215 protein-coding genes, 2 tRNA genes and 4 pseudogenes (1 of these 221 running past the window's edge) are annotated in these 223,880 nt (G+C 66.4%); 121 read left to right on the forward strand and 100 right to left on the reverse strand.

The window, feature by feature from the left end; all coding sequences use genetic code 11:
* Positions 1-456: 456 nt before the first annotated feature.
* The 4 genes from pssA to EC839_RS11610 form a co-directional block, all read right to left on the reverse strand.
* On the reverse strand, positions 457-1,311 hold the full coding sequence (gene pssA / locus EC839_RS11595; RefSeq protein WP_007159688.1) for a CDP-diacylglycerol--serine O-phosphatidyltransferase: 855 nt from the start codon (positions 1,309-1,311) through the stop codon (positions 457-459).
* A 165-nt stretch (positions 1,312-1,476) separates the two neighbouring features.
* Positions 1,477-2,493 carry a ketol-acid reductoisomerase gene (gene ilvC, locus EC839_RS11600; protein ID WP_007159689.1) on the reverse strand — a complete coding sequence of 339 codons (1,017 nt, stop codon included), beginning with the start codon at positions 2,491-2,493 and terminating at the stop codon, positions 1,477-1,479.
* A 26-nt stretch (positions 2,494-2,519) separates the two neighbouring features.
* Positions 2,520-3,011, reverse strand: a complete 492-nt coding sequence (gene ilvN, locus EC839_RS11605; RefSeq protein ID WP_007159690.1) for an acetolactate synthase small subunit — start codon at positions 3,009-3,011, stop codon at positions 2,520-2,522.
* 2 nt (positions 3,012-3,013) lie between these two features.
* Positions 3,014-4,738 carry an acetolactate synthase 3 large subunit gene (locus tag EC839_RS11610; protein WP_007159691.1) on the reverse strand — a complete coding sequence of 575 codons (1,725 nt, stop codon included), beginning with the start codon at positions 4,736-4,738 and terminating at the stop codon, positions 3,014-3,016.
* Positions 4,739-5,136: 398 nt separating this feature from the next.
* Between EC839_RS11610 and EC839_RS11615 the strand changes: the two genes are divergently transcribed.
* Positions 5,137-5,601: a DUF4124 domain-containing protein gene (locus EC839_RS11615; protein WP_132832557.1), complete on the forward strand. Its 465-nt coding sequence runs from the start codon at positions 5,137-5,139 to the stop codon at positions 5,599-5,601.
* Position 5,602: 1 nt separating this feature from the next.
* On the opposite strand, the gene EC839_RS11620 is transcribed toward EC839_RS11615, so the two are convergent.
* Genes EC839_RS11620 through mrcB form a run of 3 tightly spaced genes read right to left on the reverse strand, consistent with a single transcriptional unit; the run spans position 5,603 to position 9,059 of the window.
* Entirely contained in the window at positions 5,603-5,929 is a 327-nt protein-coding gene (locus EC839_RS11620; protein ID WP_007159693.1) for a YqcC family protein, read from the reverse strand.
* A complete protein-coding gene (locus EC839_RS11625; RefSeq protein WP_007159694.1) occupies positions 5,929-6,681 on the reverse strand; it encodes a M48 family metallopeptidase in 753 nt (250 codons plus the stop codon). Before EC839_RS11625 ends, EC839_RS11620 begins: the two co-directional genes overlap by 1 nt.
* Before the next feature lie 35 nt (positions 6,682-6,716).
* The gene (mrcB, locus tag EC839_RS11630; RefSeq protein WP_007159695.1) at positions 6,717-9,059 is read right to left on the reverse strand and encodes a penicillin-binding protein 1B; all 2,343 of its coding nucleotides are present in this window, start codon (positions 9,057-9,059) and stop codon (positions 6,717-6,719) included.
* A 153-nt stretch (positions 9,060-9,212) separates the two neighbouring features.
* On the opposite strand from mrcB, the gene EC839_RS11635 reads away from it, so the two are divergent.
* Both EC839_RS11635 and EC839_RS11640 read left to right on the forward strand, forming a co-directional pair.
* Positions 9,213-10,760, forward strand: coding sequence for a bifunctional aminoglycoside phosphotransferase/ATP-binding protein (locus EC839_RS11635; protein ID WP_007159696.1), 1,548 nt, complete (start codon positions 9,213-9,215; stop codon positions 10,758-10,760).
* A 130-nt stretch (positions 10,761-10,890) separates the two neighbouring features.
* Positions 10,891-11,703 (forward strand): cyclic nucleotide-binding domain-containing protein, encoded by an 813-nt coding sequence (locus EC839_RS11640; protein WP_007159697.1) that lies wholly within the window; start codon positions 10,891-10,893, stop codon positions 11,701-11,703.
* A gap of 179 nt (positions 11,704-11,882) precedes the next feature.
* Here EC839_RS11640 and deoA read toward each other — a convergent pair whose 3' ends face one another.
* The 6 genes from deoA to EC839_RS11670 all read right to left on the reverse strand — a co-directional run bounded on the left by deoA (position 11,883) and on the right by EC839_RS11670 (position 17,966).
* The gene (gene deoA / locus EC839_RS11645; protein WP_007159698.1) at positions 11,883-13,193 is read right to left on the reverse strand and encodes a thymidine phosphorylase; all 1,311 of its coding nucleotides are present in this window, start codon (positions 13,191-13,193) and stop codon (positions 11,883-11,885) included.
* 11 nt (positions 13,194-13,204) lie between these two features.
* Entirely contained in the window at positions 13,205-13,618 is a 414-nt protein-coding gene (locus EC839_RS11650; RefSeq protein WP_007159699.1) for a cytidine deaminase, read from the reverse strand.
* A 13-nt stretch (positions 13,619-13,631) separates the two neighbouring features.
* On the reverse strand, positions 13,632-14,567 hold the full coding sequence (locus EC839_RS11655; protein ID WP_007159700.1) for a nucleoside-specific channel-forming protein Tsx: 936 nt from the start codon (positions 14,565-14,567) through the stop codon (positions 13,632-13,634).
* 151 nt (positions 14,568-14,718) lie between these two features.
* Positions 14,719-15,981, reverse strand: coding sequence for a NupC/NupG family nucleoside CNT transporter (locus tag EC839_RS11660; RefSeq protein ID WP_007159701.1), 1,263 nt, complete (start codon positions 15,979-15,981; stop codon positions 14,719-14,721).
* A 105-nt stretch (positions 15,982-16,086) separates the two neighbouring features.
* Complete coding sequence (sfsA, locus tag EC839_RS11665) at positions 16,087-16,794, reverse strand: DNA/RNA nuclease SfsA (protein WP_007159702.1); 708 nt, start codon at positions 16,792-16,794, stop codon at positions 16,087-16,089.
* Positions 16,791-17,966 (reverse strand): pyridoxal phosphate-dependent aminotransferase, encoded by a 1,176-nt coding sequence (locus EC839_RS11670; protein WP_007159703.1) that lies wholly within the window; start codon positions 17,964-17,966, stop codon positions 16,791-16,793. The genes sfsA and EC839_RS11670 overlap by 4 nt, the downstream gene beginning before the upstream one ends.
* Before the next feature lie 291 nt (positions 17,967-18,257).
* Here EC839_RS11670 and dksA point away from each other — a divergent pair, with 291 nt between their 5' ends.
* Both dksA and gluQRS read left to right on the forward strand, forming a co-directional pair.
* Positions 18,258-18,701 (forward strand): RNA polymerase-binding protein DksA, encoded by a 444-nt coding sequence (gene dksA, locus EC839_RS11675; RefSeq protein WP_007159704.1) that lies wholly within the window; start codon positions 18,258-18,260, stop codon positions 18,699-18,701.
* An 84-nt stretch (positions 18,702-18,785) separates the two neighbouring features.
* Positions 18,786-19,676, forward strand: a complete 891-nt coding sequence (gene gluQRS, locus EC839_RS11680) for a tRNA glutamyl-Q(34) synthetase GluQRS (protein ID WP_007159705.1) — start codon at positions 18,786-18,788, stop codon at positions 19,674-19,676.
* On the opposite strand, the gene EC839_RS11685 is transcribed toward gluQRS, so the two are convergent.
* Complete coding sequence (locus tag EC839_RS11685) at positions 19,673-20,089, reverse strand: VOC family protein (RefSeq protein ID WP_007159706.1); 417 nt, start codon at positions 20,087-20,089, stop codon at positions 19,673-19,675. The genes gluQRS and EC839_RS11685 overlap by 4 nt on opposite strands.
* A gap of 104 nt (positions 20,090-20,193) precedes the next feature.
* Between EC839_RS11685 and EC839_RS11690 the strand changes: the two genes are divergently transcribed.
* From EC839_RS11690 to acs, 9 genes are all read left to right on the forward strand, one after another.
* The gene (locus EC839_RS11690; RefSeq protein ID WP_007159707.1) at positions 20,194-20,370 is read left to right on the forward strand and encodes a hypothetical protein; all 177 of its coding nucleotides are present in this window, start codon (positions 20,194-20,196) and stop codon (positions 20,368-20,370) included.
* The gene (locus EC839_RS11695; protein WP_132832558.1) at positions 20,354-23,302 is read left to right on the forward strand and encodes a sensor histidine kinase; all 2,949 of its coding nucleotides are present in this window, start codon (positions 20,354-20,356) and stop codon (positions 23,300-23,302) included. Before EC839_RS11690 ends, EC839_RS11695 begins: the two co-directional genes overlap by 17 nt.
* 115 nt (positions 23,303-23,417) lie before the next feature.
* On the forward strand, positions 23,418-24,836 hold the full coding sequence (locus EC839_RS11700; protein WP_007159709.1) for a sigma-54 dependent transcriptional regulator: 1,419 nt from the start codon (positions 23,418-23,420) through the stop codon (positions 24,834-24,836).
* 698 nt (positions 24,837-25,534) lie between these two features.
* The gene (locus tag EC839_RS11705; protein WP_007159710.1) at positions 25,535-26,926 is read left to right on the forward strand and encodes a polynucleotide adenylyltransferase PcnB; all 1,392 of its coding nucleotides are present in this window, start codon (positions 25,535-25,537) and stop codon (positions 26,924-26,926) included.
* The gene (folK, locus tag EC839_RS11710; protein ID WP_165904666.1) at positions 26,923-27,426 is read left to right on the forward strand and encodes a 2-amino-4-hydroxy-6-hydroxymethyldihydropteridine diphosphokinase; all 504 of its coding nucleotides are present in this window, start codon (positions 26,923-26,925) and stop codon (positions 27,424-27,426) included. The genes EC839_RS11705 and folK (EC839_RS11710) overlap by 4 nt, the downstream gene beginning before the upstream one ends.
* A gap of 129 nt (positions 27,427-27,555) precedes the next feature.
* A complete protein-coding gene (gene panB / locus EC839_RS11715) occupies positions 27,556-28,356 on the forward strand; it encodes a 3-methyl-2-oxobutanoate hydroxymethyltransferase (protein WP_007159712.1) in 801 nt (266 codons plus the stop codon).
* Positions 28,353-29,210 carry a pantoate--beta-alanine ligase gene (gene panC / locus EC839_RS11720; RefSeq protein ID WP_007159713.1) on the forward strand — a complete coding sequence of 286 codons (858 nt, stop codon included), beginning with the start codon at positions 28,353-28,355 and terminating at the stop codon, positions 29,208-29,210. Before panB ends, panC begins: the two co-directional genes overlap by 4 nt.
* A gap of 181 nt (positions 29,211-29,391) precedes the next feature.
* Positions 29,392-31,056, forward strand: a complete 1,665-nt coding sequence (gene pgi, locus EC839_RS11725) for a glucose-6-phosphate isomerase (RefSeq protein ID WP_007159714.1) — start codon at positions 29,392-29,394, stop codon at positions 31,054-31,056.
* A gap of 125 nt (positions 31,057-31,181) precedes the next feature.
* Positions 31,182-33,125: an acetate--CoA ligase gene (gene acs, locus EC839_RS11730; RefSeq protein WP_007159715.1), complete on the forward strand. Its 1,944-nt coding sequence runs from the start codon at positions 31,182-31,184 to the stop codon at positions 33,123-33,125.
* A 54-nt stretch (positions 33,126-33,179) separates the two neighbouring features.
* Here the strand turns inward: acs and EC839_RS11735 are convergent, their stop codons facing one another.
* Positions 33,180-33,632, reverse strand: coding sequence for a PA2169 family four-helix-bundle protein (locus EC839_RS11735; RefSeq protein ID WP_007159716.1), 453 nt, complete (start codon positions 33,630-33,632; stop codon positions 33,180-33,182).
* A gap of 78 nt (positions 33,633-33,710) precedes the next feature.
* Entirely contained in the window at positions 33,711-34,070 is a 360-nt protein-coding gene (locus tag EC839_RS11740) for a BON domain-containing protein (protein ID WP_007159717.1), read from the reverse strand.
* A 367-nt stretch (positions 34,071-34,437) separates the two neighbouring features.
* Between EC839_RS11740 and EC839_RS11745 the strand changes: the two genes are divergently transcribed.
* The 3 genes from EC839_RS11745 to EC839_RS11755 all read left to right on the forward strand — a co-directional run bounded on the left by EC839_RS11745 (position 34,438) and on the right by EC839_RS11755 (position 39,686).
* Positions 34,438-37,944: an EAL domain-containing protein gene (locus EC839_RS11745; RefSeq protein ID WP_007159718.1), complete on the forward strand. Its 3,507-nt coding sequence runs from the start codon at positions 34,438-34,440 to the stop codon at positions 37,942-37,944.
* 88 nt (positions 37,945-38,032) lie between these two features.
* Positions 38,033-38,224 carry a hypothetical protein gene (locus tag EC839_RS11750; RefSeq protein WP_007159719.1) on the forward strand — a complete coding sequence of 64 codons (192 nt, stop codon included), beginning with the start codon at positions 38,033-38,035 and terminating at the stop codon, positions 38,222-38,224.
* 202 nt (positions 38,225-38,426) lie between these two features.
* On the forward strand, positions 38,427-39,686 hold the full coding sequence (locus tag EC839_RS11755; RefSeq protein WP_007159720.1) for a sodium:proton antiporter: 1,260 nt from the start codon (positions 38,427-38,429) through the stop codon (positions 39,684-39,686).
* Positions 39,687-39,741: 55 nt separating this feature from the next.
* On the opposite strand, the gene speD is transcribed toward EC839_RS11755, so the two are convergent.
* On the reverse strand, positions 39,742-40,536 hold the full coding sequence (speD, locus tag EC839_RS11760) for an adenosylmethionine decarboxylase (RefSeq protein WP_007159721.1): 795 nt from the start codon (positions 40,534-40,536) through the stop codon (positions 39,742-39,744).
* A gap of 264 nt (positions 40,537-40,800) precedes the next feature.
* Positions 40,801-41,223, reverse strand: coding sequence for an OsmC family protein (locus tag EC839_RS11765; RefSeq protein WP_007159722.1), 423 nt, complete (start codon positions 41,221-41,223; stop codon positions 40,801-40,803).
* Between the two features lie 209 nt (positions 41,224-41,432).
* On the opposite strand from EC839_RS11765, the gene crp reads away from it, so the two are divergent.
* Positions 41,433-42,077 carry a cAMP-activated global transcriptional regulator CRP gene (crp, locus tag EC839_RS11770; protein WP_007159723.1) on the forward strand — a complete coding sequence of 215 codons (645 nt, stop codon included), beginning with the start codon at positions 41,433-41,435 and terminating at the stop codon, positions 42,075-42,077.
* Between the two features lie 57 nt (positions 42,078-42,134).
* Here the strand turns inward: crp and EC839_RS11775 are convergent, their stop codons facing one another.
* From EC839_RS11775 to rpe, 7 genes are all read right to left on the reverse strand, one after another.
* The gene (locus tag EC839_RS11775; protein WP_007159724.1) at positions 42,135-43,916 is read right to left on the reverse strand and encodes a BCCT family transporter; all 1,782 of its coding nucleotides are present in this window, start codon (positions 43,914-43,916) and stop codon (positions 42,135-42,137) included.
* Between the two features lie 270 nt (positions 43,917-44,186).
* Positions 44,187-45,014 carry an indole-3-glycerol phosphate synthase TrpC gene (gene trpC / locus EC839_RS11780; RefSeq protein ID WP_007159725.1) on the reverse strand — a complete coding sequence of 276 codons (828 nt, stop codon included), beginning with the start codon at positions 45,012-45,014 and terminating at the stop codon, positions 44,187-44,189.
* Positions 45,011-46,060, reverse strand: coding sequence for an anthranilate phosphoribosyltransferase (gene trpD / locus EC839_RS11785; protein ID WP_007159726.1), 1,050 nt, complete (start codon positions 46,058-46,060; stop codon positions 45,011-45,013). Before trpD ends, trpC begins: the two co-directional genes overlap by 4 nt.
* Entirely contained in the window at positions 46,061-46,654 is a 594-nt protein-coding gene (locus tag EC839_RS11790; RefSeq protein WP_007159727.1) for an aminodeoxychorismate/anthranilate synthase component II, read from the reverse strand.
* 10 nt (positions 46,655-46,664) lie between these two features.
* Entirely contained in the window at positions 46,665-48,143 is a 1,479-nt protein-coding gene (trpE, locus tag EC839_RS11795) for an anthranilate synthase component I (protein WP_007159728.1), read from the reverse strand.
* Positions 48,144-48,383: 240 nt separating this feature from the next.
* Entirely contained in the window at positions 48,384-49,064 is a 681-nt protein-coding gene (locus EC839_RS11800) for a phosphoglycolate phosphatase (protein WP_007159729.1), read from the reverse strand.
* The gene (rpe, locus tag EC839_RS11805) at positions 49,061-49,738 is read right to left on the reverse strand and encodes a ribulose-phosphate 3-epimerase (RefSeq protein WP_007159730.1); all 678 of its coding nucleotides are present in this window, start codon (positions 49,736-49,738) and stop codon (positions 49,061-49,063) included. Before rpe ends, EC839_RS11800 begins: the two co-directional genes overlap by 4 nt.
* Before the next feature lie 138 nt (positions 49,739-49,876).
* Here rpe and EC839_RS11810 point away from each other — a divergent pair, with 138 nt between their 5' ends.
* Positions 49,877-50,887 carry a DUF3530 family protein gene (locus EC839_RS11810; RefSeq protein ID WP_007159731.1) on the forward strand — a complete coding sequence of 337 codons (1,011 nt, stop codon included), beginning with the start codon at positions 49,877-49,879 and terminating at the stop codon, positions 50,885-50,887.
* Here the strand turns inward: EC839_RS11810 and EC839_RS11815 are convergent.
* The 3 genes from EC839_RS11815 to EC839_RS11825 are packed head-to-tail and all read right to left on the reverse strand — an operon-like array spanning position 50,862 to position 53,307.
* A complete protein-coding gene (locus tag EC839_RS11815) occupies positions 50,862-51,626 on the reverse strand; it encodes a DnaJ domain-containing protein (protein ID WP_007159732.1) in 765 nt (254 codons plus the stop codon). The two genes, EC839_RS11810 and EC839_RS11815, sit on opposite strands and share 26 nt — an antisense overlap.
* Positions 51,623-52,288, reverse strand: a complete 666-nt coding sequence (gene murU, locus EC839_RS11820) for an N-acetylmuramate alpha-1-phosphate uridylyltransferase MurU (protein WP_007159733.1) — start codon at positions 52,286-52,288, stop codon at positions 51,623-51,625. Before murU ends, EC839_RS11815 begins: the two co-directional genes overlap by 4 nt.
* Entirely contained in the window at positions 52,285-53,307 is a 1,023-nt protein-coding gene (locus EC839_RS11825; RefSeq protein ID WP_132832559.1) for an aminoglycoside phosphotransferase family protein, read from the reverse strand. Before EC839_RS11825 ends, murU begins: the two co-directional genes overlap by 4 nt.
* 119 nt (positions 53,308-53,426) lie before the next feature.
* Between EC839_RS11825 and EC839_RS11830 the strand changes: the two genes are divergently transcribed.
* The 11 genes from EC839_RS11830 to EC839_RS11880 all read left to right on the forward strand — a co-directional run bounded on the left by EC839_RS11830 (position 53,427) and on the right by EC839_RS11880 (position 67,537).
* Complete coding sequence (locus EC839_RS11830; RefSeq protein ID WP_039975495.1) at positions 53,427-56,231, forward strand: LPS-assembly protein LptD; 2,805 nt, start codon at positions 53,427-53,429, stop codon at positions 56,229-56,231.
* Positions 56,212-57,507 carry a peptidylprolyl isomerase gene (locus EC839_RS11835; RefSeq protein WP_007159736.1) on the forward strand — a complete coding sequence of 432 codons (1,296 nt, stop codon included), beginning with the start codon at positions 56,212-56,214 and terminating at the stop codon, positions 57,505-57,507. The genes EC839_RS11830 and EC839_RS11835 overlap by 20 nt, the downstream gene beginning before the upstream one ends.
* Positions 57,508-57,558: 51 nt before the next feature.
* Positions 57,559-58,554, forward strand: a complete 996-nt coding sequence (pdxA, locus tag EC839_RS11840) for a 4-hydroxythreonine-4-phosphate dehydrogenase PdxA (RefSeq protein ID WP_007159737.1) — start codon at positions 57,559-57,561, stop codon at positions 58,552-58,554.
* An 88-nt stretch (positions 58,555-58,642) separates the two neighbouring features.
* Positions 58,643-59,434, forward strand: a complete 792-nt coding sequence (gene rsmA / locus EC839_RS11845) for a 16S rRNA (adenine(1518)-N(6)/adenine(1519)-N(6))-dimethyltransferase RsmA (RefSeq protein ID WP_007159738.1) — start codon at positions 58,643-58,645, stop codon at positions 59,432-59,434.
* Positions 59,435-59,468: 34 nt separating this feature from the next.
* Positions 59,469-59,855: a Co2+/Mg2+ efflux protein ApaG gene (gene apaG / locus EC839_RS11850; protein ID WP_007159739.1), complete on the forward strand. Its 387-nt coding sequence runs from the start codon at positions 59,469-59,471 to the stop codon at positions 59,853-59,855.
* A 171-nt stretch (positions 59,856-60,026) separates the two neighbouring features.
* The gene (locus tag EC839_RS11855) at positions 60,027-60,848 is read left to right on the forward strand and encodes a symmetrical bis(5'-nucleosyl)-tetraphosphatase (RefSeq protein ID WP_007159740.1); all 822 of its coding nucleotides are present in this window, start codon (positions 60,027-60,029) and stop codon (positions 60,846-60,848) included.
* Positions 60,845-61,171: a thiosulfate sulfurtransferase GlpE gene (gene glpE, locus EC839_RS11860; RefSeq protein ID WP_007159741.1), complete on the forward strand. Its 327-nt coding sequence runs from the start codon at positions 60,845-60,847 to the stop codon at positions 61,169-61,171. Before EC839_RS11855 ends, glpE begins: the two co-directional genes overlap by 4 nt.
* Positions 61,172-61,548: 377 nt before the next feature.
* Positions 61,549-63,471, forward strand: a complete 1,923-nt coding sequence (locus EC839_RS11865; RefSeq protein WP_007159742.1) for a PrkA family serine protein kinase — start codon at positions 61,549-61,551, stop codon at positions 63,469-63,471.
* Between the two features lie 76 nt (positions 63,472-63,547).
* Positions 63,548-64,819, forward strand: coding sequence for a YeaH/YhbH family protein (locus EC839_RS11870; protein WP_007159743.1), 1,272 nt, complete (start codon positions 63,548-63,550; stop codon positions 64,817-64,819).
* Complete coding sequence (locus EC839_RS11875) at positions 64,816-66,357, forward strand: SpoVR family protein (RefSeq protein WP_007159744.1); 1,542 nt, start codon at positions 64,816-64,818, stop codon at positions 66,355-66,357. The genes EC839_RS11870 and EC839_RS11875 overlap by 4 nt, the downstream gene beginning before the upstream one ends.
* Positions 66,358-66,409: 52 nt before the next feature.
* Positions 66,410-67,537 carry a multifunctional CCA addition/repair protein gene (locus EC839_RS11880; protein WP_007159745.1) on the forward strand — a complete coding sequence of 376 codons (1,128 nt, stop codon included), beginning with the start codon at positions 66,410-66,412 and terminating at the stop codon, positions 67,535-67,537.
* 241 nt (positions 67,538-67,778) lie between these two features.
* Here EC839_RS11880 and folK (EC839_RS11885) read toward each other — a convergent pair whose 3' ends face one another.
* The gene (folK, locus tag EC839_RS11885; protein WP_007159746.1) at positions 67,779-68,312 is read right to left on the reverse strand and encodes a 2-amino-4-hydroxy-6-hydroxymethyldihydropteridine diphosphokinase; all 534 of its coding nucleotides are present in this window, start codon (positions 68,310-68,312) and stop codon (positions 67,779-67,781) included.
* Positions 68,309-68,662 carry a dihydroneopterin aldolase gene (folB, locus tag EC839_RS11890; RefSeq protein WP_007159747.1) on the reverse strand — a complete coding sequence of 118 codons (354 nt, stop codon included), beginning with the start codon at positions 68,660-68,662 and terminating at the stop codon, positions 68,309-68,311. Before folB ends, folK (EC839_RS11885) begins: the two co-directional genes overlap by 4 nt.
* A gap of 110 nt (positions 68,663-68,772) precedes the next feature.
* Here folB and plsY point away from each other — a divergent pair, with 110 nt between their 5' ends.
* Positions 68,773-69,342 carry a glycerol-3-phosphate 1-O-acyltransferase PlsY gene (plsY, locus tag EC839_RS11895; protein WP_007159748.1) on the forward strand — a complete coding sequence of 190 codons (570 nt, stop codon included), beginning with the start codon at positions 68,773-68,775 and terminating at the stop codon, positions 69,340-69,342.
* A gap of 45 nt (positions 69,343-69,387) precedes the next feature.
* Here plsY and tsaD read toward each other — a convergent pair whose 3' ends face one another.
* On the reverse strand, positions 69,388-70,413 hold the full coding sequence (gene tsaD / locus EC839_RS11900; protein ID WP_007159749.1) for a tRNA (adenosine(37)-N6)-threonylcarbamoyltransferase complex transferase subunit TsaD: 1,026 nt from the start codon (positions 70,411-70,413) through the stop codon (positions 69,388-69,390).
* A 205-nt stretch (positions 70,414-70,618) separates the two neighbouring features.
* Between tsaD and rpsU the strand changes: the two genes are divergently transcribed.
* From rpsU to EC839_RS11925, 5 genes are all read left to right on the forward strand, one after another.
* A complete protein-coding gene (rpsU, locus tag EC839_RS11905; protein ID WP_007159750.1) occupies positions 70,619-70,834 on the forward strand; it encodes a 30S ribosomal protein S21 in 216 nt (71 codons plus the stop codon).
* 151 nt (positions 70,835-70,985) lie between these two features.
* Positions 70,986-72,893 (forward strand): DNA primase, encoded by a 1,908-nt coding sequence (gene dnaG, locus EC839_RS11910; RefSeq protein WP_007159751.1) that lies wholly within the window; start codon positions 70,986-70,988, stop codon positions 72,891-72,893.
* A gap of 76 nt (positions 72,894-72,969) precedes the next feature.
* The gene (gene rpoD, locus EC839_RS11915) at positions 72,970-74,823 is read left to right on the forward strand and encodes an RNA polymerase sigma factor RpoD (protein ID WP_007159752.1); all 1,854 of its coding nucleotides are present in this window, start codon (positions 72,970-72,972) and stop codon (positions 74,821-74,823) included.
* A 104-nt stretch (positions 74,824-74,927) separates the two neighbouring features.
* Positions 74,928-75,004: transfer RNA gene (locus tag EC839_RS11920), tRNA-Ile, on the forward strand.
* A gap of 150 nt (positions 75,005-75,154) precedes the next feature.
* The gene (locus EC839_RS11925; protein WP_007159753.1) at positions 75,155-75,922 is read left to right on the forward strand and encodes a nuclease-related domain-containing protein; all 768 of its coding nucleotides are present in this window, start codon (positions 75,155-75,157) and stop codon (positions 75,920-75,922) included.
* A gap of 18 nt (positions 75,923-75,940) precedes the next feature.
* Here EC839_RS11925 and EC839_RS11930 read toward each other — a convergent pair whose 3' ends face one another.
* The 12 genes from EC839_RS11930 to EC839_RS11985 all read right to left on the reverse strand — a co-directional run bounded on the left by EC839_RS11930 (position 75,941) and on the right by EC839_RS11985 (position 90,963).
* Entirely contained in the window at positions 75,941-76,522 is a 582-nt protein-coding gene (locus EC839_RS11930) for a DUF4337 domain-containing protein (protein WP_007159754.1), read from the reverse strand.
* A gap of 58 nt (positions 76,523-76,580) precedes the next feature.
* Positions 76,581-77,840 (reverse strand): acyltransferase, encoded by a 1,260-nt coding sequence (locus tag EC839_RS11935; RefSeq protein WP_039975500.1) that lies wholly within the window; start codon positions 77,838-77,840, stop codon positions 76,581-76,583.
* A gap of 165 nt (positions 77,841-78,005) precedes the next feature.
* On the reverse strand, positions 78,006-78,884 hold the full coding sequence (locus EC839_RS11940; RefSeq protein WP_007159756.1) for an SMP-30/gluconolactonase/LRE family protein: 879 nt from the start codon (positions 78,882-78,884) through the stop codon (positions 78,006-78,008).
* A gap of 11 nt (positions 78,885-78,895) precedes the next feature.
* Positions 78,896-79,714 (reverse strand): NAD(P)-dependent oxidoreductase, encoded by an 819-nt coding sequence (locus EC839_RS11945; protein WP_007159757.1) that lies wholly within the window; start codon positions 79,712-79,714, stop codon positions 78,896-78,898.
* A gap of 96 nt (positions 79,715-79,810) precedes the next feature.
* Positions 79,811-81,007 carry a hybrid sensor histidine kinase/response regulator gene (locus EC839_RS11950; RefSeq protein WP_007159759.1) on the reverse strand — a complete coding sequence of 399 codons (1,197 nt, stop codon included), beginning with the start codon at positions 81,005-81,007 and terminating at the stop codon, positions 79,811-79,813.
* The gene (locus tag EC839_RS11955) at positions 81,000-81,587 is read right to left on the reverse strand and encodes a chemotaxis protein CheB (RefSeq protein WP_007159760.1); all 588 of its coding nucleotides are present in this window, start codon (positions 81,585-81,587) and stop codon (positions 81,000-81,002) included. Before EC839_RS11955 ends, EC839_RS11950 begins: the two co-directional genes overlap by 8 nt.
* 1 nt (position 81,588) lies before the next feature.
* A complete protein-coding gene (locus EC839_RS11960; RefSeq protein ID WP_007159761.1) occupies positions 81,589-82,407 on the reverse strand; it encodes a protein-glutamate O-methyltransferase CheR in 819 nt (272 codons plus the stop codon).
* 3 nt (positions 82,408-82,410) lie between these two features.
* Entirely contained in the window at positions 82,411-85,947 is a 3,537-nt protein-coding gene (locus EC839_RS11965) for a response regulator (protein ID WP_007159762.1), read from the reverse strand.
* Between the two features lie 264 nt (positions 85,948-86,211).
* Positions 86,212-86,370 carry a YqaE/Pmp3 family membrane protein gene (locus EC839_RS11970; RefSeq protein ID WP_007159763.1) on the reverse strand — a complete coding sequence of 53 codons (159 nt, stop codon included), beginning with the start codon at positions 86,368-86,370 and terminating at the stop codon, positions 86,212-86,214.
* A 359-nt stretch (positions 86,371-86,729) separates the two neighbouring features.
* Positions 86,730-88,499 (reverse strand): acyl-CoA dehydrogenase C-terminal domain-containing protein, encoded by a 1,770-nt coding sequence (locus EC839_RS11975; RefSeq protein WP_007159764.1) that lies wholly within the window; start codon positions 88,497-88,499, stop codon positions 86,730-86,732.
* Between the two features lie 188 nt (positions 88,500-88,687).
* Positions 88,688-90,493, reverse strand: a complete 1,806-nt coding sequence (locus EC839_RS11980; RefSeq protein ID WP_007159765.1) for a phenylacyl-CoA dehydrogenase — start codon at positions 90,491-90,493, stop codon at positions 88,688-88,690.
* 146 nt (positions 90,494-90,639) lie between these two features.
* The gene (locus EC839_RS11985) at positions 90,640-90,963 is read right to left on the reverse strand and encodes a thioredoxin family protein (RefSeq protein ID WP_007159766.1); all 324 of its coding nucleotides are present in this window, start codon (positions 90,961-90,963) and stop codon (positions 90,640-90,642) included.
* A 164-nt stretch (positions 90,964-91,127) separates the two neighbouring features.
* Here EC839_RS11985 and EC839_RS11990 point away from each other — a divergent pair, with 164 nt between their 5' ends.
* Both EC839_RS11990 and EC839_RS11995 read left to right on the forward strand, forming a co-directional pair.
* A complete protein-coding gene (locus EC839_RS11990) occupies positions 91,128-92,462 on the forward strand; it encodes an MFS transporter (RefSeq protein ID WP_007159767.1) in 1,335 nt (444 codons plus the stop codon).
* Positions 92,463-92,532: 70 nt separating this feature from the next.
* On the forward strand, positions 92,533-92,955 hold the full coding sequence (locus tag EC839_RS11995) for a DUF1810 domain-containing protein (RefSeq protein ID WP_007159768.1): 423 nt from the start codon (positions 92,533-92,535) through the stop codon (positions 92,953-92,955).
* Here EC839_RS11995 and EC839_RS12000 read toward each other — a convergent pair.
* Both EC839_RS12000 and EC839_RS12005 read right to left on the reverse strand, forming a co-directional pair.
* A complete protein-coding gene (locus tag EC839_RS12000; protein ID WP_007159769.1) occupies positions 92,952-93,539 on the reverse strand; it encodes a cupin domain-containing protein in 588 nt (195 codons plus the stop codon). The genes EC839_RS11995 and EC839_RS12000 overlap by 4 nt on opposite strands.
* A gap of 70 nt (positions 93,540-93,609) precedes the next feature.
* On the reverse strand, positions 93,610-94,311 hold the full coding sequence (locus EC839_RS12005) for an alpha/beta fold hydrolase (RefSeq protein ID WP_132832560.1): 702 nt from the start codon (positions 94,309-94,311) through the stop codon (positions 93,610-93,612).
* Between the two features lie 112 nt (positions 94,312-94,423).
* Here EC839_RS12005 and EC839_RS12010 point away from each other — a divergent pair, with 112 nt between their 5' ends.
* From EC839_RS12010 to rarD, 5 genes and pseudogenes are all read left to right on the forward strand, one after another.
* The gene (locus tag EC839_RS12010; protein ID WP_007159771.1) at positions 94,424-94,720 is read left to right on the forward strand and encodes a hypothetical protein; all 297 of its coding nucleotides are present in this window, start codon (positions 94,424-94,426) and stop codon (positions 94,718-94,720) included.
* Positions 94,721-94,778: 58 nt separating this feature from the next.
* Positions 94,779-95,520, forward strand: a pseudogene (locus tag EC839_RS12015) (ComF family protein).
* A gap of 66 nt (positions 95,521-95,586) precedes the next feature.
* A complete protein-coding gene (locus EC839_RS12020) occupies positions 95,587-97,476 on the forward strand; it encodes a PhoX family phosphatase (RefSeq protein ID WP_007159772.1) in 1,890 nt (629 codons plus the stop codon).
* A 110-nt stretch (positions 97,477-97,586) separates the two neighbouring features.
* Positions 97,587-98,561, forward strand: coding sequence for a serine/threonine protein kinase (locus EC839_RS12025; protein ID WP_007159773.1), 975 nt, complete (start codon positions 97,587-97,589; stop codon positions 98,559-98,561).
* A gap of 398 nt (positions 98,562-98,959) precedes the next feature.
* Complete coding sequence (gene rarD / locus EC839_RS12030; protein WP_007159774.1) at positions 98,960-99,847, forward strand: EamA family transporter RarD; 888 nt, start codon at positions 98,960-98,962, stop codon at positions 99,845-99,847.
* 45 nt (positions 99,848-99,892) lie between these two features.
* Here the strand turns inward: rarD and secB are convergent, their stop codons facing one another.
* The 3 genes from secB to EC839_RS12045 are packed head-to-tail and all read right to left on the reverse strand — an operon-like array spanning position 99,893 to position 101,100.
* The gene (gene secB, locus EC839_RS12035; protein ID WP_007159775.1) at positions 99,893-100,357 is read right to left on the reverse strand and encodes a protein-export chaperone SecB; all 465 of its coding nucleotides are present in this window, start codon (positions 100,355-100,357) and stop codon (positions 99,893-99,895) included.
* 27 nt (positions 100,358-100,384) lie between these two features.
* Complete coding sequence (gene grxC, locus EC839_RS12040; RefSeq protein WP_007159776.1) at positions 100,385-100,639, reverse strand: glutaredoxin 3; 255 nt, start codon at positions 100,637-100,639, stop codon at positions 100,385-100,387.
* 41 nt (positions 100,640-100,680) lie between these two features.
* Positions 100,681-101,100, reverse strand: coding sequence for a rhodanese-like domain-containing protein (locus tag EC839_RS12045; protein WP_007159777.1), 420 nt, complete (start codon positions 101,098-101,100; stop codon positions 100,681-100,683).
* 182 nt (positions 101,101-101,282) lie between these two features.
* Here EC839_RS12045 and EC839_RS12050 point away from each other — a divergent pair, with 182 nt between their 5' ends.
* From EC839_RS12050 to EC839_RS12065, 4 genes are all read left to right on the forward strand, one after another.
* A complete protein-coding gene (locus tag EC839_RS12050; RefSeq protein WP_007159778.1) occupies positions 101,283-101,894 on the forward strand; it encodes an NAD(P)-dependent oxidoreductase in 612 nt (203 codons plus the stop codon).
* A gap of 133 nt (positions 101,895-102,027) precedes the next feature.
* Complete coding sequence (locus tag EC839_RS12055; protein ID WP_007159779.1) at positions 102,028-103,311, forward strand: murein hydrolase activator EnvC; 1,284 nt, start codon at positions 102,028-102,030, stop codon at positions 103,309-103,311.
* A gap of 29 nt (positions 103,312-103,340) precedes the next feature.
* The gene (locus EC839_RS12060; protein WP_007159780.1) at positions 103,341-104,684 is read left to right on the forward strand and encodes a S41 family peptidase; all 1,344 of its coding nucleotides are present in this window, start codon (positions 103,341-103,343) and stop codon (positions 104,682-104,684) included.
* Complete coding sequence (locus EC839_RS12065; protein ID WP_007159781.1) at positions 104,681-105,442, forward strand: divergent polysaccharide deacetylase family protein; 762 nt, start codon at positions 104,681-104,683, stop codon at positions 105,440-105,442. Before EC839_RS12060 ends, EC839_RS12065 begins: the two co-directional genes overlap by 4 nt.
* A gap of 27 nt (positions 105,443-105,469) precedes the next feature.
* Here the strand turns inward: EC839_RS12065 and EC839_RS12070 are convergent, their stop codons facing one another.
* The 10 genes from EC839_RS12070 to EC839_RS12115 form a co-directional block, all read right to left on the reverse strand.
* Positions 105,470-106,231, reverse strand: a complete 762-nt coding sequence (locus EC839_RS12070) for an ABC transporter substrate-binding protein (RefSeq protein WP_039975502.1) — start codon at positions 106,229-106,231, stop codon at positions 105,470-105,472.
* Positions 106,232-106,446: 215 nt separating this feature from the next.
* Complete coding sequence (locus tag EC839_RS12075; protein ID WP_007159783.1) at positions 106,447-107,208, reverse strand: ABC transporter substrate-binding protein; 762 nt, start codon at positions 107,206-107,208, stop codon at positions 106,447-106,449.
* Positions 107,209-107,257: 49 nt separating this feature from the next.
* Positions 107,258-108,019, reverse strand: a complete 762-nt coding sequence (locus EC839_RS12080) for an ABC transporter substrate-binding protein (RefSeq protein WP_007159784.1) — start codon at positions 108,017-108,019, stop codon at positions 107,258-107,260.
* 29 nt (positions 108,020-108,048) lie between these two features.
* Positions 108,049-108,831 (reverse strand): imidazole glycerol phosphate synthase subunit HisF, encoded by a 783-nt coding sequence (gene hisF / locus EC839_RS12085; RefSeq protein ID WP_007159785.1) that lies wholly within the window; start codon positions 108,829-108,831, stop codon positions 108,049-108,051.
* Between the two features lie 21 nt (positions 108,832-108,852).
* The gene (locus EC839_RS12090) at positions 108,853-109,149 is read right to left on the reverse strand and encodes a chorismate mutase (RefSeq protein WP_007159786.1); all 297 of its coding nucleotides are present in this window, start codon (positions 109,147-109,149) and stop codon (positions 108,853-108,855) included.
* Between the two features lie 10 nt (positions 109,150-109,159).
* Positions 109,160-109,897, reverse strand: coding sequence for a 1-(5-phosphoribosyl)-5-[(5-phosphoribosylamino)methylideneamino]imidazole-4-carboxamide isomerase (hisA, locus tag EC839_RS12095; protein WP_007159787.1), 738 nt, complete (start codon positions 109,895-109,897; stop codon positions 109,160-109,162).
* 31 nt (positions 109,898-109,928) lie between these two features.
* A complete protein-coding gene (locus EC839_RS12100; RefSeq protein ID WP_007159788.1) occupies positions 109,929-110,186 on the reverse strand; it encodes a DUF2164 domain-containing protein in 258 nt (85 codons plus the stop codon).
* Positions 110,186-110,824, reverse strand: coding sequence for an imidazole glycerol phosphate synthase subunit HisH (hisH, locus tag EC839_RS12105; protein WP_007159789.1), 639 nt, complete (start codon positions 110,822-110,824; stop codon positions 110,186-110,188). The genes EC839_RS12100 and hisH overlap by 1 nt, the downstream gene beginning before the upstream one ends.
* Positions 110,824-111,417 carry an imidazoleglycerol-phosphate dehydratase HisB gene (gene hisB / locus EC839_RS12110; protein ID WP_007159790.1) on the reverse strand — a complete coding sequence of 198 codons (594 nt, stop codon included), beginning with the start codon at positions 111,415-111,417 and terminating at the stop codon, positions 110,824-110,826. Before hisB ends, hisH begins: the two co-directional genes overlap by 1 nt.
* Before the next feature lie 144 nt (positions 111,418-111,561).
* Positions 111,562-113,226: an OFA family MFS transporter gene (locus tag EC839_RS12115; protein ID WP_132832561.1), complete on the reverse strand. Its 1,665-nt coding sequence runs from the start codon at positions 113,224-113,226 to the stop codon at positions 111,562-111,564.
* Positions 113,227-113,521: 295 nt separating this feature from the next.
* On the opposite strand from EC839_RS12115, the gene EC839_RS12120 reads away from it, so the two are divergent.
* From EC839_RS12120 to EC839_RS12200, 18 genes are all read left to right on the forward strand, one after another.
* A complete protein-coding gene (locus tag EC839_RS12120) occupies positions 113,522-115,747 on the forward strand; it encodes an AsmA family protein (RefSeq protein ID WP_007159791.1) in 2,226 nt (741 codons plus the stop codon).
* The gene (gene mutY, locus EC839_RS12125) at positions 115,744-116,808 is read left to right on the forward strand and encodes an A/G-specific adenine glycosylase (RefSeq protein ID WP_007159792.1); all 1,065 of its coding nucleotides are present in this window, start codon (positions 115,744-115,746) and stop codon (positions 116,806-116,808) included. The genes EC839_RS12120 and mutY overlap by 4 nt, the downstream gene beginning before the upstream one ends.
* The gene (locus tag EC839_RS12130) at positions 116,805-117,077 is read left to right on the forward strand and encodes an oxidative damage protection protein (protein ID WP_007159793.1); all 273 of its coding nucleotides are present in this window, start codon (positions 116,805-116,807) and stop codon (positions 117,075-117,077) included. Before mutY ends, EC839_RS12130 begins: the two co-directional genes overlap by 4 nt.
* Before the next feature lie 88 nt (positions 117,078-117,165).
* Positions 117,166-117,241, forward strand: a tRNA-Phe gene (locus tag EC839_RS12135).
* Positions 117,242-117,450: 209 nt separating this feature from the next.
* Complete coding sequence (locus EC839_RS12140; RefSeq protein ID WP_132832562.1) at positions 117,451-118,662, forward strand: integrase arm-type DNA-binding domain-containing protein; 1,212 nt, start codon at positions 117,451-117,453, stop codon at positions 118,660-118,662.
* Positions 118,659-119,369 (forward strand): hypothetical protein, encoded by a 711-nt coding sequence (locus EC839_RS12145; RefSeq protein WP_132832563.1) that lies wholly within the window; start codon positions 118,659-118,661, stop codon positions 119,367-119,369. The genes EC839_RS12140 and EC839_RS12145 overlap by 4 nt, the downstream gene beginning before the upstream one ends.
* A gap of 126 nt (positions 119,370-119,495) precedes the next feature.
* Positions 119,496-119,705 carry an AlpA family transcriptional regulator gene (locus tag EC839_RS12150; RefSeq protein ID WP_132832564.1) on the forward strand — a complete coding sequence of 70 codons (210 nt, stop codon included), beginning with the start codon at positions 119,496-119,498 and terminating at the stop codon, positions 119,703-119,705.
* Entirely contained in the window at positions 119,706-120,005 is a 300-nt protein-coding gene (locus EC839_RS12155; RefSeq protein ID WP_132832565.1) for a helix-turn-helix domain-containing protein, read from the forward strand.
* Positions 120,006-120,283: 278 nt separating this feature from the next.
* The gene (locus tag EC839_RS24155) at positions 120,284-120,460 is read left to right on the forward strand and encodes a hypothetical protein (protein WP_165904667.1); all 177 of its coding nucleotides are present in this window, start codon (positions 120,284-120,286) and stop codon (positions 120,458-120,460) included.
* Positions 120,447-120,647: a hypothetical protein gene (locus EC839_RS12160; protein WP_132832566.1), complete on the forward strand. Its 201-nt coding sequence runs from the start codon at positions 120,447-120,449 to the stop codon at positions 120,645-120,647. The genes EC839_RS24155 and EC839_RS12160 overlap by 14 nt, the downstream gene beginning before the upstream one ends.
* A 7-nt stretch (positions 120,648-120,654) precedes the next feature.
* Positions 120,655-121,095, forward strand: coding sequence for a hypothetical protein (locus tag EC839_RS12165; RefSeq protein WP_256681064.1), 441 nt, complete (start codon positions 120,655-120,657; stop codon positions 121,093-121,095).
* Between the two features lie 279 nt (positions 121,096-121,374).
* Complete coding sequence (locus EC839_RS12170) at positions 121,375-121,650, forward strand: hypothetical protein (RefSeq protein ID WP_132832567.1); 276 nt, start codon at positions 121,375-121,377, stop codon at positions 121,648-121,650.
* A gap of 592 nt (positions 121,651-122,242) precedes the next feature.
* Positions 122,243-122,473 carry a DNA-binding protein gene (locus EC839_RS12175; RefSeq protein ID WP_132832568.1) on the forward strand — a complete coding sequence of 77 codons (231 nt, stop codon included), beginning with the start codon at positions 122,243-122,245 and terminating at the stop codon, positions 122,471-122,473.
* A gap of 100 nt (positions 122,474-122,573) precedes the next feature.
* Positions 122,574-123,800: a phage major capsid protein gene (locus EC839_RS12180; RefSeq protein ID WP_132832569.1), complete on the forward strand. Its 1,227-nt coding sequence runs from the start codon at positions 122,574-122,576 to the stop codon at positions 123,798-123,800.
* Positions 123,801-123,927: 127 nt separating this feature from the next.
* The gene (locus tag EC839_RS12185; protein WP_132832570.1) at positions 123,928-124,125 is read left to right on the forward strand and encodes a hypothetical protein; all 198 of its coding nucleotides are present in this window, start codon (positions 123,928-123,930) and stop codon (positions 124,123-124,125) included.
* Positions 124,126-124,137: 12 nt separating this feature from the next.
* Positions 124,138-124,326: a hypothetical protein gene (locus tag EC839_RS12190; protein WP_132832571.1), complete on the forward strand. Its 189-nt coding sequence runs from the start codon at positions 124,138-124,140 to the stop codon at positions 124,324-124,326.
* Between the two features lie 143 nt (positions 124,327-124,469).
* Complete coding sequence (locus tag EC839_RS24325) at positions 124,470-125,042, forward strand: hypothetical protein (protein ID WP_177416724.1); 573 nt, start codon at positions 124,470-124,472, stop codon at positions 125,040-125,042.
* Between the two features lie 14 nt (positions 125,043-125,056).
* Positions 125,057-125,350 carry an HNH endonuclease gene (locus tag EC839_RS12200; protein ID WP_256681066.1) on the forward strand — a complete coding sequence of 98 codons (294 nt, stop codon included), beginning with the start codon at positions 125,057-125,059 and terminating at the stop codon, positions 125,348-125,350.
* 643 nt (positions 125,351-125,993) lie between these two features.
* On the opposite strand, the gene EC839_RS12205 is transcribed toward EC839_RS12200, so the two are convergent.
* On the reverse strand, positions 125,994-126,332 hold the full coding sequence (locus tag EC839_RS12205; protein WP_007159800.1) for a cupin domain-containing protein: 339 nt from the start codon (positions 126,330-126,332) through the stop codon (positions 125,994-125,996).
* Positions 126,333-126,637: 305 nt separating this feature from the next.
* Here EC839_RS12205 and EC839_RS12210 point away from each other — a divergent pair, with 305 nt between their 5' ends.
* Positions 126,638-126,850, forward strand: coding sequence for a hypothetical protein (locus tag EC839_RS12210; RefSeq protein WP_007159801.1), 213 nt, complete (start codon positions 126,638-126,640; stop codon positions 126,848-126,850).
* Between the two features lie 210 nt (positions 126,851-127,060).
* Complete coding sequence (locus EC839_RS12215) at positions 127,061-127,396, forward strand: hypothetical protein (RefSeq protein WP_007159803.1); 336 nt, start codon at positions 127,061-127,063, stop codon at positions 127,394-127,396.
* A gap of 263 nt (positions 127,397-127,659) precedes the next feature.
* Here the strand turns inward: EC839_RS12215 and sutA are convergent, their stop codons facing one another.
* From sutA to glnK, 4 genes are all read right to left on the reverse strand, one after another.
* Entirely contained in the window at positions 127,660-127,992 is a 333-nt protein-coding gene (gene sutA / locus EC839_RS12220) for a transcriptional regulator SutA (protein ID WP_007159805.1), read from the reverse strand.
* A 71-nt stretch (positions 127,993-128,063) separates the two neighbouring features.
* A complete protein-coding gene (locus tag EC839_RS12225) occupies positions 128,064-128,483 on the reverse strand; it encodes a secondary thiamine-phosphate synthase enzyme YjbQ (protein WP_007159806.1) in 420 nt (139 codons plus the stop codon).
* Between the two features lie 172 nt (positions 128,484-128,655).
* On the reverse strand, positions 128,656-129,996 hold the full coding sequence (locus EC839_RS12230; RefSeq protein ID WP_039975506.1) for an ammonium transporter: 1,341 nt from the start codon (positions 129,994-129,996) through the stop codon (positions 128,656-128,658).
* A 48-nt stretch (positions 129,997-130,044) separates the two neighbouring features.
* Positions 130,045-130,383: a P-II family nitrogen regulator gene (gene glnK / locus EC839_RS12235; protein ID WP_003096476.1), complete on the reverse strand. Its 339-nt coding sequence runs from the start codon at positions 130,381-130,383 to the stop codon at positions 130,045-130,047.
* 392 nt (positions 130,384-130,775) lie between these two features.
* Between glnK and EC839_RS12240 the strand changes: the two genes are divergently transcribed.
* Both EC839_RS12240 and EC839_RS12245 read left to right on the forward strand, forming a co-directional pair.
* A complete protein-coding gene (locus tag EC839_RS12240; RefSeq protein WP_132832573.1) occupies positions 130,776-131,075 on the forward strand; it encodes an accessory factor UbiK family protein in 300 nt (99 codons plus the stop codon).
* 63 nt (positions 131,076-131,138) lie between these two features.
* Positions 131,139-132,629, forward strand: a complete 1,491-nt coding sequence (locus EC839_RS12245) for a YifB family Mg chelatase-like AAA ATPase (RefSeq protein WP_132832574.1) — start codon at positions 131,139-131,141, stop codon at positions 132,627-132,629.
* Here the strand turns inward: EC839_RS12245 and EC839_RS12250 are convergent.
* The 3 genes from EC839_RS12250 to EC839_RS12260 all read right to left on the reverse strand — a co-directional run bounded on the left by EC839_RS12250 (position 132,626) and on the right by EC839_RS12260 (position 136,007).
* The gene (locus tag EC839_RS12250) at positions 132,626-132,817 is read right to left on the reverse strand and encodes a hypothetical protein (RefSeq protein ID WP_007159810.1); all 192 of its coding nucleotides are present in this window, start codon (positions 132,815-132,817) and stop codon (positions 132,626-132,628) included. The two genes, EC839_RS12245 and EC839_RS12250, sit on opposite strands and share 4 nt — an antisense overlap.
* A gap of 128 nt (positions 132,818-132,945) precedes the next feature.
* Complete coding sequence (locus tag EC839_RS12255; RefSeq protein ID WP_039975508.1) at positions 132,946-134,916, reverse strand: methyl-accepting chemotaxis protein; 1,971 nt, start codon at positions 134,914-134,916, stop codon at positions 132,946-132,948.
* A gap of 161 nt (positions 134,917-135,077) precedes the next feature.
* Positions 135,078-136,007 (reverse strand): LysR substrate-binding domain-containing protein, encoded by a 930-nt coding sequence (locus tag EC839_RS12260; protein ID WP_007159812.1) that lies wholly within the window; start codon positions 136,005-136,007, stop codon positions 135,078-135,080.
* A 105-nt stretch (positions 136,008-136,112) separates the two neighbouring features.
* Here EC839_RS12260 and EC839_RS12265 point away from each other — a divergent pair, with 105 nt between their 5' ends.
* Complete coding sequence (locus tag EC839_RS12265) at positions 136,113-137,516, forward strand: NorM family multidrug efflux MATE transporter (protein WP_007159813.1); 1,404 nt, start codon at positions 136,113-136,115, stop codon at positions 137,514-137,516.
* A gap of 119 nt (positions 137,517-137,635) precedes the next feature.
* Positions 137,636-138,277 (forward strand): response regulator transcription factor, encoded by a 642-nt coding sequence (locus EC839_RS12270; RefSeq protein ID WP_007159814.1) that lies wholly within the window; start codon positions 137,636-137,638, stop codon positions 138,275-138,277.
* Here the strand turns inward: EC839_RS12270 and EC839_RS12275 are convergent.
* Positions 138,270-139,901, reverse strand: a complete 1,632-nt coding sequence (locus EC839_RS12275; RefSeq protein WP_007159815.1) for a hybrid sensor histidine kinase/response regulator — start codon at positions 139,899-139,901, stop codon at positions 138,270-138,272. The two genes, EC839_RS12270 and EC839_RS12275, sit on opposite strands and share 8 nt — an antisense overlap.
* Complete coding sequence (locus EC839_RS12280; protein ID WP_007159816.1) at positions 139,898-140,587, reverse strand: YoaK family protein; 690 nt, start codon at positions 140,585-140,587, stop codon at positions 139,898-139,900. Before EC839_RS12280 ends, EC839_RS12275 begins: the two co-directional genes overlap by 4 nt.
* A gap of 127 nt (positions 140,588-140,714) precedes the next feature.
* Between EC839_RS12280 and EC839_RS12285 the strand changes: the two genes are divergently transcribed.
* The gene (locus EC839_RS12285; RefSeq protein ID WP_007159817.1) at positions 140,715-141,560 is read left to right on the forward strand and encodes an EamA family transporter; all 846 of its coding nucleotides are present in this window, start codon (positions 140,715-140,717) and stop codon (positions 141,558-141,560) included.
* 54 nt (positions 141,561-141,614) lie between these two features.
* On the forward strand, positions 141,615-142,691 hold the full coding sequence (locus tag EC839_RS12290; protein WP_007159818.1) for a zinc ribbon domain-containing protein: 1,077 nt from the start codon (positions 141,615-141,617) through the stop codon (positions 142,689-142,691).
* Here the strand turns inward: EC839_RS12290 and EC839_RS12295 are convergent.
* Both EC839_RS12295 and EC839_RS12300 read right to left on the reverse strand, forming a co-directional pair.
* Entirely contained in the window at positions 142,657-143,202 is a 546-nt protein-coding gene (locus tag EC839_RS12295) for a GNAT family N-acetyltransferase (RefSeq protein WP_007159819.1), read from the reverse strand. The two genes, EC839_RS12290 and EC839_RS12295, sit on opposite strands and share 35 nt — an antisense overlap.
* A 44-nt stretch (positions 143,203-143,246) precedes the next feature.
* A complete protein-coding gene (locus EC839_RS12300; protein WP_007159820.1) occupies positions 143,247-144,041 on the reverse strand; it encodes an OBAP family protein in 795 nt (264 codons plus the stop codon).
* A 231-nt stretch (positions 144,042-144,272) separates the two neighbouring features.
* Here EC839_RS12300 and EC839_RS12305 point away from each other — a divergent pair, with 231 nt between their 5' ends.
* From EC839_RS12305 to EC839_RS12325, 5 genes are all read left to right on the forward strand, one after another.
* Positions 144,273-145,031: a ParA family protein gene (locus tag EC839_RS12305; RefSeq protein WP_027597461.1), complete on the forward strand. Its 759-nt coding sequence runs from the start codon at positions 144,273-144,275 to the stop codon at positions 145,029-145,031.
* Positions 145,032-145,114: 83 nt separating this feature from the next.
* Positions 145,115-145,807: an AzlC family ABC transporter permease gene (locus EC839_RS12310; protein ID WP_007159822.1), complete on the forward strand. Its 693-nt coding sequence runs from the start codon at positions 145,115-145,117 to the stop codon at positions 145,805-145,807.
* A complete protein-coding gene (locus EC839_RS12315; RefSeq protein ID WP_007159823.1) occupies positions 145,804-146,115 on the forward strand; it encodes an AzlD domain-containing protein in 312 nt (103 codons plus the stop codon). The genes EC839_RS12310 and EC839_RS12315 overlap by 4 nt, the downstream gene beginning before the upstream one ends.
* Positions 146,116-146,151: 36 nt before the next feature.
* Positions 146,152-146,979 (forward strand): AraC family transcriptional regulator, encoded by an 828-nt coding sequence (locus tag EC839_RS12320; RefSeq protein WP_007159824.1) that lies wholly within the window; start codon positions 146,152-146,154, stop codon positions 146,977-146,979.
* Between the two features lie 175 nt (positions 146,980-147,154).
* Entirely contained in the window at positions 147,155-147,379 is a 225-nt protein-coding gene (locus EC839_RS12325; RefSeq protein ID WP_007159825.1) for a DUF2934 domain-containing protein, read from the forward strand.
* Between the two features lie 39 nt (positions 147,380-147,418).
* Here EC839_RS12325 and EC839_RS24930 read toward each other — a convergent pair.
* The 5 genes and pseudogenes from EC839_RS24930 to EC839_RS12340 form a co-directional block, all read right to left on the reverse strand.
* A pseudogene (locus EC839_RS24930) lies at positions 147,419-147,685 on the reverse strand (methyl-accepting chemotaxis protein); the annotation flags it as partial.
* A 48-nt stretch (positions 147,686-147,733) separates the two neighbouring features.
* Positions 147,734-148,012 (reverse strand): annotated as a pseudogene (locus tag EC839_RS24935) (PAS domain-containing protein); the annotation flags it as partial.
* Complete coding sequence (locus tag EC839_RS24940) at positions 147,979-148,548, reverse strand: PAS domain-containing protein (protein WP_237709536.1); 570 nt, start codon at positions 148,546-148,548, stop codon at positions 147,979-147,981. The gene EC839_RS24940 and the pseudogene EC839_RS24935, both read right to left, overlap by 34 nt.
* A gap of 271 nt (positions 148,549-148,819) precedes the next feature.
* Positions 148,820-149,761 carry a GNAT family N-acetyltransferase gene (locus tag EC839_RS12335; RefSeq protein WP_007159827.1) on the reverse strand — a complete coding sequence of 314 codons (942 nt, stop codon included), beginning with the start codon at positions 149,759-149,761 and terminating at the stop codon, positions 148,820-148,822.
* Between the two features lie 70 nt (positions 149,762-149,831).
* The gene (locus tag EC839_RS12340; RefSeq protein ID WP_007159828.1) at positions 149,832-151,151 is read right to left on the reverse strand and encodes a Na+/H+ antiporter family protein; all 1,320 of its coding nucleotides are present in this window, start codon (positions 151,149-151,151) and stop codon (positions 149,832-149,834) included.
* A 301-nt stretch (positions 151,152-151,452) separates the two neighbouring features.
* Here EC839_RS12340 and EC839_RS12345 point away from each other — a divergent pair, with 301 nt between their 5' ends.
* Positions 151,453-151,737 carry a DUF3509 domain-containing protein gene (locus EC839_RS12345; protein WP_007159829.1) on the forward strand — a complete coding sequence of 95 codons (285 nt, stop codon included), beginning with the start codon at positions 151,453-151,455 and terminating at the stop codon, positions 151,735-151,737.
* Between the two features lie 157 nt (positions 151,738-151,894).
* Here the strand turns inward: EC839_RS12345 and EC839_RS12350 are convergent, their stop codons facing one another.
* From EC839_RS12350 to xylA, 4 genes are all read right to left on the reverse strand, one after another.
* Positions 151,895-153,031: a sugar ABC transporter permease gene (locus tag EC839_RS12350; protein ID WP_007159830.1), complete on the reverse strand. Its 1,137-nt coding sequence runs from the start codon at positions 153,029-153,031 to the stop codon at positions 151,895-151,897.
* Positions 153,031-154,587, reverse strand: a complete 1,557-nt coding sequence (xylG, locus tag EC839_RS12355; protein ID WP_007159831.1) for a D-xylose ABC transporter ATP-binding protein — start codon at positions 154,585-154,587, stop codon at positions 153,031-153,033. Before xylG ends, EC839_RS12350 begins: the two co-directional genes overlap by 1 nt.
* A 63-nt stretch (positions 154,588-154,650) precedes the next feature.
* Entirely contained in the window at positions 154,651-155,652 is a 1,002-nt protein-coding gene (xylF, locus tag EC839_RS12360) for a D-xylose ABC transporter substrate-binding protein (RefSeq protein WP_007159832.1), read from the reverse strand.
* 115 nt (positions 155,653-155,767) lie between these two features.
* Positions 155,768-157,084 carry a xylose isomerase gene (xylA, locus tag EC839_RS12365; RefSeq protein ID WP_007159833.1) on the reverse strand — a complete coding sequence of 439 codons (1,317 nt, stop codon included), beginning with the start codon at positions 157,082-157,084 and terminating at the stop codon, positions 155,768-155,770.
* A gap of 185 nt (positions 157,085-157,269) precedes the next feature.
* Here xylA and EC839_RS12370 point away from each other — a divergent pair, with 185 nt between their 5' ends.
* Positions 157,270-158,523, forward strand: a complete 1,254-nt coding sequence (locus tag EC839_RS12370; protein ID WP_007159834.1) for a DNA-binding transcriptional regulator — start codon at positions 157,270-157,272, stop codon at positions 158,521-158,523.
* Here EC839_RS12370 and EC839_RS12375 read toward each other — a convergent pair.
* Positions 158,505-159,035, reverse strand: coding sequence for a Dps family protein (locus EC839_RS12375; RefSeq protein ID WP_007159835.1), 531 nt, complete (start codon positions 159,033-159,035; stop codon positions 158,505-158,507). The two genes, EC839_RS12370 and EC839_RS12375, sit on opposite strands and share 19 nt — an antisense overlap.
* A 374-nt stretch (positions 159,036-159,409) precedes the next feature.
* On the opposite strand from EC839_RS12375, the gene EC839_RS12380 reads away from it, so the two are divergent.
* From EC839_RS12380 to EC839_RS12390, 3 genes are read left to right on the forward strand one after another with little or no spacing between them, the layout of a single operon-like run.
* On the forward strand, positions 159,410-160,123 hold the full coding sequence (locus EC839_RS12380) for a hypothetical protein (RefSeq protein ID WP_007159836.1): 714 nt from the start codon (positions 159,410-159,412) through the stop codon (positions 160,121-160,123).
* Entirely contained in the window at positions 160,120-160,533 is a 414-nt protein-coding gene (locus EC839_RS12385; RefSeq protein ID WP_007159837.1) for a phage holin family protein, read from the forward strand. Before EC839_RS12380 ends, EC839_RS12385 begins: the two co-directional genes overlap by 4 nt.
* On the forward strand, positions 160,530-161,510 hold the full coding sequence (locus EC839_RS12390; protein WP_007159838.1) for a DUF3618 domain-containing protein: 981 nt from the start codon (positions 160,530-160,532) through the stop codon (positions 161,508-161,510). Before EC839_RS12385 ends, EC839_RS12390 begins: the two co-directional genes overlap by 4 nt.
* Positions 161,511-161,604: 94 nt before the next feature.
* On the opposite strand, the gene EC839_RS24160 is transcribed toward EC839_RS12390, so the two are convergent.
* Together EC839_RS24160 and EC839_RS12395 are read right to left on the reverse strand one after the other, a co-directional pair.
* Positions 161,605-161,757, reverse strand: a complete 153-nt coding sequence (locus EC839_RS24160; RefSeq protein ID WP_165904668.1) for a hypothetical protein — start codon at positions 161,755-161,757, stop codon at positions 161,605-161,607.
* 68 nt (positions 161,758-161,825) lie between these two features.
* Complete coding sequence (locus EC839_RS12395; RefSeq protein WP_007159840.1) at positions 161,826-162,806, reverse strand: aldo/keto reductase; 981 nt, start codon at positions 162,804-162,806, stop codon at positions 161,826-161,828.
* Positions 162,807-162,916: 110 nt separating this feature from the next.
* On the opposite strand from EC839_RS12395, the gene EC839_RS12400 reads away from it, so the two are divergent.
* The 5 genes from EC839_RS12400 (at position 162,917) to EC839_RS12420 (ending at position 168,913) form a co-directional block, all read left to right on the forward strand.
* A complete protein-coding gene (locus EC839_RS12400; RefSeq protein WP_132832575.1) occupies positions 162,917-163,831 on the forward strand; it encodes a LysR family transcriptional regulator in 915 nt (304 codons plus the stop codon).
* A 70-nt stretch (positions 163,832-163,901) separates the two neighbouring features.
* The gene (locus tag EC839_RS12405; protein ID WP_007159842.1) at positions 163,902-165,635 is read left to right on the forward strand and encodes an OPT family oligopeptide transporter; all 1,734 of its coding nucleotides are present in this window, start codon (positions 163,902-163,904) and stop codon (positions 165,633-165,635) included.
* A gap of 219 nt (positions 165,636-165,854) precedes the next feature.
* The gene (locus tag EC839_RS12410) at positions 165,855-167,135 is read left to right on the forward strand and encodes an MFS transporter (protein ID WP_007159843.1); all 1,281 of its coding nucleotides are present in this window, start codon (positions 165,855-165,857) and stop codon (positions 167,133-167,135) included.
* Positions 167,136-167,271: 136 nt separating this feature from the next.
* A complete protein-coding gene (locus tag EC839_RS12415; protein ID WP_007159844.1) occupies positions 167,272-168,330 on the forward strand; it encodes a phosphorylcholine phosphatase in 1,059 nt (352 codons plus the stop codon).
* Between the two features lie 58 nt (positions 168,331-168,388).
* Entirely contained in the window at positions 168,389-168,913 is a 525-nt protein-coding gene (locus EC839_RS12420) for a glycine cleavage system protein R (protein ID WP_007159845.1), read from the forward strand.
* Positions 168,914-168,916: 3 nt separating this feature from the next.
* On the opposite strand, the gene EC839_RS12425 is transcribed toward EC839_RS12420, so the two are convergent.
* From EC839_RS12425 to EC839_RS12435, 3 genes are all read right to left on the reverse strand, one after another.
* Positions 168,917-169,402, reverse strand: coding sequence for a UPF0158 family protein (locus EC839_RS12425; protein WP_007159846.1), 486 nt, complete (start codon positions 169,400-169,402; stop codon positions 168,917-168,919).
* Positions 169,403-169,478: 76 nt separating this feature from the next.
* Entirely contained in the window at positions 169,479-170,879 is a 1,401-nt protein-coding gene (locus tag EC839_RS12430; RefSeq protein ID WP_007159847.1) for a sugar porter family MFS transporter, read from the reverse strand.
* A 199-nt stretch (positions 170,880-171,078) separates the two neighbouring features.
* Positions 171,079-172,062 (reverse strand): LysR family transcriptional regulator, encoded by a 984-nt coding sequence (locus EC839_RS12435; protein WP_007159848.1) that lies wholly within the window; start codon positions 172,060-172,062, stop codon positions 171,079-171,081.
* Between the two features lie 92 nt (positions 172,063-172,154).
* Between EC839_RS12435 and EC839_RS12440 the strand changes: the two genes are divergently transcribed.
* From EC839_RS12440 to EC839_RS24950, 6 genes and pseudogenes are all read left to right on the forward strand, one after another.
* Complete coding sequence (locus EC839_RS12440; protein WP_007159849.1) at positions 172,155-172,793, forward strand: alanyl-tRNA editing protein; 639 nt, start codon at positions 172,155-172,157, stop codon at positions 172,791-172,793.
* A 35-nt stretch (positions 172,794-172,828) separates the two neighbouring features.
* Positions 172,829-173,599: a 2OG-Fe(II) oxygenase gene (locus EC839_RS12445; protein WP_007159850.1), complete on the forward strand. Its 771-nt coding sequence runs from the start codon at positions 172,829-172,831 to the stop codon at positions 173,597-173,599.
* A 1-nt stretch (position 173,600) separates the two neighbouring features.
* Positions 173,601-174,242, forward strand: coding sequence for a LysE family translocator (locus tag EC839_RS12450; RefSeq protein ID WP_007159851.1), 642 nt, complete (start codon positions 173,601-173,603; stop codon positions 174,240-174,242).
* A 29-nt stretch (positions 174,243-174,271) separates the two neighbouring features.
* A complete protein-coding gene (locus EC839_RS12455; protein WP_132832576.1) occupies positions 174,272-174,601 on the forward strand; it encodes an Arc family DNA-binding protein in 330 nt (109 codons plus the stop codon).
* A gap of 218 nt (positions 174,602-174,819) precedes the next feature.
* A pseudogene (locus EC839_RS24945) lies at positions 174,820-175,965 on the forward strand (methyl-accepting chemotaxis protein); the annotation flags it as partial.
* Positions 175,939-176,664 carry a methyl-accepting chemotaxis protein gene (locus EC839_RS24950; RefSeq protein WP_372237655.1) on the forward strand — a complete coding sequence of 242 codons (726 nt, stop codon included), beginning with the start codon at positions 175,939-175,941 and terminating at the stop codon, positions 176,662-176,664. The pseudogene EC839_RS24945 and the gene EC839_RS24950, both read left to right, overlap by 27 nt.
* Before the next feature lie 38 nt (positions 176,665-176,702).
* Here the strand turns inward: EC839_RS24950 and EC839_RS12465 are convergent, their stop codons facing one another.
* Positions 176,703-177,287: a flavin reductase family protein gene (locus EC839_RS12465; protein ID WP_007159854.1), complete on the reverse strand. Its 585-nt coding sequence runs from the start codon at positions 177,285-177,287 to the stop codon at positions 176,703-176,705.
* Between the two features lie 173 nt (positions 177,288-177,460).
* On the opposite strand from EC839_RS12465, the gene EC839_RS12470 reads away from it, so the two are divergent.
* Positions 177,461-178,153, forward strand: a complete 693-nt coding sequence (locus EC839_RS12470) for a hypothetical protein (RefSeq protein WP_007159855.1) — start codon at positions 177,461-177,463, stop codon at positions 178,151-178,153.
* Between the two features lie 58 nt (positions 178,154-178,211).
* Positions 178,212-180,224, forward strand: coding sequence for a DNA helicase Rep (gene rep, locus EC839_RS12475; protein ID WP_007159856.1), 2,013 nt, complete (start codon positions 178,212-178,214; stop codon positions 180,222-180,224).
* Positions 180,225-180,529: 305 nt separating this feature from the next.
* On the opposite strand, the gene EC839_RS12480 is transcribed toward rep, so the two are convergent.
* Both EC839_RS12480 and EC839_RS12485 read right to left on the reverse strand, forming a co-directional pair.
* Positions 180,530-183,145 carry a cellulase family glycosylhydrolase gene (locus EC839_RS12480; protein ID WP_007159857.1) on the reverse strand — a complete coding sequence of 872 codons (2,616 nt, stop codon included), beginning with the start codon at positions 183,143-183,145 and terminating at the stop codon, positions 180,530-180,532.
* Between the two features lie 284 nt (positions 183,146-183,429).
* Positions 183,430-184,407, reverse strand: a complete 978-nt coding sequence (locus tag EC839_RS12485; RefSeq protein ID WP_237709537.1) for a glycosyl hydrolase 53 family protein — start codon at positions 184,405-184,407, stop codon at positions 183,430-183,432.
* 148 nt (positions 184,408-184,555) lie between these two features.
* Between EC839_RS12485 and EC839_RS12490 the strand changes: the two genes are divergently transcribed.
* Positions 184,556-185,107, forward strand: a complete 552-nt coding sequence (locus EC839_RS12490) for a DinB family protein (RefSeq protein ID WP_007159859.1) — start codon at positions 184,556-184,558, stop codon at positions 185,105-185,107.
* Positions 185,108-185,333: 226 nt separating this feature from the next.
* Here EC839_RS12490 and EC839_RS12495 read toward each other — a convergent pair whose 3' ends face one another.
* The 4 genes from EC839_RS12495 to dadA form a co-directional block, all read right to left on the reverse strand.
* Positions 185,334-185,888: a cupin domain-containing protein gene (locus EC839_RS12495; protein WP_007159860.1), complete on the reverse strand. Its 555-nt coding sequence runs from the start codon at positions 185,886-185,888 to the stop codon at positions 185,334-185,336.
* A gap of 182 nt (positions 185,889-186,070) precedes the next feature.
* Entirely contained in the window at positions 186,071-187,141 is a 1,071-nt protein-coding gene (gene alr, locus EC839_RS12500; protein WP_007159861.1) for an alanine racemase, read from the reverse strand.
* A 93-nt stretch (positions 187,142-187,234) separates the two neighbouring features.
* Positions 187,235-187,591, reverse strand: coding sequence for a RidA family protein (locus EC839_RS12505; protein ID WP_007159862.1), 357 nt, complete (start codon positions 187,589-187,591; stop codon positions 187,235-187,237).
* The gene (gene dadA, locus EC839_RS12510) at positions 187,566-188,864 is read right to left on the reverse strand and encodes a D-amino acid dehydrogenase (protein WP_007159863.1); all 1,299 of its coding nucleotides are present in this window, start codon (positions 188,862-188,864) and stop codon (positions 187,566-187,568) included. The genes EC839_RS12505 and dadA overlap by 26 nt, the downstream gene beginning before the upstream one ends.
* Before the next feature lie 157 nt (positions 188,865-189,021).
* Here dadA and EC839_RS12515 point away from each other — a divergent pair, with 157 nt between their 5' ends.
* The 11 genes from EC839_RS12515 to EC839_RS12565 all read left to right on the forward strand — a co-directional run bounded on the left by EC839_RS12515 (position 189,022) and on the right by EC839_RS12565 (position 199,619).
* The gene (locus EC839_RS12515; protein ID WP_007159864.1) at positions 189,022-189,510 is read left to right on the forward strand and encodes an Lrp/AsnC ligand binding domain-containing protein; all 489 of its coding nucleotides are present in this window, start codon (positions 189,022-189,024) and stop codon (positions 189,508-189,510) included.
* Between the two features lie 396 nt (positions 189,511-189,906).
* A complete protein-coding gene (locus tag EC839_RS24780) occupies positions 189,907-190,386 on the forward strand; it encodes a class I SAM-dependent methyltransferase (protein WP_367401664.1) in 480 nt (159 codons plus the stop codon).
* 36 nt (positions 190,387-190,422) lie between these two features.
* A complete protein-coding gene (locus EC839_RS12525; RefSeq protein WP_132832578.1) occupies positions 190,423-191,703 on the forward strand; it encodes an FAD-binding oxidoreductase in 1,281 nt (426 codons plus the stop codon).
* Positions 191,700-193,250 carry a phospholipase D family protein gene (locus EC839_RS12530; RefSeq protein ID WP_007159867.1) on the forward strand — a complete coding sequence of 517 codons (1,551 nt, stop codon included), beginning with the start codon at positions 191,700-191,702 and terminating at the stop codon, positions 193,248-193,250. Before EC839_RS12525 ends, EC839_RS12530 begins: the two co-directional genes overlap by 4 nt.
* A 278-nt stretch (positions 193,251-193,528) precedes the next feature.
* Positions 193,529-194,578 (forward strand): biotin synthase BioB, encoded by a 1,050-nt coding sequence (gene bioB / locus EC839_RS12535; protein WP_007159868.1) that lies wholly within the window; start codon positions 193,529-193,531, stop codon positions 194,576-194,578.
* A gap of 138 nt (positions 194,579-194,716) precedes the next feature.
* Positions 194,717-195,892 carry an 8-amino-7-oxononanoate synthase gene (bioF, locus tag EC839_RS12540; protein ID WP_007159869.1) on the forward strand — a complete coding sequence of 392 codons (1,176 nt, stop codon included), beginning with the start codon at positions 194,717-194,719 and terminating at the stop codon, positions 195,890-195,892.
* 7 nt (positions 195,893-195,899) lie between these two features.
* Positions 195,900-196,625 (forward strand): alpha/beta fold hydrolase, encoded by a 726-nt coding sequence (locus tag EC839_RS12545; protein WP_007159870.1) that lies wholly within the window; start codon positions 195,900-195,902, stop codon positions 196,623-196,625.
* Positions 196,606-197,403: a malonyl-ACP O-methyltransferase BioC gene (gene bioC / locus EC839_RS12550; RefSeq protein ID WP_007159871.1), complete on the forward strand. Its 798-nt coding sequence runs from the start codon at positions 196,606-196,608 to the stop codon at positions 197,401-197,403. Before EC839_RS12545 ends, bioC begins: the two co-directional genes overlap by 20 nt.
* 5 nt (positions 197,404-197,408) lie before the next feature.
* Positions 197,409-198,080 (forward strand): dethiobiotin synthase, encoded by a 672-nt coding sequence (bioD, locus tag EC839_RS12555; protein ID WP_007159872.1) that lies wholly within the window; start codon positions 197,409-197,411, stop codon positions 198,078-198,080.
* Between the two features lie 76 nt (positions 198,081-198,156).
* Complete coding sequence (locus EC839_RS12560) at positions 198,157-199,263, forward strand: major subunit of curlin, may bind calcium (protein ID WP_007159873.1); 1,107 nt, start codon at positions 198,157-198,159, stop codon at positions 199,261-199,263.
* A gap of 89 nt (positions 199,264-199,352) precedes the next feature.
* The gene (locus EC839_RS12565) at positions 199,353-199,619 is read left to right on the forward strand and encodes a hypothetical protein (protein WP_007159874.1); all 267 of its coding nucleotides are present in this window, start codon (positions 199,353-199,355) and stop codon (positions 199,617-199,619) included.
* 51 nt (positions 199,620-199,670) lie between these two features.
* On the opposite strand, the gene EC839_RS12570 is transcribed toward EC839_RS12565, so the two are convergent.
* Complete coding sequence (locus EC839_RS12570) at positions 199,671-201,728, reverse strand: methyl-accepting chemotaxis protein (RefSeq protein ID WP_039975516.1); 2,058 nt, start codon at positions 201,726-201,728, stop codon at positions 199,671-199,673.
* A gap of 179 nt (positions 201,729-201,907) precedes the next feature.
* Here EC839_RS12570 and EC839_RS12575 point away from each other — a divergent pair, with 179 nt between their 5' ends.
* Positions 201,908-202,480, forward strand: coding sequence for a xanthine phosphoribosyltransferase (locus tag EC839_RS12575; protein WP_007159876.1), 573 nt, complete (start codon positions 201,908-201,910; stop codon positions 202,478-202,480).
* 3 nt (positions 202,481-202,483) lie between these two features.
* The gene (locus EC839_RS12580) at positions 202,484-202,888 is read left to right on the forward strand and encodes a YkgJ family cysteine cluster protein (RefSeq protein ID WP_027600650.1); all 405 of its coding nucleotides are present in this window, start codon (positions 202,484-202,486) and stop codon (positions 202,886-202,888) included.
* A gap of 233 nt (positions 202,889-203,121) precedes the next feature.
* Here the strand turns inward: EC839_RS12580 and EC839_RS12585 are convergent, their stop codons facing one another.
* On the reverse strand, positions 203,122-203,436 hold the full coding sequence (locus EC839_RS12585) for a YkgJ family cysteine cluster protein (RefSeq protein WP_007159878.1): 315 nt from the start codon (positions 203,434-203,436) through the stop codon (positions 203,122-203,124).
* Between the two features lie 129 nt (positions 203,437-203,565).
* Here EC839_RS12585 and EC839_RS12590 point away from each other — a divergent pair, with 129 nt between their 5' ends.
* The gene (locus EC839_RS12590; protein WP_007159879.1) at positions 203,566-205,269 is read left to right on the forward strand and encodes a penicillin-binding protein 2; all 1,704 of its coding nucleotides are present in this window, start codon (positions 203,566-203,568) and stop codon (positions 205,267-205,269) included.
* Positions 205,270-205,331: 62 nt separating this feature from the next.
* Here the strand turns inward: EC839_RS12590 and EC839_RS12595 are convergent, their stop codons facing one another.
* From EC839_RS12595 to znuA, 4 genes are all read right to left on the reverse strand, one after another.
* Complete coding sequence (locus EC839_RS12595) at positions 205,332-205,784, reverse strand: thioesterase domain-containing protein (RefSeq protein ID WP_007159880.1); 453 nt, start codon at positions 205,782-205,784, stop codon at positions 205,332-205,334.
* Positions 205,785-205,845: 61 nt separating this feature from the next.
* Positions 205,846-207,240: an ATP-binding protein gene (locus EC839_RS12600; RefSeq protein WP_007159881.1), complete on the reverse strand. Its 1,395-nt coding sequence runs from the start codon at positions 207,238-207,240 to the stop codon at positions 205,846-205,848.
* Positions 207,237-207,914: a response regulator transcription factor gene (locus EC839_RS12605; RefSeq protein ID WP_007159882.1), complete on the reverse strand. Its 678-nt coding sequence runs from the start codon at positions 207,912-207,914 to the stop codon at positions 207,237-207,239. The genes EC839_RS12600 and EC839_RS12605 overlap by 4 nt, the downstream gene beginning before the upstream one ends.
* Before the next feature lie 517 nt (positions 207,915-208,431).
* Positions 208,432-209,466, reverse strand: coding sequence for a zinc ABC transporter substrate-binding protein ZnuA (gene znuA / locus EC839_RS12610; RefSeq protein WP_132832579.1), 1,035 nt, complete (start codon positions 209,464-209,466; stop codon positions 208,432-208,434).
* A gap of 65 nt (positions 209,467-209,531) precedes the next feature.
* Between znuA and EC839_RS12615 the strand changes: the two genes are divergently transcribed.
* From EC839_RS12615 to znuB, 3 genes are read left to right on the forward strand one after another with little or no spacing between them, the layout of a single operon-like run.
* Positions 209,532-210,017 carry a Fur family transcriptional regulator gene (locus EC839_RS12615; protein ID WP_007159884.1) on the forward strand — a complete coding sequence of 162 codons (486 nt, stop codon included), beginning with the start codon at positions 209,532-209,534 and terminating at the stop codon, positions 210,015-210,017.
* A complete protein-coding gene (gene znuC, locus EC839_RS12620; protein WP_007159885.1) occupies positions 210,014-210,784 on the forward strand; it encodes a zinc ABC transporter ATP-binding protein ZnuC in 771 nt (256 codons plus the stop codon). Before EC839_RS12615 ends, znuC begins: the two co-directional genes overlap by 4 nt.
* The gene (znuB, locus tag EC839_RS12625; protein ID WP_007159886.1) at positions 210,777-211,562 is read left to right on the forward strand and encodes a zinc ABC transporter permease subunit ZnuB; all 786 of its coding nucleotides are present in this window, start codon (positions 210,777-210,779) and stop codon (positions 211,560-211,562) included. Before znuC ends, znuB begins: the two co-directional genes overlap by 8 nt.
* Before the next feature lie 5 nt (positions 211,563-211,567).
* Here znuB and EC839_RS12630 read toward each other — a convergent pair whose 3' ends face one another.
* Positions 211,568-212,524 carry a sulfonate ABC transporter substrate-binding protein gene (locus EC839_RS12630; protein ID WP_007159887.1) on the reverse strand — a complete coding sequence of 319 codons (957 nt, stop codon included), beginning with the start codon at positions 212,522-212,524 and terminating at the stop codon, positions 211,568-211,570.
* Between the two features lie 196 nt (positions 212,525-212,720).
* On the opposite strand from EC839_RS12630, the gene EC839_RS12635 reads away from it, so the two are divergent.
* Both EC839_RS12635 and EC839_RS12640 read left to right on the forward strand, forming a co-directional pair.
* Entirely contained in the window at positions 212,721-213,017 is a 297-nt protein-coding gene (locus tag EC839_RS12635) for a YciI family protein (protein ID WP_007159888.1), read from the forward strand.
* Between the two features lie 303 nt (positions 213,018-213,320).
* Positions 213,321-214,382 (forward strand): acyltransferase family protein, encoded by a 1,062-nt coding sequence (locus EC839_RS12640; protein WP_007159889.1) that lies wholly within the window; start codon positions 213,321-213,323, stop codon positions 214,380-214,382.
* A gap of 56 nt (positions 214,383-214,438) precedes the next feature.
* Here the strand turns inward: EC839_RS12640 and EC839_RS12645 are convergent, their stop codons facing one another.
* A complete protein-coding gene (locus EC839_RS12645; protein ID WP_007159890.1) occupies positions 214,439-215,455 on the reverse strand; it encodes a zinc-dependent alcohol dehydrogenase family protein in 1,017 nt (338 codons plus the stop codon).
* Between the two features lie 149 nt (positions 215,456-215,604).
* Between EC839_RS12645 and EC839_RS12650 the strand changes: the two genes are divergently transcribed.
* From EC839_RS12650 to EC839_RS12670, 5 genes are all read left to right on the forward strand, one after another.
* Positions 215,605-216,525 (forward strand): LysR family transcriptional regulator, encoded by a 921-nt coding sequence (locus EC839_RS12650; RefSeq protein ID WP_007159891.1) that lies wholly within the window; start codon positions 215,605-215,607, stop codon positions 216,523-216,525.
* Positions 216,526-216,732: 207 nt separating this feature from the next.
* Positions 216,733-217,950, forward strand: a complete 1,218-nt coding sequence (locus EC839_RS12655; RefSeq protein WP_132832580.1) for an efflux RND transporter periplasmic adaptor subunit — start codon at positions 216,733-216,735, stop codon at positions 217,948-217,950.
* A gap of 129 nt (positions 217,951-218,079) precedes the next feature.
* Positions 218,080-221,256, forward strand: a complete 3,177-nt coding sequence (locus EC839_RS12660) for an efflux RND transporter permease subunit (RefSeq protein ID WP_132832581.1) — start codon at positions 218,080-218,082, stop codon at positions 221,254-221,256.
* Positions 221,253-222,686: an efflux transporter outer membrane subunit gene (locus EC839_RS12665; protein ID WP_132832582.1), complete on the forward strand. Its 1,434-nt coding sequence runs from the start codon at positions 221,253-221,255 to the stop codon at positions 222,684-222,686. Before EC839_RS12660 ends, EC839_RS12665 begins: the two co-directional genes overlap by 4 nt.
* Before the next feature lie 432 nt (positions 222,687-223,118).
* On the forward strand, positions 223,119-223,880 hold the start of the coding sequence (locus EC839_RS12670; protein WP_132832583.1) for a monovalent cation/H+ antiporter subunit A. It continues 2,046 nt past the right edge of the window; 762 of the gene's 2,808 nt are visible here — the first part of the coding sequence; the start codon lies at positions 223,119-223,121; its stop codon lies off the right edge, out of view.

The raw sequence follows: 223,880 nt of genomic DNA on the forward strand, positions 1-223,880 counted from the left end.
CTCACAAGCACCCACACGAATTGCTTGATTCAACTTGTTAAAGAGCAGTTGGTTGCGACCGTGTCGCTAACCGAGGCGCGCATTCTACGCTGTCCTCACATCCTGTCAAGCGTTGATTTGAAATTTTTCGTTTCAACTCAACCACTTGCGCCTGCCTGACCGGTCTAACCAATCTCGGCAGCGGGAGGCGAATCTTACAGCATCCTCAGACGCTGTCAACCCCCTCCGTTTCATTTCGCTGCCACTCTGAGGTGAGAGCCAAATGGCGAAGAATCCGTGGACCCCTCGCCCGGCTCAGACCTAAGTGCTTGATTTTCAAGCCGCTTCAGCGTCTGCGCCGGAAGTGGGGCGCATTATAGGGGAGTTTCATGACAGGTCAACAGGTTATTTTTAGAAAGGCCAAAATAAGAAAGGGGCTGCTCGCGCAGCCCCTTTCTTATAGCCCCCCGGATGCCGTTAGGCACGGCCGATACGGCGATTGCGCCAGAGAGTGGTGAAGGGTCCGGAAACCGCATAGGCCAGGAAGCCCAGCAGCAGGACGCGCGGCGGATCGGTAAAGACCACGGCGAAGACCAGCACGGCGATCAGGATGACCACGAAGGGGACGCGTCCTTTCAGGCCCAGGGTCTTGAAGCTCCAGTACTTGAAGTTGCTGACCATGAGCATGCCGGCTGCAGCGACCATCAGGGCGACCAGCAGCGACAGCTTGGACCCCTGGATGCCGAAGTCACTGAAGCACCAGACGGTACCGGCCACCAGGGCCGCCGCGGAAGGACTGGCCAGGCCGATGAAGTAGCGCTTGTCCACCGAGCCGATCTGGGTGTTGAAGCGAGCCAGACGCAGGGCGGCGCCGGCTACATAGATGAAGGCGACGGCCCAGCCGACATTACCCAGGCCGCTCAGGGCCCACTGGAAGGCCAGGATCGCCGGTGCGACGCCGAAGGCGACCATGTCGGAGAGCGAGTCGTACTGCTCGCCGAAGGCGCTCTGGGTATTGGTCATGCGGGCTACGCGACCATCCAGGCCATCGAGCACCATGGCGATGAAGATGGCGGCGGCGGCGGCCGAGAAGCCGGCGGAGGCAATGTCGTATTGCCCCTGGATGAAGGCGGTCTGAGCCGCGACACCCTTGATGATCGAATAGAGGCCGGCAAAGAGTGCCGCGGTGGTGAAGAGGTTGGGCAGCAGGTACACGCCACGGCGTCTGATCTTGCGCCCCTGGGCGTCCTGCGTCTCCTCGATGTGTTCATCCACGGGGATGAGGCCGTCGGTGGCTGTGTTGGACGGGGTTTCTTCGGGACGCTCGCTCATGGATTTTCCTTGGGCATTACCTGACGGATTGGACTGACCGCTTGAGGATAGGGTTCAGCCTAACCTCCCATGCTAAGGCATTGCCGGGGTCGTGGGCAGTGCAATAAAAAACGCGGCCGAGGCCGCGTCCTTTACCGCTCGTTACAGGGCTGGCGCCCTGCCCGATCAGTTCTTGGTCTTGTCGACGATCTTGTTCGACGCGATCCAGGGCATCATCGCCCGCAGCTTCTCGCCGACCTGCTCGATCGGGTGAGCCGCGTTGTTGCGACGATAGGCGGTCATGGAAGCATAGTTGGACGCGCCCTCGGCCACGAACATCTTGGCGTATTCGCCGTTCTGGATGCGCTTGAGCGCATTCTTCATGGCCGCGCGCGACTCGGCGTTGATGACCTCGGGGCCGGTCACGTACTCGCCGTACTCGGCGTTGTTGGAGATCGAGTAGTTCATGTTGGCGATGCCGCCTTCGTACATGAGGTCGACGATCAGCTTGAGTTCGTGCAGGCATTCGAAGTAGGCCATTTCCGGCGCGTAGCCGGCTTCGACCAGGGTTTCGAAACCGGCCTTGACCAGCTCGACCGCACCACCGCACAGCACGGCCTGCTCGCCGAACAGGTCGGTTTCGGTCTCGTCCTTGAAGGTGGTTTCGATGATGCCGGTACGGCCGCCGCCGACGCCGCAGGCGTAGGACAGGGCAACGTTCTTGGCATTGCCGGAAGCGTCCTGGTGGACGGCGACCAGATCAGGGATGCCGCCGCCCTTGACGAACTCGGAGCGCACGGTGTGACCCGGGGCCTTGGGGGCGATCATGATGACGTCCAGGTCAGCGCGGGGCACGACCTGGTTGTAGTGGATGGCGAAACCGTGGGCGAAGGCCAGGGTGGCGCCCTGCTTCAGGTTCGGCTCGATCTCGTCCTTGTACAGCTTGGACTGGAATTCGTCGGGGGTCAGGATCATGACCACGTCGGCGGAGGCGACGGCGTCCTTGACCGGCTTGACGGTCAGGCCATGGGCCTCGGCCTTGGCCACGGTGGCCGAGCCACTGCGCAGACCGACGACGACGTCAACGCCGGAGTCCTTCAGGTTGCAGGCGTGGGCGTGGCCCTGGGAGCCGTAGCCGATGATGGCGACCTTCTTGCCCTGGATGATGGAAAGGTCACAGTCTTTGTCGTAGTAAACGCGCATTGCAGGTTCTCCTGGAAAAGGGGGTATCAGATGCTCAGGGCTTTGTCGCCACGGGAAATTCCGGTCACGCCGCTACGCACCACCTCGAGGATGGACGCGGCGCCGATCGCCTGGATGAAGCTGTCGATCTTCTCGCTGGTGCCCGCCAGCTGAATGGTATACACGCTGCTGCCGACATCGACGATCTGGCCGCGAAAGATATCGGTGGTGCGCTTGACCTCGGCGCGCTGGGCGCCGGTGGCCTTGACCTTGATCAGCAGGAGTTCGCGCTCGATGTGGGCGCTCTCGGACAGGTTGACCAGTTTCACCACCTCGATGAGCTTGTTGAGGTTCTTGGTGATCTGCTCGACCGTCTCTTCCTGGCCGATGGTGGTCAGGGTCAGGCGCGACAGGGTCGGGTCTTCGGTCGCAGCGACCGTGAGGCTTTCGATGTTGTAGTTGCGCTGGGAAAACAGGCCGACCACGCGGGACAGGGCGCCGGGCTCGTTTTCCAGCAGCAGGGAGATGATGTGTCTCATGTTCAGGTCCGCTCCGTCTTGCTCAGCCACATGTCGCGCATCGCGCCATCCTTGATCTGCATCGGATAGACGTGTTCGGTGTTGTCCACGGCGATGTCGAGGAAGACCAGGCGATTCTTCATGGCGAAGGCCTCGGCCATCATCGGCTTGAGGTCTTCCAGACGCTCGATGCGCATGCCGACGTGGCCATAGGCCTCGGCCAGCTTGACGAAGTCCGGCAGGGATTCCATGTAGGAGTGGGAGTAGCGGCTGCTGTACTGCATGTCCTGCCACTGGCGGACCATGCCCAGGGCACCGTTGTTGAGGCAGACGATCTTTACCGGCAGGTCGTACTGCATGCAGGTGGAGAGCTCCTGGATGTTCATCTGCACGCTGCCTTCACCGGTGACGCAGGCGACGTCGGCGTCCGGGAAGTTAAGCTTGACGCCCATGGCCGCCGGGAAGCCGAAGCCCATGGTGCCGAGGCCGCCGGAGTTGATCCAGCGATTGGGCTTGTCGTAGCGGTAGTACTGGGCAGCGAACATCTGGTGCTGACCCACGTCGGAGGTGATGTAGGCATCGCCCGCGGTGACGTCGTACAGGGTCTCGATGACGGTCTGCGGCTTGATGATGCTGCCGTCGCCCTTGTCGTAGGGGAACATCTCGCGACCGCCGCGCCATTCCTCGATCTGCTTCCACCAGGCGGCCTGGTTTTCGGCACGGGGCTTCTCGCTCAGCTCGCGGACCACGGCGACCATCTCGGCAAGGACGCTGTCGACCGGACCGACGATGGGCACGTCGGCCTTGATGGTCTTGGAGATCGAAGCCGGATCGATGTCGACGTGAATGATCTTGGCGTTCGGGCAGAAGCGCGTGGCACCGTTGATGACGCGGTCATCGAAGCGCGCACCCACGGCGAGGATGACGTCGCTGTGGTGCATGGCCAGGTTGGCCTGGTAGCTGCCGTGCATGCCGAGCATGCCGAGGAACTGGCGATCGCTGCCTGGGTAGGCGCCCAGACCCATCAGGGTATTGGTGACCGGCAGGTTGAGCAGACGCGCCAGCTCGGTGAGGGTCGCGGAGGCACCACCGAGGATGACGCCGCCACCGGCATAGAGGATGGGACGCTTGGCCGCCACCAACATCTCGACGGCCTTGCGGATCTGCCCGGAATGACCGCGCTGCGCCGGATTGTAGGAGCGCAGCTTGATCTTCTTCGGATAGACGTATTCGTATTTCTTGGTCGGATCGCCCATGTCCTTGGGGATGTCGACCACCACCGGACCGGGACGCCCGGACTCGGCGAGGTAGAAGGCCTTCTTGAGGACTTCGGGGATCTCGGAGGGGTGTTTGATGATGAAGCTGTGCTTCACGATCGGCCGGGAGATGCCGACCATGTCGGTTTCCTGGAAGGCGTCGGTGCCCACCATGTTGCTCGGCACCTGGCCGGACAGGACCACCATGGGGATGGAGTCCATGTAGGCGGTGGCGATGCCGGTGATGGCATTGGTCGCGCCGGGGCCGGAGGTCACCAGGACCACGCCGGCCTTGCCGGTGGCGCGGGCATAGCCGTCGGCCATGTGGGTGGCGGCCTGCTCGTGACGAACCAGGATGTGGTTGAGCGCCGGTTCCTTGAACAGGGCGTCGTAGATGTGCAGCAGGGCACCGCCCGGGTACCCGTAGATGTGTTTCACGCCCTCGTCGCGCAAGAAGCGGACGACCATCTCAGCGCCAGTTAATAGCTCCACGTATCACCTCATTCCACGCATGGCGAGCGCCCATCGGTGGACGCTCAAGGTTCGGTTGACTGCAAGGCAGAGCATGGGCGACGGTGGTCACCGACGATTCAGCTGCCTAGAAAGCCTTGTTGGAAGATTCCGATGAATGCTGGAGCTTCCACCCGACGCGAGGTAACGCGGTGCAGGGTATTTGACTGTGGCGGCGCGGGTAGGCACCTCATGGTCTGCCGAGCAGTCAGCTTTGGGCCGACTCGCTACAGCGAACTTTGGATTGTTCGCATTCGACCCGTGCAAGTCAAGCCGAAAGGTGCAACCGGGCGCAATCGGTCGTCGGCGATCAGTCGTGATGAAAAGGTCGACGTCTCCTCTTATAGTGAAGTCCTGTCCTCTCCCCTTCCAGGATTCCCATGCGCTCGATCTTCTGGCTTTCCGCCCTGGCTTTCGCCTGCAGCCTGTCCGCCCAGGCCGCGCAGGTCTACAAGTGGACCGATGACAAGGGTGTCACCCACTTCAGTGCCCAGCCGCCCGAGGGCCAGAAGGCCAACGAGGTGGACGTGAAGACAGCGCCGCAGATCAATGGCAGTGGCACTGCGCCCACCTACAAGATGCCCAACGGTGCCCAGCAGCCATCGGTGTCCAACGACGCCCAGCAGCAGGAACTGGATCGCCGGGTGAAGGCGCAGGTGCGCGAGGAGCAGAACAAGCTCAAGGAGCAGTGCGATCAGGCGCGCCAGAATCTGGCGCAGCTGCGCAACAATCCGCGCATCCTGGTGCAGTCCGGGCGGGGCGATACGCGGCGACTGAGCGAAGAGGAACGTCAGCAGCGACTGGCCGAGACTCAACTGTCCATCGAGCAGAACTGCGGCAAGTAGCTCAGGCGCTTTCGATGATGCGGTCGAATTCGGCCAGGGACGCGAGCAGCGGCAGGACCGGATCGAGATTGCCCTGGTAGACCATCTCGGCCATCGGCCGGATGCCCGAGCGCGCCGGCAGGACCGCATCGCTCTCGATGATCAGCTTCATCCGCGGCACGAAGATCCACTGCAGCCACTGGGCGAAGCTCAGGGTGTCGACGCAGAAGGGCTCCTGGCTGGCCAGGGCCTCGGCGCTGGGCGCCTGCGCCGACCACCAGCCGAGCAGGCGTAATTCACGCTCGATCTGCAGCAGCTGATCGGCCAGGGCGGGCAGGCGCTCGTCCATCAGGTACCCACCTGCGCCTTCTGCCGGGCCAGGGCGGCGCCGGAGGCATCACCTTGGGCCTCGCGGGCCTGGGCGATCAGTTGCCAGAGACTGGCCTGCAGGGCCGGACGGCCATTGGCGTAGGTCAGGGCGCGCCGGGCCAGTTGCTCGCCCTGGGCCGGATCGTTCTGCGCCAGGCGCACCTGGGCCAGGCGATAGAGCACCTGGGGCTCGCGCGGGGCGATGCGCTGGGCGCGTTCCAGGCTCGAGGAGGCACCGTTGAGATCGCCGCCGCTCTGCTGTTGCTGGGCGGTGGTCAACAGGGCCAGCACCGGACCGTCGAGTTGTTCGTCGGCAGCCAGGCCGCCACCACTGGAATTGCTGGTGGAGGGAATGCCGGTCGGCGCCGTACTGGCGGCCGCGGAGCCGCTCGGGGTGGCGGGCGGATAGACCGGCTGCGAGTAGCTCGGCTGCACCGGCGCCTGGGCGGGCGGCGCGCTGGGACTGGACGAGGTGATCAGCGGCGCCGAGGCCGCCGGTGCGGCATAGGTTTCCAGCGGCGCGGAGCTACCGCCTGGCACCATGACGGTCACCCCGGAATCGGCCGGCGCGCTGGGCGCGGCGGCCACGGGGGCCTGACGTTGCGCCGGCAGGGGCCGGTTGTTGCCCTGGCGATAGAGTTCGCCGTTGGACACCGGACCGCCGGAATCGACCACGGGGATGGCGCCACGCTGCGGCGCGGCGCAACCGGCGAGGAGAACACCGGCGATCATCACCGGCCAGACTGCTTTCGTCACCTTGGGACCTCTCAATTCAACCAACCCTTGACCCAATCCATGACCGGATTGCCGCCGTTGCCGTTGCCGCCGGCGGCGGGTGCGGCCGGCGCACCACAGGAGGCGCCCGGTGGCGGCTCACTGCCGCGAATATAAGGCATCTGCACGGCGTTGGGACACGAGGGATCCGTACCGCGCCCGGTGGTGGCATCGACCCAGGCCTGGGTGATGTTGTCCGGCACCGGCATGTCCAGGGAGACCGGATCGGCGCGACGCATGAAGTTGCTCCAGACCTGCAGGGCGCCGGTGGCACCGGTCAGCGGTGTCTTGCCGTTGTCGTCGCGACCCAGCCAGACCACCGCCAGCAGATCCTGGCTGAAGCCGGAGAACCAGCTGTCGCGGGAATCGTTGGTGGTGCCGGTCTTGCCCGCCAGGTTCACGCTGGTGGGGATCTGGTTGTAGACCGAGCGCCCGGTGCCCTCGCGCATGACGCGCTGCATGGCGTACTGCACCAGGTAGATGGCGCCGGTATCGAAGCGCTGCTCGATCTGGAAAGGATAGCGCTTGAGCGGCTCGCCATTGGCGTCGAGCACGCTGCGGATGCTGCGCAGCGGCGTGTTGAAGCCACCGTTGGCCAGCGTCTGGTACATGGTCGCCACTTCCATGGGCGTCAGGGCGCCGGCGCCGAGCAGGGTCGCCGGATAGGGCGGCAGGGCGCGACTTACACCCAGGCGCGCGACGGTCTTGAGCACCTCGGGGACCCCGAGATCCAGGCCCAGGCGCGCGGTGGACAGGTTGTAGGAATGCGCCAGCCCCTGATAGAGGAAGATGGTGCCGTGCGCCTTGTGCTCGTAGTTCTGCGGCCGCCAGACCTGGCCATCGGCGCCCTTCACCGAGAAGGGCTCGTCCTGGATCAGGGTGGTCAGGGTGTACTTGCTGGGGCGCTCCAGGGCGGTGAGATAGACCGCCGGCTTGATCAGCGAGCCGACCTGGCGCACCGCATCGAGGGCGCGGTTGTAGCCGGCGAAGCGCGGATCGCGGCCGCCCAGCAGCGCCTGGACCTCACCGGTTTCCGGATTGGTCACCACCATGGCCGACTCGACGTTTTCCGCACCCTTGCGGCCGTCGATGCGCTTCATGGTCTCGCCCATTGCGGCTTCGGCCTTGGTCTGCAGGATGGGGTCGAAGCTGGTGAAGATGCGCAGCCCTTCTTCGGTGAGGTCTTCGTCGCGGTAGTCCTGCTTGAGCTGGCGCTTGACCAGGTCGACGAAGGCCGGGAAGGAACTGTTGGTCAGGCTGCCGGCCTTGGTGATGCCCAGCGGCCGAGCCTTGGCCGCTTCGGCCTCGGTGGCGCTGACCACGCCCTGCTCGGCCATGAGGTCGAGCACCAGGTTGCGGCGGGTCATGGCGCGCTCGGGGTAACGGCGCGGGTTGTAGTAGGACGGGCCCTTCACCAGACCGACCAGCAGGGCGACCTGATGCAGTTTCAGCTCGCTGAAGGGCTGGCCGAAGAGGTACTGGGCGGCCAGACCGAAGCCGTGGATGGCGCGCGAGCCGTCCTGACCGAGGAACACCTCGTTGAGGTAGGCCTCGAGGATCTCCTGCTTGCTGTAGTGCAGCTCCAGCAGCAGCGCCATCAGGGCTTCGGTGCCCTTGCGGGTGATGCTGCGCTCGTTGGTGAGGTAGAAGTTCTTGACCAGCTGCTGGGTCAGGGTACTGCCGCCCTGGCGCACCTGGCCGCTGGTGGCGTTGACCCAGACCGCCCGGGCGATGGACTTCGGCGAGACGCCGTGGTGATGCCAGAACTCGCGGTCCTCGACGGCCACCAGGCCATCGACCAGGTGCGGCGGCGCCTGGTCGAGCTTGATGAGGATGCGATCCTCGTTATGTGCCGGATAGATGCCACCGATCATCAGCGGCTCCAGGCGGGCCACGGCGAGATTGCTGCCATCCAGGGCGCTGACGCCGGAGACGGTGCCGCCGGCGAAGCGCACGCGGATCGCCCGGGCCGGCTCGACGCCTTCGTAGAACTGGAAGCCACGGGTGTTCAGCTCGACCGTGGAGGCGCCCACGGAGACGCTGCCGGGGCCGTCCACGGTCTTCTCGCGGCGATAGCCGAGGGCATCGAGTTCGGTGAGGAAGTCGTCACGGCTGAGCTTGACGCCATTGAACAATTCCAGCGGCCGGGCATAGACCTTGGCCGGAATGGTCCAGCGCTTGCCGGAGAATTTTTCCTGGACCACGGCATCCAGATAGATGCATACGCCAGCCAGGGCTACCAGCGCGACCAGACCAAGCTTGACTGCCCAGCCGGACAGACGGCGCCAGTCAAAGGTCTTGCGCTTGCGGGAACGAGAGGATCGGGGTCGCTTCATGGCGGCGCATTATACGCACTTGCCCGGTGGCCGACAGCGGCCTGCCAGCGCTTCGTCAGCTGGGGTTCAAGGACGCCCCTTCCCGGTGTCGCGGCTTGCGTGGACCGCCCTGGCAGCGATAATGCCGCCATCCACTCCCTACAAGGACCGCCCGTGAGCCAGCTCCTGATTTCCGCCCTGCAGAACCCGGCGCTCTATCCCCATCCCACCTCGGCGTTCCGGGTCATCGAAACCCATATTTCCTGGGTCGTGCTGACCGGCGAGGTCGCCTACAAGATCAAGAAGCCGGTGAATTTCGGTTTCCTCGACTTCACCGACCTGGAGGCACGCGGCCACTTCTGCCGCGAGGAGCTGCGCCTCAATCAGCGCCTGACCCGCGATCTCTACCAGGACGTGGTGGCCATCACCGGCAGCGAAAGCGCTCCCGAGCTGGGCGGCAGCGGTCCGGTGATCGAATACGCCCTGCGCATGCGCGAATTCCCCCAGAGCCAGCTGCTCAGCGAGGTGCAGCAGCGCGGCGAGCTGACCGAGGCGCACATCGACGCCCTGGCCGCACAGATCGCGCGCTTCCACCTGGCCGCACCCCAGGTAGGGACCGAGCATCCGCTGTGCACCCCGGACGCCGCCATGGCGCCGGTGCGGCAGAATTTCGAGCAGATCCGCGCCATGCTCGGCGAAGCGGCCGATCTCCAGCAGCTCGACCAGCTGGAAGCCTGGGCCGAGGCCAGCTACGCGCGCCTGCTGCCGCTGTTCGAGGCCCGCTGCCGTGATGGCTTCATCCGCGAATGCCATGGCGACATCCACCTGGCCAACGCCACCCTGCTCGACGGCGAGGTGGTGCTGTTCGACTGCATCGAATTCAACGAGCCCTTCCGCCTGACCGACACCATGGGCGATGCCGGCTTCCTGGCCATGGACCTGGAAGACCGCGGCCTCAAGGCCCTGAGCAACAGATTCGTCAACGCCTACTTCGAGGCCACCGGCGACTACAGCGGCCTCGCCCTGCTCGACTTCTACAAGGCCTATCGCGCCATGGTGCGCGCCAAGATCGCCCTGTTCCGCCTGGGCCAGGCCGAAGAGCCGGCGCTGCGGGCCGAGATCCTTGCCAGTTATCGCAGCTACACGGCCCTGGCCGAGGGCTATACCCAGGTGCCCCAGCCCTTCGCGGCGGTGATGCACGGGGTGTCGGGGATCGGCAAGAGCACCGTGGCCCTGGCCCTGGTCGAGGCGCTGGGCGCCATTCGCCTGAGATCCGATGTCGAGCGCCAGCGCCTCTATGCCGACAGCGACGAGGCCACCCGTTACAGCGCCGCAGCCGGCGAAGCCACCTATGCGCGTCTGCACGAGATCGGCGCCCAGGTGCTGGCGGCCGGTTATCCGCTGGTGCTCGACGCCACCTACCTCAAGCAGGCCCAGCGCGCCGCGGCCCAGGCACTGGCCGAAGCCCAGGCCGCGCCCCTGCTGATCATCGACTGCCAGGCGGACGACGAACTCATCGCCCGCTGGCTGCAGGAGCGCCAGGCCGAGGGGACCGATCCTTCCGAAGCCACCCTCGCAGTGGTAGCCGCACAGCGCCAGGCCCAGGATCCGCTCGAACCCGCCGAGCAGGATCGGGCGCTGGTGGTGGAGCTGGGTCGCGCCGGACAGCTGGAGGCCCTGCCGGCTCGCCTGCTGCGCCGCCTGGGTCGCGCCTCGGCCTGACCACGACCTCCTGGGGGGCAGAACAAGCGTTCCGTCACAGCTCGTGGAGTTGTGGATTTACGGTCGCCGACGAGCGGCTTATCGTGCGACCCACGTCACAACCTCTGCGTAACAAGAAGGAATTGGCACCATGTACCTCATCGGCGATCAGCCTCCCTATGTCGATCAGTTGCGTCAGGCGCTGCAGGCCATTCCGGCGCGACTGGTCAGTGGTGTGGCGCCGAGTCGGCAGCCCCTGCAGCTGAGTCCCGCCGCCCTGCTGCAGGACTGGATGCGCAATGACGAGGTCTATCTGATCCAGCGCGGTCCGTTGCGGGTGGTCCTGGATCAGCGGGCGCTGTTCCAGCTCGGCGAGGGCGACCTGATCGGCCTGGGGCGCACCCTGGATCTGCCGACCCTCAACTACGAGAGCGAGGCCGACGTGCGGGTGCTGCCCTACGACCGCGAGACCTTTCTCGCGGCGGCCACCGCCACCCCGGCCCAGCGCGATGCCCTGCTGAGGTACATGCTGGGCCAGCAATCGCTGCTGGCCCAGGCGCTGATCCGGCTCAAGCCGCCGGTCACCCAGCCGGCCACCGGCTTTCGTCGCTATGCCGCCGGCGAGGTCATCATCCGCCAGGGCGATTCCGCCGAGCATGTCTTCGTCATCACCGAAGGCCATGCCGAGGCTTGGGTGGATGGCTGCAAGGTCGGCGAGGTCTGCCAGGACGAGATCGTCGGCGCCCTGGCGGTGTTCACCCATACGCCGCGTACCGCCAGCGTCATCGCCAAGACCGTCTGCACCGTGCTGGTGATCCCCCAGGATCAGTTCGTCTCCCTGATGGAGACCACCCCGCGCATCGCCCACAGCCTGATCGAGAACATGGCGCGCCATATCGACACCCTGAACAAGGAGGTCACCCGCCTGCGAGGTGCCCCGGAGCGACCTTCCAGCAGTAATTAAGAAATATTCTCGAATACGCTTGACGATGGAATGAGAATTGTTATTATTCAAATCAGCCGGTCGCGAGATCGGTCGATAACTGAAGGTCCAGCAGTTGGTCTTTCGGGTTATCTCCTCATCAGGCTAATCACGGTTTTGGACCCGGCTCTGCCGGGTCTTTTTTTGTCTGGAATCCGGCGCTAGCGCCTATCCAGCACGGCGGGCACGGCATCGGCCGGCCGCTCCTCCCCCAGGCCGTAGGCCAGCTGCAGGTGCTGGGCAGCCCGCGCGGCGCTCTGGGCGTCGCCGGCATGGATCACCCCCAGGGGCCGGTGTTCGTCGACCCACTCGCCGGGCAATGCCAGATCAGCCAAGCCTACGGCGGGATCCACCTCATCCTCCGGACGTTGCCGTCCGCCACCCAGTTCGACCACCAGCAGCCCGAGGGCGCGGGTATCCACCTGCCGCACCCAGCCCGGGCGGGCCGGATGGACGGCGCGCACCACCGGAGCCCGGGGCAGATGCTGCCAGGGCCGCTCGGTCAGGTCGGAGGGGCCGCCCAGGGCCAGGTTCATCGCCGCGAAACGCGCCAGGGCAGCGCCGCTCTGCCAGGCCTCCAGCACCAGACGCTCGGCGGCGGCGGCATCCCTGGCCAGTCCGGCCAGTTGCAGCGTTTCCTCGGCCAGCGCCTGGATCACCTGCCAGAGGCGCTCGCTGCGTACCTCGCCCGCCAGCAGGGCGATGGCCTCCTCCACTTCCAGGGCGTTGCCGGCGCTGCGCGCCAGGGGCTGGCCCATGTCGGTGACCAGGGCGCGGGTCCGGACCCCGGCGGCTTCGGCGACCTCGACGATGCTGTCGGCCAGGTGCAGAGCCGCGTCGCGCTCGGCCATGAAGGCGCCGCCGCCGGTCTTGACGTCCATGACCAGCACGTCCAGGCCGGCGGCCAATTTCTTGGCCAGGATGGAGGCGGTGATCAGGTCCACCGATTCCACCGTGGCGGTGACATCGCGGATGGCATAGAGGCGGCGATCGGCCGGGGCCAGATCGGCGTCCGGACCGACGATGGCGCACCCCACCTCGGCCACCACTTGGCGAAAGCGCGCCAGGCCAGGCCGGATGCGATAGCCGGGGATGCTCTCCAGCTTGTCCAGGGTGCCGCCGGTATGGCCCAGGCCGCGCCCGGAGATCATCGGCACATGGCAGCCACAGGCGGCGAGCAGCGGCGCCAGCACCAGGCTGGTGAGATCTCCCACGCCGCCGGTGGAATGCTTGTCCACCACCGGCCCGGGCAGGTCCCAGCGCAGCACCTGGCCGCTGTCGCGCATGGCCAGGGTCAGGGCGGTACGCTCCGCAGCGGTCATGCCGCGCAGCAGGGTGGCCATGGCGAAGGCGGCGATCTGGCCCTCGCTGAGGCTGTCGTCGACGATGCCGCGGACCAGTCGCTGGAGATCCGCAGCCGTGAGTTCCAGGCCATCGCGCTTCTGGCGGATCACCTCCTGGGCAAGCCACATGGGCGGACTCCTTAGAAGTCGTCGAAGGCGCCAGGCAGCAGCTCGGCCAGGGTCCAGGTGCGGGTACGGCCGGGCTCGCTGCCGCTGCAGACGATGGTCGCGTCGGGCGCCATCAGCTCCAGCAGCACCTGGCGACAGGCGCCGCAGGGACTGATCAGGGGAACGCCCGGCGCATGGATGGCCATGGCGGTGAAGCTGCGCGGCGGCAGGCCCCGGCTGATGGCGGCGAACAGGGCGCTGCGCTCGGCGCAGTTGGTCAGGCCGTAGGAGATGTTTTCCACGTTGCAGCCATGGATGACCTCGCCCTCGGCGGTCAGCAGGGCGGCGCCCACGGGAAATTCCGAATGCGGACAGTAGGCGCGCTCGGCCGCAGCGACCGCTTGCGGAAGCAGTGCGGCCAGGTGCGCAGGCAGGTTGGTGCTCATGACAGTCTCCAGATCAGAATTGATAACCCACCCCCGCATAGTAGCCCCAGCCGTTGGAGCGGCCCTCGAAATCACCCTCGCCGAAGTTCAGCTCGGTGCCGTCGCGCCAGTTGCCGCCGTTGTGGAAATGCCGCGCAGCGAACATGAAGCGCAGGTGGGTGAAGGCATAGAGCAGCACGTTGGTGGACACGGTGGCATTGGCCGTACGACCCGGCTCGTCGCCCAGCTTGGAGCCGAAATCGAAGTTGGTGAAGCCGACATAGGTCAGGGAGGCGCCGTTGTCGAACTTGGCCAGCGGCCAGATGTACTTGAGCTGAGCCCGATAGCCGTCCCAGGAATTCTCGTTGGCGGCGCCGTAGTTTTCCCACTGACGGCGGCCGTACAGGTTGGCGGACAGCAGCACCGGGGTATGGGTCTCGATGTCGGTACCGAAGCCGGCGTAGAGGGTGTTCTGCCGACTGGCCCGGCTGCTGCCATGGTCGTAGATCCAGTCGAAGGCCAGGTACCACTCCTTGAACGGCCCGAAGGCCAGCGAGCGACCACTGAGCTGATCGATGGAAATCCGCGGTTCGTGCTCCATGAACAGGGGCGAGCCGCGGTCCCAGACGCCGGAGTCATGGCTGTTGCCGATGCCCAGCACCCTGGGTACGTCGATGTAGCCATAGAGTTCGAAGGGCCCCTTGCGACCGAAATACTCGTACTCCAGATAGACGTCGTCCACGGGCTGCGGGCCGAAGCTGATGTCCTTGCTGCCGATCAGGGTCAGATCCTGGTTGTACCAGGACGACAGATAGGGCGAGCGATTGTCCGTCTGTTGCGCGGCGGGACTGGCGGTCTCGCCCTGGGCGCTGTCGGTGGCGACGGCGGGAGCGGCCAGCAGCTGGGCGCTGCAGCAGAACAGGAGCGGTAGCGCGCCGAAGCGCACGCGACGGAGGCGGGAAAACGTCATGAGGAGGGTTCCTGAGCGAAAGCCTTGAGAAGCCGCGGACAACCCGTGGCGGCGAAGCAGGCGCACGCCACGGTCATCCGCTGTTACGTTTCGGCGCACCCAGGCCAGCGGTGCACCATAAAGTGGACCGACTGGTCCAATCGGCATCGACCTAGAGGCCGATGAAGAAGCCGGCCAGGGCCGCGCTCATCAGGTTGGCCAGGGTGCCGCCGAGCATGGCGCGCAGGCCCAGCTGAGCCAGTTCGTGACGCCGCTGGGGGGCGATGCCGCCCAGGCCGCCGAGCTGGATGGCGATGGAAGAGAGATTGGCGAAGCCGCAGAGGGCGAAGGTGACGATGACCTGGGTGTGCGCCGAGAGCGGCTGGACGCCCGCCGCCGCCGACTTGACCGGATCCAGGTAGGTCGAGAGGTCGGCATAGGCGACGAATTCGTTGAGCACCAGCTTCTGGCCGATGAAGCCACCGGCTTGCACCGCCTCGTTCCAGGGCACGCCGATGAGAAAGGCCACCGGCGCCAGCAGATAGCCCAGCACCAGCTGCATGCTCAGTTGCGGCACGCCGAACCAGGCGCCGCACCAGCCGAGGATGCCGTTGAGCAGGGCGATCAGGGCGATGAAGGCCAGCAGCATGGCACCGACCGCCAGGGCGATGCGCAGGCCGACCTGGGCGCCTTCGGCAGCTGCGTCTATGACGTTGGCCGGGCGCTCCTCCCCTTCGCCCAGGGTCTTCATGGCCTGGTCGCGCGGCTGTTCGGTCTCCGGCTCCATCAGCTTGGCCATCAGCAGTCCGCCCGGGGCGGCCATGAAGCTGGCGGCGATCAGATACTTGAGTTCCACACCCATGCCGGCGTAGCCCAGCAGCACCGAACCGGCCACCGCGGCGAAACCGCCAACCATGATGGCGAACAGCTCCGAGCGGGTGAGATCGGCGATGAAGGGCCGCACCACCAGCGGCATTTCCGACTGGCCGAGAAACAGGGTCGCGGTGACCGTGGTGGATTCCACCCGACTGGTGCCGAGCAGGGCGTGCAGCGCTCCGCCCACCAGGCGGATGATCCAGCCCATGATGCCCAGGTAGTAGAGCACCGCGATCAGGCTGCCGAAGAAGACGATCAGGGGCAGCACCCGCACGGCGAAGACGAAGCCACCGTTACCGAAGTACTCGAACATCTTGGGTCCGGCGAGACCGCCAAAGAGGAACTCGATGCCCTTGTCGGCATAGAGCTGCAGCGAAGAGACGGCGCCGGAGACGCTGCCGAGCACCTGCTGGCCCCAGGGAATGTAGAGGACGAACAGGCCGAGCCCCGCCTGCAACAGAAAGGCCGCGAGCACGGTACGCACGCGAATGGCGCGCCGCTGGCGGGAAAAGAGGATGGCGATGGCCACCAGCAACAGCATGCCCAACACAGAGATCATCAAGGGACTCCTGACAGGATCGCCCGATAGCGGCGATCGATGGGCGATATCCGTAAGCAAGGCGCCTGCCAGATCCTGTCTGGGCGATCAGCTTTTTGTGACTGCCTAGTCAGCGAGGCGCAGCGGTCGGTCCAGTTGCAGACCCACGGGCGAGAGCCGTGCCCCATAAGCCAGCACCTGCACGCCATGACGCCGGGCTTCGCCCAGGGCCAGGGCATAGGCGGCATCGATTTCCGCGGCCGGACGCACTGCCTCGATGCCGTGGAGCAATACGCAATAGAGCAGCACGGCCCGCTCGCCAGCCGCGGCCAGGGCCGCCAGCTCGCGCAGATGGCGGGCCCCACGGGTGGTCACGGCGTCGGGAAAGGCCGCGATCGCGGTGTCGGCAAAGCCCAGGGTGACGCTCTTGACCTCCAGGTACAGCGGCCCCGCGGGATACTCCAGGCGGAAATCGGCGCGACTGTTCTCCAGCCCGTAGGCCACCTCCCGGCGCAGGGCAGTGAAGCCGGCCAGCTCGGGAATGGCACCGGCCAGCAAGGCCTCCTCCACCAGGCGATTGGCACGGGCGGTATTGATGCAGGCCAGGCGCCCGTGATCCGTCTCGACCAGCTCCCAGGTGCCGGGCAGCTTGCGCTTGGGACCACTGGCGCGGCTGAACCAGACGCGGGCGCCCGCCGGCTGGCAGTGGAGCATGGAGCCGGTATTGGGGCAGTGCAGGGTCAGCACCTCGCCGCTGGCGGTCTCGATGTCGGCGAGAAATCGCTTGTAGCGGCGCAGCAGGCGACCCTCTTCCAGGGGCGGCTCGAATCTCACCGGGCGCTCCAGCGCTGCAGGCCCTGGGCGATGCGGGCGACGGCTTCTTCCAGGCGCGGCAGCGACTGGGTGTAGGCGAAGCGCACATGGGTGTCGGCGCGGTGGCGACCAAAGTCCAGGCCGGGGGTGATGGCGACGTGCTCGGTCTCCAGCAGGAACTGGCAGAAGGCATAGGCGTCGCCGCCAAAGGCGGTGATGTCGGCATAGAGATAGAAGGCGCCCTGGGGCTCGACGGCGATCTCAAAGCCCAGGTTGCGCAACGCCGGCAGCAGGTAGTCGCGGCGGCGGGCGAATTCGGCGCGACGCTCCTCGAAGATGGCCATGGCCTCCGGGGTGAAACAGGCCAGGGCGGCCTGCTGGGCCACGGTGGAGGCGCTGATGTAGAGATTCTGCGCCAGCTTTTCCAGCTCCGGCACCGCGGCGCGCGGCGCCACCAGCCAGCCGAGGCGCCAGCCGGTCATGCCGAAATACTTGGAGAAGCTGTTGAGCACGAAGGCCGAGTCGTCCACCTCCAGCACGCTGGGGGCGTCCAGGCCGTAGGTCAGGCCGTGGTAGATCTCGTCCACCACCAGGTGACCACCACGGGCCTTGAGGGCGGCCGACAGCCCGGCGAGTTCGTCGCGATCCAGCAGGGTGCCGGTCGGATTGGCCGGCGAGGCCACCAGGGCGCCGACGCTGTCCGCTTGCCAGTGCCGCTCGACCAATTCGGGGGTGAGCTGGTAGCGGGTCTCGGCGCCGACCGGAATCAGCTGGGCCGCGCCTTCCACCAGGCGCAGGAAGTGTCTATTGCAGGGATAGCCGGGATCGGCCAGCAGCCAGTGACGCCCGGGATCCACCAGCAGGGCGCTGGCCAGCAGCAGGGCACCCGAGCCGCCGGGGGTGATCAGCACCCGCTCCGGATCCAGGTCGACGCCGTAGCGCTCGCCATAGAAGGCGGCGATGGCGCGGCGCAATTCCGGCAGGCCGCGGGCCGCGGTGTAGCGGGTCTGACCGGCCGCCAGCGCGGCCTGGCCAGCGGCGACCACCGGGGCGGCGGTGGTGAAATCGGGCTCGCCGATCTCCAGGTGGATGACGTCGTGCCCGGCGGCCTGGAGCTGGTTGGCGCGCTCCAGCAGGGCCATCACATGGAAGGGCTCGATGGCCTGGCTGCGCGCGCTGTAGGAATTGGACATGGAGGGGGTCCGAACTTGTGGCGAAGGCGGGATTCTAACCAAGGCTTCGCAGACCGGCATCCGCCGCGTCGGCAAGGAGCGGGAGGCCAGTAGTAGCGCCCCCTGGAAGCTTCTGGTAAGTTCGCCGGCTTGCATCCGCAGGGCGACTGGCCAGTCGAGAACATATTCAGCCTGGCGTCGGCATTGCGCGGGACGCCATCGGCAGCCACAGACCCCGGGCGTTCCAACATGGAGAGGCCTGGAAACGCATCCAGCCTGTGGACAGGATCAGCGAAAGTGAGAGGGTCAATCATGCCCAGCGAAGCAAATCAGCAGAACAATCATCTGGCCCGTGGCTACGAACCCTACCAGCCTGCCAAGGGCGAGGAATACATGAGTGAGCGCATGCGCGCCCACTTCACCGGCATTCTGAACAAGTGGAAGCAGGAACTGCGCGAAGAAGTCGATCGCACCGTGCACCACATGAAGGAAGAAGCGGCCAACTTCGCCGACCCGGCCGACCGCGCGACCCAGGAAGAGGAATTCAGCCTGGAACTGCGTGCCCGCGACCGCGAGCGCAAGCTGATCAAGAAGATCGACGAGACGCTGCAGCTGATCGAAGACAACGAATACGGCTGGTGCGACTCCTGCGGTGTGGAAATCGGTATCCGTCGCCTGGAAGCCCGTCCGACCGCCAGCCTGTGCATCGACTGCAAGACCCTGGCCGAGATCCGCGAGAAGCAGACCGGGACCTGAGTCCTGCTGCCTCACCGACGAGGGCGCTACGGCGCCCTTTGTTCTTTCCAGACTTCGGTTTTTCCGGCATTCACAGGATGAGCTATGTCCAGGCGCCCCTATGTCGGCCGTTTCGCCCCCACGCCCAGCGGCTATCTGCACTTCGGCTCGCTGGTCGCCGCCCTCGCCTCCTACCTGGATGCCCGCGCCGCGGGCGGGCGGTGGCTGGTGCGCATGGAAGACCTGGACCCCCCGCGCGAGGTCCCCGGCGCCCAGGCGGCCATCCTCACCACTCTGGAGGCCTACGGCTTCGAATGGGACGGCCCGGTGCTGCGCCAGAGCGAGCGCCTGGACGCCTATCGCGCGGTCATCGCGCAGTGGCTGGCCAGCGGCCTAGCCTATGCCTGCGACTGCTCGCGCAAGCAGCTCGAAGGCAGTGGCGGGCTCTACCCCGGATACTGCCGCAATCGCGGCCTGCCGGCGACGGACGCCGCCATCCGCATCCGCGTCCCTGAACTGGACTACCGCTTCGTCGACCGGGTGCAAGGCGAATTCCGCCAGCACCTGGGGCGCGAGGTGGGCGACTTCGTCATCCAGCGCCGCGACGGCCTGATCGCCTACCAGTTGGCGGTGGTGATGGACGACGCCCTGCAGGGCATGACCGACGTGGTGCGGGGCGCCGACCTGCTGGACTCGACGCCGCGCCAGCTCTATCTGCAGGAATTGCTCGGCCATCCGGCGCCGCGCTATCTGCACGTGCCGCTGCTGATCCAGCCCGATGGCCACAAGCTGGGCAAGAGCTACCGCTCGCCGCCGCTACCGCCCGAGCAGGCCGGCGCCCTGCTGGTGCGCGCCCTGCGCACCCTGGGCCAGCCGACGCAGGCGGAACTGGCCCGGGAAACCCCGGCCAGGGTGCTGGCCTGGGGCGTCGCCCACTGGGATGCCGCGCTGATCCCGCGGGTGCCGCACCTGGCCGAAGCCCGGTTGCCGGACTAGTAGTTGGGCCAGAGGCCGGGCGTGACCAGCTCCAGCAGATGTCCGTCCGGATCGCGGAAATACAGGCTGATCGCGCCACGCGGCCAGCGGGTGCGTTCTTCGATGGCGACCCCGGCAGCCACCAGGTGTGCGGCCCAGGCTTCCAGTTCATCCGCCGCGACGGCCAGGGCCAGGTGCTGACAGCCCTGGGCGCCATGGGGCGGAATGCAGCCGCCCGGCAGCCTGACGGGTCGTTCGGTAGTGCCCCGCTGGAACAGCAACAGGACGCTGGCCCCCACCGCATAGGCGGCCAGACGCTCGTCGGCGAACATCGGCGTGAGCCCCAGCAGCTCTTCATAGAAGCGCCGGGCCCGGGGCAGATCGGCGACATAGAGCGCGGTTTCCAGCACGGCGGCGAGACGGGGCCTGGTCATCGGCGAACTCCGGCGGGGAAAGAAGCCTTCACGGTAGAAGCGTCCCTCTCCGGGGTACAGCGCTTTTGCATTACCATGGCGCCATCGCCGCTCGGGAACCGCGCATGTACATCTACCGGCTGGTCCTGCTCCTCGTGGTAGGCATCTATCTGTTCTCCCCCGCCATCATGGATTGGTGGATCGCTCCCAGCGGCGCCTGGTATCGCCCCTACCTGCTGTGGCTCATCCTCATCGTGGTGACCTTTATCCTGCAGAGCCAGCGCGATGCCGACGAGCTTTAGTCTGTCCCAACTGGTGCTGATCAGCGCCGGTTATCTGCTGATCTTCTTTGGCGTCGCCTGGATGACCGAGAAGGGCTGGGTGCCGCGCCGGCTGGTGCGCCATCCGCTGATCTACACCCTGTCGCTGGGCGTCTACGCCAGCGCCTGGGCCTTCTACGGCACAGTGGGCCTGGCCTATGACTACGGCTACGGCTTTCTCGCCTACTACCTGGGCCTGTGCGGCGCCTTTCTGCTGGCGCCGGTACTGCTCTATCCCATCCTGCGCCTAACCCGCGCCTACCAGCTGGCGTCCCTGGCCGATCTCTTCGCCTTCCGCTTCCGCAGCACCTGGGCCGGCGCCCTCACCAGCCTGGGCATGCTGATCGCCGTGCTGCCGCTGCTGGCGCTGCAGATCCAGGCGGTGGCCACCAGCACCGGCATCCTGGTGCAGGCCCGCGCCCAGGACGCCCCGGCGCTGGGCTTCTGCCTGCTGATCACCCTGTTCGCCATGCTCTTCGGCGCGCGCCAGATCAATTCCAAGGAACGCCACGAGGGCCTGGTGGTGGCCATCGCCTTCGAATCCCTGGTCAAGCTGCTGGCCCTGGGCATCGTCGGTGGCGTCACCCTCTATACCGTGTTCGGCGGCCCCAACGGCCTGGAGACCTGGCTGCAGCAAAACCAGAGCGCCCTCTCCACCCTGCACACCCCGCTGCAGGAAGGTCCCTGGCGGATCCTGCTGCTGGTGTTCTTTGCCGCGGCCATCGTCACCCCACACATGTACCACATGGCCTTTACCGAGAATCTCAGCCCCCAGGCATTGGTCAGCGCCAGCTGGGGCCTGCCGCTGTTCCTGCTGCTGATCAGCCTGGCGGTGCCGCCGATTCTCTGGGGTGGCCTGGCGCTGGGTTCGCCGACGCCGCCGGAGTACTTCACCCTGGGCGTGGGCCTGGCGCTGGACAACCCGCTGCTGGCGCTGGTGGCCTTCGTCGGCGGGCTGTCGGCGGCCAGCGGCCTGATCATCGTGGTGACCATGGCGCTGTCGGGCATGCTGCTCAACCACATCGTGCTGCCGCTCTACCAGCCGCCCACCGACGGCAACATCTATCGCTGGCTGCGCATGACCCGGCGCATGCTGATCGCCGCCATCATCCTGGGCAGCTATGGCTTCTATCGCCTGCTGCAGGGCCATGGCGATCTCTCCAGCCTGGGCATCGTCTCCTTTGTCGCCACCGTGCAATTCCTGCCCGGCGCGCTGTCGGTACTCTACTGGCAGACGGCCAATCGCAAGGGCTTCATCGCCGGCCTGCTGTGCGGCCTGGGCCTGTGGTTCCTGAGCATGCTCATGCCGCTGGTGGCCGACATCAATCCGCTGCACATCGGCGTCTTCAGCTATCGCATCAGCGCCAGCAACTGGCACCTCGCCGCCGTGGCCTCGCTGACCGTCAACGTGCTGGTATTCGCCCTGGTCTCGCTGTTCACCGAGGCCAGCGAAGAAGAGAAGAGCGCCGCCGAGGCCTGCGCGGTGGACAACGTCCGCCGTCCGCAACGCCGCGAACTGGCGGCCAGCTCGCCCCAGGACTTCGCCGCCCAGCTGGCCAAGCCGCTGGGCGCCAAGACCGCGCAGAAGGAAGTCGAGCGCGCCCTGGCCGATCTGCTGCTGCCCTATGACGAACGGCGCCCCTATGCCCTGCGCCGGTTGCGCGATCGCATCGAGGCCAACCTCTCGGGCCTGATGGGCCCGCGGGTCGCCCAGGACATCGTCGAGACCTTTTTGCCGTTCAAGGCGGAAAGCGAGGCCTATGCCACCGAAGACATCCACTTCATCGAGAATCGCCTGGAAGACTACCAGTCGCGCCTGACGGGCCTGGCCGCCGAGCTGGACGCCCTGCGCCGCTATCACCGCCAGACCCTGCAGGAGTTGCCCATGGGCGTCTGCTCCCTGGCCCGTGACCGCGAGATCCTCATGTGGAACCGCGCCATGGAAGAACTCACCGGCATCGACGGCGCCCGGGTGGTGGGTTCGCGCCTGAGCGCCCTGCCCAATCCCTGGCAGGACCTGTTCGAGCGCTTTCTCGCCGAACCGGCGCAGCAGCACCTCTACAAGCAGCGGCTGCCCCAGGAACACGAGCAGCGCTGGCTCAACCTGCACAAGGCGACCATCGACGAACCCCTGGCGGTGGGCAGCAACGGTACGGTGCTGGTGGTGGAAGACATCAGCGAGACCCAGCTGCTGGAAGACCGCCTGATCCACTCCGAGCGCCTGGCCTCCATCGGCCGGCTGGCCGCGGGCGTCGCCCACGAGATCGGCAACCCAGTTACCGGCATCGCCTGCCTGGCGCAGAATCTGCGCGAGGAGCGCGAGGCGGACGAAGAGATCGACGAGATCAGCAGCCAGATCATCGAGCAGACCCGGCGCATCACCCGCATCGTCCAGTCGCTGATGAGCTTTGCCCATGCCGGCGGTCGCCAGCAGGCCCACGAGCCGGTGTGCGTGGCCGAGGCAGCCCAGGAGGCCATCGCCCTGCTCTCGCTCAACCGCCAGAGCGTGGACGTCGACTTCTTCAATCTCTGCGATCCCGAGCACTTCGTGCAAGGCGACCCCCAGCGCCTGGTCCAAGTAATGATCAACCTGCTGTCCAACGCCCGGGACGCCTCGCCGGCCGGCGCGCCGATCCGGGTGCGCAGCGAGGCCCAGGGCCAGACCGTGACCTTGAGCGTCGAGGACGAGGGCAGCGGCATTCCCAAGGCCATCGTCAGTCGGCTGTTCGAACCGTTCTTTACCACCAAGGATCCGGGCAAGGGGACGGGGCTTGGCTTGGCGCTGGTCTATTCCATCGTAGAAGAGCATTATGGTCAGATAATGATCGATAGTCCTACCGACCCCGTGACCGGCCAGGGCACCCGCATCCGGGTACTGCTGCCGCGCTATCTCGGGTTGCCGGAGGCGCCGTGACGGACCCATCCGCCTGCTGGATGGATCTGCTAAAGCATTCGGAAGTCCAGACGACCGCGACAAGACACGCTGCCTGGCGTGGGTCGTCTTGCCTTCCCGTAAGAGAGCGCACTTGATGGCCCATATCCTGATTGTCGAAGACGAGAAGATCATCCGTTCGGCGCTGCGCCGCCTGCTGGAGCGCAACCAGTTCCGCGTCAGCGAAGCCGGCTCCGTGCAGGAAGCCCAGGATCTCTACGATGTCTCGAGCTTCGATCTCGTCATCAGCGATCTGCGTCTGCCCGGCGCGCCCGGTACCGAGATGATCGATCTCGCCAAGGGCAAGCCGGTGCTGATCATGACCAGCTACGCCAGCCTGAGATCGGCGGTCGACTCCATGAAGCAGGGCGCGGTGGACTACATCGCCAAGCCCTTCGATCACGACGAGATGCTGCAGGCCGTGGCGCGCATCCTGGTGGAGCGCGAGCAGCGCCAGCCGGCTGCCGCCGTCGAGGAAAGCGTCGCGCCGCCGCCGGCCACCGGCGAGATCGGCATCATCGGCAACTGCGCGCCGATGCAGGACCTCTTCGGCAAGATCCGCAAGGTCGCCCCCACCGATTCCACCGTGCTCATCCAGGGCGAGTCGGGCACCGGCAAGGAACTGGTGGCGCGCGCGCTGCACAACCTGTCGCGCCGGGCCAAGGCGCCGCTGATCTCGGTCAACTGCGCGGCCATTCCCGAAACCCTGATCGAATCCGAACTCTTCGGCCACGAGAAGGGCGCCTTCACCGGCGCCAGCGCCAGCCGTACCGGCCTGGTGGAAGCGGCCGACGGCGGCACCCTGTTTCTCGACGAGATCGGCGAATTGCCGCTGGAAGCCCAGGCGCGCCTCTTGCGCGTGCTGCAGGAAGGCGAGATCCGCCGGGTCGGCTCGGTGCAATCGCAAAAGGTCGATGTGCGCCTGATCGCCGCGACCCACCGGGATCTCAAGGGCCTGGCCAAGATCGGCCAGTTCCGCGAAGACCTCTTCTATCGCCTCAACGTCATCTCCCTGCGCCTGCCGGCCCTGCGCGAGCGCGGTGGCGACGTCATGGAAATCGCCCGGGTGTTCCTCGCCCGTCAGTCCGCGCGCATGAGTCGCCCGGGGCTCAAGTTCGGCGCCGAAGCCGAGGCCGCCATCCGTCACTACAGCTGGCCGGGTAACGTGCGCGAGCTGGAGAACGCCATCGAGCGCTCGGTGATCCTCAGCGAAGGCCAGGAGATCAATGCTGACCAGCTGGGCATCGACGTCGAGCTCGGCGAGCTGGAGCTGGCCGACAGCTACCTGGATCCGCTGCCCAGCGCGGGCCTGGGGAACGGCAATGGCGCCCACGAGCCCACCGAGGACCTCTCGCTGGAGGACTACTTCCAGCACTTCGTGCTCGAGCACCAGGATCACATGACCGAGACCGAACTGGCCCGCAAGCTCGGCGTCAGCCGCAAGTGCCTGTGGGAACGTCGCCAGCGCCTGGGCATTCCGCGGCGCAAGGCCAGCGCCAGCAGCGACGCCAGCTGATCCACGCCGGGACGTGACAGCCCTGCACGTCTCGCGGTAACACCCTCCCGCCTCGCCTCCCCATCCTTTGCAATGTGTTACCGCCGTAACAGGAGGCGGGTTCAGCGGTAACGAAAATCTCCCTGTAGCCACCAGGCAAAAAGGCTACATTTTTCGTAAACCACTGAAATTAAAGGATTTTTCAAAACTGGCACGGCATCTGCTTTATGTTCTGGCACAAGAACAATAAAAACGTACCCCCTCCATAACAAAAACAAGACGTAGCGACTCCAGCACAATAAGAACAAGCAGGCGGAGGCGTAGCTAACTGATCATTTTGGAGAAGAGTCGTCTTGCGGGATGGTCCCGCGATGTCAGGCCAGAGAACAACAAAACTGCCCCGAGGCAGCACCCGTACCAGGCAGAGCAGGAATGATCCTGACGGCATCAGCTTCCAAAGTAATCCGTTTGCTCTTGGCTCTAGACTTCAGAGCCCTTCCGGCGGCCGGTAACCGCACGGGACAGACCACACAAGAAAAACAAGAGGTCTGGATAGACAATAAAAACAAAGCACGTACCACTTTGGGGGGGAGCTTCGGCTCCCCCAGTGCCTTTGACAGCCTCCCCTCCCTCGTTCAAGATCCCCTCCTTATCTATTGCGCAACGGCTCCCGCTGTGGTCCAGATTGCGTATAGCCGTCTCTCCGAACAGAAACTCGCATGCTGAAGAAGCTGATCCAGACTCTGCGCTCGCCCCTGCGGCGTACTCCGCCCGCGCCTGCCTTGCCCATCGAACTGCCCCGCAGTCAGCATGCTCTGGAACGAGAGCGCATCAGTCGCTACGCCCTGAGCGTCGTCGACCGGCTGGAAAAGGCGGGTTATCAGGCCTACCTGGTGGGCGGTTGCGTCCGGGACCTGCTGCTGGGCTTCGAGCCCAAGGACTTCGACGTCGCCACCAGCGCCACGCCCGAACAAGTGCGGGCCGAATTCCGCAATGCGCGAGTCATCGGACGGCGCTTCAAGCTGGTCCACGTGCATTTCGGCCGCGAGATCATCGAGGTCGCGACCTTTCGCGCCAATCACCCCACCGGGGATGCCGAGGACGAGACCCAGGGCTCGCGCCATGAAAGCGGCCGGATCCTGCGCGACAACATCTATGGCAACCAGGAACAGGATGCCCAGCGGCGCGACTTCACCATCAACGCGCTCTACTACGACGCCAGTGGCGAACGCATCCTCGACTACGCCAACGGCACCCAGGACATTCGCCTGCGGCAGATCCGGCTGATTGGCGATCCGGAGCAGCGCTACCTGGAAGACCCGGTGCGGATGCTGCGCGCCGTGCGCTTCGCCGCCAAGCTGGATTTCGAGATCGAGGCCGCCACCGCCGAACCCATCAGCCGCCTGGCGCCGCTGCTGCGGGACATCCCGGCACCGCGGCTGTTCGACGAGGTCATCAAGCTGCTGCTGGGTGGCAAGGCCGAGCGCACCTTCGAGCTGCTCTGCCAGTACGGCCTGTTCGCCCCGCTGTTTCCGGCCAGTGGCGAAGCCCTGGAGCGCGATCCCGAGTACGCCGGCAGCCTGATCCGCCAGGCCCTGGCCAATACCGATGCCCGCATCCGCGAAGGCAAGCCGGTCACCCCGGCCTTCCTGTTCGCCGCCCTGCTCTGGCCGGCCTTGCCCGAGCGCGTCCGTCATCATCAGGACCTCGGCCTGCCGCCGATTCCGGCCATGCAGGAAGCCGCCCACGACCTTACCCAGCAGCAGTGCCAGCGCACCGCCGTCCCCAAGCGTTTCACCATGCCCATGCGCGAGATCTGGGACATGCAGGAACGCCTGCCGCGCCGGCAGGGCAAGCGCGCCGATCAGTTGCTGGAGAATCCGCGCTTCCGCGCCGGCTACGACTTCCTGCTGCTGCGCGAGAGCGCCGGCGAGGAAACCGGTGGCCTGGGCGACTGGTGGACTCGCTACCAGGAGGTCGGCGACAGCCAGCGGCGCGAGATGATCAAGAACCTCAGCCGCGACGAAGGCGCACCGGCCAAGCGGCGCCGCCGCGGCGGCAGCAATCGCAAGCGGCGCACCTCGGATGCGCCCACCGCCGGCGACGAATGATGGAAAGGGTCTATCTCGGTCTGGGCAGCAACCTGGCCGAGCCGCGGCGCCAGCTGGACGCGGCCCTCGAGGCCCTGGCCCGATTGCCTCACAGTGAGCTAGTGGCGGTCTCCGCCTTCTATGCCAGCGATCCCCTGGGACCGCCCGATCAGCCGCGCTACGTCAACGCCGTCGCCGCGCTGGACACCGGGCTCGAGCCCCTGGCGCTGCTCGACGCCACCCAGGCCATCGAGCAGCAGCAGGGCCGCGTGCGCAAGGACGAACGCTGGGGTCCGCGCACCCTGGACATCGACATCCTGCTGTTTGGCGAGCGACTGATCGACGAGCCGCGCCTGCAGGTGCCGCACTATCACCTCCAGGCCCGTGCCTTCGTCCTCTATCCGCTGGCCGATCTCGCCCCCGCGCTGCACCTGCCCGATGGCCGCCGCTTGCCGGACCTGCTGTCCGCCTGCCCTTTCGAAGGCCTGGAGCGGCTGCTACCGTCGTCATCCACGCGGTAACACAGCCGTAACACCGAGCATTGACTTGTGCCGGATGCGCCGGGACTATAGCAGCCGTTTGCGCGCGGCCACCCCGCGCCCGCGGCGCCCAGACAACAACCATAGCGCCGTCCCACGAGGACCTCTTGCATGCCTGATATCAGCCTCACGACCCTTCAGGGGCTCAAGCAGCGCGGCGAAAAGATCGCCATGCTGACCGCCTACGATGCCACCTTCGCCCAGGCCGCCAGTCAGGCCGGCGTCGAGATGCTGCTCATCGGCGATTCCCTCGGCATGGTGCTGCAGGGTCATGACAGCACCCTGCCGGTAACCCTCGACGATATGGTCTACCACACCGCCTGCGTCAAGCGCGGCCATGCGGGTGCCTTCATCGTCGCCGACCTGTCGTTCATGACCTATGCCACCCTGGAGCAGACCCTGACCAGCGCCGGTCGCCTGATGCAGGCGGGCGCGCAGATGGTCAAGCTCGAGGGCGATGCCTGGCTGGCCGAACCCATTCGCCGCCTGGCCGCCAATGGCGTGCCGGTCTGCGCCCACCTGGGCCTGACGCCCCAGTCGGTCAACGTCTTCGGCGGCTTCAAGGTACAGGGCCGCGATCCGGCCCGGGCGCAGCAGTTGCGCGAGGCGGCGCGCGAGCTAGAGGAAGCCGGCGCGGCCATGCTGCTGCTGGAATGCGTGCCTTCGGCGCTGGCCGAGGAAATCACCCGGGCCGCCCGGGTGCCGGTGATCGGCATCGGCGCCGGGGCTGCCACCGATGGCCAGGTGCTGGTGCTGCACGACATGCTCGGCCTGGCCCTGCGCGGGCGCACGCCGAAATTCGTGCGCAACTTCATGGCCGGTCAGGACAGCATCCAGGCTGCCCTGGCGGCCTATGTCGCTGCCGTCAAGGACGGCAGCTTTCCCGCTCCCGAACACGGATTCTCCGCATGAAAACGGTCCATAGCGTCCGCGAACTGCGCGCCGCCGTCGCCGCCGCGCGCCGCCAGGGCCTGCGCATCGGCCTGGTGCCCACCATGGGCAATCTGCACGCCGGCCATATCGCCCTGGTCGACACCGCGCGGCGTCACGCCGACTTCGTGGTGGCGAGCATCTTCGTCAATCCGCTGCAATTCGGCCCCAGCGAGGATCTCGACACCTATCCGCGCACCCTGGCGGAAGACAGCCGCCAGCTGAACGAGGCCCATTGCGACCTGCTGTTCGCGCCGGCGGTGGCCGAGATGTATCCCAATGGCATGGACGGCCTGACCCGGGTAAATGTCCCCGTGGTGTCCGAAGGCCTCTGCGGTGCGCGCCGGCCCGGGCATTTCGAAGGCGTGGCCACGGTGGTCACCAAGCTGTTCCAGATGGCGCAACCGGACGTGGCGGTATTTGGCGAAAAGGACTATCAGCAGCTGGCGGTGATCCGCAAGCTGGTCCAGGACCTGGACATGCCCATCGAGATCGTCGCCCAGCCCACGGTACGGGCCACCGACGGCCTGGCGCTGTCGTCGCGCAATGGCTATCTCGATGACCACCAGCGGGCCAGTGCACCCTGCCTGTACAGCCTGCTCAGGCGCCTCGCCGATCAGCTCGCCGCCGGCGCCGCGGTCGAGCCGACCCTCGCCGCCGGTGTCGCCGAATTGCAAGCTCAGGGGCTTAAGGTCGACTATCTGGAATTGCGCGAGCAGCTGAGTCTGCAACCGGCCGGCCCGGACACCGCCGCCCTGGTTCTGCTGGTGGCGGCCTACCTCGGCCAGACCCGCCTGATCGACAATCTGAGCTTTCGCCGCAGGGCCCGAGTGTGACGCAACCGAAGGTTAGCTCACCCGACCCCGCCTGAACCCTGGAAGCCCGGAACATACCGGGCTTTTTCATGCTCGAAGCGCGGCGCCACGACCGGCGTCTCGCGGTCACCGACTTTCTCTTGCAAGCCAGCGGCTTGTGGGGCACAACAGCAAACAAGAGCCACCAAGGAAAAGCCTAGCCATGGAGTACTATCAACACCCCCTCGACGTGACCCAGCTCGCCTCCTGGAAAGCCCTGCAGGAACACCGCAAGGCCATGCAGAACTTCCGCATGCGCGATGCCTTCGCCGCCGATCCGCAGCGCTTCTCGCAGTTCTCCCTGAGCAGCAGTGGTCTGTTCCTCGACTACTCCAAGAACCTCATCACCGAGCAGACCCGTGACCTGCTGGTGAATCTGGCCCGGGAAGCGGGCCTGGAAGGGGCCATCCATACCCTGTTCGACGGCGCCTACGTCAACTCCTCCGAACACCGCCCCGCCCTGCACACCGCCCTGCGCCGCCCGGTCGGCGACAGTGTCCGGATCGACGGCCAGGACATCATGCCCGAGGTGCATCGGGTCCTGAACCAGATGACCCAGCTGGTCACCCGCATCCACAACGGCCTCTGGCGCGGCTACACCGAGAAGCCGATCACCGACGTGGTCAACATCGGCATCGGCGGCTCCTTCCTGGGTCCGCAGCTGGTCTCCGAGGCGCTGGTGCCCTTCACCCAGCGCGGCGTGCGCTGCCACTACCTGGCCAACATCGACGGCAGCGAATTCCGCGAGGTGACCTCCAAGCTCGCTGCCGACACCACCCTGTTCATCGTCTCCTCCAAGTCCTTCGGCACCCTGGAGACCCTGAAGAACGCCCAGGCCGCCCGCGCCTGGTGCCTGGCCCAGGGCTGCCCGGAGCCGGAGCTGCACAAGCACTTCATCGCCGTCTCCAGCAACGTCAAGGTGGCGGTGGAATTCGGCATCGCCGAAGAAAACATCTTCCCGATGTGGGACTGGGTCGGCGGCCGCTATTCGCTGTGGTCGGCCATCGGCCTGCCCATCGCCCTGGCCATCGGCATGTCCAACTTCAAGGACCTGCTGGCCGGCGCCTACGCCATGGACCAGCACTTCACCAGCGCCCCCTTCGAAGAGAACATGCCGGTGCTGCTGGGCCTGCTCGGGGTCTGGTACGGCAACTTCTGGGGCGCGACCAGTCACGCCATCCTGCCCTACGACCACCACCTGCGTAACTTCGTGAAGCACCTGCAGCAGCTGGACATGGAGTCCAACGGCAAGAGCGTGCGTCAGGATGGCTCGCCAGTGAGCGTCGAGACCGGCCCGGTAATCTGGGGCGGCGTCGGCTGCAACGGTCAGCACGCCTACCACCAGCTGCTGCACCAGGGCACCCAGCTGATCCCCGGCGACTTCATCGTGCCGGTGGTGAGCCACAACCCGGTGGCCGATCACCAGCAGTGGCTGTATGCCAACTGCCTGTCGCAGAGCCAGGCACTGATGCTGGGCAAGACCCGCGAAGAAGCCGAGGCCGAGCTGCGCGAGAAGGGCCTGGGCGAAGCCGAGATCGCCAAGCTGGCGCCGCACAAGGTGATCCCGGGCAACCGCCCGAGCAACACCCTGGTGCTGGAGCGCATCTCGCCGCGGCGCCTGGGTGCGCTGGTGGCCCTGTACGAGCACAAGGTGTTCGTGCAGAGCGTCATCTGGGGCATCAACTGCTTCGACCAGTGGGGCGTCGAGCTGGGCAAGGAGCTGGGCAAGGACGTCTACCAGCACATCATCGGCCGCAGCGAAGGCAAGGCCGACGACGGTTCCACCCAGGGCCTGATCGACTACTTCCGCGGTCGTCATCGCGGCTGATCGTCTCCGGTCCGTTCCGAAAGGCGCCGCTCTGCGGCGCTTTTTCGTTTTGTCGCCTCGCTGAACCCCGGCAGGGCATCCGCGGCCTAAACTAGGAGCACAACAACACCAAGAAGGAGCCGGCCATGAGCCAACGCTACCCCGTGCCCGAGAGCCTGAGTGCCCGTACCCACCTCGACGAAGCCCGCTATCGCGAGCTCTACCAGCGCTCGGTGGAGCAGCCGGAACGCTTCTGGAGCGAACAGGCCAGCGCCCTGCTCGACTGGTCGCGTACCTGGGACGAAGTCCATAGCGGCGACCTGCGCCAGGGCCAGACCCGCTGGTTCAGCGGTGGCCAGCTCAACGTCACCTACAACTGCATCGATCGCCATCTGGGTGCCCGAGCCGAGCAGACCGCCATCCTCTGGGAGGGCGACGATCCCGCCGACAGCCAGGCCATCAGTTATCGCCAGTTGCACGAGCACGTCAGTCGCCTGGCCAACGTGCTCAAGGAGCGTGGGGTCAAGAAGGGCGACCGCGTCTGCCTCTATATGCCGATGATCCCCGAGGCGGCCTACGCCATGCTCGCCTGCGCTCGCATCGGCGCGGTGCATTCGGTGGTGTTCGGCGGCTTCTCGCCCGAGGCGCTGCGCGACCGCATCCTCGATTCCGACTGCCGGGTGGTGATCACCGCCGATGAAGGCGTGCGCGGTGGCAAGCGCGTCCCGCTCAAGGCCAATGTCGACAAGGCCCTGGCCAAGTGCCCGGAGGTCCATACCGTGGTCATGGTCGAGCGCACCGGCGCCGCCGTGGCCCGCCAGGAGGGGCGCGACCTGCCCTATGCCCAGGCGGTGGCCGCGGCTTCGCCCGACTGCCCACCAGAGCCCATGGATGCCGAGGATCCGCTGTTCATCCTCTACACCTCCGGCTCCACTGGCAAACCCAAGGGCGTGCTGCACACCACCGGCGGCTACCTGCTGGGCGCCACCCTGAGCTTCAAGTACCTGTTCGACTATCACGAAGGTCAGGTCTTCTGGTGCACCGCCGATGTCGGCTGGGTCACCGGCCACAGCTATATCGTCTACGGCCCCCTGGCCAATGGCGCCACCACCCTGATGTTCGAAGGGGTACCGAGCTATCCCGATGCCAGTCGCTTCTGGCAGGTGGTGGACAAGCACCAGGTCAACATCTTCTACACCGCCCCCACCGCCCTGCGCGCCCTGATGCGCGAAGGCGACGGCCCGGTACAGCGCACCTCGCGCAAGAGTCTGCAACTGCTGGGCAGCGTCGGCGAGCCGATCAATCCCGAGGCCTGGGAGTGGTATCACCGGGTGGTGGGCGAAGGGCGCTGCCCCATCGTCGACACCTGGTGGCAGACCGAGACCGGCAGCATCCTCATCGCCCCGCCACCCGGCGCCCTGGCGCTGAAGCCGGGTTCGGCCACCCTGCCCTTCTTTGGCGTCCAGCCGGTGCTGCTGGACGAGCAGGGCCAGGAAATCGACGGGCCCGGCAGTGGCGTGCTGGCGATCAAATCCAGCTGGCCCAGCCAGATCCGCACCGTCTATGGCGACCACCAGCGCCTGATCGACACCTATTTCAGCGCCTACCCGGGTTACTACTTCACCGGTGACGGGGCGCGCCGGGACGAAGACGGCTACTACTGGATCACCGGGCGGGTCGACGACGTGCTCAACGTCTCCGGCCACCGCATCGGTACCGCCGAGGTGGAAAGCGTGCTCACCGAGCATGCGGACGTGGCCGAGGCGGCGGTGGTGGGCTGCCCCCACGAGGTCAAGGGCCAGGCGGTCTATGCCTTCGTCACCACCAAGGGCGGGGTAACGCCGAGCGACGAACTGAAAGCGCGGCTGCGTCAGCAGGTGGCCGACGAGATCGGCAGCTTCGCCAAGCCGGAATTCCTGCAATGGGCGCCAGCGCTGCCCAAGACCCGCTCCGGCAAGATCATGAGACGCATCCTGCGCAAGATCGCCTGCGACGAGCTGGACAGCCTGGGAGATACCTCGACCCTGGCCGATCCGTCGGTGGTCGACAGCCTGATCGACGCCCGCCTCAATCGCGCCTCGCAAGGCTAGCCGGGGACCCAAAGAAAAGCCCCGCCTAGGCGGGGCTTTTTGCTGCTACCGGCCTTAGTGGGCGGCCTGCATGCGGTGCTTGAGGTCGCGCATGCGATCGTGGGTCGCACGGGCCTTTTCCAGCTGGCTGCGCAGGTTGGCCTGGGCATCCGGGGTGGCGTGTTCGTTGACGGCACGCTCCAGCGCGTGCAGCAGGCGGTCTTCCTGCTCTTCCAGTTCGCTGACGTAGGTGACCTCTTCCTTTTCCTTGCTGGCAAAGGAGGTTTTGACGTCGGTGTAGTACTTGCGGAAGCTGCCGGCAAAGGTGCCTTGCTCGGCGGGCTTTTCACCGGCGGCCGATACCTGGCTGCTCAGAGCGCTGATGATCTCGGCCTTGCTCTGGGCGATCTCGGTGAACAGGGCCTTCAATTCGGGGTTCTTCACTTCGGTGAGGGCGTGCTCGTAGAAATTCTTGCCGTCACGGGCGATCTCGATCAGATCGTTGAGGGTTTCGGTCGTGCTGGTCATGGCAGTTCTCCGGGGCGAAGGGCAAGGGGTGATGACGGCGCCAGGCGCCGCCATTGTGCCGGGTATTGGCAGGCGTCGTTACTGAGCCGCTTTCAGAGCGTCAGCCGATACGGCCTTCACGCCCTTGATGGCCTTGGCTTCTTTGATCGCCAGGTCGCGCTGGGCTTCGGTCGCCACGGTGCCGGACAGGGACACGACACCCTTGTTGGTCTCGACCTTGATGGCGGTGCCCTTGATGTGTTCGTCGGCCAGGAACGATGCCTTCACCTTGCTGGTGATCCAGGTGTCGGACGCGGCTTCTTCGGTCTTGTCCACGGTGTTGTTGGCGGCCAGGGTCATGTTCTGGCTGGTGGCAGCAAAGGCACCGCCGGCCAGCGGCAGGCTCAGTACGGAAGCGGTGACGGCAGCGAGGGCAAAGGTACCGAAAGTCTTTTTCATGAGATGACTCCTGTTTTCCTTGGTTGTACTGCGCCCAGGTCCTGGCAGCAGCGACCTAGATGTAGAGCGCAACGGCTGCGCCGAATTCCGAGACCTGTTAAAGACGTTGTAAATCAATGAGTTATATAAATTCGACAGGGATAACAGGCGGGCAAAATGCAATTACCAGGCGAATAGGCCTGGTAATTTGCACGAGGTCAGACGACTCTTGAGCACGAGGCTAGACGAGCTGTCCTCCAAGGCGCCAAAGCCGATAGAGCCGGAAAGAGAAGAAGGTTTCCAGGTGACCCGACCAGAACTGCCGTACCTTTATCCGGTCAATGCTGAATTGAACCCGACACCTACGATCGGGCCTTGAGGATCCGGGATGCGGCCTCTCTCCCCTGCGCGCATTGCCCTGATTTATCTGTTGCTGAGCGCCCTCTGGGTGATCGGCACTGATGGGCTGTTGTATCTGCTGCTCAGCGATCAGGACAGTGTCCATCTGTGGCACACCCTGAAGGGCCTGGCCTTCATGAGCCTGCTGTCGCTGGTGCTCTATGGCCTGCTGCGGCGCGAAGCCAGCTATCGCGAAGGCTTCATCGAAGAGCTGCAGAGCCAGCGCGCCACCCAGGATTTCGTCCAGCGGCTGACCAATACCGGTGACTGGCAGCTGCTCGACGATGGCCGCCTGCTCTGTTCCGAACGCACCCTGGTGATGCTGCACCAGCCCAAGGGCAGCGATCCGCTGGATTTCGCCACCATCGCCGCCTGCGCCCGCGCTGATGACCGCGACCATGTGCACAGCATGCTCGAACGTCTGCTGCACATGCAGGGCCCGCTGAATTTCTCCGCGCACTTCGACGACGGCCAGGGCAGCTGGCGCTGGCTCAACTGGCAGAGCGACTTCGACGAAGCCGGCATCACCCGCGGCGCCCTGGTGGACATCACCAGCCACAAGCTGGCCGAACAGGCGCTGCAGGACAGCCAGCGACGCTATCGCGAGCTGGTCCAGCACCTGCCACTGGTGGTGTTCGCCAGCGATCGACGCGGCCGCTGGCAATTTCTCAATCCGGCCTGGGAAGCCCTGACCGGCCAACCCGCCACCCAACCCCTCAACCATCCCCTGGATCAGGCCTTCCATCCCCAGGACGGCGCCCGACTGCGCCAACTGGTGGCGGAGTTCGCCGCGGGTCAGCGCCTGCACTGGAACGGCGTGGTGCGGTTGCGGCTGTCGGTGGAGAGTCATCGCTGGATGCAGATGGAGCTGCGCGCCGGCCTCGATGGCGAGATCCAGGGCACCCTGACCGACATCCACCACGACTACCAAGCGCAGCAACTGCAGCAGGCCCGCAGCGACGTCCTCGACGACCTGCTCACCGGCCTGCCGCTGGCGGAAATCCAGCACGGCATCGCCTTGCGGCTGGAGCGCATCTACCCGGAGATGCGCGTCGCCCTGTTGCTGGACGACCAGGGCGAGCATCTGCGGGTCGCGGCGGCGCCCAGTCTGCCACCCGCCTTTCAGGCAGCGCTGGTGGGCGTACCGCGCAGTCGCCATGACCAGGGCTGCTGCAGCGCCGTCGCGACCAATGCCCCGGTGTTCACCGTCGATGTCGAGCTGGATCCGGCCTGGCAGCCGCTGCTGCCGGCCGCCCAGGCAGCCGGCATTCGCGGGGCCTGGGCCCTGCCCCTGCAGGACGAGCAGCAGCGCGCCGTGGGGGCCCTGGGCATCTACTACGGAGAGGCGCGACTGCCGGAAGCGGAAACCCAGGCGCTGATCACCGAATTCACCCGCCTGGCGGTGCTGGCCATCCGGCAGCAGCGCGTGGTCCAGGCGCAACGTGCCAGCGAGGCGCGCTACCGGGGCATCTTCGAGCAGGCCTATACCGGCATCATGCTCAGCGATCTGGAGGGCCGCTGGCTGAGCGTCAACCACCACTTCTGCCAGATGCTCGGCTACTCGCAACCGGAGTTGCTGCAGAAGGACACCGCCTCGGTGACCCATCCGGAAGAGCGGGCCCTGGGCGCGGCCCTGCGCAAGCAACTGGTCGACACCGGCCAGGACCGCTACACCCTGGAAAAACGCTATCTGCACCGCAACGGCACGCCGGTGTGGACCAACGTCACCACCCGCCTGATCCGCGACGACCAGGGCGTGCCCCAGTACTTCATCAGTACCGCCCAGGACATCACCCTGCGCAAGCAGCAGGAGGAAAGCCTGCGCCAGGCCGCGGCCATGTTCCAGAACAGTCGCGACGGCCTGCTGCTGCTCGACGAGCGCCGCTGGATCCTGGCGGTGAACCCGGCCTTCGCCCGACTGCTGGGGACCCAGGAAGGCACCCTGCTCGGCCAGCGCCTGGGACTGCCCGGTGGCGGCCGCCAGGACCAGCGCTTCTATCGCGACCTCTGGCGCACCGTGCGCCGCGAGGGCCGCTGGGAAGGCGAACTGCTCTGGCCACGCCTCGACGGCAGCACCTTTCCGGCCTGGACCACCATCGACACCCTCTACCCCCGGGAAACCCGGCAATATACGGTCACCGTCAGCGATACCACCCGCCTGCGTGAGAGCGAGGCGCGCCTGAGTCATCTGGCCCATCATGATCCGCTGACCGACCTGCCCAATCGGCTGCTGGCGCGCACCCATCTGGAACACGCCCTGGCCCTGGCCGAGCCCCAGGAATACCTGGTCGCCGTGCTGATCCTCGATTTCGACCACTTCCGCACGGTCAACGAAAGCCATGGCCATGCTCTGGGCGATGAACTGCTGGTGGAATTCGCCGCCCGGCTGCGCGCCCTACTCAGCGAGGACATCACCCTGGCGCGCATCGGTGGCGACGAGTACCTGGTCATCATCGAGCGGCTGGACCGGCCCGAATTCGCCGCCCAGATCGCCCAGGCCATGCTCGGCAAGCTGGAGCAGCCCTTCCACCTCGGCGAACACGACATCTATCTCAACGCCAGTATCGGCATCAGTCTCTTTCCCGACGATGGCGCCACCGCCGATGACCTCATCCGCAATGCCGACACGGCCATGCACCAGGCCAAGGACCAGGGTCGCGACACCTTCCGCTTCTATACCCAGGCCCTCACCGAGCAGTCGCGCCGGCGGCTGAATCTGGAATCACGGCTGCGCACGGCGCTCAAGCGCGGTGACTTCGTTCTCTACTACCAGCCGCTGATGAGCGTCAGCACCGCCCAGACCATTGGCGTGGAAGCCCTGGTGCGCTGGCGGGATCCGGAGCTGGGCCTCATCCCGCCCACCGAATTCATTCCGCTGGCCGAGGAAACCGGGCTCATCGTGCCCCTGGGCGACTGGATCATCGAGAGCGCCTGCCAGCAGATGCATAGCTGGCTCGCCCAGGGACTGGAACTGGAGACCCTGGCGATCAATATTTCGCCCCGGCAATTCGCCAAGCGCGACCTGGCCAGCACCATCTCCCGCGCCCTGGCGCGCAGTCGCCTGCCGGCCGAGCACCTGGAACTGGAGATCACCGAAGGCACCCTGATGGGCAATGTCGAGGAGGCCCTGCTGTCCCTGGCGACCCTCAAGACGCTGGGGGTACGCATCGCCGTGGACGACTTCGGCACCGGCTATTCCTCGCTGGCCTATCTGCGCCGCTTTCCGCTGGACAAGCTCAAGATCGACCAGAGCTTCATGCACGAATTGCGCAGTGACAGCGGTACCCACAGCAGCCAGGCCATCGCCGCGGCCATTGTCGCCCTGGGCCAGGGTCTGGACCTGGACGTCCTGGCCGAAGGGGTGGAGACCACCGAACAGTGGGACATCCTGCGCAAGCTGGGCTGTCAGCAATGCCAGGGCTTCCTGTTCAGCCCACCGCTGCCGCCGGAGGAGTTCGAGGTCTGGTACGCTGAACGGCAGAGGGCGCGCGCCTAGCTGTCTGACCGACAAATGTCACTGTATTGTAATCAAAACCGCTCTAGACTCGGGCTTCCACTTTTCGTCTGTCCCCGAGGGTATCAGTATGAAGATCGTGGTTCGTCCCCTGCGCAAGTCCACCACCAGTGCCTGGCAGGTCTGCATCGACAAGCAGGCCATCACCTTTCTCAGCGAAGCCGATGCCCGCAGCTATGTCGCGACGCTGGAGGCACGCATCGCCGCGCCCCATCCGCTGCCCCTGCGCGAAGCGACGACAGGCCTGGCCGCGCCGCTCTAGGCTTCACGCCGCCCTGACCGTTGGTCTTGCGGATCACCCTGGCGCCGCTCGCTCAGCGGCGGGCCAGGGCGATTCATGGCTGTGCCGGCGCGAACGATTGGCTAGGCAGCTATCGAACATGTAACTTTTGCGGCCTCCACCCCATCCTACCCCTAGGCCCTGCGTTCGCAGGGACTCGCTGTCTGATGGATCTGGAACGCCCATGCTTGAACTCGCTGCTGCCTTCATCTGCTTCACCTCCCTGCTCACCTACCTCAACTACCGCTTCGTGGGCCTGCCGCCGACCATCGGTGTCATGGTCATCGCCCTGATCTTTTCGGTCGGTCTGCAGAGTCTGTCCTGGCTGGGCTTTCCCGGTCTGGAACACCGCATCGGCGAATTGCTCGGGCAGATCGACTTCAACGACCTGCTGATGAACTGGATGCTCGGCTTCCTGCTGTTCGCCGGCGCCCTGCACGTCAATCTCAAGGACCTGCGCGACTACAGATGGGCCATCGGCGGTCTGGCCACCCTCGGGGTGATCATCTCGACGGTGCTGATCGGCTATCTCAGCCACTGGATCTTCGGCTGGCTGGGCTGGCACGTCGACCTCCTCTACTGCCTGATCTTCGGCGCTTTGATCTCCCCGACCGATCCCATCGCCGTGCTCGGCATCCTGCGCTCGGCCGGGGCGCCCAAGTCGCTGGAGACCACCATCGTCGGCGAAGCGCTGTTCAACGACGGCGTGGCCGTGGTGGTCTATTCGGTGCTGCTGGGGGTTATCCAGCTGGGCGAGACGCCCACGGTCAACGCTGCGCTCTGGCTGTTTGCCGAGGAAGCCGGCGGCGGCATCCTGTTCGGCCTGCTGATCGGCTTCATCTGCTACTGGCTGATGCTGAGCATCGAGCAGCACCAGATCGAGGTGATGCTGTCCCTGGCCCTGGTGATCGGCGGCTCGACCCTGGCCAGCCACCTGCACGTCTCGGGTCCCATCGCCATGGTGGTGGCCGGTCTGATCATCGGCAACCTGGGTCGTACCAAGGCCATGAACGACTTCACCCGGCGCTACCTGGACGGCTTCTGGGAGCTGATCGACGAGATCCTCAACGCCCTGCTGTTCGCCCTGATCGGCATGGAGCTGCTGGTATTGCCCTTCAGCTGGACCCACCTGGGCGCGGCGCTGCTGGTAACCCTGGCGATCCTCTTCGCCCGCTGGATCAGCGTGGCGCCGGTGGTGCTGCTCAGTCCGCACTGGCGCAACATGACCCGGGGCACGGCGCGCATCCTTACCTGGGGCGCGCTGCGCGGCGGTGTCTCGGTAGCCCTGGCGCTGAGTCTGCCGGCCGGTCCGGAGCGGGATCTGATCCTGGCCCTGACCTACATCGTGGTGCTGGTCTCCATCCTCGGCCAGGGCCTGACCATCGGCCGGGTGGTCAAGAGCGTCACCGGCGGCGCCCCGGTCGCGCGCGAAGACCACCACTGATCCCAAAACGAGAGAACCCCGCCGTGGCGGGGTTCTCTGCGCAACAGCCGAGCGATCAGCGCGGCAGGTTGCGGCCGGAGAAGATCTCGCGCATCTCGTGCTTGAGGCGCTGGGTGATCTGCTGACGCTGTTCGGACGAGAGGCTGCGGGAGGCGTCGCCGAACAGGTAGTTGTCCAGTTCGAATTCCTTGAGCAGCATCTTGGTGTGGAACAGGTTGTCCTGGTACACGTTCACGTCGGTCATCTGATAGGCCGCGCGGGTGTCTTCGGACAGGTAGTTCTGGATCGAATTGATCTCGTGGTCGATGAAGTGCTTGCGCCCTTCGATGTCGCGGGTGAAGCCGCGCACCCGGTAGTCCACGGTGACGATGTCCGAGTCGAACTGGTGGATCAGGTAGTTCAGGGCCTTGAGCGGAGAGATCACGCCACAGGTGGAGACGTCGATGTCGACGCGGAAGGTGGCGATGCCGTCGTCCGGATGGATCTCCGGATAGGTGTGCACCGTGATGTGGCTCTTGTCCAGGTGGCCGAGAATGGTCTCGCGCAGCGGACCGGGCGACTCCTCGATCTGGCTCTCGGTCGGCTCGACCGGTTGCTCGGAGATCAGGATGGTCACGCTGGCACCCTGGGGATCGTAATCCTGGCGGGCGATGTTGAGGATGTTGGCCCCGATGATGTCGACCACGTCGGTCAGGATCTGGGTCAGACGCTCGGCGTCGTATTCCTCGTCGATGTACTGGACATAGGCCTGTTGATCTTCCGACGTCTCGGCGTAGCAGATGTCGTAGATGTTGAAGCTCAAGGTCTTGGTCAGGTTATTGAAACCATGGAGCCTGAGTTTGCTTTTCACGGTGGTAAAGCTCCCGTCGTGCGGTCTCTGACCGCGGTCCTGAATGCCCGTCAGTTGCGGATTGCGCAAGCTGCGTAGGGCGGCGAACACCTCTTCGCGATGGCGATTGGCTGTGCTTTCGGGGCCCTTGCCCCTTAAGAGCGGCGCATTATGCAGATCGGCAGCGGTTGGGGCCAGAGTCTGCCGGGCCCAGGTGATGAATTGATGTCGGCGGGAGGGAGATGACGCGGCCAGTGACGCCCGGGCGGGCGTCGCTGGCGGGGGTCAGGCGAGGTCGACGAGTTCGTAGCTGTGGCTGATCTCGACGCCGGCGCGGCCGAGCATGATGGAGGCCGAGCAGTACTTTTCCGCCGACAGCTCGATGGCGCGCTTGACCTGGGCTTCCTTGAGGCCGCGGCCCTTGACCACGAACTTCAGATGGATGCGGGTGAACACCTTGGGCTCGGTGTCGGCCCGGTCGGCTTCGAGGAAGGCCTCGCAGCTCTCTACCGGTTGCCGCGCCTTGCGCAGGATGCTGACCACGTCGTAGCTGGCGCAACCGCCCAGGCCGATCAGCACGGTTTCCATCGGCCGTACGCCGAGGTTGCGCCCGCCGCTTTCCGGCGGGCCATCCATGACCACCACATGGCCGCTGCCGGATTCACCGAGGAACATGGCCTCGCCTGCCCACTGGATGCGCGCTTTCATCGCTTTCGTCCTACTTATATATACAAATGGTGATCAGCTTAACATGCTGGATGGCGTAAACTGGTAAGCAGTGAAGGGTTATTCAGCTCGCATTTAAGCTGCGCATGTTCTTATCCGGTCTTTGAATTGGAACCGGCGCAGCCTGTGCATGCACCGGTTCGGACATCGGTGCCCCCGACTCAGGTTAGCTTTCAACCTCAGGAATCAGCATGGCCGCTATCATCCCACCCGCGAAGTTACAGCACATCGACAAGCTGCTAGCGCATTGCTCGCGTCGCCGTTACACGGCAAAAACCACCATCATCTACGCTGGCGACAACAGCGAAAGCCTGTTCTTCATCCTCAAGGGTTCGGTGACCATCCTCATCGAAGACGATGAAGGCCGCGAAATGATCATCGCCTATCTCAACGCCGGGGATTTCTTCGGCGAGATGGGTCTCTTCGCCAAAGAAGGCAGCGAGCCCGAGCGCAGCGCCTGGGTGCGCGCCCGTACCGAGTGCGAAGTCGCCGAGATCAGCTATGGCCAGTTCCGCGAACTGAGCCAGCAGGATCCCGACATGCTGTTCTCCCTCGGTCGCCAGATGGCCGAGCGCCTGCGCCAGACCACCCGCAAGGTCGGCGACCTGGCCTTCCTCGACGTCACCGGTCGCGTGGCCCGCACCCTGCTCGACCTGTGCAAGCAGCCCGATGCCATGACCCACCCGGATGGCATGCAGATCAAGATCACCCGCCAGGAGATCGGCCGCATCGTCGGTTGCTCCCGCGAGATGGTCGGTCGGGTCCTGAAGTCCCTCGAAGAACAGGGTCTGGTCCACGTCAAGGGCAAGACCATGGTGGTATTCGGCACCCGCTGAGCCCGTCCGCTAGCCCCTGCCTGCAGGCGGGGGCCACGGCCCCGCTCGTCCAGGGCTTCAGCTCTCGACCTTACGCGACACCTTTTCCACCCGCACCGTGGCCTTCTCGTCGACGGTCTTCTCTTCGCTCCCCTTGGCCTTGGGCTCACCCACGACGAAGTGGAATTCTTCGCCGTGCTTGACCGCACCATAGAGCACCGCCTTCTCGATCAGCTCGGTACCGCGCAGATGCCGCAGCATCAGCGGATCGCTGCGCAGATCGCGATAGAGCGCCAGGCACAGCAGCGCCATCACCACCACGAAGGGCAGCGAGACCACGATGGTCAGATTCTGCAGGCCATTGAGCGCCGCACCCGGATTGCCCGGGTCGCCGATGGCCAGCATGATCGCCGCCACCGCGCCGGTGAGGGCGCCCCAGAAGATCACCGTGCGCCGCGAGGGCTCGGTGGTACCGCGCTCGGACAGGGTCCCCATCACCAGGGAGGCGGCGTCGGCGCCGGACACGAAGAAGATCGCCACCAGCACCATGACCAGCACCGAAGTCACCGAGACCCAGGGATAGCTGGCCAGCAGGTCGTAGAGGGCGAAGTTGCTGTTCACCGCGCCGTCGACCAGGGTGAAGGCGCCCTGGCGCATGGCATCGATGGCCGCGCCGCCGAAGATGACGAACCAGACCACGCTGACCAGACTCGGCACTAGCAGGACCCCGGTGACGAACTGGCGGATGGTGCGGCCGCGACTGATGCGGGCGATGAACATGCCGACGAAGGGTGTCCAGGAGATCCACCAGGCCCAGTAGAACACCGTCCAGCTGGACAGCCAGTTGCCCATGGCCTCGCCTCCGCTGGCACTGGTACGCGCCATCATTTCCGGCAGCAGGTCGATGTAGTCGCCGATGGCGGTGGGCAGCAGGTTGAGCATCAGCAGGGTCGGACCGACGACGAAGACGAACACGGCCAGGGCCACCGCCAGCACCATGTTGGTGTTGGACAGCCACTGGATGCCCTTCTCGACCCCGGACACGGCGGAGATGACGAAGGCCACCGTCAGCACCGTGATGATGCTGATGTAGAGCAGCTTTCCGGGTTGCTCGATCCAGCCGTTGTGCTCCAGGCCGCCGGCGATCTGCAGGGCGCCCAGGCCCAGGGAAGCGGCCGAGCCGAACAGGGTGGCGAAGATCGCCATCATGTCGATGACGCGGCCGAGGGGGCCGTTGGCGTGCCTGCCGATCAGCGGGCGGAAGGCCACCGAGATCAGCTGGCAACGGCCGCGGCGATAGGTGCCATAGGCGATGGCCAGGCCGACCACGGCGTAGATGGCCCAGGGGTGCAGGGTCCAGTGGAACAGCGTGGTCGCCATGGCCACCTGCAGGGCGGCGCTGCTCTGTCCCGCGGCGCCGCCGGGTGGCGGATTGAGATAGTGCGACAGCGGCTCGGCGACGCCAAAGAACATCAGGCCGATGCCCATGCCGGCGCTGAACATCATCGCCACCCAGGAGAGAGTGCGAAATTCCGGTTGCTCGTCGTCGCGCCCCAGGGGGATCCGCCCATAGCGACTGGCGGCCAGCCAGATGACGAAGACGACGAAGCCGGTGGAGGTGAGCACGAACAGCCAGCCGAAATGGGTGATCACCCAGCCCTGGGCGGTCGAGGCGCTGCTGGCCAGACTGGCCTGGCTGACGAAGCCCCAGATCACGAAGGCCAGCGCGGCGATGCTGGTGACGCCGAAGACCACCCAGTCGGTGGTGCCGGCGAGTCGCCGATCCCGTCGCGCCTCCTCGGTCCGGGAGGGATCGGTGACGCTGATATCAAGTGTTTCGCTTTTTTCTTCCGTTGCCATGGTTCTCGCATGCCCTGGTTATGGATGGCCTGGTGCGGCGGAGCCCTGGTTCGTCCTGCGACGGCCAGCCGCCTCCGCGACTCGCCACGGTGCAACGAGTCGGAGGCCATTAACCGGGTTTATCCCTACAGAAACAAAGCCCTGCGTCGGCAGCGGGCACACGGAGGTCGTTCCCGCCGCCCGGGGTGGGCGCGAGTCGACCTGGATCACCCTGTGGAAAGAAAAAGGCCCCGGGGTTGTCCCCGGGGCCTGGTGCGGACGACCGAAGCCTCAGGCGTCCCTGAGCGGGAAGCGGCGATCCGGGAAGAACAGACGCTGCAGCTCCTGACCCGGTTCGTCGGCGCGCATGAAGGCTTCGCCGACCAGGAAGGCGCGCACCTCGTTGGTTTCCATCAGCTCCACGTCGGCGCGATTGAGAATGCCGCTCTCGGTGATCACCAGGCGATCCTGGGGGATGCGCGGCAGGAGATCTAGGGTGGCTTCCAGGCTGACCTCGAAGGTGTGCAGATTGCGGTTGTTGACCCCCACCAGCGGGGTATCCAGCACCGTCAGGGCGCGTTCCAGCTCGGCGCCGTCATGCACCTCGACCAGCACGTCCAGGCCAACGTCCTTGGCCGTGGCGGCTAGTTCGCCCATCAGGCCGTCGTCCAGCGCGGCGACGATCAGCAGGATGCAGTCGGCGCCGATGGCCCGGGCTTCCACCACCTGGATGGGATCGACGAGGAAGTCCTTGCGGATCACCGGCAGCTGGCAGGCGGCACGCGCCTGCTGCAGATAGGCGTTGCCACCCTGGAAGAAGTCCACGTCGGTGAGCACGCTCAGGCAGGTGGCCCCGCCCAGGGCGTAGCTGTGGGCGATCTCGGCCGGCACGAAGTGTTCACGGATCACGCCCTTGCTCGGCGAGGCCTTCTTCACCTCGGCGATGATCGCCGCTTCCTTGCGCGCCACCTGGGCCTGCAGGGCGCGGGCGAAGCCGCGCGGGGCGTCGGCGGCACGGGCCTGGGCCTCGAGTTCGGCCAGGCTGGTCCGTGCCTTGAGCTGGGCGATTTCCTCGGCCTTGCGGGCCAGGATCTTCTGCAACACGGTTGGCACACTCACGGGCGACCCTCCTCGCTATAGACGGATGTGAAATGGGCGAGCTCGTCCAGCTTTTCCCGGGCCAGGCCGCTGTAGAGCGCGTCGTGGGCCAAGAGTACCCCTTCATGCAGGCTGTGGGCGAGATCCGCGGCGTAGAGCGCCGCGCCGGCGTTGAGCACGATCATGTCGGCGGCCTTTTGCCCGGCTTCGGTCTTGCGCCGGCCGAGGGCGTCGCGGATCAGCGCCAGGGAGGCCTCGGGGCCGTCCACGGTGAGGCCGACCAGGGTCTGGCTCTTGATGCCCAGATCCTCCGGCAGCACCTGGTATTCGCTGATGCTGCCGTCCTTGAGCTCGGCGACCTGGGTCGCCGCGGCCAGGCTGAATTCGTCCAGGCCGTCGCGGGAGTGCACCACCAGCACGTGGTGGCTGCCCAGGCGCTGCAGCACCTCGGCCAGCGGCCGGCACAGCGCGGCGCTGAACACCCCGACCACCTGGTGCCGGACACCGGCCGGGTTGGTCAGGGGGCCGAGCATGTTGAACAGAGTGCGCAGCCCCAGGGAGCGGCGCGGCCCAGCGGCATGGCGCATCGCGCTGTGGTGCGACTGGGCGAACATGAAGCCGACGCCGACCTGCTCGACGCAGCGGGCGATCTGCGCCGGGGTCAGCTCCAGGTAGATGCCGGCGGCCTCCAGCAGATCGGCACTGCCGCTCTTGCCGGAAACCGCGCGATTGCCGTGCTTGGCCACCTTGCCGCCCGCCGCCGCGACCACGAACACCGAGGCCGAGGAGACGTTGAAGATGTTAGCGCCATCGCCGCCTGTGCCCACCACGTCGACCACATGGTCGAGGGTCGGCAGCACCACCGGGGTGGCCAGTTCGCGCATCACGCTGACCGCGCCGCAGATCTCGTCGATGGTCTCGCTCTTGATGCGCATGCCCATGAGGAAGGCACCGATCTGCGCCTCGTCGGCGCCACCGGTCATGATCTGGCGCATCACCGCCTGCATCTCGGCCACATTGAGGTCGAGTTGTCCGCTGATGCGATTCAGGGCCTGCTTGATGTCCATCTAGCGCCGTCCTCCCTGCTGCTGGAGAAAGTTGGCCAACAGATCATGGCCATGCTCGGTGAGAATGGATTCGGGATGGAACTGCACCCCCTCGATCATGAACTCGCGATGCCGCAGGCCCATGATCTCGTCCATGCTGCCGTCCGGATGCTGGGTCCAGGCGGTGATCTCCAGGCACTCGGGCAGGGTCTCGCGCTTGACCACCAGCGAGTGGTAGCGGGTCACGGTGAAGGGATTGGGCAGGCCGGCGAAGACGCCCTCGCCATTGTGGTAGACCGGGCTGGTCTTGCCGTGCATCGGCTCGCGCGCCCGCACCACCTCGCCGCCAAAGGCCTGGCCCAGACTCTGGTGGCCCAGGCAGACGCCCAGCACCGGCAGCCTGCCGGCGAAGCGCTCCAGGGTGGCCAGTGAGATGCCCGCCTCGTTGGGCGTGCAGGGACCGGGGGAGACGACGATGCGCTCCGGCGCCAGGTCGTCCAGCGCCTCGACCGGCACCTCGTCGTTGCGCACCACCTTGACCTCGGCGCCCAGCTCGCCCAGGTACTGCACCAGGTTGTAGGTAAAGGAATCGTAGTTATCGAGCATCAGCAGCATGGTGGATTCCTCAGACGGACTGTTCGGCAAGGGTGACGGCGCGGAACATGGCGCGACGCTTGTTGAGGGTCTCTTCCCACTCCAGCGCCGGCACCGAGTCGGCAACGATGCCTGCCCCGGCCTGCACGTGCAGTTCGCCGTCCTTGATTACCGCGGTGCGGATGGCGATGGCGGTGTCCATGTTGCCGTTCCAGGCCAGGTAGCCCACGGCGCCACCGTAGATGCCCCGCTTGACCGGTTCCAGTTCGTCGATGATCTCCATGGCGCGGATCTTCGGCGCCCCGGACAGGGTCCCGGCCGGCAGGATGGCGCGCAGGGCGTCCATGGCGCTCAGCTCGGGCTTGAGCCGGCCGGTGACGTTGCTGACGATGTGCATGACATTGGAATAACGCTCGATGACCATCTTCTCGGTCAGGGTCACGCTGCCGGTGCTGGAGACCCGGCCCACGTCGTTGCGCCCCAGGTCGATCAGCATCAGGTGCTCGGCCAGCTCCTTGGCATCGGCCAGCAGGTCGCGCTCCAGCGCCAGATCGGCTTCTTCGGTGGCGCCACGCGGACGGGTCCCGGCGATGGGGCGCACGGTGATCTCGCCGTCCTCCACCCGCACCAGCACCTCGGGCGAACTGCCCACCACATGGAAGTCGCCGAAGTTGAAGAAGTACATGTAGGGCGTGGGGTTGAAGCAGCGCAGCGCCCGATAGAGGTCGATGGGCGCTGCCTGGAAGGCGATGGACATGCGCTGCGAGGGCACCACCTGCATGCAGTCGCCGGCCAGGATGTAGTCCTTGATGCGCTGCACCGCGCCTTCGAAATCCTCGCGACTGAAGCTGGAACGGAAGCTCGGCTCCGGCCCGGCCGGGGCGGAAAGGTCCAGGCCGCGGCGCGGCACGATGGGCTGGCGCAGGCGGTCGAGGATATCGGCCAGCCGCGTCTGGGCGGCGTCGAAGGCCTCGGCCTCGTCCGGATCGGCCAGTACGATCGCGTGGATCTTGCCAGCCAGGTTGTCGAACACCACCACGGCATCGGACACCATTAGCAGGATGTCGGGCGTCCCCAGCGGATCGGGATTGGGGCAGGCCGCCAGGCGCCGCTCCACGTAGCGCACGCTGTCGTAGCCGAAGTAGCCCACCAGGCCGCCATTGAAGCGTGGCAGGCCGTCCAGGGTCGGCACGCGATAGCGCGCCTTGAAGGCTTCGACGAAGGCCAGGGGATCGTCGCAGTGCTCGATCACCTCGACCTCGCGACCGGCGTCGCTGACCACCACGCGGTGACCATGGACACGCAGGACGCGACTGCACGGCAGGCCGATGATGGAGTAACGCCCCCATTTCTCGCCGCCCTGCACCGATTCCAGGAGATAGGAATTGGGGCCATCGGCCAGTTTCAGGTAGATGGACAGCGGGGTATCGAAGTCAGCCAGGGTTTCGAAGGCCAGGGGAATGCGGTTATAGCCTTGAGCGGCCAGGCGCAGGAAGTCGTCGCGGGTCATGATCAGCCTCGTGGCGAGGAAAACGAAAGGTCGGGTGCACAGCGTGCCGGTCTGATACCGGCAGGGACGAAATCAGGCGCGCCAGCGCCAACGGGCCAGGGCCTTGATGACTTTCATCCATGCTCGCGAGGAGCCTGTGCGGGTGACCACCACGATGCGATCTCTTGCTCTTGGGGCGGGGTGAAGGGCCACGTTAGCCTAGCCGGCGCGGCATGGCAACCGGCCGGCCACCTCGGCGCGCTAGATGAACAGTTCGCGCAGATCGTCGACGACCAGATCCGGCTGCTCGCTGGCGATGGGCTCGCCATGGTTGTAGCCATAGCTGAGGGCCACGCAGCGCACCCCGGCGGCGCGGGCGGCGCGGATGTCGTTGCGCGAATCGCCGATGAACAGGGCCTGGCCGGCCGCCACCCCCGCCTGCTGCATGACCCACAGCAAGCCCGCCGGATCGGGCTTCTGCTGCGGCAGGGTATCGCCGCCGACGATCCAGTCGAAGTCGCCCAGGCCCATGTCGGCCAAGAGCGGCGCGACGAAGCGCTCCGGCTTGTTGGTGATCACCGCCAGGCGCACGCCCAGGGTGCGCAGCAGCGCCAGGCTGTCCAGCACGCCGGGATAGACGCGGGTCAGGGCGTGGCTGCCGCCATAGAGCTCCATGAACAGCGCCAGGGCCTCGTCGGCGGCGGCATCGTCCACGGCGTCATGCCGCATGTCATCCGCCAGCGCCCGGCGTACCAGTACCCGGGCGCCATTGCCGATCCACAGCCGCACCTTGTCCAGTCCCGCCGGCGCGCGGCCCAGGCGCTCGAGCATGGCGTCCACTGCGGCGGCCAGGTCCGGCGCCGAATCCAGCAGGGTGCCGTCGAGGTCGAACATCACCAGGGCGGGCGGATGCCCGCCGCCAAGGCGTACCAGGGCGCTCATACCGACTGGGCCTTGGCCAGTTCGGCGCGCATCGCCTGGATCACCGCGGCATAGTCGGGCTGGCCGAAGATGGCCGAACCGGCAACGAAGGTATCGGCCCCGGCACGGGCGATCTCGCCGATGTTCTTGACGTTGACCCCGCCATCGATCTCCAGGCGGATCGGCCGGCCGGAGGCGTCGATCAGGGCGCGTGCCTCGCGCAGCTTGTCGAGGGTGCCGGGAATGAATTTCTGGCCGCCGAAGCCGGGGTTGACGCTCATCAGCAGCACCATGTCGATCTTGTCCATAACGTACTTCAGGGCATCCAGCGAGGTGGCCGGATTGAACACCAGGCCGGCCCGGCAACCGCCGTCCTTGATCAGCTGCAGCGAGCGATCGATGTGCTCGGAGGCCTCGGGGTGGAAGGTGATGTCGGTGGCGCCGGCCTCGATGAAGTCGCCGATGATGCGATCCACCGGCTTGACCATCAGATGGACATCGATGGGCGCGGTCACGCCATAGTTGCGCAGCGCCTTGCAGACCATGGGGCCGATGGTGAGATTGGGCACATAGTGGTTGTCCATCACGTCGAAATGGACCATGTCGGCACCGGCGGCGAGGACCTTGTCGACTTCCTCGCCCAGACGGGCGAAATCGGCGGACAGGATCGAGGGAGCGATGGCGAAGGGTTGCATGGGATAGCCTCGGCGAAGGTTAAGTGGCGGCATTGTAACGGAGATCCGTCTGCGGCTCGGGCGTTCCCGCTGCCCCGACGGGGCGAACGGCGGTAGGCTCGCCAGGGTCAACCGTCCCCCTGTCGAGGATTCCCGTCGATGTCGTCGCCCGCCCTGCTGCCGCTCTGCCTCCTCCTGCTCGGTCTTGCCGCCCCGGTGCTTGCCGAAGAGGCGCCTACTCCTTCGCCGGAAACGCCTGCGGCGCCGGCAGCCGTGGCCCCCGCGCTGGAGCGCAGCCAGGAGCAGCAGCAGGCGCTGATGCGGCAACTGCCCGCCGAGCAGCAGAAGACCCTGCAGGCCGGCGACGAATCCTTTCTCGCTCTCCTAATGCCTGCCGCCCAGGCCAAGGCCGCCGGAACGGTGGTGCTGGTGCCGGGCGATGGCGAATCGGCCGACTGGCCCAATGTGGTGGCGCCCGTGCGCCAGCAGCTGCCCACCTTCGGCTGGCAGACCATCAGCCTGAGCCTGCCCGATCCCTATGACCCCGTGGTGGCGATTGAGCGGGACACCGCGCCGGCGGACACCGACGCCCAGGCCAACAGCGAGCAGGCGGCACCGCCAGTGACCGGCGGCAGCGGTACGGCGCCCGCCGCCCCGACCCAGGCCGAAGCCGGCAGCGGCGAACCGGCCCAGGCGGCGGTCGCACCGGTGGATCCCGAAGCCGCGGCCAATGTCCAGGCTACCCGGGTACTGGCGCGCATCGCCGCCGGCATCGACCTGGCGCTGCAACAGGGCGCCAGCCCCATCGTACTGGTCGGTCACGGCACCGGCGCCTACTGGGCGGCGCGCTATCTGGCGGAAAAGGAACCGGCCGAGGTCAGGCAACTGGTGCTAATTGACGGTCGCGAGCCCCAGGGGCTGCCACCGCGGCTGGACGCTACCATGGGCAAGACCGACTTGCAGATCGCCGACCTGGTGCACGCCCCCGGAGCGGCCGCCCAACGGCGCAAGGAGCGCGCGGCGCAAAAGGCCAACAAGGGCTATCGGCAGATCGATCTGCCGGTGATTCCCGGCGACCGGGCCGCCGAGCAGGAACAGACCGTCCGCCGCCTGCGCGCCTGGCTGGATCGGCTGCCACCGGCCGCTAGCGGAAGCCCCGCCGCTTCTTGATCACCTGGTAGGCGGCATGCAGCTCGGCGGTGCGCTGGGCAGCGGCATAGACCGCCGACTGGCCAGCCCCGGCGCCGGCCTTCTTGTCGGGGTGATGGCGCGAGAGCAGCCGCCGATAGGTCTGCTTGACCGTGGCGGCATCGGCGTCATCGGTGACGCCAAGCAACTGCAGCGCCTTGCGATACTTTTCTTCGTTGCTGGGCTGGCGTGGCGCCGTCTGCACCGGCGGCTGCAGGGCCAGTACCTGGGCTTCGGCCAGGCCCATCGCCTGGCCCCAGCCGAGGATCTCGTCGCGATCGCCGGGGCGCACGCTGCCGCTGATCCAGACCATGCGCCAGCAGGCGCGCAGGATGCCTTCGCTGCGCTCGCTGAGGCGCTGCAGATCGGCCGTCGACGGCAGGGTGCCGCCCTTGCCCTGCTCGAAAGCGGCGATGGCCTTCTTGCGGTCGTCGGCGCCCAGCCCCAGACGCTCGATCTCGCCTTCGGCCTGGCGGATGTGGGCGGTCAGCACCCGTCCGCCGCGCTTGGCCAGCCGGCCGAGCATCTGGAATTGCGCCTGGTGCTCGAAGCGCCCGGGACGCCCCTGCCAGCGCGCCTTCCAGCCCGCCAGGGAGGTCAGCCCCAGTTGCCGCTCGCCGGCATGGGCGAGCAGCGCCACCAGCAGCGCACCGGGAATGCTGGCCACCGCCCAGCCGGCCAGGAAACCCAGCAGCGTCAGCGGCCAGAACCAGATCTTCAAGAAGCCGCCTCGAACAGCCGCTCCGCTTCCGCCAGCCGCTCCAGGGTGCCAACGTCCACCCAGCGACCGTCCAGTCGCTGGCCCGAGACCTGCCCGGCGGCAATGGCCGGCCGCAGCACGTCCACCAGCTTGAAGGCCCCGGCCGTGCAACCGGCGAACAGTTGCGGATGAAGCACAGCGATGCCGCTGTAGGTGAGCTTTTCCGGGGCGTCCAGGGTGATCCGCCCGTCCACCAGGCCGAAGTCGCCGCTCGGGTGATGCAGCGGATTGTCGACCAGCACCAGGTGCGCCAGGCAACCGGCCGGCAGGGCCAGGCTGCCAAAGGCGAAGTCGGTACGGATGTCGCCGTTGACCAGCACGAAGGGCGCGCTGCCCAGCAGCGGCAGCGCGCGAAAGATGCCGCCCCCGGTTTCCAGCGGCTCACCCTCGGGGGAGAAGCGGATGGCGACCCCCAGCGGACTGCCATCGCCCAGGGCGGCTTCCAGCTGGGCGCCCAGCCAGGCGTGATTGATCACCAGCTCGGTGATGCCCGCCGCCGCCAGGGCCCGGATGTGGTGCTCGATCAGCGGTCGGCCGTTCACCTCGATCAGCGGCTTGGGCAGGCTCAGCGTCAGGGGTCGCATCCGCTCGCCCTTGCCCGCCGCCAGGATCATGGCCTTCATGCCTCGGCCCGCTCGGCATGCAGCTCGTCAAGCAAGGCGCCGAGGTCGGCCAGCTCGGGGCGGCGCGCCACCACGGTGCGGATGTAGGCGAGAAAGCGCGGGGTGTCGGCGACATAGCGCGGCTTGCCGTCGCGGTGCCAGATGCGGGCGAAGATGCCCATCACCTTGAGATGGCGCTGCACGCCCATCAGATCCGACGCCCGCTGGAAGTCGGCGAACTCGGCCTGCACCGGGATGCCGGCGGCGCGGGCCTGTTCCCAGTAGCCCAGCAGCCAGCGCTGCACCAATGGCTCCGGCCAGCTGAGGAAGGCATCCTTGAACAGGCTGGTGATGTCATAGGTCACCGGGCCGATGACCGCATCCTGGAAGTCCAATACGCCCGGATTGGGCGTGCTGAGCATCAGGTTGCGCGGCATGAAGTCCCGATGAACGAGCACCTGGAGTTGCGCCAGGGCGCTGTCGATCAGCACCTCGCAGATGGCCTGCCAGCGCTCGAGCTGGCTGGCGCTCAGGGTCGTGTCCAGTTCGCGACCCACGTACCACTCCGGAAACAGACTCAACTCGCGGGCGAGCAGAGCCCTGTCGTAGAGCGGCAGGCTGCCGTTCGTCGGCTGCTTGCCCTGAAACGCCAGCAGGGCGTCGATGGCCGCCTGGAAATAATCGTCGGCATTGGCCGCATTGATCACCTCCAGATAGGTCAGGGTGCCGAGGTCGCTCAGCAGCAGGAATCCCCGCTCCAGATCCTGGGCCAGGATGCGCGGCACATGGACCCCGGCCGCGGCCAGCAGCGCGGCCACCTGGACGAACGGACGGCAGTCCTCCTGCGGTGGCGGCGCATCCATCACGATCAGGCTGCGGCCCTCGCCCGTCCAGCGGAAATAACGGCGAAAGCTGGCATCGCTGCTGGCCGCGGTCAGGCTGCCCGCGGGCACCTCGCCCCAGGCCTGCTCCCGGAAAATTTCCGGTAGAACGGTGGTCAGCCAGTCTTCTATCTGGTTTAAGCGAACATCTTCAGTCATTTACAGCGGATCCCCCGGCCCTAGCCGATGCGCAGGTCATGTTTTATTATCCGCTATCTTTTTGAGCCCATCGAGAGGCCGCGGCCCCTTAATGGCCGGCGTGCAGGACGACTTTAAGGATGGCCGTGAAAACCCCCGCGTTTCGCAGAAAATTCCCCCTCTTGGTAACCGGCAGCCTGCTCGCCATGCAGCCCGTCACCGCCCTTATCGCCGCGCCCGCCGAGCAGTTCAGCTGCAGTGCCGGCGCCGGTGGTGGCTGGTCGTGCAACACCCAGGCACCGACCGCGGCCATCCCGCCCCGTCCGAGCAAGGGCGAGACCCAGGGCGTCGCCGCCGAGCCGGCTGCACGCAAGGGCGACGATGCCGTGCTGGTGACCGAGAGCAAGGGTCGTGCCCTCAAGTCCCGCAGCGCCGATTACAGTCACCTGGACTGGGTCCCGCGCGATCAGCTGACTCCGGCCCAGCTGGCCGAGACCGGCCCCTACTGCAGCGGCGCCTATGTCGAGCCGCAGCGCCCGGGCATGTACGACGACACCCCGACATCCAAGGCCCCGACCTACGTCTCGGCCAAGGCCTCGCGCTACGAGCAGGAGCAGCAGGTCGCCACCCTGGCCGGCGACGTGGTACTGCGGCAGGGCGGCATGCAGGTGGAATCCCAGGAAGCCAACCTGCACCAGCTGGAGAATCGCGGCGAGCTCAAGGGCAACGTCAAATTCCGCGACAATGGCCTGTTGATGGTCGGCGACAAGGCCGATCTGCAGCTGGACAACGGCCAGGTTCAGGTCGACAACGCCGAATTCGTCATGCACCAGAGCCGTGCTCGCGGCAGCGCGCTCTATGCCAAGCGTGGCGACGACGCCATCATCCGCCTCAAGGATGGCACCTACACCACCTGCGAACCGGGCAGCAACGCCTGGCAGGTCAAGGGCAACACCGTGACCCTGAACCCGGCCACCGGCCTGGGTTATGCGACCAACGCGACGCTGCGGGTCAAGGACATTCCGGTCCTCTATACGCCTTTCATCTACTTCCCGATCGACGACCGTCGGCAGTCCGGTTTCCTGGCGCCCTCGATCAGCACCTCCAGCGACACCGGCTTCGCGATCACCACGCCCTACTACTTCAACCTGGCGCCCAACTACGACGCCACCCTCTATCCGCGCTACATGGCCAAGCATGGCCTGCAGACCGAGGGTGACTTCCGCTACCTGACCCGCAGCAGCGAAGGCGAGGTCTACGGTTCCTACCTCAAGGACACCGATCCGGAGCACGAGGGCGAACCGGAAGCCACCGACAACCGCTGGCTGTACGGCTGGAAGAACCGCAGCGGCCTAGACTCGCGCCTGATGGCCGAGGTCGACTACACCCGCATCAGCGATCCCTACTACTTCCAGGACCTGGACACCGACCTCGGCATCAACAAGCCGACCTACGTCAACCAGCAGGGCCGCCTGACCTACCGTGGCGACACCTTTGTCGCCGGCCTCAACGCCCAGGCCTACCAGCTGGCCACGGTCTCCGACGTGACGCCCTACAACCGCCTGCCGCAGCTGACCCTGACCGGCGCCCTGCCCTACAACCCAGGCGGTCTGGACTTCACCTACGACACCGAGGCGGTGCGCTTCACCCGCAGCTTCGACGACAACACCTACTTCGACCTGGACGACAACGGCAATCGCACCAACGTGCGCAACCGCCCGGACGTCAACCTCTTCGGCCTGACCCGCGCGGAAGGCAATCGCTACCACGTCGAGCCGGGCATCGCCCGCCCGATGACCGCGTCCTGGGGCTTCCTGACGCCGTCGGTGCGCTATGCCTACACGCGCTACGATCTGGATCTGGACAGCACCGGTCAGAACGACCTGAATTCGCCGCTGGTCGGCGGTGGTCGTCGCGCCTCGGCCGGCTCCAGCGTGACCAGCTTCAATGACAGCCCGACCCGTTCGGTACCGATCTTCAGCCTGGACAGCGGTCTCTACTTCGACCGCACCTCGAATCTGTTCGGCGAAGGCGGCAAGCAGACCCTGGAACCCCGCGCCAAGTACCTCTACGTGCCAAACCGCGACCAGGACGATCTCCCGGTGTTCGATACCGGCGAATACACCTTCAGCTACAGCTCGCTGTGGCGCGACAACCGCTTCACCGGTCGCGACCGCATCGGCGACGCCAACCAGCTGGCCCTGGGTGCCACCAGCCGCTTCATCGAGCCCAACGGCTTCGAGCGTGCCAACGTCAGCTTCGGCCAGCTGTTCTACTTCCGCGACCGGGAAGTGCAACTGCCCGGCCTGACCAAGGATGACCTGGCCTACGCCCGCAGCCTGGGTCAGAACATCGACAATCCCCAGGCCACCACCTCCCGCTCGCCCTATGCCCTGGCCGGCATGTATCGCTTCAACCGCGACTGGCGCGTGAACGGTGAATTCAACTGGGATCCGACCCTGCACCAAACCGACTCCGGCAGCGTCATGTTCCACTACCAGCCGGAAGCCGAGCCGGGCAAGATCCTCAACGTCGGCTATCGCTATCGTGACAACGTCCGGGTATTCGATCCGAACTTCGGCCGCTTCACCTACAACAGCGACGACTACAAGGTCGACCAGCACGACATCTCCTTCATCTGGCCGATCGTGCCCCAGTGGTCCGCCATCGCCCGCTGGCAGTTCGACTACAACAAGAGCCGTACCCTGGAAGCCTTCGGTGGCTTCGAGTACGACAACTGCTGCTGGAAGCTGCGCCTGATCAGCCGCTACTGGCTCAAGAGCGAAGACGACGTCTTCTACACCGCCCAGAGCTCCGAAGCCGATCGCGGGATCTTCCTGCAGATCGTGCTCAAGGGACTCGGCAACGTCTTCGGCGGCAAGACCGAAGGCTTCCTGGACAGAGGCATTCAAGGCTATCGTGAACGTGAAGACCAAGCTATGTAACGCCCTGCGCCCGCTCGCCCTGGGCGCGGCGCTCGCCCTCACCCCCCTGGTTCAGGCTGCCGTGGTACCGCTGGACAAGGTCGTGGCCATCGTCGACAACGACGTGGTCATGCAAAGCCAGCTCGATCAGCGACTCAACGAGGTCAAGCAGAACATCACCCGCCGCGGCGCCGCGGCACCGCCGGAAAGCGAATTGCGCCAGCAGGTGCTCGAGCGGCTGATCCTGGAAGACATCCAGATGCAGCTGGCCGGCCGCATGGGCGTGAAGATCTCCGACGAGGAACTCAATCAGGCCGTCGCCACCATTGCCCAGCGCAATGGCCTGAGCGTGGCCGAATTCCGCCAGGCCCTGGCCCGCGACGGTCTCTCCTACGATGCCGCGCGCGAGCAGGTCCGGCGCGAGATGATGATCAGCCGGGTGCGCCAGCGTCAGGTCGGTCAGCGCGTGCAGGTCACCCAGCAGGAAGTGCAGAACTTCCTCGCCTCGGACCTGGGCAAGCTGCAGCTGTCCGAGGAATACCGGCTGGCCAACATCCTGATCCCGGTGGCCGACAACGCCGGCAATGCCGGTCTCGACGCCGCCGCGCGCCAGGCCCAGGACACCTACAACCAGCTGCGTCAGGGCGCCGACTTCAACCAGCTGGCCATCGCCCGCTCGGCCGGGGACAACGCCCTCGACGGTGGCGAGATCGGCTGGCGCAAGGCTGCCCAGCTGCCCCCGCCCTTCGACCGCCTGATCGGCAGCGTCGGCGTCGGCGGCATCACCCAGCCCGTGCGCGTACCCGGCGGCTTCGTGATCCTCAAGGTGGAAGAGAAGCGCGGTGGCGAGGCCAGCATCGTCGACGAGGTGCACGTCCGGCACATCCTGCTCAAGCCCAATGCCGTGCGTAGCGATGCCGAGACCCAGCGCCTGGCCGCGCGCCTGCGCGAGCGCATCCAGAACGGCGAGAGCTTCGCGACCCTGGCCAAGAGCTTCTCGGAAGATCCGGGCTCCGCGCTCAATGGCGGCGACCTGGGCTGGATCAATCCGGAATCCCTGGTGCCGGAATTCCGCGAGGTCATGAACAATTCGCCGGTCAACCAGCTGTCGCAGCCGTTCCGCACCGCCTTCGGCTGGCACATTCTGGAAGTCCTGGGTCGTCGGGCCACCGACAACACCCAGCAGGCCCGCGAGCAGCAGGCGTTGAATCTCCTGCGTAGCCGCAAGTACGACCAGGAGCTGCAGACCTGGCTGCGGCAGATCCGCGACGAAGCCTACGTCGAGATCAAGCAGTAACCCCGAGGCCGCAGGCACCCCCCTGCGGCCTTCTTGTTTCCGGAGCCCGCCATGGCCCTGCGCTTCGCCCTGACCCCCGGTGAGCCCGCCGGTATCGGTCCCGACCTCTGCCTGCTGCTGGCCCGCGTGGCTCAGCCCCACGCCCTGATCGCCATCGCCAGCCGCGACCTCCTGGCCGCCCGCGCGCTCGAACTGGGACTCGCCATCGAGCTCATCACGGTCGCCCCCGCGGCCTGGCCCGACCGCCCGGCACCCGCCGGTGCCCTCTATGTCTGGGACACCCCGCTGGGTGCGCCGGTGGTGACCGGCCAGCTCGACACCGCCAACGCCGCCTATGTCCTGGACACCCTGACGCGCGCCGGCCAGGGCTGCCTCGACGGCACCTTCGCCGGCATGATCACCGCGCCGGTGCACAAGGGCGTGATCAACGACGGGGGCGTGGCCTTTTCCGGCCATACCGAATTCCTCGCCGAACTGACCCACACCCCGCAGGTGGTGATGCTGCTGGCGACCGCCGGCCTGAGAGTGGCCCTGGTCACCACCCATCTGCCGCTGCGCGAGGTGGCCGATGCCATCGACCGCCAGACGCTGCTGGACGTGACCCGCATCCTGCATGGCGATCTGCAGCGCTATTTCGGCGTGGCCCGCCCACGCATCCTGGTCTGCGGTCTCAATCCCCATGCCGGCGAAGGCGGTCATCTGGGCCGGGAAGAAATCGAGATCATCGAGCCGGCGCTGGACAGCCTGCGCGCCGAAGGCCTCGACCTCGTCGGGCCGCTGCCTGCCGACACCCTCTTCACCCCCAAGCACCTGGAGCACTGCGATGCCGTCCTGGCCATGTATCACGATCAGGGCCTGCCGGTGCTCAAGCACAAGGGATTCGGCGCCGCGGTCAACGTGACCCTGGGCCTGCCGATCATCCGCACCTCGGTCGACCATGGCACCGCCCTCGACCTGGCCGGCAGCGGACGCATCGATACCGGCAGTCTGAAGGTGGCCCTGGAGACCGCCTACAGCATGGCGGCCCATCGCCGTTCGGTGACCTGAACGCTCCGGTGACGGTCAAGGGTCTGCTAAACTGGTGGGTCTTTGCCGTCTTGAAATCGCAGGCCCGCTGCCTGCGCCGGAGCACCTGATGACCGAGCTCTACCAACACCGCGCCCGCAAGAGGTTCGGCCAGAACTTCCTGCACGACGCCGGGGTGATCCATCGCATCCTCCGCGCCATCCACGGACGGCCCGGCGAGCGCCTGCTGGAAATCGGCCCGGGCCAGGGCGCCCTGACCAAGGGCCTACTCGGCAGCGGTGCCCGGCTCGACGTCATCGAGCTGGACCAGGACCTGATTCCCCTGCTCCGACTCAAGTTCGGCCTCAATCCGCTGTTCACCCTGCACCAGGGTGACGCCATGAAATACGACCTCTCCAGCATCGCCGCCGGCGATCGACTGCGGGTGGTGGGCAACCTGCCCTACAACATCTCCACGCCGCTGATCTTCCACCTGCTCAGCTTCGCCGACATCATCGCCGACATGCACTTCATGCTGCAGAAGGAAGTGGTGGAACGCTTGGCCGCGGTACCGGGCAATGGCGACTGGGGTCGGTTGTCGATCATGGTGCAGTACCACTGCCGCGTGGAGCACCTGTTCAACGTCGGCCCGGGCGCCTTCAATCCGCCGCCCAAGGTGGATTCGGCCATCGTGCGCCTGGTGCCCCATACCGAGCGGCCCCACGTGGCCCGCGATCCGGTCCTGCTGGAGCGCGTCGTCCGCGAGGCCTTCGGCCAGCGCCGCAAGACCCTCAGGAACACCCTCAAGGGCACCCTGGACAGCGCCGCCATCGAGGCCGCCGACGTCGATCCAGGGCTGCGCCCCGAGCAGCTGGACCTGGCCGCCTACGTGCGTTTGGCCAACCAGCTGGCGTCCAGCTGAAGCCTTTCCACCCGCCTCCGCAGAGAATTCTCCCGTGACCGAGCCCGATCCGCGCTATCTCATCACCGTGCAGGTCACCACCCGCTACCTGCCCGAGCAATCCAGTGCCAGCCAGGAGCGCTACGCCTTCGCCTACGACGTGAGCATCCGCAACGACGGCCAGCTGCCGGCGCAGCTGCTCAGTCGCCACTGGATCATCACCGATGGCAATGGCGAGGCGCAGGAAGTGCGCGGACCGGGCGTGGTGGGCGAGCAGCCGCTGATCGCCCCGGGCGAAACCCACAGCTACTCCAGCGGCACCCTGATGCCGACCCAGGTCGGCAGCATGAGGGGCAGCTACCAGATGGTCGCCAGCGATGGCCATCTCTTCGAAGCCGCCATCCCCACCTTCCGCCTGGCCGTACCCGGCTCGCTGCACTAATGTGGTGTTTCAGAAGTTATCTACACAATTTTGGCGGCGCTTTTTCGCCCTGGGCGGCGTTGCTACTCCTCGCCATAGCCCTGCTATGACTCGTCGCAGCGCCTGGCCCAGACCAAAAAATCACTCGCCGAAGCTTGCGCGAACTTCTAAAACCCCACACTAGGAGTCCCGATGACGCTGTACGCCGTTGGCGATCTGCAAGGTTGCCTCGACCCGCTCAAATGCCTCCTCGACGAGGTCCGTTTCGATCCCGCGCGGGACCGCCTCTGGCTGGTAGGGGATCTGGTCAATCGCGGCCCGCAATCTCTGGAAACCCTGAGATACCTGTACGCGATGCGCGATTCGCTGGTCAGCGTCCTGGGCAACCACGACCTGCACCTGCTGGCCGTGGCCTTGGGCGGCGCCAAGCTGAAGAAGCAGGACACCCTGAGCGATATCCTCGCCGCCCCCGATCGCGACGAATTGCTGCATTGGCTGCGCCACCTGCCGCTGATCCAGCACGATGCCGAGCGCAATTGCGTGCTGGTCCATGCCGGTCTGCCGCCGCAGTGGACTCTGGCCCAGGCCATCAGCCTGGCCGGCGAAGTGGCAGCCGTGTTGCGCGATGACCAGGCCCATGTGCCCTTTCTCGAGCAGATGTATGGCAACGAGCCGGCGCTCTGGCAAGATGATCTCCAAGGCCAGGAACGCCTGCGCCTGATCACCAACTACCTGACGCGCATGAGATTCTGCAGCCCCGAAGGTCGGCTGGAATTCAAAAGCAAGGAAGGCCTGGACAGCGCACCGGCCGGCTTCGCCCCCTGGTTCAGCCATGAGCACCGGCTGACCCGCGACGTGCGCATCCTGTTCGGCCACTGGGCCGCGCTCAAGGGTCGCTGCGCGGCGCCCAATGTCGAGGCCCTCGACAGCGGCTGCGTCTGGGGCGGCGACATGACCCTGCTCGACGTCGACGGCAACCGCCGTCATCTCTGCAGTTGCAAGGAGAAGAAATGAGCGAATTCACCTGTATCTCCCCCGAGCGGGCCCTGGAGCTGCGCAGCCAGGGCGCCCAGATCGTCGACATCCGCGATCCGCACAGCTACGCCGCCCTGCACGTCGCCGGGGCGCAACGACTCGACAACCAGAACATCCACGACTTCATCGCCGCCGCCGATCTGGACGCGCCGCTGCTGGTGTTCTGCTACCACGGCCACTCCAGCCAGAGCGCGGCCGCCTTCCTCGCCGGCCAGGGCTTCAGCCAGGTCTACAGCGTCGACGGCGGCTTCGAAAACTGGCGCACCCGCTATCCCGACGAGACCGCCAGCGGTCAGGCCTGAGCGTGCCTCTAGCACAGCCGATTGACGCTGTCGTTACAAGAATAAACCGAATTGGCTCTTCCACATCTCGCAGATAGGACTATTCTGGAATCAGGCCCTCCGGAAACGGCGGGCTCGATAACCGGCTTTGGACCATCGGTGTAACCACTGGAGATTCGGGGGAATTCCAGGGGGACCGTTTCCATCGGTCTCCTTCGTGCGTCTCTCGAAACCCAACCCTATTCTGCAGGCGTGTAAGGATCGATTAGGCAAGACGACCGCTAAGGTATTAGAGACGTTATCTTTAGTCGCCCGGCATGACCGCTCCCCACCGGCAGCAAGGCAAGGCTCCAGGCATCGATTCCAAGCTGGTCCAGGGTATCCAGCGAGGAGACGTCATGAGCATTTTCAGTCACTTCCAGGGGCGTTTTGAAGCGACTCGCCAGGAAGAGTATTCCCTTCAGGAATACCTTGAGATCTGCAAGAAGGATCGTACCGCCTTTGCCAGTGCCGCCGAGCGCATGCTCATGGCCATCGGCGAACCCGAACTGGTGGACACCACCAGTGATTCACGCCTGTCGCGCATCTTTTCCAACAAGGTCATCCGCCGCTATCCGGCCTTTGCCGACTTCCATGGCATGGAAGACTGCATCGAGCAGATCGTGTCCTACTTCCGCCATGCGGCGCAGGGGTTGGAAGAGAAGAAGCAGATCCTCTATCTGCTCGGCCCGGTGGGCGGCGGCAAGTCGTCCCTCGCGGAGAAACTCAAGCACCTGATCGAGAAGATCCCCTTCTACGCCATCAAGGGCTCGCCGGTATTCGAATCGCCCCTCGGGCTGTTCAATCCCGACGAAGACGGCCAGATCCTCGAAGAGGACTACGGCATCCCCCGCCACTACCTGCGCAGCATCATGTCGCCCTGGGCGGCCAAGCGCCTGCAGGAATTCGGCGGGGACATCAGCAAGTTCCGGGTGGTCAAGCTCTATCCTTCCATCCTCAACCAGATCGCCATCGCCAAGACCGAACCGGGCGACGAGAACAACCAGGACATCTCCGCCCTGGTGGGCAAGGTGGACATCCGCAAGCTGGAGGAATACCCGCAGAACGATGCGGACGCCTACAGCTATTCCGGCGCCCTGTGCCGGGCCAACCAGGGCCTGATGGAATTCGTGGAGATGTTCAAGGCCCCGATCAAGGTCCTGCACCCCCTGCTGACCGCGACCCAGGAAGGCAACTACAACAGCACCGAAGGCCTCGGCGCCCTGCCCTACAGCGGCATCATCCTGGCCCACTCCAACGAATCCGAGTGGCACACCTTCCGCAACAACAAGAACAACGAGGCCTTCATCGACCGGATCTACATCGTCAAGGTGCCCTACTGCCTGCGCGTCTCCGACGAGATCCACATCTACGACAAGCTCTTGGTCAACAGCTCCCTGGCCAGCGCCCATTGCGCGCCGGATACCCTGAAGATGCTGGCCCAGTTCTCGGTGCTCTCGCGGCTCAAGGAACCGGAAAACTCCAACATCTATTCGAAGATGCGCGTCTACGACGGCGAGAATCTCAAGGACACCGATCCCAAGGCCAAGTCGATCCAGGAATACCGTGACAGCGCCGGCGTCGACGAGGGCATGAACGGCCTCTCGACCCGCTTCGCCTTCAAGATCCTCTCGCGGGTGTTCAACTTCGACGCCAACGAGATCGCGGCCAACCCGGTGCACCTGCTCTATGTGCTGGAGCAGCAGATCGAAGCCGAGCAATTCCCGGCCGAGACCCGCGAACGCTACATGAGATTCATCAAGGAATACCTGGCGCCGCGCTACGTGGAATTCATCGGCAAGGAGATCCAGACCGCCTACCTCGAGTCCTACAGCGAATACGGCCAGAACATCTTCGACCGCTATGTGCTCTATGCCGACTTCTGGATCCAGGATCAGGAATACCGCGACCCGGAAACCGGCGAGATCCTCAATCGCGCCTCCCTCAACGAGGAACTGGAAAAGATCGAGAAACCGGCCGGCATCAGCAATCCGAAGGATTTCCGCAACGAGATCGTCAACTTCGTGTTGCGCGCCCGTGCCAACAATAACGGCAAGAATCCGAGTTGGCTGTCCTACGAGAAGCTGCGCGCGGTGATCGAGAAGAAGATGTTCTCCAACACCGAGGAGCTCTTGCCGGTCATCAGCTTCAATGCCAAGGCCAGCAAGGAAGACCAGCAGAAGCACAGCGACTTCGTCACCCGCATGGTCCAGCGCGGGTACACCGAGAAGCAGGTGCGACTGCTGTCCGAGTGGTATTCACGGGTACGCAAGTCGCAGTAAGGCAGCCTGAGGCTGAACCCGCGACGACGCGCCTGCCGCGTCGTCGTGGCGTCCTGCAATAGCCCGGAGGGCCTGTATGAGTTATGTCATCGACCGGCGTCTAAACGGCAAGAACAAGAGCACGGTGAACCGCACGCGTTTTCTGCGGCGTTATCGTGAGCACATCAAGAAGGCGGTCGAGGAAGCCGTGAGTCGGCGCTCCATCACCGACATGGAGCACGGCGAGCAGATCAGCATTCCTGCCCGCGACATCGACGAACCCGCGCTGTACCAGGGCAAGGGTGGACGCCAGACCATCGTCCACCCGGGCAACAAGGAATTCGTCAGCGGCGAACGCATCCCGCGCCCCCAGGGCGGCGGCGGTGGTCAGGGCCAAGGCAAGGCCAGCAACAGCGGCGAAGGCATGGACGAATTCGCCTTCCAGATCACCCAGGACGAATTCCTCGACTTCATGTTCGAGGATCTGGAGCTGCCCAACCTGGTCAAGAAGCAGCTGACCGGCACCGACACCTTCAAGACGGTCCGCGCCGGCATCAGCAACGAGGGCAACCCCGCCCGCATCAACATCATCCGCACCCTGCGTGCCTCCCATGCCCGGCGCATCGCCCTCTCCGGGGGCAGCCGCAACAAGTTGCGCGAAGCCAAGGCCGAACTGGCACGGCTGCGGGTGGAAGAGCCCGACAACCTCGGCGACATCCAGGCGCTGGAGGCCGAGATCGAGCGGTTGCGCGCACGTATCGACAAGGTGCCCTTCCTCGACACCTTCGACCTCAAGTACAACCTGCTGTCCAAGCAGCCCAGCCCCAGCTCCAAGGCGGTGATGTTCTGCCTGATGGACGTCTCCGGCTCCATGACCCAGGCCACCAAGGACATCGCCAAGCGCTTCTACATCCTGCTCTACCTCTTTCTCAAGCGGAACTACGAGCGCATCGAGGTGGTGTTCATTCGCCACCACACCAGCGCCAAGGAAGTGGACGAGGAAGAGTTCTTCTACTCCCGCGAAACCGGCGGCACCATCGTCTCCAGCGCCCTCAAGCTGATGCAGGAAGTCATGGCCGCGCGCTATCCGGTCAACGAATGGAATCTCTATGCCGCCCAGGCCTCCGACGGCGACAACTGGAACGACGACTCGCCCATCTGCCGGGAGATCCTGACCAAGCAGATCCTGCCGTTCATGCAGTACTACACCTATGTGGAAATCACCCCGCGCGAGCACCAGGCGCTGTGGTACGAATACGAGAACGTCCGGGGCAGCTTCCCGGATTCCTTCTCGCAGCAGCAGATCGTCTCGGCGGGGGATATCTATCCCGTGTTCCGCGAACTGTTCCAGCGGAGACTCGTGTCATGAAACGTGAGCCCATCTCCACCGGCTCGGAATGGACCTTCGAGCTGATCCAGACCTATGACCGGGAGATCGCCCGGATCGCCAAGCGCTATGCGCTGGACACCTACCCCAACCAGATCGAGGTGATCACCGCCGAGCAGATGATGGACGCCTACGCTTCCGTCGGGATGCCCATCGGCTACAACCATTGGTCCTACGGCAAGCACTTCCTCCATACCGAGAAGCACTACAGCCGGGGCCAGATGGGGCTGGCCTACGAGATCGTGATCAACTCCGACCCCTGCATCGCCTACCTCATGGAAGAGAACACCATGACCATGCAGGCGTTGGTGATCGCCCATGCCTGCTATGGCCACAACAGCTTCTTCAAGGGCAACTACCTGTTCCGTACCTGGACCGATGCCAGCTCCATCATCGACTACCTGGTGTTCGCCAAGCAGTACATCACCCAGTGCGAGGAACGCCATGGCATCGATGCCGTGGAAGAACTGCTGGACTCCTGCCATGCGCTGATGAACTACGGGGTGGACCGCTACAAGCGGCCCTATCCCATCTCCGCCGCCGAGGAACGCCAGCGGCAGAAGGAGCGCGAAGAGCAGCTGCAGCGCCAGGTCAACGACCTCTGGCGGACCATTCCCAAGATGGCTGGCAAGGAAGCCCACGACGAGGGTGCGCGCTTCCCCAGCGAACCCCAGGAAAACATCCTCTATTTCGTGGAAAAGCACGCGCCGCTGCTGGAGCCCTGGCAGCGCGAGGTGATCCGCATCGTGCGCAAGATCGCCCAGTACTTCTATCCCCAGCGCCAGACCCAGGTGATGAACGAGGGCTGGGCCACCTTCTGGCACTACACCCTGCTCAACGATCTCTACGACGAGGGTCTGGTCACCGAAGGCTTCATGTTCGAGTTCCTGCAATCCCACGCCGGGGTCATCTACCAGCCGGGCTTCGACAGCCCCTACTACAGCGGCATCAATCCCTACACCCTGGGCTTCGCCATGTTCCGCGACATCCGCCGCATCTGCGAGGCCCCCACGGAAGAAGACCGCCGCTGGTTCCCCGAGATCGCCGGCAGCGACTGGCTAGCCACCGTCACCTTCGCCATGAAGAGCTTCAAGGACGAGAGCTTCATCCTGCAGTACCTCTCGCCCAAGGTGATCCGCGACCTCAAGCTGTTCAGCATCCTCGATGACGATCAGCGCGACGAACTGGAAGTGGCGGCCATCCACGACGACAGCGGTTATCGGCTGATCCGCGAGCAACTCGCCGCCCAGTACAACCTGGGCAATCGCGAGCCCAATGTGCAGATCTGGAATGTCGATCGGCGTGGTGATCGTTCGCTCACCCTTCGCCACTTCCAGCATGACCGCAAGCCGCTGGGCAACTCCACGGACGAGGTGCTCAAGCACCTGCACCGACTCTGGGGCTTCGATATCCGCCTGGAAAGCATGAGGGGCGAAGAGGTGGCCCAGAGCTTCCAGGTTCCGCCTCGCCATGAGAGCCGCGATCACGACCGGCGGCTGGATCTGGCTTCGCCGATCTGAGCCGAGCCGGTCTTTCGGGCTATCCTAGACCTCCGCAAGGAGGTCTTTTTCTATGCAAATCTACAAGGTGGGCGGTGCCGTACGGGATCGCCTGCTCGGTCGCCCGGTAACGGAGGTCGACTGGGTCGTGGTGGGTGCCACCGCCGAAGCCCTCGCTGCCCAGGGCTATCGCCCGGTGGGCGCCGACTTCCCGGTGTTCCTGCATCCCCAGACCGGCGAGGAATACGCCCTGGCCCGCACCGAACGCAAGAGCGGACGTGGCTACGGCGGCTTCACCTTTCACGCCGCGCCCGATGTCACCCTGGAGCAGGATCTGATCCGCCGTGACCTGACCGTCAACGCCATGGCCGAAGACGACGACGGCCAGGTCATAGATCCCTACGGCGGGCGCGCCGATCTCCAGGCGCGCCTGTTGCGCCACGTCTCTCCCGCCTTCGCCGAAGACCCGCTGCGCGTGTTGCGGGTCGCCCGCTTCGCCGCCCGCTATTGCAGCCTGGGTTTCCAGGTAGCGCCCGAGACGCTGCTGCTGATGCAGGACATGGTCGCCAGTGGCGAGCTGGATGCCCTGACCGCCGAGCGACTGTGGAAGGAAATCTCCCGCGCCCTGCTCGAAGAGCGACCCGATGTCTTCGTTCGGGTGCTGCACGACTGCGGCGCCCTGGCCGCGCTGCTGCCGGAGGTGGCTGCCAGCTTCGCCGGCGAGCAGCCCGAGCCAGGTGCCCGGGTCTATGCGATCCTGCGCCAGAGCGCCGAGGTCCAGGCCTCCCTGAACGTGCGCTGGGCCTGCCTGCTGCTGGACGTACCGGAAGAGCAGCACGCCGCCCTCAACGCCCGCTTCAAGGTACCGCGCGATCCCGCCGAGCTGGCTTTGCTGCTGGCGCGCCACTGGCCCACGGCGCTGCAGGCTCGACAGCTGACACCGGAGGCCTGGTTCGAGCTGCTGCAGGGCTTCGACGTGCTGCGCCGCCCGGCGCGCTTCGAGGAGTTCCTCCAGGCCTGCGCCTGCGCCGCAGCGGTGAGGCCCGCCGAGGGCGAGCCACCACTGGCCTTGCTGCGCGAGGCGGCCGAGGTATTGCGCGGAGTCGAGGTCCAGCCGCTGGTCGCCCAGGGCTTCAAGGGTGCCGCCCTGGGTGACGCTCTCAAGCGGGCCCGCATCGAGGCCCTGGCGCAGCTTTCGTAGGTTCGGTTGAGCGCGGCGCAGCTCCTCCCAATCGGCCTCACCCCAACCCTCTCCCCGAGGGAGAGAGGGTTGTCCGAGCTAAGCAAAGCCTGCGCTAGAGCCGTAGCGTGGAAAACGGCGCAGACTTTTCCACTGGGGGCGCTTCGCGAGGCGTACCCTCACCCCAGCCCTCTCCCAAAGGGAGAGGGGGAAGAGCTCCCGTAGGTTGGGTTGAGCGCAGCGAAGCCCAACGACCGCCGCGCTACCCCAGGTCAGCGCCGAGCAACGCCTTCGGGGTGAGATCAATCCCCTTCCAGCTAAAAGCCACCGGTCGCAGCACCTGGGTGGTCTGGCCACGCATCTCCTGCCACAGCTCGTCAAAGCGCCGACCGTTGTCCGGATGCTGTCGCTCACCGGCCAGCAGGGCCAGCGGCCAGAGCACGAAGGCATTGCGCAGGATCTCGGCGCGCGGCAGGGTCAGGCCGGCGAACTCGCCGGTCAGGTCGCCGTGCAGCAGGATGTCGATGTCCAGCGGCAGACCCTGGCGATCTGGCGCATAGCGCCCGCTGCGGGTTTCGATGGCCTTGAGTCTCTGACTCAGGGTGGCGGGTTCGAGGTCGGTGTCACCGGCGACGACGAGATTGAAGAAGGGTGCACTGCGGATGCCCACTGCCTCGCTTTCGAACACCGGCGAGCAGTGCAGATCGGTCAGCAGCTCGGCGAGTTCGTCCAGGGCCACGCCCAGGTGCCGCTCGCGCTGGATGTTGCTGCCCAGCCCCAGATAGACGCGGGTCACGCCTGCCCCCGCTCGATCTCCACGCCCACGCCACGAGCTGTCGGCACCGCGCCGGGCTTGGTGATGCGCAGGCGCAGCCAGGGTAGCTTGAATTCCGCCTGCAGCAGGGCGGCCAGGCGCTCGGCGAAGGTCTCGACCAATTCGAAGGCGGTCTCGTGGGCGAAGGCGGTGATGCGCTCGGCCACTGCCGCATAGTTCAGGGTGTGTTCGAGTTCGTCGTTCGCCGCCGCCGCGCGGATGTCCCAGCCCATGGTGAGATCGATGCGCAGGCACTGGCGGATGTCACGCTCCCAGTCGTATACCCCTATCACGGTGTCGACCTCGAGTCCCTCGATGAAAACCTTGTCCACTGCCTTTGCCTCGCACCTTTTTCGTGCTCTGTGTGATCGTCACCGCCGGCCTATCGTCGGGCGGCGGGCTGTCGGTAGAATCGAGCCTTCTCCTGGCGCGGAACCCTACCATGTTCTGGCTGCTGCTCCTGCTGGCCTATCTGCTGGGCTCGCTGTCCTTCGCCGTGCTGCTCAGTCGCCTGTTCGGCACCCGCGACCCGCGTCACGACGGCTCCGGCAATCCCGGCGCCAGCAACATGCTGCGCCTGGCCGGACGCAAGCTGGCCCTGCTGACCCTCGCCGGCGACCTGAGCAAGAGCCTGATCCCCGTACTGATCGCCCAGCAACTGGGGCTTGCGCCCCTGCAACAGGCCTGGATCGGGCTGGCCGCCGTGGTCGGCCATCTCTATCCGCTGTATTTCCACTTCCGCGGTGGCAAGGGCGTCGCCACGGCGGCCGGGCTGCTACTCGGCCTCTATCCGCCGGCGGCGCTGCTAGGGCTGGTGCTCTGGGCCGCGGTGTTCGCCAGCCTGAGGATCGCCTCCCTGGCGTCCCTGGTCGCGGTGCTCGGCATCCTGCCGCTGTTCGCCTGGCAACGTCCGGACCTGCTGGCGCCGATGCTGCTGCTCGCCCTGCTCATCCTGATCCGCCACCGCCACAACCTGCGCGCCCTGCGCCAGGGGACCGAGCGTCATTTTTGACCCTTGCGCCGTCCGGGGATTGCCCGCTGGCGCCCTCCGCCCGTCTCAGAGTGCCGCCAGCTGCTCCATGGGCCAGCGCGCCTTGACGGCGATGGCCGGACCTTCCTGCTGGCCGGCCAGCAGCCGCTGGCAACCGGCGTAGGCGATCATGGCGCCGTTGTCGGTGCAGAAGCGCGGCCGCGCATAGAAGACCTGGCCGCCCAGTTCGCCGAGCATCTGCTCCAGGTTCTCGCGCAGTGCGCGGTTGGCGCTGACGCCACCGGCGATCACCAGCGACTTGAGCCCGGTCTGCTTCAGCGCGCGCTTGCACTTGATCGCCAGGGTCTCGACCACCGCCGTCTGGAAGGCCAGGGCGATGTCGCAGCGGGTCTGCTCGCTGTCGTCACCGGCCGCCCGGCAGCGCTGCCAGGTGGTGAGGGTAAAGGTCTTGAGGCCGCTGAAGCTGAATTCCAGGCCGGGCCGATCGGTCATGGGCCGCGGAAAGACGAAACGCCCCACCACGCCGTGCTCGGCCAGGCGGGCGATCTCCGGTCCACCGGGATAGCTCAGGCCCAGCAGCTTGGCGGTCTTGTCGAAGGCTTCGCCGGCGGCATCGTCCAAGGACTCGCCCAGCACGCTGTAGCGGCCGATGCCATCGACCTGCACCAGCTGGGTGTGGCCACCGGAGACCAGCAGGGCGACGAAGGGAAATTGCGGCGGCTGCTCTTCGAGCATGGGCGCCAGCAGATGACCTTCCATGTGGTGGACGCCCAGGGCCGGCACGCCCCAGGCCAGCGCCAGCGCCTGGGCACAGGCCGCGCCCACCAGCAGGGCGCCGACCAGGCCGGGGCCGGCGGTGTAGGCGATGGCGTCCACGTCCGCGGGGCGGCTGCCCGCCGCGTCCAGCACTTCGCGGATCAGCGGCAGCATGCGCTTGACGTGATCGCGCGAGGCCAGCTCCGGCACCACGCCACCGTAGACGCGATGCAGATCGATCTGGCTGAACAGCGCATCGGCCAGCAGGCCGCGCTCGCTGTCGTAGAGGGCGACGCCGGTTTCATCGCAGGACGTTTCCAGTCCCAGAACACGCATGGAGATAAGCCTTCGAGGGTATAGAATGTCAGGCTGCGCATGATAAGCGCCGCTTCCAGCACCGGCCAGCGCTTTTCGTCCGCCGGGGCTTGGCAGCGGGGCAGTTGAAGCGTTACTATCCGCAACCCTTAAAAACCGACGCTTCCCGTGCCCTTTTGCCGCTAGCGTTGGATTAAACCTCGGTAAATTTGAAGGTACGACCTGGATGCCCAACGTCAAAGTCAAAGAAAACGAACCCTTCGACGTAGCGCTGCGTCGTTTCAAGCGTTCCTGCGAGAAGGCCGGTGTACTGGCCGAAGTGCGTAGCCGCGAGTTCTACGAAAAGCCCACCGCCGAGCGCAAGCGTAAAGCTGCCGCCGCGGTCAAGCGCCACGCCAAGAAAGTACAGCGCGAGCAGCGCCGTCGCGAGCGTCTGTACTGAGTTACAGCGCTCCTCTGGCGTCATCAAACAACCCGACCTCTGGTCGGGTTGTCTGTTTCTGGCCTTCCCGCTTCGCCCTGGCGCTCTCTGGCGCTAGACTGCCCTCCTCGCTTCATCCTCCGCTCTTCGCCTTTCTATCCAGACGCTGACCATGGCCGGACTCATCCCGCAAGGCTTCATCGACGACCTGCTCAATCGCACCGACATCGTCGAGGTGGTGGGCGCGCGGGTGAAGCTCAAGAAGGCCGGCAAGAACTGGATGGCCTGCTGCCCCTTCCATAACGAGAAGACGCCCTCCTTCAGCGTCAGCCCGGACAAGCAGTTCTACTACTGCTTCGGCTGCGGCGCCGGCGGCAACGCCCTCGGCTTCATCATGGACCACGACAACCTCGAATTCCCCGAGGCGGTCGAGGAACTGGCCAAGAAGGCCGGCGTGGACGTGCCGCGCGAAGAGAGCGGCGGTCGACGCAAGCCGCGGCAACCCACGGATTCCCCGCTCTACCCGCTACTGGCCGCCGCCGCCGAATACTATCGCCTGGCGCTGCGCAATCACCCCAAGCGCCAGGCGGCGGTGGACTACCTGAAGAAGCGCGGCCTCACCGGCGAGATCGCCCGCGATTTCGGCCTGGGCTTCGCCCCGCCGGGCTGGGACAACCTGGGCAAGCACCTGGGCGGCGACGATCTGCAGCAGAAGGCCATGCTCGACGCCGGCCTGCTGGTGGAGAACGCCGAGAGCGGCAAGAGGTACGATCGCTTTCGCGACCGGGTGATCTTTCCGATCCGCGACAGCCGGGGCCGGGTCATCGCCTTTGGCGGCCGGGTGCTGGGCGACGACAAGCCCAAGTACCTCAACTCGCCGGAGACCCCGGTGTTCCACAAAGGCCAGGAACTCTACGGCCTGTTCGAGGCGCGCAAGCACAACCGCGACCTGGACGAGATCCTTGTCGTGGAAGGCTACATGGACGTCATCGCCCTGGCCCAGCAAGGCATCCGCAATGCCGTGGCCACCCTGGGCACCGCCACCAGCGAAGAGCACATCAAGCGGCTGTTCCGCATCGTGCCGAGCATTCTGTTCTGCTTCGACGGCGACCAGGCCGGCCGCAGCGCCGCCTGGCGCGCCCTGGAATCGGCCCTGCCGGTGCTCAAGGACGGCTTCCGGGTGCGCTTCCTGTTCCTGCCCGAGGGCGAGGACCCGGATACCCTGGTGCGCGCCGAGGGCGCCGACGCCTTCCAGGCGCGCTTCGTCCAGCAGGCTCAGCCGTTGGCCGAGTATTTCTTCCAGCAACTGATGATCGAAGCGGATCCGGCCACCCTGGAAGGCAAGGCGCACCTGGCCACCCTGGCGGCGCCGCTGATCGAGAAGATTCCCGGCAACAACCTGCGCCTGCTGATGCGCCAGCGCCTGAGCGAACTCACCGGCCTTGGCAACGACGCCCTGAGCCAGCTGGCACCGCCCGCTCCGCCGCAGGACGCCCCGCCCCCGGACTATGGCGACTACGCCTATGCCCATGCCGAGGAAGCCCCGGCGCAGCAGCAGTGGACGCCCCGCCGCGAAGGTAAGGGCGGGCGCGACGGCAAGGGCTGGAAAAAGGATTTCAACGGCAAGGGTGGCGGCGAGCGCCCTCCCCGTCAGCCACCGGTCAAGGTGGAGACCCCGGTGCTGGCCGCGCTGCGCAGCCTGCTGCACCACCCGACCCTGGCCCAGGCGGTGCAAGACGCCCGCAACCTGGCCGAGGAAAGCGATCAGTACGCCCAGTTGCTGGTCGCCCTGGTCGAGGCGCTGCAGAAGAAGCCCGGGCAGAGCACCCTGGCGCTCATCGCCCGCTGGCACGGCACCGAACAGGGTCGACTGCTGCGCGCTCTGGCGGAAAAAGAATGGCTGATTGCCGGGGACAACCTTGAACAACAGTTTTTCGACACCATAACGAGGTTAGCCGCCAGCCAGCGTGATCGCCTGCTGGAGCAACTCCTACGCAAGGCGCGACAGAGCGAACTGAGCTCCGAAGACAAGGACCGCCTACGCGAACTCCTCAGCCGTCCGGCGGGGTCCGTGACCTAACTGGCACGACAACCGTCTAACCGGCTATAATGTTCAGCTATTTTTGCCCGCCTAAGCCTTCAGTGGAAGGGTACCTATGTCCGGAAAAGCGCAACAGCAATCCCGTCTGAAAGAATTGATCGCCCGCGGTCGTGAGCAGGGTTACCTGACTTACGCGGAGGTCAATGACCACCTACCGGAGGATATTTCAGATCCGGAACAGGTGGAAGACATCATCCGCATGATCAATGACATGGGGATCAACGTATTCGAGACCGCACCGGACGCCGATGCCCTGCTGCTGGCCGAGACGGATACCGACGAAGCCGCCGCCGAAGAAGCCGCTGCCGCCCTGGCCGCAGTGGAGAGCGATGTCGGCCGCACCACCGACCCGGTGCGCATGTACATGCGTGAAATGGGTACCGTGGAACTGCTGACCCGCGAAGGCGAGATCGAGATCGCCAAGCGCATTGAGGAAGGCATCCGCGAAGTCATGGGCGCCATCGCCCAGTTCCCGGGCACCGTCGACTACATCCTCAGCGAATACACCCGCGTCACCACCGAAGGCGGTCGCCTGTCCGACGTCCTCGCCGGTTACATCGATCCCGACGACGGCAGCCTGCCGAACGAGAGCGATGAGCTGCCCGTCCCGAACAAGGCCGCCGATGCCAAGGCCGTGGACGACGAGAAGGACGAAGAAGAAGAGAGCGACGACGACGCCGAGGAAGAAGGCGACGGCGGTCCGGATCCGGAAGAGGCTCGCCTGCGTTTCGGCGCGGTCGCCGAGCAGCTGGAAAAGACTCAGAAGGTGCTGAAGAAGCACGGCCGCGACGACGATCGCGCCGTGGAAGAATTCGTCGCCCTGGCGCTGCTGTTCTCGCCGATCAAGCTGGTGCCCAAGCAGTACGAAGCCCTGGTGACCCGCGTGCGCGAGTCCCTGGAGCGTGTGCGTGGCCTCGAGCGCGCCATCATGCAGCTGGCCGTGCGCGATGCGCGCATGCCGCGTGCCGACTTCCTGCGCCACTTCCCCGGCAACGAGACCAACACCGAGTGGACCGCTGGCCTGCTCAAGGGCAAGCCCAAGTACGCCGAAGGTCTCGAGCGCTTCCAGGCCGACATCCAGGCCAAGCAGGCCCAGCTGGCCGAGCTGGAGCGTGACTACGAGCTGAAGGTCTCGCAGATCAAGGACATCAACCGCGCCATGTCCATCGGCGAGGCCAAGGCTCGCCGCGCCAAGAAGGAAATGGTCGAGGCGAACCTGCGTCTGGTGATCTCCATCGCCAAGAAGTACACCAACCGCGGTCTGCAATTCCTCGATCTGATCCAGGAAGGCAACATCGGTCTGATGAAGGCGGTGGACAAGTTCGAATACCGCCGTGGCTACAAGTTCTCCACCTATGCCACCTGGTGGATTCGCCAGGCCATCACTCGCTCCATCGCCGACCAGGCGCGCACCATTCGGATTCCGGTGCACATGATCGAGACGATCAACAAGCTGAACCGGATCTCCCGCCAGATGCTGCAGGAGATGGGCCGCGAGCCGACCCCGGAAGAGCTGGGCGAGCGCATGGAGATGCCCGAGGACAAGATCCGCAAGGTGCTCAAGATCGCCAAGGAACCGATCTCCATGGAGACGCCCATCGGCGACGACGAGGATTCGCACCTGGGCGATTTCATCGAGGACAGCACCATGCAGTCCCCGATCGAAGTGGCCACCAGCGAAAGCCTCAAGGAAGCCACCCGCGACGTGCTTTCCGGCCTCACCGCCCGTGAAGCCAAGGTCCTGCGCATGCGTTTCGGTATCGACATGAACACTGACCACACCCTCGAGGAAGTGGGCAAGCAGTTCGACGTCACCCGCGAGCGTATCCGCCAGATCGAAGCCAAGGCTCTGCGCAAGCTGCGCCACCCGTCCCGCAGCGAACACCTGCGCTCCTTCCTCGACGAGTAAGGCGCCAGCGCAGTACAGAAAACCGGAGTCCAGGCTCCGGTTTTTTTATGCCCGACAAGGGTTTGGCGATACCCGCCACCCCCGGTATACTCCACCGCGCTATAGGGCCTATAGCTCAGTCGGTTAGAGCAGAGGACTCATAATCCTTTGGTCCACGGTTCGAGTCCGTGTGGGCCCACCAGCTTTCAGGAGCCGCGCGTTGCGCGGCTTTTTTGTGCCTGGGCTCTGGGCCAATCCGAAAGCCGGTCGCGAATCCCTACCGAACGGTCCCACCCTCTCCCCTGCCTGCACTAGTCTTACTCTTCGTGCTGTCACCTTCAGGACTTGGGAAATGGACTTCTCCCTTCTGGCGCCCTTCGCGCCGACGCTTTTCTGGCTGCTGCCACTCGCCTTCGTCATCGGCCTGCTCAAGTCATCCTGGGTGAAAGGGTATCTGGGTGAGCTACTGGTACGCCTTTTTGCCCATTGGCAGCTCGACAAACAGACCTATCGTCGTCTGCACAATGTCACCCTACCTACGCCTGATGGCACCACCCAGATCGATCATGTCTTCCTGTCGCGCTACGGCATCTTCGTGGTTGAGACGAAGAACATGAGTGGTTGGATTTTTGGCAGTGAGCGCCAGGCGCAGTGGACGCAAAAGCTCTACAAGCGCACCTTCAAATTTCAGAATCCGCTGCGGCAGAATTACAAGCACCTCAAGGCGCTGGAAGCGATCCTGGGCCTCAGCCCAGAGCATCTGTATTCAGTCATCACCTTCGTGGGCGGTAGCACCTTCAAGACCGAGATGCCGGCCAATGTGACCCAGGGTGTCGGCTTCATTCGCTACATCCGGTCATTCCAGCAACCGGTGTTCAGCGACGCCGAGGTCGAAAAGATGCTGCATGTCCTGCAAACCGGTCGTCGCGCACCGACCCTCGCTACCCACCGAGAGCATGTGCAGACTCTCAAGCGCCGAAGCGATCCGACGGCAGAGCGGCAATGCCCCAGATGTGGCAGTGCGCTGTTGATACGCACGGTGAAATCGGGAGCAAAGGCCGGACAGCAGTTCTGGGGCTGCTCTGCTTTTCCCAAATGCCGGACGATGCAAAGCCTTTGAAGGCGGAGGCCACAGCACTCAGACGTGCAGCAACGCCAACACCCCTACAGCCACCCCTCCCCCCGCCACCCCATAGACCGCCGCCTGCAACCAGCGCCGCCGGGTCAGCAGGGTGATGGCGGCCAGGGAGATGGCGACCTGCATAAGCATGGTGGCCTGGGCCCAGCGGTGGTGGCGGTGGAGTTGGGTTTCGCTCAGGGCTTCGTTGGCGTCGACCTTGGCTTCCAGGGCTTCGGCCTTGGTACGGATCTCGGCTTTCTGCTGGGCGTAGCGTTGGCTGTCCTGGGTGAAGCGCTGGGCGGTGTCGGGGTTGGTCGCGAGGGCAGCGCCTAGATCAGCAAGGTTCTGTTTTTCGCCCTTGGCCTGGTAGTAGCCCCACTGGTTGGCGGCTTCGGTCTTGGCGATGGCTTCTTCGTTCTTGTAGTAGAGGGCCAGGCTCTCGGCATTGCCGCCCTGGTAGGCGCAGAGCGCGCCTAGCGTCGCCAGGATGGCGGTGGTGACGGCGATGCGGCCGGTGAGGCTGTCGCGGCGATGGGCGCCGTGGGCGGCGTGTTCCACCTCGTGGTCGTGGGGGCCGTGGACTTCGTATTCGCTGGACAAGGCTCAGCTCCGCTGCGGATTCCTGCGGCGAGGCTAGCCGGGTCTACTTAACGCCTCCTTAAGACTGGGGCAACCGCGCCTGCAGCCAGCGCCGCAGCGGACTGGCTACCCAGCGCTGCATGGCCAGACCGAGCAGGACGATGAGCACCAGGTGCAGCGGCAGCATCCAGCCGGGAATGGGGATGGGCAGCGCCAGCGCCTCGCCGACGTCCTCGGCCAGGTCTTCGAGGCTGTCGCCGGCCAGGTGCATCCAGCCCAGCAGGGTGCGGGTCCAGGGTTCGAGTACGCCGATCAGCGGAGTGTGGACGGCGAAGATGCACAGCGAGGCCTCGCCGAGGCGCTGGGCCAGGCGACGCACGCCGGCGCGACCGGGTTCGCCGAAGGTGGCGCAGGCCAGCAGCACCGCGGCCTGGAAGGGTGTCAGCAGGCCGTTGTGGACCAGGTAGAACCAGCGGCGGCCATCGCCTTCCAGCAGCAGCGCGCCCAGCCACAGGCCGGTCAGGCCGAACAGCAGCAGGGGCAGGCGCAGGCGCTGGGTCATCTCGGCCACCCGGGGCTCCTGCACGGCGCGATAGAGCAGGATGCCGAGCAGGAACTCCGGCAGGCGGATCAGCGGATTGCGGTGGATGACGCCCACGGTGACGGTATCGAAGGCCTGGGCCCAGGTGGCTACTAGCGGACCGAGCAGATAGAGCCCCCAGAGCGCGGCGGCGGCCAGGGCCCAGCGGCGCAGGCGCATCAGCCGCGGACCGAGCAGCGGAAACAGCAGGTAGAAGAACAGCAGCGCCGAGATCGACCAGGCGGCGCCGTTGAGCCAGAGAAAACGTGGCTCCCAGGATTGCAGCAGCAGCAGTTGCAGGAGCACATGGGTGGTGGCGGCCAGCCAGGACAGCGGCAGCATCTCGTCCAGCTCGCTGCCCTCCTCCAGCTGCAGATAGGGGTGCTGGTTGTAGTAGACCGGCACCCCGTGTTCCAGCCAAGAATCTTGTGATAACCAATAGGACAGCCCCAGCGCGACCAGCAGGGTCAGCAGGTGGATGGGATAGAGGTTGCACAGCCGCCGTAGGACGAAGCCGCGGGAGCTGCCCTTGAGCGCACCCTGGCGATCCAGGCTGACGTGGGCCAGCAAGAAGCCCGACAGCAGGAAGAAGGTGCTGGTGGCGAAGAAGCCCATGCCGGCCAGCCGGCGGAAGGCGTCCGGCAGATCGCTATAGAGCCCGCCCAGGTGGTAAACGACCATGTACAGCGCCATGAGAAATCTCAGCCATTCCAGGCCGTAGTAACGGGCAGTGGGGCTGCTTGCGGTTAAAGAGGTCATGGCGGCGATTTAGGGCGGATAGAATCTGATTATAAGCCGCCTGGGCCGGAGCTCTGCCGATGTTCATGACAAAAGCATGACAGCCGGTTTCCAGACGTTGCCATGCGCCGCTCAGGACTCCGCCGCCCGGGAGTCCTGCCACCCCTGAAACCGGGACCGACCGATTCATCCCGCGAACATGGGCTCCGGCAATCCCTGCACGCCGGGATCCAGGGCGAAGAGTCCACCCGCCAACGGCTGGTCGGTCAGATCGCCACCCGGACGGATGGAAGTCACGAACAGGGTATCCAGGTTGCGCCCGCCAAAGGCGCACATGGCCGGCTTCTTGACCGGTACGCTCAGGGAGCGATCCAGACGGCCATCGGGGGTGAAGCGATGGATCAGGCCGGCATCGTTGCCGCAGATCCAGTAGCAGCCGTCGACATCCACCGCGGCGCCATCGGGTCGGCCGGGATGGGCGTTCATGTCGACGAACAGCCGCCGGTTGCTGGGTGTGCCGGTATCCGGGTCGTAGTCGAAGGCCCAGATCAGCTGACGGCTGGGATGGGAGTCGGACAGATAGAGGGTGCGGCCGTCGGGGCTCAGGGCCAGGCCGTTGGGCACGATGAGGTCGTCCAGCAGCAGCCGAGCGCCCTCGCCCGCGGTATGGCTATAGAGCCGTCCGGCCGGCGCGCCCTGGGCCATGTCCTGCACCATGGTGCCCACCAGGAAGCGGCCCTGGCGATCGCAGCGACCGTCGTTGCATCGCATGGCCGGCTGGGCATGGTCGAGAGCGACCAGGCGTTCGCCGCTCAGCTGGCCAGAAGCCTCGGCCTGCAGGGCGAAGAGGCCGCTTTCCAGGCCGGCAAGCCAGCCGCCACCCTCGCGGGTGGCGATGCAGGCGAGCATTTCCGGTGCGCTCCAGCTGTCCAGGGCACCGGCCAGGGTCCAGCGGTGCAGCCGTTTGGCCGGGATATCGACCCAGTAGAGCGCCTGTTCGGCGACCTGCCAGACCGGGCACTCACCGGTGGCGTTGCGGGCATCGACGAGCAATTCGGCGGTCATGGCGGCCCTCCTCAGTCGTCAAAGGGGCCGGTGGCGACAAAGGCACCGCCCTGGTAGACCAGCGACGGATCGTCCGCTGCCGGCATGGGCTGGGCTTCGACCTTGGCGCGGAATGGCTCGGAGCTGTCCTTGGGCTGGAAGCCCAGGTGCGCGGCCAGGCGGTTGTCCCACCAGCTGTCACGGTTGGCGGAGGCGCCATAGACGATGGTGTGGCCGACATCCGGCGTGGTCAGGCTGCGCAAGATGAGGTCGGTCAGGTCTTCGTAGCTCAGCCAGGTGGCGAGCATGCGGCGATTCTGCGCCTCGGGGAAGGAGGAGCCGATGCGGATACTCACCGTCTCGATGCCATAGCGATCGAAATAGAAGGTGGCCAGGTCCTCGCCAAAGGCCTTGGACAGGCCGTAGTAGCTGTCCGGGCGCTGGGGCACGCTGGCGTCAATGCGCTGGTCCTGGCGATAGAAGCCGATGACATGGTTGGAACTGGCGAAGACGATACGCTTCACCCCGTGGCGCCGCGCGGCCTCATAGAGGTTGAAGGTGCCGCGGATGTTGGCTTCGAGGATGGGTTCGAAGGCGTGTTCGGTGGAAATCCCGCCGAAGTGCAGGATGGCGTCCACGCCTTCCACCAGCGCATGAACGCCGGCCTTGTCCGCCAGGTCGCAGGTCACCACCTCTTCCGCCGGGCCTTCGGCCGCAGCCATCGGCGCGATATCGGACAGCCGCAGGATCTCGGCATGGGGCTTGAGCCGCTGGCGCAGCTCCTTGCCCAGGCCACCGGCAGCGCCGGTGAGCAGGAGTCGATGGAAGGGTGAGGAGGAGACTTCGGACATGAGCGGGCGCCTTCTTATGGAGTTATCTGGCAAGAGGTACGACATCTCACCTCTTTTCGCGATTCTCGCGGGCGCCCGGGGTCCTGTCAATGCTACCTAGGCCGGCAGACAGGGCAGCCGCAGGCGGAAGGTCGCGCCTTGTCCGGCAATGCTTTCCACGTGCAGGCTGCCGTGGTGCGCCTTGACGATCTGGTCGGCGATATAGAGGCCCAGGCCCAGCCCGGCGATGTTCTCGGTGCCACTGGCGCGCTCGAACTGGCGGAAGATCAGCGCCTGGTGCTCCACGGGGATGCCGATGCCGTGGTCCTTGACGCTCAGTTCCACGTCGGCGCCGTCGCTGCGCAGGGAGATCTCCACCGGACGTCCGGCGCCGTATCTCATGGCATTGGTCAGCAGATTGGTGATCACCTGCTCGATGCGGAATTCGTCCCAGTAGCCGGGCGCCGGGCCTTCGGCGTGCAACTCCACCGGGCAGCCGGCCGCGGCGAATTGCGAGGCGAAGCTGTCCACCACGGTGTTGACCAGGGCCGCGAGATCGCACTGCGAGGGGCGGATCGACAGCTTGCCGGTGCGGATACGCGAGATGTCGAGCATGTCGTCGATCAGGTGCACCAGGCGCTGGATCTGCCGCTCGTCGCGCTCGGCCATGCCGGCCAGCTTGTCGGGGGTGAAGGCTTCCAGCTTGCCCTTGTCCAGGTACATGCGGCGCAGCTGGGCTTCGAGCATCAGGGTGTTGAGCGGCGTCTTGAGTTCGTGGGAGACCATGGACATGAAGTCGTCGCGGGTACGCACCGCCTGCTGCAGCTCGACCTGGGTCTGGCGCAGCTCGGCGAGCAGGACCTCCTGTTCCTGGCGGCTCTGCTCCAGGGCCACCAGTTGCTCGGCCAGGCGCTTGCGGTGCCAGTAGAGGTCGACGAACACACGGGTCTTGCTCTTCACCGCATGGACATCGAGGGGCTTGTGCAGGAAGTCCACCGCACCGCTTTCGTAGCCCTTGAAGGCATAGTTGAGGTCGCGGCCGGCAGCGCTGACGAAGACGATGGGGATGTGCCGGGTCTTTTCCAGGCCGCGCATCATCTCCGCCAGTTCGAAGCCGTTCATGCCCGGCATCTGCACATCGAGGATCGCCAGGGCGAATTCGTGCATCAGCAGGAGCTCCAGCGCGGCCTCGGCGGAGCTGGCCTGGAAGATCTCCAGCGCCTCGCTGCGCAGCAGGGCTTCCAGCGCCAGGAGATTTTCCGGCAGGTCGTCTACGAGCAGGAGCTTCGCCTGTTCGACGGGTACTTCAGCCATGGTCGCGTTCCAGCTCGATGAGCAATAGATGGATGCCCGGCACATCCAGCACGAAATCCGGGTGGAATCTCTTCAAGGCCGCCTCGGGCATGGTCGGCACCTCGGCCGATTGCGGCGACTGGACGACGGTGACGCCACCGTTCTGAGCCAGGGCGTGCAGGCCGCTGGCACCATCATGGTTGGCACCGGTCAGCAGGATGCCGCAGACCTGCTCGCCCAGGGCGTCGGTCGCGCTTTCGAACAGGACATCGATGGACGGCCGGGAGAACTGCACCGGCTCGTCGCGGGACAGCGACAGGGTGAAGTCATCCTCCACCAGCAGGTGATAACCCGGCGGCGCGAAATACAGGGTGCCCGGCAGTATAGCGTCCTTGTCCTCGGCCTCGCGCACCCGCAGGGCCAAGCGCGCCTGGAACAGCTCGGCCAGGCGCGAGGTGCGATCGTCCGGCAGGTGCAGCACCACGGCTAGCGGCAGGCGGTAGCTGGCCGGCAGGGTCGAGAGCAGGCGCAGCAGGACCTGCAGCCCGCCGGCAGAGGCTCCGATGACGATGAGGCGCAACGGCTTGCGGGGCGGGAACATGCTAGAGCCTGCGGAACAGCCGTTCCTGCTTCACCACCGGCTCGAAGTGGTTGGCATAGGCGGAGAAGTCCAGCGACTCCTTGCTGCCCAGGCCGAGAAAGCCGCGGTGACTCAGGGACTCGTGAAACAGCCCGAGCGCCCGATTCTGCAGATTCTTGTTGAAGTAGATGAGCACGTTGCGGCAGGACACCAGCTGGGTCTCGGAGAAGACGCTGTCGGTGGCCAGGCTGTGATCGGCAAAGGTCACGTTGGCGATCAGCGACTTGTCGAACAGCGCGCCGTCATAGGCTGCGGTGTAGTAGTCGGAAAACGCCCGGGTGCCGCCGGCCTTCTGGTAACTGGCGGTGTAGGAGCGCATCCGCTCCAGCGGAAAGATGCCCTGCCGGGCCTTTTCCATGGAGCGCGGATTGATATCGGTGGCATAGAACAGGGTGCGGTCGAGCAGCCCTTCCTCCTGGAACAGGATGGCCATCGAGAAGACCTCCTCGCCGGTGCTGCAGCCGGCGATCCACACCTTGAGCGAGGGATAGGTGCGCAGGACCGGTACCACCTGCTGGCGCAGGGCGAGGAAGTAGCCCGGATCGCGAAACATCTCGCTGACCGGGATGGTGATGAATTGCAGCAACTCGGCGAACAGCGCCGGATCGCGCAATACCCGCTCCTGCAGCGCCGAGATGCTCGGGCAGTCGAAGCGCGTCAGTGCCTGCAGCACCCGGCGCTTGAGCGAGGCCTTGGAGTAATTGCGGAAGTCGTGGCTGTATCTCAGGAAGATGCCTTCCAGCAGCAACCTCAGCTCGATGTCCTGCAGCCGTTCGCTCATGACCTACAGCCGCTCCAGCGACGGCATCCAGACGCGGATCAGCGAGAACAGCCGATCCAGGTCGATGGGCTTGGCCAGGTAGTCGCTGGCGCCGGCGGCGAGGCAGCGCTCCTGGTCGTCCTTCATGGCCTTGGCGGTGATGGCGATGATCGGCAGCTTCTTCATGTGCGGCCGCTTGCGGATCTCGCGCATGGCTTCGTAGCCATCCATCATCGGCATCATGATGTCCATCAGCACCAGGTCGATGGTGTCGCTGTTGTCGAGCTTTTCCAGCGCCTCCAGGCCGTTGCGGGCGATCTCCACCTTGGCGCCCTTCTGCTCCAGGGCACTGGTGAGGGCGAAGATGTTGCGCACGTCGTCGTCCACCAGCAGCAGGGTGCGGCCGTCGAAGGCCTTTTCTCGGCTGCGGGCGCTTTCCAGCATGCGCTGGCGATCAAGCGGCATGTCGGCCTCGATCTTGTGCAGGAACAGGGTCACCTCGTCGAGCAGCCGCTCGGGCGAGCGGGCGCCCTTGATGATGATGGAGCGCGAATACTTGAGCAGCGCCGCCTCTTCGTCGCGGGTCAGGCTGCGCCCGGTGTAGACGATCACCGGCGGGAAGGAGCAGATGTCTTCGCTGGCCATGCGCTGGAGCAGCTCGCCGCCTTCCATGTCGGGCAGCTTGAGGTCGATGACCATGCAGTCGTAGACCTCGTCGCGCAGTAGTTCCAGGGCCTGACTGCCCATCTCCACCGCGGTGATCTCCACGTCCACGTCGCCGATCAGCTTGGCGATGCTGTCGCGCTGCAGGGCGTCGTCTTCCACCAGCAGCACCCGCTTGATGCCGGCGGCGAACTTGGCTTCCAGGCGATTGAAGGCTTCGCGGAGTTCGTCGCGGGTGGTGGGCTTGATGGCGTAGCCGACCGCGCCCATGTGCATGGCGGTCTCGATGCGATCCGAGGCCGAGACCACGTGCACCGGGATGTGGCGGGTCAGCGGATTTTCTTTGAGCCGTTCCAGCACCGTGAGACCGGAATGGTCCGGCAGACCCATGTCCAGCAGGATGGCGTCCGGACGGTATTCCAGGGCCGCGGCGAAGCCTTCTTCCGCCCGATGGGCCACCAGGCAGCTGTATTTTAACTCGTGGGCCAGATCGAAGAGGATCTGCGCGAAGGGCACCTCGTCTTCGATCACGAGCACCCGGCGATCCGGATAGGGCCAGTTGTCCCGGTCGTCGGCGAAGGCCGTCCCCATGGGAGCCGCCGCCTCGGTGATCGGTGGCGCAGCCGGCGGACGCGGGGTGGTGGCCAGCGCCGGCAGCGGTGCGGGTGCCGCGGCCGGTGCGGGAGGCGCGACGGGGGCGGTGACCGGGGTGATGGGCAGAGCGGGCGCAGCGGCTTCCTGGTACTCCAGCGGCAGGCGCAGGGTAAAGGTGCTGCCCTCCCCCGGTTGGCTGGTGACGCTCAAGGTGCCGCCCAGCAGCAGTGCCAAATCACGGGAGATCGACAGCCCCAGGCCGGTGCCGCCATAGCGACGGGTTATGGCGCCATCCGCCTGGCGGAAGGCCTCGAAGATCAGGTCCTGCTGCTCGGCGGCGATGCCGATACCGGTATCGCTCACCGCGAAGCTGGGCTGGCCGTCTTCCAGCGACAGGCGCAGGGTCACCTGGCCGTGCTCGGTGAACTTGAAGGCGTTGGACAGCAGATTCTTGAGGATCTGCTCGACCCGCTGGCGATCGCTGAAGAAGGCCGGCGGCATCCGCGCATCCAGCTCCACCACGAAGGCGACCCCCTTGTTCTGGGCCACCGGCTCGAAGGCGGTCTTCAGCGCCTCCACCAGGCGGCGCACGGACAGCTGCTCCGGGCGGATCTCCAGCATGCCAGCCTCGACCTTGGAGATGTCGAGGATGTCGTTGATCAGGGTCAGCAGGTCATTGCCCGCCGAATAGATGGATTCGGCATAGCGCACCTGCTCGCTGCTGAGGTTGCCGGCCGGGTTGTCGGCCAGCAGCTTGGACAGGATCAGCGAGCTGTTCAGCGGCGTGCGCAATTCATGGGACATGTTCGCCAGGAATTCGGACTTGTACTGGCTGGCCCGCTCCAGCTCGCGCGCCCGGTCTTCCAGCATCTGCTGGGCTTCGTTGAGGCGGTTGTTGCGGTCGTCCAGCACGTCGCGCTGTTGCAGGAGTTCCTGGGCCTGCTCGGAGAGCTGCTCGTTGGTCTGCTCCAGCTCAGCCTGCTGCTGCTCCAGATGGACCTGGGATTCCTTGAGCGCCTGGGACTGCTCTTCCAGCTCTTCGTTGGCGGTGCGCAGCTCTTCCTGCTGGACCTGGAGTTCTTCGTTGAGTTGCTGGGTTTCCGCCAGCACCTGCTGCAGGCGCTGGCGATAGCGCGCGGCCTCCACCGAGGAGCCGATGGAATCGGCGATCAGGGTCAGCAGCTCTTCGTCCTGCGGGCGCAGGGCGCGCAGGAAGCCCAGTTCGACCACGCCATTCACCCGGCCATCGTTCTCGATGGGCACGATGAGCGCCGCGCTGGCCTGGCGCTCGCCCAGGGCCGAGTTGACCTTGAGGTAGTCGGCGGGCAATTGGTCCAGCGCCATGACGCGACCGTCCAGCACCGCCTGCCCGGCCAGACCCTCGCCCGGCGCCAGGCGCTGGCGCCGGCGACGGCCCTCGTCGTCCAGGGCATAGTCGGCGACGCGCTCCAGGCTGCCATCGTCGAGTCGCACATAGAGGGCACCGGCCGCGGCGCCCAGATAGCGCGCCAGGAATTGCAGGATGCTCTGCCCCAGGGGCGCCAGTGACGCCTGGCCGATGACGGCTTCCGACAGCTGATTCTGGCCCGAGCGGAACCAGCTCTGCCGCTCGAGGTTGTCGGTGTGCTCGGCCTGCTGATCGAGCAGCCGGGTATAGGTCGCGGAGAGTCGCATGAGCTCGCGACGCCCGAAGAAGGCCATGATGCCCGACAGCAGCAGGCTGACGATCAGGAAGGCGGCGACGAAGATCACCGTCATGCGGCTGGCCGTCTCGGTGCGCTCGGCGCGCATCTGCTCTTCGTAGGCGATGAAATCGGTGTAGTCGCGGCGGATGCTGTCGATGCGGTTCTTGCCCTGGCCATCGTTCAGCGGCGTCTGGAAATCGCCGCCCAGGCGCCGCGCCTCGATCACCTGGCTGGCGTATTGGCGCCATTCGCGGTGCACCGCCTCGATGCGTTCCAGCCGGCGGATCTGCACGGCGCTGTCGCTGACCAGATTCTTCAGTTCATCGAGCTGCGGCTCTACATTGGGCAACGCGCGTTCATAGGGCTGCAGGAACGCGGTGTTGCCGCTCAGCAGATAGCCACGCATCCCGGTTTCCAGGTCGACCACCAGGCGGAAGTTGGCATTGGCCTCGCTGATGACACGGTCGGTATGCTCGACCCACTGGGTGACCTTCAGCAGGTAGTAGATGATGGCGATAAAGAAGATCGCGCTGAAGACACCGATGCTCAGAGGCAGGGAGAGGTTGCGCTTGAGGATCTGGCTGAAGTGCTTCTGATCGAGGGGCGACTCGCGATTCATGGGGTCTGAAAGCCTTGTACGGGACAAAACGGTCGGCGACGGCAAAGCCTCGGCCTGCGGAGGGGGTGTCGTCACTGACCGCGGCGCGACCGGCGGTTGATCGAGGATACCGGCATGGCAGGCCGGAAGGCCTCGAACAGGGCTGCAGGAAGCGCCCTCGCCTAGCGCGGACCTCTTGCCCTCCAGCCCCTGTCGCTTCGGTCGGCGCTGACTCTCAGGTCAGCCAGTCGATTGCGGCACCGTGGCCGCGATCCGGCCGCTAGTTCAGCGACGAGCAATCACCCAAACGGCATGGATGATACCCGGAATGTAGCCCAGCAGCGTCAGCAGGATGTTCAGCCAGAAGGCACCGCCAAAGCCGACCTGGAGAAAGACGCCCACCGGCGGCAGGATGATGGCGAAGATGAGGCGGATGAGGTCCATTTCAGGCTCCAGTAGCGGGCAGGCAAGAAGATGCCTCTAAGACTGGCAGGGCCTGAATCAGGTTCCGGCAGGCAATAAAAAACCCCGCCGAAGCGGGGTTTCGCAGACTTGACCCAACATCCTTGTCGGGCCGCCAATCCTTGGCCATCTATCCCTGTAAGTCTCTGCCCGACATCCTTGCCGGGGGGCCATCCTGGCCACATTTCCTTGAAGTCATCTGGAGCGCTGGGTACATCCTGTACCGCGATCCGATGGGTGTAGATTACGCAGCTACCCGGGTGTAGGCGATGGCTTATCGCGGCGACGTCGTGTAAGCCAAAGCTTACACGACATGGCTTTTCACCTTTTCCGTCAACGGCTTAGAAGGCCTCCTCGGCCAGGGCGTAGAGCGGCTGGGCGCCGCTGCGCATGGCAGCCGCCAGGCTCAGGGTGCGTGGCAGCAGGCGGGCGAAATAGAAGCGTGCGGTGGCCAGCTTGGCTTCGGCGAAGGCCGCGTCCTGCTCCGCCGCGGCAGCCGCGGCCCGTGCCCAAAGATAGGCATAGGCGACATAGCCGAACAGGTGCAGGTAGTCCACCGAGGCGGCGCCGAGCTCATGGGGATCGCTGGCGCCGGCCTGCAGCAGCCACTCGGTCGCGCCGTCCAGCTGATCCAGGGCCTGGCGCAGGGGCGCGGCGAATTCGTTGTCCGCCGGCAGGCTGGCGAGATAGCCATGGACCTCTTCGCTGAAGGGGCGGTAGAGGGCGCCGCGACTGCCGGCCAGCTTGCGGCCGACCAGGTCGAGGGCCTGGATGCCGTTGGTGCCTTCATAGATCTGGGTGATGCGCACGTCGCGCACCAGCTGCTCCTGGCCCCATTCGCGGATATAGCCATGGCCGCCGAACACCTGCTGGCCGGCGACGCAGAGTTCCAGGCCGAGATCGGTGAGGAAGCCCTTGGCCACCGGGGTGAGCAGCGCTACCAGGGCTTCGGCGCGCTCGCGCTCGGCCGGCTCGGGGCTGTACTTGGCGGTGTCGAGTTGCAGGGCGACATAGCTGGAGAACAGCCGGCCGCCTTCGTTCAGCGCCTTCATGGTCAGCAGCATGCGCCGCACATCGGGGTGGACGATGATGGGATCGGCGTTCTTGGCGGCCTGCTGGATACCGGCCGGGGAGCGGCTCTGCAGGCGCTCGCGGGCATAGGCCAGGGCGTTCTGGTAGGAGCGCTCACTCGAGCCTAGGCCCTGGATGCCGACGCCCAGGCGCTCGTAGTTCATCATGGTGAACATGGCGGCCAGGCCCTTGTTGACCTCGCCCACCAGATAGCCCACCGCGCCATCGAAGTTCATCACGCAGGTGGCGGCGCCCTTGATGCCCATCTTGTGTTCCAGGGAGCCACAGGCCACGGCGTTGCGCGCGCCCAGGGTGCCCGCCTCGTCCACCAGGATCTTGGGTACCAGGAACAGCGAGATGCCGCGGGAACCGGCCGGCGCATCGGGCAGCTTGGCCAGCACCAGGTGGATGATGTTCTCGGTGAGGTCGTGCTCGCCGGCGGTGATGAAGATCTTGGTGCCGGTGACCCGGTAGCTGCCGTCGGCCTGGGGCTCGGCGCGGGTGCGGATCAGACCCAGGTCGGTACCGGCATGGGGCTCGGTCAGGCACATGGAGCCGGCCCACTGGCCACTGTAGAGATTGGGCAGGTAGGCCTGCTTCAGGGCTTCGCTGCCATGGGCGTGCAGGGCCAGGCAGGCGCCGGCGCTGAGCATCGGATAGAGACCGAAGGCCAGGCAGCTGGCGTGCATCATTTCCTCGACCTGGGCGGTGAGCACCTTGGGCATGCCCATGCCGCCGTATTCGGGATCGCCACCGACCCCCACCCAGCCGCCTTCGGCAAAGGCCTGGTAGGCCTGGCGGAAGCCCTGGGGCGTGGTCACTTCACCGGCTTGCCAGTGGCAGCCTTCTTCATCGGAATTGCGATTGAGCGGCGCCAGTTCTTGGGCGCACAGCTTGCCGGCTTCTTCGAGGATGGCATCGGCGGTCTCGCCGTCCACCACCTCGGCCAGGGCGGGCCACTGACTCCAGCGGTCCTTGACCTTGAGGACGGCATCCAGCACGAAACGGATATCGCGAAGCGGCGGGGTGTAGTCGGCCATGTCGAGTCTCCTCGGAAGGTGTTCTTGTCGGTATGACCCGAGTGTAAGACCGAACCGGAAGGGAGACATAGGTTCATGATCTGACCTAATGGTCAGCCGATCGGAGGTCTGCTGCGGGTGGTTTTTTCCACGGCCGTGAAAAGACGAAAACCCCGCCGGAGCGGGGTTTTCAGGGGAGCGGCGACGGCTTAGTAGCCGAGGGCGAAGTCTTCTTCGGCCAGAGCCATCAGGCTGCCGGCGCCGGCCAGCAGCGCCTCGGCATGGGCGCGGGTACGGGGCAGCAGGCGCTCGTAGTAGAAACGCGCGGTGGCCAGCTTGGCCTGGTAGAAGGCGGCCTCCTCGGTACCGGCGACCAGCTTCTCGGCGGCGACCCGGGCCATGTCGGCCCAGAAGTACGCCAGGCAGCAGTAGCCGGAGTACATCAGGTAGTCGACGGCGGCGGCGCCCACCTCCTCGCGATCCTTCATGGCGGCCATGCCGACCTTGAGGGTGATCTCGCCCCACTCCTTGTTCAGCTTGGCCAGCGGCTCGACGAAAGCCTTGAGCTGGGCATTCTCGGCGTTGGCCTGGCAGAACTTGTGCACCACCTTGGTGAAGGCCTTGAGGGATTCACCCTGGGTCATCAGCACCTTGCGACCCAGCAGGTCGATGGCCTGGATGCCGGTGGTGCCCTCGTAGAGCATGGCGATACGGGCATCGCGCAGATTCTGTTCCATGCCCCACTCGGCGATGTAGCCGTGGCCGCCGTAGATCTGCACGCCGTGGCTTGCCGCCTCGAAACCCACCTCGGTCATGAAGGCCTTGGCGATGGGGGTGAGGAAGGCCAGCTGGGTCTCGACCTGCTGCTTATGCTCTTCGTCCTGGCTGTACTTGAGGATATCCACCAGCTTGGCGGTGTAGTAGATCATCGCCCGGCTGCCTTCGGCGAAGGCCTTCATGGTCAGCAGCATGCGGCGCACGTCGGGGTGCACGATGATGGGATCGGCGGGCTTCTCGGGCGCCTTGGGACCGGTCAGGGAACGCATCTGCAGACGCTCGCGGGCGTACTTCAGACCGCCCTGGAAGGCCACCTCGGCATGGGCCAGCCCCTGCAGGGCGGTGCCGATGCGGGCGAAGTTCATGAAGGTGAACATGCAGTTCAGGCCGCGATTCGGCGGGCCGATCAGGAAGCCGGTGGCGCCGTCGAAGTTCATCACGCAGGTGGCGTTGCCGTGGATGCCCATCTTGTGTTCCAGGGAACCGCAATGCACGGCATTGCGCTCGCCGGCCGCGCCGCTGGCGTCGGGCAGGCGCTTGGGCACGATGAACAGCGAGATGCCCTTGGTGCCGGCGGGGGCGTCGGGCAGGCGGGCCAGCACGATGTGGACGATGTTCTCGGCCATGTCGTGTTCACCGGCGGAGATGAAGATCTTGGTGCCGGTGATGGCGTAGCTGCCGTCCGCGCGCGGCTCGGCCTTGGTGCGCAGCATGCCCAGATCGGAACCGCAGTGGGGTTCGGTCAGACACATGGTGCCGGTCCATTTGCCGGTCACCAGCTTTTCCAGGTAGGTGTGCTTCTGCTCGTCGGTGCCGTGCTGCTCCAGGGTGTTCATGGCGCCGTGGGACAGGCCGGGGTACATGCCCCAGGACCAGTTGGCCTGGCCGACCATTTCCGAGAGGGAGATGCCGAGAGACTCGGGCAGGCCCTGACCACCGTGGGCCGGATTGTGCGCCAGGCTCGGCCAGCCGCCCTCGACGAACTGGGCATAGGCTTCCTTGAAGCCATCGGGGGTCTTGACCCCTTCTTCGCTCCAGGTACAGCCCTGCTGATCGCCGATGCGATTGAGCGGCGCCAGCACCTGTTCGCAGAACTTGGCGCCTTCTTCGAGGATGGCGGAGACCATGTCGGGAGTGGCGTCGCCGCACCCGGGCAGGCTCTGGTAGTGCGCGTCATAGCCCAGGAGTTCATCGCGGACGAAGCGGATGTCCCGCAGGGGGGCTTTGTAATCGGGCATGACTGTTACCTCTTTGCGAATGCTTGTTGTCGAGGGTGGCGGCAGCGTCGCTGCGGACCTGCTGCCAGGGCGTTTAAACAGTCGTTTGAAACTAATGTTCCAGGCCTGGCCTTGTCAAGCGTGGCGAGGACGAGCGGAACGACCGGTCAGTCCGCCAGGGCCAGGGCTTCGCCCAGGGCCGCCGCCGTCGCCGGACGTACCAGCCGCGCCAGTTCCCGGCCGTCCTTGAAGACGATCAGCGTGGGCCAGAGCTTGACGCGAAAGGAGCGTCCCAGGCGGCGGCCGGGACCGTCCTCGATCTTGAGGTGGCGCACATCGGGGTAGTCCGCGAGCGCCGTGGCCAGCAGCGGCTGGGCAGCGCGGCAGTGGCCGCACCAGGGTGCGCCGAACTCCAGCAGGGTGACACCCGGCAGGGCATCCACATCAGCGCGGGCGGGCTCCTTTTCCGCATAGGTGGTCGTCATGGTCATAGCAGGGCTCCTGAAGTCGGTTCCAAAGGTGGACAAGTCGCTGACGGGACTGCTCGGTCACGGGAAAAGGACTAGGGTCGATCCTGCGGTACGCCCCGATGTCATGACAATAAAACAAGGCGCTTCATTTCTGCCTCCGTCTCCGCCCTTTCCCGAGGCCCGCCATGAGCCAGACAGCGACTTCCGTTTCACCCGCCACCCTGCGCAAGGTCATCTCCGCCGCGTCCATCGGCAACTTCGTCGAATGGTTCGATTTCGCCCTCTACGGCTTTCTCGCCACCCTGCTCGCGGCGCACTTCTTTCCCAGTGGCGACGCCACCGCCGGCCTGCTCAAGACCTTTGCCGTCTTTGCCGTGGCCTTTGCCTTCCGGCCGCTGGGCGGCATCGTCTTCGGCCTGCTGGGTGACCGCATCGGCCGCAAGCGCACCCTGGCGCTGACCATCCTGATCATGGCCGGCGCCACCGCCCTGATCGGCATCCTGCCCAGCTACGCCACCATCGGCATCTGGGCGCCGATCCTGCTGACGCTGATCCGCTGCGCCCAGGGCTTTTCCGCTGGCGGCGAATACGCCGGGGCCTGCGCCTACGTGATGGAGCATTCGCCGCGCGATCGCCGCGGGCGCTATGGCAGCTTCGTACCGGTCTCGACATTTCTCGCCTTTGCCAGCGCGGCCCTGACCGCCTGGGGCCTGGAGCGACTGCTGGGCGCCGCGGCCATGGCCGACTGGGGCTGGCGCATCCCCTTCCTGGCCGCCGCGCCGCTGGGTCTGATCGGCCTCTATCTGCGGCTGAAGCTGGACGAGACCCCGGCCTTCCAGGCGCTGGAAGCCGACCACGAGGTCAGCCATTCGCCGCTGGGCGAGACGCTCAGGCTGCAGGGTCGCTCGATCCTGCGCCTGGGCGCCTTCATCTCGCTGACGGCGCTGTCCTTCTATATGTTCACCACCTACTTCTCCACCTACCTGCAACTGGCCGGCGGCTTCGACCGGGCCGCGGCCCTGGCCATCAGCCTGATCACCCTGTTCGCCGCCGCGGCGGCCTGTCCGGTGCTGGGACGCGTCACCGACCGCATCGGCCGGCGCATGACCACGGTGCTGGCCAGCCTGGTGCTGGCGGTGGGTGTCTATCCGGCGCTGCTGCTGGCCAGCAGCGGCCAGTTCGGCAGCGCCCTGCTGGGCTCGCTGCTGCTGGGCGCCGGGGCGGTGCTGTGCAACGTGGTGACCGCGCCGCTGCTCAGCGAGGTCTTCCCCACCCGCACGCGCTACACCGCCGGAGCCATCACCTACAACCTGGCCTACACCATCTTCGGCGGCACCGCGCCGCTGATGGCGACCTGGCTGATCGGCACCACCGGCAGCAATCTCTCGCCGGCGCTCTACCTGATCCTGATCGCCCTGCTCGGCCTGATCGGCGGCCTGAGTCTGCCCGAGACCTCGCGCATCGATCTGGACGAGGTCAGCGAAGGCGGTGAAACGGCCTATCGTGCGGTGCGTGGCTAGACCGCTCGTCCCTTGACCGGCACTTCCTCCGGGTCCATCTGCCGATAGGCAAAAGGCCCGGAGTTTTGCCATGCCCGCCGCTCACGATCTGCAACGCTTCCTCGACGCCCAGGCCGACACCTATGTCACTGCCCTGGCGGAGATCCGCGCCGGGCGCAAGCGCAGTCACTGGATGTGGTTCATCTTTCCGCAGATCCAGGGGCTGGGCCGCAGCGAGACGGCGCAGCGCTACGCCATCGCCTCCCGCGACGAGGCCAGTGCATACCTTGCGCATCCGCTGCTGGGACCGCGCCTGCGGGAAATCACCGCCACCGCGCTGGAGCATCCGCAGCTGTCCGCCACGGCGCTGTTCGGCCAGCCGGACGATCTCAAATTCCATTCCTGCCTGACCCTCTTCGCCGCCGTGGCCGAAGACCCCGAACCCTTTCGCCAGGCACTGAAGACCTTTTTCTCCGGCCAGCCGGACGAAGCCACCCTGACGCGACTCTGCTAGCGCCAAAGCTTGGGTAGCGCCCCTTCCCGTCCGGTCACCGGATCGCTCACTGGCACAGGCACCTGGGCGATAAGTTCGAGCGCGCGGGCATGGGCGGCCGGATCGGCGCGCTGGGTGATGAAGTCCTGCTGATCGGGCGGATAGGCGCCCACCACCAGGAAATCCGCGCTGGATTCCAGGTTGCGGTGCCCGGTCCCTGCCGGGAGCACCACTACGTCGCCCGCGGTCACCTCCACATCCTGCCCCTGCTCGCCGCCCAGTCGCAGCCGCGCCTGGCCGCGCGCCACGCCAAGGACCTCATGGGCATTGGGGTGATAGTGATGATAATCGTAGACGCCATAGCGCCATTGCGGCGGCCAGGCGTTGTCGGCGAACAGTTGCTCCAGGGCCGCGGCGCGGTCGGCGCCTGGCAGCAGGACCTGGCGATAGAGCAGCACCGGCAGGCGGCTGTTGGGGATGACGCCGTCGTCGGCGAAGTGCAGTTGTTCGGGCTGACCAGCACCCACCGGTGCGGCCAGGGCCAGGGCGGCGGGCGCCAGGCCCAGCACCAGGGAAAGGACGGACAGAGACGGACGATGCGGCATGCGGGACTCCCTCGGGGCTTTGCCAATGGAGGCCCGCCTGGTGCCCGGGTTCAGCGCCCGCGACGAGGGGTCAAGCCAGCCATTCCCGCAGCAGCGCCGTAGTTCGCTCCGGCAACTCCAGCGGCGGCAGGTGACCGCAGTCGTCCAGCACCACCAGGCGCGAGTCCCGGATGCCGGCGTGCATCAGCTCGGCTTCGGCCGGCGGCGTGAGCTGGTCCTGGGCGCCCACCACGATCAGGGTCGGGATGCGGATCCCTGCCAGGGTCGGGCGTGAGTCGGGGCGGTCGATGATCGACTGCTGCTGGCGCAGGAAGGCGGCCTTGCCCACCGCCTTGCCCATGGCCAGCACGGTATCGGCCACGGGCGTGCCCAGGCGCGAGGCGTGGATCAGCCGCGGCAAGAGTTGCGGACTGATACCGAGGAAACGCCCGCGCTCGGCCAGTTCGAGCATGGCGCGGCGCTGCGCGGCGCGCTCCGGGGCATCCGGGCTGGCCATGGTGTCGAACAGCGCCAGCCGCGCCACCCGTTCCGGCGCCTGGCGCAGGATCTCGAAGGCGACGTAGCCACCCATGGACAGGGCGCCCAGGGCGAAGCGCGGCGACGCCTCGGCCAGCACCCGGCGCGCCAGGGCGGTGATGCCCAGATCGCGGGTGAGGTCGGGGATGAGCACCGGACAGGTGTCGGCCAGGTCAGCGGCCTGGGTGGCCCAGAGACGGCTGTCGCAGAGCAGGCCGGGAAGCAGGATCAGCGGAAGGGAATCGGTAGCGGTCATCACGGGGGACTTGAGAGACACTGCGGAAAACGCGCAGTGTAGCGCGGATCACCAGCGAACCCCGTGGGCTTCGCGGGTTCCAAGGGACATTGCCAAGGATCCGGAAACATCCATGCGTACTGAAGGCTTCTTCGACTGGCTCGGCGCCGCGCTCGGCCAGGTCATCCGTTTCATCATCGATCTGTTCGGCTCGGTGCTCGGCGGCCTCGCCGACGCCGTGCACGACTTTCTCCATGGCATGGCCCGCTCCATCGGCATGGACGACTCCTATATCAGCTTCGTGGTCCTGGCCATCGGCCTGCTGCTGCTCTACGCCGCGGTACGCGCCTTCATGGCGCGCTCGGTGGTGGGCGGCGTCATCTGGCTGATCCTCGGCCTGATGGTGATGAGCTGGCTGATCCGCGGCTGACTGGTCGCCAGGCCAGCCGCCTGGCACAGTAGGGCTCTCGCTCGGCACGGATGCCGTCATGCATCCACCCTTCTCTCCCTCGTTGAAACGTCACTGGCAACGCCTGCGACCCGGGACCAGCTGCGCCCTCGGCGCCGCCTGGCTTCCGGCCGGACTGCCGCTGTGCGAAGGCTGTGACAGCGAACTGCCCTGGCTCGGCCCCCCCTGCCAGTGCTGCGCCCTGCCCCTGCCGGTGGACGGCATGCTTTGCGGCGCCTGCCTGGCCAAGCCACCGGCCTTCGATCAGGTGCTGGCGCCCTGGCGCTATGCCTTTCCGGTCGACACCTTGATAAACAGATTCAAGCACCACGACCGGGGTAGTCTCGGCCGCCTCGCCGGTGCGCTACTGGCGCGGCATCTGCAGCACCTGTTCGACGAAGGCCAGCCGCGCCCGGATTGGCTGCTACCGGTTCCCATCTCGCCCCTGCGCCTGCGCCAGCGCGGCTTCAACCAGGCCGCCCTGCTGGCTGGCTGGCTGGCTCGGCAAGGCCCTGCAACTGCCGGTGGCTGTCGGGTTACTGCAACGGGTGCAGGAACAGCACAGCCAGCAGGGCCTGAGCGCCAACGAGCGGCGGCGCAATCTCAAGCAGGCCTTCGCCCTGGTAAGGGACGCCCAGCTGGAGGGTCGCCACCTGGCGCTGGTGGACGATGTCCTCACCACCGGCGCCACCGCCGACAGCCTGGCGCGGCTGCTCAAGCGCGCCGGCGCCCGGCGAGTCGACGTCTATTGCCTGGCGCGGACGCCACCGCCTGGTGACTAGCCGCTGTCACCAAAACGTCATTTAGTCTGACTAGCCTCGCCTGCACACCGTGAGGGAGCCATCAGCATGCACAACGACCAGACCGATCTCGAACGCCTCGTCCAACTGAGCCGCCGGCGCTTCATCGGTGCCGGAGCCCTGGCCGGTGCCGCCCTGTTCCTGGGCGGCGGTCTGCTCGGTCGCAGCGCCCTGGCCGACGCCGTCGGCGAAGCCTCGGGTAATCCGCTGATCGGCTTCGCCAACATCCCCGCCTCCACCGCCGATACCCTGGTGGTGCCGCCCGGCTATCGCGCCAGCGTGCTCATCAGCTGGGGCCAGCCGCTGCACGCCGACGGTCCGGCCTTCCGTCCCGATGGCAGCCCGAGCGCCGCTGATCAGGCCGTGCAATTCGGTGACAACAACGACGGTATGGCCTTCTATCCCTTTCCGGACGATCCGGATCGGGCGCTGATGGCGATCAACAACGAATACACCAACTACCGCTATCTGCTCAGCCACGGCACGCCACCCAAGTCCCTGGAAGACACCCGCAAGGCCCAGGCCGCCGAGGGCGTCTCGGTGATCGAGGTGAAGCGCGTGGACGGCCAGTGGCATTTCGTCCAGGGCTCGCCCTACAACCGCCGCGTGCATGGCAACACGCCCATCGCCGTCAGCGGTCCGGCCGCCGGCCATAACCTGCTCAAGACCGCCGCCGACCCGGCCGGACGCGAGGTGCTGGGCACCTTCCAGAATTGCTCCAGCGGCGCCACCCCCTGGCACACCTACCTGACCTGCGAAGAGAACTTCACCGATGTCTTCGGCAGTCGCGATGCCAATCTGAAGTTCGACGCCGCCCAGAAGCGCTACAGCGTCAAGCACGCCAGCGTGGAGAACGACTGGCACCTCCACGACGATCGCTTCGACCTGGCGCAGAATCCCAACGAACTCAATCGCCACGGCTGGATCACCGAGATCGATCCCTTCGATCCCCAGGCCAAGCCGGTCAAGCGCACCGCCCTGGGGCGCTTCAAGCACGAGAACGCCGCCCTCGCCCGCACCCGCGATGGCCGCGTGGTGGTCTACATGGGCGACGACGAGCGCGGCGAATTCATCTACAAGTTCGTCAGCCGCGATCGTCTGCAGGACGATCCCAAGGCCAATCGCGACCTGCTCGACCACGGCACCCTCTATGTCGCCCGGTTCGACGAGGGCGATCGGGATCCGAACCGCCCCAAGGGCCGTGGCCAATGGCTGCCGCTGGTGCATGGCGAGAACGGCCTCACCGCCGCCAATGGCTTTGCCAGCCAGGTCGAGGTGCTCATCCACGCCCGCCAGGCCGGCACCCAGGTCGGCGCCACGCGCATGGACAGACCCGAGTGGATCGCCGTCAGCCCCAAGGACGGCCAGGTCTATTGCACCCTGACCAACAACACCAAGCGCGGCGAGGACGGCATGCCGGTGGGCGGTCCCAATCCCCGCGCCAACAATCTCTACGGCCAGATCGTGCGCTGGCGCGAGAGCGGTGACGATGCCGCGGCCCTGAGCTTCGACTGGGATCTGTTCGTCATCGCCGGCAATCCCAAGGTGCACCCGGGCAAGCCGGAAGCGGGCTCTCAGCAGATCAACGCCGAGAACATGTTCAACAGCCCCGATGGCCTGGGTTTCGACGCCGCCGGCCGGCTGTGGGTGCTCACCGACGGCAAGTACAGCAACAAGGGCGATTACGAGGGCATGGGCAACAACCAGATGCTCTGCGCCGATCCGCGCAGCGGCGAGATGCGCCGCTTCCTGGTCGGTCCGGTCGGCTGCGAGGTCACCGGCCTGGCCTTCTCGCCGGACTACAAGACGATGTTCGTCGGCATCCAGCACCCGGGCGAGGAAGGCGGCTCCAGCTTTCCCGAGGCCCAGCCGAACGGCCAGCCACGCTCTTCGGTAATGGTCATCAGCCGCGAAGACGGCGGTGTGATCGGCGCCTGACCGGCGAGCGGATAGCGCTCGAGCCTTCGCCATGGGGCTCGGGCATGCGCTAGCATCTCCCGGATGCAGGGTGGCAATCGCCATCGTCCCCCGTGACCGAGGAGCGCGCCATGTCTCATCCGTTCGAAAATCTGAGTCCCGACCTCGTCATCGACGCCATCGAAAGCCTGGGCTATCTCAGCGATGCCCGGGTGTTGGCCCTCAACAGCTACGAGAACCGCGTCTATCAGATCGGCATCGAAGGCGAGACCCCGCTGATCGCCAAGTTCTATCGCCCGGATCGCTGGACCGACGCGGCCATCCTGGAAGAGCACGCCTTTTCCGCCGAACTGGAAGAGCGCGAGGTGCCGGTGGTCGCGCCCTTGCAGCGCGACGGCCAGACGCTGTTCAATCATGCCGGCTTTCGCTTCGCGCTCTTTCCCCGCCGCGGCGGTCGGGCGCCGGAGCCGGGCGATCTCAATCAGCTGCATCGCCTCGGCCAGCTGCTGGGTCGCCTGCATGCGGTGGGCGCCAGCCGCCCCTTCCAGCACCGCGAGACGCTGGACGTCCAGGGCTACGGCCATGCCTCGCTGGACACGCTGCTGACCGGCAACTTCATTCCCCAGAGCCTGCTGCCGGCCTATGAATCGGTGGCGCGCGACCTGCTGCAGCGTCTCGACGAACTCTTCGAGAGCGTCAGCTACGACGTCATCCGCCTGCACGGCGACTGCCATCCGGGCAACCTGCTCTGCCGCGATGACGCCTACCATATCGTCGACCTCGACGACTGCCGCCACGGTCCGGCCATGCAGGATCTCTGGATGCTGCTGGCCGGCGATCGCCAGGAGCGGCTGACGCAGCTGTCCGAGCTGATGGACGGCTACGAGGAATTCCACGACTTCCAGCCGCGCGAGCTGGCGCTGATCGAGGGACTGCGCACCCTGCGGCTGATGCACTACAGCGCCTGGCTGGCACGCCGCTGGGACGATCCGGCCTTTCCCAAGAGCTTTCCATGGTTCGGCAGCGAACGCTACTGGGGCGACCAGATCCTCACCCTGCGCGAACAGCGCGCCGCCTTGGACGAGGCGCCGTTGCGGCTGTTCTAGCCTGAACGCTCGAATACCCCCTCTCCCTCTGGGAGAGGGCCGGGGGTAAGGGTAAGCCGCATGAATACTTCTCCAGTGGAAAAGGCTGCGCCGTTTTCCGCGCTACAGGCTCGGATACCCCCTCTCCCTCCGGGAGAGGGTCGGGGTAAGGGTAGGACGCGCGATGAACTCTTCAGTGGAAAAGACCGCGTCGTTTTCCACGCTACAGCACTGATCGCGGCCATGGGCCGCTCCTACAGGCACAGGAGTACCGCAGAAGCGGCCGCATTGGCGGACCGCCATGGCCATGATCGACCGTCGCGACGGTCACACCACAGGCGCACCACCTCAGCCCACATCCCATCACGCCTTGCGCTATGCTCGCCAAACAAGAAAAGTTGCCTGCCTAAGGATCTTCCATGTCTGCCTTGCGCCAGGGTTATGCCCTGGGCCTCACCGCCTATGGGCTGTGGGGCTTGTTTCCGCTGTTCTTCAAGCTGCTGGCGGCCCTGCCGGCCACCGAAATCCTGTTCCAGCGCATCCTCTGGTCCGCTCTGTTCAGTGCCGTGCTGCTGCTGGTCTGGCGTCATCGCGGCTGGTGGGCGGAGTTGCGTGCCCACCCCAAGCGGCTGCTCTGGCTGGCCCTGTCCGGCGCGCTGGTGGCCTGCAACTGGCTGGTCTACATCTGGGCGGTCAACAACGCCCATGTGGTCGAGGCCAGCCTGGGCTACTACATCAATCCGCTGGTCAACATCCTGCTTGCCCTGGTGATCCTGGGTGAGCGCCTGCGGCCGCTGCAGTGGATCGCCGTGGGCCTGGCGGTGCTGGGCGTCGCCCAGCAGCTGTGGACCCTGGGGCAGTTGCCCTGGGTCTCTCTGGCGCTGGCCCTGAGCTTCGCCTTCTATGGCCTGGTGCGGCGGCAGACGCCGGTGGCCGCGCTGCCGGGCATGGTGGTGGAGAGCTGGATGCTGGTGCCGATCGCCCTGGTGGCGCTGCCACTGCTGACCCCCGGGGTGAGCCTGCAGGTCGAGACCTGGCAGTCCTCGCTGGGCCTGCTGATCGTGCTGGCCGGGCCGGTCACCCTGATCCCGCTGCTGTGCTTCAACGCCGCGGCGCGCAAGCTGCCCTATTCGACCCTGGGCTTCCTGCAGTATCTGGCGCCGACCCTGGTGCTGATCCAGGCGGTCTGGCTCTATGGCGAACCCTTCCCCCGCGAGCGGCTGTTCGCCTTCATCTGCATCTGGACCGGCCTTGCCGTATTCAGCTTCGATCTCTGGCGCGCCAGTCGCAAGCTGAAGGCCAGATAGCAGAACGCCCCTCGCAAGGGGCGTTCGTCATCGCAGCGGCGCCGATCAGGCCTCGCCAGCGGTCTGCATGCGCGCCAGTTCCTGGGCGTAGAGGGCGTCGAAGTTCACCGGCTGCAGCATCAGCGCGGGGAAGGAGCCACGCACCACCATGTTGTCCAGCGCCTCACGGGCGTAGGGGAACAGGATGTTGGGGCAGAAGGCGCCCAGGGCATGGGCCATGGAAGCGGCGTCCAGGCCCTTGATCAGGAAGATGCCACCCTGCTGCACTTCGGCGATGAAGGCGGTTTCTTCGTTGTTCTTGACGGTCACGGTCAGGGTCAGCACCACTTCGTGGAAGTCGTCGCCCAGGGTCTTCTGGCGGGTGGCCAGGTCCAGGTTGACGTTAGGCTGCCAGTCCTGACGGAAGATCTCGGGGCTCTTGGGCGCTTCGAAGGACAGGTCGCGGATATAGATGCGTTGCAGGGAGAACTGAGCGCCGTCTTCCTGGGCGCCATTGGCTTGGTCGGTCATGGTAGGGCCTTGAGTGATGAGTGTTGGTCAGGCGGACAGCAGCGGATCGAGACGTCCGCTTCGGTCTAGGGCATAGAGATCGTCGCAACCGCCAACGTGGGTGCTGCCGACCCAGATCTGCGGCACGCTAGTGCGACCGGCCTTGCGGGCCATCTCGCTGCGTAGCGCCGGCTGGCCGTCGACGGAGACTTCCCGGTAGGCCACGTTCTTGCGATCGAGCAGGTGCTTGGCACGATGGCAATAGGGACACCAGGCACTGGTATAGATGACGACGTCAGACATGCGCGGTCTCCAGTGGCCGATGAGGCGGCCACGCTAGGGGTTCACTTCACCAGGGGCAGATTCTCTGCACGCCAGGTGGCGATGCCGCCGTTCAGCCGGGCGGCGGTGAAGCCGGCCTTCTGCAGATCGCCGCACACGGCGCCGGCTTGCTGGCCGGCGCTGTCCACCACGATCAGGGTCTTGGCCTTGTGCTTCTCCAGTAGAGACAGGCTACTGGCGACTTTCTCCTGAGCGATGTTCAGCGCGCCGACGATATGCCCGGCGGCGAAGTCCTTGCTCGGGCGGATGTCGAGCACCACGCCCTCTTCACGATTGACCAGGTTGGTGAGTTCGCCGGTGGACAGGCTGCGCCCGCCCCGACGGGTCTCGTTGAACAGCATCAGGGCGACGATGGCGAGGAAGGCGGCGACGAGCAGCGGATGATGGGTGGCGAATTCGACCACCCGACCGAGAAATTCCATAATGAAAGAGCTATCCAAGGAGGGCTAAAAATGCTGGCCAGTATACACAGCCCCCCGATGGCGCCATACCCTCGCCGACCCCGGGTTATCGGCAGGTAACCAGCTCATCCCAAACTGCCTCCTTGGCGGCTTCCGTCGCTCTGCCTAGGCTTGGCTTCCCTTCATTTCCAAGGAATCCAGCCATGACCTCCATCGCCCTGCTCGGCGCCACCGGTAACGTCGGCAGTCGCCTGCTCGATGAAGCCCTCTCCCGTGGCCATCAGGTCACTGCCCTGGTGCGGGAACCCGCGCGCCTGGCGTCCCGGGCCGACCTGACCGTGGTTGCCGGCGACGTCAAGGATCCGCAGGCTGCCAAGGCGCTGTCCGGCCATGACGTGCTGATCAGTAGCCTGAGATTCGCCGACATCGCACCAGACACGCTGATCGACTTCGCCCGCGCCACCGGCATCCCACGGCTGCTGATCGTTGGCGGCGCCGCCAGCCTGAAGCTGCCGGACGGCTCGCGACTGTTCGATGCGCCGGCCTTTCCCGCGGAATACCGCAGCGAAGCCGGAGCCGGTATCGCTACCCTGGACGCCCTGCGCGGGGTCAGCGACCTCGACTGGGTCTTCGTCAGTCCGCAGATGGTCTTCGCCCCAGGCACCCGCACGGGCCGCTTCCGCCTGGGCGACGATACCCTGCTGTTCGATGCGGCCGGGGACAGCCACATCTCCTACGAAGACTTCGCCGTGGCCCTGCTCGACGAGGTCGAACGTCCCGTTCATCACCGTACCCGCTTCACCGTCGGCTACTGAAACGGAAATGCCCCCTCGTTCGCAGCCTGGCCGCCTGGTCGGGCCGTGAACGCTGAACGGCGTGCCTTGCCGTTTTTTTTGCCGGATGTGACGGGCATACTAGGCGCTTCGCCCTAGAAACGTACGACCTCGCATGCGCCGTGTTCTCGCCCTTCTCCTGCTTGCCAGCGTTCTCGCTCCCGCCCTGGCCGACGATCGCGCCGATACCCAGCGGCAGATCGAGCAGACCCGCCGGGAAATCCAGGAGATGCAGAAGGTCCTCAAGCAGGTGCAGGCCGAGAAGTCCGGCGTGCAGAAGCAGCTGCAGGGCACCGAGACCCAGATGGGCGAGCTGGAAAAGCAGGTCGACTCGCTGCAGAAGCAGCTGGAGAACGGCGAAAAAAAGCTGCAAGAGCTGGACGGGCGCAAGAAGAAGCTCGACCAGTCTCGCGCTGAGCAACAACAGCTGATCGCCGTACAGGTGCGGGCCGCCTACCAGAGCGGCCGCCAGGAATACCTCAAGCTGCTGCTCAACCAGGAGCATCCGGAAAAGGTCAGCCGCACCCTCACCTACTACAACTACCTGAATCGCACTCGGCTGGATCAGCTCGCCACCTTCAACGACACCCTGCGCGAGTTCCGCGAGGTGGAACAAGGCATCCAGCAGGAGCAGAGCGAGCTGGTCGCCCGTCGCGAAGACCTGGAGAAGCGTCAGGCGGAGCTGGCCGAGGTGCGCAAGGAGCGCCAGGCGGCGCTGGCCAAGATCAACGCGGACTACCGCGACAAGAGTCGCGAGATCGAGGCCCGCGAGCAGGATCAGGCCGCGCTGAACAAGGTGCTCAAGACCATCGAGGAAACACTCGCGCGCCAGGCCCGCGAAGCCGAGGAAGCCCGCCAGCGGCAACTGGCCGAAGCCCGCGCCGCCGAGGCCCGGGAAGCGGCGCGGCGCCAGGCGCAAAGCGAGCCGAAAGCCCCGCGTCCCTCGAACGCCCCGGAGCTGGCGGTGTCTAGTGCAGCACCTGCCTATGGCGGCGCCTTCGCCAATGCCCGCGGCAAGCTGCCCTGGCCGGTCGATGGCCGACTGGTGGCGCGTTTCGGCAGTGCCCGCGGCGACGACCCCCGCGCGAAATGGGACGGTGTCCTGATCGCGGCCGGGGCCGGTACCCGGGTCAAGGCGGTGCACGACGGCCGGGTGGTCTTCGCCGACTGGCTAAGAGGCGCCGGCCAACTGGTTATCATCGATCATGGGAATGGCTATCTCAGCCTGTACGGACATAATCAGAGCCTGCTCAAGTCTGCGGGTGACGTGGTCAAGGCCGGGGATGCCATCGCGACCGTCGGCGCCAGCGGCGGTCAGGAAGCCTCCGCCTTGTACTTCGCCATCCGCCAACAGGGCCGCCCGACGGACCCGGTCATCTGGTGCCGTGCTCAGGGATAGTGCGACACACCTCGGTTTAGGAGCTGCACATGCCGCATCGCTTTCGTCCCACCGTCCTGGTCCTCGCCCTGCTGTTCAGCGGCGTCGGAGTCGTCCAGGCGCAATCGCCGCAGAGCACGCCGGCTGCGGTGACGCCGGTCGCACCGGGCGCCGCGCCCGCGGCCCCGGCCAGTGCTCCGCTGCCGCTGGACGAGCTGCGCACCTTCGCCGAGGTGTTCGACCGCATCAAGGCCGCCTATGTGGAGCCGGTGTCGGACAAGGTCCTGCTGGAGAACGCCATCAAGGGCATGCTCAGCAACCTGGATCCGCATTCCGCCTACCTAGAACCCAAGGACTTCGCCGAACTGCAGGAAACCACCAGCGGTGAATTCGGCGGCCTGGGCCTGGAAGTCGGCCAGGAAAACGGCTTCATCAAGGTGGTCTCGCCCATCGACGACACCCCGGCGGCCAAGGCGCGCCTGCAACCGGGCGACCTGATCGTCAAGATCGACGGCCAGCCGACCAAGGGCCAGGCCATCAACGAAGCCGTCGACAAGATGCGCGGCAAGCCCGGCAGCCCCATCGTGCTGACCATCGTTCGCGGTGGTGGCCAGCCGTTCGACGTCAAGCTGGCGCGGGCAGTGATCAAGGTCAACAGCGTCAAGAGCCAGCTGCTCGAATCCGGCTACGGCCTGCTGCGCATCTCGCAGTTCCAGGTGAACACTGGCGAAGAGACGGTCAAGGCCCTTGCCAAGCTGCGTCAGGAGAACAAGGGCAAGCTCAAGGGCCTGATCCTCGACCTGAGAAACAACCCGGGCGGCGTCCTGCAGTCGGCGGTCGAGGTGGCCGATGCCTTCATGACCCACGGCCTGATCGTCTACACCAAGGGCCGCCTGCCCAACTCCGAGCTGCGTTTCTCGGCCGACGCCGCCGATCCCAGCGAGAAGGTGCCCCTGGTGGTGCTGATCAATGGTGGCAGCGCCTCGGCCGCGGAGATCGTCGCCGGCGCTCTGCAGGATTCCAAGCGCGGCATCCTCATGGGCACCGACAGCTTCGGCAAGGGTTCCGTGCAGACGGTGCTGCCGCTCAACAACGACCGGGCGCTCAAGCTCACCACGGCGCTCTACTACACGCCGAGCGGGCGCTCCATCCAGGCCCAGGGCATCACCCCGGACATCGCCGTGGCGCCGGCCAAGGTCACCCCGCAAAGCGGCGGCGACGAATACTTCCGCGAAGCGGATCTGGCCGGTCACCTGGGCAATGGCAATGGCGGCGCCGACCGGCCCACCGGCAGCAAGGCGCCCAACCAGAGTCCGCGGCCGCAGGATGACGACTTCCAGCTCTCCCAGGCGCTGTCGCTGCTCAAGGGACTCAACGTCACCCATACCCCGTGAGGGCGGGACGCTGGCTACTGGCCGGGGCGCTCGCCCTGGTCAGCGCACTCGCCCAGGCCGCCACTGCGCAGCTGACCATCGTCATCGACGACCTCGGGCAAAATCCGGCGCGGGACCGACAGGTCCTCGCCCTGCCCGCGCCGGTGGTCCTGGCGATCATCCCCGAGACCCGCTACGCCGCCGAACTGGCCACCGCGGCCCACCGTGCCGGGCGCACCGTGCTGCTGCACCTGCCCATGGACCCGGCCGGCGGTCCCTATGCCTGGCATCCGGAGATGTCTTCGGCCGAGCGCCTGCAACGCCTGGACCGGGCGCTGGAACGGGTACCTGAGGCGGATGGGGTGAACAATCATGAAGGCAGTCGCATGACCGCGGACCGCCCCGCCATGGCCGAGTTGATGCAGGTCCTGCAGGAGCGTCACCTGCTGTTTCTCGACAGCCGCACCAGCGCGGCCACCGTGGCCGCGGCGGAAGCCCAGAAGATCGGCCTGGCCAGCGTCTCGCGCGATGTCTTTCTCGACAACGACGCCACTCCGGCGGCGGTGGCGGCCCAGCTGGCCGAAGGCGTGCGCCTGGCCCAGCGCCAGGGTAGCGCGGTGCTGATCGGCCATCCGCACCCGGCAACCCTGGCGGTGCTGGCCCAGCAGTTGCCGCTGCTCAAGGTCCAGGGCGTGGAGGTCATCGACCTGCCGCAGATGATCGCCCTGCGCGCCAACCAGGCCATGCCCGGGCACGGCCGCGCCGGTCGCTATCGCTAGCGGCCGTCGGTCCGCGCCGCTTAGCCGTCAGAGATAGTTGTTGGTGATGCTGTCGATCACCCCTTCCTTGCGCATCTGCTCCAAGGCCGCCTTGAGGCGTGTCACCACCTCGTCAGGCGTGTCCTTGTTCAGTGCCAGATACTGATCCACCTCGTTGAAGCGCAACAGCGTCCGTAAGCCGGTGACCCCCTGCTGCTTGGCCAGATAGCGACCGACTGGATCGGCGGTAGCCCAGATATCGATCTGGCCTTTCACCAGTTTGTCGACGTTTTCCTGATCGCGCAGGGCATCGATGACCGGAAGGCCCTGGGCGGTCAGCGTCTTGCTGATCACATCGTTGCGATAGGTACCGATGCGATAGCGGGCGGCGTCCTTGAGCGTCTTGACGTCCAGCTTGCTGCCAGGCAGCGCCTGCAGGGTCCAGCTCGAGCGGCCGAAGGGGCCCACCCACTTGAACTGATCCTTGCGCGCCTCGGTGTAGGCCACGGAGAAGAGGCCGTAGTTGGGCGTTTCCTGGGTCAGCCGATAGATGCGGTCCCAGGGGAAGCGCAGCGAAAGGCTGTACTTGATGCCGGCCCGCTTGAACATCTCGCGGACGATATCGGTGGCGATACCGTCGATGGCGTCATCGCGGGCGAAGTTCTTGTCATCGACCGACATGTTGAAGGGAGGATAATTCTCGGTCAGGAGCACGACCTGGTAGTAATCCGGCAACTCGGCCCGGGCCTGGGTCAAACCCAGGGTGCAACCCAAGACTACACCTGCAAGACGCAACCACAGCTTTTGCATTGCAACTCCCTGGCGACGCACGGCCGCATTTCCGAGGTTTCGTTGAATATCCCTTTACAACATTCAGCGCTCACTGCCGCTGGCTGCGCTGCGGTCGTCAGTCCCGCGTCGATCCCGGTCTAGCCGCCCGGCCGATCCGGAATCCTTGGCCCCTCGCGTTCACGCCCGTCTCCAGACGGGGCGCGTGCGAACGACGCCCACCGCTAGGCGGCGCACTAGAGATAGTTGTTGGTGATGCTGTCGACCAGACCTTCCTGGCGCATGGCATCCAGCGCCTGCTGCAGGCGGGTCACCACCTCGTCGGGGGTGTCCTTGTTCAAGGCCAGGTAGAGGTCGGATTCCTGGAAGCTGAGCAGGGTCTGCAGATTGCTGACGCCCTGCTGCTTGGCCAGGTAGCGGGCGACCACGTCGGTGGTGGCCCAGACGTCGATCTCGCCCTTCTGCAACTTGGCGATGTTCTCCTGATCACGCAGGGCATCGATGGGCACGATGCCCTTCTCCTGGATCATCAGGCTCACCGCGGAATTCTTGTAGGCGCCGACGCGCAGCCGGGCCGCCGTGGCCAGATCCGGCACCTTGAGGGTGCTGTCGGACAGCGCCATGAACACCTTGCGGGTCTTGCCCAGCGGACCGACCCACTTGAACAGCGGCAGCCTCGACTCGGTGCGCGACACGGAGAACAGCGCGTAATTGGGGCTTTCCAGGGTCAGGTTGTAGATGCGATCCCAGGGAAAGCGCAGCGAGAGGTTGTAGTCGATCCCGGCGCGCTTGAACATCTCGCGCACCAGATCGGCGCTGATGCCGTCGATGGCATCTTCGCGGGCGAAGTTCTTGTCGTCCACCGCCATGTTGAAGGGCGGGAAGTTCTCGGTCAGCAGCACCACGCGATAGCCCGCTGGCAATTCCGCCCGGGCAGTCCCCAGGCCCAGGGTGCAACTCAACAGTACGGCGGCGATGGCCAACCAGGACTTGCGCATAGCTCTCTCCTCAGGCGACCGTCCGCGCCGATCGCTCGGCCCGCCGGGATCACAGATAACGATTGAAGATGGTCTGAACGGCGCCGCTCTGGCGCATCTCGTCGAGGGCCTTTTGCAGCTTCTGTACCACCTCGTCGGGGGTCTGCTTGTTCAGCGCCAGGAACAGCTCGCCGCTGTTGAAGCGCAGCAGCATCTTGAGTCCGGTCACGTCTTCCTGGCGGGCCAGGTAGCGGCCGGCGGGATCGCCGGTGGCCCAGACATCGATCTGTCCCCTGACCAGGCGCTGCACGTTTTCCTGATCGCGCAGCGTAAGATCCGGCTGGAAGCCCTGCTGGGCGAGACTCTCGGCGATGGCGTCGCCCTTGTAGGCGCCGATCTTGAGCTGCTGCTTGCGGACGTCGTCCAGGCTGCGCAGCTGCAGGTGGCTGTCGGCGCGCCCGAGCAGCACCCAGTCGTCCGGACCGATGGGACCGACCCACTTGAACAGCCCCTCGCGTTCGGGCAGCCGGGCCGTGACGAAGACCCCGTGGTCGGGCTGATCCAGGGCCATGCCGTAGATCCGCTCCCAGGGAAATCTCAGGGTGAGGTTGTAGGAGATGCCCGCGCGCTGGCACATCTCGCGGACCATGTCGACAGCGATGCCCTTGAGCTCGCCCTCGCGGGCGAAGTTCTTGCCATCCACGGAGAAGTTGTAGGGCGGGAAGTTTTCCGTCAGCAGCGTCAGCTGATAACCCGCCGGTAGCTCCGCCCTGACCGCGGTCGTCGATACCAGCAGCAAACCGGCCAAGCAGGCCCAGATTCCCTTGCGCACGCCCCTCTCCCTGCCGGCACCGCCGGTGCTTAAGATTTTGTGGAGCGTATCACAATCCCTTTTTCGGCCAGGTACCGTTTAGCCTCGGGAATGGTGCATTCGCCGAAATGGAAGATGCTCGCGGCCAGCACCGCAGAGGCCTTGCCTTCGAGGATGCCGTCGGCCAGGTGCTGCAGATTGCCGACGCCGCCGGAGGCGATCACCGGGATGCCCACCGCCTCGCTGACGGCACGGGTCACGCCCAGGTCGAAGCCGTTCTTCATGCCGTCCTGATCCATGCTGGTGAGCAGGATCTCGCCAGCGCCCAGGCCTTCCATCTTCTGCGCCCAGGCCACGGCGTCGAGCCCGGTGGGCTTGCGGCCGCCATGGGTGAAGATCTCCCAGCGCGGGGTTTCGCCCGGACCGCTGACGCGCTTGGCGTCGATGGCCACCACGATGCACTGGGAGCCGAAGCGCGCCGCGGCTTCGCCGACGAATTCCGGGGTGAAGACCGCCGCGGTGTTGATCGACACCTTGTCCGCGCCGGCGTTGAGCAGGTTGCGGATGTCCTGCACGGTGCGCACGCCACCACCCACGGTCAGCGGGATGAACACCTGGCTGGCCATGCGCTCCACGGTGTGCAGGGTGGTGTCGCGGCCCTGGTGGCTGGCGGTGATGTCGAGAAAGGTGATCTCGTCGGCGCCCTGCTCGTTGTAGCGGCGGGCGATCTCCACCGGATCGCCAGCATCGCGGATGTTCTCGAACTTGACGCCCTTGACCACGCGGCCATTGTCCACGTCCAGGCAGGGGATGATGCGTTTCGCCAGCGCCATGTTTCTCTCCAGAAAACGAAGTCAGGTACGTTGCTGCAAGGTGGCGTGTTCCGCCAGCTCCGCGTCGATGAATGCGGCGATCATCGCCCGATAGACCTGCTCGACTACCACAGGCGATGCGCCAGCCTCGACGGCCAGCGCCTTGACCTTGGCGATGACCTGCTCGACGCGTTGTGGCGCACGCACTGCGTCATCGTCCTTCTTGAAGCGCGCCGCCTGGCTGACATAGGCGCCGCGAGCCGCCAGCAACTGAACGATCTGCTGATCGAGTCCGTCGATCGCCGTGCGGACCTCATCGAGAGAAGAGCATTCGATCACCGCCGCGCCCTCAGACCTTGAAGTTGTCGCACAGCGCCTGGGCCTCGGCGACGTCGAGGGTGCCCTCGTAGATCGCCCGGCCGGTAATGGCGCCGATGATGCCCGGGCTGCGGGCGTCGAGCAGGTTCTGGATGTCACCCAGGTTGTGGATGCCGCCGGAGGCGATCACCGGGATGCTGGTGGCTTCGGCCAGGGCGCGGGTGGCCGGGACGTTGCAGCCCTGCATCATGCCGTCGCGGGCGATGTCGGTGTAGACGATGGCGCTGACGCCGTCGGCTTCGAAGCGGCGGGCCAGGTCGGTGACCTGCAGTTCGCTGACCTCGGCCCAGCCATCGGTGGCGACGAAGCCGTCCTTGGCGTCCAGGCCGACGATGACCTTGCCGGGGAAGGCGCGGCAGGCTTCAGCGACGAATTCCGGCTGCTTGACCGCCTTGGTGCCGATGATCACGTAGCTGACACCGGCGCGGACATAGTGCTCGATGGTCTCCAGCGAGCGGATGCCGCCGCCGATCTGGATCGGCAGGCCGGGATAGCGCCTGGCGATGGCGGTCACCACCTCGCCATTGACCGGCTGGCCTTCGAAGGCGCCGTTGAGATCCACCAGGTGCAGCCGGCGGCAGCCGCCGTCGACCCACTGGGCGGCCATGGCCACGGGATCGTCGGAGAACACGGTGGAATCTTCCATGCGCCCCTGGCGCAGGCGGACGCAGGCACCGTCCTTGAGGTCGATGGCGGGGATGATCAGCATGGCAATACCTTGGCTCGGGGGTGAGGGCGATCTAGGGCTTTTCCAGCGCCCAGATGTCGCTTTCCAGGCTGTCGACACGCTCCCTGAGCAGGGTCTGCACGTCGGCAACCGCCTTGTTGTAGTACAGCGGCCCGCACTCGCGGGCGAAGAAATCCAGCAGTTCCTCGACTTCGAACCGCCCCAGGCGGACCTCGAAGCGGTCGTCCAGCAGGGTCTGCAAGGCCGTGACCAGCCGCTGGCTCTGCTCGGGTTCGAGCGTCACCAGCGGCGCGGGCGGCTTGCGCGCCATTACCAGCGGCCGTCCCAGGCGAGAAAGTTGGCATAGAGCTGCAGGCCGCAGTCGGCGCTCTTCTCGGGGTGGAACTGGGTGGCGAAGCGCGAGCCGTCGGCCAGCGCCGCGGCGAAGTCCAGACCATAGTGGCCGCGCCCGACCACCTGGCGCGGATTGCCGGCCTCGACATAGAAGCTGTGCACGAAATAGAAGCGGGCGCGATCGGGAATGCCGTGCCAGAGCGGATGGTCGAGCACATGGCTGACCTCGTTCCAACCCATGTGCGGCACCTTGAGGGTCTCGCCCTCCTCCTGCATGCCACCCGGGAAACGCCGCACGGCGCCGGGGAACAGGCCGATGCAATCCACCCCACCGTTCTCTTCGCTGCGCTGCATCAGCGCCTGCATGCCGACGCAGACGCCGAGGAAGGGGCGGTCCTGGCTGACTTCGCGGACCAGTTCATCGATGCCCTGGCGGCGGATCTCGGCCATGCAGTCGCGGATGGCGCCGACGCCGGGCAGGACGATGCGGTCCGCCTCGCGGATCACCGCGGGATCGCCGGTCACCAGCACCTGGTGGCTACCGGCGTGCTCCAGGGCCTTGGCCACGGAGTGCAGGTTGCCCATGCCATAGTCGATGACGGCTACCGTCTGCATCACAGGCACCCCTTGGTGGAGGGCATGACGCCGGCCATGCGCGGGTCTTCGGCAAGGGCCATGCGCAGGGCGCGGCCAAAGGCCTTGAACACGGTTTCGATCTGGTGATGGCTGTTGACGCCGCGCAGGTTGTCGACGTGCAGGGTCACCTGGGCGTGATTGGTGAAGCCCTGGAAGAATTCGAGGAACAGATCGACGTCCATGCGGCCCACGGTGGCGCGGGTGAAGGGCACGTTCCAGTGCAGCCCGGGCCGGCCGGAAAAGTCGATGACCACCCGCGACAGGGCTTCGTCCAGGGGCACATAGGCATGGCCGTAGCGCTGGATGCCCTTCTTGTCGCCGACGGCCTTGGCGAAGGCCTGGCCGAGGGTGATGCCGATGTCTTCCACCGTGTGGTGGTCGTCGATGTGCAGGTCGCCGCGGCAGTGGATATCGAGGTCGATCAGCCCGTGGCGGGCGATCTGGTCGAGCATGTGCTCGAGGAAGGGGACCCCGGTGTCGAAGCGCGCTGCGCCCGTGCCGTCCAGATCCAGGGATACCTTGACCTGGGTCTCCAGGGTATTGCGCTCGACGGTTGCCTTGCGTTCGGCCATAGCCTGCTCCGCGAAAATCGGTGGGCGAAAGGGCCGATATTATAGGGGCGCGGGGGCTGGATCGAAAGCGCGGCGGGACGAGGCGTCCCACCGCGAGGGGCGCCCGCAGGGGGACGCCCCGTTACCGTCCGGTTCGGCTGTGACTCAGCTGAACAGGGCGGCGGTCTTTTGCAGGGTGATCCAGATACCCCAGGCCAGCGGGATGCCCACGGCCAGCCAGGCGGCGATGGCCAGCGGCTTGGTCTTGGGATCGGCGCTCCACTCCAGCACCTGGGCGCTGCCGGCGTTGCTGTCGTGGCCATTGGCGCGCTCGACGGCGAGCTCGGCCTCGGTCATGAAGTGCTTGTCGGCCACCGGGCGCACCAGCAGGTTGCAGAGGAAGCCCAGCACCAGCAGACCGGCCAGGATGTACAGGGTAATGTCGTACACCTGGGCGCGGGGGATGCCCATGCTCAGCTGGTACTCGCGCAGGTAGTTGACCAGCACCGGACCGAAGACGCCGGCGGCGGCCCAGGCGGTGAGCAGGCGACCGTGGATGGCGCCGACCATCTGGGTACCGAACAGGTCGGCGAGGTAGGCCGGCACGGTGGCGAAACCACCGCCGTACATGGACAGGATCAGGCAGAAGGCGAAGACGAACAGCGCCACGCTGCCCAGGTGACCGGTCCAGGGCACGATGGCATAGAGCACGAAGCCCAGAGTGAAGAAGACGAAGTAGGTCATCTTGCGGCCGATGTAATCGGAGAAGGATGCCCAGAAGAAGCGACCGCCGATGTTGAACAGGCTCAGCAGACCGGTGAAGCCGGCGGCGATGGCGGCGATCTGCTTGAGCTGATCGGCGCTGAGTTCACCGTAGGCCAGGCCGTTGCCCAGCAGACGACCACCAAAGACTTCCTGCAGCAGCGGGGACGCCATGCCGAGGATGCCGATGCCGGCGGTCACGTTCAGGCAGAGCACGGCCCAGACCAGCCAGAACTGCGGGATGCCCCAGATCTTGCTCACGTGGACGTGGCGATTGGTGATCATGTTGCTGCCGGCCTTCTTGGGGGACGGCGTCCAGCCTGCGGGCTTCCAGCCGGTCGGCGGTACGCGGTAACCCAGGGCGCCGCTCATCATGAACACGAAGTAGATCACCGCCATGACCAGGAAGGTCTGCCAGACACCGATTTCGGTGGCCGAAGCGAAGTGACGCATCAGGGCATCGGCCAGGGGGGCACCCACCATGGCGCCGCCACCAAAGCCCATGATGGCCATGCCAGTGGCCATGCCGCGCTTGTCCGGGAACCACTTGATCAGGGTCGACACCGGCGAGATGTAGCCCAGGCCCAGACCGATACCGCCGATCACGCCCGAACCCAGCCACAGCATCCAGATCTGGTGGGTATAGATGCCCAGGGCGGAGATCAGCAGACCACCGCACCAGCACAGGGCCGAGACGACCCCGGCCTTGCGCGGACCGGCGTGTTCCAGCCAGCCCCCGAACAGGGCGGCGGAGCAGCCGAGGAAGATGAAGAACAGGGTGTAGATCCAGCCGAGCTGGGAGATCTTCCAGTCACAGGTGGCACTGAAGATCTGCTCGAAGAAGCCCATCTCGACCGGGCAGGCCACGGCGGCGGTGATGCCGATCGCCTTGGACAGCGGCAGCCAGAAGACCGAGAAGCCGTAGGCCATGCCGATGCACAGGTGGATGGCCAAGGCGGCCGGCGGCACCAGCCAGCGGTTGAAGCCGGGCCGGGCGACGATGCGCTCCTTGGAAAGGAAAGCCGGACGTGCCGAAGCGACACCGCCAGCAGTGAGAGTAGTGCTCATGGGTTCAGCCCTTTTCTAGTGTATAGCGTCCAGGCCGGTGGACATTCCCTGCACGCTTCCCCGTAAACGAGTCAAAGAAACGGCGTCAACCGACCAGAGGTGCGCGACATTAAAGCGCACCCTGGCTAACTGCCACCCCTGCTCATTTACCAGGGTACGGGCGGTGCAAGACCTCCGACGAAACGGGCGAGTACCACCGCTGTCACAGGGCCGATACCTCGATGTCATCGGGGCCGGCCGAGCCCCTATACTGGCCAGTCGCGCCATCGCCCGCCGGAACAGGAATTTCCTCGTCATGAAAGCTTTCGCCAAAGTGCTGGGTATCGTCCTCGTCGGCCTGCTGCTCCTGCTGGTCGCCGTAGGCTTCGCCCTCACCCACCTGGTCGATCCCAACGACTACAAGGACGAGATCCGCCAGCTGGCGCGCGACAAGGCCAATGTCGACCTGCAACTCAAGGGCGACATCGGCTGGAGTCTGTTTCCCTGGCTGGGCGTCGAACTGCACGACGCCACCCTGGCCAGCGCCGCCACCCCCGATCGCCAGCTGGCCCAGGTGCAGCGGCTGATCCTCTCGGTCCGCCTGCTGCCGCTGCTGCTGCGCCGTGACCTGGAGATGAGCGACATCAAGATCGACGGCCTGGATCTCACCGCCAGCCGCGATGACCAAGGCCGCACCAACTGGGCCGAGATCGGCCGCCCCGCGCCCAAGGCAGACACGAGCGCAACCCCGACGGACAGCCCCGCTGGCGCCTCCGCGCCAAGCGAGCCGAGCGTAGGTCGCCAGCCGCTCAAGCTCAACGTCGAGAGCCTGACCGTGCGCAACTCCCGGGTCGAGTACAGCGATGCCCGTAGCGGCGCCCGCTATGCCTTCGAGGGCATCGACCTGGAGACCGGCGCCATCTACGCCGGCACCCCCATTCCCATCAAGCTGGCCGGCACCGCCAGCACCACCCAGCCGCCGGTCAATGCCACCGTGCTGCTCAATGGCGAATTCCGCTTCGATCCCGCCAGCCAGCAGTACGCCCTGGACAATCTCCAGCTGACCGGCGACGCCAGTGGCGAGCCCTTCAATGGCAAGCTGGTCAACTATTCCGCCAATGGCCAGCTGGCCGTCGACCGCCGCGCCCAGACCGCCGAGTGGACCAGCCTCAAGCTCACCGCCAACGACCTCAAGGCCCTGGGCGATCTCAAGCTCACCGGCCTGGAAAGCGATCCGCAGCTGGCCGGGCGCGTCTCTATCGCGCGCCTCGACCTGCGCGCCTTCCTCGATAGTATCGGCGTCGAATTGCCGGCCATGGCCGATGCCAAGACCCTGCAGCGCTTCGAGATGAATGCCCAGGTGCAGGCCAGCCGCAACGCCCTGGCGCTGGACGATTTCAATTTCCAGCTGGACGACAGCACCCTCAAGGGCCGGGTCGCCGTGGCCGACATCGCCCGCCGCGCCCTGCGCGTCCAGCTCAGCGGCGACCGCCTGGACCTGGATCGCTATCTGCCGGCCAAGGCCGCCGCGGCGCGCCAGGCCAATGGCGCGCGCCAGGAAGAGGTCGCCCAGGTCGATGCCATCGCCACCCAGGGCAATTCGCCGCTGCCGGAGGCCCCGACCCAGCATGCCTGGAGCCAGGAAACCCTGCTGCCGGTGGAGCGCCTGCGCAGCCTGGACGCCGAGGTCGATCTCGGCCTGCAGCACCTGACCCTCGATCGCCTGCCCTTCGAAGGCGCCAGCCTCAAGGCCAGGGCCGCCGACGGCCAGCTGCAGCTCAGCGCCCTGGAAGGCGAGTTGTTTGGCGGGCGCTTCGCCGCCGAGGGCGCCCTCGACGTGCGGGGCGTCCAGCCGCAACTGACCGCCCGCGAGCGCATCAAGGGCGTACCGGTGGAGCGCATCCTCCAGGCCCAGGGCCAGAAGCCGCCGGTGGAAGGGCTGCTCGACCTGGACGCCGATCTGCGCAGTTCGGGCGCCAGCCAGCGCAGCCTGATCGACAACCTGGGCGGTACCGCGCGCTTCGCCCTGCGCAACGGCCAGCTGATCGACGCCAACGTCGAAAGCCAGCTGTGCCAGGGCATCGCCCTGCTCAATCGCAAGCCGCTGGAGTTGCCCCATGGCGGCCAGAACACCCCCTTCCGCCAGCTGAGCGGCAGCCTCAGCATCGTCAACGGCGTGGCCCGCAACCAGGACCTCAGCGTCAGCGTGCCTGGCCTTGCGGTAAAGGGCGCGGGCGACATCGACCTGCGCACCCTCGGTCTCGACTACCGGCTGGGCATCACCGTACAGGGCGACACCAATGCCGCCGCCGATCCCGGTTGCCAGGTCGGCGAGCGCTATGCCGACATCGAGTGGCCCCTGCAGTGCCGCGGCCCCCTGGAACTGGGCGCCAAGGCTTGTCGCCTGGATCGCGAGGCCATGGGCCAGATCGTCGCCCGCGCCGCCGGCAATCGTCTGAACGAAAAAATCGAAGAGAAGCTCGGTGATAAGATCAGTCCCGACATCCAGAACGCCATCCGAGGGCTGTTGCAACGTCGATGACTGATGACGACTTTGGTACCGCCGTGCTGGCCTGGTACGACCTGCACGGTCGCAAGGATCTGCCCTGGCAACAGGCCGTGACGCCCTATCGGGTCTGGGTCTCGGAGATCATGCTCCAGCAGACCCAGGTCGCCACCGTGCTGGGCTATTTCGATCGCTTCATGCAGGCGCTGCCCACCGTCGAGGCGCTGGCCGCCGCCCCGGAAGACGAGGTCCTGCACCTCTGGACCGGTCTTGGCTACTACAGCCGCGCGCGCAATCTGCACAAGGCCGCCAAGACCGTGGTCGAGCGCCATGGCGGTGAATTTCCCCGTAGCGTCGAGGCCCTGGCCGAGCTGCCCGGCATCGGTCGCTCCACCGCCGGCGCCATCGCCAGCCTGAGCATGGGCATCCGCGCGCCGATTCTCGACGGCAACGTCAAGCGCGTCCTGGCCCGCTATACCGCCACCGCCGGCTATCCCGGCGAACCCGCCGTGGCCCGCCGCCTCTGGGAGGTGGCCGACCGGCTGATGCCCCGCGAGCGGGTCGGCCCCTACACCCAGGCGATGATGGACCTGGGCGCCACCCTCTGCACCCGCAGCAAGCCCAGTTGCCTGCTGTGTCCGGTCAAGCCGGGCTGCCGCGCCCACCTGCTGGGCCAGGAAACCGAGTTTCCCACGCCCAAGCCGCGCAAGACCCTGCCCCAGCGGCAGACGCTGATGCCGCTGTTCGTCAACGACGCCAATGCCGTGCTGCTGCAGCGCCGCCCCTCGACCGGTCTCTGGGGCGGTCTCTGGGGCCCGCCGGAGGTGGCCGACGTGGCCGAGCTCGAAGCCCTCGCCGAGCGCCAGGGCCTGGCCATCGACGAACGCCAGGCGCTGCCCGGCCTGGTGCACACCTTCAGTCACTTCCAGCTGGCCATCGAACCCTGGCTGGTCCAGGTGGACCATCGCCAGCACCGCGTGGCCGAGGGCGACTGGCTTTGGTATAACCTCGCCTCCCCGCCGCGCCTGGGCCTTGCCGCCCCGGTGCAGAAACTGCTCAAGCGCGCCGAGCAGGCGCTCAAAGGAGAACCCGCATGACCCGCACCGTGATGTGCCGCAAGCACAAGCAGGAGCTGCCTGGCCTCGATCGTCCGCCCTATCCCGGCGCCAAGGGCGAAGACATCTATCAGCACGTCTCCAAGCAGGCTTGGGAAGAGTGGCAGAAGCACCAGACCATGCTCATCAACGAGCGTCGGCTGAACATGATGAACGTCGAGGATCGCAAGTTCCTGCAGGCCGAGATGGACAAGTTCCTGTCCGGTGAAGACTACGCCCAGGCCGAGGGCTACGTGCCCCCCAGCGCCTGAGTCGACGGCTAAGCGCCCGAAAAATCTAAATTTTTTTTTGGGCTCACTGTTGACACAAGGTCGAGAAACGCTTTTAATGCGCCCCGTTGCCCAGGTAGCTCAGTTGGTAGAGCAGGGGATTGAAAATCCCCGTGTCGGCGGTTCGATTCCGTCCCTGGGCACCAAGTACCCTTCCCTAGCAGTCCCCAGCGACTCGGGAAACCCAGAGAAACCGCCCACTGTGGCGGTTTTTTTGTGCCTAGCGTTCCCTACCGATCCCTTTCCAGCCCCGGAAAATGTGAGTAGATTGGTGAGTAGCTGATAGTTCGGCCCCAAAATCTACTCACACAGAAGCCGCCATCCCGCACCCAGAGCGGCGCCCAGGGAACACCCCGTGGCACTCACCGATACCGCAGTCCGCACGGCCAAGCCGCGCGACAAGCTCTACCGCCTTTCCGATGCCCTGGGCCTATGTCTGGAGGTCACGACCGCCGGTGGAAAGCTCTGGCGCCTCCGGTACCGCTTCGCCGGCAAGGCCAAGATGATGGGGCTGGGCGCCTACCCTGCCGTCACCCTGGCCCGCGCCCGGGAAGCACGAGATGCCGCCCGCCGCGTCCTGGCCGAAGGGCAAGACCCGTCGCTGGTGAAACGGGCTGAGAAGCAGGCCCGCGCTGCCCAGGTCCACACGTTCGAGCAGTTGGCCGAGGAGTGGTATGCCTACAGCGCGCCGCGGTGGGCCGAGAGCACCAGCCGCAAGGCCCGGCTCTACCTGGACAACGACATCCTCCCCGACCTGGGCCGGCGCCCGGTGGCCGACGTCACCCGCCCAGACCTAGTGGCGCTGGTGCGCAGGGTCGAGAAGCGCGGCACCCTGAACGCCGCCGGCAAGATCCGGCAGTGGCTGGGCCAGATCTTCCGCTACGGCCTGGCGAACGGCACCGCCACCACTAACCCCGCGACGGACCTCGACGTGGTGGCCGCACACGCGCCGCGCGCCCGAAATCATCCCCATGTGCCCCTGAGCGAGCTTCCGGCCCTCCTGCGCGATCTGGAGGCCTCTCGTAGCGATCTGCACACCCGCCACGCGATCCGCCTCCTGCTGCTCACTGCAGCGCGCCCTGGAGAGCTACGGCAAGCGCCCTGGGCTGAGTTCGACCTAGATGCGGCGACGTGGACAGTGCCGGCCGAGCGGATGAAGGCGCGTCGCCCTCACATCGTCCCCCTGCCCCGCCAGGCCGTCGCCCTGCTGCGCGAGCTGCACCAGCTGACCGGGGCCTATCCCCTGGTCTTCGCTGGCAAAGCCCGCCCGGAGCGCCCCATGAGCGAGAACACGATCAACAAGGCCCTCCGCCTGATCGGCTACGGTGACCGCCAGACCGGCCACGGCTTCCGGCACCTCATCAGCACCGAGCTGAACGGCCGGGCCTACAACCGCGACTGGATCGAGCGGCAGCTGGCCCACGGCGACGCCGACGAGATCCGGGGCACCTACAACCACGCCCACTACCTGGAACAGCGGCGCGGGATGATGCAGGCCTGGGCCGATGAGGTGGATGCCCTGTGCTCTGGCGCAGAAGTGGTGCCGATTCGGAGGGCGCAGCAGTGAGTGACCACGACGAGTACGACTGGCGCAACTACGACCTGAGCGACTATTCGGATGATTTCGTTCAGGACTTCAAGGAGATACTGGAGCAGGCCCGTGTCCAGCGTGCGCGCGACCCCAAAGAATTGGAGGCCGAAGCAAACCTGCCAGCACGGCGCCGCCTGAGCGCGATCTGGCAGCAGGCCTGGGGGCCGATATCAGAAAGGCTGCGCAATCCTGACGCTGAATATGCGTCGTTTGACGAGCTGAGAAGCGCTGCTGAGGCTCTGTTTGACGCTGACAGGTCGGCCAGCAAAACACTGCAGATAGCCTTCGAACAGTTCGAGAGCGTGGCAGACGGAGATGAAGAAAAGGACTGTCAGTTGCGCTACGCACTGACCAGCCTGCTCACAGCGGCCCTGTCTGGGCGGGTGGCAGCTGCCTACAAACAGGCTTCTGTCGAGAAGGCCGCTATTCGCGGTCTGAATGCAAAGGCGGAAGCCTCTGGCGCCCTGATAGCACGCGCCCAGGGTATCGCCAGCGAGCTATGGGAGAAGGACACCACCCGCTCGATCCGCGTCGGTGATATGGCCGACCACGTCTATGCGCGCCTGCTCGATGAGGCGCAGGACGCCGCCCAGGCGCCGGAGCTGGACCGGGTACGGAAATGGATCAAGGAAGTGGCGCCGGACTATGCCAAGCGCCCCGGAAGGCCACCCCGGAAATCATGACACTCGTAACGATAATCATGATTTTCGCCACGTAAATCATGATTACCGCAGCGAGCGCCCAATTTTTCGCCGTTCACTACAGCTGGACCATGTAGCCATTCCCCACAGCGCCCTTGGAGGCACTAAATGGCTACCGCAGAACCCCGCCGCTTCATCCGCCGTCACCAGGTCGAGGCGCTGACCAGCCTCAGCCGCACTCAGATATACCGCCTGATCGCCCGCAACGAGTTCCCCCGCCAGGTGAAGCTGGCACCCGGCCACGCCGTGTGGGTTGAGCAGGAAGTGGCCGCCTGGGTTGACCAGCGCATCGCCGCTGCCCGAGGGGAGGCCGCCTAAATGACCGACAAAAAAATAGGCCGCCCCCAAGAGAGCAGCCCACAAGATACCGGCGTCCAGAATATCACCCTTCCCGCGCAGCGTGCGCGCTTCCTGGAGAGCCTGCGCCACGGCCCGGTGAGCACCATCGAGGCCCGCTCCGAGCTGAACATCATGCAGCCGGCCGCCCGCATCAAGGAGCTGCGCGACCTGGGTCACCCCATCCAGACGCACCTCAAGCCGCTGTACGACGATCAGGGCCGCTACCACTCGCGCGTCGCTGTGTACTACCTGTCGGGCGGTAGCGAGGTGGCAGCATGATTTCCCTTGTCGTCCCCATCGTTCCCGGCTATCGTGGCTCTGTCGCGGCAAAATCCGCGACCGGGTGTGCAAGCCCGATTGAATACAGGCGCAACAGCGCCCAGACCACGACTGAGAGCGCTTTTTTTGTGTTCGCCAATCGTGTTATGGCAGCTGTGCGTGGGAGGCCTTCGGGCCTGCCGGGTTCCTGTATCTCCGGTCTTGCACACCCGCGCACAGCTGCCTCCAATCATGTGCAAGTGATGGCGGCAGCTCCTACTGATACAGGAGCTTTGCCCATGATCCCTACCCGCAATCCGTCCGCTATCCGTGCCCGTGCCGCTGCGCACCGCCAGATGGCGCTGTCCGCCCTGCACGCTGATTCCTCCCTGTCGACCCGCCTCCGCCGCTACAACGCCCACATGGCGATCGCTCGCGACCTGGAAGCCCAGGGGGTGACCCATGGCCAGCGTTAAGCACACCAGCCAACAGCACCAGCCCAACACCTCCGACGATCACATTTCCTTCGGTGTGTGGATCTACGTGGACGACAAGTACGTCCGCCAGGTGGCCTACGACCTGGAGACCGTCGAAGAGGCCCGCGCAATCGCCGCGCGCTGCACAGGTGACGCCAAGGTCGTTCGCTTCACGTTCTGGGACTGATCCAGCCATGGCCGGCAAGACGAAGGGCAACCAGAAGACCGGCGGCCCGAAGTACTTCCCGACGCAGAACCGGATGGTTCAGTCGGAAAGGCATCGGGCACTTAGCTTCGTGGCGAAGGGCGTTCTGCAGGAGCTATGCGCCCAATTCAACGGGCGCAATAACGGCGACCTGTCGGCGACCCGGACGATGGCCGAGGCCTGGGGTATTGGATCGCCGCTGACGTTGCAGAAGGCGCTGAAAGAGTTGGTGGTAGGTGGGTGGATCTTGCAGACGCGCTGCAGCGTGTTCTCCCGCCACGGCTCTCGTTGCGCCCTGTACGCGCTCAGCTGGCTACCGATCAACGAGTGCCCGGGTAAGGACCTGGAGGTATCGCCGACCCAGGCGCCGCCCACGCCGATAACGACCCTCATCGCTTCCGTTTCTTCCTGTTCAGAAAGTGAACCATGACGGTTCAGAAAATGAACACGTAGACCCCGAAAACACCCCCGAATCGGGGTATTTGACCGCTCTACGTGTTCACGGAATGAACCACTAAGGCCGTTCTACCTGTTCAGAAAGTGAACACCTTTTTATACGTATACCAGGTACCTAGGTGAAACCATGGCAGTGAACATGCTTTTCCAAGGCTCGAAAGAGGACGAAAACAGGGTGCAAATGGCGAGCGGCCCTCGCGGCGCAAATTGCACCCCGCAACCTGCACAGACTGCACCCCGTCGCATTGGAGTGGTGCCGATCCCTGTCCGCCTGATCCAGAGCCCGCGCTATCGAGCGCTCAGCTTCTCGGCCCGAATGGTGTTCGTCGAGCTGTGCGCCCAGGCGACCTACGTGCCGAGTGGCTGGCTGACTGCTACGCGGCCCCAAGCGCTGGAATGGGGGCTCAAGTCGCAGGGTACGCTGGCGAAGGCCCTGGACGACCTGCACCAGGCGAACTTCATCACCTGCACCGACGATGAACCCGGCCTGACCTACCACTACCGCATCAACGTGGAGGGCTGGGAATGATCTGCTCGAATCTGAGCGCATCTCGCCATGGCGCAGATCTGCTCCATCATCCAGTTCTGGATCATCCGAAACCCAGCGCAAAGCGAACGAAACCCAGTCGGTTACCCCTGGGTTATCTGAAGGGCTTTCACGATCAAGTCGTAAAACTCGCAGTCGGTGGCCTGAACGCCAGGAGGCCCCATGGTCCAGTTCTGGGCCATGCATGTTCAGGCCGTAACACATCGGCCCGAGTGAGACGTTTTGGTCTCACTGAGACGATTCGAGTCGGACAGGTTGGTGCGATTCTGACCGTAAACACCTCGGATGTGAGGGATTTACCCTGCCCAAAAGGCACAACTAGTCCTGCCCTATCGGCCCATCTAGTCCTGCCCAACGGGCACAACTGGAGATCCAGCGTGGCAAGAGCGCCACAGTGTGTCATTTCCGACACTGTGTGCCATTCCCAGCACTCTGGCCTAGAGGTGAGAAAATCCCACCGAAAAGGGGGGGATCAATCTGGGGCGGTAACCCGGAATGTGAGCAAAATTGCGCGTATCTCGACCGAGGTGATACTTCCTCACTTTGAGGAAAAGGGTGGGAGGGAATCGCCGTGATGGACCTTGAGCAGGACATCCTGGCGCGGCTGGCGCATATGGGCGTGGTGCCGCTGCTGGGCGGACTGGTACCGGAACCGGCAACCGCCGAGCTGCTGGGCTACGCGCCGAGCTACCTCCGCCGCCTGGCCGCCGCCGGCCTTTCTCCGTTGCCCTTCATCCTCCGCGGCAACCGCCGGTTCTACAAAGTCGACGACATCCGACTATTCGTGACCAGAACCGTCGCATGACGGCGAAGTAGCGCGCTGACGGGTCTAGGCGTGCACGCGTAATTTGCCGATATCGCCTCACGCCGTGCGCTGGGGCGCTCCCGCCAACATCGGAGCCCCTATGGCAAACCCTAATCAACTCGAACGCTGGCAGCGCCTTAGCGCCCACGTCGCCAATGGCGGCCAGGTCGCAGCTAGTGACCAGCACGTCGTCGCAACCATCACCACCGAGATCAACGAAATGGATGAAGACATCGCGCAGATCGTCGCGGCCCAGAAAGCCACCCAAGATCGCCAGATGGAACTGCAAGCCCGTCTCCTCGACATGGAGCAGCGGATGGTCGCCGGCGGCGGCGCTGCTGCTCAGTCTCAGTCGGGTGCCAAGCGCGATAACCCCGTAGCTGCCTCCCTGATCGAGACTGGTGCCTTCGATAGCTTGCGGGCTGGCCAGCGTACTTCCGGCCAGCACACCGTGACCGCAGACCTGCGCGCTGCCCTGACCAACCCGGGCCGCGGCAAGACCGGCGACAACGAGTGGAACACCGAGCCGGACCGCCTGGGCGGCATTCAGGGCGTCGCCCCGGTACGCCTGACCCTGCTGGACGTGCTCCCGGTGCAGCAGGTGTCCGGCAATATCCTCGAGTACGTGCTGCTGGATGGCTACGTGAACGGCGCTGACTACCAGGTCGAGGAAGGCGACGCGAAAGCCGAAACCAAGATGCCGACCAAGCTAGCCCGCGCCGAGGTGGCCACCATCGCCCATTGGCTGCCGGCTTCCAAACAGGTGCTGGACGACAACACCGGCCTGTCGAACCAAATCGGCCAGATCCTGACCATCTCCCTGCGCCAGAAACTCGAGCACGAAGTGCTGGTGGGTGCGGGCGGTGAAGGCAAGATCAAAGGTCTGGTGGGACTGGCCGCTACCTATGCGCCGACCGCTACCCTGGCGGCTGACCGGATCGGCGAGGCAATCACTGACCTGAACGCCGCTGGCTGGAACACCAACGTCATCGTGCTCAACCCGGCCGACTGGTTCAGCATCGCCAGCACCAAGAACGATACCGCCGAGTACACCCTGGGCAGCCCCCGTGACCCGTCCCCGGCCAGCCTGTGGGGCGTGCGCGTGGTGACCAATCAATCCATGCCCGCCGGCCAGGCGCTGCTGCTGGACACCTCCCAGACCGTTCTGCTGGACCGCCAACAGGTGACCGTCGAGGCCAGCCGCCAGGACGGCGACAACTTCCGCCGCAACATGGTGACCATCCTGGCCGAGCTGCGCGCCGGCCTGGCTGTGTACGCCACCACGGCGACCCGAATCATTTCGTTGGCAGCCCCTGCCACAAAGTGATCGTGGGTTAGCTGCGAGTGCCACGGCAGACGATAACCGCAGCAGCCAGAGCTCCGATAAGCCTTGGGGAGTGATCTGGCACTAGGCCCGCCCCGCGCGGGCCTTTTCACATCAACTGGAGAAGACCATGACCGACACCCCGATACCCAAGCATGTGCACCGTGCGCTCAACCAGATCGCCCACAGCCGTGCCCTGCTGCGCCAGGTGCAAGAGCGGACGACGCTGCAGCGCGAGATCGACAAGATGCTGGCCGCTGGCATGACCGCCGAGGAAGCTCTGCAGATGCTGCGCGCCAACCCGCCGTTCGTTGACCCCAACTACTGATCGAGATGCGCGATGAGCCAGCACGACTACCGCAAGGCTGCACCCTTCCCCCGAGCACTGGCTACCAAGATCGCCCGCAAGGCCGACGTGATGGCTAAGCGCTTCGAGGACCAGATAGTGCGCGAGCTGACCATCACTGCCCGCTCTGCCCTCAATCGTGGCGTGGATGCCGAGCAAATCGAGCGAGAGATGGGCCTTTGAGGCCGGGGGCGGTCGGAAACCCTGGGGCCGTCGTCACGGACACCGCGCCCTCAGGCGTTTTTTCACGGCCGCGAAATTAAAAGTTCTGTGGTCGGCACCCGCGAAAAATGAGAACGACCGGCGAGGCCGGCGAGGAGACACCCATGACCACCGCCGCGCACTACACCCCGGCGACCATCATCAAGCTATCGGGGCCCCTAGCGCGCCTATTTGGCCGCGAACATCGCTACTTCCTGGACCGAGGGACTGCCGAGGAGGCTTTCAGCGCCCTCCGCAACACCCTGGACGGCTTCCGTGAGGCCATTGCCGCCCTAGAGCGCCGCGGCCTGGTCTACGCCGTCTTCCGCAACCGGCAGAACGTCAGCGCCGACCCCGAGTACCTGGACCTCTCCCGGATGGTGCTGCGCGTCGCCATCCAGTATGAGCTTGAGCTGCGCGGCCTGGCGCTGAGCTGGCATCACATGTGCGCAGGCAACCCAGAAGCCGCCCAGCAGGTGCGAGCAGAAGCCGCGGCAGCCGCTCGGGCCTGGGCTGACTTCTGCGCCGGCCTGGGCCTTCAGCCTGCTGAGCTAATCCTAGCGGTAGGTGGCCACCACCCCGTTGTAATCGACCTGGTGCGCTGGGCGCCTGCACCTGAGCCCGCGCTGGTGGAGAAGTGGCGAGGCCTGTTCGAGACGGCGGCCTGCGGCGAAATGTTCGGCGAGGCCCGGCACTGATGAAGAAGCTGCGAATGCTCAAGCCGCGAACGAAGACGCTGGAGACTTCGAAGACCAGCGCAAAGCCCAGGGGCAACACTTGGGGAGAAGGCCGCGGCGGTCGCCCCTGGCGTCGCATCCGTGAGCGCATCCTTCAGCGAGACCTCTACACATGCCAAGCGTGCGGCCTGGTAGCTGCTGACGCGGAGGTTGATCACATCGTCAACCTTGCCCAAGGCGGCGGCGAAGGCGATGAGAACCTGCAAACGCTCTGCGGTCCCTGCCACCGTGCGAAGACTGCGCGGGAGGCTGGCCAAGCCCGCGGGTAGGGCATGTGGCACGCCAGTACCCCCGCTCCGGCCACCTACCCGAGCCTGTAGCACGTCAACTCCCTCATAAATGCACCGTTTTGATGCGTCGAGGGGGTGGGGCGGGTCGAAACCTCAGGACCTAAAGGGGCGGACACCGCCTGCCCTCGCACGCACAGATTTTTTTCCCGCTGGAGGAAAAGTTAAAGGCAGCCGGCCAGAAGTTAAAGGGCGTTAACCGGCTGGAACCCGCGCCAGGACTGGCTTAGGCCGTGTTAAAGGAGCCGCCAGATGTTAAAGCCGGTTAACCCGAAAAGTTAAACTTTAACCTCCGGGCAAAATGGCAAAACGTGACATGTCACGGAGCAGCGCCGGCAAATGTGAGTAGGAATGTGAGTAGGATTTCAGGTCTCCACGTGAAAACCTGCATTTGGTATGGCCTGGGAGGATCAGTTCGGTTCTGTCCCTGGGCACCAAGACAAGCTTCCGGATCCTGCGGGATCTGGAAATCAGAGAAACCGGCCTAGCGCCGGTTTTTTTGTGCCTGCGATTCCTATCCGCTCGCGTCCAAAGCCCGAGCGCGTCCCTTCCCTGCCGCTCAGGACGCCTTTGCAACGACCCGCGCCGTGGGTGCCTGGTCTGAAGCGCTCGGGTGCCGCCCTGCTCACGCCGGTGCTGGAGCCCCGCCCACCGCACCGAGATGGATCGCCAGCCACACCGTGGCGACCGCGGGATCGGTGTAGGTCACCCAGTGCTCGACATCAGCCGGGATGAACAGCGTATCGCCCGGCTCGAGCGTCACCTCCCGCCCCGCCAGGGCGATCCGCGCGGCGCCCTTCAGCAGCAGCACCCATTCCTCATGGGCCTGCCGCCAGGGCGCCGCTGCCGGCGTCGTCTGGCCCTGGGAGACGATCCGCTCTATACGACAGCCGGGCCGCTCCAGCAGGGCCGTGAATACCTCCGCCGCGGCGGCATCGGGCAGGTCGCGAAACAAATTGCTCATGACGTTTTCCCTCCGGGGCTGGCGCCAGGGCGCCGAGGTCATCCAGCCTGCACCGGTCCGCATGGGCGCTCAAGCCGCGCAGGGCTCCTCCGCCCTCGGAGCCCATGGCCAGGCCACCGGGTCCGCGGCTATTTGCGCTCAGGAGTGCGATCCGCCCGACGGTTTCAGGAGGTCGTTTCCCGGCTGCAGGGGATTTCGGCGATGATCGATCGCAGCAGTGGCAGCCCGTCCAGGGCACCGCTCGACCTTGGCTGACCGCTGTGGTCAGCTGGACTTCGCACCAGGCGCACGGAGGCGCTCGCTGCATGCCCATTCCCTCGCTTCCCCTCGTTGCTCCCGCTCTGCCGGGCGCTCTCCCCCAGGACACCGTCGCTCAACCCGGCCCGCTCGCCGTCGAGCCCGCCGCACCCTTCTGGCTCAGACTCCTGAGTGGCGTCAGCCTCTGGTTGAACCGGTTGTTTCTCAGCCTGGTCATGGCGCTGATCGGCTTCACCCTATGGCACTGGTGGCAGGGATGAAGCGGCGCCTGGATCAACTGGAGTTGACCATCCTGATGTGCGGCATCGGCCTGCTGGCCATGGCGCTCATCGTCGCCGTGGGCATGCAGGGCCTGGACTGGGCCTGAGCTCACGGGCGGCCTTACCAGACCTTTACCTGGCCTGACGCCCGCTGACCGCCAAAGGTGTTTCATGGTGACGCGGCCCATCGAGCGCCGCGAGGAGAGCACCATGGCATCGCGAGCGTCGTTGATTCTGCTGTTGACCGCCACCCTGACCGCCAGCGGCCTGGCCGCCGCCTATGAGGGCCCCGAGCGTGGGCAACCCTGGGCGGGCGGCCCGGCAGCCGTCGCCGAGGGCGGTGAATTCCTGCCGGCGGGCGAATTTCGACGGCATCACCGGCACCACCCCTATTACCGCAGGGATCGCTATCCCTACAGCTATTACCAGCCCTATCCGCAACCCGGCTATGCCGCGCCCCATTGGCGGCCGGCCCCACCGGGCTACTACCCCTACCAGCCGGCCTATGAACCCCGTCCCTATTACGGACCCCCGCGCCATTGGTGAACTGCTTGGCATCACGACGGCGAGATGATGGCCTTTTGCGATGAGCCACACAGGGAGATGTTTGCCAGAGGAGCAGAATGCCATCACCCATTAGGCTTTAGGGCGCTGCCAACATGTATGAGAGAGATGATGTAATCTGCATGGCTTGCCTTGCGACCATGGCTGCAGCTTTCACCGGCTTCATCATGGTGATGGCGCTGTTGTGATCGTCAGATAGACGAAACCCCGCCGAGGCGGGGTTTCGAAGGCGGTATGGCACGGTCCTAGATGGGACGACTGCCATATTTGCTGTCGGGCTTCTTCGGCGGATCGGCGACCACATTGGCGTCGATTTCCTGCACCTTGCCACCGCGGGCCAGAAAGTCCTGCATGGCCTTTTCCAACGCATCCCGCTCGCGCTGCTTGGCTTCCACCGAAGGCAGTTCCTCGGGCTCGGCTTCACGCTTCTTCTTGGCCTTGCTCCCGGACGCGGGCGCTTCGCTGTCCCCGCTTTCCTCTTGCTCGGCGTCGTCGGTTGCGGCAGCGAAGTCTTCGTTATCGCCCTCTTCTTCCGCGCCTGTCTCCAGGTCGTCCTGTTCCAGATCTTCGTCGCTCATAAACCGCCTCCACACACTTTGGCAAAATCGGACCGCGCGTTTTGACGCGGCCTCCTAAAAAAAATTCCTGGCTATTCGCCTTGCAGCGTCGCGATCAGTCGCCGTGCGCCACCCTGGTCGCGATGCTCACCCAGGTAGATGCCCTGCCAGGTTCCCAGGGCCAGGCGACCCGCCTGGACCGGCAGACTCAGGCTGCAGCCGAGCAGACTGCTCTTGAAATGCGCAGGCAGGTCGTCCGGCCCTTCGTAGTCGTGTTCGTATCCGGCCTGCCCCTGGGGCACCAGCTGGTTGAAGAACCGCTCGAAGTCGCGGCGTACCGCCCCATCGGCATTCTCGTTGATGGTCAGCGAGGCCGAGGTGTGCTGCAGCCAGAGGTGCAGCAGGCCGATCCGGCACTCGCCAAGCTCGGGCAGCTGCTCCAGCACCTCAGCGGTGACGAGATGGAAACCACGCGCCCGCGCGCGCAGGGAAAAGCTCCGCTGCAGCCACATGAACAACCCTCGCCGACTGACTGGGCGCGCATTCTAGCGCGACGATCGGAAAAGCAAAGCGGTGATTGCACACCGCTGGCGTGCAGTCTAGACACAGCAGGATGGCGGTTGTTCCAGCCGTATGGCGGACATGAAAAAGGCGCCTTGCGGCGCCTTTTTCCAGAGCGGCGGCTTACAGGTTGTAGCCACGCTCGTTGTGCAGGGTGAGGTCCAGACCCACGGTTTCCTCTTCCTCGTTGACTCTCAGCCCCATGACCACGTCCAGCACCTTGAGGATCACGAAGGTGACGATGCCGGTGTAGACGATGGTGAAGGCCACGCCCTTGAACTGGATGAACAGCTGGGCGCCGATGTCGGTGACGGTGCCGAAGCCACCCAGGGACGGAGCGGCGAAGACACCGGTCAGCAGGGCGCCGACGATGCCACCGATGCCGTGCACGCCAAAGGCGTCCAGGGAGTCGTCGTAGCCGAGCTTGCGCTTGAGGCTGGTGGCGGTGAAGAAGCAGATCACGCCAGCGGCCAGGCCGATGATCAGGGCGCCCATGGGGCCGGCGGTACCGGCGGCCGGGGTGATGGCGACCAGACCGGCGACCACGCCGGAAGCGATGCCCAGGGCGCTCGGCTTACCGTGGGTGATCCACTCGGCGAACATCCAGCCCAGGGCGGCGGCAGCGGTGGCGATCTGGGTGGTCAGCATGGCCATGCCGGCGGTGCCGTTGGCAGCGGCGGCGGAACCGGCGTTGAAGCCGAACCAGCCGACCCACAGCATGGCGGCACCGACCAGGGTGTAGCCCAGGTTGTGCGGCGCCATGGGGGTGGTGGGATAGCCCTTGCGCTTGCCCAGGACCAGGGCCGCGACCAGACCGGCCACACCGGCGTTGATGTGCACCACGGTGCCGCCGGCGAAGTCCAGCACGCCCCAGTCCCACATCAGGCCGCCGTCACCGCTCCAGACCATGTGGGCGATGGGGGCGTAGACGAAGGTGAACCACAGGCCGGTGAAGACCAGCATGGCGGAGAACTTCATGCGCTCGGCGAAGGCACCGACGATCAGCGCCGGGGTGATGATGGCGAAGGTCATCTGGAAGGTGACGAAGACGCTTTCCGGGAACAGGGCGGTGGCCGAGGTCACGGCATCATGCTGCAGGCTGGACAGGAAGGCCTTGCCCAGACCGCCGATGAAGGAATTGAAGTTGCTGACGCCCTTCTCCATGCCGGTGGTGTCGAAGGCCAGGCTGTAGCCGTAGACCATCCACAGGATGCTGATGAGACCGGTGATGGCGAAGCACTGCATCATTACCGAGAGGACGTTCTTGGCACGCACCATGCCGCCGTAGAACAGCGCGAGACCCGGGATGGTCATGAACAGCACCAGGGCCGTCGAGACCAGCATCCAGGCCGTATCCCCGCTGTTGATGGCTGGTGCCGCAGCCGCTTCCTGGGCCATGGCCAGGCCCGGCAGCGCTACGAAAGACATGAGGGCTCCTAGCCCTGCGTAGGTGCGCAGAGTCATCGTTGTTTCTCCTGGGGCTCGTGTGGGGTTGGGCGGTCGGTTAAGGCGTCAGATGGCGTCTGTGTCGGTTTCGCCGGTGCGGATGCGGATGGCCTGCTCGAGATTCACCACGAAGATCTTGCCGTCACCGATCTTGCCGGTGTTGGCGGCCTTGGTGATGGCCTCGATGACACGGTCGAGCTGATCGTCGGCGATGGCGACGTCGATCTTGACCTTGGGCAGGAAGTCGACGACGTATTCGGCGCCGCGATAGAGCTCGGTATGGCCCTTCTGACGGCCGAAGCCCTTGACCTCGGTAACGGTGATGCCTTGCACACCGATCTCGGACAGCGACTCACGCACGTCGTCGAGCTTGAACGGCTTGATGATGGCGGTGACTAGTTTCATGAACTTCTCCCGATTGAGTTGACTGGCCCCAGGAAAACAAACCCCGGTCCAAGTCTAGCGCAGTGACCGTCTGTTTAACCGTTGGCGTGGTAATCGCCGCGGTCACGGCAGAAGCGGCCAGAGCGCGCCTCCACCCCAGGCGCCCTCTGACGCCCGTCTCTGCATCGGCAGTAGCAGAAAGCTTGCCAGGTTTGTGAAGGCGTACGGATTTCGAGCGCCAGCCCGGCTGGCGCGCCTCCTGAAGGGGCAGGACCCGGCCCTGCGGGCAGGACTTTGCACCAACAGCGAACAGCTCTGGGCCGGGGTTGGCACCAAAGCGGTGCAAGGCACTGCCGGAGGGTCGGAAGCCTGCTGTGCTACACTCCAGCTCCGATCCATTGCAGGGGATAACCATGTCCACGACCCGTTCGCTGTTCGATTCCCTGACTCAGCAGGCCAGCCGGCTGTTCGGTCAGGACTCGCCGCTGGCCATGGCCGAGATCGAAAGCCAGTTCAAGGCACTGCTGCAAGGCGCCCTGAGCAAGCTCGATGTGGTCAGCCGCGACGAATTCGATGCCCAGATGGCCGTGCTGGCCCGCACCCGTGCGCGCCTGGAAGCCCTCGAAGCGCGCCTCACCGAGCTGGAAAAGCCGCAAACCGCCGAGGTCAACCCGCCGGTCACCCCGGCCACGGACGTCGCGCCCGCCGACTGATCCCCAAGGGCGCGCCAGGATGGTGCAGCCCTGAGTCTGGCGAATCACGATCAAGGAGAGATCATGTCGCTTGCCCTCGTTCATACCCGCGCCCAGGTGGGCGTGGAAGCGCCGCCGGTGGTCGTCGAGGCGCACCTGGCCAACGGCCTGCCCGCCCTCACCCTGGTTGGCCTGGCGGAAACCGCCGTTCGCGAAGCCAAGGATCGGGTGCGCAGCGCCATTCTCAACGCCGGCTTCGAATTCCCCAGCCGCCGCATCACCCTCAATCTCGCGCCCGCCGACCTGCCCAAGGACGGCGGGCGTTTTGACCTCGCCCTGGTCATCGGCATCCTCGCCGCCAGCGGACAGCTGCCGGCGCAGGGCCTCGACGATTACGAGTGCCTGGGTGAACTGGCCCTGTCGGGCGCGGTGCGGGCGGTGCGTGGCGTGCTGCCCGCAGCGCTGGCGGCCCGTGCCGCCGGGCGGATCCTGGTGGTGCCCCGCGCCAACGCCGAGGAAGCCTGCCTGGCCAGCGGCCTTAGCGTCCTCGCGATCGATCACCTGCTGGAATTCGCCGGCCACCTGAGTGGCCAGGCCGTGCTGGCCCCCTATCAGCCCAGCGGCCTGCTGCGCACCCCGCTGCCCTATCCCGATCTCGCCGAGGTCCAGGGCCAGCAGGCAGCCAAGCGCGCCTTGGTAGTGGCCGCGGCCGGTGCCCACAATCTCCTGCTGGCGGGCCCACCGGGAACCGGCAAGACCCTGCTCGCCAGTCGCCTGCCAGGACTGCTGCCGCCCCTGGACGAAGAAGAGGCGCTGCAGGTGGCCGCCATCCATTCGGTGGCCGGCTCCGAGCCGCTGGAACACTGGCCGCAGCGACCCTTTCGCCAGCCGCATCATTCGGCGTCCGGGCCAGCACTGGTGGGCGGCGGTAGCCGCCCCGGGCCCGGCGAGATCACCCTGGCCCACCGCGGGGTGCTGTTCCTCGACGAGTTGCCGGAATTCGATCGCAAGGTGCTGGAGGTGCTGCGCGAGCCCCTGGAGAGTGGCGAGATCGTCATCGCCCGGGCGCGGGAGCGGGTGCGCTTTCCGGCGCGCTTCCAGCTGGTGGCGGCGATGAATCCCTGTCCCTGCGGCTATCTGGGCGATCCCAGCGGGCGCTGTCGCTGCAGCCCGGAGCAGATCCAGCGCTATCGCGGCAAACTCTCCGGTCCGCTGCTGGACCGTATCGACCTGCACCTCACCGTGGCCCGCGAGCACATGCGCCTGGGCGCTTCAGCGGTCAGCGAACTCACGACGGCGGAGGCGGCACGCCAGGTGGCCGACGCTCGCGCCCTCCAGCTGGCGCGCCAGGGTCGCCCCAACGCCCTGCTCGGTCTCGATCAGCTGCACCAGGTCTGTGCCCTGAGCGAGGCCGATCAGCGCTGGCTGGAAGGCGCGGGGGAACGCCTGAATCTGTCCCTGCGCGCCCTGCACCGGGTGGTCAAGGTGGCCCGTACCCTGGCCGATCTCGCCGGCCAGGCCGAGATCCAGCGGGCGCAGCTGGCGGAAGCCCTGCAGTATCGCGCCAGTCACTAGGCGCCAGCGGACGGGCCGTAGTGTCGCGGCGGCTCCTGCAGGCGATCGCGCAACGCCTGATTTTCCTGCGCCAGCTCGAAGCACATGGCCCGCCACTGGTGGGCCAGCTCGCGATAGTCGTCCCGCTCCGCCCGCAGCGTGGTCAGCATGCGTTCGACGGCCTGCACCGCCTCGTTGGATACGCCCATGACACCCCTCCTCTTATACTGTATTTGCATACAGTAGTCAGAGTATTGCGGCCAGGCAAGGGCCAAGGCGCGCGGAGATGAAAAAGGGAGGCCTGAGCCTCCCTTTCACTGCTGCTGGAAAGGTCCGGTCAGTTGAACCGGCCTACCTCGGCGCTCAGGTCTTCCGCCAGATGACGCAGCTCGCCAGCGGTACCGGCCAGCACCTCGGCGGCATCGCGCTGGGCGGCGTTGTCCACGGCGATCGCCTGGATGTTACGGCTCAGGGCGGTGGCGGTGGTGCTCTGCTCGGCGGTGGCCTGGGCGATGCCGGAGAATTGCTCCACCGCCTCGGCCACCTGCTGGTCGATGCTGCGCAGCGCCTGGGCCACGTCGGCGTTGCGCGCCAGGCCCTGCTCCATGAGGCGATTGCCTTCGTCGATGGCGCCCATGGCGCGCTGGGTCTCGCCCTGCACCGCGCCGATCATCTGCGAGATCTCGCGGGTGGCTTCGCTGGTACGACCGGCCAGCTGCCGGACTTCGTCGGCGACCACGGCGAAGCCGCGGCCCTGCTCACCGGCCCGGGCGGCTTCGATGGCGGCGTTAAGCGCCAGCAGGTTGGTCTGCTCGGCGATCCCGCTGATGACGCCGATGATGCCGCCAATCTGCTGGGAGCGGCCGTCCAGGCCCTTGATGAGTTCGGCGGTGCTGGCCAGGGAATCAGCGATCTGCTCCAGGGCGCCCGAGGCGCCCTGCATGGCCTGGGTACCGGTGCGGGTCTGCTGGGCGTTTTCCTGCACCAGACGCTCGGTGCGCTGCATGCCGTCGGCGATATTCTGGGCGGTGGCGCTGAATTCCTCCACGGCGCTGGCCATGCTGTCGATCTGGCTGGACTGCTCGGCGGAGCGTCTCAAGGTCTGGTCGGAGAGTTGGCTCAGTTGCTGGGACCGCTCGGTGACCGCGCGCGAAGAGCCACGGACCTGCTCGACGGTGGAAGCCAGGGCATCGGCCATCTGATTGAAGCTCCGGGCGAGTTCGCCGATTTCGTCGTGGCTGCGCGCCTCGACGCGCACGCTGAGCTGGCCGCGCCCCAGGGCCTGGGCACGCTCCACCAGTTGGCCCAGCGGCTTCAGCTTTTGGCGCAGCAGGACGACCGAGGCGACCACCGCCAGCACCAGGGCGATCAGGCTGCCGATGGCCAGGCGCAGGCCAACCGCGTGTACCGGTGCGTCCAGCTCGGCCTTGGGCAGCGTAGCGACCACGGTCCAGCCTTCACCGGCGACCGGGGTGCTGACGCTGAGGAAGTCTTCATTACCGTCCCGCCAGCTGTGTTCACGCTGCTTGGGATCGTCCTTGAGAGCGGTCAGGAGCTCGTCGGTCTGCTTGGCATTGGCCGGGGGCACGAGCCAGTTGCCCTGTTCGTCGAGCAGGGCCAGGGAGCCGGTCTCGCCGATGCGCAGCTGGGTCAGCTGGGCCAACTGCTGGGCCTGGGCGTCGGTGTAGTCGAAGCCGACATAGAGCACGGCGATGATCTGGCCCTGGGCATCACGCACCGGGCTGTACTGGGTCATGTAGGAGCGGCCGAACAGCTGGGCGCGACCGACGTAGGTCTGGCCCTGGAGCAGGCCGGCATAGCCGGGGTGCTTGCGGTCCAGGCGGGTACCGATGGCGCGACTGCCGTCCTGCTTCTTCAGCGAGGTGGTGATGCGGGTGAAGTCTTCGCCATCGCGCACAAAAATGGTGGCGGTACCGCCGGTGAGGCGGGTGAAATCATCGACCTGGGTGAAGTCGTTGTTCAGCATTTCACCCTTGTAGAGCAGCACCGGGGTATCGGTGCCGGCGACGACGGTGCGTTCGCTGCCACGCGTCAGGCCACCATCGAAGCGACGTTCGAACAGGTTGGCCAGCCGCTGGGTGCTGATCTTCAGGGTACTGAGAAAGGTCTGCTGCTGATCGGAGAGCAGCCGGGCCTCGCTGCCCAGGTGCTTGCGCTGGGTACCTTCGATGGACACGCTCAAGGCATGCAGGGCGAACAGACAGCTGCCGGCGATCACGACAATCAGTACCAGACTGAGGGCCAAGGCAAGTTGTCGGGCAATACTACGACGCGGGGAAGTGACCATAGGGGGCTCCAAAGCGCCTACATCCCTGTAGGGCAGTACGAAATTTGAGGGCAAGGTTTTACATCAGGACGAACCGCTCTACGGCGGTCTTCTTAGCGATGAATGGTTAGTTTATCGGCTGGAACATGGCGAACTAAAGCGAATGACGAATGTCTGGCGCCTTATTTGTGGCGAATGACCTCGGGAAGGCTCTGGGACGCCACTTCCCGCTGCAGGAAGTCAGCCAATTGGCGAAAGCGCGCCTGCCCCCGGCGATTGCGTGGCCAGACCAGATAATAGGCATCGCCGCTGGCCACCGCCTCGGGCCAGGGCAAGGCGATGAGCCCGGCCGCCACGTCTTCGGCCAGCATCACCAGATCGCCGATGGACACCCCGTAACCCCGCGCGGCAGCGGCCATGCCCAGCTCCAGGGTGTCGAACACCTGGCCACCCGTCAGGGGCACCGCCTGGGTCAGCCCCATGGCCTGCAGCCAGCGGCGCCAGTCGCGGCGGTCGAAGGTGGGATGCAGCAGCTCTTCGCGCTGCAGGCGCGCCGGGTCCCAGACGCCCTCGCGGGCGGCAGCCGGCGAGCAGACCGGCACCAGCCACTCCTCGAACAGCGGCACCACCTCCCAGTCCGCGGGGAAGCGGCCGTCGCCGAGCAGCACCGCGCAATCGAAGGGCTCGTGGACGAAGTCTACCCGGTCGCTGGCCATCCAGACGCTGGTGAGCTGGATGTCCAGTTGCGGACTGAGCTGGCGAAAGCGGGCCAGACGCGCCAGCAGCCAGCGCAGCGACAGGGTGGTGGGCGCCTTGAGTCTCAGAGTGCCCTCGGCCACGGCGAGATTGCCGCAGGCCCGCGCCAGGGCCTCGAAGCCCTCGCTCAGACCCGGCAGGAGCAGCTTGCCAGGCTCGGTCAGCGCCAGCTGTCGCCCGGCGCGCTCGAACAGGCGGCAGCCAAAGGTCTCTTCCAGGGTCCGCACATGGCGACTGACCGCACTCTGGGTCAGCGACAACTCCTGAGCCGCGCGGGTAAAGGAGCCAAGGCGAGCGGCGGCCTCGAAGGCGCGCAGGGCATACAGCGGCGGCAGCCGCGAGGGGACGTCGGGCATGACTCTGACTCATGGATGGCATGGCTATTTTCCGATTGTGGAAGGCGCGACCGCATCCAACAATGAGTTCTTGTCAAAGTCGGCCCTGCTCAGCGAGATCCACCCATGTCTCTGCCGCGTCACGAGTTGCTCGCGCTGTTGCGCCTCGCCCTGCCCCTGATCGGTGCGCAGCTGGCCTATGTGGCCATGGTCTTCACCGACACCCTGATGATGGGCCGCCTGGGCCCGGCCGCCCTGGCCGGCGGGGGCCTGGGGGCGGCGGTCTATTCCTTCGTCTCGGTGATCTGCGTGGGGGTGATCACCGCGGTGGCCAACCTGGCGGCCTTGCGCCGCGGCGCGGGCGATACCGAGGGCGTGGCGGCGGTGACAGCGGCCGGGATCTGGATCGCCGCAGTGCTGGCACTGCTGGCTGGCACCCTGCTGTGGCATATCGAGCCATTGCTTGCCCTGGCCGGCCAGCCGGAAGAGAGTCGCCAGGCGGCCGGCGTCTTCCTGCGCTGCCTGGCCTTCGCCCTGCCCGGCCATCTGCTGTTCATGACGCTGCGGGGTTTCACCAGCGCCCTGGAAAGACCCGGACCGGTGTTGACCATCGTGCTGGGGGCGGCGCTGCTCAATGCCCTGTTCAACCTGGCGCTGCTGCATGGCTGGGGCGGCCTGCCGCAACCCGGGCTGCCAGGCATCGGCGCGGTGACCGCGGTGGTGATGAATGGCGCGGCCCTGGGCCTGGCGCTGTATATCGCCCGCCATCCGGCCTATGCCGCCTATCCCCTGCGCCGCTATCTGCGTCGTCCGGATCGTCGCGCGCTCGCCGACACCCTCGGCCAGGGCCTGGCGATCAGCGGCACCTATGCGGTGGAAGCCTGCCTGTTCCTCTCCGCGGCGCTGTGCATGGGTGCCCTCGGTGCCACCGCCCTGGCGGCCCATCAGATCGCCAATCAGCTGGTGTATCTGGTGTTCATGTTGCCCGCCGGCCTCTCCTACGCCACCAGCATCCGCATCGGCCAGCACCAGGGCGCCGGGCGGCCGCGCGAGGCCCTGCTGGTGGGGCGGCTGGCGATCGGCGGCGGTGCCCTGGTGATGCTGGGCATCGCCCTGCTGTTCTGGAGCTTTCCCGCCTGGCTGGTAGGGTTGTTTCTGCCGGATGGCCACAGCCCGGTCAGCGAGCTGGCGCGGCAGCTGGTGCTGATCGCGGCGGTGTTCGTCATCTTCGATGGCACCCAGAGCATCGCCCAGGGGGCGCTGCGCGGCATTCGCCAGGCGCGCCTGGGTTTCTACGGCGGCTTGCTCTGCTATTGCCTGATCGGCGCCAGTGGCGCCTGGCTGCTGGGCGTCCGCTTGGGTATCGGCCCCCATGGCGTCTGGTGGGGTCTGGCCTTCGGCCTGGCCTGTGCGGCGCTGCTGCTGACCGGCGCCTTCGAGTGGCTGATGCGGCGGCAGCTGGGCGCAGGTGCCGTGCAGGACCTGCCGGAGCCGCTGGCCGCGCCGCGCGGCCTGGCGCAAGACGGCTGAGCGCTGCGGCGGCCCAAGCGTTTTACCAAGTGGTCCACCCTTGGGGCCTGCGCTAGACTAGACGCTTTGGGCCACCCCGGCGTAGCGCCCGGTGTCCAGGGCCCCCAGGATAGCCAGAGATGCAACGTTTCATCGTCGCCGACGACCATCCGCTGTTTCGTGAAGGCCTGGTGCGCATCCTGCGCCAGCTGCAGCCGCAGGCGCAGGTGGAGCAGGCCGACAGTCTGCAACAGGTCCTGGAACTGGCGCGCCAGGGCGAGCCGCCCAGTGGGCTGCTGCTGGACCTGCTCTATCCCGGCCAGGACCTGAGCTTTTCGCTGCGCGCCCTGCGCCAGGAATTCAAGCGCAGCACCCTGATCGTGGTCTCGATGCTGGAAGACGCCACGGTGATCGAGCATATCCTGGCGGCGGGCGTGGATGGCTTCATCGGCAAGGCGCTGCCGCCAGCGGCCATGGCCGAGGCGATCGCCGACTGCCTCGCCGGGCAACCGGTGGTGCGCTATGCCATACCGAATCTGGCTCCGGCCAGTCTGGCGCCCGACCACCGGCTGCAGGCGCTGACGCCGCGCCAGCTGGAGGTGCTCGGCCTGATCACCCAGGGCCTGAGCAACAAGGAGATCGCCCGGATCCTGGCCATCTCGCCCTTTACCGTGCGCATCCATGTTTCCGCGCTGCTGCGTACCCTGGGCGTCGGCACCCGCGCGGCGGCGGCCGCCTTTGGCGCCAAGGCCGGCCTCGGCGCCCAGCGCTCGCTCAGCTAGCCGCGACGCGAAAGGCCAGCAGCAGGGCGCGCAATTCCGCTGGTCGCACCGGCTTGGCCAGCACCGGGATCTCGGCGTCGCCCAGCGCCTTCTGGACCTGGGGGATGTCGTGTCCGGTCACCACGATGGCCGGGATGCGCCGCCCCTGCAGCCGGTTGAGATAGGCGATGCAGTCGGCGCCCGAGGCGCTGCGATCCAGATCGAAATCGGTGATCACCAGGTCGCAGCTCACGGCGCCGACGGGGATGCTGGTGGCGGTGGTGACCTCGCAACCCCAGCTGCGCAGCAGGGTCGCGGTGGCCAGCAGCACGTTGGCGTCGTCCTCGATGAGCAGCACCCGCCAGCCGGCGAGCAGGTGCTGGGGGCCGCTCACCGGCCGTGGCCGCGCCTCCAGCGGCAGGGTGGCCAGCGGCAGGCCCTGGAGCCCGACCGCGGTACCACGGCCGGGGCGCGAGCTGAGGGTCAGCTGCAGATCGAGCAGGGTGGCGATGCGCTGCACGATGGACAGCCCCAGGCCGACGCCCTCGATGTCGCGATCGCGCGTCTCCCGCACCCGGTAGAACTCCTCGCACAGGTGCGGCAGGTGCTCGGCGGCGATGCCCGGTCCCTGGTCGTAGACCACCAGGGCGAGCTGGCCCTGGCGCCGGCGCACCGCCAGCAGCAGAGGTTTGCCTGGGGCGTACTTGAGGGCGTTGGACAGCAGATTCTGCAGCGAGGTGAGCAGCAGCGCCGGGTCGCTGTAGACCTGCAGCCCGCAGGCGCGCCAGCGGATCTCCACCCCGGCCCAGCGCGCTGCCTCGGCGTTCTGCCGCACCAGGTCCTCGAACAGGGTATCCAGATCGACCACCGTGCGCCGCGGACTGACCTGCTGCTGATCGAGGGTGTAGATGTCCAGCAGCGAGCGGAACAGCTGCTCGACACCGAGCAGGGAGCGGTCGATGTTGTCGACCAGCCGGCCCTGATCGGCACTCAGCTGGCCGTCGCGCAGGCACGCGGTGAACAGGCCGATGGAGTGGATCGGCTGGCGCAGGTCATGGCTGGCCTGGGCCAGGAAGCGCGCCTTGGCCAGGTTGGCCGCCTGGGTCTCGCGCAGCGAATCCTGGATGCGGGTCAGCAGGAAATGCACGTAGCCGGGCACCAGCAGCGCGGTCACCAGCATCATCAGGGCCACCGTGGGATAGCGCTGCAGGAAGGGCATCCCGGCGATGATGGCGGCGAGGGCGGTCAGCGACAGTCCGGTGGCCAGCAGCAGGTAGCCACGCCCATAGCGCAGGCCATTGCCCACCGTGACCCAGAGCAGCACGCCGAACAGCGGCAGCAGGGCCTCGCCGCTGGTGATGGAGGAAAAGGTGATGGCGCTGAAGTCCAGGCTCATGGCCAGCAGCCGTCGCCAGGGCTTCACGCCCGGCCGCCGCCGGACCTCGACGAACAGGCCGACGGCCGCCACGGCGAACAGGGCGTAGCAGAGCAGGTTGGCCAGCAGGATGGCCGTATCGAACAGCCCCCAGGCCCAGGCGCCGATGATGTAGGCCGAGGCTGGCAGGATGAAGGCCAGCCGGACCTTGGCCTGGCCCAGTTCGGGATCGCGGGCGCCGACCCCCAGGGTCTGGGTCGCGGTGCTCATGACGCCAGATAGCCCAGTTGCCAGGCCCGCGGGATCAGGCGAAAGATCACCGCCAGGGTCGCGGCCAGGGCCGCGCTGGCGTACCAGGCCGCCAGCCCCAGTCCCGCTTCCAGCGCGGCGCCCAGCACCCCGCCGAGCAGCATGCCCAGCCAGGGCACCAGCTGGATGCGCCAGCCGCACCGGCGTTCGCCCAGCAGCCAGTGGCCCAGACCGCGCCCGAAGCGCGACAGGGCCCCGGTCACGTAGGTGAGGCCAATGGGCAGGCCATAGACCTGTTCCACCACCGCATTGACCATGCCCATGGCGAACACCCCGGTCAGCAGCGCCAGCGGGCCCAGGGGCAGACTGGCCGCCAGCGCCAGCAGCAGGGCCAGCAGGCCGAGCAGCAGGCAGGCGCGCTGGCGGGTCAGCCGCTGCAGCAGCACGCCGCCGGCATTGCCCAGTACGAAGGTGCCGATGGCCAGCGCCAGGTGCCCCGCCGCGGCCCAGCGGCCTGCCGCCACATCGGCAGCTAGACGGGTGGTATTGCCGCTCATGAAGGAGACGAAATCGCCGGTGGCGAGAAAGCCGATGGCATCGGTCATGCCGGCCAGCAGCGACAGGCCGGCGACCAGCGCCAGACCGACCGCACCGTGACGCGGCGCGACCGGCAGAGCGGCGGGCGGAAGGGGGGAGGAGGTATGCATGGCAGCCATCCTGGCTGAGCGAGAAAAGACGGCCATCAGTGTGCGACGTGACGCGCTCCGACGCCATGGGCGACGCTCCGGAAGGCGCCCTGGGCTAGACTGATGGACCCGCCTGGCCGGAGGCCTCGTGACCACGCCCCTGTTCGCCCTGGTACTGCTCGCCGCGCTGCTGCACGCCGGCTGGAACGCCCTGCTCAAGATCGGCCTCGATCGCTTTCTCACCGCCAGCCTGATCCAGATCGGCGCCGGGGTCGCCGCCCTGCTGGCCTTGCCCTTCGTGGCCCTGCCCGCGGCCGCGGCCTGGCCCTGGATCGCCCTCTCCGCCCTGCTGCACATCGGCTACAACGTCTTTCTCGCCCGCGCCTATCGCTATGGCGATCTGGGCCAAGTCTATCCGCTCTCCCGCGGCAGCGCCCCGCTGCTGGTCAGCGGGGTGGCCTTTCTCGCCCTCGGTGAGGTGCTCTCGCCCGCGGCCCTGCTCGGCCTGGGTCTGCTGGTGACCGGTCTCGCCCTGATGGCGCTGCTCGGGGCCCGGCGCGGCACGCCGCCCAGCCTGGCGTTGCTGGTTTGCGCCTTTACCACCGGCAGCTTCATCGCCGCCTACACCCTGGCCGATGCCCTCGGCGCGCGCGCCAGCGGTGATGCCGTGGCCTATGCCCTCTGGCTGTTCGCGGTGAACGGCGTGGTGGCCGCGCTGGTGCTGCGCCTGAGCCGTGGCGGCAGGGCCTTCGCCGGACTCGGTCCGCACTGGCGCGCCGGGCTGGTGGGCGGGGTCATGTCGATGCTGGCCTACAGCCTGGTGATCGTCGCCACCACCCAGGCGCCCATCGGCCTGGTCTCGGCGCTGCGCGAGACCAGCGTGCTGTTCGCCCTGCTGATCGGGGTCTTCTGGCTGCACGAGAGTCTGCCGCTGGGGCGCGTCTGCGCCGGCCTGGCCATCGTCGCCGGGGTGGTGGCGATCAAGCTGGCCTGAGCGGGGCGCCCGGGGAGCGGCTAAGCTGTGCCTTCTTTCGACCTGGAGGGACCCATGGGCAAATCGCTGCGACTCTCGGAAAAGTGGTTCAATCGCGGCCTCTGGCTGCTGGCGCTGGTGTTCGCCGGCTTTCTCATCGGCCTGGGCGGCACCCTGGTCGGCGATCTGCCCCAGGTGGAGCGCCAGCAGGGTCTGGAAGACTTCATGGATCCGGCGGCCACCGCCACGGCGCGGGCGGACCAGCGCCAGGCGAACCAGGCCCGGCGCGCGGCCCAGGACGCCCTCGACCAGGCCCAGCTGCAGCAGGCCGCGGCGGCGCGCAGCTACACGGCCAATCGCGAGACCTTCGACAACTGGCTGGCGACCCGCCAGACCACCCAGCGCCCCGAGCAGGACGCCGAGCTGATCGCCCGCAGCCGTGCTCTGGACGCGCTCAAGGCCGGCGAGCGCGCCGCCGAGCAGGAGGTCGAACGCCAGGAACAGGCGCTGCTGGATGCCGAGCAGCACGCGGCCGCCGCCGCGCGCAGCCTGGCCGAGCTGAGCGACGCGGCCCAGCAGGCCTGGCTCGACGCCCGCCAGCAGGCCGAACTGCGGGTCTTCCTCTATCGCCTGGCGCTGACGCTTCCCCTGCTGGCGGTCGCCGCCTGGCTGTTCGTCCGCCAGCGCAAGAGCACCTGGTGGCCCTTCGTCTGGGGCTTCATCTTCTTCGCGCTGTTCGCCTTCTTCGTCGAGCTGGTGCCCTATCTGCCCAGCTATGGCGGCTATGTGCGCTATCTGGTGGGCATCCTGCTGACGGTCCTAGGTGGGCGCTACGCCATCCGCGCCCTGCAGGACTATCGCGCCCGCCTGGCGCTCAAGGAAGCCCAGCCGGACACCGTCAGACGCGAAGAGCTGCACTACGACACCGCCCTGGCGCGGCTGGCCAAGGGCGTCTGCCCGGGCTGCGAGCGGCCGGTGGACCTCAAGGACCCGGGGATCGACTTCTGCCCCCATTGCGGCATCGGCCTGCACGACCACTGCGGCGCCTGCCAGACGCGCAAGAGCGCCTTCGCGCATTTCTGCCACGCCTGCGGGACGGCGGCGCGTGGGGCCGGGACTATCCCTGCTGCGCCAACCACTGCGCCCGGGTGAGCGCCCAGCACTCCGCCGGTAGCCGTCCGCTCACGCTGTCCATCTCCAGGCAGGCGACAGGCTGCATGCCTTCGCGCTGCGACAGCCGGCGGGAGCCTTCATTGGCAATCACCTTGGTCACCCTCAAACTCGGCCGTCCAAGTGCCTGGAACCAGTAGCGATTGAGCTCGACGCAGGCTTCGCTCATGAGACCCTGGCGCCAGTATCCGGGATCGAGCCAGAAACCTCGCTGGTTGTCTGGCTCCTCCTGCAGACTGGCCAGGCCGATCAGCTCGTCAGGTTGTGCCTGCAGCCGCAGCGTCCAACACCAATGGGTACCGGCAGCCATGCCGGGCAGAACCAGATCACGGACGAAACTCAGGGCACCGTCCGCAGGATAGGGCCAGGGCACCCTGGCCGAGAGGTAGCGCACGATCTCCCACTGCGGAAAGATTCGCTGGATCGCCCCGGCATCCTCCAGTTGAAGGGGTCGCAGCAACAGCCGAGGCGTATGTAGCGTGGGCAAGGACATGGGTCGACTCCAGACGGCTACCTGACTGGAGCCTAACCCAACTCTCAGGGCTTGTTCGAACTGGTATTGACGCCCTTTTCGGTGTGCTCGCCCTCATGCTTGTGCAGCTGGCCGGTGGGGTCCTGCAACTGGATGACCTTGCCCTGCTGCCAGGCGTTGGCGCCGGGGGCGACGGCGGGAGTGGGCAGGTCGGCACGGGCGGCCCTGGTCTCGCTGGAAGAGATGCCCAGACGACGGTCACGCTCGGCGAGCAGCTTGGGATCGAGCTGGCCGTCGGCGGTGAAGCCCATCATCAGCTGGGGGACGCCCAGGGGCAGCTCCATGTCCTGATCGGTATGCCAGGTGTGCCAGGTCTTGCCGTAGGTGTGCACCAGCTTGTCCATCAGCCGGTGCTCGGCCACCTGGGGTACGCCGGGCGCGACCAGCTGGCCCGACTTTACCTCGTGCACATGGCTGTGCCAGAGCGCCTTCTCGGCCTCGGGCAGGGTCTTGAACAGCCGTTCGCTGATGATGTACTCGACGCCCATCAGCTTGGCATCGGCGACGTTGCCGTCGTAGATCACGCACTGGAACATCTCTTCGCCCAAGACGCTGCAATAGTGATGGGCCTCCATCTGGCTGTGGGGATGGCCGTTGTAGAAGTGGAAGCCGTCCAGGTAGGTATTGAGGGCGGCGATGGGCGGCTTGCGCTGCAAGACATCGGCCCCGGCTTCGAGTACCCGGGTATCGGTCTGGGCGGGGGCACCCGGTACCGGGACCGGCGATTGGGTGTCGTTGGCGGCCTGGGCCAGCGGGGCGCAGGCGAGCAGCAGCAAGGTGGGGAGTCGGCGGAGGGTCATGGCGGATTCTCGACGGGAGCTTGCCGAGTTCGAAGGCCGGACAGACGCCTAGGTTCCACCGCTGCGCTAGGCTCGTCATACGAATGTCATGCAACGGCCATAAATTCGTCATCGTCCGTGCCTGGCCTTTCGGTATAAGCGAAACGCCACAGCCACACCTTTGCACCCCAGGCCTCATCTCTCTGTCGGGACGACTCAATGAACGCACACAGCTCTCCATCCGGTCATGCCCTGCGCCGCGTGGTCTTCAACAAGAAGGGCGGTGTCGGCAAGTCCAGCATCGCCTGCAACCTGGCGGCCATCAGCGCCCACGAGGGCTATCGCACCCTGCTGGTGGACCTCGATCCCCAGGCCAACTCCAGCCAGTACCTCACCGGCGAGGTGGGCGACGACCTGCCCCACGGCATCGCCGATTTCTTCAAGCAGACCCTGAGCGGCGGCAAGAAGGCCCAGGCCAACATCCACGCCACCGCCTGGCCGAATCTGGATCTGATCGCCGCCTCGGGCGAGCTGACCGAGCTGCAGTTCAAGCTCGAATCCAAGTACAAGATCCAGAAGCTCGCCAAGTACCTCGACAAGCTCGGCGAGGACTATGACCGCATCTACCTGGATACCCCGCCGGCGCTGAATTTCTATAGCATCTCGGCGCTGATCGCCGCCGATCGCTGCCTGATCCCCTTCGACTGCGATGTCTTCGCCCAGCAGGCGCTCTACGACCTGATCGAGGAGCTGGAGGAGATCCGCGAGGACTACAACGAAAAGCTCGCCGTCGAGGGCATCGTCATCAACCAGTACCACGCCCAGGCCAGCACCCCGCGGCAGCTGATCGAGGAACTCCAGGCGCGTGACCTGCCGGTGCTGGCGGCGCCGCTGATGTCTTCGGTGAAGATGCGCGAATCCCACCAGCAGCATCGCCCGCTGATCCACCTGGACCCGGGCCACAAGCTGACCCGGCAGTACCTGGAACTGTTCGCCCTGCTGGAAGGCTGAAGGCGCCACAGCGCAAGAACGTTCAAGACGGCGGCGACGCGGCGCGGCACCCTGGGCATCCCCTGCCCTCCGGAGCTCTGCCGATGACCGCTTCCCGCCGCCGCGCCTTCCTCCAGGGCGCCTGGCAGATCATGCCGCTGTCGCTGGCCTGCGCGCCCTGGGGCATCCTGGTCGGCGCCCTGGCCATCGAGACCGGACTCAGCGTGCTGGAAGGCCAAGCCTTTTCCCTGCTGGTATTCGCCGGGGCGGCGCAGCTGGTGGCCCTGGGCATGCTCAAGGCCGGCGCGGGCCTCGCCGCCATCCTGCTGACCACCCTGCTGCTGACCTCCCAGCACCTGCTCTATGGCCTGCACCTGAGACGCGTCCTGGCGCCCCAGCCACTGCCCTGGCGGCTGGGCTTCGGCTTCCTGCTCACCGACGAATTCTTCGCCCTGAACCATGCCGAGCAACCAGCCAGCTTCGACCGCTGGCGCGCCCTGGGCATGGGCCTGAGTTTCTATCTGCTGTGGAATCTCTTCACCCTGGCCGGGCTGCTGCTGGGGCGGGTGCTGCCCAACCTGGGCGCCCTGGGCCTGGACTTCTCCATCGCCGCCACCTTCATCGCCCTGGTGGTGCCCCTGGTGCGCGACCTGGCCACCGTGGCCTGCGTGCTCACCGCGCTGCTGGTGTCGGTGTGGCTGCATCACCTGCACTGGCAGGGCGCCCTGGTGCTGGGCGGCCTGGCGGGGATGAGCGTGGGCTTTCTGGTCCGCCGCCTGCGGGAGCGCCTGCCATGATCCTCGCCACCGTGCTCGGCATGGCCGCCCTGGTCTTCTGCAATCGCTATCTCTTTCTCGAACCGCGCCTGCCGCTGCGCCTGGGCCGCAACCTGCGCAACTTCCTGGAATTCGCCGTGCCCGGGATGCTCACCGCCATCTGCGGCCCCATCCTGTTCTCCGGCGAAACGTCGCTGGCCGCCACCCTGGTCGATCCCTACCCGCTGGCGGCCCTGACCGCGGTGGTGCTGATGCTCTGGACGCGGCGGGTGCTGACCACGGTGATCCTCAGCATGGGCGTGTTCTACCTGCTACGCTGGCTCCTCTAGCCCGAAGGTGGAACCCGTCGGGGCCACGAGAGAGCCATGAACGGACAACAAGAAAACGCCCGCCTCTGGCCGGCCCGCGGGTTGGGCGGCGTCGAGCTGCTGCACGCCCGCTATCGTCGCCAGCGCTTTGCGCCCCATGTGCACGAAGGCTATGTGTTCACCGTGATCGAGCGCGGCGCCCAGCGCTTTCGCCATCGCGGTGCCGAGCACCTGGCCGCGACCGGCAGCATGGTGCTGATCAACCCGGACGAGTTGCACACCGGGGCGACGGCGGTCGAGGAAGGCTGGCAGTACCGCGGCTTCTATCCGACGCTGGGGCAGCTGGCGCCGGTGTTCGCCGAGCTGGGACGCCCGCTGGACGCCACCCCGGCCTTCGCCACCAGCGTGCTGCACGACCCTCAGGTGAGCGCGGCCTTCAGCCATCTGCATCGGCTGGCCGATGGCGGCGCCGAGGCCCTGGAGCAGCAGACCGCCTGGCGCGAGGCGCTGCTCCTGCTGTTCGGTCGCCATGCCCGCCTGGGTGCCCTGGCGGAACCGGGCTACGAGCCTCTGGCGGTGCAGCGCGCCCGCGAACTGCTCGGCCAGCGGTTGCAGCAACCACCCAGTCTCGAAGAATTGGCCCGGGCAGTGGGGCTGTCGCCCTTTCATTTCCTGCGGGTGTTCCGCCGCGCGACGGGCCTGCCGCCCCACGCCTGGCTCAAGCAGCAGCGCCTGACCCGCGCCCAGGGCCTCCTGCGCGCCGGCTGGGCGCCCCTGGAGGTAGCCCTGCAACTGGGCTTCGCCGACCAGAGCCATCTCACTCGCCAGTTCAAGCAGGCCTACGGCGTGGCGCCAGGCGCCTATCGCCGCGCCTGGCAGGGCTAGCCGGGGCCCGACGAACGGTCCTGGCCGCAAAAGCGGCCTGCCAGAGCCCGGCAAGCGGCAACGGCGCCTGACTCACCGCAAGCCTCGGAGAAACTTTTTCCGGTCGCCCCTGGCCTAGTCAGGAAGAGCGCTGGAGCTGCCGGCCGCTCTCCCCTGCCCCTTTGGAGTTACCGGTATGACCCTCGAAGAACGCATCCGCCAGCGCGCCTATGAAATCTGGGAGCGCGAAGGGCGTCCCCATGGCCAGGATTTCGAGCACTGGTTTCAGGCCAATCGCGAACTGGAAGACCAGCCCGACGACAACCTGACCCAGGTCGGCGGCATCCAGAGCAGCGTCGCCCCGCCGGCACCCAAGCCGCGCAGCCGCTCGCGCAAGAAGGCCACCGCGGGCGACGCCTGAGGCCAGGCCCGCTTATTTGCGGATCATGTCGGCCGCTCGCTGGGTGGCCTCCGAGGTGCGGGTGGCCAGCTTGCGCACCTCGTGCGCCACCACGGCGAAACCCCGGCCCGCTTCACCGGCACGCGCCGCCTCGATGGCCGCGTTGAGCACCAGCAGGTTGGTCTGGGCGGCGATGCCCTGGATGGAACCGACGATCTCGGTCACCTTCTGCAGATTCTCTTCCATGGTGCGGTGCTGGTCTTCCTGGCTGCCGCGCAGGGACTCCTGCTCGTGCAGGGCATGGACGTCGGCCAGCGCGCCCACCACCCGCAACGGCGTGCCATCGGCGGTGCGCTTGGTCTGGCCCCGAGCGCGAAACCAGCGTACCTCGTTGTTCTTCAGCACCAGGCGATAGGTGATATCGAAGCCGGTGCGGCCACTGCGGTCGTTGATGTGCGAACCAAAGGCTTCCAGCACCCGGTCGCGATCTTCCGGATAGAGGCGCGAGGCCCAGCTGTCCAGCACATCGGGGAATTCCTGGAGGGTCTCGTAGCCGAGCAGGCGACGGAATTGCGGCGACCACCAGAAGGGATTCTTGGGATTGAGCGGATCGCCGGCGATCACCTCCATGTCCCAGAGGCCGTCGTTGAGCATCTCCCGCGCCAGTTCGAAACGGGCCAGGGTGACGTCCAGCTCCTGATCGCGCAGGCGCTGTTCGTGGATGTCCCGCAGGGAGCCGGCCACTCGTAGCGGCACGCCGCGCTCATCGCGCCGGTGGCGCGCATCCAGCGGTATTCGCCGGATTTCAGGGCGATGCGGTACTGGACATCGAAGGGCGTCTGGCCGGTGCGACCCTTCATGTGGGCGGCAAAGGCGTCCAGCACCCAGGCGCTGTCCTCAGGATGCAGGCGCTTGGCCCAGCTGCCCAGCTGGCTGGGGAAATCGCTTTCATCGCGAAAGCCGAGCATGGCGCGGAACTGATCCGACCACCAGAAGGCGTTGCGCGGATTGACCGGATCGCCGGCCACCACTTCCATGTCCCAGAGGCCTTCACTGGAACCCTGGCTGACCAGCTCGAAGCGAGTCCCCAGGCGTTTGGCCAGCGCCTCGCTTTCGGCCACCCGGGCGGTCAGCGCGGCATTGTCCTGATTCAGCACCTGAACCTGCTGCTGCAGCTCGGCCTGCTGCACCAGCAGAGCCTGCAGAGCATTGGCAGGCGGGTCACGGTGGGATTGCCCTGGAAGCCACTCAGCTCGGCAAGGGGGGTGGTGTTCTCGGCAGCCGCAGCCAGAACGCTCAGCGCGCGCATGGTGGAGTAATGCTTGAGCAAGGCCATGATCGACTCCTCGAGGGGAGCAGCCGCGGCAGGAGCTGCACGCGATCCGAGTCTTTGTATCGGCCTTACCGCTTCGCTCTTTAACCCGTCCTAGAGCCTTTTCGCGATCTAGCGCCCTCACTCGATCAGCGCCAGTCGTCCAGCAGCCAGACCTCGGGTTGGTCGTAATGGGCTTCGCCCCGGTGCAGGGTGATGCCCAGGATCTCGCTGCGAAAGCCTTGAGCCAGCAGCCATTGGTAGGCGCCCCGGCGGGCGGTATTGACGCCAGCCAGCAGTCGCTGCTGACCGTGGTCCCTTGCCAGGCCGTCGCAGGCGGCGATCAGCCGGGCGAAGCGCGCCTCCGCGCCCGCGCCGGGCAGCACCGCCCCGCACTTCACATAGCAGACCCCGGTACCCGCCTCGCTGTGGGGCCCGAAGTGGCAGACGGCGAAGCCCTCCGACCGGCCCTCCGCGTCCTGCAGCAGCAGGCTCTCACCGAGCCCCTGTGCGTGCACCGCGGCCATCTCGGCGGAGACATCCAGCCCTGGGGCATTGGCCTGGCCCAGCTCGGCGCAGGCCACCAGCAGCCGGTCGGGCTCGGCCGCCAGGGAAAATCGCAACGCCGGCGGCGCCGTCTGCGTCTGCAGCGGTCGCGCCATCACCGCGGTCAGGGTCTGCGGCCAGAAGCCGAAGCCCTGGTAGAGCCCCAGGTGACGCGGACTGTCGGGAAAGGTGAAGAGTCCGGTATGCACCAGCTGCCAGGCATCGAGTTGCTCGATCGCGGCGCCCATCAGCGCCTTGGCCACCTTGGCGTCCCAGTAGTCCGGATGCACCGCCAGCGGACCGAGGATGCCGTGGCGCCCCCAGCGGGTGACGCAGATGGCGCCAACCAGCCGCGCGCCGTCGAGGGCCTTGAACCAGGCGGTGTGGGGCGCGGCGAAGCGACTGCGCACATAGTCGCGGTCGTTCCAGAATTCGCCCGGCTCGGCGGCGCCCATCCAGGTGGCGAAGGCCAGGCGCACCACCTCGGTGGTGGCCGGCAGGTCGGCGGCGGTCAGGGGTACGACACTGAAGGCGGGGGTAGACATGGGGCGGCTCCTTGGCTGTAGGCCTTGGACCCGCCCGGCAAGGGCTTTGCGCCCGGGCGGCAATCGCCGCTTACAGCAGCAGCACCGCGGCCCAGCCGAACAGCAGCATCGGCAGGCTGAAGTGCAGGAAGGACGGCACCACGGTGTCCCAGATATGGCTGTGCTGGCCGTCCACGTTGAGGCCCGAGGTGGGGCCCAGGGTGGAATCCGAGGCCGGCGAACCCGAGTCGCCGAGGGCGCCGGCGGTGCCGATCAGGCAGACGATGGCCAGCGGCGAAAAGCCCAGGTGCAGGCACAGCGGGCCGAGGATGGCGGCGAGGATGGGCACGCTGGAAAAGGACGAACCGATGCCCAGGGTCACCAGCATGCCCAGCAGCAGGAGCAGCAGCGCGCCCAGGGCGCGGTTGTCGCCGATCAGGCCGGCGGCGGTGGCGGCCAGGTCCTTGATCTGGCCGGTAGCGGTAAGCACCTCGGCGAAGCCGCCGGCGGTGAGCATGATGAAGCCGATCACCGCCATCATCTTCGCGCCCTCGCTGAACAGGTCGTCGGCCTCGCGCCAGCGCACCACGCCGGTGGCGGTAAAGACCACGAAGCCGACCAGGGCGCCGAGGATCATGGAGTCCAGCCAGAGCTGCACGCCAAAGGCGGCGATCACCGCGATCAGCGCCACCAGCAGGGTACGGCCGTTGTAGGGGCGGTCGGCCCGCTCGGTGCGCGCCACCAGGCTCAGGTCGTACCGCCGCGGCCGGCGATAGCTGATGAAGACCGCCAGCAGCAGGCCGACCACCATGCCCAGGGCCGGCAGCAGCATGGCGCGACTGGGGTCCACGCCGCTGACGTCCACCCCGGCACGGGCCACGCTGGCGAGCAGGATGTCGTGCAGATAGAGACTGCCGAAGCCTACCGGCAGGAACATGTAGGGAGCGATCAGGCCGAAGGTCATGACGCAGGACAGCCGGCGGCGATCCAGCTCCAGGCGCGTCAGCACATAGAGCAGCGGCGGCACCAGCAGCGGGATGAAGGCGATGTGGATGGGCAGGATGTTCTGCGAGGCGATGGACACCGCCAGCAGCAGACCGAGCAGCGCCCAGCGCAGCGAGCGTCCACCCTGGGCCGCCTGGCGCTCCATCAGCGCCAGGGCGCGATCGGCCAGCATGTGCGCCAGCCCCGACTGGCTGATGGCCACGGCAAAGGCGCCCAGCAGCGCATAGGAGAGCGCCACCTTGGCGCCATTGCCCAGGCCGGCATTGAAGGCCAGCAGGGTGCCCTCCAGCCCGAGGCCGCCCACCAGGCCACCGGCCACGGCGCCGGCAATCATCGCCACCACCACGTGCACCCGCGCCAGACTAAGGACCAGCATCAGTCCTACCGCCACCACCACCGCATTCATCGCCGACTCCGCACCACCAAAGGGGCGCGCACTCTGCCGCAGCCCGGCGCGGGCGTCAAAGGCCAGGGATGGATGGCGCAGTGCCAGGTTTATCCACAGGCGTCGACATGATGGCCGCGTGGAAAAGCGACGGCGGTGGATCATGCGCGGTTACCCACGCCTGACTGCTGTCGACCTATTCGCCGGTGCGGGTCGGTCTCGAGATGAATTCGCGATGATGGAACGGCTCTGGACTGAACCTTCTAGAGCGGTAAGGCGTCTGACTGGACGCTTTCACGGTCACCACAAGGACGAGCTGCCCATGCAAAACGCCATAGATATGCTGATTACTGCCTTCAGTCCGCACTCCTGCCTGGCCGTTCCCCGCCGCGCCGACCGCACCCTGCTGTTCACCGTCACTGACACAGTCCGTGCGGTCACGGTCACCAAGGCCATTCCCCTGTGCAACCTTGAATGCCAGACCACCCTGGCCACCGTAATCAAGGATCTGCAACGCGACCTTGATCGCGCCGTCGGCACCCTCAGTCCAGAAAGCCTCGCCGACCTGCGCCAGCGCGGCCCACGGGTGCAGCGGTTCGAGAGTTGAGCGGCGCTGGCTGGGCATTGAGCGTTGGCTGAGTCCCCCTCACCCCAGCCCTCTCCCAGGGGGAGAGGGCTGGAGTGAGGGGGCGATACGGAGTGAGGTGGGGGCTTTGTCGTAGAGTGGATGACGGTGCAGCCTCATCCACCCCTGGTCATCCTGCTCAGCGCCGGCTGGTGCGGGTGCTGACGTCGACCCAGACGGCCAGGACCAGGATGCCGCCCTTGACGATCATCTGCCAGTAGCTGTCCACGTCGAGCATGGACATTCCGTTGTCCAAGCTGGCGATCACCAGGGCGCCGAGCAGGGCGCCGTAGACGGTACCCGAGCCGCCGCGCATGGAGGTGCCGCCGATGAAGCAGGCGGCGATGGCGTCCAGTTCGCCCATGGTACCGGCCGAGGGCGAACCGGCGGCCAGGCGGGCGGTGTTGACCAGACCGGCCAGGGCGCACATCACGCCCATGAGGCCGAAGATGCCGAGCTTGATCGCCTGGACGTTGATGCCCGACAGCCGCGTGGCTTCCAGGTTGCTGCCCACCGCATAGATGCGCCGGCCGAACACGGTCTGGCTGGTGATGTAGCTGAACACCCCGAGCAGCACCAGCAGGATCAGCACCGGTACCGGGATGCCGTCGTAGCGGTTGAGGGTCTGGATGAAAGCCGCCAGCACCACGCCGATCACCACCACCCGCAACACGTCGCGCCACAGCGGCGCCAGGGTCAGGCCGAGGGTCTTGCGCTTGCTGCGCTGGCGCCAGGTGAGCACCACGGCCACGGCGAACAGCAGCACGCCCAGGGCGCTGCCCACGGCCGGCGGCAGGTAGCCCTGGCCGAGGTAGACCAGTTCCGGCGACACCGGGGCGACGGTGACTCCGCCGGTAAGACCGAGCAGCACGCCGCGAAAGGCCAGCATGCCGCCGAGGCCGACGATAAAGGACGGTATCCCTCGATAGGCGCTCAGATAGCCGTTGATCAGGCCGATCAGCAGGCCACCGGCGGCCACCGCCAGCAAGGTGATCGGCAGCGGCACGTGGTAGGTGACGTCGAGTATCGCCGCCACCCCGCCGAGCAGGCCGAGTTGCGAACCCACCGAGAGGTCGATCTCGCCGGCGATGATCACCAGCACCATGCCGCAGGCGAGGATGCCGGTGATGGACATCTGCCGCAGCAGGTTGGAGAGGTTGCGCGGGGTGACGAAGCCGCCTTCGGTCTGCCAGCTGAAGAACAGCCAGATCAGGGCCACGGCGATCAGCAGGGCGAGCATCTTGTAACGGGTGAACAGCTGTTTCACGGCGTGCATCAGAAGTGCTCCCGGGCTTGGGCGACCGCCCGTTCGGTGGTGCCCAGGGCCGCGGCCAGTACCCGCTCCTGGGTCAGATTCTCATTGGGGAAATCGCCGCGCAGCCGGCCTTCGCCGAGCACCAGCACCCGGTCGGAGACGCCGAGCACCTCGGCCAGCTCCGAGGAGACCATGACGATGGCCACGCCCTCCGCCGCGAGCAGGCCGATCAGCCGGTAGATCTCGAACTTGGCGCCGACGTCGACGCCGCGGGTGGGCTCGTCGAGGATCAGCACCTTGGGCCGCGCCAGCAGCATCTTGGAGAGCACCGCCTTCTGCTGGTTGCCGCCGGAGAGGCCGGTGATGGGCAGGAAGGGGCTGCTGGTCTTGAGTTGCAGCCGGGCGATCTCGGTGTCGATGCAGGACAGCTCCGCCTCGCTGTCGATGCGACTCAGGTGGGCGAATCGGTCCAGCACCGTGAGGGTGATGTTCGAGCCCACGCCCAGGTCGGGAATGATGCCCTGGCGCTTGCGATCCTCCGGCACCAGGCAGAGGCCGGCGCGAATGGATTTCAGCGGGGTGCGGGTGTCGATGCGCTGGCCATTGAGCCAGACCTCGCCTTCGTAGCGGCCGTCGTAGGCGCCGAAGATGGCCGAGACCAGCTCGGTGCGCCCGGCGCCCACCAGCCCGGCGATGCCGAGGATCTCGCCGGCGCGCACGGCGAAGGAGACGTCGTCGACGCGCTTGCGCTGGGGATTGTCGACGTCAAGGCAGGTGAAGCGGCGCGCCTCGAAGATCACCTCGCCGATCTGGTGGGGGATCTGCGGATAGAGGTTGGTCATGGCGCGGCCGACCATCTGGGTGATGATGCGGTCGATGTCCATCTCGGCCATGGGCGTGGTGGCGATGTGCTTGCCGTCGCGGATCACCGTGATGGTGTCGCAGATGGCCGCCACCTCGTCGAGCTTGTGCGAGATGTAGACGCAGGCCACGCCCTGCGCCTTGAGGTCGCGGATGATGTCCAGCAGCACGGCGATCTCGGAGGTGGTGAGCGCCGAGGTCGGTTCGTCGAGGATCAGCAGCCGGGCGTTCTTGTTCAGCGCCTTGGCGATCTCCACCAGTTGCTGCAGGCCGCCGCCGTACTGCGACACCGGCAGGGCCACGTTCATGTCCGGCACCTTGAGCCGGCGCATCAGCTCGGCCGAGCGCTGCAGCATGGTCGGATAGTCCAGCCGCCCGCCGAAGCGGCGCGGTTCGTGGCCCATGAAGATGTTCTCGGCCACGGACAGATCGGGCACCAGGGTCAGTTCCTGGTGGATGATGACGATGCCGGCCGCCTCGGATTCGGCGATGGACTGGGCTTCCAGGGGTCGCCCGTCCCAGCGGATCTCGCCTTCCCAGGTGCCGTGAGGGTAGACCGCCGAGAGGACCTTCATCAGGGTGGACTTGCCGGCGCCGTTCTCGCCGCACAGCCCTACGCATTCGCCCGGACGCACCTTGAGATCGATGCCGTCCAGCGCCCGCACCCCGCCAAAGCTCTTGGCGATGCCGTGCATTTCCAGCAGATAGTCGGCCATGGCCGCTCCTTGCCCAGGGGCCGCCCGACGCCAGGCGTCAGACGGCCAGCCGGTGGCCAGTGGTTATTTGCCGTCGATCTGGGCCTGGGTGTAGAAGCCGTCCTTGACCAGCAGGTCGACGTTGGCCTTGGTCAGCTCGGTGGGGGTGAGCAGCAGGGTGTCGACCTTCTTGGTGCCGTTGTCGTAGCTGGAGTTGAAGCCCGGCTTCTCGTTGCGCACCAGTTGCACCGACAGCTTGGCCGCTTCGGAGGCGATCAGCTTGAGCGGCTTGTAGACGGTCATGGTCTGGGTCCCGGCGATCACCCGCTTGATGGCGGCGAGGTCGGCGTCCTGACCGGACACGGCGACCTTGCCGGCCAGCTTCTGCGCGGCCAGGGCCTGGATGGCGCCGCCGGCGGTGGCGTCGTTGGAGGCGACGATGCCGTCGATCTTGTTGTCGTTGGCGGTCAGGGCGTTCTCGACGATGGCCAGGGCCTCGGTCGGGTTCCACTCCTTGACCCACTGCTGGCCGACGATCTTGACGTCGCCCTTGTCGATGGCCGGCTGCAGGACCTTCATCTGGCCCTGGCGGAGGATCTTGGCGTTGTTGTCGGTGGGCGCGCCGCCGAGCAGGAAGAAGTTGCCCTTGGGCTGGGCCTTGAGCACGCCACCGGCCTGCATCTCGCCGACCTTCTCGTTATCGAAGGAGATGTAGGCGTCGATGTCGGCGTTGAGGATCAGGCGGTCATAGGAGATCACCTTGACCCCGGCCTTCTTGGCCTCGGCCACCACGTTGTTCAGCACCGTGGCGTTGAAGGGCACGATGACGATGGCGTCCACGCCGCGGGAGATCAGGTTCTCGATCTGCGACAGCTGGCGCTGCTCGTTGGCGTCGGCGGATTGCACATAGACCTTGGCGCCGAGTTGCTCGGCGGCGGCGACGAAGTAGTCGCGGTCACGAGCCCAGCGCTCCAGGCGCAGGTCGTCGATGGAGAAACCGATCTTGGGATGCTGGGCGTCGGCCTGGGCGAAACCGGTGGTGCACAGGGCGAGCAGACCGGCGAGCAGGGTCGTCTTGAAAGTCATGGTGGCGTCCTTGGTTATTGTTGTTGTGGAGCGAGAGAACGGATTTGAGTGTAACGATTCAGCGAGCTTGCACAAGCGGGTCAGCCAGGCTTTTCTACCGACCCGCTCGCGGTCGCTAGCGATACAGGTAACGGTTGACCACGCCTTCGAGCAGCTCCTGGCGACCGCTCACCGGCTGGGGCGCCAGGCCCTGGCTGAAGGTGTGCTCGGCCAGTTGCTCCAGACTCAGCTGGCCCCCGAGGATGCGCTGACCAAGGGACTGGTCCCAGCCGGCATAGCGCTCGGCCTTGAACTTGCCCAGGGGGTCGTCCTGCAGGAGCGCCGCGGCGCGCTCCAGCGACAGCGCCAGGGTATCCATGGCCGCCACGTGGCCGTGGAACAGGTCGACGTCGTCCAGACTCTGGCGGCGCACCTTGGCGTCGAAGTTGAAGCCGCCGCGGGTGAAGCCGCCGCCCTTGAGGATCTCGTAGATCGCCAGGGTCATTTCCTCGACGCTGTTGGGGAACTGGTCGGTGTCCCAGCCGTTCTGCGGATCGCCGCGGTTGGCGTCGATGCTGCCGAAGACGCCGAGGGCCACCGCGCTGGCGATCTCGTGCTGGAAGCTGTGCCCGGCCAGGGTCGCGTGGTTGGCCTCGATGTTGACCTTGATCTCCTTCTCCAGTCCGAATTGCTGCAGGAAGCCGAAGACGGTGGCCACGTCGTAGTCGTACTGGTGCTTGGTCGGCTCCTGGGGCTTGGGCTCGATCAGCAGGTCGCCCTGGAAGCCGATGCGGTGCTTGTGCTCCACCACCATCCGCATGAAGCGGCCAAGTTGCTCGCGCTCGCGCGCAAGGTCGGTGTTGAGCAGGGTCTCGTAGCCTTCGCGGCCGCCCCATAGCACATAGTTCTCGCCGCCCAGGCGGTGGGTGGCGTTCATCGCCGTGCAGACTTGGGTGGCGGCGCAGGCGAAGACTTCCGGATCGGGGTTGCTGGCGGCGCCGGCGGCATAGCGCGGGTGGCTGAAGCAGTTGGCGGTGCCCCATAGGAGCTTGAGGCCGGTGTCGCTCTGGTGGCGTTCCAACTCGTCCACCAGGCGGGCGAAGTTCTCGCGGTACTCGGCGAAACTGGCGCCTTCGGGGGCGACGTCGGTGTCGTGGAAGCAGTAGTAGTCCACACCCAGCTTGCTGAAGAATTCGAAGGCGGCGGCGGCCTTGGCGCGGGCCTGCTCCAGGGGCGAACCCGCTGCCTGCCAGGGCCGCTGGAAGGTGCCCTGACCAAAGACATCGCTACCCGGCCAGACGAAGGTGTGCCAGTAGCAGACCGCCATGCGCAGGTGCTCGCGCATGGGCTTGCCCATGACCAGGCGGTCGGCTTCGTAGTGGCGGAAGGCAAGCGGGGAAGTGCTGTCGGGACCGGCGTAGCGGACCTTTTCGACATTGGGGAAGTAAGCCATGGCGTTGTCCTTGTTCTTATCTGTCGCACCCGATACGGCGTACCGGTTTGCGTCGATGGTAGCGCCGCTGCCCAGGCTGCCTATTGTGAAAATCACCAGAGCCAGGTGCGATTTTGCCGCTTGAGACGCGCAGGCGGCAGTCGTAGTCTGGAGCCCCGCCCGCGCCTCCTGCCGGAAACGTCGCCATGCCCAGCCAGCCGCCCGTCCACCGCGTCGCCCTGCTGTTCAACGGCAGCAAGATCTACGACCGAGGCATCCTCGCCGGCATCGGCAACTACCTGAGCGGCACCCGGGCGCGCTGGGATCTGTTCCTCGAAGAAGACTTCCTCTGCCGGCTCAAGGGCATCGAGCGCTGGCAGGGCGACGGCATCATCGCCGACTTCGACGACCCGGCGGTGAGCGCCGCCCTGGCCCACAGCGCCCTGCCGGTGGTGGCCGTCGGCGGCTCCTACGCGGCCCCTGGCGACTACCCGCCCGGCATCCCCTATGTGGCCACCGACAACGCCGCCCTGGTGCGCCTGGCCTATGACCACCTGATCGAATCCGGCCTGACCCGCTTCGCCTGCTTCAGCCTGCCCGCCGCCGACACCAATCGCTGGGCCGGCGAGCGCGAGGCGGCCTTTGCCGCCCTGCTCCGCCGCGATGGCCTGCCGGTGGAAATCTATCGCGGCCTGGAGACCAGCGCACCGCTGTGGGACACGGCGGTGGAACAGCTGATCGCCTGGCTGGAGGCCCTGCCCAAGCCGGTGGGTATCCTCGCCGTGACCGACGCCCGGGCGCGGCAACTCCTGCAGGCCTGCCTCACCGCCGGCATCCCGGTGCCGGAACAGGTGGCGCTGGTGGGCATCGACAACGATCCCCTGGCGCGCACCCTGACCCGCGTACCCCTGACTTCGGTGATCCAGGGCACCGAGGCCATCGGCCGGGAGGCGGCGCGGCTATTGCACCAGCGACTACACGGCGTCGAACTGGGGGCGCCACGGGTGCTGATCCCGCCGGAGGGCATCAACGTCCAGGCCTCCAGTCGTCACCAGCCGGTGCGCCATCCGCAGGTGATGCGCGCCCTGCACTTCATCCGCCAGTACGCTTGTCAGGGCATCAAGACCGAGCAGGTGGCCAGCTATGTCGGCATCTCCCGCTCGGCGCTGGAGACGTCCTTTCGCCGCGAGCTGGGGCGCAGCGTCCACGACGAGATCCTCGGCTTCAAGCTGGCCGCCGCGGCCGTGGCGCTGCAGGAAGAGGCGCCGAGCCTGGCCGAGGTCGCCCGGCGCTGTGGCTTCACCTCGGCGCAGTACCTGCACGCGGTGTTTCGCCGGGAGTTCGGCTGCACGCCGCGGCAGTACCAGTCGAATCCCAGACCCCTGGCGAGCGCCCATGAAAAAGCCCGTCCGGAGACGGGCTTTCAGGTCGCTACCGCGGCTTATTTGCCGACGGTCTGACCCAGGAACCAGGCACGCTCTTCGGCCTGGTCGATCCACTCTTCCAGCAGGCTGGTGGTGGAGACGTCGTTGGCGTCGTCGGTCAGGGTGTGGGTGGTGCGCATGTAGGCCGCCAGCGACTGGTTATCGTCATGCAGCTCGGTCAGCATCTGATCCGCCGACAGATCGGTGGCATCGCTGCTGGCCAGGCGCTTGAGTTGCACCATCTGCTCCAGGGAGCGCACGGTGGGCTGGCCGATCTTGCGGGCGCGCTCGGCGATCAGGTCGGTGATGCCGTACAGCTGGGTGGCTTGCTCTTCCAGCAGCAGATGGTAGTCGCGGAAATGCGAGCCCTTCATGTGCCAGTGGTAGTTCTTGGTCTTGATGTACAGCGCGAAGACATCGGAGAGCAGCACGGCCAGGGCTTCGCCTACGGCCTGCTGGTTCTGCAGGGTGGAGTCTTCGCCCTGATGGGCCTTCTGCTTGACGCTGGAAACGGTCTTGAGTTCTTGCTTGGCATTGGCAACGGCCATGAGAGATCTCCTGTCAGGACGTAGAGAGAAAAAGGGGTTCGCTTGCATTGGCGCGAACATCAACGTCTGCAGAAATCGACCGCACCGGACGAAAAATCGTTCATCGAATTTGCATATCGCCACCATGGGCATGACGAATGGTTGTCCATGTTGCGACTGCGTTTCATTGCCCGTCCCAGAGGCCCTCTCTCGCCGTGGCCGCTGCGCTTGTAGCTAGATGTGTAGGTAAAACCGTTTGTCAGCTTTGCTGCCAAACCGACGCTGCGTGAGAACCGCTGCTCGTTCCGTCTGGTCACCTAAAAGGCAAGGCACACGAACGGTCGCCGAGAGTTCTCTGCCGGCCACGACAAGATTCTGCAAACAGGTACCCGCGTATGACGACGCCCCTCAATCCCGCCCAGGGACAACCCTCGCAGGCCAAGGACGGTGCTACGGCAGAGGCCCATCTGCACGACTTGAAAGAGGTCGCCCGAGACACGGTGCAAGACGCCAAGCAGGAAGGGGCCGCGCACTATGAACACTACCGCGACACCGCAGCCGACCAGCTAGGCGCCATTGCCCAGAGCGCTCAGGCGGCGGCCGACGAACTGGGAGACAAGGACACCCTGGGCCTGGCGCACTATGTCAGCGACATGGCCCAGAGCCTGACCGGACTGGCCGAGGATCTGCGCGGCAAGAGCGCCGAGCAGCTGCTGCACCAGGCCGGCTCCCTGGCACGCGACAATCCAGCGCTGTTCCTCACCGGCAGCATCGCCATCGGCTTTGGCCTGTCGCGCTTTCTCAAGGCCTCCAGCCAGCCGGATACGGGCAGCAGCTCGCGCGTCAGCGGTCCGGACGCTGTGCCCTCCCTGACCACACCGTCGGTGGCGGCGGAAAACGAACTGGTGGAGCCAACGGCCGGCGCTGACGTCATCCACACCAGCGACATTCCCAAGGGTCCTGACCTCCATACCCCAACCACCACCCGTGGTGGCGATCCCATCGGCGGCGCGGCGATCAACCCGGCCCGCAGCGACAGCAGCCTGAACACCGGTACCTCATCCAGCCAGCTGGATCGACCCACCCTGAGCGGAGGCAAGCAGCCATGATCAACGAGAATCCCACTCCGCGCCCCACCGAGGGCGACACCTCGGTCGTCGGCCTGGTCAAGCAGTTGGTCCAGGAAGTGCCAGCGCTGTTCACCAAGGAACTGGCCCTGGCCAAAGCTGAACTGGGCGAATCCCTGCGCACCACCAAGGCCGGTGTGGCCGGGGTCGCCGCGGGCGCCATCGTGCTGCTGGCCGGCTTCATCGTGCTGCTGATGGGCGTCGTCTATTTCCTCTCCCAGTACCTCACGCCTTGGGCCGCCGCCCTGCTGGTAGGCGCCGTGGTCATGGTGATCGGCTTCATCATGCTGCAATCGGGCAAGAAGCAGTTCGAGCCGTCCCACTTCACCCCCGATCGCACCGTCAACAGCCTGCAGAAGGACAAGGACGCCGTACGGAGGGCCGCACAATGAGCATCACCGATCATATCGATCAGGAATCCCGCAAGAATCCCGACGAGCTCGAACGCGAGATCGATCAAAAGCGCGAGCGTATCGAAGACTTGGTGGGTGCGTTGGAAAGCCGTCTGTCGCCCGGCCAGCTGTTCGACCAGGCGCTGTCCTACACCAAGGGGCACAGTGGCGAATTCGCCCACAACCTGGGCAACACCCTCAAGGCCAATCCGGTTCCGGCGGTGCTGACCTCGGTGGGTCTGCTGTGGCTGGCGCTGGGGCAGAATCGCACGCCGGCTCCAGCCACGACGGGCACCCCGCTCAAGGACAAGCTGTCCGGTGCGCTGGACTCGGTCGCTAACGGCGCGGGCCATACCCGTGATTCCCTAAATCGTGGCAGTCACGATGTGCGCGATAAGGTGACCGGTCTGAGCGAGAGCGTATCTGCCAAGGCCTCCCAGACCGGGGAGCGGCTGAGCGATACCGCGGCGCAGGCCAAGGACACCCTGACGGACCAGGCGCAGCAGCTCAAGGGCACCTTCGATACCCTGCTCCGCGAGCAACCTCTGGTGGTCGGCGCTCTGGGTATCGCCCTCGGTGCCCTGTTGGGCGCTTCCCTGCCACGCACCGAGACCGAGGACCGCGCCCTGGGCAAGCACAGCGACAAGCTGACCGCCAAGGCCAAGCAGGCCGCGAGCAGTGGCTACGAGCAGGTCAAGGCAGCAGGCCAGGACGTGGCGAAAGAGGCGCGCCAGGCCAACCAGGACAACCGCAGCCAGCCGGCGGACGCGGGTACTCCTGCGCCGAAAAACCTGGGCAACGATCCCGACGCCGGGGTCGAGTCCATGGCGGGCTCGCCTAGGGCAGGCACCGGCAGCACCCTCGGCGCCACCCAGGCGGCGGCGGGCATGAATGTCGGCCGTACCGCGGCCAACGGCAACGCCCCGGGAGCGGTAGGCGACGAGAGTGGCATGGCCACCCCACCACGCAGCTTCTGACCGGCAGGATGGCCGGGGTCAGCCGCTGACCCCGGTCCTGAAAAACGAAGGCGCCCGGGTCTACACCCGGGCGCCTTCGTTGTTCTTGCCCCTATCAATAACCCGGATCCGGATTCTCCTTGGGCTGCTCGGGTCGCTTGCTGTTCTGTGGGCGCTGTTCTTCACCGCCCTGGTTGAGTTCCTTGTGGGTCTCGCCGACCCTGCCGGCGTTTTCCGGCTTGTGGTCGAGATCTTCGCGCTTGGCCATGATCCTCACCTCTTGTGGCTGAGTACGTTAGGCAACGCGGCGGGGCCAGGGTGCCCCGGCCGCACCGATCAACGCAGGGGCGGCGCCATGAACTCCGGCCCCACCGGATCCTTGACGTGTTCGGCCAGGATGGCGTCGATGGCCGCCAGGTCCTCGGCGGACAGCCGCCAGCCGAAGGCCTCGTCCAGGCCCTGCAACTGCTCGGGCTTGCGCGCGCCCCAGAGGGCGATGGTCGGTCCCTGGTCGAGGATCCAGCGCACCGCCAGGGCCAGCACCGACTTGCCATGGCGCTCGCGGGCAAAGGCGGTCAGGGCCTCCACCGCGGCCAGGTACTGGGCGAAGCGCGGCGCCTGGAACTTGGGATCGCCCTGGCGCAGGTCATCGCCGTCGAATTGCGTCTGCGCATTCATGCGTCCGGACAGCAGGCCGCGGCACAGCGCGCCATAGGCCAGCACCACCAGACCGTGACGCTGGGCATAGGGCAGCACATCGGCCTCGATGGCGCGCTCGAAGAGGTTGTAGGGCGGCTGCACGGTGGACAGATTGGCGAACTGGCGAAAGGCTTCGAGCTGCTCGGGCGAATAGTTGCTCACGCCGATGGCGAGGATCTTGCCCTCCTGCCGCAGGCGCTCCAGTTCGCGCGCGGTTTCCTCGTGGGAGACCTGGGGATCGGGCCAGTGCACCTGATAGAGGTCGATGCGATCGGTACGCAGGCGCCGCAGGGAGTCTTCCACTTCCTGGCGGATGCGTGCGGCGCTGGCGTTGCGGCGTACCTGCTCGTCCGGCCATTCCAGGGCGACCTTGGTGGCGATCACCGCCTGGTCGCGGATGCCTTCCAGGGCCTTGCCGACGATCTCCTCGGAACGACCGAAGCCATACACCGGCGCGGTATCGATCAGGTTAATGCCGCCGTGCACGGCGCCGCGGATGGTCTCGATGGAACGGGCTTCGTCGGTACCGCCCCACATCCAGCCACCGATGGCCCAGGTGCCGAGGCCGATGCGGGAAACGGGGGTATCGATACCCGGGATGCGCAGGGTTTCACTCATAGGATCTCCAGGCGAAGACGCCAGTCGGAAGGGTTAGCCTTGTGAGGCTAATTCAAAAGGCGTTGAATGGGGCTCAACGAACTCTTGACCCTTATCGGGTGGGATTGCTCATGCCGACCCTCAACCGCGGCGAACTGGCCGATCTCAACGTCTTCGTCGCCCTGGTGCGCCGACGCAGCTTTCGCCAGGCTGCCATCGAACTGGGCGTCACCACTTCGGCGCTGAGCCATGCCCTGCGCCAGCTGGAGTCCCGCTTGGGGGTCAAGCTGCTCAATCGCACCAGCCGCTCGGTGGTGCCGACCCTGGCCGGCGCGGCGCTGGCGGAAAAGCTCGAACAGGGTTTCGCGTTCATCGGCGAAGCACTGGGCGAACTGGACCAGCACCGCGACGCCCCGGTGGGTCGCCTGCGCCTGAGCGTGCCCCGGGATGCGGCGCGGCTGCTGGTGACCCCGACCCTGCCCCGCCTGCTGGCGGCCTATCCGCAGTTGCAGCTGGACATCAGCGTCGAGGATCGTCCGGTGGACATCGTCGCCGACGGCCTCGATGCCGGCATCCGCTATGGCGACACCGTGCCCCAGGACATGGTCGCCCTGCCGCTGACCGACGAATTGCGCTGGATCGTGGTGGGCGCCCCCGCCTACCTGGCGCGCCACGGCCGGCCGCAGCAGCCGGAGGAACTTGCCGACCACCAGTGCGTGCGCCTGCGGCTGGGCAGCGGCGCCCTCTATCGCTGGGAGCTGGGCAGCGGTGCCAGCACCCGGACGATCGACGTGCCGGGTCCGCTCACGGTCAACGAGACCGAGACCTCGATCCAGGCCGCCCTCGACGGCCTGGCCCTGGCCTATTGCCTGGAATGGCGGGTGGCCGACGAATTGCGCGACGGTCGCCTGGAGCAGGTGCTGCCGGACTGGGCCTCGCCCGGCGCGCCGCTGTGCATCTACTACCCGAGTCGGCGCCAGCCGCCACCCGGCCTGCGCCAGCTGATCGAGGCCCTGCGCCAGACCTGGACCGGACGCCATCCCTGAGGGCGCGAACCAACCGCCGCGCCCGGGGGTCCCCTGACCACGCCATGATCGCCTGACCGAGGAGGCCCTCTTGCCCGCAGCCAACGCCGCCGCATCCGACCTGCCGCTGCCGGTGGAGCGCGAACTCAGCCCCCGGGCGCTGCTCACCGGGGCGCTGCTGGGCATCCTGCTGACCCCGGCCAATGTCTATGCCGGACTCAAGATCGGCTGGTCGTTCAACATGTCGATCATCGCCCTGCTGGTGAGCTACGGCCTCTGGCACCGCCTGGGACGCCGCCTGCAGCAACCGGGCTGGACGCTGCACGAGAGCAACATCAACCAGACCGTGGCCTCGGCGGCGGCCAGCATCGTCTCCGGCGGCCTGGTCGCGCCCATCCCGGCCTACACCCTGCTGACCGGCGAGGCATTGCCGACCCTGCCACTGATGGGCTGGGTGTTCGCGGTGAGCTTTCTCGGCATCTGGGTGGCCTGGTACCTCCGGCCCCTGCTGCTGGCCGATGCCAGTCTGAAATTCCCCGAGGGCCTGGCCACCCTGGAAGCCCTGCGCCAGGTCTATGCCAGTGGCGCCGAAGCCCTGGCCCGGCTGCGGGTGCTGCTGGGCGCCCTGGCGCTGTCGGCGGCGGTCAAGCTGGTGGACAGCTTCGCCTGGACGCTGCCGCGAGCGGCGCCCTCGCCGGCCCTGGAACGCCTGACCTTCAGCTTCGATCCCTCGCTGCTACTGCTCGGCTTTGGCGGCATCATCGGCCTGAGGGTCGGGTTGTCACTGCTGCTCGGCACCCTGCTGGCCTGGGGCGGTGTCGCGCCCTGGCTGCTGGCCAGTGGTGTCGCCGCGCTGCCGGCGGAGGCCAGCGGTCCGCAATACGCCTTCCTGGTGCAATGGCTGCTCTGGCCCGGGGTGAGCCTGATGGTCAGCGCCACCCTGGCTGCGCTCGCCGTGCGGCTGATCACCCTGCCCCGCGCCGAACGCCGTCGCCAGGGCTGGCAGCGGCCGCGCGCCTGGCCGCTGGCGCTGCTGCTGGTGGCGGCTCTGCTGGTGGTGGTACTGCAGGTGCGGCTGTTCGGCATCGATCCCTGGCTGGCCCTGCTGGCCCTGCCCCTGGCGCTGTTTCTCGCCGCCATGGCCGCGCGGGTGGTTGGCGCCACCGGCATTCCGCCCATTGGCGCCATCGGCCAGCTGTCGCAGCTGACCTTTGGCCTGGCCGCGCCCGGGCAGGTCAACATCAACCTCATGGGCGCCAACACCGCCGGCGGCGCGGCGGGCCAGAGCACCGACCTGATGAACGACTTCAAGGTCGGCCAGGCCATCGGCGCCACCCCGGCCAAGCAGGTGGTCGCCCAGTGCCTGGGCATCGCCCTCGGCGCGGTGACCGGGGTGCTCACCTATCGGCTGCTGATTCCCGATCCCCAGGCGCTGCTGCTCAGCGCCGCCTGGCCGGCGCCGGCGGTGGCCCAGTGGAAGGCGGTGGCGGAAACCCTGACCCAGGGCCTGGGCGCCCTCGACGGGGCCATGCGCCTGGGCATCGTCCTGGGCGCCCTGGCGGGCTTGCTGCTGGGCCTGGCCGAAGCCTTGCTGCCGACCCGCCGCGCGCACTGGCTGCCCAGCTCGGCGGCCCTGGGCCTGGCCTTCATCCTGCCGGCCTCGGTGTCGCTGATGATGACCCTGGGCGCCCTGCTCACCGCCCTAGTGCGCTGGCGGGCACCGGGCCTGGCCGAACGCTTCGCCCTGGCGGCCGCGGCCGGCCTCATCGCTGGGGAAAGTCTGGCCGGGGTCGGGGCGGCTTTCTGGCAGATGCTCTCCACGTGAGCTGCGACATCTTGTCAAGTGGACAATAATTTCCAGACGTAATGTCGCGAAGCTTTCAATAACCTTTCAAACCCATGAAATTCGGGGGTTCTGGTCCGATTCAGCTTGCCAGCGCGCTTTTGCAACACATAAGGTTACAAATAGCGCGACCCACCCGCGAGAGGTCTGGGCGCCCTGCGCGAGCTGTCTCCATAACAAACCCAATCCGAGCTAGCAGTCATGGCCACCACCTCGAAAGCCAAATCCATCTTCCGCGTCGTCAGCGGAAACTTCCTCGAAATGTACGACTTCATGGTCTATGGCTTCTATGCCACGGCCATTGCCAAGACGTTCTTTCCCGGCGATAACGAACTCGCCTCCCTGATGCTGTCGCTGGCCACCTTCGGCGCCGGCTTCCTGATGCGCCCCCTGGGGGCGATCTTCCTCGGCGCCTACATCGACAAGCACGGTCGTCGCCACGGCCTGATCGTCACCCTGGCGCTGATGGCCCTGGGCACCCTGCTGATCGCCGTGGTGCCGGGCTATGCCACCCTGGGCGTCGCCGCACCGCTGCTGGTGCTGCTCGGCCGCCTGCTGCAGGGCTTCTCCGCCGGTGTCGAACTGGGCGGCGTGTCCGTCTACCTGTCGGAGATCGCCACCCCCGGCCGCAAGGGCTTCTTCGTTTCCTGGCAGTCCGCCAGCCAGCAGGTCGCGGTGGTCTTCGCCGGTGTGCTGGGCGCGCTGCTCAACCACTGGCTGTCGCCCGCCGAAATGGGTGAATGGGGCTGGCGCATCCCCTTCCTGATCGGCTGCCTGATCGTGCCCTTCCTGTTCATGATCCGTCGTTCCCTGGAAGAGAGCCCGGAGTTCGAGGCGCGCAAGCATCGCCCGACCTTTGGCGAAACCATGACCTCCATCCGCCAGAACTTCGGCGTGGTGCTGGCGGGTGTGGCCATGGTCTCCATGACCACCGCCTCCTTCTACCTGATCACCGCCTACACCCCGACCTTCGGCAAGCACGAGCTGAACCTGACCGCGCTGGACAGCCTGATCGTCACCGCCTGCGTGGGTGTTTCCAACTTCATCTGGCTGCCGGTGATGGGCGCCCTGAGCGATCGCATCGGCCGCCGTCCGCTGCTGATCTTCGCCACCGTACTGGCCATCCTCACCGCCTACCCGGCGATGATCTGGCTGACCCACGCCCCGGGCTTCTCGCGCCTGCTGATGGTCGAGCTGTGGCTGTCCTTCCTCTATGGCACCTACAACGGTGGCATGGTGGTAGCCCTGACCGAGGTGATGCCGGCCCATGTGCGCACCACCGGCTTCTCCCTGGCCTACAGCCTGGCCACCGCGACCTTTGGCGGCTTCACCCCGATGGTCTGCACCTGGCTGATCCAGGAGACCGGCAACAAGGCCGCTCCGGGCATGTGGCTGACCGTAGCGGCCGTCCTCGGCCTGGTCGCGACCCTGACCCTGTTCAAGGGCAATACCGAGCCGCGCTTCAAGACCGTCACCGCCTGACAGCCCTGTCGCAGAGCGGCAGGTCCTGCCGCTCTCGCGTCCACCCAGGTCGCTCCGCGCATCGAACTGTCATGACCTTTTGTTATGGTCTAGACCAGATGACCGCAACCCGCGGTCGCCGTGCCGGAGTCCGCCGATGTCCACCCTTCCCCGCCTTCTCGCCGGCCTGGCCGGCGGTCTGCTCAGCCTTACCGCTGCCGCCACCGAGCTGACCCACTGGCCAGCCGATGCTGCCCGCCAGCTCGATGCCCTGATCGCCGCCAATGCCAACCAAGGCAACTACGCGGTGTTCGACATGGACAACACCAGCTATCGCTACGACCTGGAAGAGGCCCTGCTGCCCTTCCTGGAGATGAAGGGCGTGCTGACCCGCGACACTCTGGATCCTTCGCTCAAGCTGATTCCCTTCAAGGATGTCGGTGGCCACAAGGAAAGTCTCAACAGCTATTACTACCGGCTGTGCGAGGTCGACGACCTGGTCTGCTACCCCTGGGTCGCCCAGGTGTTTTCCGGCTTCACCCTCAAGCAGCTCAAGGGCTACGTCGACGAGGTGATGGCATACGGCAAGCCGATCCCTGCCACCTACTACGGCAAGGACGACAAGGTGGAGACGGTGGAGATCAATCCGCCCAAGCCCTTCACCGGCCAGCAGGAGCTCTATCACAAGCTGATGGAGAACGGCATCGAGGTCTATGTGATCAGTGCCGCCCATGAGGAGCTGGTGCGCATGGTGGCGTCCGATCCGCGCTACGGCTATGGAGTGAAACCGGAAAACGTCATTGGCGTTACCACCCTGCTCAAGGACCCGGCCACCGGCGCCCTGACCACCGCCCGCAAGCAGATCGCCGAAGGCAAGTACGATCCCCAGGCCAACCTGAAGCTGCAGGTCACGCCCTACCTCTGGACCCCGGCCACCTGGTTCGCCGGCAAGTACGCGGCCATCCTCACCTACATAGATCCCTGGAAGAAACCCATCCTGGTCGGCGGCGACACCCCGGTCAGCGACGGCCCCATGCTGTTCCAGGGCGTAGACGCCACCAAGAACGGCATCCACCTGTGGATCGACCGCAAGTCCAAGTACCGTACCCAGATCGAGGCGATGATGAAGAGCAACGCCGAGGGTCAGGCCAAGGCCGGGGTGGCGGTGAACGCGGACAAGCACTGGGTGATCGTCAAGCCCGAAGACATCCAGTAGGCCGGCGGCGATCGGGCGGGCTAGACTGGGACTCCCTCAGCCCGCCCTGGAGCCCGCCATGGAACATCTGGTCCTGACCGTCATCGCCCCCGATCGCCCCGGTCTGGTGGAAGCCCTGGCCGACTGCGTGGCCGCCCAGGGCGGCAACTGGCTGGAAAGCCGCATGGCCCACCTGGCCGGCCAGTTCGCCGGGATCCTCTCGGTGGAAGTGGAGCCAGAATTGCGCAATGGTCTGGTGGAGACGCTGCAACAGCTGGCCATTCCCGGCCTGCGCATCCTGGTGGGCGAGCCGGGCCAGCCGGCGCCGGTGGGTGCCCCGCTGGTACAGCTCGACCTCCTTGGCAACGACCGGGTCGGCATCGTCCGCGACATCACCCGGGCGCTGCACCAGGTCGGGGGCAACGTCGAACGGCTGTCCACCGAGACCCGGCCGGCGCCCATGAGCAGCGAGGTGCTGTTTCACGCCACCGCCCTGCTGGCGCTCCCGGCCGATCTCGCACTCGAGGCCCTGCAGGCCCACCTGGAAACCCTCACCGACGACCTGATGGTGGAGCTCAAGCTCTATCGCCACGGGCATGACTAGGCCCTAGCTCCGGCCTTTCTCCAGCCGCCGTCGGATGCCCTCGGGGACATCGTCCGGCAGCGGCATCCGCCCGTCCGCCGGCAAGGCTTCCAGGCCGGCTTCGTCCAGCAGCACCAGTACCTCCTCCTTGAGGCGGCTCAGGGCGAAGACCTGCCAGGCCTCGCGCACAGAGGGGAAGAGTTCCAATTCGTAGTCGAAGGTGCGGATCGGTCGCCGACTCTCCAGGGCCGCGCGCAGCAAGGGCTGGGCGTGGGGATGGCGCAACTGGTGCAGAAAGGCTTCGCGCAGCTCCAGGCGATCGTCCTGGGTCAGGCGCGGCAGCGGCAGGTAGCGTTCAGGATCTTCCAGTTCCTCGCGTTCTTCCAGACTGAGATCGTCCGGATCAAGCAGGCGCAGGGCGCCGCTTGCAAGGTCGAGGAAGTGGGTACCTCGCTCCCGGCTGTCGAGGGCGGCAGCCAGCAGATCAAGGTCGAGGGTGAGGGGGCGCATGGCAGGACTCCGGCACAGGCGAACAGGAGCGGAGGTTACCTCCGCTCCTGTTGCGACCTGACGCTGGAGCCGGCGTTCAGCCTTTCCGCTGATAGGGGAAGAAGCGCCGCTCGCGCAGGTCGTGCTCGATCTGCTCCAGGCTCTTGCCCTTGGTCTCCGGCACCAGGCGCCAGATGAACAGCAGCGCCACCAGGGAAATCCCGGCATAGAGCCAGAAGGTGTGGGCGGCGCCCAGCTTGGTCACCAGGCTCAGGGTGGTGAGGGTCACCAACAGGTCGAAGCCCCAGTGGCTGAAGGCGCCGACGCTGGCACCCTTGCCGCGCACGAACAGCGGATAGACCTCGGCGTTGATCAGCCAGATGCAGACGCCGAAGCCGCCGCAGTTGAGCATCAGGTAGGCGGCCAGGCAGGCCACCACCGTCCAGCGCTCGACATCGGTCTGGGGACCGGCGCCCTGGAACAGGTAGCCCATGATCGCCAGGGCGATGATGGAGCCGGGAATCAGCGTCAGCAGATAGCGGCGACGACCGATGCGATCCACCAGGAAGCTGCCGACTACGGTCATGATCACCACCAGGATGGTGCTGCAGCCGGTAGCCAGTACTGCGGTCTGGTCGGAGAAACCAGCCTGGGTGAGGATGGTGGGTGCGTAGTAGATCAGGGCATTGTTGCCGGTGATCTGCGAGAACATGGCGATACCGGCGCCCACCAGCAGGGCCGGCCGGACCCAGGGCGAGAACAGGTCACTCCAGCTGCCTTCCGGCGCGTTGCTCACGGTCTTGATCTCGGCCAGTTCGGCCTGGGCGGCAGCGGCGCCGCCACGGACCCGTTCCAGCACCGCCAGGGCGTCGCCCTCGCGACCCTTGACCAGCAGCCAGCGCGGACTCTCCGGCAATACCGCCATGCCGGCCAGCAGGATCAGCGCCGGTACCAGGCCGAGACCGAACATCCAGCGCCAGTGTTCGTCCAGGGCGAAGCCGGTGAAATAGGCCACGGTGATGCCGAACACCACCATGAACTGGAACAGCACCACCAGCTTGCCGCGGTGCTCCGGCGGCGCCACCTCGGCGATGTACACCGGGATGATCTGGGTGGAGCTGCCAGCCGACAGGCCGAGCAGGAAGCGCGACAGGATCAAGAGGGTGACGTTGGGCGACAGCGCCGAGAGCACCGAGCCCAGGGCGAACACCAGGGCCACGCCGATGATGGTCTTGCGGCGGCCGAGGCGGTCGGAGATCGGCCCGGTGCCGAGGCAGCCGAACAGGGCGCCAAAGATGATGGCGCCGGTCACCAGTTGCTTGACGGTGTCGTCCATGGCGAATTCGCGGCCGAGGCCGAGCAGGGCGACACCGATGATGCCGGTGTCGTAGCCGAACAGCAGACCGCCCAGGGCGGCGATCACGGCGATGAGTACGACCAGCCCCTTGCGCGGGGTGGCCGCCACGGGTGCGGCGAGCGAGGGTGATGAAGCGAGCATGGGGAAATCCTTTCTTGTTTTGCCAGGGCAAGGATCGCGGCGGCGACCTGATCCACCCGCGCGGGCGGGCCGTGGGGGAGCATGGCCCAGGGAAAAGCGCGATGCGGCAGGCAGAGAAACGTTAGGTGAATCGTTTCACCTAATGATGCCAGTTGTAACAGGACTTGTGAAAAGCATCACGCTTGGCGACCGGCAGCAGCTAGCTGCCGATGGTCAGTTCCTGGAAGCGCTGCTCGGGCAATGCCGCTGCGCCCTGCCCCGGGCGCAGTGCCTGATCGCCCAGGCGCTCGACCAGGAAGTCGATGAACACCTTGAGCTTGGGCGGCAGGTGGCGCGTCGCCGGATAGAGCAGCCAGGCGCCGCCGTGGTAGTGCGGCAGAAAGGACCACTCCGGCAGCACCTGGATGATCTCGCCACGGGCCAGGGCCGCCTGGGCGGTGAACAGCGGCAGGCTGCCGATGCCGATGTGGTTGAGCACCGCGTCCAGGCGCACCCCGGTGTGGTTGGCGGCATAGCGACCGCGCACATTGACGTGGACCACCTTGGCGCCCTGGCGAAACTTCCAGCGCGAATCGGCCGGCTCCTCCGCCAGGTAGATGCAGCTGTGCCCGGCCAGATCGCGGGGATGGGCGGGCTGACCGTGCTCGGCCAGGTACTGCGGCGTGGCGCAGAGCAGGTGCTCGATGGTCAGCAGCTGACGGCCCACCAGCCCGGGCGGCGGCCGGTCGGTGATGCGGATGGCCAGGTCGACGTTTTCGTCGATCAGATCGACATAGCGGTCTTCCAGCAGCAACTGCACGTCCACCGCCGGATAGCGGCGCAGGAAGTCGGCCATGTGCGGATGGATCACCGTGCTGCCCACCGCCTTGGGCACCGACAACCGGACGATGCCGGCCGGCGCCTGGTTGAACTGACCACTGACCTCCAGCACCGCACGCGCGGCGCCGACCATGTCGCTGCAGCGCCGGTAGACCTCCTCTCCCGCCTCCGACAGGCGCAGCTTGCGCGTACTGCGATTGAGCAGCCGGGTGCCCAGAGCCTTCTCCAGGCGCGCCACGCTGCGACTGGTGGAGGATGGGGTCAGACCCAGCTGACGGGCCGCCGCAGAGAAGCTGCCGCTCTCCACCACCCGCACGAAGATGGCCATCTCGCTGAGCAGCGGCAGGGGAAGATTTATGCTCACAGCGCAAAATTCCTTTGGAGAGAGGGTGGATTATCACCCTTGCGTGCGCTCTTTAGAATGAGGATGTTTCTCGTTTTCTAGGTAGTAGACGTATGACCGAGCGCCTGTATTTCCTGAGCGACAGCCTGATCGCCGAGGTCGAGGTCCACGCCTGTAGCGCCGCCGAGGACGGTTATGTCGTCGAATTGCTGGCCACGCCCTTCCATCCCCAGGGCGGCGGCCAGCCCAGCGACACCGGCTGGATCGGCACCGCCGAGGTGACCCGGGTGGTCCAGGACGGCGACCGTATCCTGCACCACACCACCCGCCCGCTGACGCCCGGCCGTGTGCTGGCCCGGGTCGACGAAGGCCGGCGCCTGCTGCATTCGCGATTGCACTCGGCGGGGCATCTGCTCGGCCACATCGGCGAGACCCATGGCTGGAAGCCGGTCAAGGCCCATCACTGGCCGGGCGAAGGGCGCATCGAATTCATTCCGGGCGAGGCGTCGCAGCCCCTGGACAGCGAAGCCCTGCAGGCGCACTTCGACGCCCTGGTGGAAGAAGACCTGCCGCTGCAGATCGAGGTGCAGGCCGATGGCCAGCGCCAGGTGCGCTTTGGCGAGGACGTGGCGCGCTATGCCTGCGGCGGAACCCACGTGCGCTCCCTGCGCGCGGTCGGCGCCCTGAGCGCCCTGGGCGTCAAGGAAAAGAAGGGACGCCTGCTGGTGAGCTACGACATGGCTGGCGCCTGATCAACCGCTCACCTCACCCGCAGAAAGGAAGCGCCATGCTGCTCGAACTCGACGCTCTCGACACCGAGAGTCTGCTCCGTCTCACCGATGAACGCCTGCTGGCTGTGCGGGTGCGCCACTTCGTGCCGCGTCCGCTGGCCGACGACCTCGGCCAGCAGATCCTCGGCAACGGCTTCGCCACCTACACCAACGCCCCCAGCATCGGCCGCATCGGCATGGCCTTCTATGAGGCGGAGCACCAGCGCGCGCAGATGGACGACTATTTCGCCAGCGTGACCAGCAACCTGGAAGAATTGCGCCGGCGCTGCCGCCCCTACCTCAATCCCATCGACCTGGTGCGCTGCACCCTCGACGAGGTCTGGCCCGCCGGGGCCCGCCTGCAGACCCTCTGGGGCCGCAAGATGTACGTCGGCCTGTCGCGGGTGGTGAAGCCGGGGGTGCGCTTTCTCGCCCACCACGACATCTTCGCCAAGGACGCGCCGGGCAGCGAGGAAGCCGAAAGCCTGGTCGCCCAGCTGGCCTGCAACGTCTACCTGACCATGCCCAGCGTCGGCGGCGAACTGCAGCTCTGGTCGCGCGAGCTGTCGCCGGAGGCCTTCGACGCCATGCGCGGTGACAGCTACGGCATCGAACCCGACCGCCTCGGTCCGCCCTGCCTGACCATCCGCCCCGAACCGGGCGATCTGATCCTCTTCAATTCCCGCCGCATGCACGCCGTGACCCCCGGCAACGACCAGCCGCGCCTGTCGCTGTCGTGCTTCGTCGGCTATCGCGGGGCGGCCGAACCCCTCACGTACTGGAGCTGACATGTCCCCCTACCTGAGCGAATTCCTCGCCCTGGCGACCATCCACTTCCTCGCCGTGCTGGCGCCCGGTCCGGATTTTGCCGTGACCGTGCGCCAGAGCGTGAGATTCGGCCGCCTGATCGGCCTCTGTACCGCCCTGGGCATCGGCGCCGGCATCTCGGTGCACGTGCTCTACACCCTGCTCGGCATCGGCGCCCTGATGCACGCCACGCCCTGGCTACTGGGGGTCGCCAAGGTGGTCGGCGGTGCCTACATCCTCTGGCTGGGCTTCAACCTGATCCGCAGCAAGCCCACCGCCGCGCCGCTGGACGACAGCCAGTGGCAGCAGGTCGACCTGCAGCGGCAGTCGCCCGGCAAGGCCTTCCTGACCGGCTTCCTGACCAATGCCACCAATCCCAAGGCCACCCTGTTCTTCCTGGCCATCTTCACCACCGTGGTCAGCGGCAGTACGCCGCTGACCGTCCAGGGCCTCTATGGCCTGTGGATGTGCGCGGTCAACGCCGGCTGGTTCGCCCTAGTCAGTTTGCTGTTTTCCAGCCCACGCGTTCGCCAGACCTTCCTGCGCCTGGGCCACTGGTTCGAACGAACCATGGGCCTGGTGCTGGTTTTCTTCGCCGGTCGACTGCTGTTGTCGGCGCTTTGACGTCAGTCCATTCGTATTGGAGGTCCTCCATGCCCTACGTCCACCGCGCTCCCGCTGGTATTCCCACGGAAAAGTTCGTCGTCCGCCTGCCCGACGGAATGCGTGAACGCATTGCCGCCGTGGCCCGGTCCCATCGCCACAGCATGAACACTGAGATCGTCGCCTGGCTAGAACGCAGCCTGGTGCAGGACGGGATCCTGGAGCAGCAGCAGATCGAAGCGGACGACGATCTGCTCAATGCCAGCGAGCAACTACTGCTGCAGCGCTTTCGTCAGCTCAATGAGCGTCAGCAGAACGCGCTGATTTCGGTCCTGGAGCTGGAGTTGCCGGTACCCGTGCACAGCCGCGAAACCGCCTGATTCCGTCTGGCTCAGGCTTCCTAGGGAGCCGATCTTCCGCAGCAGGGCCGCCACCCAGGCAGCCCTGACGTGCGGCTTTCAAGTATCGATCGGGACGGCCGATGAAGGGGGTCTACGCACTCTCTTCCGGTACTCCCATGTCTGTTTCCAAAGCCTCCTGGCTGAGCAATCTCGGCATTTCCAAGAAGCTGGCCCTGGGCTTCGGCGCCCTGCTGGTCATGGTGACGGTGGTGGCCGTGTTCGGCTACCTCACCGCCAATACCCTGCTCGAACGCATCACCAAGACGCGTTACAGCGGCGAGCTCAAGGCCCATATCCTTAACGTCAGGATCGACGAGAAGAATTACCTGCTCGATCCCAGTGCTAGCAGCGTCGCCCAGCAGCAGGCCGACCTGGCTGTGGTCGCGGACGACGTCGCCAAGGGCCTGAGCCTGCTGAGCAACCCGGCCAACGTCGCCATCCTGCACAGCATCCAGCAGGAGATGAAAACCTACCAGGAGCGTTTCACCGTCCTGCAGCAAGCCAACCAGACCAGTGGCGAGGCGCAAAAGGAGCTGACCAAGGTCTCCGATAACGTCACCGAGACCTTCGACCAGCTGTTCGATCTGGTCTTCGCCCCGGGCGGTGGCTACAGCACCGCCGACCTCAAGGCGGTGGCCGAAATGAAGGCGCAGATGGTCGGCGTGCGCCTGGCCATCCGCCGCTTCCTCGGCACCCCCGACGACAGCAAGTCCCAGGCGACCCTCAAGGTCATCGACGGGTTGCTCAAGACCCTGGCCACTGCCCAGAAGCAGATCGACGGCGACACCGCTGCCCGCCTCTACAGCGCCACCCAGGACGTGACCCGCTATCGCGCCTTCTTCGAATCCATCGTTGCCCAGAATCGCCAGGCCCAGGCCGCGGTCGCCAGCCTGCAGGAGCAGGGCAACAAGCTGGTACGGTTGCTGGATCAGTTGGGCGAAGGCCAGCTCAAGTCCGCCAACGCCGAGCGCGAAGCCGCTCTGCTCAAGCTGCTGCTGAGCAGCCTGATCGCCCTACTGATCGGCATCGCCGCCGCCTGGCTGATCACTCGTCAGATCACCCAGCCGCTGGCGACTGCCATGGCCATGCTCAAGCGCGTCGCCGCCGGCGACCTGACCCCGAGCGATACGGTGGCCCGTCGTGACGAACTGGGTGAACTGCAACGCACCACCCAGGCCATGGCCGCCGACCTGCGCCAACTGGTCGGTGGCATCGCCAACGGCGTGGGGCAGCTCAGCAGCGCGGCCGACGAACTCTCGGCCTTTGGCGTCCAGACCAGCCGTGGCGCCACCCAGCAGCGGGACGAAATGCATCAAGTGGCCACCGCCATGAACGAGATGGCGGCCACGGTGCACAACGTCGCGCAAAATACCGCCAACGCTTCCAGCGCCGCGCAGAACGCCGACAGCATGGCCCGCGAAGGCAGCCGCACGGTCAAGCGTGCGGCCCAGGAAATCACCCTGGCCGCCGAAGAGGTGCAGGGCCTGGGCGACGCCATGGAGCGCCTGGATGCCGCCAGCGGCCGCATCGGCAGCGTCATCGACGTGATCAAGGCGATCGCCGAGCAGACCAATCTGCTGGCGCTCAACGCCGCCATCGAAGCCGCCCGCGCGGGCGAGCAGGGCCGCGGTTTTGCCGTGGTGGCCGACGAGGTCAGGTCCCTGGCGCAGCGGACCCAGGAATCCACCCAGGAAATTGGCGAACTCATCGCGACCTTGCAGCAGGGCACCACTGAAGCCAGCGCGCGGATGCAGGCAAGCCGCGATCGCACCCTGGGCACCGTGACCCTGGCCCAGGACGCCGAACGCGCCCTAGACGTCATCTACCAGACGGTGGCGGAGATCCAGAGTCTCAATCAGCAGATCGCCACTGCGGTGGAAGAGCAGAGCCTGGTGGCCGAGGAGATCAACGGCAACGTGGTCAAGGTCAGCGGCCTGGCCGAGGAATCGGCCACTGCCAACGCCCATGCCGCGGCGTCGGTCAACGAGCTGGCCCGTCTGGGCGGCGATCTGCAGCAGATGGTCGCGCGCTTCCGCGTCTGACCCTATTGCGACGACGTCAGGCGCTGGCGTCGTCGGGCTTAGGCCCTCGGCGTCAGCATCCGCCCCTGGATGCCGTCGCCGATCACCAGGAAATGGCCACCGGCGACGTGGTGCAGGGTGCGCAGACCGTCCTGCCCGCGAAAATCCCATCGCCCCTCGCGAAACACCCGGGTATCGGCCCGGGCAGCGATCACCTCGCCGAGGAACAGATCGTAACCTTGCTGGTTATGCGCCTCGGGCAGCAGTCGGCACTCCAGCCAGGCCACGCAGCCGGCGATCAGCGGCGCGCTGACCTGTTCGCCAGCCAGTGTCTCGATGCCGTAGGCGGCGAACTTGTCCAGCTCGCGGCCGGTGGTGTTGCCTACCGTCTGCACCAGATCCACCTGGGCGGCGCAGGGCACACTGAGCACGAAGGTGCCCTCGGCTTCCAGAAGCTCACGGGTCCAGGTCTGCTTGTCCAGCACCACCGCCACCTTGCCCGGCTCGAAATCCACCGCCATCGCCCAGGCTGCGGCCATGACGTTGCGCCGACCAGCGTGGGCAGCGCTGACCAGTACCGTGGGACCGTGGTTGAGCAGCCGATAGGCCTTGGCCAGGGGGACGGCGGCAAGGGTCGAATTCATGGATGGACTCCCGTGGGAAAAGCCCCAGGGTAACGCAGCCCTTGCCGTTCGGCGCCGCACGGGTAAAAAATTGCCGCTTGGCGACGCGCTCGCCAAACGCCGGGGGACATCAGGGGTCTATCGCCCACTCCCGGTAAGGGACCGATAAGAAACCTGCGTTAAGGATGACCGCTATGCCTACCCACCTGGTTCGCTCCCTCTTGTTGCTCTGCGCCTGTTGTCTGGGTCTACCGATGGCCCATGCCCAGGACGTCAAATCACCACACAACGCCCCGGTCATCCAGCCGCTGCTCTCCAGCTCCATCAACGACTTCAGCAATGAAGACTGGGATCGTGGCGTCCTGCGTCGGGTGGCCGGCCTGACCATTCCGGCCACCCCGGCCAACGTCGAGGGCTTCATCAGCGGCCGTCAGGTCCAGCTGGGTGACGGGGAGTGGCGCGCCATCACCGAGGTCCAGCGGGTCGGCGACAACCTGGCGGTCTTCGTCGAGGGCAAGCCGCTGGACGCCGAGGCCGTGGGTTATCCCCGGCGCCTGGCGGTGGACGACGCCCCTGGTACCGGACGCCATCTGCAGCGCCTGCCGGGTCGCTTCAACACCCCGATCAACGACTTCACCAACCAGGACTGGCTCAAAGGCGTCTATCGCAAGGCCGCGGGTATCTCCATCCCGGTCACCGAGCGCAATCGCGATGAGTTCAAGCCGGGCGCCATCGTCCGCCTGGCCGATGGCCAGGACTATGCCGTCACCCATGTCAGCGAATTCGGTCGCAGCATGGGCGTGTTTCTTGATAGCCCCGTGCTGCCCGGCGAGAAGTACGGTTATCCGCGCCAGCTGACCTTCGTCGCGCCACCGCCCAAGCCCTGAGACCGCAAGGACCGGCGCTGGTAAAATCCCCCGCCCAGCGTCGTCACCCCGGTCCGCCATGTCCAAGCTCAACCCCCGCCAGGCCGAAGCCGTGGCCTACATCAGCGGTCCCCTGCTGGTGCTGGCCGGTGCCGGCTCCGGCAAGACCAGCGTCATCACCCGCAAGATCGCCTACCTGGTGCAGCAGTGTGGCATCCGCGCCCAGTACATCTGCGCCGTGACCTTTACCAACAAGGCGGCACGCGAGATGAAGGCGCGGGTGGCCAGCCTGCTCAAGGCCGGTGAAGGCCGCGGCCTAACCGTGTCCACCTTCCACAACCTCGGGCTGAACATCATCCGCCGCGAGTACGAGCACCTGGGCTACAAGCCCGGCTTCTCGATCTTCGACGAGGGCGACATCAAGGCGCTGCTCACCGACATCATGCAGAAGGAATACCAGGGCGACGACGGCCTGGACGAGATCAAGAACTACATCGGCAACTGGAAGAACGACCTCATCCTGCCGGACGAGGCGCTGGAAAAGGCGCGTACGCCCAAGGAGCAGACCGCTGCGGTGGTCTACCTGCACTATCAGCGCACCCTCAAGGCCTACAACGCGGTCGATTTCGACGACCTCATCCTGATGCCGGTGAAGCTGTTCCAGGAACACCCCGAGGTGCTGGAGCGCTGGCGCAATCGCATCCGCTACATGCTGGTGGACGAATACCAGGACACCAACACCAGCCAGTACCTGCTGGTGAAAATGCTGGTGCAGGAGCGCGCCCAGTTCACCGTGGTGGGCGACGACGACCAGTCGATCTACGCCTGGCGCGGCGCGCGACCGGAAAATCTGATGCAGCTCAAGGACGACTTCCCCTCGCTCAAGGTGGTGATGCTGGAGCAGAACTACCGGTCCACCAGCCGCATCCTCAAGTGCGCCAACGTGCTCATCGCCAACAACCCCCACGTGTTCGAGAAGCAGCTGTGGAGCGAGATGGGCCATGGCGATCCGATCCGCGTATTGCGCTGCAAGAACGAGGACGGCGAAGCCGAGCGCATCGCCTTGGAAATCCTCACCCTGCACCTCAAGACCCAGCGGCCCTATGCGGACTTCGCCATCCTCTATCGCGGCAACCACCAGGCCAAGCTGATGGAGCTCAAACTCCAGCACCACCAGATCCCCTACCGGCTCTCCGGCGGCACCAGCTTCTTTGCCCGCCAGGAGGTCAAGGACGTGATGTCCTATCTGCGCCTGCTGGTGAACCCGGACGACGACAACGCCTTCCTCAGGGTCATCAACGTGCCGCGCCGGGAGATCGGCTCCACCACCCTGGAAAAGCTCGGCAACTACGCCGGCAGCCGGGATCGCTCGATGTACGCCGCCGCCGACGAGATCGGCCTGGGCGAACACCTGGACGCCCGCTTCACCGAGCGCCTGGCGCGCTTCAAGCGCTGGATGGACGGGGTACGCAAGAATTGCGCGGGCGAGGACCCGATCGGCGCCCTGCGCAGCATGGTCATGGACATCGACTACGAGAACTGGATTCGCCAGAACGCCAGCTCCGACAAGGTCGCCGACTTCCGCATGGGCAACGTCTGGTTCCTCCTGGATGCGCTGAAGAACATCCTGGAAAAGGATGAAGACGGCCAGATGACCATCGAGGACGCCATCGCCAAGCTGGTCCTGCGTGACATGCTCGAACGTCAGCAGGAAGAAGAGGAAGGCGCCGACGGGGTGCAGATGATGACCCTGCACGCCTCCAAGGGCCTGGAATTCCCCTATGTGTTCATCATGGGCATGGAAGAGGAGATCCTGCCGCACCGCTCCAGCATTGAGGCCGACACCATCGAGGAGGAGCGCCGCCTGGCCTATGTGGGCATCACCCGCGCGCGCCAGACCCTGGTCTTCACCTACGCCACCCGGCGCAAGCAGTACGGCGAGCTGATCGACTGCACGCCCAGCCGCTTCCTCGATGAACTGCCGCCCGAGGACCTGCAGTGGGAAGGCCTGGAAGAGGCACCCCAGGAACAGAAGGCCGCCCGCGGCAACGATGCCCTGGCGGCAATGCGGGCGATGCTCAAGCGGGGGTGAGGACTCTGCCGGCGGCTCCCTCACCCCGGCCCTCTCCCTCCGGGAGAGGGGCTAGCGCGTGCCGCCTCGAGCCGAGGTATTTAGCCTCAGGCTTAGTCATGCGCCCCTGGCTAGGTTAGAACACGCGCCTCCCCTACGGCGATCAGTCCCCTCTCCCTCCGGGAGAGGGCTAGGGTGAGGGTCCGCTTTACGTCAGACTACCCCTCATTAGCGCTCCGGCATCCTCACCCCCTTTCCTCCCCCAAAACGACACCGCCCCCGCTACCGGTCAGGTAGCGGGGGCGGTGCTGGGCGACACTCAGGTCTTACTTGGCGAAGTTGGTCACCATGTCGAAGATCGGCTTGGGTCGCTTGAGGTCATACATCATCCCGAAGTGACGCTCGTGGATCACCGAGAGGCTCGGCTCGTCGAGCAGTTCGTAGACGTTGATCTCGGCCACCACGTCCTTGTAGCTGGTGTTGAGCACCGTGAGCATCTGCTTGACGCTGTCGTAGCAGGCCCGGTCGCCATCACGGCCGCCATCAGTGTTGCCTTGGTAGACGTTGCCGCAGTTCATCTCGTTGAAGAACACCTTGGTCTTGTACTTGGTGGCCATGGCGCGCATCTGCCCTAGGTACATGTCCATCCAGTAGCCCTTGTCATCGAAGTACGGGTAGTAGTGGAAGCTGATGTAGTCGAAGTTGAAGCCTGACGCCTTGGCCTGGTCGAGGAACCACATGGCACCGTTGCGATCACCCGGGCAACGGGCAGTGGCGGTGCGGTCATCCGAGTTGCACGCCATCACGTTGATGGTGGTCTTGAGGTTGGCGCCCAGCTCGTCCGAGGCCTGTTTGATTCCACGGTAGATGCCGACCAGGGTGTTGATGCGATCCTGGGCCCCCGCCTTGGAATAGTCCTGCTCGTTGCCGACTTCCCAGATCTTGATGTCGTTGGCGTAGCGCTTGGCCAGGGCATAGGCCTGCGCTTGGGTCAGCTTGTGGGTGATGACCGGTCGCAGGGTGATGTTGTACTTGCGAGCCAGGGCCACCAGGCGATCCAGCTCGGGCAGATTCATCACCAGGTACTCGCCGGAGCGATAGGTGCGCAGGTTGCGCGCGGCCAGGACCTGCAAGCGGGCTTCCATCTCCGCTGGCGGATAGGCGGCGCTGTTGTCGTGGCCGACCACCCCCAGCGGGATGTTCTTGTAGCCGCTCAGCGGGGCCGAGGCGACAGCTCCACCGGTAACCGGCTGGACCACGTTCTGCACCGGTTGCACGCTGGCCACGGGGGTCGGCGTGGTCGTGGTGGCAGTGCCCTGGGCCAGCGCGGTGCTTACCTTCTTGTCGAAGGCGGCCTTGTCGTCACCCGCCGCGGCACGCATGACGTCCAGCGGCAGGCTGGCACGCGAGCTGACGCCATTAGTGAGGCGACTGCTCCAGTAGGCACTGCCGCTACTGTCGGCGCTGCGGCCATAGAGGGTCTGATAGACCTTGTTGACCAGGGCGGTACCGCTCAGCGAACCATAGAGGGCGGTCGACTCGCCATTGGCGGCAAAGGTGGCTGCCAATTGCTCGACGCTCATGTCGCTGGCCAAGCGCGAAGCCCAGTAGTTGAGCCCACCGGCATCGGCCGCCCGACCGTAGTAGGCCAGGTAGAGCTGCTCGACGGTGGTCAGCCTGGACGAGGTCCCGGCATTGGCGGTAGTGCCAGTGGCGGTACCGGTGGTCGCCCCCGTAGTGGCGGTATTACCCGTGGTGGTGCCGGTGGTGCCGGTGCCCGTAGCGGGAGCAGCGCCGGTGGTGGTGCCGCTGGTCGCTCCGGTAGTGCCCGTGGCGCCGGTCCCGCCGGTGGTGCCCGCCGTTGCGCCGCCGGTGGCGGTTTCGGTCTTGGCTGGCGTGGCGGCGGTCGGGGTCACCTGCGGGCCGATGCCGGCGCAGCTGTCCTTGTCCAGATACTTGGCCAGCACCGCCCACTGCGGACGCTCCTTGCCATTGATCGGCTCGACCGCCTGGTTGTAGGTGCCCCAGCCCGGACCGGCGGCCCAGTAGGTAGCCGGAATGCAGTTCTGCTTCAGGTAGGCCAGCATGCCGTCGAGAATGGGCAACCAGCGCGCATCCGTGTCAGGTACGCCAAAGCCGCCGATAAAGCCGCGCTTGTTGTTGGCCTTGAGCCAGGTGACGAAGGGCTTGAGGCGCTCGACGCCATAGCTGGGCGAAAGGGTCGCCACGTTCAGGCTGGTGTCGAAGAAGGCCTGGGCCATGAAGATCAGGTTATTGGCCGGATCCTTGAGCTTGAGCAGCGCATCGTTCCACTGCGGCCAGCGGGTGGTGTCGGCCCAGCCGTTGCCTTCGATGAAGATCGGGTGGGTCGAATCGGCCACGCGCACACCGTCGATGCCGTACTGGGCAGCGGTCGGCCAGTTGCTCACGGCGTCGTGGGGCTCGTTCATGATGTCGTAGCCATAGAGCGCCGCATGGGTGCCCCAGCGCTGGGCGACGCGGGTCATGAGATTCCGGAAGGCCTCGTAGGGGACTTCGCCCGCCCCGATGACCTTGCCCTGGTAGCGGGCGTAGTTGTGCAGATCGAGGATGACCTTGACGCCGTACTTCTGGGCGTAGCCCAGGGTGCGATCGATCAGGCCGGCGTAGGTGGGATCGAGATTGACCCCCATGGACGGTTGCAGGCGCTCCCAAAGAATGGGGAAGCGCACCAGCTTCACGCCCTTGGCGCTCCACTGCTGGAAATGGCTCTCGGCCGGGAAGATGAAGTTGCGGTCGTTGACACCGGGCAGTACCTGGGCGGCGAAGGTGGCGCCGGAGAAGTTGAGACCGACCAAGTCAACGGCCTGGGCGGAGGTGGCAAGCGAAGCGGCGGCGAACAGGGCAGGCAAGAGCAGCACCTGACGCGGCAGGCGGCGGGAGATGGAGCTAAGAATTGTCATCAAGAAGGAACCAGATAGGCCGAGGTGCGCGATTCGATCCGTGCATCCCACCTCGGTACAGCAGGAAAACTGCCGGGGAAGATCGTTTCCCCAGCACCTGCAAAGCCTAGTGCAAGCGCCAGACCAATAAGAACCCGTGCCATCACGAAGCAGGGGTAAACGCGGTGTTTTGCCAGATGTACGGCGCCGATGATGGCACTTTCGCTACCGCTCGTCGGTGACCGCCTGGTCACGCAACGGGCCTGCCCTCAGGTTAAAGTCAGCCTTGTCCGCTTTCTGGCGTATCAGGGCGCTCCCGCATAGCGGCGGACCAGTTCCATGACCGGTTTGGGCCGGTCCAGGTCGTACATCAGCCCGAAGTGACGCTCATGGGCAACCGGATGGGTCGGCTCGTCGAGCAGTTCGTAGATGTTGATCTCGCGGACGATGTCGCGATAGCGCCCATTAAGCTCGGAAAGGATGTATTCGAGGCTGTCATGGCAGCCATGATCACCCGGTCGGCCACCATCGGTGGTGCCCTTGTAGATCTCCGCGCAATTGACCTCGTTGTAAAAGATCTGCGTCCGGTACTTGGCCGCCATGGCGCGCATCTGCCCCAGGTAGAGATCCATCCAGTGACCGCGGTCGTGGTAATGCGGGTAGTAGTGGAAGCTGATGTAGTCGAAATCGAAGCCGGCCGCCTTGGCCTGATCGAGAAACCACATGGAGCCCAGTCGATCGCCCGGGCAGCGCGCCTTGGGCCCGGTGTCGTACGAATTGCAGGACATCACGTTGATGGTGGTCTTGAGGTCGGCGTTCAACTCGTCGGAGGCGCGGCGGATGCCACGGTAGATGTCCACCAGGCGACTGATGCGGATACCCGCGCCGACCCGCGAATGATCCTGCTCGTTACCGATTTCCCAGATCTTGATGTCCTTGGCATAACGCTTGGCCAGGGCATAGGCCTGGGCCTGGGTCAGTTGCTGGGTGATCACCGGTCGCAGGGTAATGTTGTACTGACGGGCCAGGGCCACCAGGCGATCCAGGCGCGGCAGATCCAGCAGCAGAAATTCACCGGAGCGATAGCTGCGCAGGTTGTAGCGGTCGAGCAGTTGCAGGCGCTTTTCCATCTGCGCGTCGGGATAGGCGGCGTTGTTGTCGTGACCGACCACGCCCAGGGGGATGTAGGGCAACTCGGGCAGGGCGACGGATTCGGCAGCACAGACCGGACCACCCAGACACAGGGCAGCGACCAGGCCGAACCAGGGCGACATTCGAGGCATCAGGCGCATCCTTGCAGGTAAAGAGCAGAGCGGCGGAGCATGGCAAAGTGCCGGCAGCGCCTCAATCGTGGACGCCTCCAGGCTGCGACCCCCCGCACAACCAGGCGCGTTACAGTAGGTGTCCGCGCGCCTTGTCGAGGACCTGCCCATGATCGCCACCCTGCTGCTGGCCCAGGCCTGCAACAATCGCTGGTCGAACCAGCGCCTGCTGGCGGCCTGCGCCGGCTTGTCGCCGGATACCCTGCGTGCCCCCCAGCCGGCCGCCTTTTTCGGCTCGCTCTGGGCCCTGCTCGGCCATCTGCTCGACGTGGATCGCTTCTATCTCGATGCCTTGCACGACCAGCCCCGACCCTACCAGGACATGGAATGGCCCGACCTGGCGACGCTGCATGCGGCCCAGATCGCCAGCGACCAGCGCCTGATCGCCCTGTGCCGCCGCCTCGCTCCCCCGCAACTGAGCCAGCTCATCACCCTGCCCCGCGCCAGCGGCCCGGTACGGGAAAGGCGACTGCGCACCCTGCAGCACCTCTTCGTGCACCAGCTGCACCACCGCGGCCAGGCCCACGCCCTGCTCCTGGCCAGCGGCGTGGCACCGCCGCAACTGGACGAATTCTTTCTCGCCCAGGACGAACCGCTACGCCGGGCGGAGCTGGCGGCGTTGGGGATCGATGAAAAGGATTTGTGGGGAATCGCCCCGTAGGTTGGGTTGAGCGCAGCGAAGCCCCAACAGCCCTTGCGTCAGCGGGGCGGCAGTGTTGGGCTTCGACGATGAAACTGTCTCAGCCCAACCTACGGACTCGAGCGCCAGCTCGGACAGCCCCCTTTCCCTCCGGGAGAGGGTCGGGGGTGAGGGCGCCCTGGGCACAGCCCTCTACACGGAAAAGGCTGCGCCGTTTTCCACCCTACGACCGCCATAACGCACGTGCTCAGAAATTCGCCGGCGTGGTCGCGCTGATCAGCCGGGCGGGGGCCTCGAAGGGATTGCGGAAGCGGTGCGGGCGGCTGCTTTCGAAGTAATAGCTGTCGCCGGGTTCGAGGATGTGCACCTCGCCGCCCACGGTCAGCTCCAGGCGGCCTTCCACCACCAGGCCGGCCTCCTCGCCTTCATGGGCGTACATCTCTTCGCCGGTGTCGGCGCCGGGCGGATAGGTCTCGTCGAGAAAGGCCAGGGCGCGACTGGGATGGGCGCGGCCGACCAGGCGCATGCGCACGGTGTGGGCGCCGCTGGAGATGTCGATGAGTTCATTGGCGCGATACACCACCTGGGTCGGCGTGTCCTGCTCCAGGTCCAGGGAAAAGAACTCCACCAGGGACATGGGAATGCCGGCCAGCACCTTCTTCAGCGAGCTGATGGAAGGACTGACGCTGTTCTTCTCGATCATCGAGATGGTGCTGTTGGTCACCCCGGCACGCTTGGCGAGTTCGCGCTGGGACAGGCCCTTGAGGGTACGGATGGTTTGCAGGCGGGCACCGACGTCCAAGGTGGAAAAGACTCCTCGAGCAGGCGGGTGAGACGTGGCCAGGCCACGCGCTGAGGGCGTGCCGTGGAACGGTGTTCAGCATCATGGCAACGCTGTTCGAGATTTACAACACTACGGCTGACGTGCGGCCCCCGGGCGGCGCTCGCCTGGTGGTGGCAGTGGGCAAAGGCCCCGTCCAGGGCCTAGTCGCGATAGCTGCGCGGCACCCGCTTGAGGTTGCACAGCAACTGGTAGGGGATGGTGTCGCAGCGTTCGGCCAGGTCCGCCACCGACACCTGGCGGCCCCAGAATTCTACCTCGCTGCCCACCCCAGCCTGGGGGTGATCGGTGAGGTCGACGGTGAGCATGTCCATGGACACGCGACCGATCAGTTGGCCGGGACGCCCATCGATGGCCACCGGGGTGCCATTGGGCGCATGGCGCGGATAGCCGTCGGCATAGCCCAGGGCGACCACCCCGACCCGGGTCGGCCCGGAGGTGACGAAGCGCGCGCCATAGCCCACCGGCTCGCCGGCCGGCAGTTCGCGCACGGCGATCACCCGCGAGGTCAGGGTCATCACCGGTTGCAGTCGTTCGGCGGCGGCCTGGACCGTGGCGAAGGGCGAGACGCCATAGAGCATCAGCCCGGGGCGCACCCAGTCGCCGGCCGCCTGGGGCCAACCCAGGGTCGCCGGTGAATTGCGCAGACTGGTGGGACCGGGCAGGCCCTCGGTGGCCGCGCGGAAGGTGGCGATCTGCGCCGCGGTGGCCGGGCTGTCCGGTTCGTCGGCGCGGGCGAAGTGGGTCAGCTTGACGATGCCGCTGACCTTGCCGCTGGCCAGCAGTCGCCCATAGGCGGCGGCATAGTCCTGGGGAAAGAAGCCGACCCGGTGCATGCCCGAATCCAGCTTCAGCCAGACCTGCAGCGGTCGCGCCAGGGCGGTCCGCTCCAGGGCCTCCAGTTGCCAGTCGGCGTGGATCACCGTCCAGAGATCGTGCTCGGCGATCAGCGGCAGCTCGTCGATGCCGAAGAAGCCTTCCAGCAGCAGGATGGGCGCGCGGATCCCGGCGGCACGCAGCTCCAGGGCCTCCTCAATGCAGGCCACGGCGAAGCCATCGGCCTCGCCCGCCAGGGCACCGGCCACTGTTACCGCGCCATGACCATAGGCATCAGCCTTGATCACCGCCAGAGCGCGGGCGTCGGAGAGTTCACGGGCCAGGCGATAGTTCTGGCGCAGGGCGGCGAGGTCGATGACGGCGCGGGCGGGACGCATGGGAGGTCTCGGCAAAGGAAGAGTGAGGGACAGGAGGGCTGGACAGCGCCCTCACCCCGGCCCTCTCCCAGGAGGAGAGGGGGAACAGCGGTCTTAGGCCTTGACGGCGGCGATGACGTTCATCTCTACCAAGATGTCCGGCTTGGCCAGCTTGGCTTCGACGGTGGTGCGACCCGGGGTGGCGCCCTGGGCGGCCCATTCGTCCCAGGCGCGATTCATGCCCTCGAAGTGCAGGGCGATATCGCGCAGGAAGATAGTCACCACCAGGATGTGCTGCTTGTCGCTACCGGCCTCGGCGAGAAATTTGTCGACGTTGGCCAGGGTCTCGCGGGTCTGCTGATAAATGTCGCCGGAAAAGTCATCGGCCAGCTGGCCGGCCAGGTAGACGGTGCCGTTGTGGATATTGATTTCGCTGAGGCGGCGATCAGTGTGCAGACGCTGTACGAGCATTGCGCGGGGACTCCTGGGTGGCGGAATAACGGGAGATGTCGAGACCCTCGGCGCTGATCTGCGGCTGCTTGCGCGCGATCAGATCGGCCAGCAGGCGACCGGAGCCGCAGGCCATGGTCCAGCCCAGCGTCCCGTGCCCGGTGTTGAGGAACAGGTTGCGATAGCGGGTGGCGCCGACGATGGGGGTCCCGTCCGGGGTGGCGGGTCGCAGACCGGTCCAGAAGCTGGCCCGGGCGAGGTCGCCACCGCGAGGATAGAGGTCGCCGGTGATCATTTCCAGGGTCGCGCGGCGGCGCGGATCCAGGTTCAGGTCGAAGCCGCAGATCTCGGCCATGCCACCGACGCGGATGCGATCGTCGAAGCGGGTGATGGCGACCTTGTAGGTCTCGTCGAGAATGGTCGAGGTCGGTGCCATGGTGGCATCGACGATGGGCACCGTCAGCGAATAGCCCTTGAGCGGATAGACCGGCGCGCGGATGCCCAGGGGCGCCAGCAGTTGCGGCGAATAGCTGCCCAGGGCCAGGACGTAGTGATCGGCGGTGAGCAGTTCGCCATCGACCTTGACGCCATCGATACGGTCACCGTTGGCGCTGAGCTGCTGGATCTCGGCACCGAAGCGGAATTCCACGCCCAGGCGGCGGGCCTCCTCGGCCAGGCGATTGGTGAACAGGAAGCAGTCACCGGTCTGGTCGTTGGGCAGGCGCAGGCCGCCGGCCAGCTTGTGCTTGACCGCTGCTAGCGCCGGTTCGACCCGGGCCACGCCGTCGCGGTCGAGCAGTTCGAAGGGCACGCCGGAACGCTCCAGCACGGCGATGTCCTTGGCCGCAGCCTCGACCTGCTGCTGGGTGCGGAAGATCTGGGTGGTGCCCAACTGGCGGCCTTCGTAGGCGATGCCGGTGTCCTGGCGCAGCTCGTCGAGGCAGTCGCGGCTGTATTCGGACAGCCGCACCATGCGCTCCTTGTTGACCGCATAGCGGGCCGCGGTGCAATTGCGCAGCATCTGCGCCATCCACAGGTACTGGCTGCTGTCACTGGTCAGGCGGATGGCCAGGGGCGCATGCTTCTGGAACAGCCACTTGAGGGCCTTGAGCGGTACGCCGGGCGCGGCCCAGGGCGAGGCATAGCCAGGCGAGACCTGACCGGCGTTGGCATGGCTGGTCTCCAGGGCGGGACCGGCCTGGCGATCGACCACGACCACCTCGAAACCCTGACGGGCTAGATAGTAGGCGCTGGTCGTGCCGATGACGCCGCTACCCAAAACCAGTACACGCATCGCTAGCTCCTGGCCGGTGAGGGGATTTCGCCGGCTTTCGTCGGAATGAAGGCAGATACGACAAGTATAGAAAGCCGCTCGAAGTGCTAATCACTGAAGAATTGCCTATATTCGGAGTAATTTTCCGGTAAAGACCCCTTTGGCAGAGAACCCCGCGATGCGTACCCATCACCAGGCCAGACGCGAGCTGGACAAGATCGACCGCAACATCCTGCGCATCCTCCAGGACGATGGCCGCATCTCCTTCACCGAGCTGGGCGAACGGGTGGGGCTGTCCACCACGCCCTGCACCGAACGCGTCCGCCGGCTGGAGCGCGAAGGCATCATCCAGGGCTACAACGCCCGTCTCAATCCGCAGCACCTCAAGGCCGGGCTGTTGGTGTTCGTCGAACTGAGCCTGGACTACAAGTCTGGCGACACCTTCGAGGAATTTCGCCGCGCCGTGCTCAAGCTGCCGCAGGTGCTGGAATGCCACCTGGTCTCCGGTGAATTCGACTACCTGGTCAAGGCGCGCATCTCCGAGATGGCTTCCTATCGCAAGCTGCTCGGCGACATCCTGCTCAAGCTGCCCCATGTGCGCGAATCCAAGAGCTACATCGTGATGGAAGAGATCAAGGAGACCCTGAGCCTGCCGGTGCCGGACTAACGGCTGGCGACCCCGGGGGATCACCGTCTAGGCTGCGGTCTTTCGTCAGATCGCCAAGGAGGCCGCCCATGGATCCCTACCAGCGTTAGCTCATCACCGCCGCCAATCGCCAGACCTGGGAGGTGTCGGCGCCGCTCCATGCCCAGGGCGAGGACTGGCAGCGCCTGCTGGAGCAGGCCGGGCGACCCGGCTTTTCGGTCCTCGATGCCTGCCTGACCGCCACCCTCACCGAACTGGACATCCGCGGCCTGAGTTGCGCCCAGGTCGGCTGCAACAACGCCCGCAACTGCTCTCCCTGGCGGCCCTCGGTGCCCGGCCCGCACTGGGCATCGACCAGTCGCCGGCCTTTCTCGCCAGGGCGAACAACTGGCCGCGGCAGCGGGCCTGGCGCCGCGGCTGGTGGCGGCCGACATCTATGCCCTGCCCGCTGGGCTCGGCCAGCACGACCTGGTGCTGATCACCATCGGCGTGCTGAACTGGATGCCGGACCTACCGGCCTTCTTCGCCGCGGTGCAGAGCCTGCTGGCACCGGGCGGACGCCTGGTGATCTACGAGACCCATCCTTTCCTGGAAGTCTTCGAGCCCCACGCAGACCAGCCGCTGGTGCCGCGCTACAGCTACTTCCGCTGCGAGCCGCTGGTCAGCACGGACCTCATCACCTACGACGGCCTGGATCACGGCCAGGGCGCGCCGAGCTACTGGCATATCCATACACTGGGGGCCATCGTCACCGCCTGCCTGGACGCCGGCCTGAGGTTGCAACGGCTGGAAGAGCATCCGCACTCCAATCGCGAGGCCGACTATGACGGCTACATCGGCCAGACCGCCCAGTTGCCGATGAGCTTTACCCTGGTCGCCCAACGCCCGACGGCTTAGCATGGCGCCCCTGTCCCCAGACGACCGCCGTCTTCCATGCAGCCCCACTCGCCTTCCTATTACGCCGCCACCGCCAATCTGGACCTGGACTTTCCGCCCCTGGAGGGCGAGGTCCAGGCGGATGTCTGCGTGGTCGGCGGGGGCTTTTCAGGGCTCAACACCGCCCTGGAACTGGCCGAGCGGGGCGCCCGGGTGGTGCTGCTGGAAGCCCGCCGCATCGGCTGGGGTGCCAGCGGCCGCAACGGTGGTCAGCTGATCCGCGGCGTCGGCCATGACGTCGAGCAATTCGAGTCGGTCATAGGTGCCGAAGGGGTACGCGAACTCAAGCGGCTGGGCTTCGAGGCGGTGGACCTGGTACGCCAGCGCATCGCCCGCCACGGCATCGACTGCGCGCTCACCTGGGGCTTCGCCGACCTGGCCAACAAGCCGCGCCATTGGCAGCACCTGCAGGAAGAGCACGCCGCGCTGCAGGCGCTGGGCTACCCCCATCCGCTGCGGCTGGTGCCCAAGGCCCGGCTGGCCGAGGTGGTGGGCTCCGAGCGCTACCAGGGTGCCCTGGTAGACGAGGGCTCCGGCCACCTGCATCCGCTCAACCTGGCCCTCGGCGAAGCCGCCGCGGCCCGGGCGATGGGCGTGCAGCTGCACGAAGACAGCCAGGTCACCCGCTTGGAATACGGCCCCCGGGTGCGGGTGCACACGGCACGCGGCCGGGTGAGCGCCGACACCCTGGTGCTCTGCTGCAACGCCTATATCGACGATCTGCAACCCGACCTCGCCGCCCAGGTCCTGCCGGCCGGCAGCTATGTGATCGCCACCGAGCCGCTCTCCGCCGAGCGCGCCGCGCGGCTGTTGCCGGGCAATCGTGCGGTCTGCGACCAGAACGTGGCGGTGGACTACTTCCGCCTCTCCGCCGACCGTCGCCTGCTGTTCGGCGGCGCCTGCCACTATTCCGGGCGCGATCCCAGGGACATCGCCGGCTACATGAGGCCGAAGATGCTGGAAGTCTTTCCCGAGCTGGCCGAAGTGCGGATCGACTACGCCTGGGGCGGCATGATCGGCATCGGCGCCAATCGCCTGCCGCAGATCGGCCGGCTGCGCGAGCACCCCAACGTCTTTCATGCCCAGGCCTATGCCGGTCATGGGGTCAATGCCACCCACCTGGCCGGTCACCTGCTGGCCGAGGCCATCCTGGCCCAGTCGGCCGGTTTCGACCTCTTCGCCCGGGTGCCCCATGCGCGCTTTCCCGGCGGTCGCCACCTGAGGTCACCGCTGCTGGCCCTGGGCATGCTTTGGTATCGCCTCAAGGACAGCCTGTGATCCGCCTGGTCGTACCCCTGCTGCTGGCGCTGCTGGCCGGCTGCGCCACGCCGATTCCGCGCCACGCCTCCCAGGTGCTGCCGGTCGCCGGCACCGCCCTGGACAGCCAGGTCCGCGCCGTCGGCGCCGCCCATCCGGGCCTGTCGGGTCTGCGCCTGCTGGAAACCAGCACCCACGCCTTTACCGCCCGCGCCGAGCTGATCCGCAAGGCCCAGCGCAGCCTGGACATCCAGTACTACATCGTCCACGACGGCCTGACCACGCGGCTGCTGGTCAACGAACTGCTCAAGGCGGCGGATCGTGGCGTGCGCATCCGCTTCCTCATCGACGACACCAGCAGCGACGGCAACGACTACCAGATCGCCGTGCTGGCGGCCCATCCCAATGTGCAGATCCGCGTCTTCAATCCGCTGCACCTGGGCCGCAGCACCGGTCCGACCCGGGCCCTGGGCCGGCTGGTGGATCTCAACCACCAGCACCGCCGCATGCACAACAAGCTGTGGCTGGCCGACGACAGCGTGGCCATCGTCGGCGGACGCAACCTGGGCGACGAATACTTCGATGCCCGCCCGGAGATGAATTTCACCGATCTCGACCTGCTCGCCGCCGGTCCGGTGGCGCGCCAGCTGGGCACCAGCTTCGACCAGTACTGGAACAGTCCGCTGAGCCAGCCGGCCCGGCGACTGCGCTGGTTCGCCCCCTCGCCCACCGCCCTGGTGCGGCTGCGCGCGCGGCTGCATCACTACCTCGACAGCGAACGCACCCGCGACCTGGCGCTGTACAACCGCCTGCGTCGCTACGCCACCGCGCCCCAGCTCGACGGCTGGCTGCAGGAGCTGACCTGGGCCCACGCCCAGGCGTTCTGGGATGCGCCGCGCAAGGTCTTGGCCGAGGACGAACCGGACTGGCAGCTGCTGCTCACCCATCAGCTGCAACCGACCCTGGACGGCGCCCAGCACGAACTGCTGCTGGTCTCTTCCTATTTCGTGCCCATGAATCAGGGGGTCGCCTACCTGGGCGGCCTAGCCGCCCGCGGCGTCGATGTGCGGGTGCTGACCAACGCCCTGGAAGCCACCGACGTGCCCGCCGTGCACGCCGGCTACGCGCCCTATCGCGCGGCGCTGCTGGCCCAGGGGGTCAGGCTCTATGAGTTACGTGCCCGCCCGGACCAGAAGCGATCCGCCCTGCCCTACAGCTTTGGCGAATCCGAATCCAGCCTGCACAGCAAGGCCATGGCCATCGACGGGCGCTGGTCCTTTATCGGCTCCTTCAACTTCGATCCGCGTTCGGTGCTGTGGAACACCGAGGTCGGCGTCCTGGTGGACAGCCCGGCCCTCACCGGTCGCCTGCGCCAGCTGATGCTGCAGGGCATGGACCCGAGCGTCTCCTATGCGGTCAAGCGCGTCGAGGATCGCGGGCGGGTGCGCCTGGAGTGGGTCAGCGAACGCGACGGCCAGCCGCGGGTGCTGCACCACGAACCCGGCAGCGCCTGGCGCCGCTTCAACGCCTGGGTGGTCAAGGCCGTGGGGCTGGAGCGGATGCTCTAGGCTTCGCCCTCACCCCAACCCTCTCCCGGGGGAGAGGGGGTTAGCTCGCAGGTTGGGTCGAGACGGCTCCACCGTCGAAGCCCAACAACCAGCACCGTGCCAGTCCCGTTGGGCTTCGCTGGCGCTCCAGCCCAACCTGCGACTCCATCAATCTCCCTGCGAAAAATCCGGCAATTGCTCATTTTATGAGCAGTAGTCGACCAGAACTTCGGCTAAGGTCGACCGCATCCATCGGCCCCGCTCCGGCACCCGGCCGTCCTATGCATCGAGGATCTCCCATGAGCGCTACCGCCCTGCGTCACGACTGGACTCTCGCCGAAGTCCGCGCCCTGTTCCAGCAGCCCTTCAACGACCTGCTGTTCCAGGCCCAGGGCGTGCATCGCCAGCACTTCGATCCCAATCGCGTGCAGGTCTCCACCCTGCTGTCGATCAAGACCGGCGCCTGCCCGGAAGACTGCAAGTACTGCCCCCAGTCCGGCCACTACAACACCGGCCTGGAAAAGGAAAAGCTGATGGAGGTGCAGAAGGTGCTGGAGGCGGCCGCCGAGGCCAAGGCCATCGGCTCCACCCGTTTCTGCATGGGCGCCGCCTGGAAGCACCCGTCCGCCAAGGACATGCCCTATGTCCTGCAGATGGTGCAGGGCGTGAAGGCCCTGGGCCTGGAGACCTGCATGACCCTCGGCCGCCTGGACCAGGAGCAGACCCGCGCCCTGGCCGACGCCGGCCTGGACTACTACAACCACAACCTGGACACCTCGCCGGAGTTCTACGGCAACATCATCACTACCCGCACCTACGGCGAGCGCCTGCAGACCCTGGCCTACGTCCGTGAAGCCGGGATGAAGATCTGCTCCGGCGGCATCCTCGGCATGGGCGAGTCGGTGGACGACCGTGCCGGCCTGCTGATCCAGCTGGCCAACCTGCCCGAGCACCCCGAGTCGGTGCCGATCAACATGCTGGTCAAGGTCCAGGGCACCCCACTGGCCGAAGAGAAGGACGTCGATCCCTTCGACTTCATCCGCACCCTGGCGGTGGCGCGCATCCTCATGCCCAAGTCCCATGTGCGCCTGTCCGCCGGTCGCGAGCAGATGAACGAGCAGATGCAGTCCCTGGCCTTCCTGGCCGGTGCCAACTCCATCTTCTACGGCGAGAAGCTGCTGACCACCGGCAACCCCCAGGCCGACAAGGACATGCAGCTGTTCGCCCGCCTCGGCATCCAGCCCGAAGCCCGCGAAGAGCACGCCGACGAGGTGCACCAGGCCGCCATCGAGCAGGCCCTGGTGGAACAGCGCAACAGCGAACTCTTCTACGACGCCGCCACCGCCTGACCCCTGTCGTCCCCCTCTCCCCCCTGGGAGAGGGGCGGGGTGAGGGTAAACCACCGCCCAACCCGCGCTCCAGACCAACCCCCTCTCCCCTCGGGAGAGGGCTGGGTGAGGGGCCTTCCAACGCTACCGAGACTCCCCATGGCCTTCGACCTCGCCGCCCGCCTGGCCCAGCGTCACTCCGAGCACCTCTATCGGCGCCGCCCTTTGCTGGAAGCGCCCCAGGGCCCCGAGGTGGTGGTGGATGGCGAGTCCCTGCTGGCCTTCTGCAGCAACGACTACCTGGGCCTGGCCAATCATCCCCAGGTGATCGCCGCCCTGCGCGCGGGCGCCGAGCGCTGGGGCGTGGGCGGCGGCGCCTCGCACTTGGTGATCGGCCACAGCGGTCCGCATCACCAGGTCGAAGAAGCCCTGGCCGACCTCACCGGGCGGCCACGCGCCCTGCTGTTCTCCACCGGCTACATGGCCAACCTGGCAGCCGTCACCGCCCTGGTCGGGCGTGGCGACACCGTGCTGGAAGACCGCCTCAACCATGCCTCCCTGCTCGACGCTGGCCTGCTCAGCGGCGCGCGCTTCGGCCGCTATCTGCACAACGATCCGGCCAGCCTGGCCACGCGGCTGGCCAAGGCCGAGGGCGACACCCTGGTGGTCACCGACGGCGTCTTCAGCATGGACGGCGATCTGGCCGCGCTGCCCGAGCTCTGCGAGGTCGCCCAGCGCCACGGCGCCTGGACCCTGGTGGACGATGCCCACGGCATCGGCACCCTGGGCGCCAGCGGCGGCGGCATCGTCGAGCACTTCGGCCTGGATCAGGGCCAGGTCCCGGTGCTGGTCGGCACCCTGGGCAAGGCCTGCGGCACCGCCGGGGCCTTTGTCGCCGGCAGCGAGGAACTGATCGAGACGCTGATCCAGTTCGCCCGCCCCTATATCTACACAACCAGCCAGCCGCCGGCGGTGGCCTGCGCCACCCTCGCCGCCCTGCAGCTCGTCAGTGAGGAGGGCTGGCGCCGTGAGCTTCTGCACACTTTGATCCAGAGATTCCGCAGGGGCGCGACGGCCCTCGGCCTGGACCTTATGCTCAGCGCCACGCCGATCCAGCCGATCCTGGTCGGCGACAGCGCGCGCGCCCTCGCACTCTCCGCCGCCCTGCGCCGACGCGGGATCCTGGTCACCGCCATCCGACCGCCCACCGTACCGGCCGGCAGTGCCCGCCTGCGGGTGACCCTGACGGCGGCCCATCGCGAAGCGCACGTGGACCTCTTGCTCGACGCTCTGGCCCAGGCCATGGCCGAATTACCGCCTGACGCGGATAAGTGACCGACCAATGCGCGATACCCTGATCTTGCTGCCCGGCTGGGGCCTGGGCAGTGCTCCGCTGGAGCCCCTGCGTGACGAACTCGTCGAGCAGGCACCCTTTCTCGACGTGCTGATCGAGCCGCTGCCGGCCCTGGCCGACACCCAGGACTGGTTCACCGACCTGGAAGCCCGCATCGCCGAAGGCGGCTGGCTGGCCGGCTGGTCGCTGGGCGGCATGCTCGCCAGCGAATTCACCCTGCGCCGCCCCCAGGGCGTGCACGGTCTCATCACCCTGGCCAGCAATCCCTGCTTCGTCGCCCGCGCCGGCTGGCAGACCGCCATGGCGCGCAGCGTCTTCACCGACTTCTTCGAGGCCTGCTCGCTGGATGCCGACCAGACCCTCAGGCGCTTCACCCTGCTGGTGGCCCAGGGCGCCCGCGACAGCCGCACCCTCGCCCGCCAGTTGCAGGTGACCCTGCCGGAGATCGAGCCCGAGGTGGTCATCGCCGGCCTGGAGTTGCTGGCACGCCTGGACACCCGCGCCGCCCTGCAGGCCTTCAGCGGTCCCCAGCTGCACCTGTTCGGCGCCCACGACGCCCTGGTGCCGGCCGCGGCGGCCCAGGCCCTGCGCGACGAGCTGCCCAATGCCCAGGTCGAGGTCTTGGAGCACGCCAGCCATGGCCTGCCCCTGGAACGCCCGGACGAGGTGGCCACCCGTATCCGTGAATTCATCTATGCAGGACGCGATGGCTGACGTATTGCCCGACAAGCGCCAGGTGGCGCTGTCCTTTTCCCGCGCCGCCGCGCAGTACGACGGCGCCGCCCTGCTGCAACGCCGGGTCGCCGATGGCCTGCTCGCCCGGCTACCGGTTCTTGACCCGCAACGCTGGCTGGACCTGGGCAGTGGCACCGGCTATTGCAGTCGCGCCCTGGCCCGCCGCCACCCCCAGGCCGAAGGCCTGGCCCTGGACCTGGCGCCCGGCATGCTCCGCCACGCCCGCGCCCAAGGCGCCGGTGCCCGGCACTACCTCACCGCCGACGCCGAACGCCTGCCGCTGCGGGCGGACAGCTGCGATCTCATCGTCTCCAGCCTGGCCCTGCAGTGGTGCGCGGATCTGCCCAGGGTGCTCGCCGAGGCGCGGCGCATCCTGCGCCCGGGTGGCGTGCTGGCCTTCAGCAGCCTGGTCGCCGGCACCCTCGACGAACTGCGCCAGAGCTGGGCCAGGGTGGACGACCAGGTGCACGTCAATCGCTTCCGTCCCCAGACCGCCTATGCCGCCGCCGCCCAGGCCAGCGGTCTGCAGGGGCTGACGCTGGAGGTCGCGCCCGAGCGGCTGCACTTCCCCGATCTGCGCGCCCTGACCCAGCACCTCAAGGCCATCGGCGCCCACAACCTCAACCAGGGACGTCCCCAGGGCCTCACCGGTCGCCAGCGCCTGGCCGCCTTCACCCAGGCCTACGAGAGCCTGCGCGAGCCCGCCGGGCTGCCCGCCACCTACCAGGTGATCCACGTCCTGCTGCGCAAGGAATGACCCCCATGTCCGCCTACTTCGTCACCGGCACCGACACCGAGATCGGCAAGACCACCATCGCCGCCGGCCTGCTGCACCGGGCCCGGCTGCAGGGTCTCACCACAGCCGGGGTCAAGCCGGTGGCCTCCGGGTGCGAACGGACCGCTGCGGGCCTGCGCAACGGCGACGCCCTGGCCCTGCTCGGCGAGACCTCGCTGCCGCTCGGCTACGCCGACATCAATCCCATCGCCCTGGAACCCGCCATCGCCCCGCACCTGGCGGCTCGCGAAGCCGGCATCGACCTCAGCGTCGCCGCCCTGGCCGCCCCGGTGCGGCGGATCCTGGCGCTGCAGGCCGACTTCACCCTGGTGGAAGGCGCCGGCGGCTGGCGCGTGCCCCTGGCCGGCCGGGAGTCCCTGTCCGATCTGGCCCGCGAGCTGGGTCTGCCGGTAGTTCTGGTGGTGGGCGTGCGCCTGGGCTGCATCAACCACGCCCTGCTCAGCGCCGAGGCCATCCTCGCCGACGGTCTGACCCTGGCCGGCTGGGTGGCCAACCTGGTGGCACCGGCCACCCTGCGCCTGGACGACAACCTGGCCACCCTGCACGAACGCCTGCCGGCGCCCTGCCTGGGCACGGTGCCGCACCTGGCCGCGGCCACGCCGGCGGCGGTCGCCGCGCACCTGCGCCTGCCCGGCTGATATCAGTCTTTCGGGCGATGGCCGGTGGGCCAGGCCGGCGGCAGACTGCCCTGTCTGCCGCTGCCGGATCGCCCGAGTGCCTACCTTCAAGTTCCTGACCTGCCTGGGCCTGCTCGGCCTGACCAGCACCACCTGGGCGCTGGACAACCAGACCCGCGTGGAGCAGCGCGGCGAGCGCCTTGGCGCCTTCCTGAGCCAGGCGCCGGATACCCGCCAGGGCACCCTGGAGGTCAGCCAGAGCGGTCGTGCCAGCCAGGCCTATCTCACCCAGAGCGCCTCCCAGGGCGACCGTACCCGCGTCGAGCAGGGCGGCGTGGGCAACTTCACCAATGTCACCCAGGCGGCCGGTGGCGCGCGCGAGGTCAGCATCGACCAGCGCGAAGCCAGCCAGAGCCACGCCTATGCCTACCAGGGCCATGGCCAGCGCAATACGGTGGAGATCGTCCAGCGCGGCCTGCTCGACGAAGCCCTGGTGCGCCAGGGCGGTGACGACCAGCGGCTGCGCATCGAGCAGGAGGGCGCGCGCAACGGGCTGAATCTGTTCCAAGACGGTCGCGACAGCGCGGCGCGACTCAGGCAGGTGGGCGAGGATCACCTCCAGGACGTGCTGAGCCTGGGCGCGCGCAACGAGGTCGAGCTGCTGCAGGGCGGCGCCGCCAACCGGGCGGTGGTCGAGCAGCGCGGCGACGACAACCGGGCCGGCGCTCGCCAGGGCGCGCGGCAGCAGGACGTCCAGCTGATCCAGATCGGCAACCGCAACCAGGCGGCGGTGCAGCAGAACGGCCTCGACGCCAGCCCCCAGCGCGTCAGCGCGCGGCAACTTGGCGACGACAATGCCGTCCAGGTGAATCTGACCGGCCATGGCAACCGCCTCGAGCTGCAACAGCAGGGCAATCGCAACAGCGCCGGCGTCCTGATCGGCGGTGAGGATTCGCGCTTGATCCTGACTACCCAGGGCAACGACAACGAGATCAGTGCGGTCGGGGTGGGCGACAACCTCGAGCTGAGTGTCGAGCAACTGGGCGACGGCCATCTGCTGCAGGCGGTACTGGCCAGCGACGCCCAGGTCAGCGTCAGCCAGCAGGGCGCCAGCCAGTACGCCTCCATCAGTCAGGCCGGTGCGGGTAACAGCCTCGACCTGCGCCAGAGCGGCCAGGGCAATCGGGCGACGATCCAGCAATAGCCGGACACAGGCGGTGACAGGGACTGCTGGTTCTTTGGCGTCAAAGCTGCTTCAATAGCCCTTTGACATCACCGTCGAGGACCCTGTCCATGAACGTGACTTCAAGCAATTCGCTCTATGCCGGGGTGCAGGCCTACCAGAACGGTAGCCGCACGGTCGAAAAGGCCGGTGCCGCCCTCGCCTCCCAGACGGCGCGCAACGAACAGGAAGCCCTGGGCGCGACCACCAACAGCCAGGCCGATCTGGCCAGCGAGCTGGTCAATCTGGAGGTCGGCAAGTACCAGGCGCTGGCCGGTACCAAGGTCATGCAGGCCTCGCAGGAAACCCTGGGCCGGCTGCTCGATACCCGGGCCTGATCAGAAAGCTTTGAGCAAAAGGGGCGCCCTGAAAGGCGCCCCTTTTGCGTGCTAGCCCAGGCGGAAGCGGGTGGTGTTGGCCGTCAGGGTGCGGCTGCCCGCCTCCATACCCACCGCCGTGCTCTGCACCGTGCGCGCATTGCCGAGCAGATCGGCCGCGGCCCCATCGATCTGCTGGATATTGCCACTGACCTGGTCGGCGGTGACCGCCTGCTGTTCGGCGGCGGTGGCGATCTGCACCAGGGTGTCGGAGACGCCCTGCACCGATTCGGCGATCTCTTCCAGCCGCCGCCCCAGTCCGGTGATCGACTGGGCATCGCTGGCGGCCTGGCCGCAGGCCTCCTGCATCAGGGACACGGCCTGGGCCACGGTGCCGCTCAGGCTGCCGACGGTCCCGGCGATCTGCGCCGTGGAGGCCTGAGTGCGCTGCGATAGCGAACGCACCTCGTCGGCGACCACCGCGAAGCCCCTTCCCTGGTCACCGGCCCGGGCCGCCTCGATGGCGGCGTTGAGCGCCAGCAGGTTGGTCTGTTCGGCGATGCCGCGGATGACGTCCACCACCTGCTGGATCTGTCCGGCCTGGGCATTGACCTGGGCCATGGCCGCAGCCGTCTCGTCCAGGCGCTGGTTGAGGCGCTGGATGCTGGCCGTGGTCTGGCGACTGTCGCTCTGGCTGGCCTCGGCGATTCCGCGCATCTGCTCGGCGCGCCCGGCGGCCTCTTCGCAACTCCGCGCCACGCCCTGGGCAGTGGCGGCCAGCTCGGTAGCGGCGGTGGCGATCTGGGTGATCTGCTGGCGCTGGGCTTCTACGGCGCCCAGCGCGGCCTCGGCCTGCTGGCCCAGCTCACCGGAAGCCGTACCCACCTGGCGACTCTCCTGCTCGACCGCCTGCAGACTGCCGCGCAGCTGCACCACGGCCAGGTCCAGGGCGCGTCCGATCTCGGCCAGTTCATCCTGACCACTCACCTGGGCCGAGCGGGTCAGGTCGCCGTCGCGCAGGCCTTCGGCCAGGGTGGTGATGCGCCGGGCACTGCCGCGAATGGCGGCCTGCATGCACAGCAGCAGGTAGCAGGTCACCACCAGCAGCAGGCCGAAGCCGGCGGCGATGGCGCCAAAGCTGCGCACGGCATCGGCGCCATAGTATTGCAGCCGTTGGTCCAGGTTCTTCAGGGTCTGCTGGCGGAAGGTCTGCAGCCCCTGCAGGACGCCGTCCAGGGTGGCTTCGAACTGCTCCGGCTTGAGCGTGATCTCGCCGCCGAACACCCCCTGATCGAGGGTCTTGAGACTGGCGTCCAGCTGGCTGCTGAGCTTCTGGTAGTCGTCCTTCCAGCCGGCCATGTCGGCGGGCAGCTTGTTGCCAAGCAGGACGGCGACCTTGGCCAGGCTCTCGCTGGAATCGCCGACGCGGGCGCGCAGGTCGCGCAACTGCAGACGGCTCTGCAGGCTGAACTGGCCGGAGACCACGCTGGCCTGACCGACGCTGGCGAGGCGGCCAAGGCGCTCGTACAACTCGACCGACTGGGTGGTGCCGATCTGCATCAGCAGATAGGTTTCTAGCCAGGGATCAAGGATAAGGCCGCTGTCCAGGGCGATTTCCTCGCGCAGCGCCTGCACGGCGCCGAGGGCGGCGGTGAATCTGTCGTAGCCGTCCGGCCACCAGCCCAGGCTGCGCAGGTCGGTGACCTCAAGCCCGGCGAGCGCCTGCTGCAGGGTCTTGAAGCGGGCCCGCACATCGGCGCTGACGCCTTCGCTCTCCAGTTGCTGTTCGAGCTGGGCGAGCCGCTCGCGACGACTGTCGTTGCGACTTTCCAGGGCGGCGATGGCGGCCTGCACGGCCGGCGTCTCCTGCCGACTGGTGTCGATCGCCTTCCAGCGCGCCGTCAGGTTGCGCCGGAGGGTGAGCTCTTCTTCCACGGCGTCCAGCCGTTGCAGCAGCCGCACGCCACTACGCTCGCCGCTGACGGTGGCCAACTTGGCCTGGAAATCGGCACCCAGCAGCCAGAGGCTGACCGCCAGGGGCAGGATGAATAGCACCAGCAGCAGGGCGAACTTGCGGGCGAAGCCGAACTGGCTCAGCACACGAATCCCCGGTGACAACAAAACACCCATGTTCGACCACTCCTGTGCAGCCACCGGCAAGCGCTCTCTATCCTTTGCGGATACCTACAAGACGATTTGTCGGCAAACTAACGACTTTCTTGAAAGATAGGGCACAATCGCCGCCCTCCCGTATTTCCAGACCCGGTCCTGCACTCAGGCCCGGGCGTTGCCGTTAAAGGACCGTCCGCGTGGAACGCCTCAAAGCCAAGATTCGCAGCGAAGGCCAAGTACTCTCCGAGCAGGTGCTCAAGGTCGATGCCTTCCTCAACCACCAGATCGATCCGGCGCTGATGCGCGACATCGGTCAGGAGTTCGCCCGCCGCTTCGCCGACGCCGGCATCACCAAGATCGTGACCATCGAGGCCTCGGGGATCGCCCCGGCGGTATTGACCGGACTGGAGCTGGGCGTGCCGGTGATCTTCGCCCGCAAGCACCAGTCGCTGACCCTGACCGACAACCTGCTGGTGGCCAGCGTCTATTCCTTTACCAAGCAGACGGAAAGTACGATCGCCGTCTCTACCATGCACCTTTCGTCCGACGACCGGGTGCTGATCATCGACGACTTCCTCGCCAACGGTAAGGCGGCCAAGGCGCTGATCTCCATCATCGGTCAGGCCGGGGCCCAAGTTGTCGGACTTGGTATCGTCATCGAGAAGTCCTTCCAGGTCGGTCGCGCCGAACTCGATGCCCAGGGCTATCGCGTCGAATCCCTGGCTCGCGTCGCCTCCCTGGCCGATGGCCAGGTCACCTTCGCCGAGTAAGCCATGGCTCAGATACTGCGCATTCTCGGGGCCGATCTCGATCGCACCGAAACCTGGATCCGTTACGACAAGGCCATGTGCCTGGACTGCGTGTCCAGCTGCTGCACCCTGCCGGTGGAAGCCCGCCTGTCCGATCTGATCCGCATGGGCGTGGTGGACGAATTCGAGAAGGGCGAACCGCTCAAGGACATCGCCAAGCGACTCAAGAAGGACGGCGTGGTCGAGCGCCTCAACGCCAAGACCGGGCTGTTCACCCTGGTGCGGCTGTCCAACAACGACTGCGTCTATCTGCACCCCAAGACGCGGCTCTGCACCATCTACGACCAGCGTCCGGAAACCTGCCGCAACCACCCACGGGTCGGCCCGCGCCCGGGATATTGCGCCTACAAGCCGCAGAAGCTACGTTAGACGGTAGCCCGTCGTAGGTTGGTTGAGCGCAGCGAAGCCCAACAGGACGTGCCCGGCAGGCCTGCATTGTTGAGCCTCGACGAAGAAGCCGTCTCAACCCAACCTACGGGTGCCTAAAGCCCTGTAGCGTGGAAAATCGCGCAGCGTTTTCCACAGGCCCGTTCGCCCATACCAGGTGGATAAGGCTGGCGCCGTTATCCACCCTACACACCTGATCACGGCCAGAGCGGCGCTTAGAACTCGCCGCTCTCCATCGCCCTTTGCATGTCCGCCCGTTCTTCCAGGCATTCGGGGCCGGCCATGTCGAAGATCCGGCAGACCCAGGGACGCACCTCGTAGATGCTGCAATTCATCTGCTCGCGATCCAGGGCGGCGCACCAGCCGTCGTCGAGGCGCTTCATGCGGGTGCCGGTCCAGTCTTCCTCGATGTAGCGAGCGGGCACGCCGGCATCGTCGAACAGCAGGACTTCCTGGCGGCAGCACCAGGCCTGACAGCTCTCGCAGGTCACGGTTGGGGTGGAAAGATCGTGCAGGGGGATGTCGCTCATGTGCGCAGTGTACCGCCCCCGACCGCCCAGCGGTTTCCGGCCGATGGCTGGAGCAGTTACCATGCGCGTCCCTGACGGTTGTAACCAGTTGTGACCATGCCCAAGCCCTCTTCTCGCGCAGGAGCCGCCATGACGGCCGCACCCCGCTATCGCTTCTATGTCGTGGTCGTCGTGCTGGTCCTGCTGACCTGCGTGGTCGCCGGCCGCATCACCTACCTTAAACTGTTCGATGCCGACTTCCTGGGCGACCAGGGCGATCGTCGCTCGGTGCGCCACATCGCCATTCCGGTCACCCGCGGCATGATCACCGACCGCAACGGTGCGCCTCTAGCGGTTTCCACCGAGGTGGTGACCATCTGGTGCAATCCATCCGAGATGCAGGACAGCGCCGACCAGCTGGGGCGCCTGGCCCAGGCCATCCACAAGCCCGAAGCCGAACTCCGCAACCTGATCCTCGGCCATCCGGAAAAGCACTTCCTCTACCTGGCGCGGGCCCTGTCGCCCATCGATGGCGAGAACATCATGGCCCTCGGCGTGCCCGGGGTGCGCCAGATCAAGGAATACAAGCGTTACTACCCCAGCTCCGACCTGGTGGCCCAGGTGATCGGCATGGTCAACATCGACGGCCATGGCCAGGAGGGCCTGGAACTTGGCTTCGAAGACTGGCTGGCCGGTCGCGGCGGGGTGCGCGAGGTGCTGATCAATCCGCGCGGTTCGGTGGTCAAGAACATCCGCGTGGTGCGCCAGCCGCAACCGAGCAAGGACGTGGCCCTGTCCATCGACCTGCGCCTGCAGTTCATCGCCTATCGCGCCCTGCAGACGGCGGTGGAGAAGTTCGGCGCCCAGTCCGGGTCGGCCGTGCTGGTCAATCCCAAGACCGGCCAGATCCTGGCGATGACCAACTTCCCCTCCTACAACCCCAACAACCGCGCCACCCTGCAGATCCCCAACATGCGCAACCGCACCCTGACCGACGCCTTCGAGCCCGGTTCGGTGATCAAGCCGTTCAGCATGTCGGTGGCCCTGGCGTCGGGCAAGTTCAACGAGAACAGTACGGTGGACGTGGCGCCGGGCTGGATGACCATCGACGGTCACACCATCCACGACGTGGCCAGGCGCGGCGTACTGACCATGACCGGGGTGCTGCTCAACTCCTCCAACATCGGCATGAGCAAGGTGGCCCTGCAGATCGGCCCGCTGCCCATCTACGAACAGCTCAGCCGGGTCGGTTTCGGCAATCCCATGGCACTGGGCTTTCCCGGTGAGAACGCCGGCTACCTGCCCGGCCACACCAAGTGGTCGCAGATCGCCACGGCCAGTATGTCCTTTGGCTACAGTCTGGCGGTCAACGTCGCCGAACTGGCCCAGGCCTATTCGGTGATCGCCAACGACGGCCTGCTCACCCCCCTGACCCTGCTCAAGGACCAGAAGCAGCAGAGCGTCCAGGCCATGGACCCGACCATCGCCCGGCGCCTGCGCGCCATGCTCAACCATGTGGTGGAAGACGAAGGCGGCGTGATCCGCGCCCGGGTGCCCGGCTATCACGTGGCCGGCAAGTCCGGTACCGCGCGCAAGGCCGGCTCCGGCACTTACACCGAGCACGCCTATCGCTCGCTGTTCGTCGGCATGGCGCCGGCGGCCGATCCCAAGCTGGTACTGGCGGTGATGCTAGATACCCCGACCAAGGAAGGCTACTTCGGTGGCCTGGTCTCGGCGCCGACCTTCAGCGAGATCATGTCCGGCGCCCTGCGTGCCCTGGCGGTACCGCCGGACAACCTGCCCGACACCAATACCGCCCAGCAGGCCAAGGCCGAGCCGCATTCCCACGGTTGAGCGGCTGACGGAAACGAAAAAGGGCGACCCCAGGGTCGCCCTTTTCCATGCCGCGTATGCGGTCAGCGGTGCAGCACGTACTGACCGGTAAAGCGCACCCCATCCTCGCCACTCTCGCTGACGATGCGCGACTGCAGGGTGATACGCGCGCGACCGCGGCGGCGGAAGGTGGTCTCGAAGCGTTCCCAGGCGCGCGCCTCGGGCGGCTCGCCATAGGCCAGGGCATCGGTGGTAATGGGTCGCGGATAGCTGATCTGGCCTTCCTGGATGAGGATATGGCCTTCCTCGATGCCGGCTTCGCGCAGGCGCAGGTACAGCCAGCCCCAGCCGGCCAGCACGGCCACGCAATAGAGGCTGCCGCCGAACATGGTGCTGGCGTGGTTGATGTTGGCATCCAGCGGGGCATGCAGTTGCAGGCGCTGCTCGCTCCAATCGCGGACTTCCAGGCCCAGGGCCTTGGTGATGGGAATATCGTGGTGCAACAGGGATTCGAGGTGACGGCAGTCGCGGCTCATGCCGGGGTCCTTACAGACAGAATTTCACTATCAGGAGCAGACGCAAGCCATGACCCATGGGTCACGTCCTGGCGCCATTGTGCACCAAGGAAGGCCGCTCCGGGGAAATGGCCGCTGGCAGGCGGAAGCGGAAGCGGGCGCCGCCCAGACTCGATTCATCGATGGTCAGGCTGCTGCGATAGCCTTCGAGGATGTCCTGCACCACGGCCAGGCCGATGCCCTGCCCGGGGTGCCGGCTGTCCATGCGCATGCCGCGGCGCAGCACGCTCTCGCGGCGCTCGGCGGGAATCCCCGGGCCGTCGTCTTCGATGTCGAGGATCCAATGCTCGGTGTGCCGGCGGGCGCTGACCCGTACCTGGGTCAGGCAGAGCCGATAGGCGTTTTCCAGCAGGTTGCCGAAGACCTCCAGCATGGCGGCTTCCTCGGCCTGCACCCGCAGATTCGGCGGCAGGTCCATTTCCGCCTGGACGCGTTTCTCGGCATAGACCTTGTCCAGGGTGCTGAACAGCGACTCCACCAGCGGCGCCAGCTCCAGCGGCCGGCTGAGCACCGCGCCGCCCTGGCGCGTGGCCCGCTGCAACTGGTACATCACCTGCTGGTTCATGCGCTCGATCTGGGTCTGCAGGGTGCCGACCTCCTGGTCCAGCTGCGGCCGGCGACGCAATTCCTCGGTCACCCCCTGCAGCACCGCCAGCGGCGTCTTGAGGCTATGGGCGAGATCGCCGAGGGTGTCGCGATAGCGCTCGCGCTGCAGGCGTTCGTGGTCGAGCAGACGGTTGAGCGAGCGGATCAGCCGGCTGATCTCGCTGGGCACGTTGTTTTCGTCGAGCAGATCGCGCTGATCGGTCTCCACCGCATCGAGTTGCTGGCTGAGGCGGCGCAGCGGGCGCAGACTCCACTGCATGACCAGCGCCAGCAGCAGCAACAGGGCGCCCAGTACCCCTACCAGCCAGAGGATCACCTGGTGCAGAAAGGTGGCGCGCAGCCGCTCGTATTCCTCGGCCGGCTGCATGGTGACCACGCTGAAGCCGGCCACCGGCGGATTGCCCAGCAGCACCTCGCGATCGAAGACGAAGAAGCCCTGCCCTTGGTCGTCGGTGGCCTTGACCAGCTTGACCCCGCCGCCGTCGAAGGTCGGCTTGTAGTTGGGCCGCTCCTTGATCGCCGAGCGCGAGCGCCAGAGCAGGCGGCCGTTCTGGTCGTAGACATAGCCGAGGATCGGCGAGCCGGGTCGGTCGAAGACCTCTTCGGCGATCATCTCCGGCATCGCCAGGCGGCCATCGATGGCGCGCGCCGCGCCGATCAGGGTGTTGGCGTTGGCCTCCAGCCGCGCGGCGACGAAGTTTTCCACGGTGCGGTCGAAGGCGTTGCGGATCGCCGGCACAATCAGCGCCAGGCAGACGCTGACCAGCAGGGCCGCGCTGAGCAGCAGCCGCACGCGAAAGGAACGGATCACTGGCAGCGCTCGGTGAACAGGTAGCCGCGGCCCCGGACCGTTTCGATGGGTTGCATCTGGCAGCTGGCCTCGAGCTTGCGCCGCAGGCGGCCCACCAGCACCTCGATGACGTTGCTGTCGTGCTCGCCGTCATCGTCGTAGAGCTGCTCCATGAGCCGCTCCTTGGTGATCACCTGCTGGTGGTTGCGCATCAGGTATTCCAGCAGGCGGTATTCGTAGGCGGTCAGCTGCAGCGGCTGTTCTTCGTTGAAGGCCTGCTGACGGCCCAGGTCGAGCTTGAGCGAACCGGCGCGGATGCTCGGCTGGACGAAGCCCGCCGAACGGCGCAGCAGCACATTGAGGCGCGCCTCCAGCTCTTCGAACTGGAAGGGCTTGACCACATAGTCGTCCGCCCCGGCCCCGAGACCCTCGACCTTGTCCTGCCAGCTGCCGCGGGCGGTGAGGATGAGGATCGGCAGGGTGGCACCCTGGTTGCGCAGCTGGCGGATCAGATCGAGACCGCTCATGCCGGGCAGGCCCAGGTCGATGATGGCGAGATCGTGATGGAATTCGCGGGCGCTGTAGAGCGCTTCTTCCGCATCGGCCACGGCATTGACGACATGACCGGCTTCACCCAGACGCACCTTGAGGTGGTGGCGCAGCAGGTTTTCGTCTTCGACGACGAGGATCTTCATGCAGACTCCTGAACAGCTAACGAGACGTTCTCTGGCCGCGACTGCGCCTGTCGCGTGCTTCGCGCAGCGGCGCCCGGATGCCGATTATGGCGCCTGGAGCCGGCCGGCGGCGAGAGCGGGAAGGGAATGGCTGGGATCACTGACTTTGTTCCGGGCAAAAAAAACCTCTCCAGTTGGAGAGGTAAGGAGCACTTCATGGGGATCGGAAACTGCCGTTGGGGGACGGCTCCGTCGCGAGACGGCTACAGGGGACCAGAGCTGACTTGGTGACCCTGCAGTGGAGTTACAAGGATGAACATCGCCAGGTCGGGTCGAAGTGTCCGGACGATCTGCCGTAGCGGGAGCTGCGCTAGGGTGAACATATCCGGGCGACCTCGGCGTTGCTGATCTGACAGTTGCAGATTAGGCCAATGGCCCTGAACGCTGCCTGAACTCGTCCTGAACGCTAGCTGAACGGCCGCGAAGTGGCCCAAAGGCGACAGACGGCAGCCCTGCCGATCCGCCGCCCGGCCAGGCTTCAGGGCAACTTGCCCAGGCAGCCGCCCAGGGTGTCGCCCACGTTCTGCAGGAGCTGGATATAGCCCCCGGCATTGACCGGGATGTGGGCGCCGAGGGGATCGAGTTCCACCAGGGTCACCGGCAGGCCGCTGCTGAGGGTGGTGGCGATCCTGGGCTGCAACGGCGGCTCGGTGAAGACGCAGGTCGGACCGGCGGCCTTGAGCTCGTCGCGCATGGCGGCCACATGGCGAGCGCCAGGCTGGACGTCGGCGCCCAGGGCGAAGACGCCGCGATGGGCCAGACCATAGGCTTCCTCGAAATAATCGAAGGCTTCATGGAAGACGAAATAGGGCTTGCCGGCCAGCGGTGCCAACTGAGTGCGCAGGGCCTGGTCCTTGGCGGCCAGTCCGCTTTCGAAAGCCTTGAGATTGCTCGCATAGCGACCGGCATTGGCCGGATCGGCCTGGCTCAGGTCGGCGGCCAGGCGGATGGCGATCACCCGGGCGTTGGCCGGGCTCAGCCAGAGGTGCGCATCCAGACTGCCGGGGCGGTGGTCATGGTCGTGGGCGTATTCGGGATCGCCGCCCTGTTCGTCACCGTGCGCGTGCTCATGCTCGTGCTCGTGCTCGTGCTCGTGCTCGTGCTCGTGCTCGTGCTCGTGCTCGTGCTCGTGCTCGTGATCGTGATCGTCGTCATGGGCGTCCGCATGTTCTGCGCCGAACCGGCGCAGATGCAGACCCGGCAGGTCCTGGATGGCCACGCTGGGACCCTGGCGCTCCTTGAGCACTGCCGGCAGGAAGGCCTCCAGATCCGGGCCGATCCAGTAGACCAGGTTGGCCTCACGCACCTGGCGCAGGTCCGAAGGCCGCAGGGCGTAGTGGTGCGGCGAGGCGCCCGGCGGCAGCAACACGGCCGGCTGGCCGGCGCCGTCCTGGATGGCCGCGGCGATCAGTTGCAGGGGTTTGATGCTGGTGAGCACCTTCACCTCGGCCTGGGCAGGCAGCAAGGTACAGGCGAGCAGCAGGGAGGCGACGAGGGGTAGGAGGCGCGGCACGTGAAAATCCCGATTCTTAAGAGAGGTGCAATATAATAACGTCCTGGCTCCCAAGGTACTGTTTCATGTCCGACGCCCCCCTGGCCTTTCGGCCCCACGATCATTCGCGCTGCGTCGCCCACGCGCTGGCCGAGGCCGACACCCTCTGCAGCCGCGCCGGCGTGCGCCTCACCGAGCTGCGCAAGCGGGTGCTGGAGCTGGTCTGGCAAAGCCACAAGCCGCTCGGCGCCTATGACATCCTGGCCGTGCTCAGCGAACAGGACGGCCGCCGCGCCGCTCCGCCCACCGTCTACCGGGCACTGGATTTTCTGGTCGAGAACGGCCTGGTACACCGTATCGCCTCGCTCAACGCCTTCGTCGGCTGCAACCATCCCGGCGAGGCCCACCAGGGCCAGTTCCTGATCTGCCGCAGCTGCCAGGTAAGCATCGAGCTGGAACAGCCGGCCGTGCACCAGGCCATCCTCGACGGCGCCAGCGCCGTGGGCTTTCAGGTCGAAGGCCAGACCGTGGAAGTGGTCGGCCAGTGCGCCGCTTGCCGGAAGCAGGCATGAGCGAGGCGCTGATCCGGCTGCAGGATGTCGGCGTGACCTTTGCCGGGCAACCGGTGCTCGATCAGGTCAGCCTGACCCTGGATCCCGGCCGCATCGTCACCCTCATCGGCCCCAATGGCGCCGGCAAGACCACCCTGGTGCGCAGCGTGCTCGGCCTGCTCACGCCCAATCGCGGCAGCATCTGGCGTCGCCCGCGGCTGCGCATCGGCTACATGCCGCAGAAGCTGCAGGTGGATGCCACCCTGCCGCTGTCGGTGCTGCGCTTCCTGCGCCTGGTGCCGGGTGTGAATCGCGCCAGTGCCCTGGCCGCCCTGGGCGAAGTGGGCGCCGAAGGCGTCATCGACAGTCCTCTGCAGAGCATTTCCGGCGGCGAGTTGCAGCGGGTGCTGCTGGCCCGCGCCCTGCTCCGCCAGCCCGAGCTGCTGGTGCTCGACGAACCCGTGCAGGGCGTCGACATCAACGGCCAGAGCGAGCTGTACCGGCTGATCGGCCAGTTGCGCGAGCGCCATGGCTGCGGCGTGCTGATGGTTTCCCACGACCTGCACCTGGTGATGGGCGCCACCGACCAGGTGATCTGCCTGAATCGGCACATCTGCTGCTCGGGCCATCCCGAGCAGGTCAGCGGCGATCCGGCCTATCAGGCGCTGTTCGGCCAGAGCGCGCGCAACCTGGCCGTCTATCACCACCACCACGATCACGCCCACGACCTGCATGGCGGCGTGGTCAAGACCCCGCATGTCCATGGAGCCCACTGCAAGCATGGCTGATTTCCTGCTGTATGCCCTGCTCGCCGGTCTCGCCCTCGCCCTCGTCGCCGGTCCCCTCGGCTCCTTCGTGGTCTGGCGGCGCATGGCCTATTTCGGCGACACCCTGTCCCATGCCGCCCTGCTCGGGGTGGCCGTGGGTTTCCTGCTGGATGTCAGTCCGACCCTGACCGTCACCGTCGGCTGCCTGGCCCTGGCTGTGGTGCTGGTGGTACTGCAGCGCCGCCGGGGGCTGGCCGCCGACACCCTGCTCGGCATCCTCGCCCACAGCACCCTGTCACTGGGCCTGGTGGCGCTGTCGTTCATGCACGAGGTGCGCATCGACCTGATGAGCTACCTGTTCGGCGATCTGCTGGCGGTGGGTCCTGGCGATCTGCGCTGGATCCTTGGCGGCAGCGCCCTAGTGCTGATAGCCCTGGCCTGCCTTTGGCGTCCGCTGCTGGCCATCACCGTGCACGAGGAACTGGCCCAGGTCGAAGGCCTGCCGGTGACCTGGATCCGCCTGGCACTGATGCTGCTGGTGGCCATCGTCATCGCCGTGGCCATGAAGATCGTCGGGGTGCTGCTGATCACCTCGCTGCTGATCATTCCCGCCGCTACCGCCCAGCGCCACGCCCGCAGCCCGGAGCAGATGGCCTGTGGCGCCAGCCTGCTGGGCATGGCTGCGGTGTGCCTGGGCCTGACCCTGTCCTGGTACCAGGACACCCCGGCCGGTCCCTCGGTGGTGGTGGCCGCCGCCGGGATGTTCCTGGTGGGTTACCTGCTGCCCCGCCGCGCCTAGGTGGTCTAGCGCGGCGCCTGCCAGACCGCCTGGCTGACGTCCACCGCCCGGGGAATCAGCCCCTGGGCCTTGAAGATGTCGGCGGTCTGCTGCTGGATGGCGATGATCGCCGGCGTCAGCGCCGTCGCGCCGTAGCCGGTACGCGCCTGCCAGATGGCGATCACCGCTTCCGGCAGTCCGATCTGCTCGGCCAGGATGCGTGTCACCTCCGGCTTGTGGGCATTGGCCCAGGCGCCGGCCCTGGCCAGTTCCGCCAGCAGCAGGCGGATCGCCTCGGGATGGGCGTCGGCGAAGCGGCGCGACCCTTCATAGAAGCTGTTGGCATGCAGCAGGCCCCTGTAGTCGGCGAGCACGCGCACCGGCTGGCTCTGCTGAATGGCCGCGAGATAGGGGTCCCAGACCACCCAGGCATCCACCGACCCATTGACGAAGGCGGCGCGGGCGTCGGCTGGCGGCAGATACACCGGCTGGATGTCCTTGAAGCTCAGCCCGGCCTTCTCCAGGGCGGCGACCAGCAGGAAGTTGGCGCTCGACCCCTTCTGCACCGCCACCTTCCTGCCCCTGAGGCCGGCGACGTCGCGGATCGGCGAGGCGGTCGGCACCAGGATGGCCTCCACCGCCTCGCTGGCCGGTTCGGCGCCCAGGTAGACCAGGTCGATCCCGGCCGCCTGGGCGAAGATCGGCGGTGGCGAGCCGGTGTAGCCGACGTCGATGCTGCCGGCGTTGAGCGCCTCCAGCAGTTGCGGCCCGGCCTGGAATTCGCGCCAGCTCACCTGGTAGCCCTGGGCGCCCAAGGCCTGCTCCAGGGTACCCTGGGCCTTGAGCACGGCCAGCAGACCACCGCCTTTCTGATAGCCGATGCGCAGCGCCTGGTCGGCGGCCTGGACCGGGGAGAGCATCCCGAGCGCCAGCAGCAGAATGGCACCCCGCGCCAGCCAGCGTCGAAGAGAGGAGCGAAACATGGCGACCTTCCTTATATTCCATTTGGAAAGGTCAGCCTGGCCTATCTAGACCCGAATGTTTAATACGTTTCTCTGCTAAGGCTATGCCCGGCCAGGTAGCGAGGGCCGGCCAAGGTCCGATTGACGCTGGCCCCAGGATCGCGCCACCCTGCGCCAGCGGCGACCACCGGGGTCGCCGACCCTATCGGAGCCTGCCATGCCTTTTCTGATCGAGACCTTCGACAAGCCGGACAGCCTGGCCCTGCGCCAGCAGCATCGCCCGGCCCACCTGGACTTCCTGCGCGAGAACGCCGCCGCGCTGCTGGCCTGCGGCGCCAAGCTCAGCGACGACGGCGAGACCGCCAGCGGCAGCGTCTACATCGTCGATGTGGAAACCCGCGCCGAGGCCGAAGCCTTCATCGCCCGGGATCCCTTCACCAGCGCCGGTCTGCCGGGCGAGGTACGCATCACCCGCTGGCGCAAGGCGATTCTGGACGGCAAGGCATTCGTCTAGGTGCTCTCCAGGGCGGCCTGACCGGCCGCCTCCGCCCTACCGCGAACTGGCTTAAGAAAGCCTTAAGCCTGGCAAAATGCCACCTTAATCAACGCCGTTCGCAGCCGTTGCAAGTTCACACTTCTAGGAATCGATTCATAGAAAAGTGATGCAGCGCAAGAAAAGCCGGAGTTTTCCCGGCGCTACCGCAAGGAAGCTAACGAACTAGCCTAAGCTCACCGGGCTCAGATGATCTGATGCGCCGACATCCTTTCCCACTCCTGTGGAAACGCTGTCTCGCTTAGCTAGTACAGAGGACTCAGCATGACCAAGACCACGCCTGAAAAGGATCTGCGCATCGAGACGATTCGCGGCCTGGCGCTGTTTCTGATGGTAGCGGGCCACGTCATCGGCAGTTCGTCGACCCTGGGCATGAAGGTGCCCGACGACTCCGTGCTGCGCTATCTCTACGATTCTCTCGTCTACATCCGGATGCCGCTGTTCACCGCCATCTCCGGCTACGTCTATGCCCTGCGCCCGGTGAACACCGGCAGCGACCTGTCGCGCTTCTATCAAGGCAAGTTCAAACGCATCGGAATTCCCCTGCTGGTGGTATCGACGCTGTTCTTCGCCCTGCAGATGGCCGTGCCCAACACCAATTACAAGCCGCAGCTGACCGACATCTTCAGCATCTACTTCTTCAGCTACGCGCACTTCTGGTTCCTGCAGTCGATCTTCTGCATCTTCGTGGTGATCGCCCTGCTGGAGAAGGCCGGCCTGCTGCTGACCTTGCGCAACTTCGGCCTGGTATTCGCCGTGGCCCTGGCGGCGTCCTTTGCCTGGGAGAGTTTCCCGGACCTGTTCAGCCTCTACAAGGCCGTGCAGCTGTTCCCCTTCTTCCTCCTGGGCCTGGGTCTCTACCGCTTCGGCGCACAGCTCATCACCCACCGCAATGTCGCGACCATGGCCGTGGCCCTGGCGATCCTGGTGGTTATTGACCAGGCCTATCTGTTCGAGCTGGTCGATCTCGACGAGGCCGACATGGCCGTGGTCGGTACCGCCCTGGGCCTGGCCGCCATCAGCCTGCTGATCGCACGCCGCTTCTATTTCAAGCCGCTGGCCTGGCTGGGCTATTTCTCCTTCGAGATCTACCTGTTCCACGTCTTCGGGACCGCCGGTGCGCGCATCGTGCTGAACAAGCTGCAGGTACACGACGTCTGGGTGGTCTTTACCGTCAGCATGGTCATGGGCCTGTTCCTGCCGGTGGCGCTCAAGCTGGTGCTGGAGCGGATCAGTCCGCTGCACTTCCTCAGCGTGGCCTTCTTTGGCGCCAAGACGCGGGTCAATCGCGCTACGCCGCCGCTGCAGAAGAAAGCTACCGCCTAAACCGAGCGACAATAAAAAACCCACGCCTTGGCGTGGGTTTTTTTATGGTCTGCGGATCACTCGACGCTGAGCACGACGCGCCCACGAGTCGGGCACTGCTCCATGCAGCGGTGGGCCTCGACGAACTGCTCGAAGGGAAAGACCTGCTTGATCTGCGCCTTGAGCAGGCGATCACGGGTCAGCTGGTCGATGTGCTGCAAGGCCTCGCGCACTGCGGCGCAATCCGCTTCCAGGCCCATCTCCGGCTGGCCGGTGAAGTCCTGCACGCAGTGAATGTAGAGCTTGAATTTCTTCTTGAAGGCCGCGCAGGCCGGCAGCGGGGTCTGGTTGCCGCCATTGAGACCGTAGAGCAGCAGCCGGCCGCGGGGCGCCATGGCCTCGCCGAGCAGCGCCAGTTGCGGACCGCCCAGGGCATCCAGGGCCACATGCACGCCGACACCGTCGGTGATGCTGGCGATGCGGCTGACCAGATCCTCTTCCTCGGCGGCGATAACCCTTTCCGCCCCCAGCTCACGCAGGTAATCGCGATCGGCGGCGTCGTGGGTACTGGCGATGACCCGGGCACCCAGGGCCTTGGCCAGCTGGATGGAGACCGGGCCACAGCAGCGACTGGCATCGGTGATCAGCACCCACTCGCCCGGCTGCAGCCGGGCCTGATGCATCAGCCCGGTATAGACGGTGAGCAGCGGATTGTAGTGCACCGCGGCTTCCACCGGAGTAAGTACGTCCGGATAGCGCACCAAGGAGGTGGCCGGATAGACCAAGTCATCGCCATAGGCCGGATAGCGATTGATATCGTGACCCAGGAAGCTGGCCACGCGATCGCCTACCGCCAGGTCGGCAACGCCTTCGCCCAGGGCGGTGACCACCCCGGCCAACTCGCAGCCGAGACCGGCCGGCGGCACAGCCTGCTCGGGGGCAAGATTCTGCCGCCAGAGCACGTCGTACCAGCTCACGCCGATGGCTTGGACCCGCACCAGCACCTCGCCTGGACCCGCCACGGGCGTGGGCCGGTCGATGCAGGCGAGCACCTCCGGCGGGCCGAATTCGGTGAACTGGATCAGGCGGGACATGGCATTACCTCGCGTTGATGCCAACCCCGGAACGTTTGCCGAGGCGGACTGCTATGACTAGGACTCTAACCAGCCTTCCCTTAGGATTCTATGCATCCCCATCGATAATGGACATCGGGGGTATCGATCCACTCCCTGCCGGGGCCTGAATGAACCGTACCGATCTGCGTCGCGTCGACCTCAACCTGCTCATCGTGTTCGAGACCCTGATGCTCGAGCGCAGCGTCACCCGTGCCGCGGAAAAGCTGTTTCTCGGCCAGCCGGCGATCAGCGCCGCCCTGGCGCGGCTGCGCACCCTGTTCGACGATCCGCTGTTCGTCCGCACCGGGCGCAGCATGGAACCCACGCCGCGGGCCCAGGAGATCGCCGCCCTGCTGTCGCCGGCACTGGACCAGATCTCCAGCGCGGTGAGCCGGACCCAGAGTTTCGAGCCGGCCAGCGCCGACCGGGTATTTCGCGTCGGCCTCTCCGACGACGTCGAATTCGCCCTGCTGCCGCCGCTGCTCAGGCGTATCCGCATCGAGGCACCGGGCACCACCCTGGTGGTGCGCCGGATGAACTACCTGACCGCCGCCGGCATGCTGGCCTCTGGCGAGATCACCGTGGCGGTGGGCTATACCGAGGAGTTGCCAGCCAATGCCAAGCGCCGACCGGTACGCCGCTTCGGCTTCAAGGTGCTGCGCGCCGACAGCAAGCCCGGGCGCCTGACCCTGGACGAATACTGCGCGCGGCCCCATGCGCTGGTGTCCTATGCCGGCGACCTCACCGGCTATGTCGACGAATTGCTCGACAAGCTCGGCCGCCAGCGCCGGGTGGTGCTGGCAGTGCCCCAGTTCAACGGCCTGGGCTCGCTGCTGGCGGAAACCGATCTGCTGGTGATGGTGCCGGACTACACCGCGCGGCTCCTGGCGAGCACCGGCGGGCTGAGATACGAGGACCCGCCCGCCGAGCTGAACGACGGTGGCCATGAACTCCCCATGGCCTGGAGCGGCGCCCAGGACCACGACCCCGGCGAGCGCTGGCTGAGGTCACGCATCCAGATGTTCATTGGCGATCCGGACAGCCTTTAGTACGGTCTCGCGAAAAGCCGGACGGCGGTTCGCTCCGGAAAGGCTCAAGCGCGATCCTTTCCACTGAACCTCATCACCGGCGCCGATACCTACAGCAAAACCATCATCGTCATCGATAAATAACTTCGAGCCCTTCGATTCGTCGCCGTCCTTGCCCGGCGGCAGACTCGCCTCCCTGACCTCTTTCCACCTCGGGCGGACTCGAACATGGATCTCTTCGCGAAAACCCTCGGCCCCCTGGCCCTGACCTCTACGCTGTTGCTTGCCGCCTGCGGCGACTCCCATCCCCAGGCCAGCGCGGCACCGCCCGCGCCCAAGGTGAGCGCCGCCGAGGTGCTGCGCCAGCCGGTGGTGGAATGGGATGAGGTAACCGGCCGCCTGGAAGCGCCCGAATCCGTAGTGGTACGCCCCCGCGTCTCCGGCTACGTCGACCGTGTGCTCTTCCACGAGGGTGCCCAGGTCAAGCGCGGTGACCTCCTGCTGCAGATCGATCCGCGGCCCTTCCAGGCCGAGGTCAAGCGCCTCGAGGCCGAGCTGCAACAGGCCCGCGCCAACGCCAGTCGCACCGCCGACGAAGCCGCCCGGGGCGAACGCCTGCGCAGCAGCAACGCCATCTCCGCGGAAATCGTCGAGGCCCGCCGCAGCGCCGCCCAGGAAGCCAAGGCCAGCGTCGCCGCCGCCCAGGCGCAACTGGACGCCGCGCGCCTGAATCTGGGCTTCACCGAGGTCCGCGCCGCCATCGACGGGCGCGTCGGCCGTGCCGAGGTCACTGCCGGCAACCTGGTCAATGCCGGAGACACCCGCCTCACTACCTTGGTCTCCACCGACAAGGTCTATGCCTACTTCGATGCCGACGAGCGCGTCTTCCTCAAGCAGCAGGCCCTCGCCCGCCAGGGTCAGCGCGGCACGGCCAGCCCGGTTTATATGGCGCTGTCCAACGAAGACGACTTTTCCCACGAAGGCCACATGGACTTCATGGACAACCAGCTCGATCCGCGCACCGGCACCATCCACGGTCGCGCCGTGTTCGACAACGCCGACGGCCGCTTCACCCCGGGGCTCTATGCCCGGCTACGGCTGGTGGGCAGCGCCACCTACGAAGGCACCCTGATCCAGGACGCCGCCGTAGGCACCGACCTGGGCAAGAAATTCGTGCTGGTGGTGGACGGCCAGAACAAGACCGCCTATCGCAACGTCGATCTGGGCCCACGCCTGGAAGGCCTGCGCATCGTACGCAAGGGGCTGGAAGCCGGTGATCGCATCGTGGTCAACGGCCTGCAGCGGGTGCGTCCGGGCATGACCGTCGACGCCCAGTCGGTACCCATGGCCGATGCCACCACCCTGGCCGCCCTCAAGCGCCAGCGCGACGCGGTCCTCGCCAGCCTGCCGGCGCCCACCCAGCCGCTCAAGGTGGGTAGTCGCTAACCGACGCCGTACCCCGCTTCCCAGATCCGATCGACAACGCGACCTCAGAGGTCGCTCCTGCCTCCACCGTGAGGCGGGAGCGACCCCGTGTGGCTGCGTTCTGTACGCCTCCTTGCCAGGACATTTCCGATGAACTTCTCCCAGTTCTTCATCCGCCGGCCGATCTTCGCCGCCGTGCTCTCGCTGATCATCCTGATCGGCGGGGCCATCTCGCTGTTCCAGCTGCCGATCAGCGAATACCCCGAGGTCGTCCCGCCCACCGTGGTGGTGCGCGCCACCTTCCCCGGGGCCAACCCCAAGGTGATCGGCGAGACCGTCGCCGCGCCCCTGGAGCAGGCCATGAACGGCGTGGAGCACATGCTCTACCTGTCGTCCCAGTCGACCGCTGACGGCAAGCTGACCCTGACCATCACCTTCGCCCTGGGCACCAACCTGGATACCGCCCAAGTGCAGGTGCAGAACCGCGTCACCCGCACCCTGCCCAAGCTCCCGGAAGAGGTGCAGCGCCTCGGCGTGACCGCCGACAAGGCTTCGCCGGACCTGGCGATGGTGGTGCACCTGACCTCGCCGGACCAGCGCTACGACATGCTCTATCTGTCCAACTACGCCCTGATCAACGTCAAGGACGAGCTGGCGCGACTGGACGGCGTGGGCGATGTCCAGCTGTTCGGCATGGGCGACTATTCCCTGCGCGTCTGGCTCGATCCGGACAAGGTGGCCTCGCGCGGCCTGACCGCCAGCGACGTGGTCACCGCCATCCGCGAGCAGAATCGCCAGGTCGCCGCCGGTGCCCTCGGCGCGCCGCCGGCCCCCGGCAGTACCAGCTTCCAGCTGGCGATCAACACCCAGGGCCGCCTGGTGGACGAGGAAGAGTTCGCCAACATCATCGTGCGCGCCGGTAGCGACGGCCAGATCACCCGGCTGCGCGACATCGCCCGCATCGAACTGGGCTCCAACCAGTACGCCCTGAGATCCCTGCTGAACAATCAGCCGGCGGTGGCCATCCCGATCTTCCAGCGCCCCGGCAGCAATGCCATCGACCTGTCCAACCAGGTGCGCGCCAAGATGGCCGAGCTCAAGCAGAGCTTTCCCCAGGGCATGGACTACGAGATCGTCTACGACCCGACCATCTTCGTGCGCGGCTCCATCGAAGCCGTGGTGCACACCCTGTTCGAAGCCATCATCCTGGTGGTGCTGGTGGTGATCCTGTTCCTGCAGACCTGGCGCGCCTCCATCATTCCCCTGGCGGCAGTGCCGGTATCGCTGATCGGCACCTTCGCGGTGATGCACGCCTTCGGCTTCTCGCTCAATGCGCTGTCGCTGTTCGGCCTGGTGCTGGCCATCGGTATCGTAGTGGACGACGCCATCGTGGTGGTGGAAAACGTCGAGCGGAACATCGGCCTCGGTCTCGATCCGGTGGCCGCCACCCGGCGCGCCATGGGCGAGGTGACCGGGCCCATCATCGCCACCGCCCTGGTGCTCTGCGCGGTGTTCGTGCCGACCGCCTTCATCTCCGGTCTCACCGGGCAGTTCTACCGGCAGTTCGCCCTGACCATCGCCATCTCCACGGTGATCTCGGCCTTCAACTCCCTGACCCTGTCGCCGGCCCTGGCCGCGGTGCTGCTCAAGGGCCACGACGCGCCCAAGGACCGTTTCTCGCGGCTGCTCGACCGACTGTTCGGCGGCTGGCTGTTCGCCCCCTTCAACCGCTTCTTCGAGAAAGCCAGCCACGGCTACGTCGGCGCTGTGCGCCGGGTGCTGCGCGGCGGTTCCATCGTGCTGGTGCTCTACGTGGTGCTGCTCGGCCTGACCGGCCTGGGCCTGGTGAAGACGCCGACCGGCTTCGTGCCGCCCCAGGACAAGCAGTACCTGGTGGCCTTCGCCCAGTTGCCCGACGCCGCCACCCTGGATCGCAGCGAAGACGTCATCCGCCGCATGTCGGCCATCGCCCTCAAGCACCCGGGCGTGGAAAGCACCGTGGCCTTCCCCGGTCTGTCCATCAACGGCTTCACCAACAGCCCCAACAGCGGCATCGTCTTCGTGACCCTGAAGCCCTTCGAAGAGCGCCGTGATCCCTCGCTGTCGGCCGGCGCCATCGCCGCCCAGCTGAACGGTGAATTCGCCGCCATCCAGGAATCCATCATCGCCATCTTCCCGCCGCCACCGGTGCAGGGGCTGGGCAGCATCGGCGGCTTCCGCCTGCAGGTGGAGGACCGTGGCAACCTGGGCTACGAAGAGCTCTACGCCCAGACCCAGAGCGTGCTGGCCAAGGCGCGGCAGCTGCCGGAACTGGCGCCGGAGTCGCTGTTCACCAGCTACCAGGTCAACGTGCCGCAGATCGATGCCCACATCGACCGCGAGAAGGCCAAGACCCACGGGGTGCCCATCGACGCCATCTTCGACACCCTGCAGGCCTACCTGGGCTCGGTCTACGCCAACGACTTCAACCGCTTCGGCCGTACCTTCCAGGTCAACGTCCAGGCCGACCAGCGCTTCCGCCTGGAACCCGAGCAGATCGGTCAGCTCAAGGTGCGCAACGACCGCGGCGAGATGGTGCCCCTGTCCACCTTCGTCAAGGTCAGCGATACCGCCGGCCCCGACCGGGTGATGCACTACAACGGCTTCCTCACCGCCGAGATCAATGGCGCGCCGGCGCCGGGCTACAGCTCCGGCCAGGCCCAGGCGGCCATCGAGGGCCTGCTCAAGCAGGAGCTGCCCAACGGCATGACCTTCGAATGGACCGAGCTGACCTACCAGCAGATCCTCTCCGGCAATACCGCCCTGCTGGTGTTCCCGCTCTGCGTGCTCTTGGCCTTCCTAGTGCTGGCTGCCCAATACGAGAGCTGGAGCCTGCCGCTGGCGGTGATCCTGATCGTGCCCATGACCCTGCTCTCGGCCATCACCGGGGTGATCCTGGCCGGCAGTGACAACAACATCTTTACCCAGATCGGCCTGATCGTGCTGGTGGGCCTGGCGTGCAAGAACGCCATCCTTATCGTCGAGTTTGCCAAGGACCAGCAGGCCACCGGCAAGGACCGCGTCGCCGCGGTGCTGGAGGCCTGCCGCCTGCGCTTGCGACCCATCCTGATGACCAGCTTCGCCTTCATCATGGGTGTGGTGCCTCTGGTGACCTCCACCGGTGCCGGCGCCGAGATGCGCCACGCCATGGGCGTTGCGGTGTTTTCCGGGATGCTCGGGGTGACCTTCTTCGGTCTGCTGCTCACGCCACTGTTCTATGTGCTGGTACGCGCCTTCGTGGAGCGTCGCCAGGCCCGCTCCGCCCTTGCCCAGGAGGCCCAGGCATGAAGGTCTTCGCTCCCCTGCTGCTGGCGCTGGCGGTCTCCGCCTGCGCCGTCGGTCCGCACTACCAGGCGCCCGAATCGGCGCCCGCTCAGCTCAAGGCCAGCCAGCAACCCGCGGTCTATGACCAGGGCCGCTTCGAGGCGCTCTGGTGGCGCCAGTTCGAGGACCCGACCCTCAACGCCCTGGTGGCCAGCAGCCTGGACGGCAACCGCGAGTTGCGCGCCGCCTTCGCCCGGCTGCGCGCCGCCCGCGCGCTGCGGGACGACGACGCCAACGACCTCTATCCGACGGTCACCAGCCGTGCCAGCAGCCAGCTCGGCAAGGCCCAGCAACCCGGTTTCACCGAAGAGCGGGTCAACAGCGACCGCTACGACCTGGGCCTGGACATGGCCTGGGAGCTGGATCTGTTCGGGCGCGTCCGCCATGCCCTGGAAGCCAGCGATGCCCGCGCCGAAGCCGCGGCGTCGGATCTCGCCGCGCTGCAGGTCAGCCTGATCGCCGAACTGGTGGACGCCTATGGCGACCTGCGCGGCGCCCAGCTGCGCGAACGCATCGCCCGCGACAACCTCGGCAACCAGCGCGAAGCGCGCCGCCTGACCGTGACCCTCAGGGACGAAGGCATGGGCAGTGACCTGGACGTGCAGCGCAGCGAAGCGCGGCTGGCGGCCACCGAAGCCAGCCTGCCGGAATTCCAGGCCCAGGCCACCCGCGCGCGCAATCGCATCGCCACCCTGCTCGGCCAGCGCCCGGATGCGCTGAGCGTGGATCTCTCACCCAAGGCCCTGCCGGCCATCGCCAAGCGCCTGCCCATCGGCGATCCCGGCGAATTGCTGCGCCGCCGTCCGGACGTGGCCGCCGCCGAGCGCCGGCTGGCCGCCGCCACCGCCGACGTGGGTGTGGCCACCGCCGATCTCTTCCCGCGGGTCAGCCTCTCGGGCTTTCTCGGCTTCACCGCCGGGCGCGGTTCGCAGATCGGCAGCAGCGCCGCCCGTGCCTGGGGACTCGGCCCGAGCATCACCTGGCCGGCCTTCGACCTGGGCAGCGTCCGCGCCCGCTTGCGTGGCGCCCGCGCCGGCTCCGAAGAAGCCCTGGCCAACTACGAGCAGCAGGTGCTGACCGCCCTGGAAGAGAGCGCCAACGCCTTCAGCGACTACGGCCGTCGCCAGGAGCGCCTGCAGGCGCTGATCCGTCAGTCGGTGGCCAGCCGCGCCGCCGCCGACCAGGCCGAGATCCGCTACCGCGAAGGGGGTACCGACTTCCTGGTGCTGCTCGACGCCCAGCGCGAACGCCTGGCCGCCGAGGACCAGCAGGCCCAGGGCGAGATCGAGCTCTATCGCGGCATCGTCGCCCTCTACAAGGCCCTGGGTGGCGGTTGGGACGTGCAGCCCGCACGTCTCGCCCAGGGCAACGCTTCCCCCGCGCCGGCGCTCTGACGCCGGCGCTTACCCCCGGCACGCGTGTTCTCGTGCTCCTTTGGCGTGTCGGGTTTTTTCTTCCCCTAGCGGGTGCCGTACCGAGGCACGGCACCCGCTGCCTCCCTTCCCCGCAAGCCTGAGCAAAAGCCCGTTCCAGAGGTCTCAGAGAGGGCCGGGCCCCTGCTGCCGGAAGTCTGCCTTCCTGGCTAGACGAACTGCGGCTGTTTCCTAATATTTTGTAAGGGAGACAGGCCTAGGATTTCGTGGTCTCTCTTTTATTATCACCGTAGGTTATTAAACCGCCGGTTCTTGTACGAAACTCAGAGATCGATTCGCGTGCCCCTTGCCGTCCTGGCAAGTCTCCCGGCGCGGGGATCGAATGCCGCTCGAGGCCTCTAGGGAGCCCCATCTACCAACCGCCTAGAGGCGGCTCAGCTAAAGGATGCAGGCATGGTATTGGCGCTGATCATCGCGTTGCCCTTCCTGGGAACACTGCTGTCGTTGGCCACCGATCGCTTCGGCCGGCGCGCCTGCGCCCTGGGCACCGCCGTGGCCCCCGCCCTGGCCCTGGCCTTGCTTGCTATGCAGTTGCCCGCGGTCCTGGACGGCGCCGTGCTGCTGCAGCGGGTGGACTGGTTGCCGGCACTGGGGCTGAATCTCAGCCTGCGCCTGGACGGCCTGGGGTTGATGTTCGCCCTGATGATCCTGGTGATCGGCCTGCTGGTGATCCTCTATGCCACCTATTACCTGAGTAAGGATGAAAAGGTCGGGCGCTTCTTCGCCTACCTGCTGCTGTTCATGGGCGCCATGCTGGGCGTGGTGCTGGCAGAAAACCTGCTGCTGCTGATGGTGTTCTGGGAGCTGACCAGCCTGTCGTCCTTCCTCTTGATCGGTTTCTGGAGCCACAGCAAGGAAGCCCGCCAGGGCGCGCGCATGGCCCTGACCGTCACCGGCGGCGGCGGCCTGGCCCTGCTCGCCGGCATCCTCTTGATCGGCCATATCGTCGGCAGCTTCGAACTCACCGACGTCCTCGCCGCCGGCCCGCTGATCACCGGCCACGCCCTCTATCCGCTGGCGCTGATCCTGGTACTGCTGGGCGTCTTCACCAAGTCCGCGCAGTTCCCCTTCCACTTCTGGCTCCCCCAGGCCATGGCCGCACCGACGCCGGTGTCGGCCTATCTGCACTCGGCGACCATGGTCAAGGCCGGGGTT

The organism is Pseudomonas sp. JUb52 (genome assembly GCF_004341115.1).
Classification (GTDB): domain Bacteria; phylum Pseudomonadota; class Gammaproteobacteria; order Pseudomonadales; family Pseudomonadaceae; genus Chryseomonas; species Chryseomonas oryzihabitans.

What these genes read in the sequence shown, in the direction of transcription:
- EC839_RS12655 (WP_132832580.1), top strand. Translation starts at nt 216,733, where the DNA reads ATGGATCTCTTCGCGAAAACCCTCGGCCCCCTGGCCCTGACCTCTACG.
- EC839_RS12165 (WP_256681064.1), top strand. Translation starts at nt 120,655, where the DNA reads ATGGCCGGCAAGACGAAGGGCAACCAGAAGACCGGCGGCCCGAAGTAC.
- EC839_RS12055 (WP_007159779.1), top strand. Translation starts at nt 102,028, where the DNA reads ATGCGCCGTGTTCTCGCCCTTCTCCTGCTTGCCAGCGTTCTCGCTCCC.
- hisB (WP_007159790.1), bottom strand. Translation starts at nt 111,417, where the DNA reads ATGGCCGAACGCAAGGCAACCGTCGAGCGCAATACCCTGGAGACCCAG.
- EC839_RS12630 (WP_007159887.1), bottom strand. Translation starts at nt 212,524, where the DNA reads ATGTTTCGCTCCTCTCTTCGACGCTGGCTGGCGCGGGGTGCCATTCTG.
- EC839_RS12275 (WP_007159815.1), bottom strand. Translation starts at nt 139,901, where the DNA reads ATGAGCACCGCGACCCAGACCCTGGGGGTCGGCGCCCGCGATCCCGAA.
- EC839_RS12160 (WP_132832566.1), top strand. Translation starts at nt 120,447, where the DNA reads ATGGCCAGCGTTAAGCACACCAGCCAACAGCACCAGCCCAACACCTCC.
- EC839_RS12150 (WP_132832564.1), top strand. Translation starts at nt 119,496, where the DNA reads ATGGCTACCGCAGAACCCCGCCGCTTCATCCGCCGTCACCAGGTCGAG.
- EC839_RS12605 (WP_007159882.1), bottom strand. Translation starts at nt 207,914, where the DNA reads ATGAAGATCCTCGTCGTCGAAGACGAAAACCTGCTGCGCCACCACCTC.
- EC839_RS12395 (WP_007159840.1), bottom strand. Translation starts at nt 162,806, where the DNA reads ATGAGTGAAACCCTGCGCATCCCGGGTATCGATACCCCCGTTTCCCGC.
- EC839_RS11625 (WP_007159694.1), bottom strand. Translation starts at nt 6,681, where the DNA reads ATGATCGCCGGTGTTCTCCTCGCCGGTTGCGCCGCGCCGCAGCGTGGC.
- EC839_RS11830 (WP_039975495.1), top strand. Translation starts at nt 53,427, where the DNA reads ATGGCCGTGAAAACCCCCGCGTTTCGCAGAAAATTCCCCCTCTTGGTA.
- EC839_RS12440 (WP_007159849.1), top strand. Translation starts at nt 172,155, where the DNA reads ATGACCGAGCGCCTGTATTTCCTGAGCGACAGCCTGATCGCCGAGGTC.
- EC839_RS12260 (WP_007159812.1), bottom strand. Translation starts at nt 136,007, where the DNA reads ATGCCCGACGTCCCCTCGCGGCTGCCGCCGCTGTATGCCCTGCGCGCC.
- EC839_RS12485 (WP_237709537.1), bottom strand. Translation starts at nt 184,407, where the DNA reads ATGCCTCGAATGTCGCCCTGGTTCGGCCTGGTCGCTGCCCTGTGTCTG.
- EC839_RS12345 (WP_007159829.1), top strand. Translation starts at nt 151,453, where the DNA reads ATGCAAAACGCCATAGATATGCTGATTACTGCCTTCAGTCCGCACTCC.
- EC839_RS12445 (WP_007159850.1), top strand. Translation starts at nt 172,829, where the DNA reads ATGCTGCTCGAACTCGACGCTCTCGACACCGAGAGTCTGCTCCGTCTC.
- EC839_RS12385 (WP_007159837.1), top strand. Translation starts at nt 160,120, where the DNA reads ATGATCAACGAGAATCCCACTCCGCGCCCCACCGAGGGCGACACCTCG.
- EC839_RS11880 (WP_007159745.1), top strand. Translation starts at nt 66,410, where the DNA reads ATGCAAATCTACAAGGTGGGCGGTGCCGTACGGGATCGCCTGCTCGGT.
- rarD (WP_007159774.1), top strand. Translation starts at nt 98,960, where the DNA reads ATGTCTGCCTTGCGCCAGGGTTATGCCCTGGGCCTCACCGCCTATGGG.
- EC839_RS12225 (WP_007159806.1), bottom strand. Translation starts at nt 128,483, where the DNA reads ATGTGGCTGCAGCGGAGCTTTTCCCTGCGCGCGCGGGCGCGTGGTTTC.
- EC839_RS12060 (WP_007159780.1), top strand. Translation starts at nt 103,341, where the DNA reads ATGCCGCATCGCTTTCGTCCCACCGTCCTGGTCCTCGCCCTGCTGTTC.
- EC839_RS12180 (WP_132832569.1), top strand. Translation starts at nt 122,574, where the DNA reads ATGGCAAACCCTAATCAACTCGAACGCTGGCAGCGCCTTAGCGCCCAC.
- EC839_RS12230 (WP_039975506.1), bottom strand. Translation starts at nt 129,996, where the DNA reads ATGACTCTGCGCACCTACGCAGGGCTAGGAGCCCTCATGTCTTTCGTA.
- trpE (WP_007159728.1), bottom strand. Translation starts at nt 48,143, where the DNA reads ATGACCCGCGACGACTTCCTGCGCCTGGCCGCTCAAGGCTATAACCGC.
- EC839_RS12075 (WP_007159783.1), bottom strand. Translation starts at nt 107,208, where the DNA reads ATGCGCAAGTCCTGGTTGGCCATCGCCGCCGTACTGTTGAGTTGCACC.
- dadA (WP_007159863.1), bottom strand. Translation starts at nt 188,864, where the DNA reads ATGCGTGTACTGGTTTTGGGTAGCGGCGTCATCGGCACGACCAGCGCC.
- EC839_RS12455 (WP_132832576.1), top strand. Translation starts at nt 174,272, where the DNA reads ATGCCCTACGTCCACCGCGCTCCCGCTGGTATTCCCACGGAAAAGTTC.
- EC839_RS11980 (WP_007159765.1), bottom strand. Translation starts at nt 90,493, where the DNA reads ATGCCCGATTACAAAGCCCCCCTGCGGGACATCCGCTTCGTCCGCGAT.
- EC839_RS11695 (WP_132832558.1), top strand. Translation starts at nt 20,354, where the DNA reads ATGCCGACGAGCTTTAGTCTGTCCCAACTGGTGCTGATCAGCGCCGGT.
- glnK (WP_003096476.1), bottom strand. Translation starts at nt 130,383, where the DNA reads ATGAAACTAGTCACCGCCATCATCAAGCCGTTCAAGCTCGACGACGTG.
- EC839_RS12350 (WP_007159830.1), bottom strand. Translation starts at nt 153,031, where the DNA reads ATGCACGCCGTGAAACAGCTGTTCACCCGTTACAAGATGCTCGCCCTG.
- rpoD (WP_007159752.1), top strand. Translation starts at nt 72,970, where the DNA reads ATGTCCGGAAAAGCGCAACAGCAATCCCGTCTGAAAGAATTGATCGCC.
- EC839_RS11765 (WP_007159722.1), bottom strand. Translation starts at nt 41,223, where the DNA reads ATGAAAGCGCGCATCCAGTGGGCAGGCGAGGCCATGTTCCTCGGTGAA.
- murU (WP_007159733.1), bottom strand. Translation starts at nt 52,288, where the DNA reads ATGAAGGCCATGATCCTGGCGGCGGGCAAGGGCGAGCGGATGCGACCC.
- hisH (WP_007159789.1), bottom strand. Translation starts at nt 110,824, where the DNA reads ATGCAGACGGTAGCCGTCATCGACTATGGCATGGGCAACCTGCACTCC.
- EC839_RS11655 (WP_007159700.1), bottom strand. Translation starts at nt 14,567, where the DNA reads ATGACGTTTTCCCGCCTCCGTCGCGTGCGCTTCGGCGCGCTACCGCTC.
- hisF (WP_007159785.1), bottom strand. Translation starts at nt 108,831, where the DNA reads ATGGCGCTGGCGAAACGCATCATCCCCTGCCTGGACGTGGACAATGGC.
- EC839_RS12585 (WP_007159878.1), bottom strand. Translation starts at nt 203,436, where the DNA reads ATGAGCGACATCCCCCTGCACGATCTTTCCACCCCAACCGTGACCTGC.
- EC839_RS11975 (WP_007159764.1), bottom strand. Translation starts at nt 88,499, where the DNA reads ATGGCCGACTACACCCCGCCGCTTCGCGATATCCGTTTCGTGCTGGAT.
- EC839_RS11620 (WP_007159693.1), bottom strand. Translation starts at nt 5,929, where the DNA reads ATGGACGAGCGCCTGCCCGCCCTGGCCGATCAGCTGCTGCAGATCGAG.
- EC839_RS24325 (WP_177416724.1), top strand. Translation starts at nt 124,470, where the DNA reads ATGACCACCGCCGCGCACTACACCCCGGCGACCATCATCAAGCTATCG.
- EC839_RS12410 (WP_007159843.1), top strand. Translation starts at nt 165,855, where the DNA reads ATGGCCACCACCTCGAAAGCCAAATCCATCTTCCGCGTCGTCAGCGGA.
- EC839_RS12570 (WP_039975516.1), bottom strand. Translation starts at nt 201,728, where the DNA reads ATGGGTGTTTTGTTGTCACCGGGGATTCGTGTGCTGAGCCAGTTCGGC.
- EC839_RS12020 (WP_007159772.1), top strand. Translation starts at nt 95,587, where the DNA reads ATGCACAACGACCAGACCGATCTCGAACGCCTCGTCCAACTGAGCCGC.
- EC839_RS12130 (WP_007159793.1), top strand. Translation starts at nt 116,805, where the DNA reads ATGACCCGCACCGTGATGTGCCGCAAGCACAAGCAGGAGCTGCCTGGC.
- EC839_RS12175 (WP_132832568.1), top strand. Translation starts at nt 122,243, where the DNA reads ATGGACCTTGAGCAGGACATCCTGGCGCGGCTGGCGCATATGGGCGTG.
- EC839_RS12390 (WP_007159838.1), top strand. Translation starts at nt 160,530, where the DNA reads ATGAGCATCACCGATCATATCGATCAGGAATCCCGCAAGAATCCCGAC.
- EC839_RS11870 (WP_007159743.1), top strand. Translation starts at nt 63,548, where the DNA reads ATGAGTTATGTCATCGACCGGCGTCTAAACGGCAAGAACAAGAGCACG.
- EC839_RS12295 (WP_007159819.1), bottom strand. Translation starts at nt 143,202, where the DNA reads ATGTCCTTGCCCACGCTACATACGCCTCGGCTGTTGCTGCGACCCCTT.
- EC839_RS12310 (WP_007159822.1), top strand. Translation starts at nt 145,115, where the DNA reads ATGACCGCTTCCCGCCGCCGCGCCTTCCTCCAGGGCGCCTGGCAGATC.
- EC839_RS12580 (WP_027600650.1), top strand. Translation starts at nt 202,484, where the DNA reads ATGGCTCAGATACTGCGCATTCTCGGGGCCGATCTCGATCGCACCGAA.
- EC839_RS11755 (WP_007159720.1), top strand. Translation starts at nt 38,427, where the DNA reads ATGCTTGAACTCGCTGCTGCCTTCATCTGCTTCACCTCCCTGCTCACC.
- EC839_RS12185 (WP_132832570.1), top strand. Translation starts at nt 123,928, where the DNA reads ATGACCGACACCCCGATACCCAAGCATGTGCACCGTGCGCTCAACCAG.
- EC839_RS11925 (WP_007159753.1), top strand. Translation starts at nt 75,155, where the DNA reads ATGGACTTCTCCCTTCTGGCGCCCTTCGCGCCGACGCTTTTCTGGCTG.
- grxC (WP_007159776.1), bottom strand. Translation starts at nt 100,639, where the DNA reads ATGTCTGACGTCGTCATCTATACCAGTGCCTGGTGTCCCTATTGCCAT.
- EC839_RS12590 (WP_007159879.1), top strand. Translation starts at nt 203,566, where the DNA reads ATGACGGCCGCACCCCGCTATCGCTTCTATGTCGTGGTCGTCGTGCTG.
- EC839_RS11670 (WP_007159703.1), bottom strand. Translation starts at nt 17,966, where the DNA reads ATGTCCAATTCCTACAGCGCGCGCAGCCAGGCCATCGAGCCCTTCCAT.
- EC839_RS12400 (WP_132832575.1), top strand. Translation starts at nt 162,917, where the DNA reads ATGCCGACCCTCAACCGCGGCGAACTGGCCGATCTCAACGTCTTCGTC.
- EC839_RS24155 (WP_165904667.1), top strand. Translation starts at nt 120,284, where the DNA reads ATGATCCCTACCCGCAATCCGTCCGCTATCCGTGCCCGTGCCGCTGCG.
- EC839_RS12205 (WP_007159800.1), bottom strand. Translation starts at nt 126,332, where the DNA reads ATGAGCAATTTGTTTCGCGACCTGCCCGATGCCGCCGCGGCGGAGGTA.
- EC839_RS12200 (WP_256681066.1), top strand. Translation starts at nt 125,057, where the DNA reads ATGCTCAAGCCGCGAACGAAGACGCTGGAGACTTCGAAGACCAGCGCA.
- EC839_RS12430 (WP_007159847.1), bottom strand. Translation starts at nt 170,879, where the DNA reads ATGCTCGCTTCATCACCCTCGCTCGCCGCACCCGTGGCGGCCACCCCG.
- EC839_RS11865 (WP_007159742.1), top strand. Translation starts at nt 61,549, where the DNA reads ATGAGCATTTTCAGTCACTTCCAGGGGCGTTTTGAAGCGACTCGCCAG.
- EC839_RS12480 (WP_007159857.1), bottom strand. Translation starts at nt 183,145, where the DNA reads ATGACAATTCTTAGCTCCATCTCCCGCCGCCTGCCGCGTCAGGTGCTG.
- pdxA (WP_007159737.1), top strand. Translation starts at nt 57,559, where the DNA reads ATGGCCCTGCGCTTCGCCCTGACCCCCGGTGAGCCCGCCGGTATCGGT.
- glpE (WP_007159741.1), top strand. Translation starts at nt 60,845, where the DNA reads ATGAGCGAATTCACCTGTATCTCCCCCGAGCGGGCCCTGGAGCTGCGC.
- EC839_RS12370 (WP_007159834.1), top strand. Translation starts at nt 157,270, where the DNA reads ATGCCCAGCCAGCCGCCCGTCCACCGCGTCGCCCTGCTGTTCAACGGC.
- EC839_RS11690 (WP_007159707.1), top strand. Translation starts at nt 20,194, where the DNA reads ATGTACATCTACCGGCTGGTCCTGCTCCTCGTGGTAGGCATCTATCTG.
- EC839_RS12010 (WP_007159771.1), top strand. Translation starts at nt 94,424, where the DNA reads ATGCGTACTGAAGGCTTCTTCGACTGGCTCGGCGCCGCGCTCGGCCAG.
- EC839_RS12465 (WP_007159854.1), bottom strand. Translation starts at nt 177,287, where the DNA reads ATGAATTCGACCCTTGCCGCCGTCCCCCTGGCCAAGGCCTATCGGCTG.
- bioC (WP_007159871.1), top strand. Translation starts at nt 196,606, where the DNA reads ATGCAGGACGCGATGGCTGACGTATTGCCCGACAAGCGCCAGGTGGCG.
- mrcB (WP_007159695.1), bottom strand. Translation starts at nt 9,059, where the DNA reads ATGAAGCGACCCCGATCCTCTCGTTCCCGCAAGCGCAAGACCTTTGAC.
- alr (WP_007159861.1), bottom strand. Translation starts at nt 187,141, where the DNA reads ATGCGTCCCGCCCGCGCCGTCATCGACCTCGCCGCCCTGCGCCAGAAC.
- EC839_RS12645 (WP_007159890.1), bottom strand. Translation starts at nt 215,455, where the DNA reads ATGTCCCGCCTGATCCAGTTCACCGAATTCGGCCCGCCGGAGGTGCTC.
- EC839_RS12315 (WP_007159823.1), top strand. Translation starts at nt 145,804, where the DNA reads ATGATCCTCGCCACCGTGCTCGGCATGGCCGCCCTGGTCTTCTGCAAT.
- EC839_RS12335 (WP_007159827.1), bottom strand. Translation starts at nt 149,761, where the DNA reads ATGTCTACCCCCGCCTTCAGTGTCGTACCCCTGACCGCCGCCGACCTG.
- EC839_RS12635 (WP_007159888.1), top strand. Translation starts at nt 212,721, where the DNA reads ATGCCTTTTCTGATCGAGACCTTCGACAAGCCGGACAGCCTGGCCCTG.
- EC839_RS11745 (WP_007159718.1), top strand. Translation starts at nt 34,438, where the DNA reads ATGCGGCCTCTCTCCCCTGCGCGCATTGCCCTGATTTATCTGTTGCTG.
- EC839_RS12025 (WP_007159773.1), top strand. Translation starts at nt 97,587, where the DNA reads ATGTCTCATCCGTTCGAAAATCTGAGTCCCGACCTCGTCATCGACGCC.
- EC839_RS12615 (WP_007159884.1), top strand. Translation starts at nt 209,532, where the DNA reads ATGTCCGACGCCCCCCTGGCCTTTCGGCCCCACGATCATTCGCGCTGC.
- EC839_RS12640 (WP_007159889.1), top strand. Translation starts at nt 213,321, where the DNA reads ATGACCAAGACCACGCCTGAAAAGGATCTGCGCATCGAGACGATTCGC.
- EC839_RS12425 (WP_007159846.1), bottom strand. Translation starts at nt 169,402, where the DNA reads ATGCGCCCCCTCACCCTCGACCTTGATCTGCTGGCTGCCGCCCTCGAC.
- deoA (WP_007159698.1), bottom strand. Translation starts at nt 13,193, where the DNA reads ATGTGGCTTGCCCAGGAGGTGATCCGCCAGAAGCGCGATGGCCTGGAA.
- rpsU (WP_007159750.1), top strand. Translation starts at nt 70,619, where the DNA reads ATGCCCAACGTCAAAGTCAAAGAAAACGAACCCTTCGACGTAGCGCTG.
- bioD (WP_007159872.1), top strand. Translation starts at nt 197,409, where the DNA reads ATGTCCGCCTACTTCGTCACCGGCACCGACACCGAGATCGGCAAGACC.
- EC839_RS11810 (WP_007159731.1), top strand. Translation starts at nt 49,877, where the DNA reads ATGTCGTCGCCCGCCCTGCTGCCGCTCTGCCTCCTCCTGCTCGGTCTT.
- EC839_RS12255 (WP_039975508.1), bottom strand. Translation starts at nt 134,916, where the DNA reads ATGGTCACTTCCCCGCGTCGTAGTATTGCCCGACAACTTGCCTTGGCC.
- EC839_RS12070 (WP_039975502.1), bottom strand. Translation starts at nt 106,231, where the DNA reads ATGCAAAAGCTGTGGTTGCGTCTTGCAGGTGTAGTCTTGGGTTGCACC.
- EC839_RS12045 (WP_007159777.1), bottom strand. Translation starts at nt 101,100, where the DNA reads ATGGAATTTCTCGGTCGGGTGGTCGAATTCGCCACCCATCATCCGCTG.
- EC839_RS11960 (WP_007159761.1), bottom strand. Translation starts at nt 82,407, where the DNA reads ATGAGCGAACGGCTGCAGGACATCGAGCTGAGGTTGCTGCTGGAAGGC.
- tsaD (WP_007159749.1), bottom strand. Translation starts at nt 70,413, where the DNA reads ATGCGTGTTCTGGGACTGGAAACGTCCTGCGATGAAACCGGCGTCGCC.
- rsmA (WP_007159738.1), top strand. Translation starts at nt 58,643, where the DNA reads ATGACCGAGCTCTACCAACACCGCGCCCGCAAGAGGTTCGGCCAGAAC.
- EC839_RS12545 (WP_007159870.1), top strand. Translation starts at nt 195,900, where the DNA reads ATGCGCGATACCCTGATCTTGCTGCCCGGCTGGGGCCTGGGCAGTGCT.
- secB (WP_007159775.1), bottom strand. Translation starts at nt 100,357, where the DNA reads ATGACCGACCAAGCCAATGGCGCCCAGGAAGACGGCGCTCAGTTCTCC.
- znuB (WP_007159886.1), top strand. Translation starts at nt 210,777, where the DNA reads ATGGCTGATTTCCTGCTGTATGCCCTGCTCGCCGGTCTCGCCCTCGCC.
- EC839_RS11970 (WP_007159763.1), bottom strand. Translation starts at nt 86,370, where the DNA reads ATGGACCTCATCCGCCTCATCTTCGCCATCATCCTGCCGCCGGTGGGC.
- EC839_RS11935 (WP_039975500.1), bottom strand. Translation starts at nt 77,840, where the DNA reads ATGACCTCTTTAACCGCAAGCAGCCCCACTGCCCGTTACTACGGCCTG.
- EC839_RS12660 (WP_132832581.1), top strand. Translation starts at nt 218,080, where the DNA reads ATGAACTTCTCCCAGTTCTTCATCCGCCGGCCGATCTTCGCCGCCGTG.
- acs (WP_007159715.1), top strand. Translation starts at nt 31,182, where the DNA reads ATGAGCCAACGCTACCCCGTGCCCGAGAGCCTGAGTGCCCGTACCCAC.
- sutA (WP_007159805.1), bottom strand. Translation starts at nt 127,992, where the DNA reads ATGAGCGACGAAGATCTGGAACAGGACGACCTGGAGACAGGCGCGGAA.
- folK (WP_165904666.1), top strand. Translation starts at nt 26,923, where the DNA reads ATGATGGAAAGGGTCTATCTCGGTCTGGGCAGCAACCTGGCCGAGCCG.
- EC839_RS12665 (WP_132832582.1), top strand. Translation starts at nt 221,253, where the DNA reads ATGAAGGTCTTCGCTCCCCTGCTGCTGGCGCTGGCGGTCTCCGCCTGC.
- EC839_RS11660 (WP_007159701.1), bottom strand. Translation starts at nt 15,981, where the DNA reads ATGATCTCTGTGTTGGGCATGCTGTTGCTGGTGGCCATCGCCATCCTC.
- EC839_RS12240 (WP_132832573.1), top strand. Translation starts at nt 130,776, where the DNA reads ATGTCCACGACCCGTTCGCTGTTCGATTCCCTGACTCAGCAGGCCAGC.
- EC839_RS12420 (WP_007159845.1), top strand. Translation starts at nt 168,389, where the DNA reads ATGGAACATCTGGTCCTGACCGTCATCGCCCCCGATCGCCCCGGTCTG.
- EC839_RS12470 (WP_007159855.1), top strand. Translation starts at nt 177,461, where the DNA reads ATGCCTACCCACCTGGTTCGCTCCCTCTTGTTGCTCTGCGCCTGTTGT.
- bioF (WP_007159869.1), top strand. Translation starts at nt 194,717, where the DNA reads ATGGCCTTCGACCTCGCCGCCCGCCTGGCCCAGCGTCACTCCGAGCAC.
- EC839_RS12650 (WP_007159891.1), top strand. Translation starts at nt 215,605, where the DNA reads ATGAACCGTACCGATCTGCGTCGCGTCGACCTCAACCTGCTCATCGTG.
- EC839_RS11940 (WP_007159756.1), bottom strand. Translation starts at nt 78,884, where the DNA reads ATGACCGCCGAATTGCTCGTCGATGCCCGCAACGCCACCGGTGAGTGC.
- EC839_RS12565 (WP_007159874.1), top strand. Translation starts at nt 199,353, where the DNA reads ATGAACGTGACTTCAAGCAATTCGCTCTATGCCGGGGTGCAGGCCTAC.
- znuC (WP_007159885.1), top strand. Translation starts at nt 210,014, where the DNA reads ATGAGCGAGGCGCTGATCCGGCTGCAGGATGTCGGCGTGACCTTTGCC.
- EC839_RS12290 (WP_007159818.1), top strand. Translation starts at nt 141,615, where the DNA reads ATGGGCAAATCGCTGCGACTCTCGGAAAAGTGGTTCAATCGCGGCCTC.
- EC839_RS12120 (WP_007159791.1), top strand. Translation starts at nt 113,522, where the DNA reads ATGAAAGCTTTCGCCAAAGTGCTGGGTATCGTCCTCGTCGGCCTGCTG.
- mutY (WP_007159792.1), top strand. Translation starts at nt 115,744, where the DNA reads ATGACTGATGACGACTTTGGTACCGCCGTGCTGGCCTGGTACGACCTG.
- EC839_RS11855 (WP_007159740.1), top strand. Translation starts at nt 60,027, where the DNA reads ATGACGCTGTACGCCGTTGGCGATCTGCAAGGTTGCCTCGACCCGCTC.
- panB (WP_007159712.1), top strand. Translation starts at nt 27,556, where the DNA reads ATGCCTGATATCAGCCTCACGACCCTTCAGGGGCTCAAGCAGCGCGGC.
- EC839_RS11705 (WP_007159710.1), top strand. Translation starts at nt 25,535, where the DNA reads ATGCTGAAGAAGCTGATCCAGACTCTGCGCTCGCCCCTGCGGCGTACT.
- EC839_RS11650 (WP_007159699.1), bottom strand. Translation starts at nt 13,618, where the DNA reads ATGAGCACCAACCTGCCTGCGCACCTGGCCGCACTGCTTCCGCAAGCG.
- EC839_RS12190 (WP_132832571.1), top strand. Translation starts at nt 124,138, where the DNA reads ATGAGCCAGCACGACTACCGCAAGGCTGCACCCTTCCCCCGAGCACTG.
- xylG (WP_007159831.1), bottom strand. Translation starts at nt 154,587, where the DNA reads ATGGCCGACTATCTGCTGGAAATGCACGGCATCGCCAAGAGCTTTGGC.
- plsY (WP_007159748.1), top strand. Translation starts at nt 68,773, where the DNA reads ATGTTCTGGCTGCTGCTCCTGCTGGCCTATCTGCTGGGCTCGCTGTCC.
- EC839_RS11990 (WP_007159767.1), top strand. Translation starts at nt 91,128, where the DNA reads ATGAGCCAGACAGCGACTTCCGTTTCACCCGCCACCCTGCGCAAGGTC.
- ilvC (WP_007159689.1), bottom strand. Translation starts at nt 2,493, where the DNA reads ATGCGCGTTTACTACGACAAAGACTGTGACCTTTCCATCATCCAGGGC.
- EC839_RS24160 (WP_165904668.1), bottom strand. Translation starts at nt 161,757, where the DNA reads ATGGCCAAGCGCGAAGATCTCGACCACAAGCCGGAAAACGCCGGCAGG.
- EC839_RS12245 (WP_132832574.1), top strand. Translation starts at nt 131,139, where the DNA reads ATGTCGCTTGCCCTCGTTCATACCCGCGCCCAGGTGGGCGTGGAAGCG.
- crp (WP_007159723.1), top strand. Translation starts at nt 41,433, where the DNA reads ATGGCCGCTATCATCCCACCCGCGAAGTTACAGCACATCGACAAGCTG.
- dnaG (WP_007159751.1), top strand. Translation starts at nt 70,986, where the DNA reads ATGGCCGGACTCATCCCGCAAGGCTTCATCGACGACCTGCTCAATCGC.
- EC839_RS11790 (WP_007159727.1), bottom strand. Translation starts at nt 46,654, where the DNA reads ATGCTGCTGATGCTCGATAACTACGATTCCTTTACCTACAACCTGGTG.
- EC839_RS11775 (WP_007159724.1), bottom strand. Translation starts at nt 43,916, where the DNA reads ATGGCAACGGAAGAAAAAAGCGAAACACTTGATATCAGCGTCACCGAT.
- EC839_RS12525 (WP_132832578.1), top strand. Translation starts at nt 190,423, where the DNA reads ATGCAGCCCCACTCGCCTTCCTATTACGCCGCCACCGCCAATCTGGAC.
- EC839_RS11945 (WP_007159757.1), bottom strand. Translation starts at nt 79,714, where the DNA reads ATGTCCGAAGTCTCCTCCTCACCCTTCCATCGACTCCTGCTCACCGGC.
- EC839_RS12595 (WP_007159880.1), bottom strand. Translation starts at nt 205,784, where the DNA reads ATGAGCCGCGACTGCCGTCACCTCGAATCCCTGTTGCACCACGATATT.
- EC839_RS12280 (WP_007159816.1), bottom strand. Translation starts at nt 140,587, where the DNA reads ATGCATACCTCCTCCCCCCTTCCGCCCGCCGCTCTGCCGGTCGCGCCG.
- EC839_RS12415 (WP_007159844.1), top strand. Translation starts at nt 167,272, where the DNA reads ATGTCCACCCTTCCCCGCCTTCTCGCCGGCCTGGCCGGCGGTCTGCTC.
- EC839_RS12300 (WP_007159820.1), bottom strand. Translation starts at nt 144,041, where the DNA reads ATGACCCTCCGCCGACTCCCCACCTTGCTGCTGCTCGCCTGCGCCCCG.
- rep (WP_007159856.1), top strand. Translation starts at nt 178,212, where the DNA reads ATGTCCAAGCTCAACCCCCGCCAGGCCGAAGCCGTGGCCTACATCAGC.
- EC839_RS12210 (WP_007159801.1), top strand. Translation starts at nt 126,638, where the DNA reads ATGCCCATTCCCTCGCTTCCCCTCGTTGCTCCCGCTCTGCCGGGCGCT.
- EC839_RS12115 (WP_132832561.1), bottom strand. Translation starts at nt 113,226, where the DNA reads ATGAGCACTACTCTCACTGCTGGCGGTGTCGCTTCGGCACGTCCGGCT.
- EC839_RS11950 (WP_007159759.1), bottom strand. Translation starts at nt 81,007, where the DNA reads ATGGCTGAAGTACCCGTCGAACAGGCGAAGCTCCTGCTCGTAGACGAC.
- EC839_RS12270 (WP_007159814.1), top strand. Translation starts at nt 137,636, where the DNA reads ATGCAACGTTTCATCGTCGCCGACGACCATCCGCTGTTTCGTGAAGGC.
- EC839_RS11615 (WP_132832557.1), top strand. Translation starts at nt 5,137, where the DNA reads ATGCGCTCGATCTTCTGGCTTTCCGCCCTGGCTTTCGCCTGCAGCCTG.
- EC839_RS12380 (WP_007159836.1), top strand. Translation starts at nt 159,410, where the DNA reads ATGACGACGCCCCTCAATCCCGCCCAGGGACAACCCTCGCAGGCCAAG.
- EC839_RS12515 (WP_007159864.1), top strand. Translation starts at nt 189,022, where the DNA reads ATGCGTACCCATCACCAGGCCAGACGCGAGCTGGACAAGATCGACCGC.
- EC839_RS12250 (WP_007159810.1), bottom strand. Translation starts at nt 132,817, where the DNA reads ATGGGCGTATCCAACGAGGCGGTGCAGGCCGTCGAACGCATGCTGACC.
- EC839_RS12155 (WP_132832565.1), top strand. Translation starts at nt 119,706, where the DNA reads ATGACCGACAAAAAAATAGGCCGCCCCCAAGAGAGCAGCCCACAAGAT.
- EC839_RS12265 (WP_007159813.1), top strand. Translation starts at nt 136,113, where the DNA reads ATGTCTCTGCCGCGTCACGAGTTGCTCGCGCTGTTGCGCCTCGCCCTG.
- xylA (WP_007159833.1), bottom strand. Translation starts at nt 157,084, where the DNA reads ATGGCTTACTTCCCCAATGTCGAAAAGGTCCGCTACGCCGGTCCCGAC.
- EC839_RS12340 (WP_007159828.1), bottom strand. Translation starts at nt 151,151, where the DNA reads ATGAATGCGGTGGTGGTGGCGGTAGGACTGATGCTGGTCCTTAGTCTG.
- EC839_RS11735 (WP_007159716.1), bottom strand. Translation starts at nt 33,632, where the DNA reads ATGACCAGCACGACCGAAACCCTCAACGATCTGATCGAGATCGCCCGT.
- dksA (WP_007159704.1), top strand. Translation starts at nt 18,258, where the DNA reads ATGCCCAGCGAAGCAAATCAGCAGAACAATCATCTGGCCCGTGGCTAC.
- pssA (WP_007159688.1), bottom strand. Translation starts at nt 1,311, where the DNA reads ATGAGCGAGCGTCCCGAAGAAACCCCGTCCAACACAGCCACCGACGGC.
- EC839_RS11685 (WP_007159706.1), bottom strand. Translation starts at nt 20,089, where the DNA reads ATGACCAGGCCCCGTCTCGCCGCCGTGCTGGAAACCGCGCTCTATGTC.
- rpe (WP_007159730.1), bottom strand. Translation starts at nt 49,738, where the DNA reads ATGCAACCCTTCGCCATCGCTCCCTCGATCCTGTCCGCCGATTTCGCC.
- pgi (WP_007159714.1), top strand. Translation starts at nt 29,392, where the DNA reads ATGGAGTACTATCAACACCCCCTCGACGTGACCCAGCTCGCCTCCTGG.
- panC (WP_007159713.1), top strand. Translation starts at nt 28,353, where the DNA reads ATGAAAACGGTCCATAGCGTCCGCGAACTGCGCGCCGCCGTCGCCGCC.
- EC839_RS12050 (WP_007159778.1), top strand. Translation starts at nt 101,283, where the DNA reads ATGACCTCCATCGCCCTGCTCGGCGCCACCGGTAACGTCGGCAGTCGC.
- EC839_RS11825 (WP_132832559.1), bottom strand. Translation starts at nt 53,307, where the DNA reads ATGACTGAAGATGTTCGCTTAAACCAGATAGAAGACTGGCTGACCACC.
- EC839_RS11740 (WP_007159717.1), bottom strand. Translation starts at nt 34,070, where the DNA reads ATGAAAAAGACTTTCGGTACCTTTGCCCTCGCTGCCGTCACCGCTTCC.
- EC839_RS11750 (WP_007159719.1), top strand. Translation starts at nt 38,033, where the DNA reads ATGAAGATCGTGGTTCGTCCCCTGCGCAAGTCCACCACCAGTGCCTGG.
- EC839_RS12325 (WP_007159825.1), top strand. Translation starts at nt 147,155, where the DNA reads ATGACCCTCGAAGAACGCATCCGCCAGCGCGCCTATGAAATCTGGGAG.
- gluQRS (WP_007159705.1), top strand. Translation starts at nt 18,786, where the DNA reads ATGTCCAGGCGCCCCTATGTCGGCCGTTTCGCCCCCACGCCCAGCGGC.
- EC839_RS12000 (WP_007159769.1), bottom strand. Translation starts at nt 93,539, where the DNA reads ATGCCGCATCGTCCGTCTCTGTCCGTCCTTTCCCTGGTGCTGGGCCTG.
- EC839_RS12320 (WP_007159824.1), top strand. Translation starts at nt 146,152, where the DNA reads ATGAACGGACAACAAGAAAACGCCCGCCTCTGGCCGGCCCGCGGGTTG.
- EC839_RS11955 (WP_007159760.1), bottom strand. Translation starts at nt 81,587, where the DNA reads ATGTTCCCGCCCCGCAAGCCGTTGCGCCTCATCGTCATCGGAGCCTCT.
- ilvN (WP_007159690.1), bottom strand. Translation starts at nt 3,011, where the DNA reads ATGAGACACATCATCTCCCTGCTGCTGGAAAACGAGCCCGGCGCCCTG.
- EC839_RS11800 (WP_007159729.1), bottom strand. Translation starts at nt 49,064, where the DNA reads ATGAGCGCCCTGGTACGCCTTGGCGGCGGGCATCCGCCCGCCCTGGTG.
- xylF (WP_007159832.1), bottom strand. Translation starts at nt 155,652, where the DNA reads ATGACTTTCAAGACGACCCTGCTCGCCGGTCTGCTCGCCCTGTGCACC.
- EC839_RS11640 (WP_007159697.1), top strand. Translation starts at nt 10,891, where the DNA reads ATGTACCTCATCGGCGATCAGCCTCCCTATGTCGATCAGTTGCGTCAG.
- EC839_RS11995 (WP_007159768.1), top strand. Translation starts at nt 92,533, where the DNA reads ATGCCCGCCGCTCACGATCTGCAACGCTTCCTCGACGCCCAGGCCGAC.
- EC839_RS11700 (WP_007159709.1), top strand. Translation starts at nt 23,418, where the DNA reads ATGGCCCATATCCTGATTGTCGAAGACGAGAAGATCATCCGTTCGGCG.
- EC839_RS12375 (WP_007159835.1), bottom strand. Translation starts at nt 159,035, where the DNA reads ATGGCCGTTGCCAATGCCAAGCAAGAACTCAAGACCGTTTCCAGCGTC.
- EC839_RS12490 (WP_007159859.1), top strand. Translation starts at nt 184,556, where the DNA reads ATGATCGCCACCCTGCTGCTGGCCCAGGCCTGCAACAATCGCTGGTCG.
- EC839_RS11875 (WP_007159744.1), top strand. Translation starts at nt 64,816, where the DNA reads ATGAAACGTGAGCCCATCTCCACCGGCTCGGAATGGACCTTCGAGCTG.
- EC839_RS12215 (WP_007159803.1), top strand. Translation starts at nt 127,061, where the DNA reads ATGGCATCGCGAGCGTCGTTGATTCTGCTGTTGACCGCCACCCTGACC.
- EC839_RS12100 (WP_007159788.1), bottom strand. Translation starts at nt 110,186, where the DNA reads ATGGCGCGCAAGCCGCCCGCGCCGCTGGTGACGCTCGAACCCGAGCAG.
- EC839_RS11965 (WP_007159762.1), bottom strand. Translation starts at nt 85,947, where the DNA reads ATGAATCGCGAGTCGCCCCTCGATCAGAAGCACTTCAGCCAGATCCTC.
- EC839_RS12005 (WP_132832560.1), bottom strand. Translation starts at nt 94,311, where the DNA reads ATGACCGCTACCGATTCCCTTCCGCTGATCCTGCTTCCCGGCCTGCTC.
- hisA (WP_007159787.1), bottom strand. Translation starts at nt 109,897, where the DNA reads ATGCTGATCATCCCCGCCATCGACCTCAAGGACGGTGCCTGCGTCCGC.
- EC839_RS12450 (WP_007159851.1), top strand. Translation starts at nt 173,601, where the DNA reads ATGTCCCCCTACCTGAGCGAATTCCTCGCCCTGGCGACCATCCACTTC.
- trpD (WP_007159726.1), bottom strand. Translation starts at nt 46,060, where the DNA reads ATGGACATCAAGCAGGCCCTGAATCGCATCAGCGGACAACTCGACCTC.
- bioB (WP_007159868.1), top strand. Translation starts at nt 193,529, where the DNA reads ATGAGCGCTACCGCCCTGCGTCACGACTGGACTCTCGCCGAAGTCCGC.
- EC839_RS11985 (WP_007159766.1), bottom strand. Translation starts at nt 90,963, where the DNA reads ATGACCATGACGACCACCTATGCGGAAAAGGAGCCCGCCCGCGCTGAT.
- EC839_RS12505 (WP_007159862.1), bottom strand. Translation starts at nt 187,591, where the DNA reads ATGCTCGTACAGCGTCTGCACACTGATCGCCGCCTCAGCGAAATCAAT.